Annotated in this window: 193 protein-coding genes and 16 pseudogenes; 86 read left to right on the top strand and 123 right to left on the bottom strand. The window is 60.7% G+C overall.

Annotation, left to right across the window (positions count from 1 at the left end):
• The 3 genes from CBM2586_RS29205 to CBM2586_RS29215 all read left to right on the top strand — a co-directional run.
• A partial coding sequence (locus CBM2586_RS29205) for a site-specific DNA-methyltransferase (protein ID WP_240991407.1) occupies positions 1-2,076 on the top strand: 2,076 nt, incomplete at its 5' end.
• Positions 2,077-2,090: 14 nt separating this feature from the next.
• Complete coding sequence (locus CBM2586_RS29210; RefSeq protein ID WP_012354402.1) at positions 2,091-5,081, top strand: DEAD/DEAH box helicase family protein; 2,991 nt, start codon at positions 2,091-2,093, stop codon at positions 5,079-5,081.
• A gap of 813 nt (positions 5,082-5,894) precedes the next feature.
• Positions 5,895-9,059 (top strand): N-6 DNA methylase, encoded by a 3,165-nt coding sequence (locus tag CBM2586_RS29215; protein ID WP_115671136.1) that lies wholly within the window; start codon positions 5,895-5,897, stop codon positions 9,057-9,059.
• A gap of 540 nt (positions 9,060-9,599) precedes the next feature.
• Here the strand turns inward: CBM2586_RS29215 and CBM2586_RS29220 are convergent.
• Positions 9,600-10,499 (bottom strand): hypothetical protein, encoded by a 900-nt coding sequence (locus CBM2586_RS29220; protein ID WP_018003842.1) that lies wholly within the window; start codon positions 10,497-10,499, stop codon positions 9,600-9,602.
• 359 nt (positions 10,500-10,858) lie between these two features.
• Positions 10,859-12,118, bottom strand: coding sequence for a DEAD/DEAH box helicase (locus CBM2586_RS29225; protein WP_196813391.1), 1,260 nt, complete (start codon positions 12,116-12,118; stop codon positions 10,859-10,861).
• A gap of 139 nt (positions 12,119-12,257) precedes the next feature.
• Between CBM2586_RS29225 and istA (CBM2586_RS29230) the strand changes: the two genes are divergently transcribed.
• Positions 12,258-13,757 carry an IS21 family transposase gene (istA, locus tag CBM2586_RS29230; protein ID WP_012354405.1) on the top strand — a complete coding sequence of 500 codons (1,500 nt, stop codon included), beginning with the start codon at positions 12,258-12,260 and terminating at the stop codon, positions 13,755-13,757.
• Positions 13,754-14,590: an IS21-like element helper ATPase IstB gene (istB, locus tag CBM2586_RS29235; RefSeq protein ID WP_012354406.1), complete on the top strand. Its 837-nt coding sequence runs from the start codon at positions 13,754-13,756 to the stop codon at positions 14,588-14,590. The genes istA (CBM2586_RS29230) and istB (CBM2586_RS29235) overlap by 4 nt, the downstream gene beginning before the upstream one ends.
• 69 nt (positions 14,591-14,659) lie before the next feature.
• Here the strand turns inward: istB (CBM2586_RS29235) and CBM2586_RS29240 are convergent, their stop codons facing one another.
• From CBM2586_RS29240 to CBM2586_RS29265, 6 genes are all read right to left on the bottom strand, one after another.
• Positions 14,660-16,048, bottom strand: a complete 1,389-nt coding sequence (locus CBM2586_RS29240; RefSeq protein ID WP_018003936.1) for an SNF2 helicase-associated domain-containing protein — start codon at positions 16,046-16,048, stop codon at positions 14,660-14,662.
• Positions 16,045-16,563, bottom strand: a complete 519-nt coding sequence (locus CBM2586_RS32710) for an SWIM zinc finger family protein (protein ID WP_081712770.1) — start codon at positions 16,561-16,563, stop codon at positions 16,045-16,047. Before CBM2586_RS32710 ends, CBM2586_RS29240 begins: the two co-directional genes overlap by 4 nt.
• A gap of 451 nt (positions 16,564-17,014) precedes the next feature.
• Complete coding sequence (locus CBM2586_RS29250; protein WP_012354407.1) at positions 17,015-18,325, bottom strand: TIGR02679 family protein; 1,311 nt, start codon at positions 18,323-18,325, stop codon at positions 17,015-17,017.
• A complete protein-coding gene (locus CBM2586_RS29255) occupies positions 18,322-22,467 on the bottom strand; it encodes a TIGR02680 family protein (protein ID WP_012354408.1) in 4,146 nt (1,381 codons plus the stop codon). The genes CBM2586_RS29250 and CBM2586_RS29255 overlap by 4 nt, the downstream gene beginning before the upstream one ends.
• Entirely contained in the window at positions 22,464-23,729 is a 1,266-nt protein-coding gene (locus CBM2586_RS29260; RefSeq protein ID WP_012354409.1) for a TIGR02678 family protein, read from the bottom strand. The genes CBM2586_RS29255 and CBM2586_RS29260 overlap by 4 nt, the downstream gene beginning before the upstream one ends.
• Positions 23,726-25,405, bottom strand: coding sequence for a TIGR02677 family protein (locus tag CBM2586_RS29265; protein WP_020384426.1), 1,680 nt, complete (start codon positions 25,403-25,405; stop codon positions 23,726-23,728). The genes CBM2586_RS29260 and CBM2586_RS29265 overlap by 4 nt, the downstream gene beginning before the upstream one ends.
• A gap of 869 nt (positions 25,406-26,274) precedes the next feature.
• Here CBM2586_RS29265 and CBM2586_RS29270 point away from each other — a divergent pair.
• A complete protein-coding gene (locus CBM2586_RS29270) occupies positions 26,275-26,715 on the top strand; it encodes a hypothetical protein (RefSeq protein WP_012354412.1) in 441 nt (146 codons plus the stop codon).
• A 216-nt stretch (positions 26,716-26,931) separates the two neighbouring features.
• Here CBM2586_RS29270 and CBM2586_RS29275 read toward each other — a convergent pair whose 3' ends face one another.
• Positions 26,932-27,333, bottom strand: a complete 402-nt coding sequence (locus CBM2586_RS29275) for a cold-shock protein (protein WP_181924291.1) — start codon at positions 27,331-27,333, stop codon at positions 26,932-26,934.
• A 552-nt stretch (positions 27,334-27,885) separates the two neighbouring features.
• Here CBM2586_RS29275 and CBM2586_RS29280 point away from each other — a divergent pair.
• The 3 genes from CBM2586_RS29280 (at position 27,886) to CBM2586_RS29295 (ending at position 32,634) form a co-directional block, all read left to right on the top strand.
• Positions 27,886-29,643 carry a patatin-like phospholipase family protein gene (locus tag CBM2586_RS29280; RefSeq protein ID WP_012354415.1) on the top strand — a complete coding sequence of 586 codons (1,758 nt, stop codon included), beginning with the start codon at positions 27,886-27,888 and terminating at the stop codon, positions 29,641-29,643.
• A gap of 249 nt (positions 29,644-29,892) precedes the next feature.
• Positions 29,893-30,579 carry a hypothetical protein gene (locus CBM2586_RS29285; RefSeq protein WP_145987451.1) on the top strand — a complete coding sequence of 229 codons (687 nt, stop codon included), beginning with the start codon at positions 29,893-29,895 and terminating at the stop codon, positions 30,577-30,579.
• Between the two features lie 984 nt (positions 30,580-31,563).
• Positions 31,564-32,634 carry a hypothetical protein gene (locus CBM2586_RS29295; protein ID WP_145987452.1) on the top strand — a complete coding sequence of 357 codons (1,071 nt, stop codon included), beginning with the start codon at positions 31,564-31,566 and terminating at the stop codon, positions 32,632-32,634.
• A 720-nt stretch (positions 32,635-33,354) separates the two neighbouring features.
• Here the strand turns inward: CBM2586_RS29295 and CBM2586_RS29300 are convergent.
• The 10 genes from CBM2586_RS29300 to CBM2586_RS29345 form a co-directional block, all read right to left on the bottom strand.
• Positions 33,355-33,927, bottom strand: a complete 573-nt coding sequence (locus CBM2586_RS29300; protein WP_012354420.1) for a DUF2272 domain-containing protein — start codon at positions 33,925-33,927, stop codon at positions 33,355-33,357.
• Positions 33,928-34,462: 535 nt separating this feature from the next.
• Positions 34,463-36,391, bottom strand: coding sequence for a hypothetical protein (locus CBM2586_RS29305; RefSeq protein WP_145987453.1), 1,929 nt, complete (start codon positions 36,389-36,391; stop codon positions 34,463-34,465).
• Positions 36,392-36,447: 56 nt separating this feature from the next.
• Positions 36,448-36,708 (bottom strand): ABC-three component system middle component 6, encoded by a 261-nt coding sequence (locus CBM2586_RS29310; protein WP_018003931.1) that lies wholly within the window; start codon positions 36,706-36,708, stop codon positions 36,448-36,450.
• On the bottom strand, positions 36,695-37,660 hold the full coding sequence (locus tag CBM2586_RS29315) for an ABC-three component system protein (RefSeq protein ID WP_012354424.1): 966 nt from the start codon (positions 37,658-37,660) through the stop codon (positions 36,695-36,697). The genes CBM2586_RS29310 and CBM2586_RS29315 overlap by 14 nt, the downstream gene beginning before the upstream one ends.
• A gap of 627 nt (positions 37,661-38,287) precedes the next feature.
• A complete protein-coding gene (locus CBM2586_RS29320) occupies positions 38,288-38,980 on the bottom strand; it encodes a hypothetical protein (protein WP_240988750.1) in 693 nt (230 codons plus the stop codon).
• Positions 38,981-41,397: 2,417 nt separating this feature from the next.
• Positions 41,398-42,198 carry a YecA family protein gene (locus CBM2586_RS29325; protein WP_012354428.1) on the bottom strand — a complete coding sequence of 267 codons (801 nt, stop codon included), beginning with the start codon at positions 42,196-42,198 and terminating at the stop codon, positions 41,398-41,400.
• Between the two features lie 474 nt (positions 42,199-42,672).
• The gene (locus CBM2586_RS29330; protein WP_115671161.1) at positions 42,673-43,680 is read right to left on the bottom strand and encodes an alpha/beta fold hydrolase; all 1,008 of its coding nucleotides are present in this window, start codon (positions 43,678-43,680) and stop codon (positions 42,673-42,675) included.
• Between the two features lie 51 nt (positions 43,681-43,731).
• Positions 43,732-44,301, bottom strand: a complete 570-nt coding sequence (locus tag CBM2586_RS29335) for a TetR/AcrR family transcriptional regulator (RefSeq protein ID WP_012354430.1) — start codon at positions 44,299-44,301, stop codon at positions 43,732-43,734.
• Positions 44,302-44,676: 375 nt separating this feature from the next.
• Complete coding sequence (locus CBM2586_RS29340) at positions 44,677-44,946, bottom strand: Txe/YoeB family addiction module toxin (protein WP_012354431.1); 270 nt, start codon at positions 44,944-44,946, stop codon at positions 44,677-44,679.
• On the bottom strand, positions 44,943-45,206 hold the full coding sequence (locus CBM2586_RS29345; protein ID WP_012354432.1) for a type II toxin-antitoxin system Phd/YefM family antitoxin: 264 nt from the start codon (positions 45,204-45,206) through the stop codon (positions 44,943-44,945). Before CBM2586_RS29345 ends, CBM2586_RS29340 begins: the two co-directional genes overlap by 4 nt.
• Before the next feature lie 316 nt (positions 45,207-45,522).
• Between CBM2586_RS29345 and CBM2586_RS29350 the strand changes: the two genes are divergently transcribed.
• From CBM2586_RS29350 to CBM2586_RS29370, 5 genes are all read left to right on the top strand, one after another.
• Entirely contained in the window at positions 45,523-47,562 is a 2,040-nt protein-coding gene (locus CBM2586_RS29350) for a hypothetical protein (RefSeq protein ID WP_240074705.1), read from the top strand.
• 374 nt (positions 47,563-47,936) lie between these two features.
• Entirely contained in the window at positions 47,937-49,367 is a 1,431-nt protein-coding gene (locus tag CBM2586_RS29355; RefSeq protein WP_012354435.1) for a Wadjet anti-phage system protein JetA family protein, read from the top strand.
• Positions 49,360-50,046 carry a DUF4194 domain-containing protein gene (locus CBM2586_RS29360; protein ID WP_012354436.1) on the top strand — a complete coding sequence of 229 codons (687 nt, stop codon included), beginning with the start codon at positions 49,360-49,362 and terminating at the stop codon, positions 50,044-50,046. The genes CBM2586_RS29355 and CBM2586_RS29360 overlap by 8 nt, the downstream gene beginning before the upstream one ends.
• Positions 50,036-53,707 (top strand): SbcC/MukB-like Walker B domain-containing protein, encoded by a 3,672-nt coding sequence (locus tag CBM2586_RS29365; protein ID WP_012354437.1) that lies wholly within the window; start codon positions 50,036-50,038, stop codon positions 53,705-53,707. Before CBM2586_RS29360 ends, CBM2586_RS29365 begins: the two co-directional genes overlap by 11 nt.
• On the top strand, positions 53,704-54,867 hold the full coding sequence (locus CBM2586_RS29370; RefSeq protein ID WP_012354438.1) for a Wadjet anti-phage system protein JetD domain-containing protein: 1,164 nt from the start codon (positions 53,704-53,706) through the stop codon (positions 54,865-54,867). The genes CBM2586_RS29365 and CBM2586_RS29370 overlap by 4 nt, the downstream gene beginning before the upstream one ends.
• 619 nt (positions 54,868-55,486) lie before the next feature.
• Here CBM2586_RS29370 and CBM2586_RS29375 read toward each other — a convergent pair.
• The 3 genes and pseudogenes from CBM2586_RS29375 to CBM2586_RS29385 form a co-directional block, all read right to left on the bottom strand.
• On the bottom strand, positions 55,487-56,242 hold the full coding sequence (locus CBM2586_RS29375; RefSeq protein ID WP_012354440.1) for an SDR family NAD(P)-dependent oxidoreductase: 756 nt from the start codon (positions 56,240-56,242) through the stop codon (positions 55,487-55,489).
• Positions 56,243-57,370: 1,128 nt separating this feature from the next.
• A pseudogene (gene tnpC / locus CBM2586_RS29380) lies at positions 57,371-58,561 on the bottom strand (IS66 family transposase); the annotation flags it as partial.
• A gap of 54 nt (positions 58,562-58,615) precedes the next feature.
• Positions 58,616-58,837, bottom strand: a pseudogene (locus CBM2586_RS29385) (transposase); the annotation flags it as partial.
• A 236-nt stretch (positions 58,838-59,073) separates the two neighbouring features.
• On the opposite strand from CBM2586_RS29385, the pseudogene CBM2586_RS29390 reads away from it, so the two are divergent.
• Positions 59,074-60,311 (top strand): annotated as a pseudogene (locus CBM2586_RS29390) (IS110 family transposase).
• On the opposite strand, the pseudogene CBM2586_RS29395 reads toward CBM2586_RS29390, so the two are convergent.
• The 4 genes and pseudogenes from CBM2586_RS29395 to tnpA (CBM2586_RS29410) form a co-directional block, all read right to left on the bottom strand.
• Positions 60,307-61,400: pseudogene (locus CBM2586_RS29395) on the bottom strand (IS256 family transposase); the annotation flags it as partial. The pseudogenes CBM2586_RS29390 and CBM2586_RS29395 overlap by 5 nt on opposite strands.
• A 55-nt stretch (positions 61,401-61,455) precedes the next feature.
• Positions 61,456-61,863, bottom strand: a pseudogene (locus CBM2586_RS29400) (transposase domain-containing protein); the annotation flags it as partial.
• 31 nt (positions 61,864-61,894) lie between these two features.
• Positions 61,895-62,245, bottom strand: a complete 351-nt coding sequence (gene tnpB / locus CBM2586_RS29405; protein WP_012354445.1) for an IS66 family insertion sequence element accessory protein TnpB — start codon at positions 62,243-62,245, stop codon at positions 61,895-61,897.
• Positions 62,245-62,703, bottom strand: coding sequence for an IS66-like element accessory protein TnpA (gene tnpA / locus CBM2586_RS29410; RefSeq protein ID WP_012354446.1), 459 nt, complete (start codon positions 62,701-62,703; stop codon positions 62,245-62,247). Before tnpA (CBM2586_RS29410) ends, tnpB (CBM2586_RS29405) begins: the two co-directional genes overlap by 1 nt.
• A gap of 114 nt (positions 62,704-62,817) precedes the next feature.
• On the opposite strand from tnpA (CBM2586_RS29410), the gene CBM2586_RS29415 reads away from it, so the two are divergent.
• Both CBM2586_RS29415 and CBM2586_RS29420 read left to right on the top strand, forming a co-directional pair.
• The gene (locus CBM2586_RS29415) at positions 62,818-63,906 is read left to right on the top strand and encodes a patatin-like phospholipase family protein (RefSeq protein WP_012354447.1); all 1,089 of its coding nucleotides are present in this window, start codon (positions 62,818-62,820) and stop codon (positions 63,904-63,906) included.
• Positions 63,907-64,151: 245 nt separating this feature from the next.
• Positions 64,152-64,421: a hypothetical protein gene (locus CBM2586_RS29420; protein WP_012354448.1), complete on the top strand. Its 270-nt coding sequence runs from the start codon at positions 64,152-64,154 to the stop codon at positions 64,419-64,421.
• Positions 64,422-64,664: 243 nt separating this feature from the next.
• Here the strand turns inward: CBM2586_RS29420 and CBM2586_RS29425 are convergent, their stop codons facing one another.
• Positions 64,665-65,027: a hypothetical protein gene (locus CBM2586_RS29425; protein WP_012354450.1), complete on the bottom strand. Its 363-nt coding sequence runs from the start codon at positions 65,025-65,027 to the stop codon at positions 64,665-64,667.
• A 308-nt stretch (positions 65,028-65,335) separates the two neighbouring features.
• On the opposite strand from CBM2586_RS29425, the gene CBM2586_RS29430 reads away from it, so the two are divergent.
• On the top strand, positions 65,336-66,499 hold the full coding sequence (locus tag CBM2586_RS29430) for a porin (protein ID WP_012354452.1): 1,164 nt from the start codon (positions 65,336-65,338) through the stop codon (positions 66,497-66,499).
• Positions 66,500-66,966: 467 nt separating this feature from the next.
• On the opposite strand, the pseudogene CBM2586_RS32260 reads toward CBM2586_RS29430, so the two are convergent.
• Positions 66,967-67,342 (bottom strand): annotated as a pseudogene (locus tag CBM2586_RS32260) (ISKra4-like element ISBte1 family transposase); the annotation flags it as partial.
• A gap of 193 nt (positions 67,343-67,535) precedes the next feature.
• Here CBM2586_RS32260 and CBM2586_RS29440 point away from each other — a divergent pair.
• The 3 genes from CBM2586_RS29440 (at position 67,536) to CBM2586_RS29450 (ending at position 69,339) form a co-directional block, all read left to right on the top strand.
• A complete protein-coding gene (locus tag CBM2586_RS29440; RefSeq protein ID WP_370820323.1) occupies positions 67,536-67,937 on the top strand; it encodes a PliI family lysozyme inhibitor of I-type lysozyme in 402 nt (133 codons plus the stop codon).
• 365 nt (positions 67,938-68,302) lie between these two features.
• Positions 68,303-68,764, top strand: coding sequence for an excisionase family DNA-binding protein (locus CBM2586_RS29445; protein WP_012354456.1), 462 nt, complete (start codon positions 68,303-68,305; stop codon positions 68,762-68,764).
• A gap of 2 nt (positions 68,765-68,766) precedes the next feature.
• Positions 68,767-69,339, top strand: a complete 573-nt coding sequence (locus tag CBM2586_RS29450) for a PIN domain-containing protein (protein ID WP_018003706.1) — start codon at positions 68,767-68,769, stop codon at positions 69,337-69,339.
• A gap of 257 nt (positions 69,340-69,596) precedes the next feature.
• Here the strand turns inward: CBM2586_RS29450 and CBM2586_RS29455 are convergent, their stop codons facing one another.
• Complete coding sequence (locus CBM2586_RS29455; protein WP_012354459.1) at positions 69,597-70,169, bottom strand: DUF1294 domain-containing protein; 573 nt, start codon at positions 70,167-70,169, stop codon at positions 69,597-69,599.
• 556 nt (positions 70,170-70,725) lie between these two features.
• Between CBM2586_RS29455 and CBM2586_RS32265 the strand changes: the two genes are divergently transcribed.
• Positions 70,726-71,334: a restriction endonuclease gene (locus tag CBM2586_RS32265; protein ID WP_018003705.1), complete on the top strand. Its 609-nt coding sequence runs from the start codon at positions 70,726-70,728 to the stop codon at positions 71,332-71,334.
• Positions 71,335-71,806: 472 nt separating this feature from the next.
• Here the strand turns inward: CBM2586_RS32265 and CBM2586_RS29465 are convergent, their stop codons facing one another.
• The 3 genes and pseudogenes from CBM2586_RS29465 to CBM2586_RS29475 form a co-directional block, all read right to left on the bottom strand.
• Entirely contained in the window at positions 71,807-73,066 is a 1,260-nt protein-coding gene (locus CBM2586_RS29465) for an IS256 family transposase (protein ID WP_012354364.1), read from the bottom strand.
• 27 nt (positions 73,067-73,093) lie between these two features.
• Positions 73,094-73,576, bottom strand: a pseudogene (locus CBM2586_RS29470) (AMP-binding enzyme); the annotation flags it as partial.
• Positions 73,548-73,751: a hypothetical protein gene (locus CBM2586_RS29475; RefSeq protein ID WP_018003739.1), complete on the bottom strand. Its 204-nt coding sequence runs from the start codon at positions 73,749-73,751 to the stop codon at positions 73,548-73,550. The pseudogene CBM2586_RS29470 and the gene CBM2586_RS29475, both read right to left, overlap by 29 nt.
• A gap of 15 nt (positions 73,752-73,766) precedes the next feature.
• On the opposite strand from CBM2586_RS29475, the gene CBM2586_RS29480 reads away from it, so the two are divergent.
• Complete coding sequence (locus tag CBM2586_RS29480; RefSeq protein WP_012354461.1) at positions 73,767-74,540, top strand: SDR family NAD(P)-dependent oxidoreductase; 774 nt, start codon at positions 73,767-73,769, stop codon at positions 74,538-74,540.
• Positions 74,541-74,547: 7 nt separating this feature from the next.
• Complete coding sequence (locus tag CBM2586_RS29485) at positions 74,548-75,750, top strand: acetyl-CoA C-acyltransferase (protein WP_012354462.1); 1,203 nt, start codon at positions 74,548-74,550, stop codon at positions 75,748-75,750.
• A gap of 58 nt (positions 75,751-75,808) precedes the next feature.
• Here the strand turns inward: CBM2586_RS29485 and CBM2586_RS29490 are convergent, their stop codons facing one another.
• Together CBM2586_RS29490 and CBM2586_RS29495 are read right to left on the bottom strand one after the other, a co-directional pair.
• Positions 75,809-76,495: a Crp/Fnr family transcriptional regulator gene (locus CBM2586_RS29490; protein ID WP_012354463.1), complete on the bottom strand. Its 687-nt coding sequence runs from the start codon at positions 76,493-76,495 to the stop codon at positions 75,809-75,811.
• A 383-nt stretch (positions 76,496-76,878) separates the two neighbouring features.
• The gene (locus CBM2586_RS29495) at positions 76,879-77,529 is read right to left on the bottom strand and encodes a TetR/AcrR family transcriptional regulator (RefSeq protein ID WP_012354464.1); all 651 of its coding nucleotides are present in this window, start codon (positions 77,527-77,529) and stop codon (positions 76,879-76,881) included.
• A gap of 324 nt (positions 77,530-77,853) precedes the next feature.
• On the opposite strand from CBM2586_RS29495, the gene CBM2586_RS29500 reads away from it, so the two are divergent.
• The gene (locus CBM2586_RS29500) at positions 77,854-79,572 is read left to right on the top strand and encodes a tannase/feruloyl esterase family alpha/beta hydrolase (RefSeq protein ID WP_012354465.1); all 1,719 of its coding nucleotides are present in this window, start codon (positions 77,854-77,856) and stop codon (positions 79,570-79,572) included.
• Positions 79,573-79,920: 348 nt separating this feature from the next.
• Here CBM2586_RS29500 and ltrA read toward each other — a convergent pair whose 3' ends face one another.
• Positions 79,921-81,633 carry a group II intron reverse transcriptase/maturase gene (ltrA, locus tag CBM2586_RS29505; RefSeq protein ID WP_018003737.1) on the bottom strand — a complete coding sequence of 571 codons (1,713 nt, stop codon included), beginning with the start codon at positions 81,631-81,633 and terminating at the stop codon, positions 79,921-79,923.
• Positions 81,634-81,930: 297 nt separating this feature from the next.
• Between ltrA and CBM2586_RS32715 the strand changes: the two are divergent.
• The 3 genes and pseudogenes from CBM2586_RS32715 to CBM2586_RS29525 all read left to right on the top strand — a co-directional run.
• A pseudogene (locus CBM2586_RS32715) lies at positions 81,931-82,917 on the top strand (DUF4158 domain-containing protein); the annotation flags it as partial.
• A 117-nt stretch (positions 82,918-83,034) separates the two neighbouring features.
• Positions 83,035-83,994, top strand: coding sequence for an IS5-like element ISRta5 family transposase (locus CBM2586_RS29520; RefSeq protein WP_012354468.1), 960 nt, complete (start codon positions 83,035-83,037; stop codon positions 83,992-83,994).
• 55 nt (positions 83,995-84,049) lie between these two features.
• Positions 84,050-85,348, top strand: a pseudogene (locus CBM2586_RS29525) (Tn3 family transposase); the annotation flags it as partial.
• Between the two features lie 142 nt (positions 85,349-85,490).
• Here the strand turns inward: CBM2586_RS29525 and CBM2586_RS29530 are convergent.
• From CBM2586_RS29530 to CBM2586_RS29540, 3 genes are all read right to left on the bottom strand, one after another.
• Complete coding sequence (locus CBM2586_RS29530; protein WP_012354469.1) at positions 85,491-86,591, bottom strand: IS5 family transposase; 1,101 nt, start codon at positions 86,589-86,591, stop codon at positions 85,491-85,493.
• 491 nt (positions 86,592-87,082) lie between these two features.
• The gene (gene ligD, locus CBM2586_RS29535; RefSeq protein ID WP_012354470.1) at positions 87,083-89,620 is read right to left on the bottom strand and encodes a DNA ligase D; all 2,538 of its coding nucleotides are present in this window, start codon (positions 89,618-89,620) and stop codon (positions 87,083-87,085) included.
• Positions 89,621-89,653: 33 nt separating this feature from the next.
• Entirely contained in the window at positions 89,654-89,875 is a 222-nt protein-coding gene (locus tag CBM2586_RS29540; RefSeq protein ID WP_018003845.1) for a DUF2188 domain-containing protein, read from the bottom strand.
• 184 nt (positions 89,876-90,059) lie between these two features.
• Here CBM2586_RS29540 and CBM2586_RS29545 point away from each other — a divergent pair, with 184 nt between their 5' ends.
• On the top strand, positions 90,060-91,025 hold the full coding sequence (locus CBM2586_RS29545; RefSeq protein ID WP_012354471.1) for an SOS response-associated peptidase family protein: 966 nt from the start codon (positions 90,060-90,062) through the stop codon (positions 91,023-91,025).
• A gap of 58 nt (positions 91,026-91,083) precedes the next feature.
• Positions 91,084-91,533, top strand: coding sequence for a zinc-finger-containing protein (locus CBM2586_RS29550; RefSeq protein ID WP_012354472.1), 450 nt, complete (start codon positions 91,084-91,086; stop codon positions 91,531-91,533).
• A gap of 264 nt (positions 91,534-91,797) precedes the next feature.
• Here CBM2586_RS29550 and CBM2586_RS29555 read toward each other — a convergent pair whose 3' ends face one another.
• The 4 genes from CBM2586_RS29555 to imuA all read right to left on the bottom strand — a co-directional run bounded on the left by CBM2586_RS29555 (position 91,798) and on the right by imuA (position 97,494).
• On the bottom strand, positions 91,798-92,121 hold the full coding sequence (locus tag CBM2586_RS29555; protein ID WP_012354473.1) for a hypothetical protein: 324 nt from the start codon (positions 92,119-92,121) through the stop codon (positions 91,798-91,800).
• A gap of 117 nt (positions 92,122-92,238) precedes the next feature.
• Positions 92,239-95,391, bottom strand: a complete 3,153-nt coding sequence (locus CBM2586_RS29560) for an error-prone DNA polymerase (protein ID WP_012354474.1) — start codon at positions 95,389-95,391, stop codon at positions 92,239-92,241.
• A gap of 5 nt (positions 95,392-95,396) precedes the next feature.
• Positions 95,397-96,863, bottom strand: a complete 1,467-nt coding sequence (locus tag CBM2586_RS29565; protein ID WP_012354475.1) for a Y-family DNA polymerase — start codon at positions 96,861-96,863, stop codon at positions 95,397-95,399.
• Positions 96,787-97,494: a translesion DNA synthesis-associated protein ImuA gene (gene imuA / locus CBM2586_RS29570; RefSeq protein ID WP_012354476.1), complete on the bottom strand. Its 708-nt coding sequence runs from the start codon at positions 97,492-97,494 to the stop codon at positions 96,787-96,789. The genes CBM2586_RS29565 and imuA overlap by 77 nt, the downstream gene beginning before the upstream one ends.
• 574 nt (positions 97,495-98,068) lie before the next feature.
• Between imuA and CBM2586_RS32580 the strand changes: the two genes are divergently transcribed.
• Complete coding sequence (locus tag CBM2586_RS32580; RefSeq protein WP_370820324.1) at positions 98,069-98,275, top strand: ADP-ribosylglycohydrolase family protein; 207 nt, start codon at positions 98,069-98,071, stop codon at positions 98,273-98,275.
• Here CBM2586_RS32580 and CBM2586_RS29575 read toward each other — a convergent pair.
• Positions 98,243-98,440 carry a hypothetical protein gene (locus CBM2586_RS29575; protein ID WP_012354477.1) on the bottom strand — a complete coding sequence of 66 codons (198 nt, stop codon included), beginning with the start codon at positions 98,438-98,440 and terminating at the stop codon, positions 98,243-98,245. The two genes, CBM2586_RS32580 and CBM2586_RS29575, sit on opposite strands and share 33 nt — an antisense overlap.
• A gap of 229 nt (positions 98,441-98,669) precedes the next feature.
• Here CBM2586_RS29575 and CBM2586_RS29580 point away from each other — a divergent pair, with 229 nt between their 5' ends.
• Positions 98,670-98,864, top strand: a complete 195-nt coding sequence (locus CBM2586_RS29580) for a hypothetical protein (protein ID WP_116311481.1) — start codon at positions 98,670-98,672, stop codon at positions 98,862-98,864.
• Between the two features lie 477 nt (positions 98,865-99,341).
• Here the strand turns inward: CBM2586_RS29580 and CBM2586_RS32475 are convergent, their stop codons facing one another.
• Entirely contained in the window at positions 99,342-99,473 is a 132-nt protein-coding gene (locus CBM2586_RS32475) for a hypothetical protein (RefSeq protein ID WP_256461665.1), read from the bottom strand.
• 230 nt (positions 99,474-99,703) lie between these two features.
• A complete protein-coding gene (locus tag CBM2586_RS29585) occupies positions 99,704-99,850 on the bottom strand; it encodes a DUF3096 domain-containing protein (protein ID WP_081479560.1) in 147 nt (48 codons plus the stop codon).
• A 512-nt stretch (positions 99,851-100,362) separates the two neighbouring features.
• On the opposite strand from CBM2586_RS29585, the gene CBM2586_RS29590 reads away from it, so the two are divergent.
• Both CBM2586_RS29590 and CBM2586_RS29595 read left to right on the top strand, forming a co-directional pair.
• Positions 100,363-101,172 (top strand): PIN domain-containing protein, encoded by an 810-nt coding sequence (locus CBM2586_RS29590; protein WP_012354479.1) that lies wholly within the window; start codon positions 100,363-100,365, stop codon positions 101,170-101,172.
• 420 nt (positions 101,173-101,592) lie between these two features.
• A complete protein-coding gene (locus CBM2586_RS29595) occupies positions 101,593-103,059 on the top strand; it encodes an ATP-binding protein (RefSeq protein ID WP_012354480.1) in 1,467 nt (488 codons plus the stop codon).
• Positions 103,060-103,970: 911 nt separating this feature from the next.
• On the opposite strand, the gene CBM2586_RS29600 is transcribed toward CBM2586_RS29595, so the two are convergent.
• Together CBM2586_RS29600 and CBM2586_RS29605 are read right to left on the bottom strand one after the other, a co-directional pair.
• Positions 103,971-104,321, bottom strand: a complete 351-nt coding sequence (locus CBM2586_RS29600) for a helix-turn-helix domain-containing protein (RefSeq protein WP_012354482.1) — start codon at positions 104,319-104,321, stop codon at positions 103,971-103,973.
• Positions 104,318-104,683 (bottom strand): toxin-antitoxin system TumE family protein, encoded by a 366-nt coding sequence (locus tag CBM2586_RS29605; RefSeq protein ID WP_012354483.1) that lies wholly within the window; start codon positions 104,681-104,683, stop codon positions 104,318-104,320. Before CBM2586_RS29605 ends, CBM2586_RS29600 begins: the two co-directional genes overlap by 4 nt.
• An 832-nt stretch (positions 104,684-105,515) precedes the next feature.
• On the opposite strand from CBM2586_RS29605, the pseudogene CBM2586_RS29610 reads away from it, so the two are divergent.
• Positions 105,516-107,720: pseudogene (locus tag CBM2586_RS29610) on the top strand (SNF2-related protein); the annotation flags it as partial.
• Here CBM2586_RS29610 and CBM2586_RS32720 read toward each other — a convergent pair.
• The 6 genes from CBM2586_RS32720 to CBM2586_RS29635 all read right to left on the bottom strand — a co-directional run bounded on the left by CBM2586_RS32720 (position 107,695) and on the right by CBM2586_RS29635 (position 111,437).
• Positions 107,695-108,546: a hypothetical protein gene (locus CBM2586_RS32720; protein ID WP_012354485.1), complete on the bottom strand. Its 852-nt coding sequence runs from the start codon at positions 108,544-108,546 to the stop codon at positions 107,695-107,697. The pseudogene CBM2586_RS29610 and the gene CBM2586_RS32720 overlap by 26 nt on opposite strands.
• A 389-nt stretch (positions 108,547-108,935) precedes the next feature.
• Complete coding sequence (locus tag CBM2586_RS29620; protein WP_012354486.1) at positions 108,936-109,388, bottom strand: DUF6527 family protein; 453 nt, start codon at positions 109,386-109,388, stop codon at positions 108,936-108,938.
• Entirely contained in the window at positions 109,385-110,557 is a 1,173-nt protein-coding gene (locus tag CBM2586_RS29625; protein ID WP_115691553.1) for a ThiF family adenylyltransferase, read from the bottom strand. The genes CBM2586_RS29620 and CBM2586_RS29625 overlap by 4 nt, the downstream gene beginning before the upstream one ends.
• Entirely contained in the window at positions 110,532-110,768 is a 237-nt protein-coding gene (locus tag CBM2586_RS29630) for a multiubiquitin domain-containing protein (protein WP_012354488.1), read from the bottom strand. Before CBM2586_RS29630 ends, CBM2586_RS29625 begins: the two co-directional genes overlap by 26 nt.
• Before the next feature lie 170 nt (positions 110,769-110,938).
• Positions 110,939-111,124, bottom strand: a complete 186-nt coding sequence (locus CBM2586_RS32270; RefSeq protein ID WP_012354489.1) for a hypothetical protein — start codon at positions 111,122-111,124, stop codon at positions 110,939-110,941.
• 28 nt (positions 111,125-111,152) lie between these two features.
• A complete protein-coding gene (locus tag CBM2586_RS29635) occupies positions 111,153-111,437 on the bottom strand; it encodes a DUF3892 domain-containing protein (protein WP_025586725.1) in 285 nt (94 codons plus the stop codon).
• 133 nt (positions 111,438-111,570) lie between these two features.
• Here CBM2586_RS29635 and CBM2586_RS29640 point away from each other — a divergent pair, with 133 nt between their 5' ends.
• From CBM2586_RS29640 to CBM2586_RS29650, 3 genes are all read left to right on the top strand, one after another.
• Positions 111,571-111,933 carry a helix-turn-helix domain-containing protein gene (locus CBM2586_RS29640; RefSeq protein WP_012354491.1) on the top strand — a complete coding sequence of 121 codons (363 nt, stop codon included), beginning with the start codon at positions 111,571-111,573 and terminating at the stop codon, positions 111,931-111,933.
• The gene (locus CBM2586_RS29645; RefSeq protein ID WP_012354492.1) at positions 111,933-112,811 is read left to right on the top strand and encodes an ImmA/IrrE family metallo-endopeptidase; all 879 of its coding nucleotides are present in this window, start codon (positions 111,933-111,935) and stop codon (positions 112,809-112,811) included. The genes CBM2586_RS29640 and CBM2586_RS29645 overlap by 1 nt, the downstream gene beginning before the upstream one ends.
• Positions 112,812-113,285: 474 nt before the next feature.
• On the top strand, positions 113,286-113,486 hold the full coding sequence (locus tag CBM2586_RS29650; protein WP_155892727.1) for a hypothetical protein: 201 nt from the start codon (positions 113,286-113,288) through the stop codon (positions 113,484-113,486).
• Positions 113,487-113,628: 142 nt separating this feature from the next.
• Here the strand turns inward: CBM2586_RS29650 and istB (CBM2586_RS29655) are convergent, their stop codons facing one another.
• From istB (CBM2586_RS29655) to CBM2586_RS32275, 5 genes and pseudogenes are all read right to left on the bottom strand, one after another.
• Positions 113,629-114,465: an IS21-like element helper ATPase IstB gene (gene istB / locus CBM2586_RS29655; protein ID WP_012354406.1), complete on the bottom strand. Its 837-nt coding sequence runs from the start codon at positions 114,463-114,465 to the stop codon at positions 113,629-113,631.
• A pseudogene (gene istA / locus CBM2586_RS29660) lies at positions 114,443-115,959 on the bottom strand (IS21 family transposase). Before istA (CBM2586_RS29660) ends, istB (CBM2586_RS29655) begins: the two are co-directional and overlap by 23 nt.
• A 994-nt stretch (positions 115,960-116,953) precedes the next feature.
• On the bottom strand, positions 116,954-117,802 hold the full coding sequence (locus tag CBM2586_RS29665) for a hypothetical protein (RefSeq protein WP_012354496.1): 849 nt from the start codon (positions 117,800-117,802) through the stop codon (positions 116,954-116,956).
• Positions 117,802-118,488 (bottom strand): hypothetical protein, encoded by a 687-nt coding sequence (locus tag CBM2586_RS29670; RefSeq protein WP_018003851.1) that lies wholly within the window; start codon positions 118,486-118,488, stop codon positions 117,802-117,804. The genes CBM2586_RS29665 and CBM2586_RS29670 overlap by 1 nt, the downstream gene beginning before the upstream one ends.
• 382 nt (positions 118,489-118,870) lie before the next feature.
• On the bottom strand, positions 118,871-119,062 hold the full coding sequence (locus tag CBM2586_RS32275; protein ID WP_012354498.1) for a hypothetical protein: 192 nt from the start codon (positions 119,060-119,062) through the stop codon (positions 118,871-118,873).
• 335 nt (positions 119,063-119,397) lie between these two features.
• Between CBM2586_RS32275 and CBM2586_RS29675 the strand changes: the two genes are divergently transcribed.
• The 4 genes and pseudogenes from CBM2586_RS29675 to tnpC (CBM2586_RS29690) all read left to right on the top strand — a co-directional run.
• Positions 119,398-120,804 (top strand): hypothetical protein, encoded by a 1,407-nt coding sequence (locus tag CBM2586_RS29675; RefSeq protein ID WP_012354500.1) that lies wholly within the window; start codon positions 119,398-119,400, stop codon positions 120,802-120,804.
• 54 nt (positions 120,805-120,858) lie between these two features.
• The gene (tnpA, locus tag CBM2586_RS29680) at positions 120,859-121,221 is read left to right on the top strand and encodes an IS66-like element accessory protein TnpA (RefSeq protein ID WP_012354501.1); all 363 of its coding nucleotides are present in this window, start codon (positions 120,859-120,861) and stop codon (positions 121,219-121,221) included.
• Positions 121,221-121,568, top strand: a complete 348-nt coding sequence (tnpB, locus tag CBM2586_RS29685; RefSeq protein WP_012354502.1) for an IS66 family insertion sequence element accessory protein TnpB — start codon at positions 121,221-121,223, stop codon at positions 121,566-121,568. The genes tnpA (CBM2586_RS29680) and tnpB (CBM2586_RS29685) overlap by 1 nt, the downstream gene beginning before the upstream one ends.
• Before the next feature lie 29 nt (positions 121,569-121,597).
• Positions 121,598-122,866, top strand: a pseudogene (gene tnpC, locus CBM2586_RS29690) (IS66 family transposase); the annotation flags it as partial.
• A gap of 115 nt (positions 122,867-122,981) precedes the next feature.
• On the opposite strand, the gene CBM2586_RS29695 reads toward tnpC (CBM2586_RS29690), so the two are convergent.
• Complete coding sequence (locus tag CBM2586_RS29695; RefSeq protein WP_012354504.1) at positions 122,982-123,974, bottom strand: DNA-binding protein; 993 nt, start codon at positions 123,972-123,974, stop codon at positions 122,982-122,984.
• Between the two features lie 483 nt (positions 123,975-124,457).
• Between CBM2586_RS29695 and CBM2586_RS29700 the strand changes: the two are divergent.
• Positions 124,458-125,749 (top strand): annotated as a pseudogene (locus tag CBM2586_RS29700) (site-specific integrase).
• A gap of 32 nt (positions 125,750-125,781) precedes the next feature.
• On the opposite strand, the pseudogene CBM2586_RS32585 reads toward CBM2586_RS29700, so the two are convergent.
• Positions 125,782-128,704 (bottom strand): annotated as a pseudogene (locus CBM2586_RS32585) (Tn3 family transposase).
• A 168-nt stretch (positions 128,705-128,872) separates the two neighbouring features.
• Between CBM2586_RS32585 and CBM2586_RS29710 the strand changes: the two are divergent.
• From CBM2586_RS29710 to CBM2586_RS29735, 6 genes and pseudogenes are all read left to right on the top strand, one after another.
• A pseudogene (locus CBM2586_RS29710) lies at positions 128,873-129,145 on the top strand (hypothetical protein); the annotation flags it as partial.
• Positions 129,146-129,193: 48 nt separating this feature from the next.
• A complete protein-coding gene (locus tag CBM2586_RS29715) occupies positions 129,194-129,559 on the top strand; it encodes a calcium-binding protein (RefSeq protein ID WP_012354507.1) in 366 nt (121 codons plus the stop codon).
• A 162-nt stretch (positions 129,560-129,721) separates the two neighbouring features.
• Positions 129,722-130,510, top strand: a complete 789-nt coding sequence (locus CBM2586_RS29720) for a DUF6884 domain-containing protein (protein ID WP_240074692.1) — start codon at positions 129,722-129,724, stop codon at positions 130,508-130,510.
• On the top strand, positions 130,507-130,839 hold the full coding sequence (locus tag CBM2586_RS29725) for a hypothetical protein (RefSeq protein WP_012354509.1): 333 nt from the start codon (positions 130,507-130,509) through the stop codon (positions 130,837-130,839). Before CBM2586_RS29720 ends, CBM2586_RS29725 begins: the two co-directional genes overlap by 4 nt.
• Positions 130,840-131,159: 320 nt before the next feature.
• Positions 131,160-132,107 (top strand): tyrosine-type recombinase/integrase, encoded by a 948-nt coding sequence (locus CBM2586_RS29730; RefSeq protein ID WP_012354510.1) that lies wholly within the window; start codon positions 131,160-131,162, stop codon positions 132,105-132,107.
• A 428-nt stretch (positions 132,108-132,535) separates the two neighbouring features.
• Positions 132,536-132,967, top strand: coding sequence for an HU family DNA-binding protein (locus CBM2586_RS29735; RefSeq protein WP_012354512.1), 432 nt, complete (start codon positions 132,536-132,538; stop codon positions 132,965-132,967).
• Positions 132,968-133,820: 853 nt separating this feature from the next.
• Here the strand turns inward: CBM2586_RS29735 and CBM2586_RS32295 are convergent.
• The 9 genes from CBM2586_RS32295 to CBM2586_RS29780 all read right to left on the bottom strand — a co-directional run bounded on the left by CBM2586_RS32295 (position 133,821) and on the right by CBM2586_RS29780 (position 142,773).
• Positions 133,821-134,339 (bottom strand): hypothetical protein, encoded by a 519-nt coding sequence (locus tag CBM2586_RS32295; protein ID WP_012354514.1) that lies wholly within the window; start codon positions 134,337-134,339, stop codon positions 133,821-133,823.
• 85 nt (positions 134,340-134,424) lie between these two features.
• A complete protein-coding gene (locus CBM2586_RS29745; RefSeq protein WP_012354515.1) occupies positions 134,425-134,655 on the bottom strand; it encodes a hypothetical protein in 231 nt (76 codons plus the stop codon).
• A 168-nt stretch (positions 134,656-134,823) separates the two neighbouring features.
• The gene (locus CBM2586_RS29750) at positions 134,824-135,324 is read right to left on the bottom strand and encodes a hypothetical protein (RefSeq protein ID WP_240074693.1); all 501 of its coding nucleotides are present in this window, start codon (positions 135,322-135,324) and stop codon (positions 134,824-134,826) included.
• Between the two features lie 84 nt (positions 135,325-135,408).
• Positions 135,409-137,730, bottom strand: a complete 2,322-nt coding sequence (locus CBM2586_RS29755) for an AAA family ATPase (RefSeq protein ID WP_012354517.1) — start codon at positions 137,728-137,730, stop codon at positions 135,409-135,411.
• Complete coding sequence (locus CBM2586_RS29760) at positions 137,718-138,248, bottom strand: hypothetical protein (protein ID WP_012354518.1); 531 nt, start codon at positions 138,246-138,248, stop codon at positions 137,718-137,720. Before CBM2586_RS29760 ends, CBM2586_RS29755 begins: the two co-directional genes overlap by 13 nt.
• A 176-nt stretch (positions 138,249-138,424) precedes the next feature.
• Positions 138,425-139,852: a metallophosphoesterase family protein gene (locus CBM2586_RS29765; RefSeq protein WP_012354519.1), complete on the bottom strand. Its 1,428-nt coding sequence runs from the start codon at positions 139,850-139,852 to the stop codon at positions 138,425-138,427.
• Positions 139,853-139,949: 97 nt separating this feature from the next.
• On the bottom strand, positions 139,950-141,245 hold the full coding sequence (locus CBM2586_RS29770; RefSeq protein WP_018003801.1) for a hypothetical protein: 1,296 nt from the start codon (positions 141,243-141,245) through the stop codon (positions 139,950-139,952).
• The gene (locus tag CBM2586_RS29775; RefSeq protein ID WP_018003800.1) at positions 141,194-141,556 is read right to left on the bottom strand and encodes a DUF7696 family protein; all 363 of its coding nucleotides are present in this window, start codon (positions 141,554-141,556) and stop codon (positions 141,194-141,196) included. The genes CBM2586_RS29770 and CBM2586_RS29775 overlap by 52 nt, the downstream gene beginning before the upstream one ends.
• Entirely contained in the window at positions 141,553-142,773 is a 1,221-nt protein-coding gene (locus tag CBM2586_RS29780; RefSeq protein ID WP_012353615.1) for an ISL3-like element ISRta1 family transposase, read from the bottom strand. Before CBM2586_RS29780 ends, CBM2586_RS29775 begins: the two co-directional genes overlap by 4 nt.
• A gap of 698 nt (positions 142,774-143,471) precedes the next feature.
• On the opposite strand from CBM2586_RS29780, the gene CBM2586_RS29785 reads away from it, so the two are divergent.
• Genes CBM2586_RS29785 through CBM2586_RS29795 form a run of 3 tightly spaced genes read left to right on the top strand, consistent with a single transcriptional unit; the run spans position 143,472 to position 145,107 of the window.
• Complete coding sequence (locus CBM2586_RS29785) at positions 143,472-144,038, top strand: hypothetical protein (protein WP_018004031.1); 567 nt, start codon at positions 143,472-143,474, stop codon at positions 144,036-144,038.
• The gene (locus CBM2586_RS29790; RefSeq protein WP_145987294.1) at positions 144,025-144,696 is read left to right on the top strand and encodes a hypothetical protein; all 672 of its coding nucleotides are present in this window, start codon (positions 144,025-144,027) and stop codon (positions 144,694-144,696) included. The genes CBM2586_RS29785 and CBM2586_RS29790 overlap by 14 nt, the downstream gene beginning before the upstream one ends.
• Before the next feature lie 3 nt (positions 144,697-144,699).
• Positions 144,700-145,107, top strand: coding sequence for a polymer-forming cytoskeletal protein (locus CBM2586_RS29795; protein ID WP_018004032.1), 408 nt, complete (start codon positions 144,700-144,702; stop codon positions 145,105-145,107).
• 88 nt (positions 145,108-145,195) lie between these two features.
• Here the strand turns inward: CBM2586_RS29795 and CBM2586_RS29800 are convergent, their stop codons facing one another.
• The 18 genes from CBM2586_RS29800 to CBM2586_RS29885 all read right to left on the bottom strand — a co-directional run bounded on the left by CBM2586_RS29800 (position 145,196) and on the right by CBM2586_RS29885 (position 159,643).
• Positions 145,196-145,702, bottom strand: coding sequence for a hypothetical protein (locus tag CBM2586_RS29800; RefSeq protein ID WP_026163894.1), 507 nt, complete (start codon positions 145,700-145,702; stop codon positions 145,196-145,198).
• Positions 145,703-145,845: 143 nt separating this feature from the next.
• Entirely contained in the window at positions 145,846-146,814 is a 969-nt protein-coding gene (locus CBM2586_RS29805) for a DUF932 domain-containing protein (protein ID WP_025586698.1), read from the bottom strand.
• Positions 146,815-147,276: 462 nt separating this feature from the next.
• A complete protein-coding gene (locus tag CBM2586_RS29810; RefSeq protein WP_018004035.1) occupies positions 147,277-148,833 on the bottom strand; it encodes a hypothetical protein in 1,557 nt (518 codons plus the stop codon).
• A 65-nt stretch (positions 148,834-148,898) separates the two neighbouring features.
• Positions 148,899-149,291: a hypothetical protein gene (locus CBM2586_RS29815; protein WP_018004036.1), complete on the bottom strand. Its 393-nt coding sequence runs from the start codon at positions 149,289-149,291 to the stop codon at positions 148,899-148,901.
• A 247-nt stretch (positions 149,292-149,538) separates the two neighbouring features.
• Positions 149,539-149,943 carry a hypothetical protein gene (locus tag CBM2586_RS29820; RefSeq protein ID WP_018004038.1) on the bottom strand — a complete coding sequence of 135 codons (405 nt, stop codon included), beginning with the start codon at positions 149,941-149,943 and terminating at the stop codon, positions 149,539-149,541.
• Between the two features lie 45 nt (positions 149,944-149,988).
• The gene (locus CBM2586_RS29825; RefSeq protein ID WP_018004039.1) at positions 149,989-150,372 is read right to left on the bottom strand and encodes a hypothetical protein; all 384 of its coding nucleotides are present in this window, start codon (positions 150,370-150,372) and stop codon (positions 149,989-149,991) included.
• A gap of 178 nt (positions 150,373-150,550) precedes the next feature.
• A complete protein-coding gene (locus CBM2586_RS29830; RefSeq protein WP_018004040.1) occupies positions 150,551-150,955 on the bottom strand; it encodes a hypothetical protein in 405 nt (134 codons plus the stop codon).
• 86 nt (positions 150,956-151,041) lie between these two features.
• Positions 151,042-151,515: a glycine zipper 2TM domain-containing protein gene (locus CBM2586_RS29835; RefSeq protein ID WP_025586694.1), complete on the bottom strand. Its 474-nt coding sequence runs from the start codon at positions 151,513-151,515 to the stop codon at positions 151,042-151,044.
• Positions 151,516-151,671: 156 nt separating this feature from the next.
• Complete coding sequence (locus tag CBM2586_RS29840; RefSeq protein ID WP_025586693.1) at positions 151,672-152,394, bottom strand: hypothetical protein; 723 nt, start codon at positions 152,392-152,394, stop codon at positions 151,672-151,674.
• 215 nt (positions 152,395-152,609) lie between these two features.
• Positions 152,610-153,413, bottom strand: coding sequence for a PRTRC system ThiF family protein (locus CBM2586_RS29845; RefSeq protein ID WP_018004042.1), 804 nt, complete (start codon positions 153,411-153,413; stop codon positions 152,610-152,612).
• Entirely contained in the window at positions 153,410-154,051 is a 642-nt protein-coding gene (locus CBM2586_RS29850; RefSeq protein WP_018004043.1) for a PRTRC system protein A, read from the bottom strand. Before CBM2586_RS29850 ends, CBM2586_RS29845 begins: the two co-directional genes overlap by 4 nt.
• 2 nt (positions 154,052-154,053) lie before the next feature.
• Positions 154,054-154,776, bottom strand: coding sequence for a PRTRC system protein B (locus CBM2586_RS29855; RefSeq protein WP_018004044.1), 723 nt, complete (start codon positions 154,774-154,776; stop codon positions 154,054-154,056).
• 9 nt (positions 154,777-154,785) lie between these two features.
• Positions 154,786-155,928 (bottom strand): PRTRC system protein F, encoded by a 1,143-nt coding sequence (locus tag CBM2586_RS29860; RefSeq protein ID WP_081610674.1) that lies wholly within the window; start codon positions 155,926-155,928, stop codon positions 154,786-154,788.
• Positions 155,929-156,024: 96 nt separating this feature from the next.
• Complete coding sequence (locus CBM2586_RS29865; RefSeq protein ID WP_018004047.1) at positions 156,025-156,243, bottom strand: PRTRC system protein C; 219 nt, start codon at positions 156,241-156,243, stop codon at positions 156,025-156,027.
• 11 nt (positions 156,244-156,254) lie between these two features.
• Entirely contained in the window at positions 156,255-156,707 is a 453-nt protein-coding gene (locus tag CBM2586_RS29870) for a PRTRC system protein E (RefSeq protein ID WP_018004048.1), read from the bottom strand.
• A 73-nt stretch (positions 156,708-156,780) separates the two neighbouring features.
• A complete protein-coding gene (locus tag CBM2586_RS29875) occupies positions 156,781-158,451 on the bottom strand; it encodes a PRTRC system ParB family protein (RefSeq protein ID WP_018004049.1) in 1,671 nt (556 codons plus the stop codon).
• Between the two features lie 233 nt (positions 158,452-158,684).
• Complete coding sequence (locus CBM2586_RS29880; protein ID WP_018004050.1) at positions 158,685-158,891, bottom strand: hypothetical protein; 207 nt, start codon at positions 158,889-158,891, stop codon at positions 158,685-158,687.
• 56 nt (positions 158,892-158,947) lie between these two features.
• The gene (locus tag CBM2586_RS29885) at positions 158,948-159,643 is read right to left on the bottom strand and encodes a hypothetical protein (protein ID WP_018004051.1); all 696 of its coding nucleotides are present in this window, start codon (positions 159,641-159,643) and stop codon (positions 158,948-158,950) included.
• Positions 159,644-160,171: 528 nt separating this feature from the next.
• Between CBM2586_RS29885 and CBM2586_RS29890 the strand changes: the two genes are divergently transcribed.
• Positions 160,172-162,829, top strand: coding sequence for an AAA family ATPase (locus CBM2586_RS29890; RefSeq protein WP_018004052.1), 2,658 nt, complete (start codon positions 160,172-160,174; stop codon positions 162,827-162,829).
• A 668-nt stretch (positions 162,830-163,497) separates the two neighbouring features.
• Here the strand turns inward: CBM2586_RS29890 and CBM2586_RS29895 are convergent.
• From CBM2586_RS29895 to CBM2586_RS29935, 9 genes are all read right to left on the bottom strand, one after another.
• The gene (locus CBM2586_RS29895) at positions 163,498-163,752 is read right to left on the bottom strand and encodes a hypothetical protein (RefSeq protein WP_018004053.1); all 255 of its coding nucleotides are present in this window, start codon (positions 163,750-163,752) and stop codon (positions 163,498-163,500) included.
• On the bottom strand, positions 163,749-166,850 hold the full coding sequence (locus CBM2586_RS29900) for a DEAD/DEAH box helicase (RefSeq protein WP_026163895.1): 3,102 nt from the start codon (positions 166,848-166,850) through the stop codon (positions 163,749-163,751). The genes CBM2586_RS29895 and CBM2586_RS29900 overlap by 4 nt, the downstream gene beginning before the upstream one ends.
• 111 nt (positions 166,851-166,961) lie before the next feature.
• Positions 166,962-167,669: a hypothetical protein gene (locus tag CBM2586_RS29905; protein ID WP_012354521.1), complete on the bottom strand. Its 708-nt coding sequence runs from the start codon at positions 167,667-167,669 to the stop codon at positions 166,962-166,964.
• A 1-nt stretch (position 167,670) separates the two neighbouring features.
• Positions 167,671-168,462, bottom strand: a complete 792-nt coding sequence (locus tag CBM2586_RS29910; RefSeq protein WP_012354522.1) for a hypothetical protein — start codon at positions 168,460-168,462, stop codon at positions 167,671-167,673.
• An 87-nt stretch (positions 168,463-168,549) separates the two neighbouring features.
• Positions 168,550-168,783 (bottom strand): hypothetical protein, encoded by a 234-nt coding sequence (locus CBM2586_RS29915; protein ID WP_012354523.1) that lies wholly within the window; start codon positions 168,781-168,783, stop codon positions 168,550-168,552.
• Positions 168,784-168,794: 11 nt separating this feature from the next.
• Positions 168,795-169,280 carry a hypothetical protein gene (locus CBM2586_RS29920; protein ID WP_012354524.1) on the bottom strand — a complete coding sequence of 162 codons (486 nt, stop codon included), beginning with the start codon at positions 169,278-169,280 and terminating at the stop codon, positions 168,795-168,797.
• Positions 169,281-169,393: 113 nt separating this feature from the next.
• Entirely contained in the window at positions 169,394-169,771 is a 378-nt protein-coding gene (locus CBM2586_RS29925) for an AbrB/MazE/SpoVT family DNA-binding domain-containing protein (RefSeq protein WP_012354525.1), read from the bottom strand.
• Positions 169,772-169,851: 80 nt separating this feature from the next.
• Entirely contained in the window at positions 169,852-170,061 is a 210-nt protein-coding gene (locus tag CBM2586_RS29930) for a hypothetical protein (protein ID WP_012354526.1), read from the bottom strand.
• A 153-nt stretch (positions 170,062-170,214) separates the two neighbouring features.
• Positions 170,215-170,739: a hypothetical protein gene (locus CBM2586_RS29935; protein WP_012354527.1), complete on the bottom strand. Its 525-nt coding sequence runs from the start codon at positions 170,737-170,739 to the stop codon at positions 170,215-170,217.
• A 161-nt stretch (positions 170,740-170,900) separates the two neighbouring features.
• Here CBM2586_RS29935 and CBM2586_RS29940 point away from each other — a divergent pair, with 161 nt between their 5' ends.
• The 11 genes and pseudogenes from CBM2586_RS29940 (at position 170,901) to CBM2586_RS32485 (ending at position 179,053) form a co-directional block, all read left to right on the top strand.
• Positions 170,901-171,344 carry a hypothetical protein gene (locus CBM2586_RS29940; protein WP_018004055.1) on the top strand — a complete coding sequence of 148 codons (444 nt, stop codon included), beginning with the start codon at positions 170,901-170,903 and terminating at the stop codon, positions 171,342-171,344.
• Positions 171,341-172,802: pseudogene (locus tag CBM2586_RS29945) on the top strand (3'-5' exonuclease). The gene CBM2586_RS29940 and the pseudogene CBM2586_RS29945 overlap by 4 nt, the downstream one beginning before the upstream one ends.
• Positions 172,803-172,814: 12 nt before the next feature.
• On the top strand, positions 172,815-174,029 hold the full coding sequence (locus CBM2586_RS29950) for a DUF1173 family protein (protein WP_012354529.1): 1,215 nt from the start codon (positions 172,815-172,817) through the stop codon (positions 174,027-174,029).
• Positions 174,026-174,406, top strand: a complete 381-nt coding sequence (locus CBM2586_RS29955; protein ID WP_012354530.1) for a hypothetical protein — start codon at positions 174,026-174,028, stop codon at positions 174,404-174,406. Before CBM2586_RS29950 ends, CBM2586_RS29955 begins: the two co-directional genes overlap by 4 nt.
• Before the next feature lie 32 nt (positions 174,407-174,438).
• Positions 174,439-174,810 carry a hypothetical protein gene (locus CBM2586_RS32300; RefSeq protein ID WP_012354531.1) on the top strand — a complete coding sequence of 124 codons (372 nt, stop codon included), beginning with the start codon at positions 174,439-174,441 and terminating at the stop codon, positions 174,808-174,810.
• On the top strand, positions 174,807-175,928 hold the full coding sequence (locus tag CBM2586_RS29965; RefSeq protein ID WP_012354532.1) for a phage Gp37/Gp68 family protein: 1,122 nt from the start codon (positions 174,807-174,809) through the stop codon (positions 175,926-175,928). The genes CBM2586_RS32300 and CBM2586_RS29965 overlap by 4 nt, the downstream gene beginning before the upstream one ends.
• The gene (locus CBM2586_RS29970; RefSeq protein WP_012354533.1) at positions 175,925-177,169 is read left to right on the top strand and encodes a site-specific DNA-methyltransferase; all 1,245 of its coding nucleotides are present in this window, start codon (positions 175,925-175,927) and stop codon (positions 177,167-177,169) included. Before CBM2586_RS29965 ends, CBM2586_RS29970 begins: the two co-directional genes overlap by 4 nt.
• Before the next feature lie 2 nt (positions 177,170-177,171).
• Positions 177,172-177,378: a hypothetical protein gene (locus CBM2586_RS29975; protein WP_012354534.1), complete on the top strand. Its 207-nt coding sequence runs from the start codon at positions 177,172-177,174 to the stop codon at positions 177,376-177,378.
• A 132-nt stretch (positions 177,379-177,510) separates the two neighbouring features.
• Positions 177,511-178,098, top strand: coding sequence for a Lar family restriction alleviation protein (locus tag CBM2586_RS29980; RefSeq protein WP_025586689.1), 588 nt, complete (start codon positions 177,511-177,513; stop codon positions 178,096-178,098).
• A 63-nt stretch (positions 178,099-178,161) separates the two neighbouring features.
• On the top strand, positions 178,162-178,584 hold the full coding sequence (locus CBM2586_RS32480; protein ID WP_012354536.1) for a DNA/RNA non-specific endonuclease: 423 nt from the start codon (positions 178,162-178,164) through the stop codon (positions 178,582-178,584).
• Positions 178,496-179,053, top strand: a complete 558-nt coding sequence (locus CBM2586_RS32485) for a DNA/RNA non-specific endonuclease (protein ID WP_250649624.1) — start codon at positions 178,496-178,498, stop codon at positions 179,051-179,053. The genes CBM2586_RS32480 and CBM2586_RS32485 overlap by 89 nt, the downstream gene beginning before the upstream one ends.
• A gap of 554 nt (positions 179,054-179,607) precedes the next feature.
• On the opposite strand, the gene CBM2586_RS29990 is transcribed toward CBM2586_RS32485, so the two are convergent.
• Together CBM2586_RS29990 and CBM2586_RS29995 are read right to left on the bottom strand one after the other, a co-directional pair.
• Positions 179,608-179,886, bottom strand: a complete 279-nt coding sequence (locus CBM2586_RS29990) for an HU family DNA-binding protein (protein ID WP_012354538.1) — start codon at positions 179,884-179,886, stop codon at positions 179,608-179,610.
• A 205-nt stretch (positions 179,887-180,091) separates the two neighbouring features.
• Positions 180,092-181,249, bottom strand: a complete 1,158-nt coding sequence (locus CBM2586_RS29995; RefSeq protein WP_012354539.1) for a helix-turn-helix domain-containing protein — start codon at positions 181,247-181,249, stop codon at positions 180,092-180,094.
• Between the two features lie 1,061 nt (positions 181,250-182,310).
• Here CBM2586_RS29995 and CBM2586_RS30000 point away from each other — a divergent pair.
• The 3 genes from CBM2586_RS30000 to CBM2586_RS32490 all read left to right on the top strand — a co-directional run bounded on the left by CBM2586_RS30000 (position 182,311) and on the right by CBM2586_RS32490 (position 183,925).
• Complete coding sequence (locus CBM2586_RS30000) at positions 182,311-183,312, top strand: PRTRC system protein D (RefSeq protein WP_012354540.1); 1,002 nt, start codon at positions 182,311-182,313, stop codon at positions 183,310-183,312.
• A 5-nt stretch (positions 183,313-183,317) separates the two neighbouring features.
• Entirely contained in the window at positions 183,318-183,719 is a 402-nt protein-coding gene (locus tag CBM2586_RS30005; RefSeq protein WP_012354541.1) for a hypothetical protein, read from the top strand.
• Between the two features lie 71 nt (positions 183,720-183,790).
• Positions 183,791-183,925, top strand: coding sequence for a hypothetical protein (locus CBM2586_RS32490; RefSeq protein ID WP_256461664.1), 135 nt, complete (start codon positions 183,791-183,793; stop codon positions 183,923-183,925).
• Positions 183,926-183,996: 71 nt separating this feature from the next.
• Here CBM2586_RS32490 and CBM2586_RS30010 read toward each other — a convergent pair whose 3' ends face one another.
• The 6 genes from CBM2586_RS30010 to CBM2586_RS30035 all read right to left on the bottom strand — a co-directional run bounded on the left by CBM2586_RS30010 (position 183,997) and on the right by CBM2586_RS30035 (position 187,762).
• On the bottom strand, positions 183,997-184,209 hold the full coding sequence (locus CBM2586_RS30010) for a hypothetical protein (protein ID WP_012354543.1): 213 nt from the start codon (positions 184,207-184,209) through the stop codon (positions 183,997-183,999).
• A 99-nt stretch (positions 184,210-184,308) separates the two neighbouring features.
• The gene (locus tag CBM2586_RS30015; RefSeq protein ID WP_012354544.1) at positions 184,309-185,391 is read right to left on the bottom strand and encodes a DUF7146 domain-containing protein; all 1,083 of its coding nucleotides are present in this window, start codon (positions 185,389-185,391) and stop codon (positions 184,309-184,311) included.
• 210 nt (positions 185,392-185,601) lie between these two features.
• Positions 185,602-186,111, bottom strand: coding sequence for a single-stranded DNA-binding protein (locus tag CBM2586_RS30020; protein WP_012354545.1), 510 nt, complete (start codon positions 186,109-186,111; stop codon positions 185,602-185,604).
• Positions 186,112-186,123: 12 nt separating this feature from the next.
• Positions 186,124-186,918, bottom strand: a complete 795-nt coding sequence (locus tag CBM2586_RS30025) for a hypothetical protein (protein WP_012354546.1) — start codon at positions 186,916-186,918, stop codon at positions 186,124-186,126.
• 9 nt (positions 186,919-186,927) lie between these two features.
• Positions 186,928-187,356, bottom strand: coding sequence for a hypothetical protein (locus CBM2586_RS30030; protein ID WP_012354547.1), 429 nt, complete (start codon positions 187,354-187,356; stop codon positions 186,928-186,930).
• Between the two features lie 97 nt (positions 187,357-187,453).
• Positions 187,454-187,762, bottom strand: a complete 309-nt coding sequence (locus CBM2586_RS30035; protein ID WP_012354548.1) for a hypothetical protein — start codon at positions 187,760-187,762, stop codon at positions 187,454-187,456.
• 680 nt (positions 187,763-188,442) lie between these two features.
• Between CBM2586_RS30035 and CBM2586_RS30040 the strand changes: the two genes are divergently transcribed.
• Positions 188,443-189,606 carry a hypothetical protein gene (locus tag CBM2586_RS30040; RefSeq protein ID WP_012354549.1) on the top strand — a complete coding sequence of 388 codons (1,164 nt, stop codon included), beginning with the start codon at positions 188,443-188,445 and terminating at the stop codon, positions 189,604-189,606.
• A gap of 1 nt (position 189,607) precedes the next feature.
• Positions 189,608-190,780 (top strand): FlhC family transcriptional regulator, encoded by a 1,173-nt coding sequence (locus CBM2586_RS30045; protein ID WP_012354550.1) that lies wholly within the window; start codon positions 189,608-189,610, stop codon positions 190,778-190,780.
• A gap of 163 nt (positions 190,781-190,943) precedes the next feature.
• Here the strand turns inward: CBM2586_RS30045 and CBM2586_RS30050 are convergent, their stop codons facing one another.
• On the bottom strand, positions 190,944-192,164 hold the full coding sequence (locus CBM2586_RS30050) for an ISL3-like element ISRta1 family transposase (RefSeq protein WP_012353615.1): 1,221 nt from the start codon (positions 192,162-192,164) through the stop codon (positions 190,944-190,946).
• A 440-nt stretch (positions 192,165-192,604) separates the two neighbouring features.
• Here CBM2586_RS30050 and CBM2586_RS30055 point away from each other — a divergent pair, with 440 nt between their 5' ends.
• From CBM2586_RS30055 to CBM2586_RS30065, 3 genes are all read left to right on the top strand, one after another.
• Positions 192,605-193,657 carry a CAP domain-containing protein gene (locus CBM2586_RS30055; protein WP_012354551.1) on the top strand — a complete coding sequence of 351 codons (1,053 nt, stop codon included), beginning with the start codon at positions 192,605-192,607 and terminating at the stop codon, positions 193,655-193,657.
• A gap of 79 nt (positions 193,658-193,736) precedes the next feature.
• Positions 193,737-194,063 carry a hypothetical protein gene (locus tag CBM2586_RS30060; RefSeq protein WP_232348027.1) on the top strand — a complete coding sequence of 109 codons (327 nt, stop codon included), beginning with the start codon at positions 193,737-193,739 and terminating at the stop codon, positions 194,061-194,063.
• Positions 194,064-194,285: 222 nt separating this feature from the next.
• Positions 194,286-195,314 carry a CAP domain-containing protein gene (locus tag CBM2586_RS30065; protein ID WP_012354552.1) on the top strand — a complete coding sequence of 343 codons (1,029 nt, stop codon included), beginning with the start codon at positions 194,286-194,288 and terminating at the stop codon, positions 195,312-195,314.
• A gap of 591 nt (positions 195,315-195,905) precedes the next feature.
• On the opposite strand, the gene pilV is transcribed toward CBM2586_RS30065, so the two are convergent.
• From pilV to CBM2586_RS30145, 16 genes are all read right to left on the bottom strand, one after another.
• Positions 195,906-197,153, bottom strand: a complete 1,248-nt coding sequence (pilV, locus tag CBM2586_RS30070; RefSeq protein WP_012354554.1) for a shufflon system plasmid conjugative transfer pilus tip adhesin PilV — start codon at positions 197,151-197,153, stop codon at positions 195,906-195,908.
• Between the two features lie 7 nt (positions 197,154-197,160).
• On the bottom strand, positions 197,161-197,640 hold the full coding sequence (locus tag CBM2586_RS30075) for a hypothetical protein (RefSeq protein ID WP_012354555.1): 480 nt from the start codon (positions 197,638-197,640) through the stop codon (positions 197,161-197,163).
• A 36-nt stretch (positions 197,641-197,676) separates the two neighbouring features.
• Positions 197,677-198,177, bottom strand: coding sequence for a type 4 pilus major pilin (locus tag CBM2586_RS30080; RefSeq protein WP_012354556.1), 501 nt, complete (start codon positions 198,175-198,177; stop codon positions 197,677-197,679).
• A 98-nt stretch (positions 198,178-198,275) separates the two neighbouring features.
• A complete protein-coding gene (locus CBM2586_RS30085; protein WP_012354557.1) occupies positions 198,276-198,776 on the bottom strand; it encodes a prepilin type IV pili in 501 nt (166 codons plus the stop codon).
• 33 nt (positions 198,777-198,809) lie between these two features.
• Entirely contained in the window at positions 198,810-199,850 is a 1,041-nt protein-coding gene (locus CBM2586_RS30090) for a type II secretion system F family protein (protein ID WP_012354558.1), read from the bottom strand.
• A complete protein-coding gene (locus CBM2586_RS30095) occupies positions 199,847-201,652 on the bottom strand; it encodes a GspE/PulE family protein (RefSeq protein ID WP_012354559.1) in 1,806 nt (601 codons plus the stop codon). Before CBM2586_RS30095 ends, CBM2586_RS30090 begins: the two co-directional genes overlap by 4 nt.
• The gene (pilO2, locus tag CBM2586_RS30100) at positions 201,649-202,890 is read right to left on the bottom strand and encodes a type 4b pilus protein PilO2 (RefSeq protein WP_012354560.1); all 1,242 of its coding nucleotides are present in this window, start codon (positions 202,888-202,890) and stop codon (positions 201,649-201,651) included. The genes CBM2586_RS30095 and pilO2 overlap by 4 nt, the downstream gene beginning before the upstream one ends.
• Positions 202,891-202,893: 3 nt before the next feature.
• Entirely contained in the window at positions 202,894-203,568 is a 675-nt protein-coding gene (gene pilP / locus CBM2586_RS30105) for a type IV pilus biogenesis protein PilP (protein ID WP_012354561.1), read from the bottom strand.
• Between the two features lie 15 nt (positions 203,569-203,583).
• Positions 203,584-205,254 (bottom strand): type II secretion system protein GspD, encoded by a 1,671-nt coding sequence (locus tag CBM2586_RS30110; RefSeq protein ID WP_012354562.1) that lies wholly within the window; start codon positions 205,252-205,254, stop codon positions 203,584-203,586.
• The gene (locus CBM2586_RS30115) at positions 205,251-205,700 is read right to left on the bottom strand and encodes a toxin co-regulated pilus biosynthesis Q family protein (protein ID WP_018003857.1); all 450 of its coding nucleotides are present in this window, start codon (positions 205,698-205,700) and stop codon (positions 205,251-205,253) included. The genes CBM2586_RS30110 and CBM2586_RS30115 overlap by 4 nt, the downstream gene beginning before the upstream one ends.
• Before the next feature lie 79 nt (positions 205,701-205,779).
• Positions 205,780-206,202: a lytic transglycosylase domain-containing protein gene (locus CBM2586_RS30120; RefSeq protein ID WP_026163867.1), complete on the bottom strand. Its 423-nt coding sequence runs from the start codon at positions 206,200-206,202 to the stop codon at positions 205,780-205,782.
• 11 nt (positions 206,203-206,213) lie between these two features.
• Positions 206,214-207,491, bottom strand: coding sequence for a TrbG/VirB9 family P-type conjugative transfer protein (locus CBM2586_RS30125; protein WP_012354565.1), 1,278 nt, complete (start codon positions 207,489-207,491; stop codon positions 206,214-206,216).
• On the bottom strand, positions 207,488-208,291 hold the full coding sequence (locus tag CBM2586_RS30130) for a transglycosylase SLT domain-containing protein (RefSeq protein WP_012354566.1): 804 nt from the start codon (positions 208,289-208,291) through the stop codon (positions 207,488-207,490). Before CBM2586_RS30130 ends, CBM2586_RS30125 begins: the two co-directional genes overlap by 4 nt.
• Complete coding sequence (locus tag CBM2586_RS30135; protein ID WP_012354567.1) at positions 208,284-209,507, bottom strand: TrbI/VirB10 family protein; 1,224 nt, start codon at positions 209,505-209,507, stop codon at positions 208,284-208,286. Before CBM2586_RS30135 ends, CBM2586_RS30130 begins: the two co-directional genes overlap by 8 nt.
• Before the next feature lie 14 nt (positions 209,508-209,521).
• Positions 209,522-210,433 (bottom strand): TrbG/VirB9 family P-type conjugative transfer protein, encoded by a 912-nt coding sequence (locus CBM2586_RS30140; protein ID WP_012354568.1) that lies wholly within the window; start codon positions 210,431-210,433, stop codon positions 209,522-209,524.
• Between the two features lie 15 nt (positions 210,434-210,448).
• Entirely contained in the window at positions 210,449-211,156 is a 708-nt protein-coding gene (locus CBM2586_RS30145; protein ID WP_012354569.1) for a VirB8/TrbF family protein, read from the bottom strand.
• Between the two features lie 354 nt (positions 211,157-211,510).
• On the opposite strand from CBM2586_RS30145, the gene CBM2586_RS30150 reads away from it, so the two are divergent.
• From CBM2586_RS30150 to CBM2586_RS30210, 13 genes are all read left to right on the top strand, one after another.
• Positions 211,511-212,560, top strand: a complete 1,050-nt coding sequence (locus tag CBM2586_RS30150; RefSeq protein WP_012354570.1) for a CpaF family protein — start codon at positions 211,511-211,513, stop codon at positions 212,558-212,560.
• Between the two features lie 18 nt (positions 212,561-212,578).
• Positions 212,579-212,926 carry a TrbC/VirB2 family protein gene (locus CBM2586_RS30155; RefSeq protein ID WP_012354571.1) on the top strand — a complete coding sequence of 116 codons (348 nt, stop codon included), beginning with the start codon at positions 212,579-212,581 and terminating at the stop codon, positions 212,924-212,926.
• 1 nt (position 212,927) lies between these two features.
• The gene (locus CBM2586_RS30160; RefSeq protein WP_012354572.1) at positions 212,928-213,257 is read left to right on the top strand and encodes a type IV secretory pathway, conjugal transfer protein; all 330 of its coding nucleotides are present in this window, start codon (positions 212,928-212,930) and stop codon (positions 213,255-213,257) included.
• Positions 213,251-215,707 (top strand): VirB4 family type IV secretion system protein, encoded by a 2,457-nt coding sequence (locus CBM2586_RS30165; RefSeq protein ID WP_012354573.1) that lies wholly within the window; start codon positions 213,251-213,253, stop codon positions 215,705-215,707. Before CBM2586_RS30160 ends, CBM2586_RS30165 begins: the two co-directional genes overlap by 7 nt.
• 15 nt (positions 215,708-215,722) lie before the next feature.
• Positions 215,723-216,481 (top strand): conjugal transfer protein TrbJ, encoded by a 759-nt coding sequence (locus CBM2586_RS30170; protein ID WP_012354574.1) that lies wholly within the window; start codon positions 215,723-215,725, stop codon positions 216,479-216,481.
• Positions 216,482-216,491: 10 nt separating this feature from the next.
• Positions 216,492-217,547: a type IV secretion system protein gene (locus CBM2586_RS30175; RefSeq protein WP_012354575.1), complete on the top strand. Its 1,056-nt coding sequence runs from the start codon at positions 216,492-216,494 to the stop codon at positions 217,545-217,547.
• Positions 217,544-218,782, top strand: coding sequence for a TraI domain-containing protein (locus tag CBM2586_RS30180; RefSeq protein WP_012354576.1), 1,239 nt, complete (start codon positions 217,544-217,546; stop codon positions 218,780-218,782). The genes CBM2586_RS30175 and CBM2586_RS30180 overlap by 4 nt, the downstream gene beginning before the upstream one ends.
• The gene (gene traD, locus CBM2586_RS30185; protein WP_012354577.1) at positions 218,779-220,644 is read left to right on the top strand and encodes a conjugative transfer system coupling protein TraD; all 1,866 of its coding nucleotides are present in this window, start codon (positions 218,779-218,781) and stop codon (positions 220,642-220,644) included. Before CBM2586_RS30180 ends, traD begins: the two co-directional genes overlap by 4 nt.
• A gap of 5 nt (positions 220,645-220,649) precedes the next feature.
• Complete coding sequence (locus tag CBM2586_RS30190; protein ID WP_012354578.1) at positions 220,650-221,156, top strand: hypothetical protein; 507 nt, start codon at positions 220,650-220,652, stop codon at positions 221,154-221,156.
• On the top strand, positions 221,131-221,427 hold the full coding sequence (locus tag CBM2586_RS30195) for a hypothetical protein (protein WP_018003854.1): 297 nt from the start codon (positions 221,131-221,133) through the stop codon (positions 221,425-221,427). Before CBM2586_RS30190 ends, CBM2586_RS30195 begins: the two co-directional genes overlap by 26 nt.
• A 1-nt stretch (position 221,428) precedes the next feature.
• Positions 221,429-222,046, top strand: coding sequence for a DUF4400 domain-containing protein (locus CBM2586_RS30200; protein ID WP_012354580.1), 618 nt, complete (start codon positions 221,429-221,431; stop codon positions 222,044-222,046).
• Positions 222,047-222,100: 54 nt separating this feature from the next.
• Complete coding sequence (locus CBM2586_RS30205) at positions 222,101-222,952, top strand: hypothetical protein (protein WP_012354581.1); 852 nt, start codon at positions 222,101-222,103, stop codon at positions 222,950-222,952.
• 189 nt (positions 222,953-223,141) lie between these two features.
• The gene (locus CBM2586_RS30210; protein WP_012354582.1) at positions 223,142-224,881 is read left to right on the top strand and encodes an ATP-dependent helicase; all 1,740 of its coding nucleotides are present in this window, start codon (positions 223,142-223,144) and stop codon (positions 224,879-224,881) included.
• A gap of 413 nt (positions 224,882-225,294) precedes the next feature.
• On the opposite strand, the gene CBM2586_RS30215 is transcribed toward CBM2586_RS30210, so the two are convergent.
• A complete protein-coding gene (locus CBM2586_RS30215; protein ID WP_115691555.1) occupies positions 225,295-226,395 on the bottom strand; it encodes an IS5 family transposase in 1,101 nt (366 codons plus the stop codon).
• A 1,033-nt stretch (positions 226,396-227,428) separates the two neighbouring features.
• Here CBM2586_RS30215 and CBM2586_RS30220 point away from each other — a divergent pair.
• Positions 227,429-228,688, top strand: coding sequence for an IS256 family transposase (locus CBM2586_RS30220; protein ID WP_012354364.1), 1,260 nt, complete (start codon positions 227,429-227,431; stop codon positions 228,686-228,688).
• Between the two features lie 480 nt (positions 228,689-229,168).
• On the opposite strand, the gene CBM2586_RS30225 is transcribed toward CBM2586_RS30220, so the two are convergent.
• On the bottom strand, positions 229,169-230,497 hold the full coding sequence (locus CBM2586_RS30225; protein ID WP_012354713.1) for an IS4 family transposase: 1,329 nt from the start codon (positions 230,495-230,497) through the stop codon (positions 229,169-229,171).
• Between the last annotated feature and the right edge of the window lie 189 nt (positions 230,498-230,686).

Genomic DNA, 230,686 nt, shown 5'->3' on the forward strand with positions numbered 1-230,686 from the left:
CATTTAAATAAGATTGGCATGAACGACATTTCCAGAAAACTCCCCGTTCCGCTCGATGGCGGCGCTCTCGACATTGCCGCAGATAAACGCGCCCTGCTCCGTGACCTTTTCCCGTCGGTCTTTACCGAGACAAAGAACGATCACGACGAGCTCGTCTTTAGTGTCGATTTCGAAAGGCTGAAGGCGGAGTTGGGGGCCTTCACGGAGGTCTTCGAATCACGAAGGGAGCGTTACGGGATGGACTGGCCGGGCAAGAAGGACTGCTTGAAGACTATTCAACACCGGTCATACGCCACACTCAAACCCGTTCCGGAGGAGTCTGTTCGGTGGGACAGCAGCGACAACCTCTTTATAGAGGGTGACAACCTCGAGGTCCTCAAGCTCCTGCAGAAGTCGTACTACGGCAAGGTCAAAATGATCTACATTGACCCGCCGTACAACACCGGCAATGAGTTTATCTACCCTGATAACTACTCCGAGAGCCTCGAGACGTATCTCGCCTACGCGAAACTCACGGACGAAGAAGGCAAGCGTTTCGCCACGAACACAGCGAGCGAAGGGCGCTTCCATACAAAATGGCTCAACATGATGTATCCGCGTCTTTACCTGGCGCGTAACCTTCTTACCGAGGATGGGACGATTTTCGTGTCGATCGACGAGCACGAGATCGAGAACCTCAACCGGTTGATGGACGAGATCTACGGAGAATCGAACCGTATCGCCACCATTGTTTGGAAAGGCGCCACAGACAACAACCCGACTAGGGTTGCCGTTGAGCACGAGTACATCGTTTGTTTCGCGAAGGATATCTCCAGATGCCCCGCCGTTTGGAAGAGCCGGGTAAGCGACGCAAAGGACATGATGCTAGCCAAGTACGAAGAACTGCGCCCCGTGTACTCCAGTCCAGGGGTGATCCAGGAACACTTCCGCCGATTCATCAAGGACAACTCCGAATCGCTCGCGTCCATCACGCACTACAACCTAGTCGACAATGACGGCGTATATACAGGATCTCGGAAGGTCCATAACCCGAAGCCGGGCGGATATGTCTACCGGGTCGAGCATCCTGAAACAGGCGAAAACTGCGTCTTGCCAGCTAATGGGTACCGATTTCCCGAGGAGCGGATGAAGGAGCTTATTCAGCAGAAGAAGATCATTTTCGGTGACGACCATACCCAAATCGTACAGATCAAGGAATACCTCAAAGACTTCGAGGAGAAATTGTCGAGCGTCATCCACTTGGACAGTCGTGCCGGCGCTAACGAGATCGGCCGTCTGCTGGGAAATCGAAAGGTGTTCACAAACCCCAAGCCTTACGAACTGCTCGCGTACATCTTCGATTTTCAGTTAGACAACGGGGACATCCTTCTCGATTTCTTCGCCGGCTCGTGCGCGTCGGCCCAAGCCGTCATGGATTTGAATGCCAGGGATGGGGCCAAACGCAAATTCATCATGGTCCAGCTTCCCGAGCGCTTGGACGCGAGCGTCAAGGAGCATAAGGAGGGGCTAAGTTTCTGTCGGGACAACGGCCTTCCTGAGAACATCGCAGAAATCAGCAAATCGCGCCTGCGGCGCGCCCTCGACCGCTATTCCGGAGAGGATGCACGCCAGGCAGAGCTTACTTCTTCCGATGCTGACCTCGGTTTCCGCGTTTTCAAGTTGGACAAGTCGAACTTCCGCCGATGGCAACAGATTGGAGCGAACGCTACGGTCGACCAGATCGCTGAACAACTTGAACTCCATGTCGAGCACGTCGATCCCTCGGCCTCCCAGGAAGCCCTTCTCTTCGAGATCCTGCTGAAAGCCGGCTTCCGCCCAACGGCGAAGGTAGAAACCGTGGAGATGGCCGACCTTCCCTTGTATTCAGTAGCAAGCGGCGCGCTACTGATCTGCCTAGCCCACAGGATCACGAAGGAACTGATCGATGCTGTCGCCGCAGCAGAACCGATGCACTTCTTCTGCCTCGATTCGGCCTTCGGCGGCAACGACCAGCTAAAGGCAAACGCTGTTCAGACCTTCGCCGCGCGCAACCAGGGCCGCGAGAAAGCCTCGCAGATCGTATTTCGCACTGTTTAACCCAGGGCTCTACGATGAAGCTCAAATTTGACTCAACGCTGGAGTACCAGCACGACGCGTTCAACGCCGTAACGGACCTGTTCGAGGGAATGGCGTTCAGCCAGGATAGCCATTCCGTCACGCTCGGAACGGAAACGATGTTCGGCGGCGAACATGCCGAGCTTGGGATCGGCAACATAATGCCGTTGGCTCCGACGCAATTTCTTGCAAACTTGCAGTCTGTCCAAGCACGCAACAACGTTCCGAAATCCCGAGCCTTGATCGAAGAAGGCGGCCCGTACGATTTCCCGAATTTCTCCATTGAAATGGAGACCGGTACCGGGAAGACCTACGTCTACCTGCGCACTGTGTTTGAATTGAACCGCCTCTATGGTTTCCGGAAATTCGTCGTCGTCGTCCCGTCAGTCGCGATTCGCGAAGGCGTCACGACTTCTCTCGTGCTGATGCGGGACCACTTCCGAGATTTGTATGACAACGTCGCGTTCGACAGCTTCGTGTACAACTCGAGGGATCTGAGCCGCGTCCGGCAGTTCGCCGTAAACAACGAGATCCAGATCATGGTGATCAATATCCAAGCCTTCGCGAAGGATGCGGAAAAAGCTGGAAATGTGATCCATCAGGAGCAAGATCGAATGTCGGGCCGCAAGCCGATCGACTTCGTGCGGGCAACGAACCCGATAGTCATAATTGACGAGCCGCAGAGCGTCGATACCACCGCGAAATCCCAAAAAGCGATCGCTGGACTAAATCCGCTCCTCTGCCTGCGCTACTCGGCGACGCACGTCCACCCGTACAACCTGCTCTACCAGCTCGACCCGATTCGGGCATATGACCTCCGGCTAGTCAAGCAAATCGAAGTCGTGGATGCGAATCCCGTACGGGACTTCAACCGGACGATGGTCCGCCTCGACTGGATTGGTTATCCGGGAAGGGCCAAAACGCCTCAGGCCAAGGTCACGGTTTTCGAAGATACCTCGAACGGACCGCGGGAGAAACCAGTCACGCTCAAGCACGGCGCGGATTTATCCTTGTTCACAAACCGCTCCGACTACGAGGGGTATCAGGTCACCAACATCAGCGCCGAACCGGGAAGCGAGTATATCGAATTTGGAAATGGGCAGATCCTCGAGCTATCGCGGGAAACGGGGGGCATGGCCGACGAGCGCATGAAGAATCAGATTCGACAAACCGTCGAAGAGCACTTCGCCAAAGAGAAGAAATTTAAGGCGCTCGGGATCAAGGTCCTGTCGCTGTTCTTCCTCGACCAGGTCGGCAGCTACCGCCAGTATGACGACGAAGGGAACCGGTGCAATGGAAAGGTCTCTCAGTGGTTCGAAGAGATCTATGCAGAGGTCGCTGCCAAGTCAATTTACCAGGGCGTGCTCACCTACTCAGCCGAGCAGGTTCACGACGGCTACTTCTCGGCAGACCGCAGGAAGGGCAAGGTCGTCACACTTCTGGACACGAGCGGCAGCACCGCCAAGGATGACGAGACGTACGAGCTGATCATGAAGGACAAAGAACGGCTGCTCGACCCGGAGGAGCCACTCCGCTTCATCTTCAGTCATTCGGCACTCAAAGAAGGCTGGGATAACCCGAACGTCTTTCAGATCTGCACACTCCGGGAGATGGGAACTGAAAATGAACGCCGCCAGACGCTCGGCCGCGGACTTCGCCTTCCCGTCAACAAAGACGGGGACCGGATCTTCAACGAACAGATCAACCGCTTGACGGTCATCGCGAACGAGTCTTTTCAAGACTACGCCAAGGGCCTTCAGGCCGACATTGAAAAGGCCATCGACCCGGACGGAAGTTTCCGTTTTGGTCGGGTTCCGAAACTGGCGTTCACTCCTCTGCTCAACCCGGAAGGAACTGCCCAACTCACCGAGGAGCAATCCGAGGCAATCTGGAAGCACCTTGTGTCCAAAGGGTTCCTCGACCGAAACGGCGACTTCGAAAGTGCCTTCAAGCCGAATTCTGAAGGCTTCACCCTGAATCTACCCCTGGATTTTTCCGCCGAGGGATTCGAGGCTGCCGTGGTAGGCCGTCTCAACCGATTCGTCCCCCGCGACTTCGTTAAGGACGCCCGAATGCGCGAGTCAGTCAAGTACAACAAGCGGGTCGAACTCAATCCCGAGTTCCAGATTCTCTGGGAAAAGATCAGTCGGAAAACTCGCTACTCGGTGGAATTCCAAACCGACGAGCTGATCGCGAAGGCTATCTTAAAGATGCGAGACATGCCTGAGATCAAGGCCGTCCGGATAGAAGTCACGAAACGATCAGTCGACATCACCGAAGCCGGGGTGGACGGCGGGCTCGTGACGAGCAACCGCACATATGTCGTGGCCAACGAGCAGCCGCTTCCGGACATACTTGCATTCCTTCAACGCGAAACCGAGCTCACGCGCGGAACGCTCGTACGTATCCTTAAGGATTGCGGACAACTCAACTACTTCGGGATAAATCCGCAGGCCTTCATGACGGAATGCGCCAAGCTAATCAACCGAGCCCTCCACGAACTTATTGTTGACGGGATCAAGTACGAGCCGATTGCCGGTCAGGCATACGAAATGCGCCTGTTTGAAGAGGCAGAAGTTGAGGAATACCTCGACAGGCTGTACGCGGTGAAAGAAAAGGCCGGAATTCTCCCGGACGGCACCGAAGTGCCAAGGACGCCGTATGACTGGATTTCTTTCGATTCGGAAGTGGAGCGGACGGTGGCCGAACGGCTCGACGGGGATCCCCAAGTAAAGTTCTTTTGCAAGCTCCCGCGGGGATTCAAGGTTCCGACGCCGATCGGCAACTACAACCCCGACTGGGCGATCGTCCTCGAGGACGATGGGAAACTTTACCTTGTCCGCGAAACGAAGAGCACGCTCGATTCCGACAAGCTCCGCGACAGTGAGAACCGGAGAATAAAGTGTGGTAAAGCACACTTCAAGGCGCTCGGCGTTGACTTCAAGGCGGCGACGAACATCCATGAGGTACTGACTGGAGCTGCCTAATTCGTCGCGCCGCGCTCTGCGGCGCTAGTCGCTCACAGTAACCCGTCAGCACCATGAAAGTGATTGCGGGCGATTTACCCAGAATGATCGACGAGAAGGCAGCATGGGTTGGAAGGCGGTGTTCCAGTTCGATAATCAAACGTCCGCGGCGGCGATGGAGCAGCAGGGGTGCGCGGCCGAGTTCAGCGGGGCTACCCACCGCACAAAAAGGCGGCGCAACTGGCGGAGTCAGGGTGGCGAGCAACGTGGGCCGCGGTGGATTAGCAAGCGAGCGTGTAGGGAAGGGACGAACTTCGCATGCGGCTCAATGCTGACCAACAGCAGCAAGTCCAACTGGACCCTCGAAGAATTGCAGTGGACCCTTCATCCAGAAGGCGACACGAATGGGATGGCATGGCGCGATGGTTCCTCGATCAAGTTCATCAGCAACCCGCCCTGCTTAAGAAGGGCCAGCAGCATCCTACTTGAAACGTTCGTACGGACCGGCCATGGAATTCGTTCCCGCTAAGAATGCTACCGCTACTTGCGTAGCCGCCCGCTTCGAGCCCGAAGTGCACCAATTCGGACTCTGTTGGCCGCAGCTGTCGCCTCGTCATTTTTTTGAGCAGAGTGTTGAAAAACCTCTGCCTCCGAGAGAACCTGGCGGCCTACAGCTTTATCATTTAGGGACGGCAGTCCGACAAAACATGAGAGCGAGAGGGTAATTTGCAAAAATCGTCGAACAATCAGTCTACATTTGGGAATTCGCTGAGTGGGAGGCTGCTAGCTGATTTGCGTCGTGCGAACACCGAGGCAGCTAAGAAGGAGCGGTTCTTGCAATATCTCTCCGCCGTCTTCGCGCACGACCTCGGTGCGCAGGAACTAATCGCCGCACTTTCACTCGGTGCTGAGAGGACCGTAGCCAACGTTGTTCGTGGCGGCAAAGCGAGCCGCGGCCGGGCAGACACCCAGACGAATACCGTCATTGTGGAATGGGAAAAGGACCTGTCGCGTACCGGTGAGCACGCTATGGAACAGCTAGAGGAATATCTTGCGGGTAACTGGCGCTCCGGTCAAGAATACCGCTTCATTCTTATCGCAACCGACGGAATCAAGTGGCGAATATATGCCCCTGATTGGTCCACCTTGGAAATGGGGCAATTCTCTCTAACATCAAATTATTCACTCCGAGAGATTAGAAAATTTGATCTAACCGAGGAATCCCTGGGCGAATTCCCGTTTTTTCTCGATGAAATTCTGTTCGCATCTCAGCCAAAGATTGCGACCCTAGAAAGTATCCGTTCCGATTTTGGTGATACGTCATCTACGTTCATCAATTCAATCAGTTTCTTATTTGACTGCATTAAAGATTTTTCTCACCACTCAGAACTTCAGGTGGCACTTGATCAGTGGAGAAAATTTCTTAGCGTTGCTTATGGACGGTTCGATGCTTCACCGGGAATGTTCCTCGTTCACACGTATCTATCTATTTTTGCAAAATTAATCGCGTTTTCGGTCATAGCGGAGGAAACCGCCAGAGGGGATCAAAGAGTTAAATCCATCCTCAGCGGAAAGGAATTCGCGAAATTTAACGTTGAAAGATTTATCGAGGACGACTTCTTTCATTGGGTAAACGCTGAGCCCTATTTTTCCCGCCTAAAACCTGCCTTCCGCGAAATTAATAATCGGATCGGCGAGTACGACTTGACTGATGTTCGGGAAGACATTCTCAAGGGTGTTTATCAAGAACTTGTTGATTTAGATACTCGTCACGCACTCGGAGAATATTACACACCGGACTGGCTGTGTGAAAAGATCGTCGAAGAAACCCGATTTACCGAGACGTATCGAGTATTAGACCCCGCATGTGGCAGCGGGTCATTCCTGCGCGCCGCAATCGCGAAGATGCGAAATGAATCGCCTCAGATTGACGCTACCACAATATCGAGAAGAGTTGTGGGAATCGACATTCACCCGCTTTCGGTACAGATCGCAAAAACGACGATCATCATCGCGATGGGGAAGCTGATTGCCCAATCAAATGACCCAGTAACGTTGCATATTTATTTGGCAAACTCCCTACTGGTCCCGGAAACATCGGCCGACTTATTTGAATCCACATTCAAAGTTAGCGTTGACAACCGTCAGTACTCTCTAAATGTGGCTAGAATAGCCGGCCCAGATGAATTTGATTCCCTCATTACATTTTGCGACGATCTGGTGAGACAGCATGAAGGCTTGATTGCCCAATCGAGGTTTTTCAAGCTGGCGACTTCCGCATTGGATGGGGCTACCGACCAGCTCAAGCACGATTTGTATTTCGTGTACAGGGGCATGAAGGAAGCAAGCATTAACGGGCGCGACTCGATTTGGAAGTTTATTCTTCAAAATAGCTATAAGCCTGTTTTCTTGCGCGGTCAGTTCGATCTAATTTTGGGAAATCCGCCATGGTTAACGTATGCGGACGTCACCAATTCCGATTATCAACAGATGCTAATGGGATTGGCAGATCACTATAACGTCACCCCCCCAAAAAGGGCTGATATCCCACACCTCGAAATCGCCGCGATCTTTGTTGCACACTCGGTCAATTACTTTCTGAAACCTAGTGGAACACTTGCATTCGTACTGCCAAGGAGCTTCGTTTCTGCTTCCCAACATGAAAATATTCGGAGAGGAACCGTAAGCAGCCTCGAGTTAAAGGAATTGTGGGACTTGAACGACGTAAGTCCACTTTTCCGTGTTCCCTCATGCGTTATGTTCTTCAAACACAGCGCATCGGATAACCTCCGGCGGCGAGTTTCTCTTCCGACTTTTCCTGGGAAGCGACTGGAAGGAAAGCTACCTCGCGAGCATCTACATTGGGGGAACGCTACAAGATTCATCCGCCTAGAAGACGTTTCATGGCACTTGTCTACGTTAGGTGCGTCGGGCGCACGCTCGGCGTTTACTGTGGGCGGGTCCACGCAGTCAATAGGCACTAATGCATATGAGAAGAAATTCTCGCAAGGGGCGACGGTTGTTCCACGCAATTTCTTTTTCATTGATCTGGAAACGGATTATGATGGTGGCGGCTTTGTCGGGCGCACTTGGTCTGTCAGAACCGCCACGGCAGCGGCCCGAGAGGCAAAGGCGCCTTGGAAAAACCATTCCCTAACGGGTCGAATTGAGGGCGACTATATCTTCAGGACAGCCATCGCAAACAATCTCGTACCCTTCGCGCTTTTCTCCCCCCCCATCGTGGCACTTCCAATTACTGAGAATGGGTCAGATCAGGAAGCCACTTCATTCAGTCTCTTAAATAATGCCGATCTTTTGGGTAGGCGTTCAAGATACGCCGCGGCTTGGTTCTCTGAGGCAGAACACCTCTGGGATAAGCACCGCACGGAGAAAAATAGGAAAAACGGAATTGGACTGCTTCGATGGCTAAATTGGCAAAACAAATTGACCGATCAGAATCCATCTGCGCGATACCTTGTTATCTATACGTCTTCGGGACAAGATGCCTGCGCCGCGGTGGTAGACCGACAGGATTTTGATGCGCCCTTCATTGCCGAACACAAGACATATTGGGCTGAGTTCGGGACCAGAACAGAAGCCGACTATGTGTCAGCATTCATTAATTCTGATTTTGCTAACTTTCAGATTAAGGATTTTCAATCTAGAGGACTTTTCGGAGCGCGTGATATTCATAAGCTGATCGTAAAGGTACCGTTCCCTCGATATGACGCCAGCAATGAGATGCATAAGCGACTCTCTGCACTTGGCCGGAAGTGTGGTCAGTCGATCAGCACGTACCTTGAGAAGGAGATCGCCCATGATGCATCCGCCCGAGGACTTGGACGTTTACGAGCTCGGATTCGGGAAATGCTGTCTGGAGAGATGCAAGAAATAGACGAGATCGTATCGGTGCTGTCTACAGGACGATCCATTGACGCTGCGGCTCGCCGAGGAAAAAAAAGAAGCCGCCAGCCCCGATTGCCTGGACTGTTCGACTAAGCGGGCTGATTGGCGCAAGTGGATGTCTGGCGTAATTGCGCGCCCGCCCAAGTAGCGCCAACAGTTGGGGCACGCCGCGGCTGGCTAGGGTAGTCGTGCCTGCAGCCGCGTCGTACGCCTGATTGGATTAGATATGCGAGCTCTCGACGACAGCAGCGCCTCCAGCATTGAGTCAGACGATCTAATCCTTCGGCTTCCATGACAAGGCGGCCGACGTGCGTCTGCGCCAGCAAGGGGTCATCGTACTTTCCATGCAAAAAATGGCGGTAGCGGACCGCAGAGCCGCCCGCAGCAAGGTTTCTCGGTGCAATCAATCACGGGCCGACGGTGCATCCGTAAGTCCTTGATAGCCAAAAGCTTTCGGGGTCATACCGCCAGAAAATGCACGGAAAGTACGATGCCCCCACCTTCAGTCCAGTCGCTAACTGTTTGCCTGAGCGGGTCAGTCCAGAACTCGATCGACTGCGGAGAACATACCCCGCCTGGCCTTCGCGCGGGCGATGGTCATTTCCCGACTCGACAGCCTCGAGCCAGGCGAGATCACAGCGATGCTTGATCTCCACGAGCGGCTATCGGCCGGCTAACGCTGGAGGGCGGCTGCGGTGCCGGCTTGCTGAGACGGCGATCCGGGCGCTTCCAACTCAGCTTCGCCAAGAAGCGGCGCCATGCCGACTGCGGCTGAGAGAACAGCCAGCGCTCGGTGTCGGCGCCGTCTTTGCGTCCGAGGACCGCGACAAGGGACTCGACGGCCAGGCAGTATTTCTCGTAATCGTCTTCGGTCATCGTCCGGTCGATAGCGGCAGGTTTGCTGGCCGCGACAAGACGGATGTAGTTATCCGCAGCGATCGCGAACACAGGCTCGCCGTCTGCACCTACAGTCCAGTTGGCCCGGTTCAGCGCCAGGATGGACTTGGCGAGCCACTGGTCCAGGATATAGGCGCCCGAGCACCCGAAGAAGAACATCACCTTCGTAAAGAAGGACGGGCCCATGCCTTCGAGTTGGGCGGACGCGATCAAATAGCGAAATGCACGGTAGGCCTGCCGGCGAGTCATCGTCGGCAGTTTTTTGGCGAGCGCTTCAATGGCAGGCACGCACGCCCAGAGGGCGCAGCCGGTCGCCTTCCTGCGGGACCTTCCGCCAAACGCCATCATCGCTGCGAAGCGCCACTTGAAGGGGACATCAGTGCGTGCGCAGAAGTCGAGGAGTTCGTACCGGTTCAGAGGGCGATAAAGCTCGGGAAAGCCAGATTGTTTGGCGGCCTCCAGAATCGACGTTTCGGGCAGCTTCAGCCGTTCGAGCCATTCGATCGCCGACAAGGCGATCCAGTCCACCGGATCATGGTCCGGGTCCAACAGACGCTCGAGAACGTGCTGTGCCACCCAGATCGGAGGCTGGACTTGTGGCGTCGAATTTGCGGGGGTGGGGTGCGACAAAGGCATCGTTGTCTCCTTGCGGAAATAAGCCGATAGCTGTGTCGCAGGCACCATGCCCGCGATCCAAGACAGCCATCGGAAGGACTCTTGACGATGCGGGCGTAAGTGTGCCGGCATCGTCAAGAATCCTTCCTATATGGGCTATCGATTCGAAGGCCTGACGAAGTGTCAGACTGGGCTGTGCATGCCCTCTACACCAACTTGATGTAGTCGAACCCTATGGACCGCGATGCGGTGTCTTTGCCTGCTTCCCTAGGAAGGGAACGTAAGAATAGCCTAGTTCGCGGCGAAGTCAAGCCTGCCGCTCTGCGATGCCCGGGAATCTGGTGGCCCGCGCGTGGCAAGCGGGCCATCGCATCGGCGACTCAAGTGCCGCGACGCAGGGAGAACAGGTCGCGCAGTTCCGCGTTGCTGAGGCTTCCCAGCGACTCGTCGCCGGCTCCCACAGTCAAATCCGCAAGCGCGCCTTTGCCTTGAATCATCTCGTTGATCCGTTCCTCGAAAGTCCCTTGGGTAATGAAGCGATAGACCTGAACATTCGCATGTTGCCCAATGCGCCAAGCCCGATCACTGGCTTGATTCTCGGCGGCGCGATTCCACCACAAGTCGTAATGGATTACGTGGGAGGCGGCGGTCAGGTTCAAGCCCGTGCCGCCGGCCTTGAGCGTAATCAGCATGATGCGCTGCACCGGGTCGGTCTGAAAGCGCTCGACCATGGCATTGCGTTGGGTGGTTGTGGTGCCTCCATGCAGGAAGAGCGGAGCAAGGCCGTATCGCGACTGGTGCCAATCGGCGAGAATCTCGCCCATCTCCCGGAATTGGGTGAACAGGAGCACCTTCTCGTGGCGCTCATAGATGGAGTCGAGCAACTCAAAGAGCGCCTCGGATTTCCCCGAGTGCAAAACCCCAGACTTGAGATACTGGGTCGGGTGGTTGCAGATCTGCTTGAGTGCCATCGTCATCCGGAAGACGAGGCCGTGGCGCGAGATGCTAGCCTCCGCGTTTTCGAGCGCTTCCAGTTCGCTATCCAGCACCCTCTTGTACAGGGCCGCTTGTTCGTCTGTCAGGGCGCAGTAGCGGTCCTGCTCGATCTTGTCTGGGAGATCGTTGATGATGGTCTTGTCGGTCTTGAGGCGACGCAGCAGGAGCGGTGCCGTCACGCGTTTGAATTGATCCACGACGCTATGATCCCCGTGCACCTGGATCGGCGTCGCGAACTCCTTCTCAAACTGTTTCAGCGTGCCCAGGTAGCCCGGATTGACAAAGTCAACGATGCTCCAGTAGTCCGCCAGGCGGTTTTCCACTGGCGTCCCGCTCATGGCGATGTGGTTGGTGGCCGGGACGGACTTGAGCGCCTTGGTTTGTGCCGCGGCTGGGTTCTTGATGTTCTGCGCTTCATCGGCGACGAGCAGGTGCCACTGCATGCCGGCGAGCATGGCTGCGGACCGCCGAATCACCCCGTAGGTAGTAATCGTGACGTCCGGGCGGTCGGCCTTGAGCTCACGCTTTGCGCCGTGAAAGATGCCGTACGTGAGGCCGGGGGCAAAGCGCTGGATCTCTTTCGCCCAGTTAGTCAGTAGCGTCGTCGGGACGACCACGAGCGCCTTGTGGGCGGCGACAATCATTTTGTCCGGCGTAGCGACAAACATCTTGGCCGGTGGCGGGAACTCGGAGGCGGCGTAGCCGCCGGAGAGTTTCCGCCACCGGCGGCGCCGAGTTGGCCGGGTTCTACGATGGCTGATCGCATCAATAAGCGGTCAGTCCATGTCTGGAACCCGTATTACCGACCAACAGGTTAGCCTCTACATGTCCAAACGCAAACAGCATACCCAGGAGATTGCCGCTGCCAAGGCCGGCATCAGTGTGCGCAGTGCCCGGCGTATCGAACGTGATAGCCAACTGCCTTCGCAGAAGCCCCGCCGTTACTGGCGCTCGCGGCCCGATCCATTCGTCGAGGTCTGGGACACCGAGGTCGTGCCGATGCTTGCTAGCGAGCCGCGCCTGCAAGCCATCACCATTCTGCGCAAGCTCCAGGACGACCATCCCGACCAATACCCTGACAGCATGCGCCGCACGCTCGAACGGCGCATCAGCAAGTGGCGGGCTGTGTCTGGACCGGCCAAAGAAGTCTTCTTCCCACAGGAACACGCGCCGGGGATCCGGGCACTGTCGGACTTCACCGATATGCAGGCGCTGGGCATCACCATCTCCGGCGTTCCATTCCCTCACCGCCTGTATCACTTCGTGTTCGCGTTCTCGCGCTGGGAGTACGCCCAAGTGGTTGAAGGCGGAGAGAGCTTCGAGGCGCTGTCCTCGGGCTTGCAGAACGCGCTCTGGCAGGCCGGCGGCTGCCCGCGAGAACATCGCACCGACAGCCTCTCGGCGGCGTTCAAGAACCTGAAGGAGCAGGAGGACTTCACAACGCGCTACGAAGCCCTGCTGGACCACTATGGGATGACCGGCACCCGTAACAACCGCGGCCTGGGCCACGAGAACGGCAGTGTGGAATCATCCCACCGCTATCTGAAGGAGGCTGTCGACCAGGCACTGATGCTGCGCGGCCACCGGGACTTCGAGGATCGAGCCGCCTATGAGGCGCTCCTGCGCGAGGTCGTGATGCGTCGTAACCGGCGTCATGCAGCGGCGTTCCGTCTCGAGCGCGAGCAGTTGACGGACCTGCCTCCCCGGCGCACGACGGACTTTGCCGAAGAGGAAGCGCGTGTCACCCGTTGCAGCACATTCACCGTGCGCGGCATCCTCTACAGCGCGCCGTCCCGCCTGATTGGTCACCGTCTGAAGGTGCGTGTGTACGGCGACCGACTGGACTGCTACCTGTCCGGAGCCATGGTGTTCAGCACTCCTCGGGGCTCCCACGCCGCGCACAGCACCCGCCGCGCTATCGACTATCGGCACTTCATTGAGGGGCTCAAACGTAAGCCGCAGGCCTTCAAGGGCCTGGCGTTCCGGGACGATCTGTTCCCTCGGGAGGCCTATCGGCGAACCTGGGAGCAGCTTGATGCCCGGCTGTCGCAACGCGACGCGTGCAAGACGATGGTTGGCCTGCTTGAGCTGGCGGCCATGGACGGTATCGAAGCCGTGCTGGCCGTGCGCCTGGAAGCCATGTTGGGCGATGGTGATCTGCCGGATCTGGAAGCGCTGCGCGAGGAGTTCTCGCCGCGGCAAGCCGATCACCCCGTCATCCATGTCCAGATGCCGGCGACCAGTTGCTACGACGCCCTGCTGGGCCAGGGGGTCGCAGCATGAACGCGCCGCTCCCAATTGATGCCGCCCGCCTGACGTTGATGCTCAACGAACTGCGCCTGCCCACCATTGGCCGGCTCTGGCCAGAGTTCGCACAGCGCGCCGACAAGGAAAGCTGGCAGGCAACCCGGCTGCTTGGCGCCTTGCTCGAACACGAACTGGCCGAACGGGCCAAGCGGCGTATCGAACGACACCGAACCGAATCCCGCCTGGATCCAACCAAGACGCTGGCTGCCTTCGACTTCAGTGCTGTGCCCATGGTCTCCAAGGCGCACGTGATGGCACTGGCGAGCGGTGATTCCTGGCTGGAGAAAGGTGCCAATGTGTTGATCTTCGGCCCGCCGGGCGGTGGGAAGAGCCACCTCGGATCGGCCATCGGGCATGCCCTGATCGACGCTGGGTACAGGGTACTGTTCACGCGTACCAGCGAGATCGTCCAGAAGCTGCAGGCAGCCAGGCAGAGCCTGCAGTTACCTGCAGCCCTGGCCAAGCTCGACCGCTTTGACCTGATCATCCTGGACGACCTGTCGTACGCCCGCAAGGACCAGGCCGAAACCAGTGTCCTATTCGAACTGATCGCCGAGCGCTATGAGCGGCGCAGTCTGCTGATCACGGCCAACCAGCCGTTCTCAGGCTGGGACAACGTGTTCCCTGACCCCGGCATGACCATCGCCGCGATTGACCGACTCGTCCACCATTCGACGATCTTTGAAATGAACGTCGAAAGCTACCGTCGGCGCACCGCAAGCGACAAGCAGTCTGCTCGCCGACGACAATCATCCAGCGACAACGACAATCACCGCGACATCGATAACGGAGCGACAACCATGACCTAACACTCACCGACAATCATCCCGGCCAACCGGCCAAAATGATTGTCGCTGGACCGGCCGTCCTGCTTGACGCTATCTAGCCTTGGCCGCATCGAGCGCGCCAACCTGCTTGAGCGCGAGAATCGCGGCAATGACCTGGAGGGTCTTGCCCAGTCCCATGTCATCCGCAATGACGCTCCCGAAGCCGATGCAAGCATTGCGAAAGAGCCAATTGAACCCGCGCTCCTGGTAGGGGCGCAGTTGTGCTTCCAGCCCGTCAGGCAACGAGCATGGCTCGATATCCTGCAATTTTCGGAGGATCGCTTCGGCGTTCTTGTCTCGCGCGATTGCCGCGCCATCAAGCTCTCCGGCGATGGCGATGCGTAAAAGTTCCGGAGCTGTCACCTTCGGGGGCGCAGCGAGGGCAGCGCTTAGGCTGGCGAGTTCCTTGGGATCCAGATAAACGTATTCGTCCTTGATCCGCAAGACACCACTCGCGCCTTGCACGAGCTGCTCGAACTCACGCTTGCCGAGAATGTGATCGCCGATTGCGATCTGCCAGTCAAACGAGAACAGGTCGTCAGCCCGGAACCAACTGACGGTACTCGGCGGTTGCCCGGCAATTCGCATGGAGAGCTTCGGCCGCAACAGCGCTTCCATTCCCTTCGGCAAAAGCGAGCGAATCCCCATCAGCCGCAGCACGGGCAGCGTGTCATTCAGCCATGACGGCAACTGCGCCGAGGACACGGCGATCGGCGTCCTGGCCTCCCTTTGTACGTAGTCGTTGATGGGAGGGCAGTGCTGGTCGAGCACAGAGATTGTCTGCAGAACCGCATAGCGGTGCTTGCCCCATTGATTGTCTGCGATGACGGTTGCCAAGGCTGTTGGTTCCCGGGTCGGGTGCTCTCTGTCCTGGACGTCAATGTCGACCGTGAAGCCCGCCCCGATATCGTCCACCCGCAGGACGGGCGAGAATCGCCGCTCGGCGAGATGGAAGGCGGAGAGGGAGGTTTGAATGGCGCCCGGGATAGCGCCCTCGCCGGGCCGGTCGAAGTGGGCGTAGTTGTCAGTGAAGAACAGCCCAAGGATCATGTCGCCGTTAGGCGAGCCAGCCCATGTGCGGACATAGTGCGTGAGCCATACGGAGCATAGGTGCAGGGCTCCTGCATACCGCTCCACCGTCTTCCGTGGGCGTGACTGGCCATCGACGGTAAGTAGGCGCGGTGGCAGTGCCACGGCGTGAACTACACCTTTCACCTGCTCGTCCGCGATCGCGGGCAACCATCGCACCCCTGCGACGTTATTGGTGTGGGCATAGATCTGGGGTGTGACCGCTCCCTTGCTAAGCAGGTGCAAGGTCACCAGCCGGAGTTGATAAAAGGCCGCCACCTCCGGCTGGTAGTCGGGTAGGTCGCTTGCCTCAATACGTGCTAATGCACCCAGGAAATCCGACGGCGCGGTGGCCCGAGTCACTCCGCTCATCGCTGCACCAAGTGTCGATGGCCACACCAGGCCTTGGCGGATATGTGGCTTGTCGTAGGGGAGAATCGGCGAGTAATCGTCCTCATCCCTCTCGCCGGCCAGGTTCTTAGCGGCAGTCTTGGCGACCCTAGCGAGACGGCTGCGGACCGCTTCCCGGAAATCCCCCTTGGAAAAGAGAAACTTGGATGCTCGGGCAGCAACCGACTCAGCGGTTCGAGCAGGTCAGGGATCGAAGAACAATCGATCGGTTTGAATTCGGTGACTTGCGCCTGCTCCTCCCGCTTTTCCCCTCGACGTACTGGCGCCGCCATAGGTAGCAGATCGGACAGCGTGGGCACTGGCCGGTTCACCTCGTTCTGGATGCTGAGCCGGCAATCATCGAGCGCACTGACCAGATCCAGCCCGCGAAGGCTGAACACCAAGAAAGGGTCTCGGTCAATCTCGGCGCTCAGGACGTAGATAACGGCCGCCAGGTGTTTGCAGGGGACCGCCCAATCCGGGCACGAGCAGGTCATCCGAAGATCGCGCCACCCGGTTGGGAAGACATTGATGCCTTCCTTTTGGCTGAGCCCGAGTACCGCCGGGTCCAGTTTCACGATTAAGCAACCGCCCGATGAGCGCCGGGTTGCCGGCAATGGCCTTAAAAAGGCTGTCCCGATCCGCGCGCTGAAAGGGCGGGATGTCGATTTTGACTTTGTATGGTTCGACGCGCGAGCCTTGGACGCGTGCGGTGACCGAACTACCGGACACCTCCATGGAGGTCACGGCGCCGTTTCGCACGTAGGCGCGGCCGCGCGGCAACCGGTTCTCGTGGTCAATATGCTGCAGGGCGTTTAGCCAGCGTTCGCCCCACCACGTGTTCCCGAATTTCGTTCTTGTTGCCACTAGATCTACCGGATGCACAATCGAGCACGACAAGTATGCCGACGGCGCCGCTACAAGCAAGCCTCCTCCATTTAGAAGTGTCTAAGGCGGCACGTTAAGATATACCAACTCCTTTTTCCGCCTAGGTGCGGAATCCCGCCGCCAGGTCGCCCAATAGATCCTCCACGACACGCTCTTCGGCGCAGACTGACTACGGAGCTTCATCATCGTGGTCAATTCCGGCTCCCAGGTTGCTAGGACAGGTTCGCCGGTGGCGGGGAAGTCCTTGTCGCGGGTCGCAGCAACCACGCGCTCGTATTCTGCGGCACCAAATCTCCAGGCGTTCGTGCCATACGCCCGCATGACGTGGTTACCTATACGAATGCCTTCCCAATCGTAGTCGCCGTGGTAGTGCAAGTCGGCGCCGCTACGCTTGAGGCTGGTGAGAAGATGCCGCTGCGCCGCAGCCGGCATGCCATCGGTGCAGACGAGCGGGGCACACGATGCACCAAGGGCGTTGGCCGCGATGGTAACGACCTCTGGGTTCTCGCAAACGAAAACGGCGATCCCCGCGACTTCCCATGTTTCGGGATTACGCACTAGCTGGCGTAGGGTCAGATAGCCGGGCTCGCCACGCATGAATCTGCTCCTGTCGGAGGGACGCATCGGGAGGTTCAGGCATAGCGCGGGCCGGGCCAGCTCGTTGACCAGTACGCCGGCGCGGGCCCAGGTATCGCGCGCGCGCTCCTCCGCCACCTCGTCGGCGGTGCGGGTCGTGTCGTCATTTTCGTCGTCGGGTGTTGTGGACGACTGGCGTAACACGGCGAGGACCAGGGACGCGATTGGCCTGTTGCGATCCAGTGCGTGGGCATCACCGTGGGTCTCGGCCGCCAACTGGGCAAGTGGCACGCCCTTCAGGGGTAGCCTCTGGAGGACCTCGGCCGCATGGCGACAGAGGATTCGCGCACGTTCCGGGCTTCGCGTTGACAAGCGCTTGATCAGTCCGCGCCCCAGGCTGGATTCCAAAAATCTTTGCAGGGGCGGGTCCTGGCAACTGTCGGCCACACCCTCCCACGCGAGCCTTTCGTCGGTGCGGGCCTTTTCCTTGTTGACGATTGGCCCATCCAACATTTCGAGCGCAATCCGCAGGCTTGGCGCGAGCCCGGCTCGGTGTAATGCCCAGTCGACGTCCTCGAGGCAAAAGGAAATGGAGTCGGCATGCCGGTACGGGCGCCCGAGAATCAGGCGGAGCGTCTCCATATGGGCAGGGGGGAGTCCCCTCAGATTGACTACGCCTGCAATGGGTGCTTCGGGGCGCTCGCGCTCGAAGACCCTGCGCAGGCGCGCCCGTAGCGACGCCCGGTCATCGCCACCGAGAAGGTTGTGAAGGCGAGGAGAGGGCGCATCAGTCATTGCAACGTCGTGGGATTGCTACGCCCGGTAACCTGTCGCCGTTGTTTTCCATCCCACTTCCAACGCGAGACAAAGACCGCATCCACGCCGGGCGCCCGTTGCAGTTCGCAGATCGATACGCCTGGGAACGCTGGATAGCATGCCCATTCACGTTCGCTGGTGATCATGAAATCCAGATCGAACATCTGGATCAGCTTGGCGCAGTCCCCACGCGCGTGGTCGTCAATGCCGGCGAACGCCTCATCCAGCAAGATCAATCGCGGGGCGAGTTGGCCCGCGCTCTGGTTGTAGAAATTGGCCACGGCCGCAATCATCGGCACAGTCAGGCCCAGTGCCCGTTCTCCACTGGATGCCGGGTCGGAAATCGACTTCCATCCGCCGTTTTGAGAGCGCTGAACGCGGAAGCGGTGCCAGAGACGATAGTCCAGTGCTCTTGCGAGCCGGTCTGCCGATTTTTGGCCATAGGAGTCCGGGTTCTCGTTCTCCGCTTTGATGCGCTGGAGGAACCAATCCCCGATCTCCTTGCGCTCGTCTTCTGTTAGGAGTTCTGCGCTTTTTTGGAGGAGGATTGTACGCAGGCGCTCGAAGTTCGCCGTTGAGCCGGCGTTGTCCTTGGTCGGCTCCCACTGAAGCTTGAACTTGACTCCCGTCGCGGTCGGATACTTGTCCAGTTCCCTGTTGATCTCATGCACCTGCTTTTCGGCGGTCCTAAGCAGCCGATGAATCTCGATGGCGATGTCCTGCTTGAGATGCTGCTCAAGGATCTCTTGCTCGCGCACACTCAGCAGGTTTTCGCGCCTCACAATCTCCTCATCCAGAAGGATAAGCAGAGCGTGCGGCTGTTCCTCCTTCCCTTGGAAGACAATCCTTACCGAAATGCCTGAATCAGACTGGGTGCCGTGGGCCTCATGACCGAGTGCATTGAGCGCATGATCCAATTCGCGAAACTCGGTATTGATGACGCTTTGTGAACGCCTCCACGCCTCGTCGGTGTCTTCGAGGTTGCTCAATTCCTGCTCGGCCTTGCGCGCGAGGCCCAAGGCTGCATCGACCGCCCATGGCCGCGTGAGATCGGGAATGTCGATGGCAGGGAGCGCTGCAGGAATCAGACCGGCCTCCGCAACTTGCTTGAATGCATCGATGGCCCGAAACCGATTGTCTGCCGCCTCCTTCACCTGGGTCTCAGCGGATGTGAGCGCCTCGTTCGCAGCACCTTCCTCTTTTGCCGCCGCAACTTGTTTGGCATTTGCCGCGTTATAGGCGTCAGTAGCAATGCTGAGAGCATGCCTCGCCGCGGTAATCAACTCTTCGTATTGATCAACACGCATGCCTATCGTTTCCCGCAGAACCGCAAGTTGGGCTTCCGCGCGTGTGTCGTCAATCTGGCATTGCGCGAGGATCGCCTCCTGTTTGGCGAATTCCTGGCGACAATCGTCTTCATGGCGTGAGGCAGTTTCATAATCCCGCCACGCCTGTCGGATCCCGTACACTAGGTGGTCAAGCCCATGGAATTTCGGATCCAACTCGGTCAAGGAATCCTCGACGGCCGTGAGACCCGACGGCTCGACGGGGAGGCCCATGTCCGTCGCGGCTTCCAGCCGCCTATTAACGGCTTGCTGCAACCTACGTTCGGCTTCTTGGCAGTCGGTATCTGCACGTGAAAACTCCGCCTTTGCGCTGTTCAGGCTCTCCGTGGCGCTCTTCACCGCCAGATGTGCGCGGCGTAGCCCGACATCGCTGGGGATGTCCTCGAGCTCTTTCCTGACTTGCTCCTGTTCCTGGACAGCCGTATTGATCTGTTCGCGCAGCGAAGTTCGTTCGGCACCAAGCTCCTTTTCAGCCTCATCGATGAGGGAAAGACGCGCTGCCCGTGCCTGGGCTCTTGCCGCCGTGCCGATATAGGCAGGCGCGGGTTTCGTCCATGCGCCCGCCAGCGACGCAAGGCGGTACCGCCCGCTGGGCGAGAGCCACGCCTCACCACCGGGATCGTTGTCTGAACAGGCGATTCCGGCGAGTAACCGCTCGACGACGGCCGTCGGCACGTCGCATTCCGGCGGGATGCTCGGTGCGAGAAGGGTCTTCAATGGCGATTGTGCGACCGACGACCGTTGACTCCAGTTGGCGTCCAGAGGCAAAACCTTGCCTTCGGCGTCCGTGATCGCGCCGTTAGGGCTGACCCACGCGTCAAGTAGTCCTGAGCCCTCCAGCGCTGCCTCGATTCCGGCGCGTTGTTCCGGCCGTACCTTCGGCTTGAAATCAACAAGCTTCCAGAAAGGTGCGCCAGGTCGGCCTGAGCGAGCCTCATAGTCACGGGTGTATTGTGGGGGAGGAGGGATATCAACGCCGGCGACCAACTTTTCTCGCTCGCCCTGCAAGTCGGCAGCCAAGCGTTCGTTCGCCAGCCACTTGAGCTTGATTTCCGCCTCTTCCTTGGCAATCTGTTCGACAGCTTCTTGCTGTCCCGACAAGAGCGCAGTCAGGCAGGGATTCTTTTCCTCTAGCCGCTGAATCCACTCCGCCAGTCTTTCCATGTTGCCATCAACGTCCACCTTAATCCGACGCAGCCCTACAAAATGGCGTTGCCACGCATCGAGGAGGTCGTCCGAGGCAGCGTCCAGTTCATTGTCGGCCTGTGAGAGGCGCTCTTCCGCGGCTTTCTTCGCGCTCTCCTTGTCGTGGCGGAGATCTCGAAACATCTCGAATTTGTTCTGCGCGGTGTTCACGACGCCATGCATTCGGCGCATCTCCGAAATCTGGCTGCGCCGCACGCCGGTTTCGGCAAAGAGCGCGGTCTTCGCAGCAAGGATCGCGGCGTCATCGGCCCCCACCAGATCCGTCGCTTCACTGCTGATGAGTCGGTTGTTCGCAATCGCTCGGCTCACGCCGGCAAGACCCGCAATGCGTGTGACGTCGTGCCGGATGTCGGCAATCTGGTGCCCCATCTTGTCAAAATGGTCTTTTCGCTCGCCTGCAACCGTGTGGGAGGCGTCTAGCTTGCGGCGTCGTTCGTCGAGTTCGGTTGCGGCTTCGTCCTTTGCCTTCCGGCGCTCTGCCGCATCCTCCGCAGCCATCGCCATCCGATAGGAATCCTTGTTGGCTGGATCATCTCGTAGGACGTTCACGCGAGTTTGCTGTCGTTCCTTCTCTGAATTGGTGGTGGTGAGTTCAATCTCCACGCGGGCCTGGGCTGCGATCGCGGCGCTCACCCGGTCAGTGGCGGCGTGGCGGGTAGAACTTGCCGTCTGGAAGTCCACATGGGCCTGACGAAGGAGTCTTCCTTTGCGCCGGGTCTGCATGCCGGCGTAGGTACGATAATGGCGCTCGAACTTTGCCACGGACCTCCGCAGCTCATTGAATTTCTCAAGTTCGTCGTGGTGCTCATCAAGCAATACCAGTGCCTCAGATACGTCGTTGACGAGGTTGGCTGGTAGAGGCGTAAGGGATTGGGTGAGGGCATTGGAGAGCAACTGCTCATCGGGGCGTTTGCTCAGTTGCGGTTGGCGCAACTGAATCAGCGTATTCATCAAGGCGTCGTACCGCGTCGTGCCCACCCCGAACAGACGCTCATCGACCGCGTCGCGGTAGCTTTGCGTCGTATCAAATACGCGCCCCCGGTAAGCCAGCACCTCTCGCAGCCCGTCTTTGGTGAGTGCACGATTGCCGTTGCCAATGAGGGAGAGGTCATCGTTGACCCTCCCAGCGACGCCGGCATCGATCATGAAGAACCAATGGTCCACATTGGGCCGGCGACTGTCCGCAGACAATCCGGCTCCCAACGTGACGTACTCGGGTTCATCGCCGTCACGTAACCTCCCGAATTCCATCCAGACATACCCAATGCGGCGGTCGATGCTCCCTTGGAGCAGGTTCCACAGCATCTTTTTCCCGGGGTCCGCGTCAGGCTCCATCCGGCTGGGCATCAGAAAGCCATCGAACAGGAACGGCATGGTCAGCGATAAGACCTTCGACTTGCCGGCACCATTGCGTCCGCGAAGGTTCAGCTTGCCATCATAGAAAGCGAACTCTTCATTGTCGTATAGGTAAATGTCAATGAGACCGATTCGCATCGGTTGCCAGCGGGACATCGTCGGCGTAGGGATCTCATCGTCGTGCCGGGGATCAGTGTGGTCGGTATCTTTCATCGATAGGCTCGCGTTCTGGCGGGTTTGCTGACTTTAGGTGTCCCAAGGGCGAATCTGGCAATGGCCGGAAGCGGGAAGACTCGCTCCCCGTCTTTCCCCACCAACTTCAGTTTCTCAAGCCGTTCGAGGGCTTCCTCGGCGAGCCATCGTTCAGCGCCGGGCTCACGCGCCTCCTTGCGCCAATGTGAGCCGTGTGTGGGGATGCAACTCCGTACGAAGTCTTCGATGTCCGTTATTGCCGAATAAGCAGCCAGTTCGTACGTGTCGCGCCTTGCCCGAATGTGTTTCTGGGAAAGGTACTCGGCAACAAGCAGGGTGATATGGCCAATCGTGCCGTCACCGCCCATTTTCAGATCTGTCATCTGACAGCGTTCATCGACGAGTGCGACGCCCTCCATGCGTTGCTCGGCGGACATCTCGATGGCATCGCACAATCGGGCCGCCATCAGGCCGCGTTGGGTGGCGAGGTAACTGTGGGTTTCCTTGTCAAGGTCAGCAAAGTAGATCACCGGGTCGTCGAGCAACCGCCGTGAAAGGTGATGGCGCATCGCCGTGCGACGCGCGTCCTCGTTGTCGAAGACTGTTTCCTTCGCGAGCCACTCCACACGCTCATCGGTCGAAATGGCGTCCCGAATGCCCGTCGACGGACCGCGCACCGCGGTAATGACTTCGTTCAGCAGCCAACGGTTAATGTCGTACAGCACCTCGGTGGACTGCTCGGCGACGTATTTGTCTTCGTCGCCGTCTACACGCTGGAGTACGCCTAGGGTCAGCAGGGTCCTGAGAACCGTGACCAGGTCCTGCCGCTCGGAACGGGAGGTTAGTTTCAGGACGAATCCGCGGGCGGTAAGCGCTTCGTCGGATGCTGCCAGGGTCAGCTTCTCGCCTAGATGTTGAAGCATGATCTGCGCTTGCGACCCATTCAAAATCGCGCAGACCAAGCAAAAAATCGCATAGCGCCGGCGGTCAAAGTCGGGAATCCCTCGAGTCCCGTCTTGGAAATCTGCGGGTATCTTGCGCAGTCTCGCGCCATTCGGTGACACCCTCAGATCCCAGCCTGTTTCGCGGCGCAAGAACTCCTGCAAACTCTTGGCGTGCCGTCGCACCAGCCCGAATTCGTCATGATCCGGGGACATCAACGGCGTCATCAGGATAGCGCGCATGGCGAGTCGCATTTCCTCGCGCTCATAGGCATGTGGCTTCGCGGCGATTTCAGAGGGGGCGGGCGCGTCGGCGCCAGACACGTTGTCTTCCTCGGTCATGACCAGGCAGGTGTTATGGTGATTAGGTGGTCTCGGCCGGCGAGCGTACCGCTTGGTGTTGAAATCTCAGCGTGAGTGTCCGCACCTAGCGGTTCAAGCCGCACGAGCAGTGATCCATCGCCGGTCAGGATGTCGGTGGGAGCGTCGGGGCCGATTTGGTGGTCGAGCGCCTCGCCTAGCAGTGCGAGGAAGAGGGCGAATTCGTTGGTATTCAGGGCGCCAAGCTCAGACAGCCGCATTGGTAGCGCCGTGGCAAAACGGCGCCTCGCTTCCGCAACCTGATTCGACTCGTCTTCCATCAACTGCTGGATGCGCCGCCGATCGGCGGAACGATCCTTGACACCTGGCAACTGACCGCGCTGTGGGCCGTCGCCCAACTGATACAGACGGGGGCAGATCCGGAGCGCCGGTCCCTCAGCCCACGGGGTGCTGGGCGGGACATATTCCTCTTGTGCCGTGTCCAGCGGTAGGTGTCGGGCCGGGTTCAAACCGAAAGCCACCCGCGCAAGTCGATGTGCGTCTGTCTCGCTATCGCATGAGAGAAACCATGCTGCTAGTGTGCGCAGGTCGGTGGAGCGGTCGCTGCGCCCGGTGCGGCGATCATTAATCTCCTTGATCGCGATGGCAAGCTGACGGATCGCTGACCGAGCCTTCTGGCGGAGCAGGTCGGCAGTCGATGGGTCATTGTTGGAATTGACAAACCATCCACGCAGGCCAGTCCATCGGTCCTTCCATTGCCGCCGGATGGCGAGGACTGCGTCAGTAGATTCCCACGTGCGACGGGCGGCGTCTTGCTCAGCGTCTTGCTCGGCGTCGGGTGCGGCGTCTGGCGCCAGGCGCTCTGCAACCGCGAAGAGCATGCTCTCTATATGGCTATCAAGTGCCTGGATGAGATCGGAAATGGTGTCACCGCGGCGCGCGAGGTCGCTCACGAACCGCTCGAGGTAGTCGATCAGTTGCTTCTTGTAACGCTCGACGTTGTTGACCTCGACGTCGCTCGGGTTAAGGTGCCGATCCACGCCAGCCATGAAGGCGGCGGCGTTCTCCGTCATCGTGGCAAACACACCCGTCAACTCTCGCAATGTCGATCGTACTTTGTCTGCATCCAGCTCCTTGCTACTAGTGAGGGCGACAAGGGCGCGCAAAAGTTGTTCGATATCCGCGAGAGCCACCGTCTGAAGCTCCGCGCGTTGTCGAAGGACTTCGTCGTAGCGCTGCAAGGCCGCCTCGACGGCCTCGCCGGGCTTTGAGAGGCGGTAGATCTTGTAGTTGCGCTTGAAATCTGCGATGGAGGACCAGCGCGCCATGTCCTGCTGGGCCTCGAGGTTTCCCCAGCGCACCAGCGCGTCTAGGTGCTGGGTGAGCTGATCGATGTCCGGACGGGCAATACCGGCCGGCAGGGCGATCTCGGTGAGAACCTCGTCGGGACGAAGTTGGAGGCGATACTGTGCCTTCGCCTTCGCGAACACATCCATAATCGCGCGGTAGATCGTCGCATGGTCCGCGCTGACATGGCTAAAGAGTTGGCCTCTTCTGGCATCCGCGAACGCGGACCTGGTCCCGTGCGCATCGAAGCGAAATGGAGATGCACCGTTTTCAGATGGGCCCGCGGTGGCCGGAGGCTCGACGTCCGATTGCGCCCCAGACGCGCCGGCCACGCTTGCCATATCAGCCATGGGGTTACGTGCGCCGCATTGGAGTAACAGAGAAGAGCGCGGCACGTTTGCTGTCGACGCGCCTTTCGAGCTTAGTCGCCCGCCGCGGCTGGCTCAACCTTTGTGCAGGCTGGAAATGTTCGTGTCCGCACCGATGGGTGACGTTTCGGGGGGAGCGGTGCGTGAAATGATGGTTCGTTAGGTTTGACAGCGCAGCACGGGGCGGCATTCAATCTCGCTGGATCGGGGCGCCAAGCGAGGTGCCGAGGCAGCGGCGTAAATGGCAAAAAGTGGGCGCCTTGAGTTGGAAGGTCGCCGGCAAGCGAAAAAAAAAGCGCTTACGTAGGTATGCCTTTGTTTTCGTTGCATGTGGTGCCCGCCGATGGGCTTGCAAGCGCCGAGCAGACTCAGCGCGCAGCGGCGCACGACCTGGACGCGGGTGCAGGCAGAGTTGGGCGCGGCGCAGCGCCGGCCGAACGGGCCGAGGCCGAAGCGCCCTGGCGCGCCAGCTGCTGGCAGAATCGCGGGTGGCGCCCCCAGGCCCGGCGTCGACTGAGCAGGAGGCGCCAGGCAGGCGAAAAACTGGACGAAGAGCAGGCACGCCTACGGCCGCCTCCAAACCGGATGACGGCAGCGACAGTAGTCTCCGACATAGTTGCCTGCCAACTTCCTGACCCCCGCCATCCATATGGAGGATGTCAAGGCGACGCCAGCCTTTTTACGATCAATACAGCGGCGGCATGCGCGAGCATCGCTGTCACGTTTTTGATGACATAAAGGTGACACCGTCGCGGTCCGTTGCTACCCGAATGAAATTAAGTGCGATGCGGTGAAGCGGCTCCTACATGCCGGAGCGGTGTCAGTAGGCATTCACATTGATTCAGAAGCCCATGAACAACTTCAACTTCTTGCATGGCCACGACCCCGCGCCCCGCCCGAGGGATGAGTTGCTGTATGAATTTGTCGCTGCTGAACTGGCAAACTCAATGATCAAGCAAGGCTTGTGGGCCAAGGCGCTGTCTGACAGCAATTGGAACCAGCCCTCGGCAAAGGCGCTATATGTAAAGATGCGCGTCGCTCAGCTAAGGGGCGAAATCCTAGCCGAATCCCGGCAGCGAATGGCCGCCTTAAGCGATCCGGTGAGAGAAGCAAGAGAGTTTGGCCTCACTGAAGAGGAAGTTGAATATCTCGGGAAGCCAATAAAGGCAGTCCGCCACGTTGAAAAATTCCGCATCACCAAGGACAAACTCGCCGAAGCCATTGGTCGAGGAAAAATTCGCGCCGTACTCTGTAACGAGGTCTTGTGGGTCCAAGACCGTGCAATTGGCTAAGCGTTCTTTAGTGTGGTTGAAGGGAATCTGGCGTCTTGCTGCGTAAGCGGCCTGCTCCAAACGTGACCGCGTGGGCCGAAAGCATCCGGATGCCGTAATGGCGTGCGCCTTTGGACCTACATAAAGAAATTCGGAGGTATGGATGCTGCCTCCTCATCATGTAGCAACTGGGGGGCACGCGTATTGATGGCCCGCCTCGCCGATTTCTTGAGCCACTCACTGCTTCGTCGGCGTGAAGAGGGCCTGCGACCAAGAAACGCCCTTATGCGCTGCAGCGCATAAGGGCGTTTCTTGGTCAGGGGCCATGCTGGCCAGGAGGCTGACCATGCCCGCCTGTCGAGGGAAGTAACCAGCAAAGGCGCCGCCGGCTATAAACTCCAGGGCCACCAGACGGGCAAAAATCGGCAAGAGGTTTGCGTCCGACTGCGGCTTCGGTGCGCCAACTATGGCGATGTTCAACGCCTGAACCCGGCCGTCCTTCCCTTTGCCGAACTCGAGGCTCCCGCGGTCGCCAAGCTTAGGCGTCACGGTGCGTGTCTGTAGCGCCGTGACGTGGAAGAAGACGTCTTCGTGTCCGCGCGGACGTCGATAAACCCGAAACCCTTGTCTGTATGCCATGTCTTGACCCGACCCGCTTTTTTCATGATTCTCGTCTGTATTGTTGAGGTCCAAGTTTAAGGGATGAGAGGAGCGGGTTACGTGGACTCAGCAGCAGCCGAACGCCGACTGCTCTGCCACCCGTAGTCGGTGGGGTGTTGGTCTGATGCAACCCACCTTGTATGTCAAATCGGGTAGATTTGCCCGTGAGCGGAATGCCGCGGTAATGACGTTAAGAACAGCAACAGGTAGAGACATGGGTCGTAGGAGAAGGGAGCCGTCGCATAGCGAGGTGTTGATGGATGCGCCATGGTGGCCATGGTGAGCAGGGAATCAAAGCTTTTTCACGAGAAAGGTCACTGTCCAATGATGGAAGGTGTTGCAGCTTTAACGACAGCCATGAGCATCCCCCGTGTCAGATTAGGCCGAGTGCGCTTCCGGGAATGGAGGCCCCCGGGTCCATCTCGGTAATCTGGCGCCTCCCCGAAAGCCTTCAGCGACAAGGCTCTCTGACCAGTCACACCCAACATCCCCCCTGCAATTCGGATCGCACCATCTCTATGGAGGCAAGAAATGCCCTATCCTCGCTTGTGCGCATCGCGGTTGTTATCTATGCTTCTCAATAAAAATAAAGGGCATCTAATGTCGCCTATCCAAATGCATACTGCAGCAATCTGGGTAATTTTCATGCTGTCAAGTTGCGCCTCCGTGGAGGTCACTACGAAAGAGGTGCCAGTCGACACAAACACACCTCCGCCATTGCTTCGAGAAAAGACCCCGCCCCCCTATATTGGTCTGGCCTTGTCAGGTGGTGGCAATAGATCTGCACTGTATTCCTCATATGTTATAGACCTCCTTTCGGCGCTGCCGGTCCGAGCCATGGCTCCCACCCGCCAGTACAGCTTCATGGATACCGTGCAGTATATATCCAGCGTATCTGGAGGCGGCTTTGCTGCTTCCTACTATTCGACAAAGAGGGATGCCTCACTCAACGGGCCTGATTGGAACGCAACTAAGCAATCGTTCTATAGCCAATTTCACTCGAAAATGAATGAGAATTGGGAGGCTGCCATCGGGTGGAGATTATTCGCCACCATCTTTACAAGAACACCGATCGAACTGCTCGAGCGGAGCCTCGAGAGTGATTTCTTGAAGGGGGAAACATTTGGCTCATTGGCGCAGAAGGAGGCCTCCGGAAGGTCGCCCGTAATGATTTTCAATGCTACTCATTACGATACAGGTCGAAAATTCGTGATGAGTACCTTGCCGACCGCGACTTTCAAGCTACGCACTGATAAACTTATAATAGACATTCTTGAGTTGAAAGAGAGAAAAGCAAAGTTATCGCTTCTCGACCAGTCTTCGCTATCCGCCCGTATGTTTTCGAATATCGAGCGCTCGACCTATGCAGAGAGCTTCCATGAGGCCACTCCTGAACTCCTCAATACGTTGGTACCCGAGGGCTTTGACGCTATTCAGGGGCCGGGGTCCGCTTCCCTAGATTACGAGGATATGCCGCTGTCATTGGCAGTAGCGTCATCCGGTGCCTTCCCAGGGCTAGGTCCTTTACCATTAACAGTAAAAGCGCCGAATGGAAACGTTCTCGATTACACATACGTCCACCTGATTGACGGAGGAGTGACCGATAATAGCGGCGTAGAATCTCTGGCGCAAATATTTCTTCGTGATCTTATAAGCCCGTATACGAACAAGGTAAGTGGCACGGAAAAATCTCCGATCACGGAAAACATGGACTACGCGCTAATCATCAAAGTCGATGCGTCGCTCCCATTCAGGGAAAGTAGTCCTGCCTTCAAGAACAGGACAACGCCGCTTTGGACCATCCTAGCTGATCCCGGTCAACCCAGTGATATTCAAGAGGAAAGAACGAACTTTTATCGAAAAAGTCTTTGGCATTTTGCGGGGGGTAATACAAACATGGTAGCTGGAACACCTGACAATCCCATCAGCAGAATGAAAATCATCGAGTTCCGGCACACGGACCTTAGCGATGCCGACCAAGTAGGCGCGCTAGCGCTAGAAGGAGCTCCGAGGCGGATTAAAGATCGAATTCAACCGAAAGGGTGTCGCGTTCCATTAAGTCGCGAGGATGCGCAAAGGCGGCTCTCGGAAGTTTCTACAAGATATCATCTTTCCGATGAGTGTGATGTATCTTGGCTCCGAATCTCTGCTTGCTCATCGGTATTAAAGCACGCCCCGAATATCCAGCGCTTTTACCAACTCGCCGACGGAAAAGCTTCAGAATATGCTCTTGATAATTTGTATGAACGAACACGAATGCTTTGCCCGGAAATGTTCAGCGAATCATAGATGGCATCATTATTTCCGCAAGTGAGTAGGGTTACTGAAGCATTTTACATATACTTGTATTTTTTAAACAAAAAGAAACGACACAATAATATGAACTTTCGTGGCACGTATGCAGCTTTTCTGGGCCTTTGCATTGCTATTCTGCCAGGCTGTGCGACGCATAACACGGGTGAGAGCGGGTTGGCGGTCTTTAACCCAAATCCATCTCGCGACGTGAAAGCCCGGCAACCATTTTCGGTAGCGTACCACATGAACTCCAACAAGAGCCTTGAGACAGAAATTATTCCAGCGCTGAACGATTACCTCGGTGACATTCTGACTGCAGGAAACCTGGTTGACCAGCAGCAGAGTTATGTGTCTACAGCAACGTTTTTAGGCGCTTTGGCCGCAACATTTGGAGCGATATACGAAAAGACGGCGTTAATACTCACAGGTGTGGGGGTCAGCGGCGCGGGTTACGCTGTCGACAAACAGTACAATCTTACGGCCCAGTCTGTCGCATATGATCATGCCGTGACCAATCTCATGTGCGTGATAAATGCTGCAAACGGCGTCTCGGATAATGATATACAAAACACAATTGCCTATGCTGGAAAGGATGACGATAGGCTTGCCGGTGTAAATGCCAAAAATTCCATACTCATACAGGCCAATGCGGTAACGGCCCGCCTTCGGACTGCACTCAAGGCAGCGCCTAGATCAAATCCATCAGAGAATGATCTGGTTGCATATATGAACAAATTAAAGGCTAGTGAAGGAAAGCCGCAGCCGAACATGAATGGAGCCGCCGTTCAAAGTTTGATCCAAGATGAACAAGCTAAAGGTAGGAGCGCTAGTGAAGCCCAGCAACTGATTTTCGATAGATATTCGGTATCCATTACACGGGTACTACAGTTGAATGCGAATCTCGCTAAATGTCAAAATACCATGCTTTGATTGTGTGAGTGGCGTGAATTCTGTTCCTGCATCAGGTGAATGCCTGCGCCGGTCCTTCGGCCCAACCCACTCAAGATGGGCCAAGAACGATTGCAATTTGCGCCAAAAACGCTTGGCAGGTGACGAGGTGTGAATGGCCGTTGCCCTGCTTGCGCCATCTGTTTTGCGCAAGCAGGGCAACGAGGATCGCTTCTCAAGCCTCCCTTGGCGCTGACATCACGCCAGCAGCCACCCACACCCGCGTCCCGGCGGGAAGGCCCAGCATCACAGATCCCCTCCCACCAAGCTCGCTAGCAGAAGCCGTAGAACAACACACTCAGGCTTGCCATCGAAACACACGCGCGCGCCACGACATGCGATGACAAGCCCGGTCGATCGGCTCCGCCGCCGGCGGCGACGTCATGTGCACGGGCAGGATTAAATCGGCCGGAGCCAACGCGGATGTCGCGGCTGGCTCCTGATCCCGCCACAACTTCGACACGAGATTTGCGTTCAGGCCATGCGCGCGGGCAACTTCTGACAGCGAGCGTGTCGGGTCTCGTGCTTCTGCCACGACCTGCGTGTGGAACTCTTTTGTGCAGTTCGTGGAGCCATACCGGCGACCCCGCGCCTTGATTTCTATTTCATCTTGTCCTACCAGATTCTGATGGGAATTAGACCGCGTCTTCGGACTCTCATGAACATACGGTGCTGGTGCAACGCTTACGACTTTGGTTAAGCGTAGAGAACAGGCCGAGCAAGCTCTTTCCAAGAGATATTCCATCGTTGATGCCGTTACGCACGTGCGCCACCGGCAAATCGACACGAACGAACATCGCCAACTCAGAATCCGCCGTTTCAGGCTTGGATTGCCAGGGTGGCGAAAGACCGCGAGGTTGAAAATGCGCCAGCGATGGACTACTACTATCGACACCCACACCCACGCTTACGTAGGGCGCTACGCCAGTGGCCATGAACCAAAGGACAGCGACGGAGGAGGAACCTATGCATGAAGGTTCAGGCAGCTGGGGCTTCGCACGGCCGCTCCGCTTAATTGTTTGCATCGCAATCCTCTCATCTGCCAATGTCGCTTATGCTCGAATGCCGATGGTCGAGCCGCCCGGTCAGCCCATCAATGACGACCTCTTGGATGGGTTTTTGCGTCAAGGTGGGTGGAGCCAAACTGCGGATGATGATCCTAGTGCCAGGCAACTTGAGGCAAGTTACATTAAGGGCATTGTTGACGCATACGTGGCGAAGCCATCCGATCCTAAAGCGATCAATGACTTGGGGTTAGTCGGTCTGGCGCTGGCGGTGGCGGAATGGGGAGTAGAGCCTGCTGATGGACTACCGGACGACCCTGCCGGAAAGAACTGGGGGGGCGTCATTGGCGCAGACGGAAAACGTTTAATGAGCTATTCGAAGGGCGCGATTGGTGTTTCCCATGCTGACAGCGATTCTCTCGCTGATTTCTTCTCCTTCATCAAGAAAGATAGAGGAGATTCCCTGCCACAGGCGACGCGGTTCTATCAGCTTCAAGGCATCAATTTCGACCGGCTTTACGCGGACGGCGGCCATTGCAACAGGCCTTCGACCGTAATTGTTATTGATCTGAACGGAAAGCCATTTGGATACGTCGAGCATGGATATGCTGGGGATCGCTATTGTGGAATATACAGAAAGTACAAAACCAACGAAGAAGACTGGAGAATTTTTCGGCACAATATGCGCCTCGTCCTTAGAACCAGGGAGGGGCAGGCTTATCTCATCAATGCATGGTTGAAGGAATATTGGTGGCCCTCTTACCGGAAGGTCGCCGGGCAACCTAATGGAAAAATCGAGGACGTTATTATCAATTCACGGATTCGCAACTCATCTCCTGTCACGGCAAACTGCACGCTGGGAAAGGCAAGGAGTAGCGGCGATGCCATCTCAGCCCAACTAAATGCGTATGCATCGAAGGACTGTCATGGGAAGCCGGATCACAAGCGACGTTGGCCGTATATGATGCGCGCGGTCGTAGTCTACAGATTTTATGCTAATCATCAGTTAGCTGAGCAGACACGGCAAAAATAACCACCATGTTTCGCGTGGCGCATTTGATTTCGACCATAACGTCTGAGATATTGGGCGTCAATGAGCTGTCGAATACCAGAGCGAACCCCCGTTGTTCCAGCGATGGGGGCTGACACCCAGACACTTATATCTGCGTTCAGTCGTACGTAATTGACATCCGCGGGAGGATTTTTCCAACCCCTGCCACTATTATGCCAAGCCGTCCGCCTTCAACGGACAAGACACCGCTGTTGCAATCTCCAGTGGTGATCACACTGTCTGGCTCCCAACGGTTTGACCACGTTCGCCGTTGTTGTGCAGCCTAAACTCAAGTCGCCACTGGCTCGTGATTCGCCTGGCAGCCCTGCGCCATTCCCCGCTGAGCTTGGATGCAACTGGCGCTGCCTACAACCGCCTCGCCCGTGGACACTTTGGTGCTTGTGCTCGTGCTCTGGGTTGCCGGCTTCTGGCTCTGTACCGCAGTCTCCGACCAGCAGTGAGCATTACTAGTCGGATAAACATATCGGACGCAGTCTGAAACCAGTCCTATTAAACATCGAATGGCTTTCATTAGCACATTTTTGTTGGGCCCTTCTTATCTCGCTTGCCGTCAACTACCTCTCTGCCTGGCGGCACGCAGTGCGCAGCTAGTTTCTGGGCGCAGCGCTTTCTTTCTTCGCTCCGATTGGGCATTGATGCTTGTATCGGAGGGGTTGGCCCGAGGAAGAATGGGCGGCCACATCATAAGGCACATTCCACAATGGAGATGAAGGACTGGCTATTCCTTTGTTTGATGCGTCCATGCGAATCCAATTGAATTGTGACCTTTCCAATTGAGTTGTGTTCATTACCCCCAATCGTTGCTATTTCGCTATCCGAAGCTTCTACGACGATGGCCGAGTGCGAAGCATACTTTTCGTGTGCGGCGGCGTAATCGAAGTCGAAGTGCTCGCCAGGTTGATTATTTTGGATAATGTCGCCAACTTTCGGAGCGTACTGTTCAATTCTTCGCCCCCAAAAAAATCCCGTCCCATCCTGGGCATTCTTGATTGCCCGGAAACAAAACTGAGAATGTCGACGCGCGAACACAAACCCCACGGGTGCCACCGCCGCGTCCTCCGAGGCTCGCTTTACGCACCAACTCACGAATACCGCCGACCAATACACATCCGTTCCTAGAAACGTTTTGCCGAGATCCTCCCAGTACTGACGGATTTGCTCGGCAAGGATTGGATTATCCTCGTTCATCTCGTGATACTTCTGGTGTTGTCCCTTCGCTATCGCAATGAGGCATTCTTGAAAGAGGGTCGGCATGAAGGCTCCTGCACGGAAAGGTAGTATTTGGTATAGACGATTTTAATCGCGGAGGGCAACCTCATTGGTGAAAAAAACGGGGAAAACAGGGCGTGAACCAGAGACGCGCGCTAAAAGCCGGCAAACCGCTTCATGACCGTTCCGCGCCTCAACAAATGACCTCGTCATCGCCAGTCAGGATGCGTTGGTGCTATTTGCGACGCCGGCTCGCGAGCCCAGTCGCCTTGGAGGCAACCCCGGATTGCCGGGTTCCCAGCGCGGCCGATGGGGGTGGTTCGATGAACCGCATACAGCAACCTCCAACCAACCTGACACACTGACTTGCTCGGTTTAAAGCTAAGGAAGCTCTTTTTATCGTCGGTATAGCCAAGTTTTATGCGCATGCCGGGCACGAACGCAACGCGCGATCGGCGGAAAATCGATACGTCGGCGGCGGACGTGCAATCCAAACAGCGTCGATGAATGCGCTTGCACGTAGCTCCGATCAGCTTCGAAGATTAAACGGAGACATATTTTGGGTTGACGTCATGAGCGCTTACGAGCAACTGTCGCCTATTGCCACTAATCGGTGGCAGATGAAGGTTCCCCAACGGGAAAGATCGAAATTGCGAGGGTCGTCGTGTCCGCCGCCAATGTTACGATCTATTGCGACGTGAAACGCGGGCACTAACCACTCCCCTGCGCGGACGCTGGCATTGATATAAGCAAGTGCCAATCGGTCATACTGTGCGTCGGTAAACCCGGGAGATTGGGAAATTCTGTCGTTTATACATTTCCCTTTGTCATTTAGAGGTGATTGACCTGGCTTTAACTCTACCGAACGGACCTGAACACTCTCAACGTGCAGAAAAATCCCCTTAGATCTTTCGCCCACAACCTTGTTCTCAAGTCTCGTCGCACGCCAAGGAACCGAGAAATCTCGTTCTTGGGGGCGCACCGTCTTTCCGTCCCGCGTGATGAACATGTGCGCTTGTTTGTAATCTTTCCAGCGTTCTACACGATTCCATGGCGCCGTCGGCAAATCAGCGCTCGCTAGACGTTTGATGTTTGCACAGACGTTGTCGCTTGTGTCGTGAAGAACGAAATATCGTGCAGAAGGTCGGCCGTTTGCGTTAGACCGGGATAGGGGCTTGTCTAGCAGACCTCCTATCCGGACATCAAAATCATAGCGAGTTTTATTGTCGCCTATATTGTTTTGAAGTGTTATACCCGCCGGCGCGTCAGGATAGAAGCGCTTCGCAAGAGACGAGAAAACATTGAGCCGTGACTCCGTTTCATAAAATGTCTCATCCAGATACGCATTGGTCTTGATATTTTCTTCGGCCAATTTTATTCGAATGGACGCGGCGTCTTCCCGACTCTTATGTAGTAAGTGCTGGTAATCTTGTAGCTTATGAAACTTAGCTCGCAAGTCAGACAGCTGCGCGCTTACTGCAGCGTATTGATCCAACGCCCTTTTATCCGATAGATACCTAAGTTTGGCGTCCACCGACTGGTTAAGTTGGTGAATCTCCAACTCAAGATTCCTTTTCTCCGTCTCCAACCTCATTCGTTCCTGGCCGAGTCGGGCTATGCGATTTGTCAGCAATTGCGAGTGAAACGCTTCCACTTCCTGCAGATGCTTCAAAGTTTCGTCGCGAAATGCTCTTTGGAGTTCGCCATACATAGCGAGCACCTTCTCGCGCGGAATATCTGCGCGTGCTTCGAGGCTCTTCTGAACGTTAGAAAGAGCGTTTTCCACGACAGCTCTCTTGTTTTTTAGCGCACGGAGACGGCCCGTCAAATCGTTTGCTTCTTTCTCGATTTGATAGTAATCCTCCGCGACGGCGAACTGCGCTAGATCGCTCTCAAACCTTGCAATTTGCTCTTCAAGATGTTTTGCTTGCAGCGACGCATCCTTGCTACCGGTGTAGTATTCTCGAATGAAAGGATCGTTCTTGAAGTTTCTCTCAAAAAGTTCCAGCTCAGACTGTCGAGTGCGAAGTGAGTACTTGTTTTCAACCAAAGAGATATCTATCCCAAGCAGGAACAAATTCCGTAGCAAGACCGTATATGGCTCTCGATCTGATGAGGTAATTTTTGGATCGTTATAGTCAGCTTTGGATCGCCGAATGAAGCGCGGCAGTAGTGAACGGAAACTAAGTTGCGACCCACCCCAATCAGGAAAATGAAAGCAAAGCTTCCCTAGTAGTTCGTTGAAGGCCTTGACTTTCAATATTTGCCCGTTCAGGGAAATGGTGCCTTGCTTGTCGGTGCTACGCGATGAAGAATAAGCGGTTTGTCCAATCTCAAAGCGCAGCGTAAATTCCCAACTGGGAAGATGTTGGCGAAAGCTCGTATTTGTACTGGAGCCCAAACAAAAATGAATGATTTCGATCAGTAGGGACTTTCCAACGCCGTTATAGGATCGACTGTCGTCCTCGCCATGCAATTGATCTTTCCGCGAGCCAATGACGAGCGACACGCCCGTCCGATTGAACTTGACGGTCTTAAAGGTGGTTCTATTCGATGTAAGCTCGATTAGGCGCATAAGGCCGCTTCCGGGCGGTGGCGATGCAGTTCACCAGCGTCATTCATCTGAATAAGTCCGAGCGCAAACAAAGCATCGAGAGCCAGCACCATGTTGTCGAACGTCTGGAAGGCTGGATAGCATGAGGCTTGTCGCTGAAAAGCGCGCCACAGATTGTCGACTGTGATCGGTTGAGAGACGTTTTCCATGACGAAAGCCCCGAGACCGAGCAGGGACTCCGCAAAAGAAATGTGCTTGTCAGGAAGCAACATTGTTCGGTTCCTCGAAAATGTCACAGGCTTCAAAGTACTTCGCCATGAGAACCAAAGCAGCGTCGCGCCGCAGTCGATCTGCAGCGGGATTGTTGGTTTGAGGCGCAACTCGATTCAAGATAAACGCGAATCGCAGGTCACCGAGCGTAACGCCTGATTCACCTTGGTCATCCTTGACTGCAACAATGCTCTCCGCATAGAACCCAGCCAGAAAGTCACGCAGTGCTTGCTTGGTGAAATCGCTGTTTCGACTCAAATAGTCATCGATCTGCCATGTCTCGCGTTGCTTTGCTCGCAGCCAATCGCCGTTCTCGGCGAGTCCGTTGAATTCGATTTTTTCTTCGAAATCCGGTGCAATTTTTTTGCCTGTCGGAGCGCTCTGGGGCGGAGAGTTTTGAATATGCTGGATGACTTCTCCCAGGACGGTGTAGTCAAGGCCCTCCAACGAATCCCACGTCGGTAAACCGCCTACAATCATGCAGATTTGATCTTCAGGCAAGCAAATAAACTCTTGCTCCAAATGCTTGCTGAGAAAGGCTTCGCAGGCGTTAAGGCTATGGTCCGTTTTGATCGTGGCCAGAGTTTTCTCGATGTCGAAGACGGTGCCGCGATATTTATCGTTGAACACAAATACGTACTCGCGTGGGACGCAGAATGTGCCCCAGTACGGCAGCAGCTTGTCTTTGAAGTCTTCCGCTGCCTTCGCGATCGCAGCGCTCTTGCTGGCGGTAGGGTTTTCGGGCGCGAAGACTTGAAAGTACCTGCCAACAGCCTTTTCGTAGCCGTCGTTTCCGCGGTCTCGCTGGTTGCCGTACGGCTTGATTTTCAAAAATCCAGGTCGCGAATACTCCATGACCCGTCCGAACAAATGTTCGAATGCGAAGCCATCAGATCGGTGCACTTGGAGCTGGAAAAGCGTGCGGGCGAGATGCTTACGCTCGTTTGTCATCATCAACGTCCGTCTTGAATTCCTTGTTGTTTGGAGAATTCTAACATCGCAGGCTCGAACATCTTCAGTCGCCTCGGCCGCCAACCTGGCGGCCGAGGCGACGCTAAGCAGTCAAGCCCGAGAGCGCTCAAAGTCGTGAGCTAAACGTGGTACACGAGTCACTTAAGCCGGTTTCCGCCACTTGCTTTGCCTTTCTTCGTCGCCGCGGGCTGCGGATATGATACCTGTATAAATATACAGCAGCGGAGCTTGATGGAGCTTTCGCTATCGAGGGCTCGAGGCTACCCGCACACTGGCCACTATCCTATCCAGCTATAGCGCCTGTACCGGCCAGGCGGCCCGACCGTCACGCCGGCGCGCTCGTATAACGCGCGAGGCAAGCCCGCCGCCAAGTCCGCTAGCAGCGCCTAGTGCACATGGAGGGGCAGGTCGTTCAAGTCCTGGCCAAGGGTCGCGCGGAGCTGAAAATCGGGGGCTCTGCCGGCCATTGGAATGAGTTCGCCCTTTGTCTCTCCGGGTGATTGCCGTCATTTTTTGCTTGAAATTGGATCTCTCCAACTATCGCGAATTAAATCACGGCATCACGCGAGGCGCTGCGCTCCGCTCGCTAAATGAGCGGGTATGTATCTTTCAGTCTCGTTCCGGCTTTGAGAGGCACGACTCTTCCCTCTGCCCAGCAATTTTCACCTTCATTGCCTCGATTGCCCGAGGACTCGCTCCAATTAATTCCCGTCCATTCATGCTCCATATAGACGTCGCCAACCCGTCATGTATAGCGACCCTCTCCTTGCTAACCTCTAGAGCAAATCCCGTTGTTAGCGTTTTTCCATCTGCTACCAGTTCAATGCATCGCACACGGCCACTCTGTACGGGACATCCTTCAGCCATCGCGGCCCGCTCTTCGGCGACTTGACGCATGGCAGCGAAATCTCCAAGGGCGGCTGGAACAACCAGTCCTAATGCCAACAGAAAGATGGGGCCAAACATCAGCATTGGGAACATCGTGGCACAGACCACGATGAAAGCAATAATCTTGGCGTTTCTCCCAAATACCCGGGTTGCGCCATTCCGAAGCGCTTTGCTCTTGCTGCTCAAATAGTCAAGTGCGAGAACAAGCAGCGCTATGCCAGTCCCAAATGACATTAGGATAACCATGTACGTCCATTCCTTGCCGAAGGCTACCAGACCGTTGGTTAGCACACTAAGCGTAGCGGCAATGCCGAAATAGATGTAGTCGAGTCTATCAACGCGAAACATCTTCCAGTCGATTCCGTATACGCCCAACCGAGTATCGTGATACACGACCCCGATGTAATACGTCACGGTAGACAGAATCAAGATAAGGATGGACAGCCCAGCGGGGGTACGCCAAATAGCGGTTTTCGACGCGGTCGTCGGGGACGCACCGGTCGGCCTCGGTTGCTTCGCCCACGAAGTACTTGGGGCTTCCTATTAGCAGGATTGTGTTTCACGGTAATGCATTGGGAAGTTATTCACAGACAAACTAACGGCAGACTGCAGGGAAACTGAATAAACCGGTGTAGCGCCATCATAAAAACGCGGCTGCCAGATGGAATGGCGGAAAAACCTTGGATGTCCGGCGTCTCGCGAAACCTATGTCACGTGTCATGCTGAACAAGACGCTTCCTCATGTCGCCAAGTCGTTTTGGCTTATCCCCTATACAGCGACATCGGGTGATCCCAGTTGGGGCGCAGGGCTCGGGATGGCCTGGATCCGACCGGCGTCGGTTTGCACAATATTGTTCCTGCTGGTCGCCCGCCAGGTGGCCGTTTCCGAGGCGCCGGGAACAATTTTATGCCAAGGAATTTTGCTGAAGATTGTTCCTCCGGCCGACGTTTTGAGTAATTTTGTTCCTTTGCCAACGGCTCGATCCGTTGCTGGCGGCGCACTACGGCTTGCGGAGCCGGGAACGGTTGCCGTCAGGGGGTGCCGCGCGATCACGGTGCCAAGTCGGGGCCACGCGGACGGGGTGGGAGGGGCTACCGCCATGCTCTGGCCGCCTCGCAGTCGCGCCCATTAGCCGGGCCCATGGGGCCAGGCACAAAATTCTGCAAAATCCGGGAACAATATTCTGCAAACCGACGCTGGCGGTTCCGCTTGCTTCACAAGCAGAGCCAATTTGACATAACGCCAGATCGGCGTTTTTTTGCTGTGGGCTGGAGTGTTATGTTTGGTTGAGAGGCCAGCCGGCTGCGGTCGCAGCCAGTCGCTCAGTCCGCCGTCGGCGCTCTGTCCCTGGAGGCAGGCGCCAAGTCGAAATGGCCGCGGCATACATGGCATTGCACGCCCAAACCTCTTCCCCGTGCTTATAGAAGACGACCCATTTGCCGTCGCTGACGCAATGCGCGCCGGGGAAGACTTCGGCATGGCCGTTCGGACTGTCCAGCGGAAAGGGCGCGTGCGGCGTGGCCCAGTAATTGCCACGCGGTAGGGGCGCGATCGTCTTTGGCATGCAGGCCCGATGTGGTGTCACGGGCGGCGCGGTCCCGCCTTCGTATGGCGAAATGGGGCCGCTTGTCAATCCTGCAACGGGCGTAGCATCACGCCGCGACATCCTGGTGTAGTCTCGCCACCCAACTACTCCTGCTATCCGGCAATTTCCATGACGCGACATCTTCAATTCTTGGCCCGGGCCTTCTGCGTCGGTGTCATCATTGTGATCGTCGCCATTGTCTCCCGGCAAGTCTATCTGCGCAGCGCCGCAGAGGCTGACGTAGCCGATGCGGATGAGGAACCCGCAACAATGATGTTGATTCGCTGCGAGACGATGCACGATCGTCTGCAGAATGAGCACAGTTTGGCTGTAGAGGCTGACTCGCGGCCGCGTGCTCGTTGTCGAGAGTCCTGAGCTGGCGAACGCTCTCCAATACTGGGACGCTGGTGGGCTCGGATAGTTTCGTGATCGTGAAACTATGAAAGAGGGGAAGGGGTACCGAGTGGTGCAATTGAATTGGATGCGAAGAGATTGGCGTATTTTGAAACGCAAGCCATGGGGACTTTTGATGCTACCGGCCATCTGCAGAATAATGAGCCAATAGGGACTAATGACGCCTCGCGCCCGGCACATCGTCCATTCGGTGCGCACGCGAACTGACGAGCTCCTAGAGTCGACCCCAAAATGGCCAGATAACCGGGGTAGGCCGCCATGCGAGCAAGTGCCGTGCGACGTCATCTGGAGCGCCTCGGCATCGCTTGCCGCGGGGTCACTACCCATCCAGAGCTCGCTGGTGTGGTCGTCAATAATCAAGACCTGCACGTCTGCATATTCCCTGACGGATGGATGCGTCTTGGGGAGTGGGTCGCACCAGGTCGCTTTCGTTTTGCCCCAGCGACTCGGTCGGTAGACGTGCTGGCCTGGCAGATTCGCCAACGGCTCGTCGCCAGGCCATGACTCTGTAGTTCTGCCGCTTCGGTTTTCTGGGCTGAGCGCAGGGCAGCGCCTCGGCCGCCAGATCAATCGTCTCTTGCCGTTTAGGGTTGTTCGATGCCTGCCGTCATCCGCAGGAATGTGAGTGTGCCACCGCGCGTTGCTGGCAGGCGTCGAACAAGCCTAAACGGACACGGCCCCCGCGAGCAAATCGCCGGCTGGCCACCGGTCGCTCGACTTTGGGCGGCGACGACCAGCCAGCCTCACCCGACTCGCCCGAGCAATTCGGGCGGCCCGCCACTCGAAAGACAAGGTACATGCAGCTATAAACTGCGAGAAAGCGCTTTGCCCTTATCTCCCGTGGCACTTCTTGAACTTCTTGCCGCTGCCGCAAGGGCACGGGTCGTTGCGACCGGGCTGGTCGCCCTTCACCACGGCCTCCACGCGCGGGCCCAGGCTCTTCCAGATCTGGCGCAGGTCGTAGACAGCCCAGATCGCCTCGCCGAAGGTTTCCACGCGCGCCAGGCTGGTGCTGGGCGGGCCATCCTCACTGTACATGCAGACCTCGGGTTGGCCGGTGTCGTCCTCGGTCAGAGCGACGATGCCGTCGAGCGCGTCGTCCAGCCACTGAGCAGCCTCCTTGTCGCGCGGGGTGGCCCATTCCTCGGGCCAGTTCTCCACCACGAACATGAACCCCAGCGCCCACACCTGGCCAAACGACGGGATTTCCCGCCCGTCCATCTCGGCACGCTCTTCCTGGGGCAGGCTCAAGATGGCGCCGCGCATGTCCATGGCCTCGGGCTGGAAGGTGCGTTCGTCCTCCAGCGTCTCCACGGGCTGGTCGAGCTGGTGCTCCACCTCGTTCCATCGGCGCTGCCACAGCTCCATGAAGCGGGCCTGCTGGGCCGCATCATGGAACGCGGGTAGCAACGGCAACGGGCTGCCCTCGGCCACGTCGAGCGCCGCGCCGTCGCCCAGCAGCATGGGCAGGTAGTCGGAAGCGGGGATGCAGCGGCGCGTGCAGACCAGGGCCGTGAGAAAGCCGTCGCAGAACTCCCATTGCGGGATTTCCTCAGCGCGCTGGCGCAGGTCGTCCAGCAGATCGTCAAGCTCCTGGAGTTCGTCGGGCGTCAGGGCGGTGGCTTCGGTCATAGGGTGGGTTCTCGCGGTGCGGGGCGGGGATGCGCTGGACGCATCGCTGCGAAGTATAGCGCCGCCCCATTGCAGAAGTGCGGCGTACAACTTGCAAGACCGTGACGTTCGGTACCGCGCGCCAAGCCGGGTGCACCCCCGCGACCGTTCGCCGGAGCGGCGGCCGCTCCCGAGTGGCTCCTTTTGGCCGGGTACGGTCCGACGCCGAGCAAAACTGAGCGGCTTCCTGGGCCGGCCCGCGTAGGGCAGAGGACGACCCTTCAGCGACATCCGCGATCCTGAACTCGTCGCCTCAAAGCAGTCAGTCGGACCCGTGCAGACCCGCCCGAAGGGGGCTCCGCAGGAGGAACACATAGGCAGACGACCGTTTGGTTGATTGAGCGTTAGCATCCAGCCGTCGCACTTTGACGCTGGCGATCAGTCGCTCGGAGGCTTGATCTCGTCGGTAGCCTCACACGTGTCATAGAACATTCCCTAAGACAGATGTTTGTGGAGGAAGGCGGCGACATTCTTTACCGCATAGTCGATCTGCGCCGGTTGATCGTAATAGTCGAAATGGGTGCCGTCCCCCCACGCCAATTCCTTCACTGCCCCCAGGAGCGAGTAGAACTTCTTGGCCTGCTCAGGGAAGGCGCATCCGTCGGAGTGAACCATAATCGTCGGAACTTTGATGGCCGACGCCTTGCTCACCGGATCGAAATCCAACCACGGCCCGTGCGACATCACGGCGAACTCGTTCTTCCACTCTGGAACGCCGCCGCGCGCCTTGTTGAAGTAGTAGTCGTAATTTCCCTTCGGGTTGTAATTCAGGGCGCTCGGATCATCCACGCTGTAGGTCGGCACCGTCACCTGCTCGCCGCTCCGCTCGAATCTCAGCTTCGCCTCCGCTCCCGCCGCGCGACGCCGCGCAATTTCCGCCGCGCCGACAAGACGTTCGTTTAACTCGGGGTCTGGAAGGAATGCAGCGACCGTCGCAAACGCCTTGACGCGCTCATCGGCAGCGACGAGGTAAGCGCCGTTTCCGCCTGATGTGCACACTCCGACCATCCCGATAGCCTTCGTATAAGGCAAGGCAGTTAGATACGAGACGGCGGCTTTCAGATCGCTCAATTTTGCGGCGGGAGACTCCAATTGCCGAGGCTGCCCTTCGCTTTCGCCATAGTGACTGTAGTCGATCACAAGCGCCACGAACCCGTTCTCCGCGAGCGTGCGCCCGTAAGCGCCCGCCATCTGCTCTTTAACCGAACTTAGAGAGCCCGCCACGACGACCGCCGGGTAGCGGCCGCTCTCGTTCAAGTTCTCGGGCTCGAACAGGTTTCCCGCCAGCGTCAAGCCATCTCGCTTGAAACTCACTTTACGCATCATCATGCTTCCTTCCAAGTTGTGTGGATTCCGTCGGGCCGGCGACGTGCAGCCCGCGACGAGTCCGGCGACGCCTAGGGCCGCGACCGCGAGAAAATCGCGTCGGGTTGGTACATTCATCTTCGTTCCTTCTTCAATTGGGTCGAAAAACGGCGGGGCGCTCGTTAGAAATCAGCCCGTCGCGATGGCGCGCCAGAATGCTGAGAAGCCGTCGGCGCAAGCGGTTTTGGCGAGCTTGGGCTCCGCGGCGATCGAATCGATAGTGGCCTCGGCCATCGCAACCATCAGCGCGCCGACGAATGCCGGGGGCTGCTTGCGCAGCGCCCCCAGCGACCTGGCCTTTATCAATAGGCCGCTGACGACTTGGAAGCTTTCCGCGGCCGACGCCCGCGTTGTGGGGGTGATTCGGTCGGAGACTTTGAGCTTCGCCATCGCTTGGCGCTGCGCTGGATGCGCCAGCCCCCAGCTCACGTAGGCGGACCAAAACTGCCCAAGACTTTCGCGCAAATCCTTAGAGCCCGGCGGTTCCGAATAAGCCAGTCGCAGCTGGCTTTTGAGGTCCAGATACAGCTGATTGGCCAGCTCGTCCTTGCTCCCAAAGTAGATGAAGATGGTCCCCTCGGCCACGCCGGCTGCCCTCGCGATGCGAGCTGTGGAGGCGGATAGTCCTTCCTCTGCGATCAGCCGAGTGGCCGCCTCGAGGATCGTTTGGCGCTTGTCTGCACTGAGAGGGCGGGCCATAAAGAGCAATGAGTGAGTGAACGCTCATTCTATCGAACGGAGGACATTCGTCAACCGACGGACCGACCGACAGGGTTGTAGGTCAGTGCCGGGGAGTCGACAGTCGCCAAGGGCAGCTAATGGCCGGCTACTGCCATTGCACTTGACGTCGTCACATGCTTGATGCGGGCGGAGGGAGGCTCGGCCGGCGTTGCGGCGGCAGGGCAATAAGGTCCGATAACGAACTGCTTATCGGGCCGAAGGGTGATACAGGCGAATATCCCGAAAACTGCTGGACTTACTGTTTGGGGCCCGCGGGCACCTTTGTCGCTCGGGTCCTTGCTGACGGTACCCGAGCGTGATCGAACAGCTGTGTTAGGAGCCGGATTTTAGGGCTTACTTGTCGCCATAATGAAGCCGACAAGCGATAATGGTCAGTTCATCGTCGTTGGCGAAATACACCAAGCGGTTGCTGTCGTCGATTCGCCGCGACCAGTAGCCCGACAGGTTGCCTTTCAGCGGCTCGGGCTTGCCGAGCCCGTCGAACGGTTCGCGTTGGGCGTCCTGGATTAGGGCGTTGATGCGCTTGAGCGTTTTCCTGTCTTGGCCCTGCCAATAGACATAGTCTTCCCAGGCATCTGGCATAAAGGTCAACCGGCGCGTCATTCAGCGTCCGGGTCGATCAGGTCGTGCTTCTCGGCCATGCCAGCGCGATGCTGCTGAATAGAACGCAGCAGGCGCGCGGCGTTAGCCGGCGAGCTAAGCAAATGCATCGTTTCCATCCAACTGTCGTACTGGTCTTGCGACATGATGACCACGTTCGGCGCGTCGCGGCGTGTGATGAGCACAGCGTCGTGGTCGTCGATGGCCTGGTCCATGACTGCCTTTAGGTTGCTGCGGGCGTCGGAGAAATGGATGGTACGCATACCGACCTCCTTAGATTACTAGTACTATAACTTGTACAAGTATAGCAAATCTACGTGCTGAAGGGGCTGACGCCTGGCGTGCAAGAGGCACTTGGCCAGAAACGTCATAGCGTCGGAAGGAGCGCAATGCATCGAACTCGCCACATAAGGTGCAATATGGTAGGTGAGCTTTGATAATTATGGTGCACATTTCGCCAAAAGCGCGTCCTGCGAATGGAACGGTCTGCGCAGGCCTTCACCGCTTGCTGCGTGCAATCTTTAAACATAAGGCACGAAGAGCGAAATTTTGCTGATTACCGGGGCGTTATGTTTGGAGGTGAAGAGCAGGGTGTCTGCCGGCGGCACCCGCATCTCAGCCGGTGGTCGGCGTGCAGGCGTTGGATACGGCAGAAAAATCGAAATGCGCAGCGGCATACAGGGCATTGCACGCCCAGACTTCCTCGCCGTTCTTGTAGAAAGTGACCCACTTGCCGTCGCTGATTGGGAGGATGTCAATGTACGGACTATCATCACGTTTGCTGATTTCTGGCCCCTGCTACTAGGCCGGAAGTGTTCTGAAGAATTGCCCAGGTTGCCTATGCCCATAATTTCTCTCACTGAAGCGCTGAACAATCTCACGGTAGACAATCTGAAATCGCTGATGCGCTGGCTTCCGGAAGCCTCACGCATCGGAAAGAAGAGTGGGCTGGTTGAAGAGATCCTGCGCAACCTTGCCGGCGACAGGCTGCAAGCGCTGTGGGAGGGGCTGGACAAGACTCAACGTCTGGCGGTAGCAGAGGCCACCTATGCGGAGGATGGCTGCTTTAATGCCACGCGGTTTCGAGCCAAGTATGGGCGTTTGCCGAATTTTTCGGTCCGGGACGAGCGGCGCCGACACGAGCACCATGGGCCGCCCACGGCGTTGTGCCTGTTTTTGTACTATCAGAATGGATGGCGCTACGTGCCAGCCGATCTGAACGAGCGGCTCATGGCATTCGTGCCGGCGCCAGAGCCTGTCCGGCTGGACACGGTCGATTCGCTTCCCGGCATATACGGTGAAAGCCCATTGTCGGTGCGGCTGTGTGAGCGCGATGCCCTGGCGGATCTACCGCTGCTACTGCGTCTGGTGGATCAGGGAAAGCTTAAGGTCAGCGAGAAGACAGCGCTGCCGGGCACGGCGACGTTGCAATTGTTGTGCGGGCAACTGTCCGGTAGCGACTACTACGCCGAGCCCGTGCCGGGACCCACCGATCAGGAGATAGGGCCGATCAAGGCATTTTCTTGGCCGATGCTGCTTCAGGCAGCGGGGCTTGTGCAGCGTAACGGGAGCAAGCTGGTGCTAAGCAAGGCTGGACTGACAGCCCTGACGACGCCAACGGCTGACGTGCTTGTCAAAATCTGGCGGAAATGGCTGAAAGCGACGTCGCTGGATGAATTTAGCCGAATAGATGTCATCAAGGGGCAAAAAGCCAAGGGCGGTGCGATGGCTGCAGTGGCGCCGCGCCGCGCGGCGATCGCAGAGATGCTGCAGCGTTGTCCGGCCGGGAAGTGGATCAGCATCGACGCGTTTTCCCGTTTCATGGTGGCAACTGGGCATACTTTCGACGTGGCCCGCGACCCTTGGAGTCTTTACATTTGTGAGCCGGATTACGGCAGCCTGGGGCACAGCGGCTACCATGACTGGGACATTCTTCAGTTGCGGTATATGCTCTGCTTCCTGTTCGAGTATGTGGCGCCACTTGGCATCATTGATATCGCATACACCGAACCGGCGGGGGCTCGGCCTAATTTTCACGATATGTGGGGAACGGACGAACTCCAATTCCTCAGTCGCTACGATGGCCTGGCCTATTTTCGCGTGACCTCGTTGGGAGCCTATTGCCTTGGCGCCAGCGGCCACTACACGCCGGCGCCGGTCCAGTCTAGCGTAAGGCTATCCGTCATGCCCGGCATGCAGGTCAAGGTCATCGCGGGCCGTCTGTCGGCAGAAGAGTCTCTGGTTCTGGACATGTGGGCAACCGAAGAGGCGGACAGACTCTGGCGGCTCGACCTTCAGAAGGCCATCGTAGCGGTCGAGAGGGGGCATGACATCGCCGAACTTCGCGAATTCCTGCAGGCCCGGGACGACCAGCCGGTACCAGACACGGTGGAATCCTTCATCAAGCGGGCTGGCAAGCAGGGCAAGGCGCTGAAAGTTGCGGGGACCACGCTGCTGATTGATTGCAATGACGCGCAAATGGCAGCCATGCTGGCCACTCGCAAGGAGACCGCCCATCTGTGTCTGCGCGCCGGTGATAAGCATGTGGTAGTGCGGCTCGAGGACGAAGATAAGTTCCGGACACATATTCGCGCGTTGGGCTATGGGATGACGGCCTGAGGTTTGCGCCGGTCGGTGGTGCCATGCCAGGGGCGAGCGCTATGCGACGCGAAGATAGATGGGTGACGGCCCGGCCGCAGACGCAGGCCGTGGTGCTGGCGGGTGGCTCGATGCCGAGCGGGTCCCGGTGAGGTTCCGTCCCCCATCGTATTTGGGCCAAGTCCAACTGCGGTACCCATTCCGGCTCGTAAGGCACCTACCGGGTCGCCAGGGCGCAGCCCAGCACTGGGTGCGCCGGCGCCAGGCGTAATGGAATCCCTGAAACAGGTCGCGCGGCGGCGCAGTGCAGGGCGGGGTGGTATCGTACGATTTTGTTCGCTGTGTCGATGGTACGCAGGTGCAATGCGAGAGTGTTAAGGGGGACATCAGCCGCGATGGTGGATTCGGGGTATCCGCAGTTCTTTCGTCCGTTGACGCTGAAGAGGCGAAAGCTGATCGCTGCCTGCATCCGCGCATTCTATGCGCGGCTTTATGGCTCCCATGCCGACTACCGCTCCATCCTTGGGCGCGAGGACTTGCGTGACCTCTTTGTCCAGACGATGCAGTCCGCCACGCTGCCGGCCGATCCTGCCGGTGAAGATGGCGACGACGGATTCGCCGCCGGTGACCTGGCCGACGACCAGAAGCTGGCAAGCGCCATCGTGCGCCTCCTTGTTGCGGACGGCTGGCTGGAAACCGCCGAGGATCGCGTCCGACTGGTTACCGCCTATCGCTTCACCCGCGCCGGCAAGATCTTCGCTCAGGCGCTGACGCTGGCCGACCGCCCACGCGAACGGACCCGTCAGCGCAACATGCGCTCCTGCAAGAATGCACTGAGTGCCTTCATCGAGCGCCGCGATGTGGAGGACCTGCTCGACGCCTACGAGTATGCCGATCGGGTCATTGCCGACCTCTCCGAAGATATCGAGCTCTTTTACGACCTGGCTCGCAAGATATTGCTCGATGCGCATGTGCAGGGCAATTGGGATGGGTTTATCGAGTTCGTAGAGCGACGTTTTCGTGATGAGTTCTCGCCCCGCCTAGTCTATGACAATGCCGAGCGCCACCGGCTGGACATCGGGGCGCTAATCGAACGTCTTAACGATTTGAGCGCGGCCGAGATGCAGGCCATTGACGATGACTTGGCCAACCACGCGGCATGGGCCGCGCAGGCCGCGCCGGACGGGGCGATCTTGAGATGGATGCTTGATCGGATCGACGAGATGGTGACCGCGGCCTGCCGGACGAAACAGCCGGAATTGTTCCGGGCCATGGAAAGCTATGTCCGCCGCCATGTGGTCTTGTTGTCGCAGAGTCTGTTCATGGGGGCATCAGGCAGCGGGGCGGCATTGTCCACCCTGATCCGCCGCCTGGGGGAGATGCCGGAGCGGGATCAGGGCGCGTGGCTGGAGCGGCAGGGAGCGGCGCTCGCACCGGTAAGCGTGGCGCTGTATGATCCGGCCGCGGTGCAGCCGAGAAAGACCGCCGAGCGTAACCGGGCACAGGCCGTGAGCATCGTTCCGGAAATCACACGAGAAGAGCGTTTGCGTCAGTTCGTGCGGCAAGCGCAGGAGCGGGCCTTCTCCTTGTCGCATCACGATGTCGTGGATTACTTGCTCGGTTCCATGCGTGGTACGGGCGCGCTGCGCCTATCCGAGTTGCCGGTCGACGATGCTATCCAGGCGTTATCGTTGTTGCGGGCAGTCGAGGCAGCACGGGACCATGAGGGACTGGACGTGGAGCGGCTAGATGCCGAGCCGCTGGACAATGCCATCATGTCGGGCACTGACTATGCAATCAGGAGGCGCCACATCGGCCATGGATGAAATTACGATTGGGCAACTGGTGGAAGCGGAACTGAAGGCGGGGGGCGTCCGGCCGGAGGCGTTCGGGCAGATCCTTGGCCGCCTGTTCGGGCTGTCCATCTTGCACCGGGAGGACAGCGCCATCGAGCGTCAGCTCTACGACGACGCCGTGCGTATCGAAGGCCTGCTCAATGCGTACTTCGATGTGGGCGGGTTCCGGCTGCTGCACGAGCGACATCAGAGTTATTTTCGGCTTTACCCGCCGGGGGCGCGCGTGCCGGGACTGCCCGCCGAGGACGATGCTATCGCGGTGGACGCCGTGCGGGCGAAGCTCTCCGCCGATTTCGTGGCATGCTGCCTGGTGCTGCGCTTGCTGTACAACGAAAGCCTGCGCCAAGGCTCGATCAACGAGCGCAACGAAGCGCTTGTCACCGTGGAATACCTGAATGCCACGCTGACTGCGCAGGCGCGCCGCTCACTGCCGGCCAAGACTGCGCGGGAGAAGCTCTTCGCCGACCTGAAGCGTGCCCGTCTGATCGATTACCGGGCGGATTCCGAGGTGGAAGATGCTGACGCTCTGGTCGCCATTCGTGGGACGATCCTGCAGTTCGTGGCGGATTCCGCCATTGATGCCCTGCTGACCGAAACACGGACGCCCGTGTCGGCCGTCACGTCGCCGGAGCCCGACGATGAGGCTTGAGAAGCTCATCCTGGTCAACTGGGGCTTCGTGGTGTCCCGGGAATACCCCTTTGGCCACACCACCTTGCTGTCGGGTTCGACCGGCGTTGGGAAGTCCTCTTTCCAGGACGCGATCCAGCTGGTCATGACCGGCGGCAAGCAGCACATCAACGTGTTCAACTCGGCGCAGGACGAGAGCGGCGCCTCGCGCGCGGGCGGCAAGGTGAGGCGGACGCTGGCGTCTTACGCGGTAGGCATGCGCGACAACCTCTGCGTCCGGCCGTATGGATCGCACACCTATGTCGTCGCCGTCTTCGCGCCCGATGAGTGGGAGTCCGCCGAACCATTCACCGCCGTGGTGGCCGTCGAAGCTGCCGTGTCTGGTACGCGCGAGCAAGGTCGCAGCGTCGACGTGGCGCGCAAGCTCTACTTTGTGCTACCAGGCAGCCGCGTAATGGAGGCGGATTTCATCGAGTCGCGCAAGGGCAATTCCATTACCGCGGTGAAGGTCGAGGATATCTACCATCGGCTGCGCCAGCGCTATCCGCGCGTCCTGCCGTTCGAGAACAGCATCGAAGATTATCTGTGCAAGCTCTATGCTGAGTTTCGCGGTGGTGGCAAGACGCTGGTCGGGCCGCGCGAGGCCGAAGCGGCGGCGCGGGCTTTCGTCCAGTCCATTGCTCGCAAGACCGTCGGCTCGGTGGACGAGTTGATCCGGGAGCAGGTGCTGGCCGAGCCTGATTTTTCCGATCAGATCGGGCATATCGCTTCGCTCATGCAAAACGTGCAACGTCTGCGCAAGATCGCCACCGAATTACTGGCGTGCCGGGAGCGGCTGGGCGTGCTGAAGGCACACGCGGATGCGTTCCTTGCCGCGTTCGAAGAGGCCATGGAGGCCGAACTGGGCGAAGTACTGCGCCGACAGCGGGATGTCGAGGAGGAGATCCAAAGGCTGGAGGCCTGCCGGCGTCTTGCCTTAGCCGATGTCGAGAAGCAGCAGGCGCTTGCCGACCGGCATGCACAGGCGCTGAAGCGCGCCACGGAATTGCATGGCACTGCCAAGGGTCGGCTCAACGGCAATCCGGTGGCGCAGGATCGTGAGCGGCTCAGCCGCGAGATAGCCGTGGCCACCGATGGGCGATCCCGTATCGCGCTGGACGTTCTGGCCGCCCTAGCGGGCTTGCGCGGCGTGCTCGACGAACTGGCTGCCCTGGCCAAACTGCCTGCAGGACCGGCCTCCGCCTACGCATCCCATGTGGAGCGGCTGGTTGTCGATGCCACGGCGATCGATGGCGCGGACGGCCAAGCCGCCGCGCGTGAGTTGGCGGCGATGCTGACAGGCGCGCAGATCGAACCCGCGAGCCTGCGGCGCGACCGGTTCGCCAAGCTGGATGCCGCCCTGGCTCCCATTGCGCAGCGACTGCACGGCGCCGACGGCCTGTATGGGGCAGTGGTACAGGAGCAGGCGCGGGAGTCGGATCGCGCTGCCGCCCTGCAAGGAGAAATCGACGACCTGAAGCGGCGCCGGCAAGGGCTGGAAGATGGCCACTTTGACTTGCCGGCGCATGTGGAGGTCGCAGTCCGATATCTCGAGGCCCAGATGCCGGGCGCCCGTCCCAGGGTACTTTGCAACCTTGTCCAGCCGCGGGAGGGCTCACGCTGGCAGAACGCTATCGAAGGGCTTTTGGGCGGCAACCGCTTCGTGATCCTGGTGGACGCGCAATACGAGGCGAGCGCCATCCGGGCGCTGCGACACGAGCTGGTGGCGACTAGACAAGGACGAGAGGCTTCCGTGGTGCAGGGCGAACTGGCCAAGCGGCGGGCGGAAAACCAGGCGCTGTCGCCCGACGCCGTGCTGCAGGAATTGGTGATCGCCGATGAGACCGCGCGCGCCTATCTGGTTGCAAGTTACGGCCGTTATGTCAAGGTAGCGGATGCGCAGGCGCTGCGCGGCGCGCCACAGGCACTGACCGTGGACGGCATGGCCAGTGGGGGGTTCAAGATGTTTTCGTCATGGGTGGACGACGGCGAACTGGCCTTCGGTGCCGAGGCCCGGCGCAAGCGCGTGGTGAGGCTCGTCCGGCAGATCGACGAAAAGTCGCAGGAAAGGGACGCACATCGCGCAGGCGCTGCGGAGTTGGCCGCGTGGGGTGCGCGTCTGCTCGCCCTGCAGCTTGTGCCTGTCGCGCCAATGCTGGACAAGCTGGGTGAGACGCAGCGCGAACTGAATAGTCTCGCGGCGCAGCTCGCCAGCCTAGATGACGCCGATCTCATCGTGCTGGAGCGGCGCGTGGCGCGTGCGGAGCAGCTATTGGAGGGCCACCACCGCCTATCCAATACCGCATCACGCTTAGCAGGCGAAGCGGAGGGGAGGGCGCGTGGCTTCGAAGCGAACATCGGTGACGCTGAAGCTAAGCTTGTTGAGTGCAAAGATGCCGTGCGCCAGATAAACGCCCGCGTGGCTGAACTGATCCGGCTCAATCCGCATTTCGATCCAGTCCGGCTGGAGCAGCGCGCTCGGGAAGCGGCCAAGGAGCAGACCGCCGCGTCCTTTGATGGGCGGCGGCGCCAGCAAGCCGGGATCTACCGCCAGGAGCGCGAGGCATTCGAGCGGAAACTGGAGGCCCATAATCTCTTGTCATCCTCGTTCGATGAGCGGGTCGACTTTCAGCCTTGCCAGTCAACCCAGGGGGAGTACGAGTGGCAAGCCTATGGCGGCGTACCTGCCGCCCGGCGACAGATCTCGGCCATGTTAGAACGGCTCGACCAAGTGCGCATTCTCAACAACACCAGCGAGCTGCGGGACGCCGAGAAGAGCTTCAACAACACCTTCAGCACGCATTTCGCGCTGGCCGTACGCACCGCGGTGGAGCAGGGCATCGATCCGCTCAAGCGGCTCAATGAGAAGCTCAAGCGACTGGCATTCGGCGAAGACCGTTTTGAGATCGAATACGGGCAGATGGTCAAGGAGTACAAAAAGTACTTCGACCTGTTCCAAGAACTGAACCGGCTGGCCGAGACACAAACGCCGGTGGATTTGTTCTCGGCCGCCGAAGGCGTCCTTTCTGCCGAAAGCGTCGTGGCGCTGGACGACATCAAGCTGCTATTGCTCGACACCAACCGCGACCACGCATTGCGGCGACTGAAGGACATAGCGGACTACCGCAACTATCGCCAATATGACATCCGCAAATATTCGGAGGACGGGCGCGAGGCGTCCTTGGCAAGAATGGCGACGTTCTCGGGAGGCGAGCTGATGACGCCAGCCTATCTGGTGCGGGCCGCGGTGCTGGCCCAGGCATTTCGGCAGTTCGAGAAGACGCCGAGCCTGAAGCTCATGATGATCGACGAGGCCTTCGACAAGATGGACGAAGGCCGCACCGCTGCTGTGATGCGCTATCTCAATGAGAACCTTGGCTTGCAACTGGTGGTTGCCATGCCGTCCCGCGCGTCCGGTCCCCTGCTCGAGTTGTTCAGCTTCGAGCATCGTTTTTCTCTGATGAAGGTTGAGGGCCTGGCAGGCGAACTCGATAAGATTACCGAGGTGGACAGCTCCCTCTTGAAGGCCGACCGACTACATGCCCTATGGACTGAACGTCGGGAGGCGGTGCGCCGTGAAGCGGCATGGCAGTTCGACTTGCAAGAGGCGCGCAAGCAGTTGATCTCGGACATGGGGGCATGAGCGCCGACGACATTCCGGGGCGCCGGCCGGACGCGCTCACCGCGTTGCTGAATGCACTGGTGGACCGTATCGAGGCAAAGCCGTTTGCCGAGAGACGCCGCGATATCGGCTTCCCGTTGAGTGCCGGGACGTGGCCGGAGTTTTTCTCGATCGACCTTCACGGCGAACGCATGTTCGTATGGCGCGCCCTGGAAGCGCTGCAGGCGCAACCCGGATTTGCACTGATGCTAGACCAGCGTCGTGGCCAGCGGGATCTTGATATCTGGGAGCGCTCACCGAAGCTCGTCATCGCAGCTCAAGCGGAAGCGTTTCTTCGCGACGAGACGGGGCGCCAGCCCAATGCCGTGGTCGCCTGGATGGCTCAGTGGCGGAAGGCTGTGCCAGCGCGCGTCAACAACGCGGCGCTGTGCGAGCGGCTGCTGTCCCGCCCGATCCTCATCCTTCCGCGTTCACCGGAGCAGGTGCTAGAGCGTTTCGCGGGCATCCCGGCGCTTGCGAGCGAGAGCCTCATGCTCCATGAGGTAGCAAGCCGGCAGTTCTGGGGCCTGTCTAAAGTTCTCAACGGCCAGCAGGAGGCCATTGCCCTGTTGCTTGACACGGAAGTTTGCCCCTTTCCAGACAAGCCGGTGCAACTGCTGGTAGCTGCGCGTACAGCCGATCCTGCCGCCCCGGTCCTGTTTGTGGAGAATGCCGCAACGTTCGAGTCGATGGCGGCGGGGAGGCTGAGCGCCGCCGAGGGTTTTGTCCTGATATTCGCATCCGGATACAAGGCGAGCGCGAGGAGGCTGCGCCAGCCGGGTGGCAGCTCAGTCTACTTTGCCCCGAGCGTGTTTGAGCGGAATGCGGCATTGGGGCGTAGCTTTCTTGCATGGCTGCATGGCACCGACGACACGCGCCCAGTTCATTTCTGGGGCGACCTGGATTTTGCCGGGATGGATATTCTTAAGGAGTTGCGCGTGGTATTTCCAGACGCGCAAGCGTGGAAAGCTGGCTACGAGGCGCTGCTTGCACGCCTGCTCGCGGAGGAGTCCCACGCGGCGGATGAAGCAAGGAAGTCGGGCCAGACCGATCCGGGCTTTACCGGCTGCCCTTATGCGGATGAAGTGCTGCTGCCAGCACTACGCAGGCACGGCCGATTTGTCGACCAGGAAAGTCTGTAGCGTCTCGACGCGCCAGACAACTACGCGAAAACCTGCCGATGAATGCATGCCTTTGGGACAAAGCTTGGTATTGACCGCCGCATTTTCCATGCTCCGGCACGCTAGTAGAAGCACAATGAATTTGTGCCGGTTCGCGTGGTGACACGTTGCAATCCCGTGGCCGAGCAGGCAGGTTGCCTGCCGTATGCTTTTTTCGCATTTAGTTCTCGACTCTCTCTTTTGCGTTACCTGATAACGTACGCGCGCAGCGCCAGAGTTTAGACATTATGCCGGGTATGTCTCGCGGCACTGGCGGTGGTATCGCCGATCTGCTCGCCGGCGAGAAGTCTTCGTCATCGGCGGGGCAGGGCGGTGCGGCACGTCACGGATCTCCGCATACTGTTCATCATCTCTTCGAGACCCTCAACAGGCTTTCAGATCCGAGAGACGGTATCGACCGATTCCGAGTGCAACCGCCGCTCGACCGTCGGTGCCCGCTCGGCAAGCCGAGCCGGGGGCTTTATCGTGGGCCCCTAAAGCGGGATGGTATCGTTGCCGTGGCGGACGCGATCCAGACGGAACAGATTCCGTAGCAGAACATCTTAGGCCTCCTTGGGGAGTACTTGACGACCGCTTCGCCTTACCAGACCGTGAAGCCACCATCGACAGCGATGGCCTGGCCAGTGACAAAGCTTGCGCCGGGCGAGCAGAGCCACATCACGGCGCTGGCAATGTCGGCCGGCTCGCCCAGCCTTTGCATGGGCGTTGCGAGCGTCAGTTGGGCCATGTCTTGCTGGTTCTCTGGGCGGTCGGTGATAGCCGTGTGCGCAATGCCGCCGGGGCAAATGGCGTTGACGCGGATGCCGCGGCTGGCGTAGTCCACCGCAACTGACCGGGTCAGTCCGAGCACCCCGGCCTTTGAGGCGGAGTAAGCCGACAGTCCGGGTCCGCTGACGAGCCCCATGATGGAGGACGTATTGACGATGACCCCTGCGCCGTACTCCAGCATCTGTGCACACTGGTATTTCATGCACAGCCAGACGCCCTTCAGGTTGACGGCAATGGTCTTGTCCCACTCGTCCTCGGAGAAATCGCAGATCGGCGCGCCGCGCGGAGCGATGCCGGCGTTGTTGAAAGCAAAGTCAAGACGGCCCAGGGATCGGATGGTCTGATCTATCGCCCCGGCGACGTCCGCACCTTGCGCAACGTCTGCGCGGACAAAGATGGCCTTGGCCCCGGCTTTTTCGATGTCATGCGCGGTTTCCTCAGCGGCAACCGTGGCGGTATCTAGCAGTGCGACGTCAGCGCCGGACCTGGCGAAGCTCAGCGCAGTCTGGCGACCGATGCCAGTAGCCGCGCCGGTGACAAACGCAACCTTACCTTCGAATGACTGCATCTGGTGGCATCCTCGCATGGTTTCAATTTGCATGGCGCACCAGAAGGCTGTGATAGCTGGCCAGTGGCGCGCAGACGAGGATACGGGGGCGCGAGCCGCTAGCCAACGTCAATTCGGACTAGTCGCAAGCGACATGAGTGTGGAAATCTTGGGGAAGGGGCTGCACGAGGTAAGCCCGCGGCGCCGTGCGGGGCCGGGGAGAACCACTGAAACGGGCCAGTTTCTCTCCAAGCTTCGGCGGAGTAGTTCTGCTGATGTTTGCTCCGGAAACCGGATGGACTGTCGTCGCGCCTCCTCGCCGACGGCACCGGCAGGCGAGGACAAATAACTGCGCATGGTCGCATACAAGGGTTACGTCGCTGCGTCCCAGTTTCACCAGTCCGAGACGGGTTAGCCATCTCAGTATCCTGTCCGTTGCTCCGGTCAGTATGACTTGCAGATCGCGCCACAGTCGAAGGTTTGTTCGGAAATCCATGTACTCCCGTGATCTTCGCAGCATTACCCGCGAGCATGCGCGCGGGCCAGAGGCACCCACCCACGATGACGTGTTAGCCATGGTTGGGGTGCTGGCGCCTTTCTGCCTATGGCTTCAGCACAGACGGCCGCGCCTCTTTCACCTGCACGAAACGGAGCGCTGTCCGCGGCCATCGACAGGCCTGCGCCGCACATTCTTCGGACGCTGCCCGTGACCTCGCGCGAATAGCGGAAAAGGGCAGTGACGGATTCCGTGAGTGCTTCCCTCGCCAGGCGGGCGAATTTAGCAACTAAAGGAAATGTCCCCATCATCTTTTAGCAGGGCCGGACCCGATCGTTCAGCGTGTAGCCTATAAAAGGTGAGAGCCTTGATGAAAGCTTAAAGGCAGCTATAGCCGTCCGCGGCACGGATCAGGCCACTCAGCGCAACCGAGGGCGACGTCATGAGCAGATTGTTCGCAGCAGCGGAGTGCCTGCGCAGGGTTATCGGCGGAGCAGCCTTGACATCTGCTGTTCCCTCCCTGATCGCTGCTGCCCTGGTCCTGGTCGTACTGCAGGGGTGCTCGACTACCCCGGCACGCTTGCCGGCAGTCCCCGCTGACGTAACGTAAGCGGTCGACTAACAACGCCTCTTGCGGCCGGATACGAGGTCGGCTAAACAGCGGATGTCTTGAGATTCCAAGGCAGCAAGGCCTCGTAGTCGTCAGCGGTCTTCGCGAGCGGCAGCGCCTTGAACAAGGCGACGAGATAGCGGTACGTATCGACGCCATTGGCCTTGCAGGTCTCAATGATCGAGTACAGATTCGCGCTTGCGTTCGCGCCAGCCACGGTGTCACAGAAGAGCCAGTTCCGGCGCCCTACGGTGAACGGCCTGATCGAATTCTCAATCACATTGTTCGATATCGGCCAGGCGCCGTTCTCGACGTAACGGACGAGCTTGGGCCACTGGTTATGGAAGTAGTGTAGTGCCTCGCCGAACTTGCTTCGCGGCAACACGGTGTGCAGGTGCTGCAACAGCATGGCTTCGATTTCGTCTAGCACAGGCCGACTCTGCTCGGCACGGATCTGCTGGCGCTGCTCTGGTTTCATCTCGCGAGTCCGAGCCTCGACAGCAAAGAGCTTGGCGATGAGCGCGATGAACTGCGTGATTGGATGTTCGCCACCGCGCTGCTCCTTGGGCAGAGCCTCCTCGGCCTCAATCATGTAACGACGGGCATGAGCCCAGCATCCAAGATGGATCAGTCGATTCGCGTGCGCGACCTTGTCGTACGAGTCGTACCCGTCGGTCATCAACACCGTTCCTGGCTTGATGCCGGCATAGAGCTCCGCAGCATGTTTCGTTGACCGCGTTGGGCTGTAAGCAAACAGCCGTACCGGCGGGCCCGATCCATTCATCTGCGCCCAGAGGTAACTTTTGGTCTGGGCAAGCTTGCCGGGCTCCTTGAGCACCTGGACGGTAGTTTCGTCGCCGTACACAAGGTCATCGTCCAGCAGATGGTCGCGCATCAGGTTGATGATGGGCTGCACGGCCTCGCCGACACGTACTACGCTGGCGGCCAATGTACTGCGCGAGAGGTCGCCGCCGAAGCGGTGCAGCAAGGCGGCCTGGCGGTACAGTGGCAGCGCGTCTTGGTACTTGGAGGTGATGCACCAGGCTAGCGCGGATTCAGTCAGCAAGCCCTTGGGGATGATGCGTGCGGGGGCGGGCGTCACCTTGATACTGCCGTCGCAGCACGGGCACGCGTACTTGACACGCTGGTGCTGGATCACTCGGACCTGCTGGGGGATGATGTCGAGTTGCTCGCTGATCTCCACGCCAATCTCAACGGGCCTGTCAGTTTTTTTGTGTGCAGGGCAGGTAAAGGCTCACCGTCGATGGAACGGTGAGCCAGCAATATCTTAACGATAAGGGTGGGTGAAGCGTTCCTCGTAGAGGATCGCAAACTGGTTCATGGCAGCCTTCCAGTCATGGGTTGAACTGCCCCACTTCACCGTGATGTTTCGCAGCGCCAGCCACAGCAGCTTGGTCGCCGCCTCGTCGCTGGGGAAGTGACCGCGCGTCTTGATGATCTTGCGCAGCTGCGCGTTGATGCTCTCGATCGCGTTGGTAACCGGCATGATAGGAACCGGTGCCCTTCCTCTCCTCACCGTGTAACTTGGTGTATGGTTCGACCATCCGGGACAGGGGCACCGGGGAGCACTTCGGGTGGGCAGGCCGTTCATATACGTTGAGCTGCGAGCTCGTGTTAGTAGTTGGCCGCCCCTGCGACCCGCCCGGTTGCGCTGCGAGCGCGAATCCGTAGTTGTCGTGCTGTCCCACCGGCTCCCATTTGCGATGTTTCCCATGGGAGACGCCAATGCGAGTGATAGGACTGGATGTATCGCGATCGGTGGCCGAGATCGCCTATTTGGAGAATGGCCGGCTACGCGCCGGCGGGCGCGTCGGACTGCGACGCGACGAGCTGGAACACTTTGCTGCCAAGCTAAAGCCCGACGACCACGTGGTACTCGAGGCGACCGGCAACACGATCGCCATCGCGAACGTGCTGACAGGTCATGTCGGCAAAGTGATTGTCGCCAACCCGTTGCAAGTCCGCCTGATCGCAGAAGCGCGCGTCAAGACGGATAAGATCGATGCCGCGATCCTTGCGCAACTCTATGCGAGTGGCTTCCTGCCCGAGGTGTGGATTCCAGACGAGGCCACGCAAGCGATGCGACGGCAGGTGTCGCGCCGCGCCCAGATCGTGCGGCAGCGGACGCGGCTCAAGAATGAGATTCACGCTGTCCTTGCCGCACATCTCATCGCACGGTGTCCTGCGACAGACCTGTTTGGCAAGAAAGGGCGGGCCTGGCTGAGCCTTCAGCCGCTACCCATGGACGAGCGCATCGGGATTGACCAGCGGTTGCATGAGCTCGACAGGCTGGCAGAGAATCTGCAGCAGGTTGAGCGCGTCCTGGCCCAATCCGCTATTCAGGACGACAGGCTGCGCAAGCTGCTGACCATCACCGGCATCAACACCACCGTTGCGATCGGGTTGATCTCGGCCATTGGCGATATCGCTCGCTTTCGTTCGCCGCAGAAACTGGTCAGCTACTTTGGCCTCAATCCTTCGGTCTACCAATCCGGCTTGCAGCCAGCAAAGCACGGACACATCAGCAAGCGCGGACGTTCCTATGCGCGTGCCATGCTGGTCGACGCTGCCTGGGCCGCAGCCCAAACGGCCGGCCCCGTCCGAGCCTTCTTCCTTCGTATCCGGGATCGTCGCGGTCAGCAGATCGCGGCTGTTGCCACGGCACGCAAGGTGGCGATCATCGTCTGGCACGTCCTCACGCGTAACGAAGCCTTCGCGGGGACCGCCCGGCGCTGACTGCGCGCAAGACCCGTGAGCTGGAACTGCAGGCAGGCATGCCTGCGCGTCGCGGTAGCCGCAAGGGGTCTGCCGCCGCCTACAATCTGAAGTCCGTCCGGGATCTGGAGCGTGCGGCAGGCGAACAAGCTGAGCACGCTTACCAACGGCTGTTCTCGCGCTGGAAGCAAGCGCGACCGCAGGCAAGTGCGGTACGCGCTCCGTGGCCACCAATACGGACGCCATAAACGAGCGAAAGCACCCCCCGGCCTTGTCAACTTCATCCGTCGTGTAAATGATCTTGCGGATCGCCGGTGGGAACGTAAAGAACGGGATCACCTGATCCCAGGCGCGACGCCAGGATGCGCCGATCGGTGCATACCGCCGACCCCATTCCCCGTTCTCGAAGGCCGCCAACTCGGCCAGCGCGGCCTCGACGGTGGGGGCCGTGTACACGGGCTTGAGCGCCGCCGCCACGGCGCGGCGCTCCTTCCAGTTGGCGTACTCCAGGCTGTTGCGGATCAGATGCACGATGCAGGTCTGCAGGGTGGTGTTCGGGAACACCGCGGCCAGGGCCTGTTCCATGCCCTTAAGGCCATCGGTCACCGCGATCAGGATGTCTTGGGTACCCCGGGTCTTCAGGTCGTTGAACACCTTCATCCAGAACTTGGCGCCTTCGGTAGTCTCGATCCACAGGCCCAGGATGTCGCGCGTGCCGTCGGGCAGCACGCCCAAGGCCAGGTAGACGGCCTTGTTGCGCACCACGCCGTCCTCGCGCATCTTGACGCGCAGCGCGTCGAAGAACACCACCGGGTACATCACCTCCAGCGGACGGGCCTGCCAGGCGGTCACCTCGTCCATGACCGCATCGGTCACCGAACTGATGAATTCGGGCGAGACCTCGGTGCCGTACTGTTCGGCCAGAAACGCCTGGATCTCGCGCAAGGTCATGCCGCGCGCATACATGGCGATGATCTTGTCGTCGAACCCGGTGAAGCGCCGCTCGTGCTTGGAATCAGGATCGGATCAAAGCTGCCGTCGCGATCGCGAGGGATGTCTAACCGCAGCGGCCCGTCGTCGGTCAGAACCGTCTTGGCGCTCTTGCCATTGCGCTGGTTGGCCGTGCCGGCCGGGCGCTCGGCGCCAGCCGGGTAGCCCAGATGATGGCCGAGCTCGGCCCCCAGGGCGCGCTCGATCAGGGCCTTCTTGAACGCCATCGAGGCGTCCTGCACCGCCTCGGCGGTCATCGGGCCTTTTACGAAATGAGCGATCAGGTCCTCGGGAATGCTCGGCAGCTCACGGTCGGCGGCCTGGCTGGTCTTGGTTTTGCGTGGCATACATGCTCCTTGGCGACATGTTATGCCCTAAACACAAAATTTCTGACAGGTCCATCTCAACCAGAGCTTGTCCATCATGCTGGCACACCCGCTCTGACTCCGGCAGTTCGTGGCGCATTGGCACGCGGGGAAGCGCCGGGTCCAACGGCTTGCGGCCGCGCTTCTTGCGCTTGTGACCGGCCACCTCAATCTCTGGCGTACCTTCTTCTTCCTGTGCCGGAAGTGTCGCCGCCGTTGGTGCCAGCGTCTCGGCTTCATTGAGGAACAGGTCCTTCTGCTGCGATCCCCGAACCTCGCTCGTGGCGCCGAACAGCTTGCGCTGGAAGGCCTTGAGCCTCTCGAGCAGCAGGTCACGCTCGACCGTCACCACGCGCAGTTTGCCTTTGAGCGCATCGCGCTCCTTGGCGGCATTGCGCAAGAGCTGGAGTTCCGCGGCGGTAATCGTGACAGGCGTTGACGACATGGCGGATTTGACCGTCGATGTCATGCAGCGTTCACACGGCCCGTTGGTAATGTCGCGGCGGGTGCCGCTGGACGGCACTGATGTCGATGCCGTCCAGCAGCCAGTGAAGTTGCTCGACCGAGAGCGTCGCCACTGCCGCCCCACGCGGCCAAGCAAAACGGTCTGCCTCAAGTCGTTTCAAAAAGAGCCAATATCCGTTCCGGTCCCAGCCAAGCAGCTTGATCCTATCGGCTCGTCGATTGCGAAACACGTAGACCGCTTGTGCGAACGGATCGAGCCCCAGCGACTGCTCGACCAGCGCCGACAGACCATTGATACTCTTGCGGAAATCCACAGCTTCCCGGTGCAGGTAGACCTTCAGCCCTTCGTCGAAGCGGAACATCAGCTCGCCCCCAACGCTTCGATCATCGCCTTTACGAGTTCACCGTCACGCTCACCGCATGCGAGCTCAATCGCTACGCCGTTTGGCAACTTCGCACTCAGCAGCGCGACTGGTCGCGACGGCTGAGGTTGCGGTTCAACTGCCACAGCCGTCGTGCGACGCGGCGCAGTGACCACAGCTTCGACTTCAGGAGATCGGATTCCCTGAACAACCGGCACGAACGCCGCCAGCGAACCGTGTTCCACTGCCCTCGATTCCCGATGCAGCCGAATCCATTTGCGCAGTTGATTGGCATTGACTTGAGCCTTGAGCGCTATGCCTGCCACCGATGCGCCAGGCCGAAGACACAGCTCAATCAAACGCCGGTTGGCCACCGGCTCGTAATCGCGTTTCCCATTGCGCCGGACACGCACTACTCGCAGTGGAAAGCAGTCAACATCAATATCGTCAGTGATCATGGTTTGCGTCCGCAAAGTGTTTGCGGACGCAAGCCTGCCAAGACTCACCCTACAAAACTAGGACGCCGTTTCTCGGTCGCTTACGACGTAACAGCGAGAGCTGAAATCCCTGGCATGCCCGGGGTACGCTACACAGCAGGGATTGACATTCCCGAATTCACTGAAGCGGCTTTCGAGGCACTGAGACGAGAACGGGATTACCTTGCGCGGCAGGGACACAAAGGCCCGATGCCACCGGCGGTGTTCGTCGCGATTTCTGGTGGTGGCGACAATGGTGCATTTGCCGCTGGCCTTCTGAATGCGTGGACCGCAACTGGGACGCGACCGGAGTTCAAGCTCGTCACCGGCATCAGTACCGGGGCCCTGATAGCCCCTTTCGCTTTCCTCGGGCCGAAGTACGACGGGACTCTGAAAGAGGTCTACACGACAATTTCCCCGAAAGACGTCTTGGAACCGCGTAGCTTTCTGGCAGGCGTGCTGAGCGATGGCATGGCGGATAATGCGCCGTTGCTAAGGCTGACGCGAAAATCCGTGACGGAGGCCTTCCTGAAAGAGATTGCAGCGGAGTACGCAAAAGGTCGCATGCTGTTGGTCGCCACTGCCGACCTTGATGCAAGGCGCGCAATCATCTGGGACATGGGTAAGATCGCAAGCTATGGTGGCCCCAAGGCATTAGATCTGTTCGTAAAGGTCATGGTGGCGTCAGCTTCGATCCCGGGCGGCTTCCCACCGATGATGGTCGACGTCGTAGTCGACGGAAAGCCCTATCAAGAAATGCACGTTGACGGGGGAATCGTCGCACAGGTATTCGCTTATCCGGCTGGGATACGCATCAACGACGAGGCGGCGTCGGTCGGAGTCAAGCGGGAGCGCAAACTCTATGTGATCCGCAACGCCAGACTCGATGCGGATTGGGCGCAAGTTGAGCGCTCCACAATGAGCATTGCCTCTCGCGCGGTCGCTTCGTTGATTCAAAGCCAGGGTATCGGCGACCTTTACCGCATTTATGCGACTGCAGAGCGTGATGGTGTTGATTTCAATCTTGCCTTCATCCCGGCGAGTTTCAAGGCGCCCCACAAGGAAGAGTTCGACACCGATTACATGCGAGCGCTCTATGACACTGGCTATAACATGGCGTCGAAGGGTTACCCTTGGGCTAAGGCCCCGCCTGGGTTCGCCTTGCCGGCCGCTATAACGAAATAGCCCTCAGATGTCGGATTCCCTGCCGATTGCATTATGGCTAGCACCTGATGCGGCCCAACCTTTATTCTGACGAATGATGTCCGCATCCCATTCGTCCTTGTCGCCGGTCATGTGCCAATATGGAATGGTAGCGAGGGATGATCAATTTTCACAGAGGCTGCGTAAGTCTGCTCGACACGAGCATGCGAATGCGGCCTGGCAGTAGAGCAGAGCGTCATCCTGACCAAGCAAGGAGGAGTGTGAAAATGGTCGAATCGAAAAACGGACGTTGGAGCCAGACCGGCAGGGTGCTGGCCGTGGCCGGTCTTCTGGCGCTATCGGGCGCTGCCCCGGCAACCGAGCAGTCGCAGCAGCGTCAACAAGGCAGAGACGCAAACCAGGCAGCCAAACAGCAGGCGCGTTCGGGAAAGGTCGACTGCCGGGCTGAAAATCAGAAGAGCAACGCTGAGTGCCGGCAGGACAAGCGCGACACGAAGCAGGAGGGCCGTCAGGAAAAGCGGGACACCAAGTACTAAAGAGCCGTATCGGTCGACCGCCGTGCCCGCCAGCAGCGTAGCTGTCCTGCGACGCCAATGCCGTGGGCTGAGCCGGGACTAGCGGTCTCCCTAAAGCGGTTGCGGTTGCCGTTGCCTTGCAGGTCGGGGGCGTTTCTTATCTTAGTATCGATTCGGTGCATGCGGGACCACCGCGGGCGGAAGATACGGCTCGAATTCTCCCGCTCCATCATCCTCTGCGGCTAAAAAGAATCCGTAGCGCCTTCAGTTCCAGATCGGATCTTCCTTCTGCATCTGGTCCTTGGTTTTCTTCATCCAGTAGGCACCGATCTGGCGCTCGGTGACGTAACCCTGCTTTTTCACGTCGATCTTGTCGAAGTTTTCGTAGACCTTTGGCATTCCCGCCTGAGCCTCGTCACGAGTCAGCTTGCCATTATGGTTGGCATCGGCCGCCTTGAAGCGCTCGGCGATAAAAGCCTTGGCCTGGGCCGTAGTCGGGGGCGCTGCGGGAACGTCGGATGGCGCCGCACCCGGTTGCGATCCCTGGGGTGTCTGGGCGGCCGCGCCTATCGAAGTCAGTGCCATCAGGACTGCGAAACCAAATGCGGGCAATTTGCATGCGGACATGTCGTTCTCCTCGATACGTTATGTGTGTTTGGACTTCAGACACCAAAACGACTTCTGATCAAACTCCTGTGAGCCTTGGCTCACCAGCATTCTAGGCGCTCCGCACCGGGAGCGCTTCACTGGCGACTGTTGCAACCGGCCGACACTGTTTTTCCGTTTCGAGCGTTTCCAGTCATCGAATGTTGGCGGAGAGCGTATTACGCTCCTATGCTCGAACAGGTTGCCTGGCAGCATGCCGTAAGGTCAGCCATGCAGCGACTGAAGCCGTGGTTGAACCACCAACAAAAAAGAACGAGAGGAGAGCGGGCATGGCACTGAAAAGAATGGCCTTGATGTCATTGCTTGGATGGCCACTGGCAACCGTTGCGCAGTCAAGCGTCACGCTGTACGGCGTGATCGACGCCAACGTGGAATACGTCAACCACGCCGGCGTCGTGCCGACGGCCGCCAATGGTTTTAATCCGGGACCGGCCAACGATGCCTACCGTCTGACTTCGGGAGGGCTATCCGGCTCCCGCTGGGGCCTGCGCGGCAACGAAGACCTGGGTGGCGGCATCAAGGCCCTCTTCGTGCTGGAAAGCGGCTTCGGCATCGACAACGGCTTGTCGCAGCAAAGCGGCCGTCTGTTCGGCCGCCAGGCATACGTGGGCGTCCAAAGCAGCCGTCTTGGCATGGTCAGCCTTGGCCGGCAATACACCTCGATGTTCGAGGCCCTGGCCAACTTCTCTCCGACCGCCTATGCCACGCAGTATGAGCCGGTCGTCATGCAATCCGGCCCCAATTACCGCGCGGACAACACCGTCAAGTACACCGGGAAGTTCGGGGGACTGACGGCGCTCGCGCACTGGTCCTTCGGCGTCGGGGTGGCCTTGCCCGCCTCGGTAGGATTCCCCATTCCGATCGGCGGCAATGGCGAAGTCCCGGGGCAGTTCCGGCGCGACACCGCCTATGGCGGGGCGCTGGCTTACACGTTCGGCCCGTTCGCCGCGACCGCGGGCTATGACCAGTGGAATCCCACCATCGGCACCGGCACCGGCACCATCAAGAAAGCCGCGGTAGGCGCCAGCTATGCCTTCGGCCCGGCCAAGATCATGGGCGGCTACCGTTGGGGCCAGAACAGGAATGCGGCCGATGCCCTGATCCAGCGCGATGACTTCTACTGGGTCGGCGCCAACTATCAGGTCACGCCGGCGCTGGCACTCACGCTCGAGTACAACTACGACGATCTCAAGAACCTTTACGGCAATACAAGCGTGGCCAATCCGTGGCAGATCTCCTTCGTGGCCGACTACTCGCTGTCCAAGCGTACCGATGTCTACGTGACCACTGCCTATGCCAAGAACGCCGGCTTGATGCTTGACTCGCTCGCGACCGTCTTTGCCAACAGTCTGTCGCTGGGTAACAGCTATGTGCTGGGCAACGGGCAGAGCAATATGTTCGGCGTCGCCTTGGGTATCCGGCACAAATTCTGAGCCGACCCGCAATCGTCGCCTAGTTCCTGCACGCATTGCGTCGCAGCCTTCTGGAGGGCCACGTGTTAATCCGAAGCACAATCGTCTCTGCCTGCGTGGTGACCATGCTGGTTTCCGCATGCTCGACCACGCCGATAGCCGCAAGTCAGGCGGCGCCAGCACCTTCCGAGCGGCTTAGCGGATTGCAAACGCCGCCACCCGGCGAGTTTGCAACGCTGGTCGTGACCCGGGACCAAGGGTTCTACGGCAGCGCTTGCGATACCGTCCTGTCAGTCGATGGGAAGGAAGTTGGCCGACTCAGATCCGGTGAGGTGGCGCGGTTCTACGCCAAACCGGGGGCGATCATTCTTGGCGCCCAGACTTCGGCCATGTGTCTCGGTGGCTTGAAGGAGAGGGAGATAAGGCTCACTCCAGCTGCGACGGTCCGTTACCGGATTTCCATCGATTCGAGTGGCGGCCTGGATTGCGGCGATCTTTTCTCCGGCGATGAAGGGGTACCATCGTTCAATGTACGATCGGAGTTGGTCATTGAGCATAGCTGTCCGGATTTGTAGCAGGTTGTGCGCGAACCGGGGCCGCCAAGCCATCTGCTGCCGTTTCACGAATCGCTTGCTGGCCACCTGGTTGACGGCAGACTCGACGAACCCTGATGCAATGGGCTCCTCATGCCGATAGCGGTCACCGTAGTTCACTACGATGCAGCTCCGACTGTTGTCCAGGTAGACGATGAACTCCTCCAGTTTGTCAACGAGCTTGGCCTCTTCGGCGCTGGCCTCAGTACCAGATCCCAGCCCAGGCTTTCCAGTCGGCGTAATCTGGATAGAGGCAGCCATGCCATGAGTGCTACTTGGCGCCCCGCAGCGCCTTTACCAGAGTCCGCGCGCACGCGCCCGTCCCGCACGCCTCTTGATTCTTCGTTCGGCTGAGTGTGCAATGCCGAGCATGACCCTGAGCCATGCCTAAGGAGGATTCTGTGAAGAAGGGCGTTCTGATCTGTTGCGCCGCCGCCTCGGTCGGGTTCGCGGGCCTGCCTGCGATGGCGAAGGATGGTGTCGCGATCACGCTGCCGGACCAGCGGGTGGCTGTGCTGTCCGAGGGCGATCTGGAAGCGGCCTCGATGGGCAGCTACAGCGTCGCCGTGTTCAAGGATGCGCAGCTCCTGCATTTCGACGCCGGCGCGGTATTCTCGCGCAATGGCACCATCTTTCGAGATGACGGTAAGCTGCGCGCGAAGTTCGCCGACATCACCGGCGACGGCATCCAGGCGCTGGTTCTCTCCAAGCTCACCGCCGGCTCGGGAAAATACCTGGAAGTGGATGCGTTGCGGATCGACGCCGGCAGCGTACGCCTTCTCACGCGCGTCCAAACCGATACCCATCACGATGAGATCGCCGAGCTGAAGGCGGCGTGCCGGCGGGGCGCGTGCTCGCCCAAGTAGCGCGCCGAGCAGCGGGGCGCGGTCTCCTCAGTGGCGACCGCGCCATCGACCCGCGCTGGGGCTGGGACGTGGGTGACGGCGGACATTGCACGAAAGCTGCGATAAGGTTCGATAACTAGCCCGTATCACTCGTATGACGCCGCCTCGCGCTTGTCTATTGCGCAACCTCCCACGGGGGGGTCCCATGCGTCTGCACCTTTCCTCTGCTGTGCACACAGCACCGTGCGTTTGTGCATAAAAAAGCACAAGTTCTTACGCGCGCACGTTGCTAAAAATCCTCTTCGCTGAGTTTTCACCGTTTCGGATATTACGAATTCGATTATTTCGAATTATCATACCGTCACACGTACGATCCGGGGACTTCCATGCACGCAACCATCACTAACACGACGCTGCCTTCGGCAGACGAAAGCGCTATCGCTCGGGAATCGAGCCGTAGCCTGGCGGTGGCACTGGACAGCCGATCCGATACGCAGCAATTCGATTTCAAGACTGACAAGGGCGAGTTGCATAGTGTCACATTGCCCACCTCTGCTCTGAGGCTTCTCGTCGAGGTTCTCGCCGAAATCGGCCAAGGGAACGCCGTCTCCATCATTCCAATTCACGCCGAGCTGACGACGCAAGAGGCGGCGGACCTGCTTAACGTCTCTCGCCCATACTTGGTTCAACTTCTGGAGAAGGGCGAGATTCCGTTCCGTAAAGTCAACACGCATCGGCGCGTCCTCTACCAGGACGTTGTCAGCTACAAGCAGCGCATTGATGACGAGCGACGCAAGGCACTAGACGAACTCGCAGCGCAGGCCCAAGAGTTGGACATGGGCTATTGAGCATGACCTCCAACTTCGCTGTCGTCTACGATGCTTGCGTTCTCTATCCTGCTCCGCTGCGCGATCTGCTGATGCGGCTCGCGCTGACCGACCTGTACCGTGCAAAATGGACGAATCAAATTCATGACGAGTGGGTTCGCAACCTCCTCGCGCGGCGGCCGGAGCTTTCCGCGGATCGTCTTGCAGGCACGCGCGAACTGATGAACCGAAGCGTTCGCGATTCGCTAGTTTTCGGCTATGAACACCTTATTGAGTCCATTGAGTTGCCTGACCCTGACGATCGACATGTGGTCGCGGCCGCAATTCATAGCGGCTCGGAGGCAATCATCACCTTCAATATGAAGGACTTTCCGGAAGCAGCGCTCAAGGAGTTCAACGTCGAAGCGATCCACCCGGACGATTTCGTCGTGGACCTCTTTGATCTGAATGCAGGGAAGGTCCTAGCGGCAGTGGCGGACCACCGTGCATCTCTGAAGAATCCACCGAAGTCTCCTTCGGAGTATTTGACCACCCTTTCGGCGCAAGGCCTGACGCAAACGGTGTTGATCCTAACGCAGTACAGTTTGGCAATCTGAATCCCCGTGCAGGTAGCCAGTCCGTCCCGGCGACCGATGCTCGGCCCCCAGACGTCGTGGCAAGCCGGCGACGATCATATACGTATACGGCAGGGCAGATGCCTCAGCAAGAAGATGCTGCACCGGGCTTGGAACAAGGTCGTGCAAGCCGGCGACGGCTTTCACCCCGGAAAGTCTGTCACGGCACATTCGACATAACGCCCGTAAGCCGCAATTTGCCGGGACATGGCTCACCGCGGCCTTCGGCTTTCCCTTTCTCAGGCCGCCATGACGGCTCGCCAAAGCACCATCGCGCCAATGTTCACGACGACAGTGCCCCAGAACATCGCCTGAAACGCCCGCTTGCGATTCTTGTGTCGCAGCAGGTGCTGGGCGGCGAGCGCGCCCGGCCAACCGCCGCAGAGCGCCAGCAGGTGCAGGGTGGTCTCAGGCGTGCGCCACGTATTCCGGCTGGCCCGCGTCTTGTCGTCGCCATAGGCGAAGAACGTGATGAGGCTCGTCACGAGGCTGACCAGGCCGGCCTGGTGTGGAAAATAACCCATCAGGGCGCCGCCGGCGATGAGGCCCAACGCCGCGAGACCCGCGAACACCGGCCAAAGACTCGTGTCCGACCGCGCCTTCGTTGCGCCGACGATGGCAACGTTCAAGGCTTGTGGCCTGCCGTCCCGGCCTTTGCCGAGTTCGAAGCTCACGCGGTCGCCAGACGTTGGCGTCACGGCACGCGTTTGTAGGGCGGTGATGTGAAAAAACACATCCGTGTCCGCGTGGACGTTGATAAAACCAAAGCCCTTGTCTGCATGCCACGTCTTGACCCGACCTGCTTTTCTCATGGTTTTTGTGTGATGTTGCGCGAAGGATGCAGTTTAAGGGATGCCGTCAAGCGAAACTATGGCGGGAGTTCGCGAAGTTACCGGGTAGGGGCTGGCGGCTCTGCCACCCGTAGTCGGTGGGGTGTTGGCTCGTTGCAACCCGTTGTGCGTGTCAGATCGGGTAGATTTGCCGGTAGGGGGATGGCGCGGGCTGCAGTGGATAACAACAACAGGTAGAGAAATGGGTCGCAGAAGGAAGGAGCCGTCGCTTAGCGAGATATTGATCGATGCGCCGTGGTGGGTATCTGCAGCGCTCGCAGTGGGTGCCTACATCGTGTTGCGCGGGGTCGTCCCAGCGATATTCGGATCGAGCCCATTGTTGACGGGCATTGCGGTGTTAAGCCAGTCGTTAGCTTGGATGCCTGCCGCCATGTTCGGCTTTCTGGGTGTGCTGTCATACATCCGTGCGCGGCGTAGGGAAAGGGCAGGGCAGCAAGAAATCCCCGTGAGGGCTCGGAGTTCTCGCACGAGTCGATCGTCGTCGCGGTGGAAGTCATCCCAATCCTCCGGTGAATCCATGGGGTCCAGGGAGGACGTCGGCCCGCCGCCGCGGACAGCCGCCTTAGCGGAAAAGCCGGAAATCAATAGCTGGACGCTCGATGCCCTCCAGCAGCTGGAGTGGAAGCGATTTGAGCTGCTTTGTGTTGGGTACTACGAGGCGATGGGATTCACCGTCAAGACCGTGCCCCACGGTCCCGATGGCGGCATCGACGCAACCTTGTACAAGGCTGGCCGGGATGGTCCCGTGGCCGTGGTCCAATGCAAGGCATGGCGCAAGCCGGTGAAGGTGGAGCAGGTCCGCGCGCTTGCCGGTGTCATGCACGAACACAAGGTGCGTCGGGGCGTTTTCTGGTCGTTGTCTGGCTATGTCGGGCGACCGGTGCAGGAGTCGGCGGAGCGAGCCGGCATTCAATTGCTTGATGGTGCGGGTATTGTCGAACGGATACGCGCCCTCGATCAGTACAAGCAAGCGACGCTGCTGAAGCAGGCGTTTCGGGGGGACTATCGCACGCCGACATGCGCGGCCTGCGGAATCAAGATGGTCGAGCGGAAGGGACCAGCTGGTGCATTCTGGGGTTGCCTGAACTATCCCGGTTGCAGGGTCAAGCTCTCCCGCAACGTCTAAGAACCGGCTGGATAATCATCGCGCTTTCAGGCAAAGGTCACTCTCAGGTAAGGCTGGCTGTTCGGCAGGCTGGAGCGCCGGTTTTCTGCATTGATACTGACACTCTCCTTTAAGCGAGTCATGCCTCGTGAATCGCCCAGAGCGCGGCAAGAACCTGGCACTTTCTATCCGGTGGGCTCTTTCCGACCCTTCTCCGACGTTTGCCAGCGGGCTACCGAATGGCTGCGACGGCGGAGAACGGTCATCTGCTCAAGTGTTGGAAGCAATCGGGTGATAAAAGGAGGGACGGATTCACTGCGAGCGAGCCAGATCAGTGATGGCATCGCGGCTGCAAGCGATTTCACGTAGCCGGTACTTCTGAATCTTTCCGGTTCCGGTTTTGGGTAGCGGCCCATAAACAGGGCCTGTCAGTTTTTTTGTGTGCAGGGCAGGTAAAGGCTCACCGTCGATGGAACGGTGAGCCAGCAATATCTTAACGATAAGGGTGGGTGAAGCGTTCCTCGTAGAGGATCGCAAACTGGTTCATGGCAGCCTTCCAGTCATGGGTTGAACTGCCCCACTTCACCGTGATGTTTCGCAGCGCCAGCCACAGCAGCTTGGTCGCCGCCTCGTCGCTGGGGAAGTGACCGCGCGTCTTGATGATCTTGCGCAGCTGCGCGTTGATGCTCTCGATCGCGTTGGTCGTGTAAATGATCTTGCGGATCGCCGGCGGGAACGTAAAGAACGGGATCACCTGATCCCAGGCGCGACGCCAGGATGCGCCGATCGGTGCATACCGCCGACCCCATTCCCCGTTCTCGAAGGCCGCCAACTCGGCCAGCGCGGCCTCGACCGTGGGGGCCGTGTACACGGGCTTGAGCGCCGCCGCCACGGCGCGGCGCTCCTTCCAGTTGGCGTACTCCAGGCTGTTGCGGATCAGATGCACGATGCAGGTCTGCAGGGTGGTGTTCGGGAACACCGCGGCCAGGGCCTGTTCCATGCCCTTAAGGCCATCGGTCACCGCGATCAGGATGTCTTGGGTACCCCGGGTCTTCAGGTCGTTGAACACCTTCATCCAGAACTTGGCGCCTTCGGTAGTCTCGATCCACAGGCCCAGGATGTCGCGCGTGCCGTCGGGCAGCACGCCCAAGGCCAGGTAGACGGCCTTGTTGCGCACCACGCCGTCCTCGCGCATCTTGACCCGCAGCGCGTCGAAGAACACCACCGGGTACATCACCTCCAGCGGACGGGCCTGCCAGGCGGTGACCTCGTCCATGACCGCATCGGTCACCGAACTGATGAACTCGGGCGAGACCTCGGTGCCGTACTGTTCGGCCAGAAACGCCTGGATCTCGCGCAAGGTCATGCCGCGCGCATACATGGCGATGATCTTGTCGTCGAACCCGGTGAAGCGCCGCTCGTGCTTGGGAATCAGGATCGGATCAAAGCTGCCGTCGCGATCGCGAGGGATGTCTAACCGCAGCGGCCCGTCGTCGGTCAGAACCGTCTTGGCGCTCTTGCCATTGCGCTGGTTGGCCGTGCCGGCCGGGCGCTCGGCGCCAGCCGGGTAGCCCAGATGATGGCCGAGCTCGGCCCCCAGGGCGCGCTCGATCAGGGCCTTCTTGAACGCCATCGAGGCGTCCTGCACCGCCTCGGCGGTCATCGGACCCTTAACGAAATGGGCAATCAGGTCCTCGGGAATGGTCGGCAGCTCACGGTCGGCGGCCTGGCTGGTCTTGGTTTTGCGTGGCATACATGCTCCTTGGCGACATGTTATGCCCTAAACACAAAATTTCTGACAGGTCCCATAAACAACGCGCACGGGGCATTTGTAGTGCGCCAGTCGTGCCCGACAAAAGGCAATGATTCCCTCCTCGGCAGGTTCGCTCACCCCATCCTTGAGTTCGATGAACGCGCAGGGCGATTCTCCCCATTTGGGATGAGGTTGCGCCACAACCGCGGCAATCAGCACCGCCGGGTGCTGGTGCAAGACATCTTCGACCTCGACGGACGAGATGTTCTCGCCACCCGAGATAATGACGTCTTTCGATCGATCGGTAATCTGGATGTATCCGTCCGGATGCACCACTGCCACGTCGCCGGTGTGGAACCACCCGCCACTGAACGCGCGCTGGGTGGCTTCGGGGTTTTTCAGGTACCCCTTCATCACGATATTGCCACGTAACATGAGTTCGCCCTGAGTCTTGCCATCCCACGGCACAGCACTCATCGTGTCAGGATCCGCGACATACAATCCAGGTTGTGCCCGAGGTGTAGTTCAGAGCGATGGCGTCCCATTCATCCTCGGGATAGAGACCCGGAAAAGCCGGATCGCCCTGCTGAAGAAACTGCTCATATTCGAACTCGCCAATCAACTCTCCCGCCGGCGCCAGGGGGTCGAGGATATCAATAACCAGCGGAGGGCTATCCAGTCTCATCAGGTACGCACCGCGATGGCTGGGAACAACGCCCTTGGGGTCGGAGACGTATTCGTAGTGACGGGGGCCGGATCGGGCCTCGGGGCCGCCACCGCAATGGCGCTGGCGGAGGCAGGGGCGAAAGTGGTCGTCGTCGATCTTGACTCGAACTCGGGACAGGTTGTTGCCAGGCAGGTGGGCGGCATTTTCGTCCGGGCTGATGTCACGAAAGAGGAAAGCGTCAAGCAAATCTTCGACTATGCCAAGGCGCTTGGACCGTTGCGAGGACTCGTCAACTGTGCAGGCGTTGCGCCCGCTGAGAAGGTGATTGGCAAGAGCGGCGTGCACGGGCTGGCCTCATTCCAGCGCGTGCTGGAGATCAATGTTGCCGGCACGTTCAATGTGCTGAGGTTGTCGGCCGCCCTGATGGCGGAACAGCAGGCAACAGGCGATGGGGAGCGCGGCGTTATCGTCAACACGGCATCTGTTGCTGCCTTTGACGGACAGGTCGGCCAAAGCGCTTATGCAGCTTCAAAGGGCGCGGTGGTGGCAATGACGCTTCCGCTGGCGCGTGAACTCGCGCGCTTCGGGATACGTGTGGTCACGATTGCGCCGGGCATCATGGCTACCCCATTGCTATTGGCCATGCCGGATGAAGTGCAGAAGTCGCTCGGTGCGTCTGTACCGTTTCCTCCGCGGTTGGGCAAGCCGCAGGAATTCGCGGATCTCGTCAAGCATGTGATTGGCAACTCGTACCTCAATGGTGAGGTCATTCGACTCGACGGTGCCATCCGTATGGCAGCAAAGTGAGGGAATCATGCTGAACTCAAACATCGACCCCATCGTCATCCTGTCTGCAGCGCGAACGCCAATGGGCGGTTTTCAGGGAGAGTTGTCCCCATTGACGGCCCCGGAACTGGGAGGCGCTGCCATTCGTGCGGCCGTGGAGCGCGCGAACGTGAATGTAACGTCTGTCCAGGAATTGCTCATGGGATGCGTGCTGCCGGCTGGCGTCGGCCAGGCTCCGGCGCGCCAGGCCAGCATTCACGGCGGCCTGAGTCTCGCCGTGCCGTGCACCACGATCAGCAAGGTATGCGGATCCGGTATGAAGGCGGTCATGTTGGCGCACGACCTGCTTGTGGCGAAGACCAACGACATCATGGTCGCGGGCGGCATGGAGTCAATGTCCAATGCGCCCTACCTGTTACCGAAGGCTCGAGGCGGGTATCGACTGGGTCATGGGACGGTCCTGGACCACATGTTCCTTGATGGTCTTGAAGACCATTACAGCGAAGGCACGCGCGGACGCTTGATGGGAACCTTTGCGGAGGACTGTGCTGCTACGTACGGATTCACAAGAGATGCGCAAGACGAATGGGCGGTGTCGTCCACGCTGCGTGCGCAAGCCGCAATGGAAGCCGGGGACTTTGACTGGGAGACCGTGCCACTCACGTTGGAGGGTCGCAAGGGGCGGGTGCAGGTAAGAAGTGATGAGCAGCCCCGCAAGGCTGATCTGAACCGTATTTCCACCCTGAAGCCTGCTTTCAGGAAAGACGGGACGGTGACGGCTGCAAACTCGAGTTCGATCTCGGATGGGGCTGCCGCAATGGTTCTTGCACGGCAATCCGTCGCAGAGACGATGGGGCTGCAACCGATTGCGAGGATCGTCGGTCACGCGACACACGCGCAAACTCCGGCGACATTCACCACTGCGCCAATCGGGGCGATCCAGAAGCTGCTCGGGCAACTGGAATGGTCCGCATCGGAAGTCGATCTTTGGGAGATCAACGAAGCATTCGCGGTTGTCGCAATGGCGGCCGCGCGCGATCTCCGGCTGGACCGGGACAAGATCAACATCCACGGTGGCGCCTGTGCCTTGGGTCACCCCATCGGCGCTTCGGGTGCGCGGATCCTGGTCACGCTGTTGGCAGCGCTTAAGAAAACTGGCGGCCGTAGAGGGATCGCCAGCCTGTGCATTGGCGGTGGTGAGGCGACCGCCGTCGCCGTTGAGATGGCTTGATCATCGGTCGTGCTGCATCTCCGACGCGATGCAGCACGACTGCTGTCGCAAACGTGGATTAGTCGCCCATGTGGGCGAATTGCCGAAGTCCCTCAAGATCGATCACTTGGATCGCGCCGTATTCCATTGCAACCATGCCTGCATCAGCAAGTTCGCGAAGCGCTCGATTGGTATTCTGGCGCGACAGTCCTGTGAGCCGTCCAATTTCTTCCTGCGACAGCGCCAGGGTCCGGTCGGTCGAAGGGTAGAGTTGACGGTGAAACAATTCGGTGAGGCAGAACGCCACACGACCTGCTGCTTCGTGAAGCCTCAGGTTATGCACTAGGCCGACATAGTAGCCACAACGTGCGTTGAGCTGATCGATAACGTATCGGCTAAATGTGTGATTCTGTTCGAGCAGCCAGAGGAAAGTCGCTTTCGGTACATAGGCGATCCGGCTGTCTTTCAATGCCACTACCGAATACTGTCGTGGTTCGTCCTTGAGGACAGCACCCTCGCCAAACCATGCGCCCGCGGGCATGCTGGCGAAAGTAATGGCTCTTCCGCATGCGGATGCAGTATCTACTTTGACAATACCTTCGACAACTCCAAGCCAATGATCGGCCGGGGCGCCGCGGTGACAGGCCGTGCCTCCGGCGGTCAGGTGCTTTTCAAAGGAGTCCGTCATGACGCGCGCTTTTTCCTGGTCCGTCAGGCGATCGAACCAAGCGGAATTCCCAAAGAATGACGCGAGCGACGCGCGCATGGTCGTCTCAGCGGGCAGCGGCGGCCGAGAAATCTGTCTCCCGAAGCCGGGGGATAGCGATTGCATAGCGAGTTCTCTTTGGTTGCCCGTGGGAAGGCTCTTCTTCGCTGCGTACGGTGTGCACGAACGGAAGTCAACCTTGCGTCGCGTTCGGCTGCGGAGCGCCGATTCGCCGACAGGATGATCTTAAGCGAATCATGATTCCACTTAAGGCTAAGCGGCTCAACGGCCCATGTCAAGCCCTAATGCTCAGTAAAAGCAGGAAATTTCCCGGCTTTAAGGCTATTAAAAGTGCACTACGCTACTCGTCATCGGTCGCGTGGCACTCTTAAGTGCAATTTGGATTCCTATTTGCGCGAAACCAGGTAGGCGGCCCTGCGTTACTACGCGGCGCTCGGGGGAGGGAAGGACAGCATTTGCCCCGCAACTCCGCGCAGGCAGAATGTGATGATTGCGGTGGCATGCGCACTCAGGGACGTCGACGCCTCAGCGGCCTCATTGCTTAGCGGCACGACGAGGCCTTCAAACAGGCAGCCAACGATGCAATCTGCTGAAGCAGCGGCGTTCTGAGCGGGGAATGCCTTCTCGGTGATGCCTTGTTCGATGATTGTCTTGAAGACTCGGGAGAGGGCCCGATGATAAGTCAGGCGCGCTGACTCTACGTCGGGTTCTACAGGTTCAGCGACGAGCGCATGGGCCAGTCGTCGACCGCGGAGCGCCCGGCTGGCAAAGGTCCAGGCGGCCGCGCCAAGCTTCTCGCAGGCGGCGCCGTCTCGCATCGCAATTCCCGCTACAACTTCGACTTCGCGTTGTGCCGCCGATTTGACGACTTCGATCATCAACTCTGTTTTGGAGGGAAAGTAGCGGTAAAGCGTCCCTATCGCGATGCCGGCAGCATCCGCGATCGCAGTCATCTGCGCTTCGCGAAAGCCTGATTGCGCCACAAGTTCGCGCGCCGCTTTAAGAATAAGGGGATGCTTGTCGGCGCCACGGCGTCGGATCCGGACCCGGTGTCCATTCGGAAGATCTTGCATGTCGAATCTGCCGTAGTTCTGTTTCCGCATGGGGACCGCGGTCCACGCGATGGCGGTGCGCCGATTATGCCACGCACTGTCACCCCGTGCCCACGACGCAACCCCGTTGCCTCTGATGATCCTGCATCCTGACGCACGCACAGCTTTGTCCTATGCAAGACAATCTTCGCACGCGACGATCGTTACTGTTCCTGCTGTGGGTTCCGTGAGCACTGGAGTTGGCAATCCAGATGCACGCGTCGATGCACGATGGCCGATCGGAGTCGGCAGTGAAGTGCATGGGACCGCGGAGCACTGCGTACAACATGGCAAGGAGACACAACTATGAATCATGCTCGCGATAAGGTTTGGCGTAGCGTTGGGGCTTTGACCGTCCTCTCAACATTGGCGATCTCGCTGGCTGGATGTGGGGGTGAAGAGAGCGCCCCATCAGTCGGTGCACCTGGCCCAACGACTGCGCAAAAGTCACCGACGGAACTGTGCGGCGAGTTGAAGGGCATTGCCATTCCAGCAGGAAATATTGGCTTGGCCTCTACGGGGGCAACGATAACTTCTGCAACTTTGGTCGCTGCGAGCGACAGCGGCAATACGAGCGGTGAGTTCTGCAAAGTACTGGGCGGCATTCATCCCGTTGACTCTTCTGCACCCGACATCCAATTCGAAGTTGACCTTCCTACGGCATGGAACGGGAAGTCGCTCCACTTTGGCGGTGGTGGACTTGATGGAGTCATTCCTGACACGACTGGCTTCGCCGCATCGGGATTCTCGCCGTATGGCGAGCCGAGCGGTGTCCTTGCCCCGTTGGCTCGAGGCTATGTCACCTACGGTAGCGATGCTGGCCACCAGGCAGCCAATGACTTCGTCGGGACCTTCGCGTCAAACGATGAGGCACTAGCAAACTATGCAGGAAGCCACATAAAAAAGACGCACGACGTCGCGACGTTTCTGATGAAGACGCGATATGGGCAATCCGCGAGCCAGAGCTACTTCATTGGGGGATCTGGAGGAGGTCGGATGGGGCTCGTTGCGGCCCAAAAGTATGCGTCTGATTACGATGGCGTCATCGCCAGCTATCCTGCGTCCGGGCTGCTTGGTCTCTCATTCCAGATGGGGCGAATTTCGCAAGCCTCCCTCTCACCCGGCGGGTTTATCAATGCCGCTAAGGGCAAGGTCTTGCGAGACGCGGTCATGTCGCAGTGCGATACCCTTGATGGGGTAGCGGATGGTGTCATCAGCAATCCAGGCGCGTGCGGATTTGACGCGGCTACACTGCGCTGTCCAGGCGGTGCAGACACTGGAGACACGTGTCTGTCGGATGCACAACTCAATACCGTGGCGACAATCGCCACGCCGCTCATCACTACCTTCGACTTCGCGAATGGTATTCGAACCATCCCGGGCTACAAAGTACTTGCTGGTGCCGACTTTTGGGGGCCGCTGTATCCGTCCCTGGGTTCATCAGCAGCGGACGCCGTTGCGGATCCGGCCACGGCTGATGTGGCAAAGGCATCGTTCTTCTATGCCTTCCCGAATGCCCTGGTGAAGTATGCAATTGCTCGCGACCCGAGCCTCGACATCCTTACCTTCGGGTTCACGAATCCCGGCGCCCTGACCGCGCGGACACAAGCGGTGAGTCAGTTGATAGACGGAACGAGCGTCAATTTCGATGCCTTCAAAAACAAAGGCGGAAAGTTGATCCTGCAACATGGGCAGGCGGACCAGTTTATTCCTGCGCAGATGTCCGTTGACTTGTACAACCGCCTGCTTGCAGCCTATGGGCAGTCCCAGCTCTCATCGTTCCTGAAGTTCTATTTGCTCCCGGGCGCAGCGCATGGCTTCGGCGGCCAATTTGAAGGGGGTTACGACAGCCTGACGGCCCTGGACTATTGGGTGACAAAAGGGGTGGAACCCCATGATCTGATCGTTACCGATGTTACTCCGCCAACTACCGGTAGAAAGCGCCCGGTATGCGAGTATCCCGCGTGGCCAAAGTATGTCGGGGGCGACCCGAACAGTGCAACAAGTTACGTCTGTACTGCTTGAACCATCGAATGCACAGGTAAAGCAACCACATTGGCCCGACGTTTCGTCGGGCCAATGCATGTCGAGGATCTGGTGGTAATTGGACTTCATCCCTTGTTCCGCGCTGAGCGGAACTAAAAATAGGCCGGCTGCGCAGTTCTTGAAGGCCGAAGTAGGATTGACTTCAGCCATTCACCGCCTAGACGCGAATGGCTGAGACTGGCCGGCTACCGCCATTGCACCACGTCATCACCTGCTTGGTGGGAATGGGGAGGGTGTGACGGGGATCGCGGTAGGGACGGAGGTTACCCCCCGCCCCCCGCACAGATCCGTACGTGCAGGGCTACCGCATACGGCTCCTGCCTTGAGTCATGACGCGAAGAAGCGCTGTGTTGGGTAAGGGTGTAGAACGCGAACTGACGGTACATATGGCGCGACCCGTCGGAGGAATCGCGCCCAGGACATTCGCCCATATTGCCCACGTCGCCGGAGGGCATGTAACCAGGCTCGGCAGACCCCAGAACGGAATCTACTTAATCGCAGGTTGTTGCCCGGGACGGCGTGATAGTTGAAGTAGCCCTGCATCACACGGCGTAGCCATGTGCCGACCACTGCGATCGGTTCGTGCCGGCGCCGGTACAGCGCCTGCCGCAGTGCCTTGAGTGTGGCACGCATCCGCTTGCTCGATGTCAACCGCCTGACGATGAAACCGCCATTCGACCGCTTGGTCGCGCAAATGTGCGTGAACCCAAGAAAGTCAAACGTCTGCGGCCGGCCCAAGCCAGCGCGCTTGCGTAGGCTGGCCGCGTAGCGACCAAACTGCAACACTCGCGTCTTCTGTTCGTTGAGCGACAGCCCGAACTGAGCAAATCGTGCCTTTAAGGCCTCCAGGAATCGCGAGGCATCAGCCTCGGCCTCGAAGCCCACAACGCTATCGTCAGCATATCGCACGACGATCACGTCACCCTTAGCGTCGCGGCGACGCCATCGCTGGAGCCATAAGTCAAAGACGTAGTGCAGGTAGATGTTCGCGAGCAGCGGTGAGATCACCGCCCCCTGTGGGGTACCTACCCGTATTTCCGTCTTCGCCCCGTTCTCGATGACGCCGGCCGTCAGCCACTTGCGGATGAGCCGCAGCAGGCGCTTATCCGCAATTCGGTGCTCAAGGAACCGCATCATCCACCCGTGGTCGACCGTGTCGAAGAACGAGCGAATATCTGCGTCGAGCACCCAGTTCACTTTCTTCCAATGCAGCCCCACCCACAGCGCATCAAGCGCTTGGTGCTGGCCACGTCCGGGCCGGAACCCGTAGGAAAACCCAAGGAAGTCGGACTCGTAGATTGGTGTGAGCACTGTCACCACCGCTTGCTGGACGATCTTGTCCTCCAGCGCAGCGATGCCTAGCGGACGCTGTTTGCCGTCCGCTTTGGGTATGTACACTCGCCTTGATGGCAGGGCACGGTAGCGGCCAGCTTGCACCGCGTCCCAGAGCTTGCCTATCCGCTCGACCAAGCATTCCTCGTAGTCGTGCCATGTCACTCCATCAACCCCGGCCGCCGCCGACTTCTTCAAATGCATGAAGCTGTCGATCAGCAATCGCGGCGTGATGTGGTGCATCAGCGCGGTGAACTGCACCTTCTTGCCCGATGCCTTTTGGGCACAGGCTGCTTCGCGTACGCCGTTCAACCCCGTCGACGCGCGGGACCGGCTCTGTGTCCGGGGCGCGGGAGATTGTTCGGCGTTCCTCTTGGCTGCTCGCCTTCCCTCCCGATCCTCCGCAGACGCCGGCTTTGCGGCCGCGTCGTTGTTCGGATCGTTCCTCGGTACTACGCAAGCATCTGACTTCTCGCCAGCGTCGATGTCGGGCGTACGGCCATCGGCCTTCCCCGACCCGCCCACCGCCAGCTGCTCGGTGGGCACTGGCGAGATCTCCCAGTTCCTGTGCAGAGAGCTTCTGTGCATGCTCAGGGTCTTCGACCGCGTGGAGCCCGCCGAGAACTCGCGTTTAGCGCCCTCGACGATGTTGCCTTCCGCTTCGATCAACAGCGTCGGCGCTCCAGACAGAATGATTTCGCGGCTCAATGGCTGGCCTGCACTCTCCCCTGTCAACGCTTCGGCTGCACCCTCGCGGGTGCCGCCGCATGACTCGGGGCCAGGGTGGTTCGCTATTCCTTTCCTGTATCGAACTTTCATCGACTACTCTCTGCCAGTCTCCTGGCGCACTAATCGTACTTTTCGTGCAAAATCTGGCGGTTTCCCCGAAAGCCTTTGTCCACAACGCTTTCCGACAAGCCCACACTTGTTGACGGCTACGAATGAGAGGAGGGCGTAACATATGCGCCCGCGATTCGTATCGCGCCATCTCGATGGGGGCAAGAGATGCCGGGCTTGGGATTTCGCTATGTGGGAAGGGACCGGTTGCCGACGCGGTTGTCGGATTTCGATGTGGAGCGATATTTCGCACTGACCGACAGCGACGTCGCAGCGCTCAATGAGCGCTTTCGTCCCGACCGGCGCGCTGGGGCGGCCATCCAACTGGTATTCCTGCGCGCAAGTGGGCATAGCCTCGGCCAAGTCAGTACGCTGCCGCGCCAGTTGCTCCACTACATCGGCCAGCGGCTCGGTTTGACGACGCCGACCATTGCATCGCTTCGGACCCTATATCGCCGGTACAAAACGCTCTATGACCACCTGATCTGGGCCTGACGGCATCTGGGGTTGAAGTCAATCGGCCCGGACCAATGGGCAGGCCTCGAAGCATGGATGCGCAAAAATGCCAAGGAGTCGCTCACGCTCGACGAACTACTCCAGCACGCGAACTGCTGGCTGTACGAACGAAGGATTCTGATTCCCGCCGACCGGACGTTGCGAGATCTCGGACGATCGGTCTGGGCTGAGACCGAGCGCGACACGCTCGCCCTGATCGAGGCGACCGTCCCTGAGACGCAACTGAGGCGCGCCGATGCAGCGCTATCGAGCCAACACGACGCCGCAGACATGACCGTTCTCGACTGGCTCAAGACGCCGCCGGCCCGGCACAGTCCGACGACGATCACCGAAACGCTGGAAAAGATTCGGTTTCTCAAGGAGATCGGTGTACACACATGGACGCTGGACACCGTGCCGATCGATAAGCAGCGTGCGTGGGCACAGCGGATTCAGGCGCGCCGTCCGGTGAAGACCCGCGAGCTCAAAGGGTCGGCGCGCACTCTTGAGCTGGTATTTTTCCTGCGCGTGACGCTGCTCGAGTTGACCGATTCTCTGCTCTATCAAATAGGGCGCCGCGTTTCCGATCTGGTTCGGCACGCCTACAACAAGACCACAACGAAACAGGCTCGCTCTTCTGTTGAATATCGACAACAACTGGGGCGTTGTTGCATAAATCCGGGGTCGGTTGGGCTGACGTTTACGCGCAACGGCTGGAACGCTGGCTCTGTTAACTTCTGACGATGCGGCGTAGTGTCTTGGATTTTTTCCGGGACGATGCGCAAGGACAACCGACAGCAAGCCGAGCCCAAGGGGGTCTACCGCGTCAAGAACTGGGCGCAGTACAACAAGGGGCTGATAGCCCGAGGAGACGTGACGATGTGGGTCGAAGAGAGCTTGCTCGTGCCACCGGCTAAAGCCCAGTCGCCCAAGCGTGGCCACCCGCTCGTCTATACGGATGCGCTGATCCAGGGTCTGCTCGGTCTCAAGCAGGTGTTCCACCTGCCGCTGCGCGCGCTGCAAGGCTTCGCGCAGAGCTTGCGCACCCTGGCCTTCCCAACATTGCCAGTGCCGAACTACACGACATTGAGCCGCCGCGCGCAAAATCTGAACGTCGTGCTGCCCGCCTCTCGTACCGGCGAGTCGCTGCATCTGGTGATCGACAGCACTGGACTGAAGCTTTACGGCGACGGCGAGTGGAAGGTTCGCAAGCACGGTTGGTCCAAGCGCCGGACTTGGCGCAAGGTCCATCTCGCCATGGACGCGAACACCGGCCAAATCCGTGCCGCGCTGATGACCCATCAGGACGTTGGCGATGGCGAAGTGTTGGCCGACCTGCTCGATCAAATCCCCGCTGATACACCGATCGATACCATCGGAGGCGACGGCGCTTACGACAGCAAGCCGTGCCACGCGGCGATTGCCGCGCGGGATGCACAGCCCTCGATTCCACCACGCGATGGAGCGAAGCCATGGTCCGAAAGTACGCCGGGTGCAGCCTGGCGTAACGAGGCCATCGATGTCATCGAGAAGAGCAGTCGACGCGAATGGAAAGCCGCCAGCGGCTATCACCGGCGCTCGCTGGCAGAGACCCTGATGTACCGCCTCAAGACGCTGACGGGACACAGTCTGTGGGCACGCGAAATCGGGTCGCAGGCCACCGAAGTGGCCATCCGTGCGGGCGTGCTCAACCGCATGGTCGCGCTCGCTCGCCCGCAATCCGTCTGTATCGCCTGAGTTCAGCCTCACCGAGGAGCCCCTGTTTTCAATCTCGATTTATGCAACAACGCCACAACTGGTCGTGATCAAAGCGCTCGTTCATGACAACACGCGCCCGGCAGAAGTCCGACTTGCAGAGATAGGAGCACTTCTTGGGGAGCTACCGGACAAGCCTCCAGCCAGCCATGCGGCCAGCGTGCGCGAAACGCTGACTGATGATTACCGACGCATCCGTAGTCTCCTTGCACCCCTATGTGAACTGGAATTCTCGGGTCGGGACACAGAACCTAGCCTACAGCAACTCGAGCTTATCGCCAGGCTGCGCGATGACGGCGCGACGGAGTTGCCCATTGAACACGGCGTCCCGATTAGCGCCAACTGGCGCGCTTTGGTCGACTGCGACGATCGAAAGCGTGCACTGCACGCTCTGGAAGCCTCCGCGATCACGAGCTTGCGCAAAGATCTGCGCCGCGGGTCGGTGTGGATCAACCACAGTCTGTCCTTTCGTGAACGTGACCAGATGTTGATTCCACCGTCAGAATGGGAGTCCGAGCGAGACCGGCACCTATCATTATTGGGTCTACCAGCTACCGCGGATCCCTTTCTCGAGCGATTGACTGAGAATTTGAAGGCCAGTCTCGCCGCGCTGGAGGAGGCTCGCGAAGCCGGACGCGTGACAATCGGCAAGGATGGCGCTCTGCACCTCTCGACACTTGAGGCGCTACCGACGGACGGGATACCGAGGCGCACACGAGACCTGCTGTTCAAGGCGATCGGCGCAGCTCAGTTTGCGGATCTCATGATGGAGGTGGATGTCCACACGGGATTTAGCGAAGTACTGCTGGCGCGGAAGGCACGCGATGCCAAAGAACTTGTCTCGCTCTACGGCGCGCTGATGGCACACGGCACCGAGATCGATGCGAAAGGCGTTGCCGCCATGATTCAGCAAGTCGATGCTGCGGCGATTTCGAACACAATGCGTGTGCTCGAAATGTCGGGCCGGCTGTCGCGCGCCAACGCGCGCGTGGTCGAGTTTCAACGTACGCACCCCATTACAGAGTTGTGGGGAACTGGCCAGCGAGCCTCGAGCGACTCGATGAGCCTGGATACATCACCTCATCTGTTTTACGCTCGTGTCGACCCGCGTAGGCGCACCCATGCAGTAGGTATCTACACGCACGTCCTGGACCAGCATGGCATCGTGTACAACCAGCCCATCGTCCTTAACGAGCGCCAGGCGGGGGTTGCAATCGAAGGGGCAGTGCGCCACAGCGACACGCGCGAGGACGGCGGCCTGCTCGCGCTTGCCGTTGATACGCATGGGTATACGAACGTGGGAATGGCTGTGTCGAAGCTGCTCGGCTTCGATCTATCAGGCTGCTGAAGTACTCATCGCGCTAGCGATGAGTTTTCCCCGCAAGGCTGGGAGCGCTGTTTTTCACAATCCGGAAGCCGGACGTCACTGCCTCGGCTTTTTCCGCGTTTTGGCGCCCATTCCGGCCTCATTAGCGCGATTACTGCAACTGCGGACGGATTTGTCCCAGCGAGCGCATGCGCACGAGGTGGTAGGCGGCCATGCTCAGCACAAACATCTGATCGACTTTCTTCAGACCGCGCACCATCACCTGACGCATGCGCCCCACGGTCTTGACCCACCCGAAGCCCTGTTCGATCAGCTTGCGCTTTTGTTGCGAGACGGCATAACCGGCGCTGGAAGCAATGGCATCAGCAACGGCCGAGCGACGACCCGATGTGTTCTGCGCCACGTGGGGCGTCACCTTCATTTCCAGGCAGGCCTCAATGAACTCGTGCGCGTCATAGCCCTTGTCCGCGCCCACGGTGACTTCCACATTCAGGTCTTCAATCACCTGCCTGGCATCGTTAAGCATGACCTTTGCGGCCTCCCGCTCGGCGTGTCCGTCCGCCTTGGTCACCATGGCGCTAACCACCAGGCCATGGCGGTTGTCGCTCAGGGTATGACCCATGTAGCGCAGCTCACTGGATGTCTTGCCCTTGCGGTAGAGCTTGGCATCGGGATCGGTCTTGGATTCGTGTGTCTCGTTGCTGCGCTTGCGACCTTTGAAGCTGCCGCCGGCGTCATCGTCTTGGTCGTCGCCATCCTTGCGCACGAAGCTCTTGTGGCCTGCCCACGCCTGTATCAGCGTGCCGTCCACGCTGAAGTGCTCACCCGACAGCCAGTTCTTCTTCTGCGCGATGGCCAGCACCTCGTTGAAAAACTGGATCACCGCATCATGCTTGATCAGTCGCTCGCGGTTCTTGGTGAAGACCGTGGGCACCCAAACTGAGTCGTCCATCGACAGCCCGATGAACCAGCGAAACAGCAGGTTGTATTGCGTCTGCTCCATGAGCTGGCGCTCAGAGCGAATGCTGTAGAGCACCTGCAGCAGCATGGCCCGCAGCAACTTCTCCGGCGCGATACTGGGGCGGCCACCCTTGATATCGGCCTCGTACATCTGCGCGAACAGCCGGTCCATCTTCACCAGCGCCTGGTTGGCCATAGTCCGGATCGAGCGCAGCGGATGGGACTGCGGCACGAAATCCTCCAGCCTCCGCATAGTGAACAAGCTTCCCGTGAAGGTATCTGCGCCGCGCATGAATGTGGGATTGGATGGGATCCTCAAAGCAACGCTTCAGCCAGTCGTCGCGCTGACGTCCGCTGGAGGTATTTCAGCGGCCTGTTAAGGGTGGTCACCTTGCGCCAGGCGCAGTCGCGGTTATGCATTCGACAGACTCCTGATCAGGCAAATTGGTGATCATTCAGGGATATCCGGGTAACAAAGGACTGCCATTTTGCGAGCGCAGCTTGCACCGCTTCGTCGTGCGCAAATGCGCGAGGTCGTTACGGGGCGCGATCGCCAAAACCGTGAGCGAGCTATTGGCCATCAGTGACGAAGAGATCGGCATCATCCGGAAGAACCAGCGGTTAGTCTCGCAACTTGGTAGACCGGCCACCATGAGGCGCACCCTGTTTCCGAAAGTTGGCTCTCTGGTGCCTTTTTTGGACATTCATTCAAATTGGGCTCCCTGGCAATCATGAAAAAAGCGCCACGTCATTGACGGTACGCCGCTCTGGATGCGCCGTGGCTTAACTTAGCCGTTCGATCGCGTCGGTCAACATCTGTGGGGTTTCCCAATAGGACGACCATGGGTCCGCGACCTGGAAGCTCAGATATTCACGGGCATCCCGGATCGTCCATTGCCCGCCACTCTTGAGTTTCGGCAACTGCTCCCACGACACAGGCATTGAGACCCCAAGTCCGGGCCGGGCACGCGCTGAGAACGCGGCGGCGGTGGTTTGCGAGAAGCCATTGCGCAGGTAGTCGACGAAGATCTTTCCCTTGCGGTTGGTGGCGCCGGAACGTGCGGTGAAGCGCTGGGGCAGGGTGGCGGCCAGATGCTGAACTGCAGCCCGCGAGAAGGCTTTCACCTCATCGTAGGAATGCTGCGGTGCCAGCGGCACGACGACGTGTAGCCCCTTGCCGCCGCTCGTCTTCAGCCACGACTGCAGGCCCAGTTCGTCCAGCAGCGCGTGCACCAACATGGCGGCCTCGAGCATCGTCTCCCAAGCGACGCCTGCGCCGGGATCGAGGTCGAAGATGACCCGGTCAGGATGGTCGATGTCGCGGGCAGTGGAGTTCCAGGTGTGAAACTCCACCACATTCATCTGGGCGGCCGCGACAATCGCTTCGGCCGAGTCGGCCGTCAGCAGCGCGGCATGTCCCGGCCATAGGGACGCCGGCCGCTCGGTCAGCCCCGGCATCGCGGTTTCGGCATGCTTTTGGAAGAACGTCGGGGCATCGATGCCCTCCGGGGCGCGCACCAGCGATAGCGGGCGGTCCTTCAGATGGGGCAGCATCAGCATCGCGATGCTCTCGTAGTAGCGCACCAGTTCGACTTTGGTGATGCCCTCGGTCTTGTCGATCACGCGTTCGGGATTCGTGACCTTGATCGCGGCCATGCCGTGGGGTGTCACGGCGGTCTGAACCGCTTCGCGCCGGATCGACTTCGCGGCATGGTCGGTGCGCAGGCCCTTGAACGAGGCGTGGCGAACATGGCCTTCGGGCGTCCACTCGGAGAATTCCACTTCGGCGACCAGCGTCGGCTTAACCCATTGCACAGCGGTGGCGCGGCGGCCTCCCCATCGACGGCTCGCTCGGGCTTCCGTCGAAAATGGGCTTTTGTCCACTTGCAGTTTCACGAGCCGCTTGCGCAGGTCCGTCGCCGCGGCGCTGTCCCAGCCCGTACCGACGCCGCCGGTGTAACGCAGTTCGCCGTCGGCGTAGACGCCAAGATAGAGTCTGCCGACCTCAGTACGGGAGCCTTCGCGATCGGAATAGCCACCAATGACGAACTCCTGACGCAGCTTGCACTTCGCCTTCAGCCAGCTCTGCGTACGTGCCGAGACATAGGGCGAATCTGCGCGCTTGAACATCAAGCCTTCCAGGCCGAGCTGGCACGCCGCCTGAAACATCTGGGTCGCCGGCGCGTCGAAGGCTTCGCTGAAGCGAACGCGCTCCGTGCGCTCCGCGACCAGCGCGGCCAGTTGGGCCCGGCGCTGCACCAGCGGCAAGCTGCGCAGATCGCGGCCTTCCAAGTAGGGCAGGTCGAAGGCGAAGTAGACGATGGCGTCATTGCGATGGCCGTCAATGGCATTCTGCAAGGCGTTGAAATCCGGCACGCCGTCGCGCAGCACGACAATCTCGCCGTCCAGCCAGCCTTCCGAGATGTCCAGCTTCTCGATCTCCGCCGCCAGCGAAGCCAGCTTCCGGGTCCAGTCATGCCCATTTCGGGTAAAGAGCGTGACCCCGGCGTCGGAGATCCTGGCCAGGATCCGGTAGCCGTCGAACTTGTTCTCGATGATCCAGCCGGTGCCGGCGGGAAGTGTTGGCGACAGCGTGGCCAGTTGCGGGGCGAGCTTTGCGGGCAGCGGGGCACGGGGCGCGCGCTTGACGGCGGTGGCGGGATCCTCGTCGAGGACCGCGACAGATTCCTTGTCGCCATCCTCTGCATTGAGCGCGCCCAAGGGCTTGGCGATGACGCTGTCCGGCAGCGCCGTCAGCACATCGAATTCCGACAACGTGCGCGCCCACGCGTCGCGTTTCTTGAACAGGATCCACTGCTCGGATTTGTCGCCGGGCTTGGCGATGCGCACCAGTTCCCAGCGGCCGGCAAGCTTTTCGCCGTGGAGATCGAAGAGTAGCTTGCCCGCGGCCATGCCTTCGCGGGGATCGCCGACCGGTACCCAGGTGCCGCGGTCCCAAACAATCACCGATCCGGCGCCGTATTGCTTGGGCGGGATTTCGCCTTCGAATGCGGCATAGTCGAGCGGGTGGTCTTCGACATGGATGGCGATACGTTTTTCCGCAGGATCGTAGCTCGGTCCCTTTGGCACGGCCCAGCTGAGCAGCACGCCATCGAGCTCCAACCGAAAGTCGTAGTGCAGTCGGCGAGCCCAATGCTTCTGGATGACGAAGCTCAAGCGTGCTGGCTTCTTTCGCCGCGCTTTCCGTCCCGCTGGCTCAGGGGTGATGCTGAAATCGCGCTTCTTCTCATAGCGCTCAAGCGGCGGCGATGGCTCCGTCTCGCCGCGCTTGGTTCTGCGCCTCGCGTGGGTTGTGGCCATCGAATGAACGGTCCCTTGTCAGCCGCACGCCGGCTAGCCCTTGATGTCGCGCGGATCGTGGCCGAAGGAATTGCGCTCCCGAATCTGCCCGTCCCGGCCGTGGATCAGCAATTCGACCTGTTCCTGCTGCGCTTTCGCCGTGCCAGCCGCGATCGCGTCTTCCTGCCGCTTAAATTCCTGGCGCTGGCCGCCGCCCTCATGCTCAATCGCCCAGCCGTCGCCAGCGGGTACGACGTGGATGTTCTTGCCTGGCATGTTCATCTCCTAACTTGTCTCTGAATGCTGTCAGCGTCGGCGCTTCGCGACCACTCCGCTATCCGGCGGCGTCCGACAAGCCGCGTGCAACAGACGCCGCTTTTTGCTGCATTGATTCGGATGACCGTAGAATTGGGGGAGGGCAGCATCCCGAGCCGCTACAGGATTACTGGAGGAAACCAACATGTGCTATTCGGCGCAGATCCAGGCCAGCTACCGCAAGTACGTGCGCGACTTCGGCGCACTCATCAGCCTTGAGCGCTTTATCGATCTTTTCTGGGAAAAGCGACGTGATGGAGGCTGGTCGAAGCTACCCAGGGCCATGCGTGCGGCATTCGAGGCGCCGACCAACGAGGGTGAGTGTGCCATTGCGGACCTGATCGCCGCAGCAGAACAAGAGCAGGCTGGCGTCTTTGAGGCAGAGCTGTTCCAGCAGAAGACGCGTCTGACGACTGCCGAGCGCACGCTGGCCACCAAGCCGACGAAGAAGGCGGAGAACGACCAGCGCATCGCCACCGACAAAACTTCTCGCGCCCAGCGCAACCTCGCCGACCTGCAGCGCACAGAGTTGCTGCCTCGCGATTCGCGGATATTTCCAGGACACTACGCGCCCGTGCTCGTCGTTGAGGATGGCCAGTTCACCGTCATTCCGATGCGCTATCAATGCCGCCTGCCAGGCTGGACTGCGGCAATGGAACGGCAGAAGCCCGGGACCTACAATGCGCGACGCGACAATCTGAAGAAGGCCTGGCGCCAGCTCTACGGCTACAAGCACGGCATCGTGATCGTCAATGCCTTCTACGAGAACGTCGCGCGCCATAAGATGGAGCATCGCGATCTTGCGCCGGGCGAGGTTGAAGAGAACGTGGTTCTGGAGTTCCGTCCGGAGCCGCAGCAGGACATGCTGGTGGCCTGCCTGTGGTCCTGCACAAAAGGAGGGGAGGGCGAAGCCGACCTCTATTCGTTCGCCGCAATCACTGATGAACCGCCGGCCGAAGTGGCTGCCGCTGGTCACGACCGATGCGTCGTTCCGATCCAGCGCGAAAGCGTCGACGCATGGTTGCACCCAGATCCGAAGAATTTAGCGGCACTCGATGCCGTTCTCGAAGAGCGCAGCCGTCCCTTCTACGAGCACCGTCTGGCCGCGTAGCGTCGAGCGCATCCCGTAAAATTCCTCACTTCTCAACTTGCGCTGCAGAGGTCAGACCATGCGCGTTGGCCGCCCAATTCCTGTGCTTCCCCAGCCGGTATGCGATGACTGCGGCGCCAAGGCGAATTTGGCACGCGCGGGCGATGAAACGTATCCTTATCTCGAAGATCACGGACCTGTGTGGATTTGCACCGCCTGCCAGGCCTGGATCGGCGTGCGGGCACGCAGCAAGCACAACGCGCCCCTCGGTCGACTGGCCAACGCGGCGTTGCGCGAGCGCAAAAGCCAGCTGCACGATGCGCTTGAGCCTTTGGTCGCGGCAAAGATGCGGCGCGACGGCGTCAATGCTTTCGCGGCTCGCGGCAAAGCCATGAAATGGGTCATTGCGTCGCTTGGTATGGCCGTCGCAACGCCAAGCATTCATGCATTGTCGCTGGAACAATGCGAACAGGCGATCCAATTCATCGCAGAGTTTCAGGCTTCCCGTCATTCAGATCGGACTGCTTGAACCGAAGTCGCCAGTTCGGCGCCGCGCCAGATGATGACGTCGACGGTTCTCGGTTGCCGCGTTATGGAGACGATACATTTCGAGATGCCGGGCCGCTTGGACACCGCCACTATGCCGGCCCAGCGCCCATCCCGTGAGACATGAATCGCCAATGGATATTGACGCCAATCTCCCGGCGCGATCGCTTCAACGCAGCATGTTGACGGCCTGGCAAAGTGATCAGCGACCCTCGAAGCGTTCACAGCCCCCTTCGCGTGAGATCCGTCATGGCTGCGTCGTTGGCGCGGCTAGCGCACCAGTCAAGGCTATTTTGGCACCGGACTTCTTGAGCACCGGCCCCCAATCGGTCAATCGATAAACGGGACCGAGCTTCTCGATACGAACCGCTGCCTGCTCAGCCGCTTGCCGAACCAACATTGTCACCGTCTTCTTGTCGATGCCGCTCCGCGCCGCCACCTTGACCAGGGTCGCGTCGGGGATCTCGTCGATCGCGGCGAGGACTGCAAGCATGCGTCGCAGGTCGCCCCTCGGGTATTGCGGCACTTCGCTATCAGCTAGCATCCAATCGCCCCCGTCACGATAGGCCAAGCGGTACTGCCGTCCGGTAGGTTCCGTTGCGAGACAGTATGCAAGGGATCAAGGTGCTTTTCAATGCACGATCACGACACTTGGGCGTCCCCGGAACATCCGCAGGGTACTGCGTTGTCAGCAAAAATTCCGGCTGGCCGTATCGAGCCGGCCGAGCATCGACGAGAGATCCACCACGCGCTGAGCGATGAGGTGACGGACCTCGCCCTCGCATTGCCACTGACCATAGATGCCGGCCATCCTCGCCCCGAGGACTTCTTTGCGGAAGCGTTCGAAGACCCCTGGCCAGACAATCACGTTGACCACACCGGTCTCATCCTCCAGCGTCATGAAGATGACGCCATTCGAGGTGCTCGGGCGCTGTCGCACGGTGACCAGGCCTGCGGCACGAGCGGTTTGCCGCGGCTGGTATTGCGCCAGCTCTGCGGCGGACACGAAACGTCGAGCGGATAGCATCGGGCGCAGCAAGGCAAGCGGGTGGCGACGCAGTGTCAGGCCCATCGCCCGGTAGTCGCCAACGATCTCCTCGCCCTCGGTTGCCGGCACCAATTCGGCGGACTCCTCGGCCAGCTCGGTGGCACGCAGCATGTCCTTGTCCGGTACCGCTGCGGCGGCCTGCCACAGGGCTTGACGGCGCCCGCCCGTGATCGACGCCAGCGCATTGCCGCTGGCCAGCACCTGCAGGTCGTGCCGATCGAGTGCGGCGCGACGCGCCAGCTCTGCCGTGCTGGCGAACGGCCGTATCGCGCGGGCCTCCTCGATGCGCTGCGCGGCCTCGCGACGCATGCCGCGTAGGAGGGACAGGCCCAATCGCACCGCCGGCCGTGAGCCTGCGTGGAAGGGTTCGAGTGCGGAATCCCAACCGCTCACCGCCACATCGGCAGGCAATACGGTAACGCCGTGGCGCTTGGCATCCTGCACCAGCTGCGAGGGCGTGTAGAAGCCCATGGGCTGACTGTTCAGCATCGCACAGAGAAAGGCTTCGGGCTCATGGCATTTCAGCCAGGCGCTGGCGTAGACGAGCAGCGCAAAGCTGGCTGCATGGCTTTCCGGGAAGCCGTACTCACCAAACCCCTGGATCTGCCGGAAGATGCTTTCGGCAAACTCGCGATCGTAGCCGCGCTCGAGCATGCCCGAGACGATCCGATCGTAGTACTTGTCGATGCCACCCTTGCGCTTCCACGCGGCCATAGCGCGCCGTAGCTGGTCGGCTTCCCCGGCCGAGAAGCCGGCGGCCAGCATGGCCACCTGCATCACCTGCTCCTGGAAGATCGGCACGCCGAGCGTGCGCGACAGCGCTTTTTCCATCGCGGCACTCGGATAGGTGACTGGCTCGAAGCCCTGTCGCCGGCGCAGGTAAGGGTGCACCATGCCGCCCTGGACGGGTCCGGGTCGCACGATCGCCACCTCGATGACCAGGTCGTAGAACGTGCGCGGCTGCAGGCGGGGCAGCATCGACATCTGCGCACGCGACTCGATCTGGAACACGCCAACGGTATCGGCACGGCAGATCATCTCGTAAGTTGCATGGTCTTCCGCCGGAATGTCCTGCAGCTCGAAGGCCTCGCCGCGCTGTTCCGCAACGAGGTCGAGCGCGCGTCGCACGGCGGACAGCATGCCGAGCGCCAGGACGTCGACTTTGAGCAGACCCAAGGCGTCCAGATCGTCCTTGTCCCACTGGATCACGCTCCGGTCTGCCATCGCGGCGTTTTCGATGGGCACGAGGCGCGAGAGCTTGCCTCGCGCCAACACGAAGCCGCCCGTGTGCTGCGACAGGTGGCGGGGGAAACCCAACAACGAGACGGCCATGTGCGCCCATCGTTGGGACAACTCGGCTTCCGCATCCACGCCGCTTTCAGCGAAGCGCTTCAGCAGGTCCGCTTTCCCGTCGAACCAGTGATGCGACTTGGCCACCAGATCCACAATCGCAGGATCGACGCCGAGCGCCTTGCCGGTGTCGCGCAGGGCGCTGCGCGGGCGATAAGTCGTCACCGCGGCGGCAAGCGCGGCCCGGTCTCGCCCGTACTTGCGATACAGGTACTGGATGACCTCCTCGCGTCGCTGGTGCTCGAAGTCGACGTCGATGTCCGGTGGCTCACCGCGCTCCTTGGAAATGAAGCGCTCGAACAGGAGATTACCGCGTGCGGGGTCGACCTCCGTGATGCCCAGGCAGTAGCAGATCGCGGAATTGGCCGCCGAGCCGCGACCCTGACAGAGGATCCCGTTCGAGCGCGCAAAGCGCACGATATCGCTCACCGTCAAAAAGTACCGCTCATAATCCATGTCCCGGACGAGCGCGAGTTCATGCTCGATCTGCTGCTGCACGGCAAGTGGGATGCCAGCCGGGAAGCGGCGGTGGGCCCCCGCATAGGTTTCGGTGCGCAGGTAATCGGCCGGTGTGGTGCCGTCCGGAACCACCTCGTCAGGGTATTCGTATCGCAACTCATCCAGGGAGAATTGGCAGAGATTGGCGATGTGGACCGCTTCGGTCAGGTAGCGGTGCGGGTAGATGTTGGCCAGTCGCAGGCGCGAGCGCAGATGCTGCTCGGCATTCGGTGCCAGGTCGTAGCCGCACTCCGGAACAGGACGGCCAACACGGATCGCCGTCAGCACGTCGAGCATCGGTTTGCGCGAGCGCACGTGCATGGTGACGCAGCCGGTGGCCACGACGCGCAGATGGTGGCGGGCCGCCGCCGCCTCGACGGTGCCACGATGGATGTCGTCCAGCGGACGGTACAGCAGGTTCAGCCCCATCCAGGCCCGTCCGGCAAAGGTCGCGCTCACCCACGCAGCCTGGAGGTCCAGCCTGTCCGCCGGGGCACCGTAATCCGGCGTGAAGATGATGAGGCAGTCGGGCAGGCCCTTGAGGTGCTGGTGGGGCGCCTCTGGCGCGGCGAGATCGCGTGGCGTCAGGACATACGAACCCTTGGCGGCGCGCATGCGGGCCAGCGTGATCAGCTCGCAGAGGTTGCCGTAGCCTTCCCGGTTGCGAGCCAGGGCCACAACGGACAGGGCAGGGGAGCCGTCGGCATTCTGCAGGTGGAAGGAGGCCCCCACGACCAGGCGCATGCCGGCCTTCTTCGCTTCCGTATGCGCGCGCACGATCCCAGCCAGCGAGCATTCGTCCGTGATCGCGAGCGCATGGTAGCCCAACTGCGCCGCGCGCTCCGCCAGCTCTTCCGGACGGGACGCACCCGTGAGAAAGGAGAAGTTGGACAGGCAATGCAGTTCCGCATAGTCGGGCAGGCCTGTTGCGAGAATCTCGCCCATGGCGGTTATCCGAAGAGACCATGGAGGTACCACCGCGATTCGTCGCCTTCGCGGCTGCCCATCCGCTCCTGGAAGATCCAGTAGCAGGTGTGGTCCTTACCTTGCGCCACGAAGTAATCGCGCGTGACCACTTGGCCGCCCCACCAGCCGGCTTCGATGCGCTCGGGTGGCGAAACGATATGCAGGGGCGAACCGTAGAACGGCCGGTGATCCCGCTCGATGAGCGGGACCGGCTTGCCCAACAGCCAGGTTGGTCGAGGCAGGGCTGCCGGCAGGGACACGCGTGCAGGCTTCTCGGTGGCCGGTCGCCATGCGTTGGCCACCTCGGGGCGGTAGTCTGCCTGCAAGCAGGGCTGGCGAACCCTGTCGGCGCCGAGGCGCGCGCTGAGCAGCTCGAGTAGCCGGGCGTGATCGGCATGCGTCCCGCCGGGTTCCGGGAAGAGGGACTCCGTGGGCGGTGCCATGGGCTCCGTGTCGATCGCGGACACGGCCACGGCGATCATCGGGGCTTCGACGACAACGAGGGCGAGCCGCTCCTTGAGGATGCGGATCAGATGTTCCTCATGCCAGTTGGGCTCGGCGAGCGCAATCTCGATCGTCGTCGGCGGGATGGCCGCGCGGCCGCGCTCGTGGCGCAATGCCACATGGAACCGCTTGATGGCCAGGTGCCGGGCGGTCAACCAACCCACCATCTGCACCAACAGGCCGCGAACATACGCCAGCGTCTGTTCGGCATTCTCGATGCGATCCGGCAGATCCACCGTCGCATCGAATGCTGGGGGAGCTTCGACCCACTCGAAGATTTCCGGGGCCTCCCCGTAGGCGCGATCCAGGGCATCCAGGAAGTCAGCGCCGCAGCGGCGCTGCAGACCGGCGCGAGGCAGGCGGCGCAGGTCCTCCAGCGTCAGGCAGCCCAGGCCTTCGAACCAGTCGGCAAACTTGCGCGCGGCGGGCAAGGCGTGAATCGGCAGGCCGGCCATCCTGCGTTGCAACGACGCCGTAGTCAAGGCGGTGCCACCGCCGGTGCGCGCCAGCAGCCACGCTCCCTGCGCCGTCGGGGCGCTGCCGACCATCGTGCTGAAGCCCATCGTCTGGACGGTCCCCATGATCCGTCGGCGGAGTTTGCGCGGGCCACCGAAGAGTCGTAGCGTGGTGCTGACGTCGATCAGGACCGCAGCTTCATCTGCAGCGGCGACATTCGGCGAAAACTGCAGCGTCGCCATGGTGACTCTCGCCAGTGCGTCCTCTTCCTTGCCGGCATCGCGATCAAACAGGATGGCGGCTGGCGCGATGGTTTGCACGCCGCCGCGGCGCATGCCCGGCTTGACGCCCGCAGCCAGGGCCAGGGGCGTAGCGAGATGGACCCGTTCCTTGTCGAGGACGGCAACGGCCAGTTCAGTGGTGGACCAGGTCGGCCGGAAGACTTCGAGAGGGAGCGACGGCAGGCGTAGGCAGATCCACAGGCGCAGCATGGCGATACAACAAAATGGGGGACGGTTCCAGCGCGACGAGCAGAGGGGTCTCTTGCTGCGGCCCGCGGCGCTTGACGAAGTTGACGGTGACGCCGCCGACGGCAGGCTCGAGGGCCAGGCGCAACGGTGACGGCGAGGCATCCCGCGCGCACGCAGCGGGGCGCACCACGAAGAAGAGCGTGTCCGAGGTTTGTGCGGCCAGGTGCAGGCGCCGTAGCGCGTCGTTGCGAAGGTGGGACTGCCAGAGAATCAAGGCGCCACAAGTCCCGGCCCGCAAGGTCTGCTCGGCCGCCCAAAGGACATCGGCAGTCCGTTGCGCATCAATCCACAGCAGCCGCTCCGGCGATATTCCCCAGCTCACCAATGAAAGGGCTTGTGGGGCGTGCGGCGGCGCCAGGAGCACGATCGGACGTCCAGATCGGGCCACGAGCGTGGGGCGCAGCAGCCGGAGTTCGCCGATGCCAGGTTGCTGCAGTAAGAGTTCCACCTGGCTGCCGATGGGCCATCCTCCGCCCGGCAACTCCTTGTCCAGCGCGGTATAGCCCGTCGAGGCGGTGCGCGCGTTGTCCCGGGCCAGTTGTGAGGCGACCCAAAGTGACGGATGGATGGTTTCAGGGGCGACGGTGAGCATTGGCAAGTCCTGTCACCAGAGTACTGTATATTTATACAGTTGTCACCTAGACGGAACGCCACGCCGCTCGGACCCGAAAAGCTGTATGAAGCCGGAATTAGTCGGAGTTAAAGGTGCGCTATATTTCACTCGACTACCGATTAGCCGGCGCGTAGACCGTGGTCTGAATCCCGGATTCGCCACCATTTATTTGAAAAGCCGCGCTCCCAACAGGGTTCGCCGCTTTTTGCTTTCGACTGCTGCCGAGGGTCTCACACAGAACCCGCCACCTTGCCGCTTGCAATGTGGCATACCGGCAGCGACGAAGAACTGGTCCGAGATGCTCGCCTTCAGTCACGGCCTACTCACGCCTATCCCCGGTCACTGGCGGTCTGTGCGTCTACTGTTTGGTCGCAAGGGGCTACTTATGCAAGCTTCCCGATCCGTGGTCATGGGCAGACCGCGGTCTTGACGAGATTTACCAAGACTGGCCTGGTGAACGAGAGCGCAAGGTTTTTCTGCATGGAGTGGATGTGCTGCGCAGCTTCCCGAAACCTGATTAGCCACGCGGATCCGGATACTGCATCGATGCGGTCTGGTCTACGCACATGGCAATGCAGGAAACGTCGTTCGAAGATGTCGTCCAACCGCGATCCTATTCGGTCACGATACCGACACCACGGCGTGCGTCGGCGGGGGACTGGCTGGCATCAAGTTCGGTCTGCCGGGAATCCGACGCGCTGGCTGCGTCAGCTTCGCGGGTCCGCAATCAGCGAATTCGCGCAACGGCTTGCAGGAATGAATGGCCGTGCGGCGTGACGCGAGGTAGCTGCCGCCCAGAAGCCAGAAGTTCCACGGTTACATAGTGACGTTCCAGCAGGGCGTGAAGGTCCGCACGGTCCAACTCGATTTGTTCAGGCGCATCGTTGACCACCTTCAGCGTTGCAAATTCATGCGGACTCAGCATTCGTGTCTCCCTGATAGTTTTGTGCCTCACTGCCTCTCACGTCGATGGTGGTCTGCTGCGAAAATTTAGAGGAAGGATTCTAACGCCGGAAGTTGACTTTCTGACGTAAATCTTACTCAGTGAATTCCCCTAACCCGAAATGCGTATGCTGCTCAGGTCGGATGAAAGGTATTCTTCTCAACAAGCGCCCAAGAGCGTGCAAGCACCGCCAAGACGGTGAAGGGGAGATATGTACGTCAGCTATCGAGTGGTCCCACGGGTGGAGGTGGTGACAAGCGGAATCTTCCCGCCCGGCGTACTGATCATCGCCTATGACGATGACGTGCCGATGAACGAACTGGTCTGGGACGGCGTCAATCCGGTTGCCGCCTACGATGACGCGATTGGTTGTGGCAGAAATACTGGCGCTGCGGGTTCGATCTAAGGTTGAGAAATCGACCCAACAAACCGACATCCGACTACCAGCTATCCAGGCGATACTGCAACGGATCGCCTCGACAGGTCATTGGGAACCTGAACAGGTTCTCCCTCTCGGCCCAACCATCGCCAAGCATGTGTGCCGGACCTCTCGGCGTCGTCGCATCTGACAATAGGAACCGGTGCTATGCAAGCAAATGTTGTTCGTGGAAAAGCATTTACCCTTCACTGGAACAACGGATGGGGTGAGCACTACAAAGGGGCCGTCACGCTGGTACTGCGGACCGCTCCAAACAAGGAAAGGATTGAGACGTATCAGTGCGATCAGACACGTTCTGAACGCGCCTTGGCGCAGGCAGACGCCGACCAATTATTCACACTGAAGACGAACGAAGTTGTGACGGCACGACCCTAACGGCGCAGGCTGCCAACTTGCGCCCCGACTATGGCTGTTGTCCGGGCAATTCACTGACCGGCCCACTGGTCAAAGCGACCACGCGACATACAGCAGGCCGAATGCCAGAATGCAGGCCCCTAGAATCAGGTAATACCGGCTGCCATGATGGGTGTCACCGGCACGATAGGCGTGGTGGGAGTGCTGGATGTGAGGCTTCATGGTGCTCCTGATGGGGAACTGGTACTAGTTAGACCTTAGACAGGCCCCGTTTCTCATGCAGATTCTGTGCCTGCGGGCTAATTCGCGCTTCTTTTCACCGCAGTCCACGTAACTCCGGTTCTGAGACGGCCCAGCCGCGACGGAATTAGCTGTCAAATCATTGATTTCTTGGGGATCGCAGTCCGGCGAATTCCGGTGCCTCACAAAACTGCACAGGTCACAGCATCCGCTCAGTGCAGATGTCCGCCAAACAGTCCGAGCAGTCCGATGACGATTAGGTAGATGGCGACGATGTAGTTGAGCAGTCGCGGCATGACAAGAATCAGGATGCCGGCAATCAGCGAGATGAGAGGCCCAGCGCTGGTGACAATGGTGATGTCTTTCATGATGCCCTCGCTATATGCTGCGATGGCACCAGTTTCGCGCTATGCAGCACGGCGGGATAGCCGAGGCTGTCCTACACGCTCGGCGACACCTTTGTCGCCATGCGGGGTCAGGGTAGTGATCTAGCCGCCCAGCCAGGGGTGCCAGAGGAAAAACGGAAGTTCTGCCAGAATTTGACGACCCTGGCAGCCAAACTCGGCGACGGCCTGGTGCTCGACCGGCTCTGAACGACCGCAGATTCAACCGGCCATTGCCTCAGTCGCCGCTACTATTTCTGCTTCCCGATCAAGGGTGATCTCGACCGAGTGTTGGCCACTATCGTCAGAGCGCAAGCTCCGGCTTTCGAAGACTCTCTTCACACCTCGCACCTTGGGTTAAATTGGTGTCGAAACCAAAAACATCGGGAGGCATGAGTTATGGGGGTCATTCGGGAGAGGATCGACTGGCGCGTCACCTTGGCGGACGCGGCATCGACGCAATCGGCTGGGATGCGACGGGAGATTAGATGATGAGCGCCGACGCCGTCGTGCTGGTCGACTTCGAGAGCGTCCAGGACATCGACTTCTCCCAGTTGTGTGGCTCGCGTCTGGTGGTGTTCGCTGGCGAGATCCAGAAGAAGGTCCCCATCGAAGTGGCGATGGGGCTGCAGGCGCTAGGCGAGCGCGCCCGGTGGGTTCGCTCAAGCGGAATCGGGCCCAACGCGCTCGACTTCCACATTGCCTTCGAGATCGGCCGCATGGTGGAGAAGGGCGAGAAAGGGCCCGTGTTCGTGCTTTCCCACGACCGGGGTTTCGATTCTCTGCTCACCTGGCTCGGCACGAAGCTTGGGATTCCTGCGCGGCGCGTGACCGCGCTCGCCGAGGCGTTTCGGGCCAGCCCGGCGGACACGGGGGCCGCCGAGGGTCAAGCCTCTGGTCCGGCTCAGCCGAGCCCCACGCCCGCACAGCCCGCGCGCGCGACGCCGGCTCCGGCGGCTTTCCCAAAGCCGAGCGCGAACGCCAAGCCTGCGGCCCACACGCCTCCGAAGGCGGCCAAGGCGGCCTCCGTGAAAACGCCCGCCAAAAAGGCCGCGCAGCCCCAGTCAGGCAACGACAAGAAGGGCAGTGCCAAGCCGAACGCCGAGCTCACGCGCCAGATCCTGGCCCGCTCGCAGAAGGTTGCCCGGCCGCGCCGACGAGTGACCTTGGCGAAGCACATCCACGCCATGTTTAAGGTGCACGCCATCGCCGAGCGCGAGGTTGAGTCCATCATCGCCAAGCTCATCGCCAACCGCTCCATCAGCGACGTCGAAGGGGCGATCACCTACCATTTCTGACTCGTCGGTTGGCGGGGGAGCGCGATAGGGCCGCCGCAATATTGGCGGCCTCGGCGTGCGGGCTAAGCCGCGGCCAGGGGCTATTGCCATGGCTGCACCATCCAGATCCCAATGGCGACCGCGCAGCGTCGAGGCCGCCCGAATGCGGCCAATGCCGGTAGGCATCCGAGAGAGGAGCTGCCCCTGTGCAAGCAAGGGGCTCTGGCCTTTCGAACCGGTCCCTACGGTGAGTTCCGTTCGTCCTTTCCCGCTTGCAGCTACAAGCCCAAGAAGCCGGGAACCTCGCCCTGTCCGCGGATTCGTAGAGACCAGACGGCACCGGAAGTCCTGGCTCTCATGCGCCAATAGCGAGCGGACGATTTCGGTCGGGTAAAATTCTAGTCTGCGCCGCAGGCAAAGCGCACCCCTTTCATCGTCAGCATGAACCTACCATCCGCACAAGAGAGGCCTGCGAGCCTCGTTCGCGAACTCTGTAAGCTGCCAACGGAGACCGAGTGGCTTGAGTTCAAGCGCAATCGAGTGGACCACGAGCAAATCGGTGAGTACATCTCGGCATTGTCGAATTCTGCGGCTCTGGCCAACCGTGCCCACGGGTATTTGATATGGGGAGTCGACGATGCCAGTCATGAACTCGTCGGCACGATGTTCGACCCCAAGGCCGCGAAGGTGGGCAACGAAGAGCTGGAGAACTGGCTATTGCGCCTGCTCAGCCCGAAAATTCTATTCTCTTTCGAGTCCGTGGAAGTTGATGGTCAACGCGTTGTCGTACTCGAAGTTGGTCGCGCTTACCGGCATCCGGTTCAGTTCATGCACAATGAATTTGTCAGGATCGGGTCGCTGAAGAAGAAGCTGAAGGAATTTCCGGAAAAAGAGCGCGAGCTCTGGCGCATCTTTGACGAGACACCATTCGAGGCAATGGTCGCTCGCCGCGACGCTTCGGACGAGGAGGTTGTGTCTCTCCTCGACTATCCGGCGTACTTCGATCTGGCAGGAATTCCATTGCCGGAAAACCGCTCCCAGGTCTTGGAGCGCTTGGCCGCGGAAAGCCTGATCCGGCGCAACGATAGCGGATCTTGGGACATCACCAACCTTGGCGCTATTTTGTTCGCCAAGCGCCTGGAAGACTTCAGTGGACTGCGGCGCAAAGCAGTGCGGGTAATCGCCTACGAAGGCAGAGATCGCGTCAGCACCCTTCGCGAGCAGGTTGGTGCGAAGGGGTACGCGGCTGGCTTTGAGGGATTGATCGGTTACATCAATGCTTTGCTGCCGTCCAACGAGATCATCGGCAAGGCTATCCGAAAGGATGTTCCCATGTATCCGGAATTGGCAGTGCGGGAGCTTGCGGCCAACGCGCTCATCCATCAGGATTTTGGCTTGGGAGGAGCAGGGCCGATGATAGAGATCTTTAAGGACCGGATGGAGGTGACAAATCCTGGTAGTCCACTCATCAATGTCGAGAGATTCCTGGATACGCCCCCGCGTTCGCGGAACGAAGGGCTTGCTTCCCTCATGCGGCGCTTCGGCATCTGCGAGGAACGGGGAAGCGGCGTGGATAAGGTAGTGTCGGTCACGGAGGCTTACCAGCTGCCCGCTCCGGAGTTCTCGACAGTTTCCGACCATACGCGGGCAACCTTATTCGCGCACAAAGAACTTACGAAAATGGACAAATCCGACCGAGTGCGTGCTTGCTACCTGCATGCATGCCTTCGGTACGTCCAGCGCGACTATATGACCAATGCGAGTTTGCGAGATCGGTTCGGCATTCCGGTCCAGAACAGTGCGACGGCGTCGCGACTGATCAAGGAGGCCGTGGAGGGTGGCATGCTTCGGCCGTACGATGAGACTGCAGGCCGCAAGTTCATGAAGTATGTGCCGTACTGGGCATAGCTTATTTGACAACTAGCTTCGTACTTTGCTGCGCAGGATCGCCTAAAAGTGGAAACACCAATAAAATCAATGTGTTACGAGACACGCTCTTTTTGATGGTCATTTGATAGCAGCACCATCTCTGTGCTCCATGCGTCGTGGTTCAACGCGAGGCAATGTGCCTATAAAGCCTCTCGGAGAACTCTTCGGAGCGGACAGGGCGCGCCCCATCCCGGGCAACCATAGACGCCGCCCGCAACTACCTGTAGTCCTTCGCCATATCTTAACTTTCACACTTGAAAGTCCGGCGCATTTACCACGGAATGGTTCCGTTCGTTTCTGAGCCCATTGTCTAAGCCGTCGGACGCTTGAACGATCCAGACACGATAACCATTTAACATAAGTATTCTTATGCGCTCTGTGGCGTAGAAAGCACTTTATGGCGGAGCCTGCGACTGTCTCCGGGATCGGCTCGGACATGCCGGAACAGTCTGTTGGGAGGGATTAGCTGTCACCGGGCTAACGACTCGCCTGCATACGTAGTCGACTGGCACGGTTGGTCACGTTCGAGCGGCGTGGAGCAGAGATGCTCATAGGCCCGGGAATGGCGGGAACCGAGGTCATTACAGTAAGCATGCGTGAGTTAGACAGGCTCCAGATCGTCCAGGCGGTCGTGGATGGTCAGTTGCGGCCAGGCGTGGCCGCCGAACGGCTGGGAGATCACGGATCGGCAATTCCGGCGGCTGCTGGAGCGTTATCGGCAAGAAGGCTCATCCGGGCTGGTTTCTCTCGCCGGCGCGGTCGAACTGAGCCATTGGTGAATGCCCCCGCCAATCTCCTCGACGGAGGCATTTTGGACGGTGAGGTCTGCGTGCTAGACGACGGTCGCAGCGACTTCGCCCCTGCGACACGCAGCGGCTCTGAGGGGGTCGTTAAGCGGCAAGGATTCGGAAATCCGTAGCTTTGGCGACCGGGCGCACATGGTTCTTCTCACGTTTGAGGTCGACGATGCCATAGTTGGACATTGTTTTCAGCGTACGCGATAGGTTGCCGGGCTTGCGGCCCGTAGCTTGTGCGAGTTCTGAGATGGATTCCGGCTTGGTCTCGGTGATGACCCTCAACAAAGCACGATTGTCGTCGCTCAGCACTTCGGCCAACGACTTCATGGAAGTGAACCAGATCTTAGGCTCGCTGGCCTTCGGCCTGTACTCACCCCGCGCAATTGCCAACACGCGCTCACGGATTTTCTCTTGCGGCATGATGCCAATCACAATGGTTTTCATCTCTTCTTCACCTCCGACAGAACGCGGTCAACGTCTGCGAAAAAGTCGTTCATCAGTTGCTGTGCATCCTTGAATTCGTAGGGCACCCCTTTATCCGACACGTGCCTGTGCTTGTGGTCATAAGCCAAAATGCGTCCGGCATACTTAAATTTCTTGGGCGGCTTCACTGCATGCGCGTTGTCATACCCAAGAATTCTCTTGCCATACGGCTCATGCAGGGTGAGGGAGTACCTGATGCCATGGGGAATCTCCTTCGATATTTCGACTTGCCAGGCTTCGAGCTTGATCCAGTAACCGCCCCCTTGATCGAGGATCGAACCATGCAGGTCAAGCAGGGTATCAATAGCCGTGTCTCGTTTCATACCTAACTATATCACCTGCTGATAAAGTAGAAAAAGCGGGGTTCCCGATCTAGCCGGCGCGTCACCAAGCCATGATGCTAATGGCGCACATTTGGAGTAGAAACAACGTTTTGAAGGCTTTCGAAGTTCGCACAGGAATCGCATTCTTGCCGCCCTCCCGCGAATTGGTGACACCAGCGGTGACACGTTTACCGAGTTCCGCCCCGTGCGCTCGAACAAGGCGGCCTTGAACCGGACGCTCCGGTAGGCCAACCGCATGCGGTACGCAACGCTGTTGGATCGGCTGTGCCGGCATCTGGTCTTTCGCTCGCCTCGGTGCACCGGCCAGAGGAGAGCTGACGCCGCAATCCCCCAATGTGACCACTGACCAGCGGCGTCAGGCAGTCCCCGGCTGCGGACTGGGCCAGCCTGCGCAGCCGCGCACCTCGTGGGCACCATGCTCGAAGCATGGCATCATCGTAGCGGAGGCGTGCACAGCCCGCATCGCAATTCGATTCGTTCTGCCACCATGGTCATCGTCCAGACCCAATACCGGCGCGCCCTCGACCCGTGGCCAGCGACAGCGAAGACGCCGCTTGGTGGGACCGCTGTCACCACGACTGGACACAAGTGGGCGATACATCGCTGGCGGCAGTCGCGCCCGTACGCCTCCATCCTGATCACCCTGCGCCGGGCCTCGACGCCTTGGCTGCGCCACTCGGCGCCCTCCCCTCTGACCGACGCCGGCATGTCCAGACCGTTCGGGCTTGACGGAACTGGATCGTTTCCATATCCGCCGGCAGCCTCCCCGCGTAGAATGCTCCCCGCGTTGTCAACCTGAAGCCCTCGGCCGATGTCTGTCTCCTACGACCCCAGGCAAATCGCAGCATGGCTGGACTCCTTCACGGTGTCCAAGGCCCGCTCCTATGCGAGCGCAGTCTCGGAACTCCGCTGGATCGACGGGGATACTTTAGCGGGTCTGGTGCAAGGCACACGTTCGCGTCCGTACGACGTGCGTGCGTATTTCCACGACATCGACGAAGACATGTGGGTGGAAGGGGAATGCACGTGTCCGGTCGGCGTTGACTGCAAGCACGTTGCCGCGCTGCTGATCGCCGGGCTTGCGCTTCAGCCCAAGCCATCGGCCACTGGCGTGCGCGCCGAACTGGTGACCTGGCTCGAAGGTTTTCGCGCCCGACGCACGGCGGCCACTCCCGCTGCCAAGAAAAAGTCTGCCAAAGCCACGCATGCACTGGCTTACGTGATTGAACAATCCTATCGCGGCGCCGAGATCTTTCTGTACAAGGCCCGCGTGGGCGCTGACGGGACGATTCGCTCGCTGGACGATCCGTGGCAGAACGTGGAGAAAGCGCTGATCCAGCCGCCGAAATTTGTCACCGAGGAAGATCTGCCGATCCTGCGCGGGCTGTGGCTGGGCCGCTCTGGCGCCTATTCCGGAGGTTTCAGTTTAGAGGGCACAACCGGTGCCGCTACCCTGGAGAAGCTGATCGCTACCGGCCGCCTGTTTGCCTCTTCCGCTGTGGGTACGATGCACCCCGGAACGCCCTGTCTCGTGCACAGCGGGCCCGCACGCAGCGCACAGATTACGTGGCAAGCGCAGGCCGACTCACGCGTGCGGCCAGTCTTGCAGGCCGAGCCACCCGCCACCCTGTTGCTGACGACCACCCAGCCATGCTGGTATGTGGATGCGCATTCGGGCGAATCCGGACTCCTCGCCTTACCGTGGCCCGCGGAGCAGGTCGCGGATTTCCTGTCGATGCCGGCCATCACGCTCGACGAAGCGGCACTCGTTGGCAGTGTGCTACGTGAAATTGCCCCGGACCTCCCTGCGCCACCAGCGGCCGACGCGTCGTCCATTCAGATGATCGACTCCGTACCGGTCCCAGTCCTGGCTCTGGATACCCTGCCGGTCTGGGGCGCGGGCTGGTCGCCGTCTGCTTCCCAGGGCGGATTGGATTTTGCGACGGTCAGCTTTGATTACGCGAGTCACAGCCTTCCCGCAAACAGCAACACGACCCTGGTTCGAACCGCTGGCGGTGAAGTCATACAGATCCGAAGGTCAACTGAGCTCGAGCGCAAACGTCTGACAGAGCTACAGAAGGCCGGTTTCCGAAAGATTCCGGCCCATCGCGCTCAGGGCCCGAAAGCGTTTCCGCCTGGCTTGCTGGGCCCCGAGGATGACGGCGGCTGGCCAGACCTCATGACGCTGGTATTGCCCGCGCTCCGGGCAAGCGGCTGGCGCGTCGTCATGACCGACGCGTTTCGACACAACGTGATCGAGATCGAGGCCATTGACGGCAACTTGCGTCCGACCGGCGATGGCTGGTTTGACGTCGAGATGGGCATCACCGTCAATGGTCGCACGGTGCGCCTGGAACTACTGCTGGCAGACCTCTTTCGTCGGGACTCGCGCTGGCTGTCAGGCCAGCTCGAGACCATCGCTGACGACGAAGCGATCGACCTGAAAACCGATCGCAACGAACGGCTGCGCCTACGGGCGGACCGGCTCAAGCCGGTCGTGCGCGTGCTGATCGACCTGTTCGACTCGCTGGGCACCGGCATGCGCATTTCCAAGTGGGATGCGGCGCGACTCCATGCCCTGGATCAGACCGGGCGCTGGCAGTTTCATGGCGACGCATCGATCCGATTGCTCGCGCAGCGTCTGATGGCGGGTCGTGGCGTGACGGACGTGCCAGTGCCGCGTGGGCTGAAGGCCGACCTGCGTGCTTACCAGCGCCAGGGACTTGCCTGGATGCAGTTCCTGCGCGAGCACGGGCTATCCGGCGTGCTTGCCGACGATATGGGCCTCGGCAAGACCATCCAGGCACTTGCACACATCCTCACCGAAAAGGAACGTGGCAGGCTGGACCGGCCAGCACTGATCGTCGTGCCGACCACGCTCATGCACAACTGGTGCGAGGAAGCGCAGCGCTTCACTCCGAGGCTACGCGTGCTGGCTCTGCACGGATCCCAGCGTCACGAGCGCTTTGACCAGATCGGCGAGCATGATCTCATCCTGACCACCTACGCTTTGCTTCGATTCGACCCAGTAGCCATTCGTAGACGGTTGGTCCAGTGTGCTCCTTTGCCGCCCAGTGGGCGATGTCGTGCAACTGCTCGTCAATCCGACGAAACTTCGCATCGTTTACCTGGCGCAGTCGCTCGAGGTTCTGTCGAATGGCTTCCCGGTTGAGCATCGCATTGTCCGCGGTCAACTGCTTGGAGTACTCGCGCTGGAAACGGTCAAGAAATTCGACGAATTCGCTCCATTGCCGTTGGACCGAGGCTGTCTGCATTAGGTGGCGCACGAGTTCCTGGAAGTAATCGATGCCTTCGGTTAGGTCCTCGATAACCTTCTCGGCGTACTCGTAGGCGTCGACCAGGTCGTGAGCATCGCCGCGGGCTTGAAGCGCTGCTTCGAGCGCATTGCGGCAGCCGCGCATGTTTCGCTGGCGACTTCGACCCGGCCGGTCAAGCATCCAGAGCGCCTCGGCAAGGAGTTTGCCCGGGCGCGAGAATCGAAATGCCGTGACCAGGCCATGCCGGTCTGCGAACTGTTCAAGCCAGCCGTCGGTCAGAAGGGCCCGCATCAGCAGGTTCGTCAGTTGCACTGGCTCACCGTCTGCGCTGCTGAATTCGTCGGGCTCAGCTTCCGTGGTCAGCCGGTCGGGGTTGTCACGCACGACCGCCATGAGCAGTTCGCGTAGCAAGTCACGCGTCATTGTGTGCGCATAGTCGGCTGCTGGCCCGTGCAGGCGCTCGTACAAAGCGCGCAAGCAAGCGACAACGAGCTCCCGACGTGAGCTGTTCAGGGGCCTGAAGAAACGTTTGCGCTCGGCCTCGAAGAACACGGGTTGACTCATGGAATATTTCCCCCGTGCAGCGGCGGCAGCGAGACGACCTGAGGAACGAGGTCCCTCATTTCACCACCTTCTTGGCGACAGACTTCTTGAGCGGCACGGGCTCGTCGTCCGATGATCGATGGCCAGCACCTCAATGCTGTGGCACTGGCGGTAGCCAAGGATAAGCACTTCAAACATGTTGGCAAATCGGCGACCTTTTCCAACGGTCGCCGCCTCCCAAGCCCCCCCGGAATTGCAACGTTAGCTTGATGGTTGCCACTTCGGTTTTGGTCCTTGCGTGCACCACAGCGCCCTCTCTCGGCTTCAGGTATTGCCCCTTATATCGTAGTTCGAAATCCCCCTCAACCACCGACTAGCGGGGTCTGGCGCCTACCGATAAAGGCGCAGAACTAAGTGTTCCACCACTTGCGCAGCAAATCTATCAGCTGACGAATAAGTCCCGGCGCTGTTCCCGAGGTTGGAGGGTTGTTCCCAGTCTGCCTTTCCGACGCGGCATTGGTTCGACTGACATAGCGCTCCATGTCGCGCCGATCACGCTGCCGTACCGATTCAATGGCTTTGGCATCGAATGCTCCGGCCTTGATTACCTGGTTCCGGATTATGTTGTAGTGTGACTTACAGGCGTATTTCCAGTTTCCAACAGATGGCAAAAGGGTCACCGCCTCTCCCTCTTTCCGGATTCGCCATTTCGCTGGGTTTAGCGGTGTGATAACCTTTTCACCGCAACCACAGCAGCAAAGATGGGCAGCAGTCTCGAACTCCTCACTAATATAAAGGACGCCCTCTTCTAAATTGGCTGGAAAATGTTCCACATATTCCGGGCGGATCGTGCGTATCTTCATTGATGGGTGCAATGGTTCCAGGAGCACTTATAATTGATCACGTTTGGCGAGATTTCATCCGTAAAGAACTGCAGATGCTGCTTGTATCGGATTAAGGCTAAATTTGCGTTGATCGAATTGAGCTCAGCCAATTGAATGTTGCCATAGACTGCCTCATCGGAATCATCGGCAGTCGGAAGGGAGTCAACCAGATACGCGGTGTCTGGTGTGACCAATGTTACCCGCGCCCGGCCGTGTAGCTTGAGAAGATCCGGCTTCTTGTCCACACCAATGCCTACATCAATGAACGGGATACGGGCGTTCGCCAAGTACCGTGCGATGAGACCGCGCGACGGGCCATGGTCGACCGCAATAAATACAAACTGACAATCGTGCAATTGCCCGAGGTTGGCTTCGGCCACCATCTCCGGATGACTAACAATGCCGGTTCTGAACTGGCTGAAGGTTTGCTGCAGAAGGTCCGTCTTCTTGTGCTTACCGTACACAGTTTCTATTGGCAGTGCGCCCGGCACCCGGAACGCATTATGTGGCTCGATGATATCACCATCAAACAGGTGAATCTCTGCCACCGGCGTCTTCGCCAGACCGTCGAGAATATAAGCCCCGGTTCCACCTAGCCCGACGATCGCCACCTTTTTAAGCTCAAGTTTGGCCTCGTATGCTTCGAGCCCGGCCCTCGCAGTGGCCCAGTTCGGATAGTGAAAAACCGACGCCGTGTCCCGGCGTGTAAAGCTACCCCTCCCGCGCGCACTAGCCGTGGAATCAATGGCCGAAGCGTAGCTGCCTAGTTTGCGAATGTAGTGGGTCAGCTTGTTGTAATAGCAACTGAGCATATCGCCGATTGGTTCCGGCTTATATGAAAGTTGGCAAAGTGCAGTTCGCCCCGCCACAGTCTGGGGAGTGGAATTAGCCACCATCGCACTTTCCAGCGAAACACCGTCATCCCTGTATGGAATCGACCCAGTAAAAAACACCCAGTGGTCGAGGATCGCGGGTACGCCGGCATGCTCGGCGTACGTCGAAATCATAGTCCCATAGCCAAGCGTACGGGACTGCTTGACATAAGGCACCCTGTGGACGATCAGGTGGCTGCCTTCAAGGCTGATCTCGTAACCCTCGTCAACGAGACGCTGCAAGTCGGCATTAGGAGCGGTTCGATTTGCCAGCATCAAATTTCATCCCATTCTCGAGATCCACCGATTGACCGGGCGTCAAGCTTCCCACCTTATGACCGTGCTTCCAATCCACGTCATACAAGCCAAGGTCAACGCCCGACACGTTAATGTTGGCCAACTCCAAAACTTTCTCGAAAGTGATTTGTGGGCCCGTCACCTTCTTGGGGTCCGTGTTGATGAAAATCTGAAACTCATGGGGATTCATAGTGGTCCTCGTTAGGCAGTAATTCAAAGGTCTAAACGTGCGTCATTGCACGCACAACAATGCATACAACACATCACTTCAATGCAAGTTAACTCGGCCCCCATTGCACTGGTGAACGGTGTCGGCCTCAAACCGGGCATTCCAGCTGCCCGTAGAAAGTGACGCGATGATTAGCGACTGCTGTTCGGCGTGATCTTTACTGGAGTCCAGGTACGCCCAGGCTTAGTCGTCGTGGGCAGTGACCTGTTGTCTGGCACTGTGGCGTAGTTCCGCTGCTTGCCACCGCGCGGACCAATCTCCTGGTAGATCCCGCCCTTGTTTCCGGTGCTTTCACCCGGCTTCTTCGTGGTCACCATAGGGACCTCCTTAGGTAGATTGGCGTTACTACAACGGACACTGGTTCAGCGCCAGCAGGTTGTTGTTCCAGCGGCCGTCCGCATGTGTGCGCAGATACGGTGCCTTCCCAGCGTCCCGGACCACGCCAATGTCGGCGCGCTTGCCTGTAGACGGGTCCAACACATAGAACGTGTTGGTCTTGGCATCGATGCTTTGGATTACCTGTTCGCGTGTCCACATCCAATCCGCGGCTGGATTACCCAGATGTGTGATGTGTTCGTGCGGGCTCTGTGGGTTGGGCTTACTGATACAAGTTACACGTGCGTCAGCCATAACAATCTTCCTTTCTTTCTTGCTGCTGCCAGAAGCGTCATCTACAATATGACGAATTCGTCATGCTCCTGACCGAAAGAGAGGCCCCGCGGGGCCATGACGAATCAGTCAATTTTTACTATACGCTTTCGTCATGTCGCAGTCAACACCCCCGCCCACCTCACCGTCCGCCGTCTTTCCAAGTCGATTGCGAACGGCGCGTGAGTATCGCGGCCTGAACCAGGGCGAACTAGCCCAAAAGGCCGGGATGCAGCCGTCCGCGATTTCTCACTTCGAAACTGGCACCCGAAAACCATCCTTTGATAACTTGCGCATCTTGGCTGACAGCCTTGATGTCACTACTGATTACCTTCTAGGCCGTGTTGAGGACTTCAAGGCTCTGGCTGGAGCGGATCGCCTTCATAGGCATTATGGGTCACTTCAACCATCGGACCGAAAGATGGCCGACGATCTGATAACCATGCTTGCCAAGCGCGCGCAGGAAAAAGGCAAATAATGATAAAAGCCGATCCCTATGCCTTTGCCTCTCTCGCCGCGGAACAGATCATCAAGGGCCTTGGGATCGCTGCACTTCCGGTCGACCCTAAAGCAATCGCTCGCGACTGCGGCATCGAGGTGGTCGCGAAGCCCATGGAAAATGAAGGTGTCTCAGGAATGCTTGTCCGGTATGGCAATGACTTCGCCATTGCCTATGCCACGCACCATGAGAATGAAGGCTTTGAGAACTTCAGCGTCGGTCACGAGCTAGGCCACTACTACCTGCCCGGCCACGTAGATGCCGTCATCGTTGGCGACGCCGGCTCGCATGTGTCACGCGCAGGATATTTGTCTGGAGACAAGTATGAAGCGGAGGCCGATCGCTTTGCCGCAAGCTTCCTGATGCCTCGCCATCTGTTCTTTCCGGCACTTGAGCGTGCCGGTGTCGGTCTTGCGGCTATCGAAAGACTTGCGGTGCTGTGCAAGACGTCCATCCATGCCACGGCAATTCGATATGCGCAATGCACTCGCGAGGCTGTGGCGATCATCGTTAGCCGCAGCGGCATCATTGACCACTGTTTTATGTCTGAGGCGCTAAGGAATCTTGATGGGATTGATTGGCTTAGGAAGCGGAAAGCGGTACCGCAAAATACAGCCACCTACGCGTTCAACCAGGACCCGGTCAATGTGCGACACGGGAACCGCGTCGAAGAAGGTTCAAATCTCCAACACTGGTTCGGCGGCCGACGCAGCATCGAGATCTGCGAAGACGTTGTTGGTCTTGGCCGCTATGGCAAAACACTGACAGTGCTTTACGACATCGACCTACCCTCCCCAGAAGACGAGGAGGAAGAGCGATCTCTTATCGAGTCTTGGACCCCGCGATTCAAGCGATAGTAGGCGGACGATGCAGCCTAGCGAATTTTTATCGATATAGTGGGCGGCGTTTAGCCGCCCACTATATCGATAAACGGGAAGGACGTATGCTTGGCGACTTACTACCATCGGCTATCCAATTGCAGCAAAAGGACCATCCCCGTGTCGCGCTCGGAACGGCAACAGCGCTCAACGTCAATGCGAGACTGGCCGCCAGACACACGAAGCGCGTTGCCCTTTGGCGACATCTGCCGCGGAAGGTCGTGGAATGTCGGTCGGCCCCGCGCCGCGCCTTGCCTTCTGGCCGGCCTTGGTGTTGCCCCGCGATCGGCAATAGACATACGGGGGGGCTATGTCAAAAACCGTGAGAGGGGAGCGCCTTTGTTGCTGCTGTCGTTTGCCATATGACCCGATTGTAGGAAACCGGAATTAGCCGGACTACTCCAGTTCGCCGGACTGAAAATCCGGAATTGGCCGGACTGGCTTGAAACCCCCATGACGCTGAGCCAGGACCTGACGGTCCAGTTCCCGTCGCCAATTGGCTTGTCGGAAGTGCAATGGATGGATCAAGAAATCGGCGAGGCGGCCGTCAATATGGGAAACTTCATTTCCTGTCTGCGCCATGCGTTACGCCCCCATCCAAGACCAGCACCTCGCCATCCCAGCTTGCGACCGCGTCTGGCGGGCGCAGCCTGAACGACGTTTTGACGTCGAAGACCTCATCCAAGCATGCGTTCCAGACGCCGCTACCTGTGATCCAAGTAGATAGCGTCAAGCAGGACGGCCGGTCCAGCGACAATCATTTTGGCCGGTTGGCCGGGATGATTGTCGGTGAGTGTTAGGTCATGGTTGTCGCTCCGTTATCGATGTCGCGGTGATTGTCGTTGTCGCTGGATGATTGTCGTCGGCGAGCAGACTGCTTGTCGCTTGCGGTGCGCCGACGGTAGCTTTCGACGTTCATTTCAAAGATCGTCGAATGGTGGACGAGTCGGTCAATCGCGGCGATGGTCATGCCGGGGTCAGGGAACACGTTGTCCCAGCCTGAGAACGGCTGGTTGGCCGTGATCAGCAGACTGCGCCGCTCATAGCGCTCGGCGATCAGTTCGAATAGGACACTGGTTTCGGCCTGGTCCTTGCGGGCGTACGACAGGTCGTCCAGGATGATCAGGTCAAAGCGGTCGAGCTTGGCCAGGGCTGCAGGTAACTGCAGGCTCTGCCTGGCTGCCTGCAGCTTCTGGACGATCTCGCTGGTACGCGTGAACAGTACCCTGTACCCAGCGTCGATCAGGGCATGCCCGATGGCCGATCCGAGGTGGCTCTTCCCACCGCCCGGCGGGCCGAAGATCAACACATTGGCACCTTTCTCCAGCCAGGAATCACCGCTCGCCAGTGCCATCACGTGCGCCTTGGAGACCATGGGCACAGCACTGAAGTCGAAGGCAGCCAGCGTCTTGGTTGGATCCAGGCGGGATTCGGTTCGGTGTCGTTCGATACGCCGCTTGGCCCGTTCGGCCAGTTCGTGTTCGAGCAAGGCGCCAAGCAGCCGGGTTGCCTGCCAGCTTTCCTTGTCGGCGCGCTGTGCGAACTCTGGCCAGAGCCGGCCAATGGTGGGCAGGCGCAGTTCGTTGAGCATCAACGTCAGGCGGGCGGCATCAATTGGGAGCGGCGCGTTCATGCTGCGACCCCTGGCCCAGCAGGGCGTCGTAGCAACTGGTCGCCGGCATCTGGACATGGATGACGGGGTGATCGGCTTGCCGCGGCGAGAACTCCTCGCGCAGCGCTTCCAGATCCGGCAGATCACCATCGCCCAACATGGCTTCCAGGCGCACGGCCAGCACGGCTTCGATACCGTCCATGGCCGCCAGCTCAAGCAGGCCAACCATCGTCTTGCACGCGTCGCGTTGCGACAGCCGGGCATCAAGCTGCTCCCAGGTTCGCCGATAGGCCTCCCGAGGGAACAGATCGTCCCGGAACGCCAGGCCCTTGAAGGCCTGCGGCTTACGTTTGAGCCCCTCAATGAAGTGCCGATAGTCGATAGCGCGGCGGGTGCTGTGCGCGGCGTGGGAGCCCCGAGGAGTGCTGAACACCATGGCTCCGGACAGGTAGCAGTCCAGTCGGTCGCCGTACACACGCACCTTCAGACGGTGACCAATCAGGCGGGACGGCGCGCTGTAGAGGATGCCGCGCACGGTGAATGTGCTGCAACGGGTGACACGCGCTTCCTCTTCGGCAAAGTCCGTCGTGCGCCGGGAGGCAGGTCCGTCAACTGCTCGCGCTCGAGACGGAACGCCGCTGCATGACGCCGGTTACGACGCATCACGACCTCGCGCAGGAGCGCCTCATAGGCGGCTCGATCCTCGAAGTCCCGGTGGCCGCGCAGCATCAGTGCCTGGTCGACAGCCTCCTTCAGATAGCGGTGGGATGATTCCACACTGCCGTTCTCGTGGCCCAGGCCGCGGTTGTTACGGGTGCCGGTCATCCCATAGTGGTCCAGCAGGGCTTCGTAGCGCGTTGTGAAGTCCTCCTGCTCCTTCAGGTTCTTGAACGCCGCCGAGAGGCTGTCGGTGCGATGTTCTCGCGGGCAGCCGCCGGCCTGCCAGAGCGCGTTCTGCAAGCCCGAGGACAGCGCCTCGAAGCTCTCTCCGCCTTCAACCACTTGGGCGTACTCCCAGCGCGAGAACGCGAACACGAAGTGATACAGGCGGTGAGGGAATGGAACGCCGGAGATGGTGATGCCCAGCGCCTGCATATCGGTGAAGTCCGACAGTGCCCGGATCCCCGGCGCGTGTTCCTGTGGGAAGAAGACTTCTTTGGCCGGTCCAGACACAGCCCGCCACTTGCTGATGCGCCGTTCGAGCGTGCGGCGCATGCTGTCAGGGTATTGGTCGGGATGGTCGTCCTGGAGCTTGCGCAGAATGGTGATGGCTTGCAGGCGCGGCTCGCTAGCAAGCATCGGCACGACCTCGGTGTCCCAGACCTCGACGAATGGATCGGGCCGCGAGCGCCAGTAACGGCGGGGCTTCTGCGAAGGCAGTTGGCTATCACGTTCGATACGCCGGGCACTGCGCACACTGATGCCGGCCTTGGCAGCGGCAATCTCCTGGGTATGCTGTTTGCGTTTGGACATGTAGAGGCTAACCTGTTGGTCGGTAATACGGGTTCCAGACATGGACTGACCGCTTATTGATGCGATCAGCCATCGTAGAACCCGGCCAACTCGGCGCCGCCGGTGGCGGAAACTCTCCGGCGGCTACGCCGCCTCCGAGTTCCCGCCACCGGCCAAGATGTTTGTCGCTACGCCGGACAAAATGATTGTCGCCGCCCATCCAAGCTTTGTGGCGGACGGGATTCGGGAGTGGTTTGATAGTTTCGGGGTCGGCATTCCGACGTGGCGGGTGGCGTCACAAGATGGATAAGATGGCCCGCACCGGCGCTACGACATTTTCGACCTTGACTACCTGATTGCCGTCAGCGTCGGCCAACGGCCGAGGCCGTGTGGAAGCGCTCCGAGGACGCGCTGCGCGCATCCATATATGCAACTCATGCTGGGTGCTTCCAATTTTGGCCCCTGACCGGGGTCCCTTTGATTTCTCTGCAATTTGAATGTGTAGCGACCCCTAGCATTCATGCGGCTCTCCGGACTATGCCCACCTGAAATTCCCATTAAATCAATAGGTTGCTGTTACGAGTCCAGCGCGCATGCGGGTGGCGTCGGCCAACGGCGTTCGGCGTGTGCGATCGCCGCGACCGTCGGGGCTGGCCGCGCCCTGTCGCAAGGCCTGGCAGTAGGCGAGCAGGAGCTGGCGCGTGAGGTCGGACAGCGGCCCGCGCCCCTGGCGGCTCCCACCAGCCAATCAGGCGGCGCAATTCCGCAGATTCTGGTGATGGCTACGGAGTGGGTAGCCGCTCGGCCGGCCCGTGCCAGGGCTCCAGTGGAGTAGGACCATTGGGAAATGGCGGAAAAGGACAAGTCAGCAAGTGTCTGATTTGACGGCGATTTCAACTGAGCATCGCCCGGAAACCCGTATGGGTGCTAGGGGTGGCTACCCCAGTAAATTGCGCGGAAATCAAAGGGACCCCCTCTCGGCGCACCGAAATGTGTGTAGGTCTGGCAGCACAACCACTGTCAAGAAAAAGCTCGCCGAGGTGGGTTGATAGGCCGCTTAGCGATTTGTTATGAGCCAGCCTTCGAGTTGCCCAGCCAGAGCATCGGGCCGCGTATCGGAATACGAAACGACGCCCATATCCTGCACTTCCTCAAGCAACTGGCCGGTCTTTTTCGCTATTGCCATTTCGACCGGCGTCTCCGGATCAGGCAAGACAACGAACAGCGCGGGTGGCGCCGCGTGTCGATGTGTAAGATTGTGCGCAACAAGAACGTCTTTTAGCGACTTATAGACGTGACGCTCGACAGTTTGCATACTGGAATATCGGGCTGAGAGAATATTCCCAAAACTCTTCCCATTGTCTAGTCCCACATGCAGTTTCCTTGCGCCGATGGTCAATTCACGATTTGGCACAAAGATCTTTCTCGATAACGAAGCCAGGGCTTTGCGCATCTCCATGTATGCCCAATCATCATCCATCGGCGATTCGCGTGGCGCAACATCGACCCAAAGAGCGCCAGCTTGGCGTTTGAGCAAGCTTGTGAGTTCCTTCTCGACATGATCCGTGGCAAGGTAACCGCAACTCACCATCCGCACGTGTGGCGTCCCAGTCGCTGCTTTGGAGAGACCCTCTCGGAAGCTGGCGCCAATAGCGTTTTCGATGCCTTTCACCAAATCACGAAGGTCAGTTCCGCTCAGCGCATCTCCATAAAGACTTGAAAGCTTGTTAAACGCCGGAAGCCATCGAAGGAGCGGACGCTCGTCCCCCTTGATCACCGCCGCGACGCCTATGACAAAGTCCTGCTGACTGGCCAGGTCCGGACGGAAGAAAACGGTCGCCCACTCTCCAGTAAAGACTGGCTCGCGTACGGCCGCTGTTCGCGAAAGAAGAAGTGAGAGGTCCATTAGATTAAGCGCCCGCAAGCTTGCGCAAGCGTACCATTGCTGGCGCGCGTGCTCATGTATTCAACGATCGTGTCGATCTGCTCCGAGTCCAGGAGGCCGATTAAGTCCCTACGCAGTTGGTTTGACACTTCCGGCCAGATGTCTTGCGTCTTAAGACCCTCCTGTAGCACTGATGCATACCACGACGAAAGTTGGGATGCCGTCATCTCCCTCTGTGCCGCGAGGTTGAGTTGATTTCCGGCCGTCTCGTCTGGCCAGGAGGAATGCCAATAAGGGCCTCCACCTACCGCGCCTTGGTCGATGGCAACGTACTTCATATCGTCCAAGTATAAGAAGTTGGCATCACTTCGATCGCTGTTACCTGTGGCATGGTCAACACCAGTGAGGATGTGAGCAAACTTGCTTCTAAAGAAAGCGGCAAGCTGATCCTGGTCGAAAGTGGACAGACGGCGCAAGAACCGGAACGGTTTGGCATTCTGCACCAACGTGGCAGCCCAGCACACGGCCAGACCTGTACTCCGATCTACGTAGGCTGTGACATCGGCATCGAAGACTGGCAACATCTCCCGGTTCAGCAGAATGACTCCTCCCCTCGCTGGCTGGTCGACTCCCCTTACGGCATTCGCCGTAAAGCCGATGACCTCGTTTGCCACGCCGCACGAATCGGTTGGGTAAAGCTTGATCACCGTATCTTCCGGCTCACTTGCCCCTGGCCACAGAACGCGCCCCACAAAAACAGGTTGAGCGCCTGTCGCGTGGACAGCATCGTGGTCACTGACCCAGCCCGAAAATCCACAATACGCATCTGCGTGCAAGACGCTAATCAAGGCCGCTCCCTAGAAGGTATCGGCTCGACGACATGCGGCGACCCGATCTAATGTTGCGCATCAGGCGCTCAAAGCGCTTGACGGAGTATTGTCCTTGGTCGGCAACCGTGGCGCAAGACAGACGCCCGAAAGTTACGGATAGCTATCACGTGTCGACTAGCCATCAGGGAAATCTGGCAAGCGGGCGCGCCAAGATAAGGAGAATCCGCTATCACAAGGAGACCCCTCGGTATTGACGCCGCTATCCGACCCGATAAGACTCCCCGCTCTGCCCCGCATTGACTGCCCGCCACAGCCAGTCCGGCATCTCGCCGGTCCCGTCCCAGTTCTGTCCGGCGGCGTTGCGGTACCAGACCACCGGCGGCGGCGGGGGCGGTGGTGGAGGGGGCGGCGGATCGAAGCCCCCCGCTGCTGCCAGCTCCGCCATGGTCATGTCGTAGTCATCGTTGCCGTCGCTATCCTTGCTGTCTGCCTGGTTGGCGCCGGCCCCCACCGGCGCCCTCCCGCTCGCGCGGCAGGCGTAAGTCTGCCAGCAGTTGGCGCGCTAGCGCCGCCTCGGCTTCGGCGCGCTCGGCCCCGGCGCTGCGCCGTGGCGTTCTGCAACCAAGCCCAACAAGGGCCCTAACCAAGATACGCCCCCGACTGCGTTGACAGTTCGTTGATACCCAACTCAAACGGCAGGAAAATTACTCTCCCGTCGCCGACGAAAGCAGCCAATGGCGCTCCACGCACAATCTGCCGCTATCATGCCTGTACTTCGACTCCGCAGTGTGGTACGGCACACTTGGCACGGTAATGTATGGGATCTTTTTCAATACCCTTAGTTATCAGGCAAAACGCTTCAAGAAGCAGTGGCGCCGGGAGAACACCGAGCGGAGGGCAACCAAGTACTCAAGACTGCATGGTTGCCTGGTGTATTGCGGCAACCATCTCGCTGCCTTTTCCTTCTCAGTGTTTGCGGCCGTCCTCTTTGCCGCGATTCTTTGCTTAACACTGCCCGAGTATCCCGGACTAGTCCTCGCGCACGCCAAAGCTAGCGACTCTCTTCCCTACTTCACAGCACTGTGGGGAACGCAAGCAACGCTCGCGGCATTGTCCTACCCAATAGTGTTCGCGTTCGTTGCTGTCAACCTCCAACAGCGGGCAACGGCAAAACTTGGCCTGAAGGTCTATCTTCTGGACTCCGGAGCGCTCGTCTCGGGAACCAGTTCGGTCTGCCTACTTGCCTGGATGACCTTTCAGTACTTCTTTGTTCCCTATCACGAAGCGGACTTGGTTGCCTCCTTCATGGCGGGCAACGTCGGATGGTTTCTCCTCAATGCAGTTCTAACCGGCATTTTCCTTTTCCGCACAGTCCTCTTCCTCTCTGATACCCACCGCCTAAGAGCAATCTCCAGTTACGCTGTCCATGTGGCACTGCCGCGCGAGATGGCGCTGCGCCTACCCACTCAGCTACTACTCGCAGCAAAGCAAAACGGATGGGTACCGAACACGCCAGATGATAGCGATCCGACTCAGCCCAGAATTGAGTGGTTCCGGCTAGGCGACGACGAAGCCTGCGTGGAACTGACCAGCCGCCCTGGCTTGCGGATCGTGGACATTCGCCTTCGTCTACTTGATTGGGCCATCCGCCTATGGATGAGTCGGCTGCAAGAAGCGCAGAAGATCGAAATGACGGACTGGAGCGCGCAAGATGCTATTGGTCGGCAACCATGGCTTTTGCTTCCGATATGTCCTGGCACACCAACGTCCAGCAAGACGCCTATCTGCAGCGTACGAAATGCTCCCCCGCCCGGCGTGCTAGCTCGAACCCTACTGCGGTGGTCAATAGATCTTGGGCGCCCCAAGGATCCCGGTGACGACGAAACCGTAGCAATACTTACGGAACTAGTCTCCGAGGTTGTGTCGCTACTGGAAAAGCGACACTCCGACGCAGCCATTCAACTGGTGGTCCACGTCGTGGACGTTCACGCAACGCTGCTAAATGCAAGTGTCTTCAAAAATGCTGAAGGAGAGCTCGAGCACATTGGACAGCTGCAAGACGGCAACTTCTTCCGCACCATTCATGAACGATGGGTGGACGAATATCGTAGCCTGGCAGAAGCTGCTATCGACACCATTGAAAGCGACAACCGCTTCTTTCGTAAGCGTGGCCCCAGCACCGTCTGTTCATGAAGAGCCATAGGCGGCAATCTGGTTCCCACCAGAATTTGGTGGGAACCAGAAGAAATGGAAATCAAGGCGCGGGGTCGCCGGCGAGGCTCCAAGAACTACTCGAAGGAATTCCGCACGCAGGTCGTGGCGGAAACGCTGGACCCGGCAAGCTCACTGGCAGAAGTTGCGCGCTCGCATGGCCTGAACGCGAATCTCGTGTCGAAGTGGCGGCGGGATTATGAGCGAGCTGCGACGTCAGCATCCGAGCCTTCGGAATTATTCCTGCCCGTTCAGATAGCATCGCCGCCGAGGCCGGAGCCGATTGGATCGACCGGGCTCGTCATCGAATGTCGTGGCATGCGTGTGAGTTTCGAAGGCAAGCCCGAGCCTGATGTCCTGCAGCTCGTGCTGGCGAGCTTGCTGGGAGTGGGTTCGTGATGCCGGGCCTTCCCGCTGGAACGCGGGTGTGGCTGGCTGCTGGTGTGACCGATATGCGCTCTGGCTTCAACAGCCTGGCCGCGAAGGTGCAGACCGTGCTAGAGCGGGACCCGTTCAGCGGCCACGTGTTTGTGTTCCGTGGCCGACGAGGCGATCTGGTCAAGGTGCTTTGGTGGAGCGGTGATGGCATGTGTCTGCTGATGAAACGGCTTGAACGCGGCCGCTTCGTCTGGCCTCGTGCGGATGGAGGTGTCGTCAGCCTGAGCCAGGCGCAGCTCTCAATGCTGCTGGAAGGCATCGACTGGCGACAGCCGGTGCGCACGGCGGAGCCGATCTCGGCGTTGTAAACCTGAGTGCCGGCGCGTAGACTGCTGGCATGACGACGGCGAACGCGTACCCGGACGACATCGAAGCGCTCAAAGCCCTCTTGCTGGAGCGCGATGCCCGCATCGGGCATCTGCAAGACGTGGTCGAATCGCAGAAGGCAGCGACGGCAACGGACAAGGCGGAGATCGAGCATCTCAAGTTGCTGATTGCAAAGCTGCGCCGCATGCAGTTCGGCCGTCGCTCGGAGAAGCTGGACCGCCAGATCGAACAGCTCGAACTTCGCCTAGAAGAACTCGAGGCCGACGAAGGTGCCGCACCCATCGAGATCCACAGGACGCCGCGTACGGCACCGGAACAGGTACAACGTAAGCCGTTGCCAGAACACCTGCCGCGCGAGTTCCAGACTCATTGGCCCGAATCACGTGATACCTGCACGGCATGCGGTGCGCCGATGAAGCAGCTTGGCGAGGATGTCTCCGAACAGCTCGAATATGTGCCAGCGAGCTTCCGGGTCATCCGGCATGTGCGACCCAAGCTGGCGTGTTCATGCTGCGATCACATCGCCCAGGCTGCTGCGCCGAGCCGCCCCATCGAGCGAGGCATGGCTGGCCCGGGACTGCTGGCCCACGTGCTGGTCGCGAAGTTCGCGGATCACCTGCCGCTCTACCGACAGTCGGTGATCTATGCGCGTGAAGGCGTCGAGCTGGATCGCTCGTTGCTGGCGAAGTGGGTTGGTCACAGTGCGGCGCTGCTGCAACCACTCGTCGACACACTGCGTCGACACGTCATGGCGGCGACGAAGCTCCATGCCGACGATACGCCAGTGCCGGTGCTCGCGCCAGGCAATGGCAAGACTAAAACTGGACGCTTGTGGGTGTATGTGCGTGACGACCGGACGTCGGGCGATGCTACTCCGCCGGCCGTCTGGTTTGCCTATACGCCGGACCGCAAGGGCATCCACCCGCAGCAGCATCTTGAATCGTTCAACGGGACGTTGCAGGCCGATGCCTACGGCGGCTACCAGGCGATCTACGAAACGGGACGGGTTGCCGAAGCAGCGTGCTGGGCCCATGCCCGGCGGCAGTTCTACGAATTGTATGCAGCTCGCCCCAATTCCTTGAATACCGAGGCCCTGGAACGCATCGGCGCGCTCTACAAGATCGAAGAGCAGATCCGGGGCAAACCACCCGATGTGCGCCAGGCGTATCGACAGGCGCAAGCGCGTCCACTACTCGATCAACTCCACGCGTGGCTGAGAGCCACGTTGGAGACGCTCTCGCGCAAATCTGACACGAGTCGAGCGATCCTGTACGGGGTAGTCGTCCTTTTCGTGCAAAATCTTACGGTTTCCTCCAGATTTTCCTTGTGAATCAATGGGTTGAAAATCCGCCGATTTCGCAAGAGCCATCCTTTTTGTGCAAAACCTTACGCATTCAAGCTGCCGGACCAGCCACGCCGAGCTGTGTCCGATAGTCGGCCAGCAACTGCTGCTGGGCGTCGAGCCGTCCGGTGACCTTGGCCAACTCGCCGGCCAGGCGCTCGCGCGCGGCACGCTCGGCGGTTAGCTCGTCCGCTTGCTGCTGGACCGCGGAGCGCAGGGCATCGCGTTCGGCTTCCGCACGGGCTTGATCGACGCGAGCTTGGTTCAGCCCGGCATGTGCCTGTTCCGCCTGCGTCTCCAGGCCGCGGCTGCGTTTGGCCGAGGCGGCAATCTCCGCGACCAGCCGTGCGCCGTCCTTGTTCAGTTGCGTGATCTCCCCCTGCTTGACGATCAGCGCCTGATTGGCTTGCCGGGTTTCTGCCTGCAGTTGTTGGACCTGCTGCTCGTGCCGGCGTGCCTCCTGATCGCGCTGCTCTTTGCTGGCGTTGCGGAAGTGTTCCAGTGCTTGGTGTGCGTGCTGCAGCTTCTCCTCCAGCGAGCGCCGGAAGCCTTCGTGTTCGGCCAGCCGTTCGGTGAGATCCTGGACCTGCTGCGCCAGCCGTTCGGCCTCCAGGGCCCGCTGCTGCAGCGCCGTCTGCGTGTCGCTGTGCGCGGCCCGCACTTCGGCAACGGTGGCATGCGCCTGCGCCAGTTCGGCGCGAAGTGCGACGAGATCAGCGGACAGCTTGTCGGCTTCCGCTCGGACCTGCTGCCGCTGTGCGGTGGCGGCCGCGACCTGCTGGTCGACCACTGCCTGCGCTTCTTCGTGCAGCCGTGCCGCCAGCCTGCCTACCAGATCCAGGATGGCATCGGAGGTCGAGCCGGCCCGCTGGAGCGCCCCGCCTTCCTCTTCTTCCAGTTCCTTGAGATAGCGGTGAATCGTCGTTTTCGAGCCGGTATTGCCCAGCGCGATACGTATTGCATCGATCGACGGATGCTGCCCCTGGGCCATCAACGAATCGCGGGCGCGTTTGACATCCAGACGGCTTAGACCGGCACGGGCCATGGTGCTCCTATAATTTGATACCGTATTACGTACTATGTATATACATACCAAATGGAGCCGTCAAGCAAGCGGATTCTCGTCGATTTTTGACAGGTGATAATGGCAGATTATCACGTGTGAGGCCCTGGCGAGAGGCTCTCCAACCGGCCCGCTAGTACGAAATGGCTCACAGCCTCTGGGCAACCTTCCGCGGTCTCGACCGGCCCGGGCGTTGTTGCACCTGGGCAACTCTTGACGAATGCCCCTTACCGGCAAGATCGTGCGCCCGCACACCTGCTCGCGATCTACGGCGCCATACGGACCCGATCACGGAGAAGTTCAGGCAGCTGGGCGGCGCAGAGCGCCCTGCAGCTCCTCACGAATAGCCCCGGACGTGGAGCGATTCGAGGTGGCGAAACGCACAAGAGGATTCCGAAATGGTCATGGAGGCCAGACAAGCGCGACAATACGCATCCGCACCATCGCTATTTGCTCCCCTTGGCCATGCACGACGTCGACCGATACCTGGAAGCCGCCACCCGCGACAACACGCGGCGAAGCTACCAGGCAGCCATTCGTCATTTCGAGGTCGAATGGGGTGGTTTTCTGCGGCTAGCGCCGACAGCATCGCGCGTTACCTGGCCGAGCACGCGCAGACGCTATCTATCAACACCCTGCGTCAGCGCCTGGCTGCAATCGCACAATGGCACGTCTCGCAAGGCTTCCCAGATCCGAACCGGGCGCCACACGTGCGGAAGGTGCTCAAGGGCATCCAGGCATTGCACCCCGCACAAGAGCGGCGCGCCAAGCCGCTGCAGCTCGCTCAGTTCGAGCAACTGGTGGTGTGGCTCGACGCCCAAATTGCTGCGGCCTCGATGACAGGCAATGACCACCACCTCCAGGTCCTGGCGCGCAACAAGGCCCTGGTGCTGATTGGCTTCTGGCGGGGCTTCCGGTCGGACGAATTGAGCCGGCTGCAGATCGAGCACATCACCGTCGAGCCCGGCCGGGGCATGACGATCTTCCTGCCGCACACCAAGACGGACCGCAACCACGCCGGCACGACGCACAAGGCGCCTGCCTTGTCGCGCCTCTGCCCGGTGGCTGCCTATGTGGCTTGGTTGGCCGCGTCAGGCTTGGCAGCGGGCCCTGTGTTTCGGCGGATCGATCGCTGGGGACGGATCGCCGAAGCGGGGCTGCAAGCCAGCAGCGTCGTGCCCTTGCTGCGCAAGCTGTTCCAGGATGCGGGGCTGCTGCAGGCGGACCGCTACAGCAGCCACTCGCTGCGGCGCGGCTTTGCCACCTGGGCAAACGCGAACCAGTGGGACCTCAAGATGCTGATGGAATACGTCGGCTGGAAGGATGTCCGCTCGGCCATGCGCTACATCGACGCGGCAGACCCATTCGCGCAGCACCGTATCGAAGCAGCGCTGGCACCGCCACCAGCCACCCTACCGTCGGCGCCGCCGCCCGAGCGACGTCCCACGGTTCCGCCCAAGCCCGTGCCTGAAACGCGGTTGACGGTTGACCTATACATCGAGCGCAACAGCAAATTCGTGCGCGGCAAGTCGAAGGCGCGCCGCTGGATCGAGCAGTTCTGCCTGTCCCAGTACCAGATGCGCGTCTTCGAGCAGCGCCGCCCCCGCTATGAAATCGTCATGCCGTTCACCGCAGGGCCGGAGCTGGAGAAAGCCATCGAGGTGCTGCTCGCGGACATGCACGAAAACGCGGACCTCTGCAATTGCTTCATTGAGGTGACGTTGCACGATCCGCTGACCGATACTCACTGGAGCTGATCAGTCTGGCTCCGGAGGGTCCGTTCTTCTTGCTACACCGCACGCCGCTGCGGTGCCACCTCAAGCAGGCTGTCTTGATACAGGTGGATCGGAAAGCTCATGATGCCCCGGAAATTCACATGCGCGAAATGTGCGGGCCCCATGCGGCGCAGCCAGTCATCTTCAATCCGTTGCCCCTTGCGGCGCCAAGCATCGGCCGTCGTTTGCATGCGCTGGGTGTTCCAGGCAATCACCAGATTCGTCAGCAGCGTCAGCGATCCGGAAATCGCGATCATTTCGTCCTGACGGCGCCCGCGATCATGGTGTACCTTGCTCGAGTAAATGGCACGCTGGAGCTGGTGCACCGACTCCCCCCGGTTGAGCAGCGTGCGCAGCTCCCGACGAAACTCGATGTTGCTGAAAAAATCGCACAAGAAGAGTGTGCGCAGCATCTTGCCCAGATGATCAGCTGCCCGATGAATAGGGTCGCCTTGGGCGGCGCTGCCGAACCGCTGCAGCGCGACGATTGCACTCACCCGGCCCGAGTGGATGGAGGCGATTAGGCGCAGCAAGCCATCCCAGCCGTCGCGGATTGCCTTGAGCGAGATCTCGGGCGAGACGGCGGCCGACAGTCCATCCGTTACCTGCAGACCGCGCGGCAAATACAGCTTGCGCTCCGACAGATTGCGCAGCCATGGGCATAGATCAAAGCCGAGCAATTTGGACACCGCCATCCCAACGCTCGTGTATCCATGGGTATCGACCGCGAGCCGGAGCAGCCCGCCGTCGCTGCGGGTCTCATTGTGGCGCATGACCCCTTCAATGGCCACGCCGGCCTGGCGTTCGTTGAGCACCATGGGCTGGTTATAGACGATTCCGTGCTGGTCCAGCACGTGCGTATAGATCCCGACGGCATGAGTGCGACGTCGAGGATCGGCGCGGGCATAGAACAAGTGTCGCGAGGTGTCCAGGCTCATCGAATCGCTGGACGCCTGTTGACCGGTCCCCATAACTCGGTGATCGGGTGCGTGCGCTGGAATTCCACTACCCGTTCGTTCGCTCGGCGCAGCCGCCCGGGCATCTCAAGCGCGCGCATCGCGGTGGAGACGTGCGCCGGATCGAGCTTCGGAATCATGGCGGCGACACCCTTGGCGTCGAGCTCGGTGCCATGGGCGAGCAGCGCGGCGTAGAGCGTGATCAGTTCGTGCGCGTCCCCGTTGCGTGCCAGCAGCACTTCGCTGAAATTGGTACGGGCATCCATCTCGAGGATCATGTCGGCAAACTGCGCGCTGCCGATGTCCTTGAAGAGCAGATCACGGGTGCGCGTGGGGATGCCATCGCTTTCCGCCGCTTCGAGCGGCGACAGATGCAGCACGCCGTTCGTGTCGATCGTGACGTGGCCTGCCGCACGGGCCTCGTCCAGTGCCGCGAGGCCTGCCTTCAGGTGATCCATGAGGGGATTGAGGTAGGTGTCCGCCTGGTTCGGCAAGTCAAGCGTGGACAGATACCGGTCGCGCTCAGAATCCCACTGAGCGGGCGGGATCAGCAGTTGATCGCGTTCCCGAAACGACAGGCTATGGCTGATCCACACGGTGCCGCGGCGCAGCCCCTTACGCAGGCCCGTGATCGCGCAGGCTTCCATCGCGCGCAACGCGCGCTTACGGTCTTCGCCGTCGACCAGGTCACGCCAGCTCGCGCCCACCGACACATTGCAATCGGGCGGCAATTCCGTCGCGCCTTGGTCGTGCAGACTACCGATGAACTCAAGCTGCCGCAGGGCCGGATCGGTGCTGTTGCTGGCAAATTCCAACTCCCGCAAGGAAGTCACGAGGTTGCGGATACGGTGGTGGTCTTCCGTGAGCGTTTCGCGCACGCTGGCGGCGTGGCTTGCCGGCGGTTTGGCCGATAGGCCTTCAAGCAGCTTGCCGATGTCGGCCAGCCGTTCTTCGGCCGAGCGGCGGGTATCGTCAACCAGGGCCTTGATCTCGACCATTTGCTGCCGGTATTCGCTCGCCGAGCGCGCTTGCTTCGTCGTGGTCTTGTTGTAGGCCTGCCGAACTAGGTCGGAGACGCGCCGTCCGGTTTGGTAGAGCATCGCGTCCGTCAGCTCCAGCAAGGTCACACGCAGGAAAAACACCAGCTCAATCGTACGCGTGGAGGTCTTCAGTTCGCGGACTTTGGCGGGACGGCGAGCCTGGATACGCTGGCCACAGGCGCGCTGCTTCTCGATCGGAATGGCATCAAACGCCCAAGTATGCGCGCCGAGGCTCTTCAGGAAGCGGATCTTGGCCAGCGTCTCATTCATGGTTGAGGGGCTGTGCCGTGCTGGCGGGTCTTGAGCCATTCCAGCACGGTCGTTCCCGCTGTTGCATGTTGGGCGAACACGGCAGCTTCGGCTCCTGCTATCTGCGCCAGGGGGACGACCGCCTCAATCGACAGCAGCAAATCTCGCTCGATGCCCGCCCAAATTGAGCGAGCCAGGCTCAGCAGCGCTCGTGTCGAAGGAATCAGAATCCGTCGCTCATACAGCCAGTAGTGGGCGTGCTGGATCAACTCCTCAAGGGAAAGCGATTCGGCGGCATCTTGCCGCATCCAAGCTCCGAGGCCTCTCCAGTGATCGTCATCGATTCGTGTCAAGCCGAGGTATTGGCAGGCCCAGACCTGGTGTTCATACAGCGTCGGATATCGCTGATAGATGGTGCGCAGCGAGGCGATCGTCGGAGTTGGTAACCCCAGCTTTTCGCCCACGTAGCGCAAGAGCTGACGGGGGAGTGTGTTCAGTTGGTCAAGGGTACGGCCACTTGCCCGCAGAAATGCCAGCTGGATGGCGGCTCCGGCACGGCCGGCACGCCGAAATTTCTGGTTGATTGCGGCAACGTCGCTGTCGGTCAGCGCGAAATAGTACTCGACATCGAATTCCGACAATCGAGAAGGCAAACTGTCTTTTCCCACATAGCGAAATTCCAAGCCCGGCATCTTCCGCCCCCATCCAGGTGACACGATCCGAAATCGCGGGCGGACATGGTACTCCCGAAGTCACTTGAGGGCAGCAGGCAGCTGTCTGCTTTGCCCGGAGCGCCTTATAAAGAAAGGCTTTGCGGGGAAACCGTAAGATTTTGCACAAAAAGGACGACTACCCCCGTTGAGAATCAGGCCACCGACCGCGCGCACCGTCTCGGGCAAGACAAGCCCGTGTTCGTCTACAAACTGATCACCGCGGGCAGCGTCGAAGAGAAAATCGTCGCGATGCAGGAACACAAGGCAGCGCTTGCCGAGGCCATCCTGTCGGAAGCTGGCGCCGGCGCCGCCAAGTTCTCCGCCGAAGACATCGAGGCGCTGTTCGAACCGATCCCGGCTGCACCCACCGTCGTCGCGTTAGCCGCGAAGCCACGGGTTCGTACCAAAGCGGGAACATAATCTGGCCTTGCTGCGACGCATTGTCGGCATCTGACCACCCCAAACCCCATGGCAAAGCCAGGCGTCAACCAACACGAACAGCGAATCTCGATGGAGATTGTGGTCGACGCGTACACCGAAGAAGAATGCGCGATGGCGTGGTACTGCCATCTTGAGGACAGCCTAAGCTTTCCCTTCGAAGCGCGGGTACATCAGGCCATGGCCGCGTCCCCGCTACGTGCTGGCGAGCGAGTCTCCGTCATCGTCCTCGCTCATGACCAGCTGTGCCGCGTTGCCATCTTCGTGCGCGCACAGCACAACCGGCGTGAACTCGTCGTGCCCCTTGCCCAGCTCGTTCCGGTCCGAGCCGACCAAAGTACTCGACTTGCTGTCTCCGACTGGCACTACTGGTGCGACCAAGGTTACAGCTTCTGAGTCCCACACCGTCGCCGACTGCGTCCTCCGACTGAGTCACCACGAACAATAAACACCTGACGGCCGCGAAGGGCCCGTTCGACGTCTTGTCAGCCCACTCCGCGTCAGGCGGCGGCGCGTGGTTGCCTTGACTTTGGTGGCGGGTCTGTAGAGTGAAAAGCAATGCAACGCAACTCCATGCCCATGCTTTCGACTATGCAGCTTTCCCTTTTCCCCCACGCAACAATACCCCGCCCCGATGCCAGCGAGCCGGTCCTGCTCCTGATGGCCTGCTCGAGCACAAAGCTCGATCGGGATGCGCGCGCCATCGACCTATACCGGGGCGTGATGTACGAATCGTACCGGGCACACGTGCGCAGCGATGCGGCGCCCCGTGTTTTGATCCTATCCGCGCGCCACGGTTTCCTGCAACCCGACACCAAGATCGCCCCCTACGATGAGCCCATGACGCGGCAACGCGCCGACCAAATGGTGGCCGACTTGTCGCGCTACCTGCGGCCCGCTGCGTGGCCAACCCGTATCGGCAAAGTGATGCTCGCCGGGGGCAAAGAGTATCGGCGCGTCATGCATGCCGCGCTGGCCCGCCAGTACGGTCCCACACTGCCTGCCCTGCAGGAAACCAGTGGTGGCATCGGCATGCAGCGGTCGCAGCTCGGCGCTTTCCTGGACGGCTTGACGTCGGTCTTCCGCCACCGGATCGGCCAGCATGCCAACGGCACACCGCTCTATCGTGGGTACGGATGGATCGAGGCCGGCGCCATCGCCACCCTGCTCTACCGGGCCGCGCCCGCTCTTCCCTCGCGCCAGGCTCGCGTGCTCTCCGTCTTCCAGGGGCCGGGCGGCCCCACCGCCGACGTCGAAGTGGAAGAGTTCGTACGCGGCCGCGCGAAAATCTGCCCGCGTTGGGTCAGCGTCCGGGATCTCCATCCGTCCACCGAGGTGCTGGCATGAGCGATTTTGACCGACAGCTGCATCGGGATGCGGTTGAGCTGTGCCAAACCGGGCCAGCAACGCCCGACAAACTCGTGGCACTGGCCCATGCAGGGCTCAAGGCGTGGGCGAAGGTCGGCAATCTGCAGTTCCCTCCCGAAAGGCGGTATGCACTGCTCCAACAAATCATGCGTTACTGCGCCTGGGAATGCCTGCTGGCGTGCTGCTTCACGCAGGCGGACCGCTTGGAGCGGATCGCGGAGATGCTGGACGCCGCCTACCCTCGCTACGCCTGCACCCGCGCACGACTCGACGCGCGCCGCAACCGCTATGGACGCCCGCGGTTCTGACCACTGACTGGCAGTGTCCCGTCTCACAGTAAATGGACGACAGGCTCCCGAAGAATCAACAAGTTGGACTCCTGTGTCTCAAGATAATTGGGCTGGATTCTCACAGTAAGTGGGCTAATGGTGCGATCTGTCTCACAGTTAATGGGTACACGGAGGCGGCGTCCCGGCCGGTTTGCCACCGGTTGGCACCTATATAGTCCTCCCTCCGCCTTTTACCCAACTTTGAGAATCCAACCCACTAACTGTGAAACAAAACTCAACAACTTTGAGACGTGACACTGGCAGTCATATCCGCCGCGTAGCGGTGGCAGGGGTGTGCGATGGGCCAAATTCAGTATATAACAGCGTGCATGACCCAAATGGACTCCCTCTGGTTGAGCAACCCAACGCAAGCGTACGGGGACTGGCAGGTTCGCGAAGCGGCCGGCGCTGATGGCCGCCCCTTCTCGGCGCGCTCGATCGTCCAGCATCAGGCGATGTTCGAGCATTTTCGTCGGCATCTGCTAGCAAGAGGCACGACCATTGCCTCATTTGGCACAGCCGACGTCGACGCGTTCTGGCAAACCCACAATGGCCGCACATACTCCCAGGCAACCCGCATGCGGTATGTGAAGTTGCTGGACCGGCTGTGCCGACACCTGGTCTTCACCGGCGTACGGCAGGACAACCCAGCCGCTGCCCTGCTTTCAGCTGAACGCTGGCCAGACCAGGAGCCGACGCCTCAGTTCCTGACCGAAGCCGTGGACGCACGGCTGCAGGCGTATCTGCAATCGCCTCCTGACGATCTGGCCAGTTTGCGCAGCCAAGCAATTGTCGCGGCATTCCTCGGTACCGGCATTACCGCGGCGGAAGCGCGCGCAGCCCGCTGTGCGGATCTGTGGCCGGACGCGACGCCACCCTACCTTGTCGTGCGGGCACATGGACTACGAGACGCCCGAACGGTTCACCTGGCCAGCTTCGCGGTACCGCCGCTGCGGGCCTGGAGCACTCGGCGTGCGGCCCTAGCCATCGAGGGCGAGTTGCTTTTCACGCTTACCCCAGAGGGTCTGCCGATCACCGACATGAGCTTCGGCCGAATCGTGTCTGAAATCCTCAACGCGATCGGCGCCACCAACGTCGAAACGAGCCCGCGCACGCTGCGCAATACCTTCTGCCGCCGCCAACTTCTGGCGGGCCAACCACGGGACGAAGTCAGCCAAATGCTCGGACTTGCCAGCAACCGGACCTGCGACCGAATTTTTGCCACCATCCATCAACCAACAATCTAGCGGAACACGCTAGCGCTACAGAGGGACCAACAATGCCGGCACCGTACCAGAGCCATATGGACATCCCGCGGGACACTGTCAAAGCCATCTACCGCAGCGCGATTGATCCGCGGGCTAGTGACGGCGAAGGTGCCGCCTGGTGGGACGCTGTCGCTGCGGAAGTGCTGGCCGTCGCTCGCGCGGAGATGAATAACGCCGCAGCCGCGGCCATCATTGCCTGGTGGCATCATGACTGGAGCCAGGTGAGCGATTCGCCGAAGGCAGCTGCCGCGCGTATACGCCGCGCATCCCGGGCCCTTTCACGGCGAGTCCGCCAGTGAAGTGCGGGGAATTTCCTGCTTGCATAGGCGCCGGGTTTTGCTATTCTTCGCCGGTGCGCTGCAGGTCAGATCCGGCTTGCAGGCGCGCATTTCCAACCAGATACGACCATGGCCACGAAAGCGAAACCTGTAGCAAAGACTGCAACGAAGACCGCAGCTAAGAAGGCTGCCCCGGCCAAAAAGGCCGCTCCTGCCAAAAAGGCTGCCGCTGCCGCCCCGGTAGCCAAGCCGCTGAAGGACACCTTCAACAAGTCCAGCCTGCTGGCACACCTGGTTGCCCAGACCGAGCTGGACAAGAAGACCGTTCAGACCGTGCTGGCTCACCTGGAGAACACCGTGCTGAGCGCGGTCCACAAGAAGGGTGCTGGCGAATTCACCCTGCCGGGTCTCTTCAAGGTGTCGGCCATTCAGGTGCCGGCCACCAAGAAGCGCTTTGGAAAAAACCCCTTCACTGGCCAGGAGCAATGGTTCGCCGCGAAGCCGGCCAGCGTGAAGGTGAAGGTGCGCCCGCTCAAGAAGCTGAAAGACGCTGCCGCTTAATCGCCTAAAAGGCGTAAACGGAAAAGGCCCGACATCGCAAGATGTCGGGCCTTTTCCCATGTAAAGACAACAACTAACATGAAGGATTTCAAGAAGAAGCGGGCCCGCAGCCCGGAGTGTAACGGGCCCTCCCGTCGATGGTTTAGCGAGTAAGCTTTTCGAGAGAGACTCGCGCCATGTCTGGCAAGGCTCGAACGAAGAATACGTCGGCCACGTAGTAGCAGGCGATGAACTCCGCGACTTCATCGATTACCGATTCCGGGTCTTGGTCACCAATCCAGAAGCAAAAGATTGAGTCATTGTCGGATTCCGGTTTTTCGCTTACAGGCAGCGTTCCCGCCATGTGCGTTGGACATGAATCTGCCCATTCCGCTGGGCAGCTTTCCCGGAAGGGAATCAAAGTCAGCGCTGGCGCATAGGGTACTTTGAGCCGTGCTCTTGGCGTCGATCGCTGCTTAGACGACCGACCATCGCCCGGGCCGGCATGTTGTTGTCCGGAATCCCCAGATGCTGTCTGGTCACTGGCGCTATGGGCCGCTGAGAGCGCGCCAGAGAGACTCTTATTAATCATGATTGGTTCGAAATAGAAATCGCCCTCGCCCCATTTGGGGCACCGGGCACGATTGAGGCAGGATTTTAGGCGCGTACTGCAGCGCTAGCGCTACGAAATCGATGACAGCGTCTGCCTCGTCTGGGAGGCGAAGAATTCCCGCTCGTAACCACCGACCCGCAATACCTCGCTAGCCAGTTGGCTGAAGCCGGCGCGCGCCCTCCGCAGGGCCGCCAGAGCCCATCGAACTCCGAGTCATGCAGCCCGATATTGACAATCGGGTTCATTGACGCTCCTTCAGTGTCAGCCAGCAGCAACCTGCGGATGCAGTCTGCGAAGCTCCTTCGGGTTGGTGTTGATGTATGTGCGCATCCCGTCCAGCTCGATCACGAGGTGGTGGTCAAGACAGGCGGCATACGACGATACCTCGACCTCCTTGGCCGACTCAAAGGCGGCCAGGACCCTCGCACGGTCAACGTCTGCACCCACCCATGCAAACACGCGGATGAATGTATGTACCTTCTTGCCGCGAGGCAGCAACTTTGCGGCGTGTTCCGCCGAAATCATGATTTTTGTCATAGTGTGAGATGTAGATTGCAGGCCAGCACCTGCACGATTGAACGAGAAATTCGCTTCGCGCTTTACGTGAATGTCACCACGGCCGTCAGACCGGATCGTGGATCGAGTCGGACAGACTGGCCAGGGTTCAAGCTTTGGAATCCGCTCCATGACCTCATAGGCGGGCACGCATGAGCCCGGCTGCTTGCCGTCCATGTCATCGATGCTGGGCCCCATGATGGCGATTACGAGCATCACACTCATGAAGTCGCTTCACCGGTTGTTGGCCGGGCCTTCTATAGGAAGCAATAAACCCTCGATGAGCGAGGGCGGCATGTGCGTGCATGGCTCACAGCCAGCCCGGACGAACAAGTTTCATGAGCTTTCGCGTGTTGCGTAGGGCCCGCACGCGAAGCACGATACACAACGCTGCCATGGCTGCATCAGCGCCGAAGCAACACAGCAACTGCCAATGGAGAAGGGCCGCATCGGGAGTCGTGACGCGAAAGTACAGCGCCAGCGACAGCATCGCCACCACAGCAAGGACAGCAGTGCCAGTAACGCGAGAGTGGATAAACATGGACAGGCTCCGGAAATGGACGGAGCCTTGCCCATAGGGAAGGCCCCTATGGGTGAAAGAAATTTGCTGACTGGTGCCAGCGAGGTCGATGCGTCGATGACGCGGGTAGTAGTCAGATTCTAGCGAGAAGCGCACGCGGCGACAATCCGCCGTCGAGGAGGCCTACACTCATTTGTCGTCCGAAGACGCGAGCATGGCGACCTCACAGAGGACATAGCGCGAGAACATCGCGTCGAAGTCCTCTTTCTGCTTGCCTGAGAAAAAGACACCGGCCACGTCGCCGTGGTCGATCTTCAGGCGCAGCTGCACCGCCAGACAGGCTGCATGCAGGGCATCCTCCACCAGCCCCGAAATGAGCATGCTTACCTTTTCCATCCCGCTCGCCAGCCAAGTATCCAGTGCCTGCTGGACCTGGTTTGCCGCCTCGCAAAACGCTTCAGCATCGCTTTCGGTGACGCGGGGAAAGAGGCGCGGTAGGTCGCCATCGTCCGCACACAGTCCCCCGAATTCGTTGGCGTCGACGTAGTCGTGAAGCGCGCTGAAGGTCTTTACTGTCGGCGGTATGCGGCCCGAAGCGATCTCCTGTCGGATTTGAGCCTTTCCCAATTCGATCGCGTTGGCGACGAACTCCTCCTGCTCCGCGGTCAGCTTCATTGTCGTTGCATTCATGGTGTCATCTCGGAAGTCATAGAAAAAAGGCCCGCACCCCTTTCGGGAATGCGGGCATGATCAGAAAGGAACGGAGTCGCGGCGCTACAGAGCCGCGAGCGCCACGACGTCGATGACGGCATCGGCTTCATCCACGAGATCGGGCGTCTGGCTGATGAAGAATTCCCGCTCGTAGCCGCCAAGCCGGAGCACCTCGCGCTTCATCTGCATGAAGGCACGTTTGCGCTCCGGATCGAGCGGCCCGTCCGCTTCGTCGGTGAACAGGGTCTGGAACGGCTGCTGCGTGTCTTGCGCCCGGTACAGGGCGATTCCACGCGTCAGGCATTCGTTGATCCACACCTTCTGGCCGCCACTCAGCACCGAGAAATCCTTCGTCGTGCCGTTGTCCGCGTCAAGAACGCTGATGGCGAAGCCCTCCCGGGCGTCACCATTGGCCAGCTTCGTCTGGGTCTGGATGGCGACCGTGAAGCGCCTTCCGTAGCACGCCAGCAGCAGGTCATTGACCATCGCGGTGATGGCAGGGCCCGCGTCGTCGATCGACAGGGCAATGACGCCATCGTTGCCGAGACCCTTGGCAAGCAGCTTCCATTGGGCAATCTCGTCGGACAGGCGCTGGACCCGTGATTCCAGACCGTCCAGCCCGGCAAGCTCCCGCTCGATCAGACTGCGCTCGGTGGCCAAGGCGCTTTGCCGGCGGATCAGCGATTCGATCCGGCCGTCCAATGCACTGACCGCCTCGCGGCTGGCTGCAAGCCGACGATCGAGATCGGCAACGAGGCCCGTCACGTCCGTCACAGCCAGGCTGTCGCGCTCGCGCTGCAGGCTCGCCAGTTGCGTGTCCACGTCACGGATATCACGGTCGAGCCGCGCCTTCCGTTCGGTGTCCTCCGCGTCCAGGGTCACGAGATCGCGTTGCGCCAAGTCCAATGCGGCCGCCGAAGCATCGAGCAGAGGCTTCTTCGCTGCAAGCCCCGTGAGGCGCTGCAGATCTGAATTGCCCTGCTCGACTTCCTGCCGCAGCGCTGCAACGGCGCGGCGCACCTCATTGAGCCGCGCCAGCGCTTGGCCCAACTGCTGCAAGGCTTCCTGCTTTGCCTTGTAGCTGGTACGCAGGTTCGCCACTTCGATGACCTGTGGCTCGAGCTTGCCCTTGGCTTCGCGCGCTTGGGCCAGCAACGGACAACGCGCGTGCATGTCATGGCCAGCGCACGGCACCTGGTCCATCACTTCCGTCTGGGCCTTTAGCGTCTTGACCAACTGCGCCGCCACCGAGCCGCGGGATTCCATCCCCCTTAGCTCACTGGCGATCGCCGCGTGCTGGCCGGCAACGGGCTCCAGATCGGCAAGCTCCTTCTGCAGGCGGTCGAGTTCGCCGCGATGGCGGCCGAGAGCCAGCTGCGCTTCGTCACGCTGATGGGCTGCCGCCTTGATGGCTTCAGCCTGTGCAAGCGTGGACCGGTGCTCCGCAGCAAGGCGTTGCAGATCCTGCCGCCGCGCCGAAGCCTTCGACGCCGCAGCACGGGCGTCGCCGGCCAGCTGCTGCCGGCGGCCCGTCAGTTCACGATGGCGCTGGTCCAGCTCGCGCAAGCGTGCTTCGGTTCCGGCAGAAGCGGCCTGCTTGGCCGCCAGCGTCGCACGCTCCTGCTCCAGCTTGCTGCCGCTGGTGAGCAGTTCTGCGCGGCGGGCGCGCTCGGCGTCGAGTCCTTCGTCAATCTGGCAAATCTCCTGGGCGATCGCGTTCACGGTGTCGCGCTTGCCGGACAGCACAAGCACGTCCCGCTGCACCGTCTCCAAAGCCCGGTTCAACGCCTTGGCGACGTCGCCTGCCTTGGCCGACAACTCGCGCAGGTGGTCGATCCCGAGCAGCTCGGCGAGCAGCTTCTTGATCTCGGCAGGCTGATAGGTGGTAAGCGGCCGACGATTCTGGGCAGAGAAGACGCTCGTGAAGAATGCCTCGGCCGAACCCAGCACCGCCTCGAGGCAGAGACCATAGGTCTCCGCCTTGCCATCGGACAACGTTCCGTCGGCCAACTGCACCGGCTTCCAGTCGCCACCCACCTTCTCGAACAAGTAGTACTCCGCCTTGCGGCTCTTGCCCGGGTTACGGAATGCGAATGCCGACCGGTAGATCTTGCCGCCATGTTCCCATTCGAGATCCTTCTCTCCGCGCGGGGCGCACAGGTGGTCCCAGTACGAAAACGCGTCGGCCGACATCTTGGCCGCGTGGCTGGGCATGATCGGATACGGATGCAGGTTGTCCATGATCGTCGTCTTGCCGGCACCGTTCGGGCCGACAATGGCGATCAGCCCAGCGGGCAAGGAAGAGAGGTCGACGGTAATGCTGTCCCGTTGCATGCCGTCACGGATCCCGTGGAATCCTGCGAGGGTCAGCTTCAGTGGGCGCATTCGGACACCTCCATGCCGGTAAAGGAGTGGAGGTAGTCCGGCGGCACTTCCATCACGTCATCATCCAGCAACGGCATGTCTGCCGTCATGGATTGTTGGGCGGTGGGTGCGTCATGCGCGGGGTTGCCCGCGATCGCGCGCTCGACCGAGCGGCGTGCGGCCGCGAACTGCGCTGCGGCCATCGTCATGAGAGCATTCCAGTCCCCCTCGCCGGTCAGGGCGCGGAGTTCCAGCTCGCTCCACTGGGAAGCCAGGCCATGCGAGAACGACCAGATGAGGTCCTGCAGTTCCTTGGATGGCGCCACGGCATAGAAGGTGTTACCACCGGCCTCGCCCAGCGCCATCACCAGCATGTGGTCATGCTTGGCAATGACCGCGCCCCGGCCTGCGCCAAATGGCTCGTACAGCGTGCATGGGGTGAATCCATGCTGATCGGTCAGGCGCTTGGCCATCTCCGAACGATTGATAGACGTCTCGTCGACGAACAGCCACTGCGGGCCGGCGTGGTACAGGACCATGTTGCACTCCTCAGGATAGGACGGAGTGCGCCCCGGACGGGAAGCACCCGTCAGGGACAATGGAAAGAAATGGATACTGCTGGGTCGATGCGTCCAGGACGCGGGGTGAAACCGGGTTTCGACTGCCACAAAGGCAGTCGGAACATGGCTTGCATGCTCAAGGTGTTGGCGTATTGCTACGCAAAAAGGTCGTCGGTCAGCCACTCCATCTGCGGCGCTGCTGGAGGGGTCAAGCCCAGTGGTTCGGCACGCGTAGTTGGTACATCATCGACGGGCGTCGCGAACGGGCTGGCTCCGGATGGGAAATCCTCCGACCAGGCGGGCGATTCCGCGGGTTCCGGCGCCGGCATGCCGCGCAACTGCTCAAGCACGCCGTCAGCAATCGACTGCGCGTCAAGCGATTCCAGTAGCGCCAGCCGTTCCGCGAGAGGGCCTGTTGCAACACCGGTCAGTTCCCCCCACCGCGAAAGCTTCTCGAGTAGGCTTGCCGCACGGCTGATGCCTTCGGCACGGCTGCGCACGGCGGGCAGGACGCGGGCTTCGATCTTCAGCTCCGCGCTCTTGCCGAACAACGCCATGATGGCGTCGCGGTCGACCAGCTGCCGATGCTCTTCGTTCACCGTCCAGCGCACGCGCACGAACTTGTCGGCAGCCTCGGCCGCAACGGCAGCCAATGCGTCCATGTCCGGCGGGCCATCGAAGTCCACGCAGACCGTCTCGCGCGCGGGCGTCTCCACCAGCTGCGCGGTCGCCCGGCCCGGAACGATGTCCCATTGCAGGTATCCTTTGGCGCCGATCTCGCCGTAGTGGAAGCGTCCGATGGAGCCTGGATAGGCAACCACCCTGCCCTCCCGCTCCCATTGCTGGGCACGGTGGATGTGGCCGAGTAGGAAGCCATCGCACTCGGCCTCGAACAGGGCTCCGATCCTGAACTCATGATCGAAGCCTGCCATGGGCACGCCGTGCTCGGTCTGGCAGCCATTGACCGTGCCGTGCGAGACGCCGACCGTGGCGATTCCCCGACTGCGCAAGCGAGCGTTCATCGTGCCCGCCGCCACCAGGTAGCTGGCCAGGTGGTCACCCACCGCGGTTGCCGCATTGGCCACGCCAGCGGCCGCAGCCAGCACCGCCTTGTTGACAGTCGGCACGCAGGTGAAGACAACCTTGGGCATGCCGTGTTGGGCCAGCAGGGCGTCAAACTCCGCGTCGGTGAAGATGGGACCACCAGACGGGTGAAACGCGCCGTCACACACCGCCACCTGGTGGATGCGATCAGCGACGTACACCGGATACTGCGCACCGATGAGCCTGAACACGTCCAGCGTGCCGGGCGGTTCGTGGCTAAATGTCCCTTGTAGCATCAAAACCGGGCAGTAGCCCGAGAGCCGATGGATGCGCCGCGCGAGCGATCCAAACGCCGGCGTGTGCGCATCGAGTCCGTGGTCCGTCGAATCGCCGGACACGACGGCCACGTGGCAGCCGGAGACGATGGCATTTTCAACTGCGAATCCGAAACACCGGTCGGCCTCGGCGAGGTTGCCGGGCGAGTAATGCAGGTCAGAGAAGTGGGCAAGCCACAAGGGTTCGCTCTCGTTGAGCATCATGCTACCTCCAAACGAAATGTGCCGGCGAAGTGCGGCAGGAAAAAGAAAAGGGAAGCCCAATGGGCTTCCCTGCGAACGCCGGCACGAGGCTGGCAGGTTACGGAAGGACGTCCGCGGCGATGGCGGCCACCTGTTCACGGAACGCGAGCGGATTGACCAGCGCCGTACGCAGCTCTATCACGAACTGCCGCACGTCCTGCGGACGCTTGGACCAGCCGCGCCCGAAGGTGGCCGCAGCAAAAGCCTTGAGCTGCGTTGCCCCTTCATCGCTGTCCAACGCCAGGCGGGCAACGAGGTCTCGGTACTGGCTCTCGAGATCGTCGTCCTCGTGCGGTGGCTCCGCACCTGCGCTGTGCACAGGCAGGGTATTTCCGTCGCCAGTGTCCGGGTCGTGGGCGAGGTCGGCAACATCTGCACCAACACTCTGGTCCCCTTCCAAGGCGTAGGCGGCCTGATTGGCCAGTTCCAGAGCAGGCACCGGGCGGTCGGAACCGTCCAGCAGCGCGGCAATGTCGATTTCTGCGTCAAGCGTGATGAGCCATTGCATCTGGCGCACCGGCTTGCCGCCGTCATCGATACGGCTGATCTCGACTTCCTGCTTGGACATCCAGAACTTGACGCCCACCAGCCTGCCACGGGCCATCGCAACAGTCTGCATGGCGGCGTGAGCCTTTTGCAGGACGTAAATCGAGGTCGTGGGCATTTCGATGAGACCAAGGCCCGTTGCGCACGGCACGGCGAAATAGAAACTGGCCGAGAGGTTGCAATGTCCGCCCTGGTACTGCGGGCATTCCTGCGGGTCACAAATGCCATCAGGGACATCCTCGTCCTGACGCAGGATGATGGTGCGGCCGCCCCACATGCGCTTGGCGCGGTTGGCGCGGGCGTCACGCACAGGTGGCGCGTACATCTTGCAGTAGCGCCTACCGTCGGAGCCATACTCGGAGAAGTACTGTCGACCGCTGTGCGTCCATGCCACGAGCTGGTTGGGCATGTTGCTCAGCCAGTCGTCGAACGCGAACACCACGGGAAAGCGCCAGAGGCGATGTCCATTGCCGTCGTTGCGGTCCTCGCCGTAGCGCCGCACGATGTCCTCGGCCAGCGCCGGGTTGGCGAAGTCAGAGGCACGGCAGGTGAACCACGGAACGTTCTTCGGCACCATCGGCATCTTGATGCCGGTCGCCCGGGTGATCTCGGCCGCAATACGCTCGAAGCTCTCGCCTCGAGCCAGGCCGGCATCGTGGATCCGCACGGCTTCGGGCTTCTCGCGCGCGGCCTTGGTCAGGACCTTGATGCCGGGCCGGATCTTGCCGATGATCGGCGGCCGCATGGGCCGCTCTTCTAGCAGGCTTCGGCGTCCGCCGGGCTCGCTGTAGGTGATGGGTGCATGCATTCGTCCATTCTCCTTTTCTGAAGGAACTGAACGACCTGCGCCCGGATGGACACAGCATGCTCCCGAAGGCGCAGGGCTGTGTCGGCCCCGCGCTGGGTCGTTACGCGATTGAGGAAATCCGCTCGCGCGGTTTCCGAAAGACTGGCGACATGAGCCGCCTCACAAAGTGCGCGCCAGGCGTGCGGCATGTCCTTGTACTGCGGACGGCGCAGGTCCAGCGTTGCCGCGATGGCGGCGGAAATCTCGGCGTTCTGGTGCATGAGCGTCTCCTGAAGATCGAGGTCTCTCACCAGAAACAAAAAAAGGTTCATCGAGGAATTCCGGGGAAGGCTGCGCGGATTTTGAGGAAGAAGTATTCCTCGTCGCGATAGCCGTACGCGCGGCGCTTGATGACCTTGATGGTGTTGTTGATGCCTTCGACCACGCTGGTGTTCAATGGGTGGCGGCAGCGGGCCAAGATGCCATGCCAGTAGCCTTGCAGGCGCTTCGCAAACAACTCCAGGGCAGGTATTCGGCTCTGCCGAGCCTGCTCGCACCATTGCTCCCAAGCTTTTTGCGCCCACGCCGGGCGGCGGTAGAACCATAGCCGCTTTAGCTCGTCGCGCAACAGATAGACTGTCAGCAATGGCCGGTTCGCCTCCAGGACCTCATCCAGATGAACCGCCTGGGGGACGCTCAAGTTCTCCCGATTCCGCAGCAGTAGCCAGCGTGTGGACTTGAGCACCCGTCTGGCCGGCCGATCGTGCCGCAGCTGATTGGCCTGATCCACCCGTACTCGGTCGATGACCTCACGCCCGTACTTAGCTACCACGTGGAACAGGTCGAAGACCACCTCTGCTTGCGGGCAATGCGCCCGGATCTCCAACTCATACGCGGTCGTCATGTCGATGGCGACGGCCTCGATGCGCTGCGCAACGCCGGCGGGGAGCTGCTCAAAGAAGGCTCGGGCGGTCTCGCGTGAGCGCCCCTGTCCGATCCAGAGCACCTGCCGCCCAATGGGGTCGACTACCACCGTGGCATATCGATGCCCCTTGTGTAGCGCGAACTCATCCATGGCCAGGTAGCGGATATTGGACCAGTCCGGCTCGGCCACTGCCTCACGCAAGCGAGCCTTATCGATCGATTTAACTGTGTGCCAGCCCAGATCGTAGAAGGCCGCCACCGCCTGCACCGTACAGTGGCGCAACAAGTGGCCGCAAGCCTGGGCCAAGCGGGCCGTCACGCGTTGGTAGCGCCCAAGCCATTCCAGCCGCTCCAGCCTCGGACCGCCGCAACGGTCGCACCAAACGCGCCGGCGCGGCACGTGCAGTACGACCCGATACTCGAACAGCGGAAGGTCCCGGACTCGCCTGACCACTGTCTCATGCACCTGATGGCAGCGCGCGCCACACTCCTCGCAATGCATGACCTTGCTGACCGGCTTCAAGTACAACGACAGCGTACGGCTCTCTCCCTCCGGCCATTCCACGCGCTCCAGCCGGTAGCCCTTCCAGCAACCCAGTGCTTGCAGCGTCTTGCGATCCAGCACACATCCCCCTGATACCTGAAGAAACAGACATCAGCATACAAAATGTGCTCTTTCGGGCCACGGTTTTCTGCGAAGAACCCAAAAAAAGCCCGCCCCGGTTTGCGCCGGTGAGCGAGCTTTGATTTTCAGACCTGCAATGCCACGCCCCTTCCGGGGGCGTGGCACTCAGGGAGCGGCGCACAAATGCGCGCTGCTCGATGCTGAGGACGTAAAGTCGTCCTCGTGCAGCATGGTCACGCTGCACCACAACCCATTTCGCGAACCCACAGGTTCGGCCGCAGGTTCACGGATCGGCTCGACGTCTGCCGTTCTGCCTGGGAGGGGCCTTTGAGAGAGAGCTCCACATGGTCCCGGGCTCGAACGGTGTCCATCGCGTGCACTCACGAGGAGGCAGAACGAGAACGCGTATTACGAGCTGATGAGGGAAGTGTTCGGCGAAAACACTTAGCACAAGGAATATCCACACTGGTAGCCAACCAGTCGGCGCGTGCGCAAATGCACGACTTGAAGCAGAAGATGGACTCGCCAGGAGTCAGGGTCGATGCGTCAGTGACGCGAGGTGTGAAAGCATTGTGGCACAGAATACTCCGGGCAAAGAATACGAAAGCTCGGCTATTTGGCATATGTTTCAAAGTCATTCGGTGTCCGAATGTGCTCGACAATTTCAACCTGAGAGAGCGACCTGAAAACATGGAAAAATGGCCGACCAGGATCCACCCAAGAAACCCGCCAGTGGGCTCAGGCCCATTGAGCGCCATAACAGTGAAGAGCGCCTAAGCCGGCTCACGCCGACGACAGCCTCCTCCACCCTCCACGCCTACTACTCGAAGTTCGCGCGCGACTTCCTCGACGCACATTTTTACTATTGCTCGGCCAAATTTGTCGTGGCTCGAGACGGGAAAGTCAAAGCGCTGGATGAAGCCTTTCGCGCCGCGGAAGAGTGGTACGGCAGCGCCCTCGGTTGGCTTGCGAAGACCGACCAGGTCGAGATTCCCTTGTTCCACGAAGAGAAGGAGGTCAAGGTTTCCCATTCCTTCGCCGGCCGGCTCCTCAGATTGCTGATGCAATTCGACCGGATCTTCGTGGAAACGCTCTACAGCCAGGAATTCGGGTCCATTTCTCCGGACGAACGCACCACGACGATCCAGATCGCCTCACGACGCATTAATGCGATTCACCAACTCTGCATCCCGGATACCGACAGGTTCGAAGCCAACGGGACACTGATTTCCTCTCACCGGAGCCTTCCCGATGGACATGCGTGACATCGAGCAGTTGCATGCTCATTACGCCCAACCGCCTCTCACTATCGACATCTCGCCAGCAGGTGCGCCAGTGGCGCACTTTGGCTACGCCGGGGTGTCTTCCACATCGGCTGCCGCCCCGGCATCCAGCCAGTTCGCCGCATTGCGACGCAATCAGCGGCTACTGTGGGGCATCGCCTTCGTGGCTGCTGCTGCGGCCATGTTTGCCATCGGCTCATCGATCGGGAAGCGAGAAATGCGCGCGTCCAGCGATCGTGACCAACCGGTTCAGGCAGCTTCCGAAACCTCTGCGCGTGCGACTGCCGAAACCAGTGATCATGAATGGCCGCGAAAGCGTGACGCCGTTTCTGATTCCGAGGCGACCAAGTCGACTGTCGCGCCATCGCCAGCCGGGGCTGTGGATGGACCCGCGTCTGGGCCCTCCGCCACCGCGCAGCCGGTACAGCCTAAGCTGGAGCGTACCCAGGCAGAACAGCCGAAGGCGGAGGCCGTGAAGCGACCCGCCCCCGCCTCCCCGCCTGCGGCCGCGACCACCCTTCCCAGAACCGCGACGGTTGTGGCGACTGCCAAGACGGTACCGCAACCGCCATCCGGCGCGCAGACACGGAATTCTGCGACGCAGCAGACAAGCTCCCCTACCGACATCAAGATGTTCTGACCCATGGATAATCCTCCAATTTTCAGCCTGCTCCGTGCGGGGATGAGCGTTCACGGTGACCTTGTCTCGGATCATGGCTTCACCTGCCTGGCGCTGGTCACCGGCAATGTTGGCGCCTCCCGTGGGCTGCTCCATATCGCGGCGGGCGGCGTGGTGCATGGCAACGTCGACGGCGAGCATGTCATTGTTGACGGCGTGGTCGAAGGCGATGTCGTTGGGCGCGCCTCGCTGCTGATCAATGGACGCGTGAAGGGTCGGATCTTGTATGCCGGCACCATCCGGTTGGGCCCGAATGCCGCCCTGGATGGCACCATTGCCCGCATCCAGTCGGTCGGCTACGTCCCCCCACACAAGGAGGGTGTAGCGATCGACAGCCCAGCAACCGAGGCGCAGATTCCCACGCCTTGCTGAGGAACATGTTCCTTCCATAGACACCGAAAGCACCCTTCCGCACCCCCTCTTTCAAACACAAACGCCCGGCATTGCCGGGCGTTTGTCTTCAGTAAACCCGTCTCAGGGTCATCAGCTCTGCCTGCGTGAAGACACCAGGGAAAGCCACCCACGGATAGTTCACAGCGTTCGCTGGGTCTCGGAATGACACATAGGGAAAGTCGTTTTCCAACTGCACCCGGAAGAGGCGCCGGCGTCCGTCCTTGCCCCGCACTTCGAACACGGCTCCATGCATTAGTTCGAAGACAACACGTTTCTGCTTGAGCGTCACCGCGGCCGCGGGGCCCTGCAGATATCGCTGGTCCAGCCAGGCGTCATACCCCATCGGCACTGCATGCCGCCTGACATGAGCCTGCCATTCGAAAAAGAGTACGAGAATTCTGTCCTTCGGAAAGCTTGCCACATCGATGGCCTGTCGCAGCATAAGTCGCTCCGCGACGTGTTGCCCTTCAGCCCTGATCGTGTTGCGGCAGGCGTGGCGGCCTTGAAACGCAGGCGTTTGCGAGGTCCGGAACAACCAGCGGGGGTATCGAGAATAGAAATCAATCAGAATCATGAGCAACGAGCGAAAAAAAAACCCGGACTGTGCCGGGGCTTTGGAGACCAAAAACGACTACTTCCATGCCAAGCATCGGCATCGAACGTAGTTCGCTTGAGGGCTGGTCAATGGGATGAACTTCTGAATGCCGCAGGAGCTTTTCAAGCAACGAGTTCGAGCGCTGCGTCCCAGGCCCGCTGCTTGAGTACCGCGCCGGCACCGAACCACGCCGAATCCAGCCGATTGCCCGGATTGCGCGCACGCTGGCGGTGATCGACATACTCTGTGACGCTGTTCACCAGTCCCCAGGCAGTGCCGGCCGCCGATTCCAGTGTGGCGCCGCGGCCGTTGCCCTCGAAGAGATTGAGCACCGCCTTCAGGCCGCGCTCGTTCACCTTGGTAGGACCCTCGGATTCCGGTGTCGCCCACGAGTACGTGAACAAACGCTGGAAGAAGCGTTCCGATTCCGCCTGGCTCACCTTGCGGGCGGCCAACTCCTGCATGCGGACCATGAAACCATCCCACGACGAGATGGCGATGCCCAGCTCTTCCTTGACGGCGCGCGGGTCGAACTGGCTGCGGTGCGGCACCTTGACTGCGCCGCGATTGCGACCAAGCGCGATCTGCAGGGTGTTGTTGCAGACGACCCGCACGGACGTGAACTGCGCGGTGGTGGCCAGCGTGCCATCACATGCGGTGGCCAACAGCAGATAGCCCCGGACCTCGTCGACGCCGGCGATACTGGTCGATTGCCCCGTGCGCGCAAGCGCCCAGAGCTTGCGACCTTCCTTGAGCACACCAGCGGTTTCCAGCTGGTAACCGCCGACTTCGGTCAGATCGCGGTAAAACTCCAAGATCTCCGCGGGTTGAACGACCTGATAGCGCTTCGACACCGTCGAGAGCGGCTTCTTGGTATCCGAGCGGAACAGCACTTTCTGCTCGGGAAACGAGTGAATCGGATCAAGATCGTGGGAGCCGATGCGATACATCACATCGGTTTCCTCGATTCGCCAGTTCATGCCAGCGGCTTCGGCCCAGGCTTCGAGCGGCTGATTGCGTTCCAGCTGGTTGCCAAGGCCGTGCCACGGGGTGGCGCCAACGTAAGCCATGGTTTGCACGAGATGAGACATGGATTGCTCCTAGAAATGGGATAGCGCGAACACGGCAATAAGCCGGTCGCAGGACGGAAATGGAAATGTTCAGAAACCGCGACGAGCGATGCAGCAGCTCGCGCGTGGACTGGCGTGGCAGTTGACCGTGGCCGCGGGCAGCGGTCTCGGACGACGCGCCACAACGGGCTACGGCAAGTGTTGAAGGTGCATGTGGGACGACGGATGGCGCCCACAGAGACGTCCCCACAGGGGAGGGTCCCTGTGGGAAGTTGCAAGAAATGGCCGGCAAGCCGGCTGGGGTCGATGCGTCTGAGACGCGGGTAAAGCTCGGTTTGGACTGAACGGACTTCAGTGCGAACAGAGCTTCGTGGGTCAAGCAAAGACTAACGCAGTCGTTGCGATTTCAAGGTATCGAAAGCTCACGATATCCCTGCGTGATTCGAAGAAGGCGTCCCCAGCCAGTGGCCGGGGACGAAAATATCAGGCGGCAAGCGCCTCGGGCGCGGCGATCCGCGCCAGCCGAGCACGCGCGTAGCCGAGCGTTCCGTCCTTCGCGCGTAGCGGTCGAGATGCCCGCTTCACTGGATCGTGGATCCAGTAGCGCCGGGCACTCCCGCGAGGCTCGTCGATCAGTTGCGTGAAGCCTGCATCGATGCAGAAGTCGACATACTCGCGTCCGCTCATCACCTGGCCGGTTTCAAGCCGGTACCTGGCCGCCTCGGCCTGATGCGTTGCATCCGACAGTTCGCGATCCGTGCGCTTCTGCGCCTTTTCGATGACCTCGTTGGCTTCCCATTCGGCCTGCTCGGCCTCCGAGAATCCACACAGTGCGAACAGCCGCCGGCGCCTGGTTGCCGCAGCGCATTGGAGAATGTCGACACCGAGCTCGTCGCGCAAGGCGCGCTTCGAATCGGTGTTCCAGTCCTTCGGACCATCGAAGATCTGCAGGAGCGCAGCGGCATTTCGTTGCATGATCGCGAGTGCGACGCGGTTCGGCCACTCATAGCCATAGGAGAGTCGATAAGCCGCGGCGGCGCCGGCCTGGCGATCGAATTCGCGCTGGCTGATACGCAGCGCTTCTCGCTCGCCCTTTGCCTTGTCCATGCTGTCGCGAAATTGCCGCTCGCTGATCCGCGCATGGATCGTCGCCGCGAGCTTGGTCACCGGCTGGGCGTTCTCTCCCGCCGGCAGCTTTGGCGTCGGTACAGTCCTTGGAGGGAGAATCCCGGCCTCGAACAAGGCATCGTCGACCTGCACATCACTGGCATCCCGCGGGACATGCCGCAGCGCCGCAAGCAGCTTGCTGGCATTGTGCGGCGTGATTTCCTGCTTCTCGGCACGCATGATCCGGCACAGCGCCTGCAGCACGTTGGGCGACAGAGCGCCGCGCAGGGCCGGTACTTCGATCAGCGGCTTCATCCAGAGGTCATGACGGCCGTGTTGCGGGTTTTCGCGGTACGTATTGATGATGCAGTCCCGCACTTTCTCCCCGCGCAGAAGCGCGTAGGCAACGTGCACTTCATGTCGAGCATTCGGGCTCGCGTTGGGCGCATACTGCGGCCCGTTGATGCCGTAGCCGAAGCGGCGCACAAACTCACCGCAGACGAACTCAGAGATGTCGAGTGGCCCCTGCTCTTCGAAAAGGTCTGCCGTCTGGAAGAGCGGTCCCGCATCGCCCTGGGACAAGTCGATGGCTTCGACGGGAAGATATGCCAGGCGGCCGGCGGCCACCACGGCGCCCCAGGAAGCGCGGCTCATTTCGTGTGGGCGCAGGATCTTGCCCCCTGCGCGCACGATAAAGCGGTCGACCCCATCCAGGATCATGGTGAGAATGCCGCGCTGGCTCCCAGCCGGGCGAACCGCAAAGTTGCCCGAGGCAAGTTGCGCCACCGGGATCGCGCCACTTTCGACGTGACGCACGGTAATGTCGTCGACGCGCGGCATTGCCTTGCCGTCACGGTCGTCGTTCAGGTACTGCAGCACGCCGGCAAGCGTCGTGCGATTCTCGGCCCGCTGGCCGATGTGAATGACATACATGATTGGCTCCGGACGGAGCATGCCCCTTCGGGGACGTGCCCCGAAAGGGTTGAAAGGGATAATTGCTAGGCGACGGCGGCCATGCGACGAACCGGCCGGGACCGGCTGGCCACGATGCGAGCGCCTGCCAATTGCGACAACAGCTCGGGACACGTGATGCGCCAGACGGCACCGCACAGGTCACGCCCCTCGGTGCCGCGGTCTGTGTCGGAGAACTTGCCGGTGGCAAGCAACGCCGCTTTGATGTCCGCGGGAAGGTTCCAGTCGGCCGCCACGCAGAATTCGCCGGCGAGCAATGACACCTGTGGCACGTTCACGCTGAGCGAGGCATAGGGCATGCCATCATCCGCGCAGACCAGCTGGATCGCCGGGCGCAGGTTCGATTCGTAGAGGCCGATGCGCAGCAGAACACCGGCGGGATAGCTGGCCGTGCCAGCACCGTAGATGATGTCATCCATGGGGGATGCTCCTTTGGGAGGGAGCCGCCCCCATCGGGACGACGCCCGTGTGGGTGTGAGAAATAAAAAGCGCATCCCTATGGGATGCGCTGATGGGGGTTGCAGTGCGGCTGGCAACCGTGAGGCACGAACGCCTAGCCGTTGCGATCTAGCTCCTCGAGCATGCGCTCACGATCTGCGTTGCGAAGCACCCAGAGCCCGAAGCCCGCGATGCACAACGCGAAGCCGAGAACAAATGGACCAAACATCACTTATCTCCTTTCGCGAGAACCGCGCCTATGGCAAATAGTACTGCAGCGCCAGCCAACAAGCAGGTTGCGTTGATGACAGTGGCCATGGACCAGGACGAAGTTCCTGCCACATAGCCGGCGAAACCCACGGCGCAGGCCGCCGATAGCGTATGGTAATAGCGTCCGTACGCTTGCATTTGATCCTTACTCGGTTTGCGAAATGCGTCGTCCAGCCGGCTAAGCCAAGCGTCGCTGGTGGCGTGCCTGACATCCAGCTTGTAACGGGAGTCTACGACGTGAATCAGCGGCACTCCATATCCGCCCTGGTGCGCGACGATGGCATAGCCTTCGCCAGCGTCCACCGCTGTGTAGACTCGCATCATCATGCGTGCCGGCAGTTCGACAATGTCGTCCTTATGCAACGAAGCAAAGCCAGAACTTTGATGAGACGGGTCACAGGGAACTCCTTAACCGCGCCGCCCGGCGACCACGCGGAGCGTGGAAACCAGATCGGCATAGCCCTGCTCGGTACCAAGCGATTCCACGGTAACGGCGTTTTCGCGACCGCCGGTCAGGTCGTCGCGGCCGCGACATGTTCGATAGGACATGTGCACCACACCTTCCTGACCCGTACCGTGCCGGATCTCAAACAGCAGCGAGTCCGTATGCAAGGCGAATACGTCGATGTCACGACGACGCTGGCGATGCTCGCGGATCGTGTAGTCGCGCGGGCGCAGGGCCATGTCGCCGGCAAAGCGACGTAGCACACGGCATGCGTCACGGCGAATGGCGTGTCCGGCCGCGGAGTTTGTCGACGAATGGCGGCTCAAAAATGACTTGGGAAGTTTCATGGGTGTCCTCAAAATGGATCGGGACATCCCTTCCCTGACGGGACGAGTGTCCCGCAATGGGTTGGTTCGGCAATGCCAAACAGTGGGTCGATGCGTCAATGACGCGGGTGAAAGCGGCTTGCCGAACCGGCGACGGTTGGGCAAGCCCTCTCGGGCTTGCAAAGGGTTGGCCTGAATTTCAGGCGACATCAAACAGCTTGCTGATTGCTCGGACGGTGTCCCACGCTTGGCGCTCGGTCAACACCTTGCCGATCAACAGTTTCTGACCAACGGTGACCAGGTTGGGGGCATCGCCGGTGTAGCCGACGCGGTCGACAAAGACCACCCAGCCTTCGCACCGGCCACGCTGCACGGAGACGGCGAGCCGTTCGCGAGGACCGATCTGCGGCCACTGGCGCGACGATTTCGGGCCATACATAGCCTCGTTATCGTCATCCATAAAATTGGCCGCATTGAGCCATTCCGGCTCTAGTCCCGCACTGCGTAGCTGACGGCGGACGTCGTCAGCCACTTCAAAGATGTACTTCCCTTTCGTTTCGATCGGAGTGACGGTGAGGGGGGAGACTTCTGCAACGTCGAACATGGTGGCTCCAGTTCGCGACAGAGCCCCCCGCGCGGGAGGGCCCGCGCGGGGAAGATAGATGGAAACGGGGTTCCGACTGGAGCCCGTTAGCGAGTGAGACGATAGCCGCTGGCACCAGAGACGAGATACAGCCGCTCGCCGGTGACGAACTGCTGATCTGCGTCCTGCGTGACGACGATCTGGCGGCCACTGTCCGTCCGGACAATGACCTCCACACCATCACGGCGATTCAGGTGGGTGGCGGCCGTCTGCGCGATAACCGCGGAGACCGTGCCAGACAATGCGCCAACCAGGTAACGACCGTTGCCGTTGCCGATGACGCGGGCACCGAGCACCGCGCCGACGACGGCGCCGAGAACACCGGGTACACCCGAGTTCGCGGAAAGCATGCCGTCGGTGTCGGCGATCGTGACCGGGCGGACCCGGACGACGGTCACAGTCTCGGCGCTACTCGTGCGCAGCGCTTCGGAACCCCGGTAGGTGTTCGGCGAAGTCGGCTGTGCAGCGCAGCCAGTGAACATGGCAAAGCAAAGGAAAAGCAGGAAGACACGCTTGAACACGATGGCCTCAACGAAAAATGGGCCAACATGCCCACGGGCAGGAAGGCCCGTAGGTGGGAGAAAGAGATGCCCGGCTAAACAACCGGAAGAGTCGATGCGTCTGAGACGCGGAAGGTGCCGTAATGGTAGCAGGCCCACTACCGATTGTGGAGGGGCCTATTTCACACCGCCCAGCTCGCGAGCGAGGCTGTCCAGCACCGTTTCGGCGAACCGCTCGCGCGAGAGCCGCGATTGCGCGCCGCCGTCCTCTGCTGCAGCGAGCGCCAACACCGCGTCGACGACGCCGAGCCACGCGCCACCGCGCACCCGGACCGCCTGGCCCTGGGTAATCGGTGTCGCGAGCTTGGCCCGGGAGACTGTCGCCTCGAAGCAGGACAGGTCGAACCTGGGACGGCCGTCCCTGCGGTCTTCGCAGAAGCTCCCAAGCAAGAAATCGGCGTAGTGCTCCAGTGCCTGGCCATTCTGTTGAGCGAGGTTCTCGATCCACGCACCAACCTGCGGACGCACTTGCAGCACCAGGTAGCTACCAGATAGCTCGATGGCATCCGTTCCCGAACCGGCGAACTGCCAGCACCAGCCATTACCGATCGCATAGAGAGGCTGTTCCTTGCCTTCCACGACATGCACCGCAGCGTGGAACCATTCGACATGGTCATTCTCGTCGAACAGGAACGCCCGGCGGCCCGCCACGTAGACGAGCTTCGGCATCACGGCGCACAGCGCATCGCCATCCTCGCTGGTGAACACCGGCACCGGAAAGCCGTTCCACATCGCGCCATTCCAGTAGGCGCCGACGGCGACGTCATCCGGCAGCCAGCTGCCTGTCACAAGGTCGCGACGATAATCGCGCGCGGTCTGATTTATGGATTTATCGTTCATACGTGCTCCGGAAGAATGGATGGAGCACGCCGTCAGGGCAGGTGCCCCAACGGGTTGAAAATAGAGCGTGGCAGAGTGCCACGAGGTCGATGCGTCTTGGACGCGAGGTGTGACGCGAGGTGTGACGCGATCTTAGCAGCGCACTGCGCGACTCGACAACAAAGGTCGTCCACAAAAGGAAAAAGCCACCCCCAACAATGTCGGGAGTGGCGGGCTTAACCGGTCTGGCGGGCTGCGCGGGTTGCACGTCCCTTCGGCTCAGGCAAGTGATACCCGAATCGTGCCCAGGCCTGGGGATCCACTGGCAGTGGGTTCGTGCGGCCCACAGCCAGATTCACAAACGCGCCGCAGTACTGCAAGGTGCCCGTGCGGAACAGCGTCCAGAGCAAATTGTACGCCTGCACCGCCATCGCCTGGTTGATCACCAGCGACTGCCGGCTGAGCGCTTCGGCCATCGAGCAGGACGGCGCCGTGTCACTCTTGTCCCCTTTCGGGTCCAGAAGCTCGGGGAACAGGTCGCCCACATGAGGCAGCCGCTCCGCCGCCCTGCCGCGGACCTGACCGAGGATCACCTGGCCGCTGTCGGCCTCGTTGCCGCAGTCGAGATAATAGCCACCGGAGCCGCGCTGCATTGCGCCCAGGATGGCCTTACGAGCCTTCCGGGTATCCACGCAGCCGATCACCATGTCGCAATGGAAGCGGTCCCGGCTGCCGACACGACAAACGCGCGCTTCCCAGCGCGTGCCCATCAGGTTGTTCAGCCGATTGACCAGCAAGGTGGCCTTGGGCTGGCCCACGTCCACTGGATAGAATCCCTGACGGCCGACATTGGTCTCGCTGACGGTATCGTCGTCGTAGACCGTGCAGTCAATGCCGCCGGGGTGGCCCAGTTCGAGCATGGCGTGGTGCAGCCGCGCGAGGTTGGGTAGCAGAGCGCTGCCGGTGCCACCGGCGCCAACCACGATCACTTTCCAAGCCAGACTAGCCATGTTCATAGGGATGCGGTGCTCGAAGGTCATGCCAACACCTCCTCGCGTGCCGCTGAATACCAGTCACCTGGCACTCGCCCCACCGTCTCGAAAATGCCCTTGGCGCAGAGCCGCAGTGCCATCGAGGGCGTGAGCGCCGCACAGTTGCCGATCACGAACGCGAACTTCACGTCATGGCGGTCATCCTCGTCATCCGTTCTCGAGAAGAAGGCGGGATGGCTGCCGTGAGAATGGCAGTCCACCACGAGCACGTCGTCATCTGCCAGCACGGGGCGCTCATACTTCAAGTGCCCGCCGCTGTGCTCGAGGATGCCGACCGGGATCAGCCGGAACGTCGCGCTTGCGGCATTCCAGACAATCCATGCGCCAGTTTCCTTCGGATACGCGGCCCGGGCCATCGCGGCGAACTCGCCGATCAGCTGGGCTGGCACCCGGCCGCAGCGCAGTTCGGTCGTCTCCGCCGCCTCGCCATACGGAATGGCGGTGCGATGCTCCAACGCGCCGAGCCGACGCACCACGCGCAGCCACGGACGTGCGATCTCAAGAAACACACCGTTGGCGGCGATGAGCAACCGCTCACCGGGCTGCTCCATCGCAGCAAGCTGCCCGAAGCGCGGCACCATGACGGACGGAAAGGACTGCTGCAGGGCAGTGTCTGCAGGATGCATGATTACTTCTCCAGTTTGCCGGCGATCAAATCGGCCAGCGTGCGTTTCATGGGGATGAGGACTTGCTTGGGGTAGTCCGGGTAGTTCCCGTCGAGCATGTCCTTCCAGAAGGCATAGGGCCCGCGCTGGTACTTCACACGCTGCGCCCCGTGGTTTGGATGGGTGAAGGCGGAATTGAAGAATCCTGCTTCCCAGCCTGCGATGGATGCAACGTCGATCTGCTTCGGCACGTGAGCGCTACCAATGCAGATCTTCCCGTTGTCCCAGGTGTTGAAGTAGGGTGGCTCGTGGAGCACCGTCTCCGGTAGCGGCCGATCGTCGCCATGCAGCGCAAAGACTCGGAAGCCGTTGTGCGACGCCTGGAAGACCAGGGCCGGATGGGGAACCACCGCGCTGCACTCGCCGAACTCCTTGCAATGAAAGAAGATACGGCGATGCTCGGCCGGGCACCACCACGTGACCGCGGTGGGACTTATCGACAGCACATTGGGCGTGAGGAACTCGCCCTTGGGCAGCGAGGCTTCGGCGACTTGCCGCACCGCCTGAATCAGCGCGAGGCGATTGAGCGGCGTGCCGGGACCGATAGTCAGGCGACCGGTTGTCGCGTCGGGTTCGATTCGGTGCGCGGTGGCATACGAAAACTCCGCCACTGAACGGCCGTAAAGCAAAATGGCCCCTTGCAGGGCCACGTCGTGCGACCGCGAAACGGTCAGGATCTCGGCCATGGGGCCCTCCTATGAAGAAATGAGTGTGAGCACCCGGTCAAGCGCGCCGATGATCTTCAGCATGCCAGCCAGGTCTTGGAACTGCTGGCGGATCGCCGTGGCGTTCTCAGCAAGCGGAATGAAGCACTGGAACATCGTGGCGTCGCCAGCGTTGTTCAGGCATTCGTAGTGGTCGTCCAGGATTTCCGACACATAGTCGCTGGGCTGGTAGGCAATGGTCGCCGCTGAGTACGCCGGCTCAGCCCATTGGGCGCCGTCGATGGCAGACCGTTCCCCCACCCTGGCCAACAGCAGCCGGAGGTCGGCAAGCGCGGTGCAACACTCGCTCAGCCAGCCATCATGCAAACGCGCCAGCTTGCGCAAGGCGCGTGGGCCCAACTCACGCAGACGGTCCGAAGCCGCGTCGACATGAGCGTGCTTCGGCAGGGTGTCGTCCGGTGCTAGTTCGGCACGCACGACCGACGGCAGATAGCGCTCGATATCGGCATCATCGCCGCCGAAGTTCTCATTGAGAAACTCCCGGGCATTCTCGTCGTCGGCTAGCGTCGAGTCGTAATCCCAGTGCCACCGGGCGAACTGATCCAGCAGCATATCTGGCGTGCGAAGGAAGAGGGACTTACCGCATGCGGCATTGATCAGGCTCATAGCGGTAAAGAGAAGCGACGGGTGAGCGGATCGCATCGCATCCGCACGCGCCTCTCCGATCGCGTACACCTCCTCCTCCGGCAATTCGATGGCCAGGTAGAGCGGCGCTTCTAGGCCGTCCTCCCAGCCGAACTGCATGACCTGGTCCATGGCAGCGCCACGGTCGATCAAGGTCAGGCCGAACTGCAAGCGCTGACATGCCGGTGTACGGCTATTCAACCATGCGAACATGGCCTGGGTAAAAGCGTCGCCGGCGCTGGTCGGATTGGACACATCGCTGGCGCGCAGCACGCCGGCGGCGAACTGCGCGATCACCAGGTCTTTCACCTCCACCTCGTCGCCATAGGTCAGGCGCGCCGTGGCGGGGATCGAGCCGGGCAGCTGCGGCAGCGTCAGAAAATCATAGGCAAGTCGACGTCCGGCAGCGGAATGCTGTCGGTGTGACGACCATGCGGGTCGTTGTCCCGGATCGAACTCAGGAACAAACGACCGAGGATCGAACAGCATTGTTGAGTCTCCTCAGAATGTAAAAAAACCGCCCTTTCGGGCGGCTCCGTGGTTGTGGCGAACTGCCCGCTGGACAGCGCCTTCATGAGGTCAGACTTACGCATCCGCGCCCTTCGCGCCGGCGGCGCGCACGAACGTGTAGCGAGCAACATCTCCCTTGTGCTCCGGGCCATCCACCGCGGCGGTGGTGAGCTCCGGGTACTGGGCGGAATAGACATCACGCACCTGCTGGGGCGTGAACTGCGGACCAGGGTCCATCAGCGTCATGCCGTTGTACGAGAACTCGCGCGTGAGCTTCTTGACTTCGAGTGCCATGGCAGTCTCCTTTACAACAGCGATGCGAGGTCGGTGCCAGTCGTCTTGACCACGCCGTCATCCGCTTTCGCCGATGCCTGTTGGTCACTTACTTCCGGTTTGCCGGCGGCATCGTCATCGCCATCGTCGTCATCGGACGTTGTCGCAGTCGTCCCCGCCGCCTTGGTCAAGGCCTTGGTGGCTTTGGTCGACTGCGAGGACTTAGCCGCTTCCAGGATGGATTTGGTGGCCTCGGCTTGTTCCGCCAGCGACTGACGCGCAGCGCTGACACCGGCGACCGCCGCGGCAAAGCCCTCATCAAGCTCCGCCGGCGTCGCCGACAGCGCCAAGGGTGTACTGAGCGCAGCGTCGGCGGCGTTCTTGATGACGGGCACGACTACGACAGACATGGTGTCGCCTTGCATGGTGAGCGTGACGACGACTTTCTCGCTCTCGCGGACGAGCGCAGCCAATTCAGTGAACATTGAGTGAATCCTTGAAAAAAAAGTGTGAGACGGGGCGACGCCAGAGCGGCGCCGCCCCACTTGAAGGGAAGATTTAGTAGCCGAGGACCTTGGGGACCTTGCCGGCGTAATCGAAACCGTCGACGGCCAGCAGGCCGGCAACAACCTCGGGCTTCGATTTGCCGAAGAGCTTGGCGAAACTGTCACCCAGCACCTTGCGGATGCCGAGTTCGTCTGCCAGGACCTTCATCTCTGACTTGGTAAGCATCTCCAGGAAGTCCTGCGATTTCTGCAGATTCCAGTGATTGCGCAAGTCGAGCTTGTGATACCGGCACAGTTCCCGGAGGTTGCTCACCTCCATGCCGTCGATCGCCGCCACCGTCAGACCGATCGTCAGCTGCTGACGCCGGCTTTCGTCGAGGGTATGCGCTGCCGTCAAGCAACCTTGCAGGGTCGAAGACACCTTCTGCTCGGTAAGCTTCTCGAAGAATTTGCCCATCACGTCGCCGCCTATATTGCGCGACAAACCGTTCAGGGCGATGGCCAGCAGATAGGCGTTGGCCTGCTCGGCGTTCTGCGCGACTTCCTTGCGCAGCGCCTTGCGCCAGAGTTCGGTGCGGTACTGCTTCACCTTCTCCGACTCGCTGATCGACGTGACTGGCTTGTCCGCAGCGGCGGAGGACTTGTCGCCCTTCGTTGCTACGGCCGGCTTGCCGGCGGACTGCTTTGCAGCCGGCGCCTTGGCGGCATCACGCTCGGCCTTGATCCGGTCGGCCACCTTCTTCTGGTTGCACGCCGTATCGAAGCACTGCCCGCTGTAGACCTTGCCCATGGAGTCCGGCAGTCCGCTCACCGCGGCGCCGAAATTCTGGCAGGCGTGGCAGGCCTTCGCCTGTTCCTCGCCGACGCCGGTCGGACCATCCACCTTCAGCTGAATGCGGGTATGGTTGTCGCCAGCGCGGATGACACGCACGATCGGGTACTCCTCCTTGAGACCGTACGCAATGCCATCGAGCTTGCGGTCGGTCTTCTCGGTGTAGCAGGCCCGGTTAGTGCAGTTGCCCGTGGCAATCGCCTCACCGAACATCTCCGTCTGCAACGACGAGTTGTGCGGGCATGCGGCACAGTCGGTCTTGTCGAAGATCGCTGCTTCCAGGCTGCACGCGGCCGCCTCGATGGTCTTCTTCAACTCCGACACCGACTTCTTCTCGCTGATGATGACCGGCAGGAGCTTGTCCTGCTTGTCCTTGGCGAGCGTGGCGAGCAGTTCGGCATGACCAAGCTGGAGCTTGCGCTCATTCAGTGCGGCCTGGACAGCTGAGCTACAGTTTATCAGCGCAAGACGCTTATCCAGCGTCGCGCGAGACCAACCAAGAAGCCTCGCGGCTTCGTCGCGATCACCTTTGCAGTGACCGACGATCTTGGAGGCAGCAACGCCCTCCTCGGAGGGCGACATGTTCGCGCGCTGGGCGTTCTCGATGAGCGCCGCGCGGTCAGCCTCCTCGTCCGTCATGACCTTGATGAGGACGGGAACTTCGCCCTCCGGGCCAAAGGCTTCCAAGGCAGCGCGAATGCGCCGTTCACCAGCGACGAGCTCGAAATCGAACTCAGCATCCTCGATGGGGCGCAGCAAGAGCGACTGATAGATTCCGTTCTCACGGATGGACTTCGTCAACTCCGCATGTTCGACCGGATCGAAGTACGTGCGTGGGTTGTAGCGACCCGTGCGGATCTGGCGGATGCAGACTGCAGATGGGAAATGCATTGTGGGTTCTCCGAAACAGAATGGGAACCCGTAACCGCACCGGGAACGTGGTTCCCGATGGGATAAGAAAAGAGAAGCATGGCGGCCCGGCAGAGCAGGAAGCCACGTTACTGCAAAAAGCTGTGCACCGGGTGGTGCGAGGTCGATGCGTCAGGGACGCTGAAGTAGGCGAAAGGATATACCAATCGGCTCGCCTACGCCAGATGCGGCACTGCCTGCCACGGGAATCGTTCCTAGCCCCCGCTTCTTGAGGGGTGATCTACCCGCGGGATGAATCCAAGCCGACCGAAGCCGATATCGAAGAGGCGAAACTGCTGGAAGACGTGATCGCGGACGCGCAGTTGGATGCCGATGCCGCCATCAAGAAGCTGGAACGCGACGCGAGCGACGCGGTCGGAATCGTCTGCCCAGCCATCGTGCGGGCGCTGGTCGAGCGCCATGACACGGTCCGAGAGGCCCTGGGCAAACGTCGAGTGACGCTACGCGCGTCCTGGACTCACCAGCGTGGCTCCACCTCAATATCCAAGCCGGCGTACGACATCCACATCACGTCATCGGCTGCGTACTCTAGGGCACGGCCGACGGAAAACAGGAAATCTTCACCGGATTCCGAGTACACATCTGCTTCGATAAGGATTGGGATCGACCTGATATGCCTGAGTCCCCCCGCCAACCGGAAATCCACCTCTTCCAATGTGGCCGCGGCGATCCGCGCCACAATCTGCGCGAAGGCTGACCCAATGCCTTGCTCGCGCCAGGCGGGCTCCGCCCAGACATCATTGACTTCCAACGCGCAGCCGCTTCCATGGCTCAGCGTTAGGTCGAAGGTGCAGTAGCCAATGGGCGTCAGGTTGTGAGTGCAGGCGATCAGGCGATATTGGATGCTCTGAAACTGAATCCCGTCTTCCACGAACATCGTCGGGGGCTTCGTGCCATACTCCCGATGGAGGCCGAAGCCTTCGAGGATGCTGTAGCGCTCCGAGCCCTTGTCCAGCTTCTTCGCGTCCTTCACACCCTTGCGCAGGTGCTGGAGCACCGCGCGTATCCCGGGCGCCTTCGGCGGCTCCGTGAAGACGACGAAGTCAGCCACCCCGGCGTCATCCCATTCCGGTCGGGCAAGTTCGAGGGGCAACGGTCGCGCCAGCGCCTTGTCAGTGGCACGCTCGTCCGCCAGTAGGTCTTTCGTCTTCATGGCAAGCTCCTCGTGTGTCAAATGGGGTACAGCATACGCGCCCCCGCCGGTTCCCTTTTCCTGCGACCGTTTAACGGTCGGCTTCGGTACGAGGGGTTGCCGGGATCGACGACCCTAGAAAGTGCGGATGTTTGGGCCGATGTGCCGAGGGAGCTTACGACGACGGGCGTCAAGCGGCTATTCGACCGTCTCCGACCGACCCGGAGCGGCCGGTCGCGCTCTCGATGTCCAGCGGCTGCTACCAGAGCAGTGCGGTCATCCAAATTTACTTTTCTGGAACAGTAGTTCGGCCCTTGCGGAATTTAGACTGAGAGATTCCAAGCTTGAATCCAATTAGGACGCGCAAAAAGACTACGCGCTTTTTACGTACACGCGTCAGGTGTATGCAAAATGAATTTGTCGAGGGACGGGCAGCGCTTCGAGCTATCGGCTATGTCGTAAAAAAACAATAATGAGGCTTTCATCTCGCGGATCGCGCCCGCTGCGAGAGCTATACTCGCCGCACTATATTGACGAGAGACATGGCTCATGATCTTCGCGCGCATCGCTGACTGGATCGAGACGCAAGAACCGTGGCTTTCTGACGCCGCCCGCCGTTTGGTCATAAACGGCCGAATTGATGAGGCCGAGATTGGCGAGATCATCGCCCTGGCGAAAGCGCACGCTGGAATCGATGATCCGGCAGGCCGTGTCGCACAGCCCCTAACTCGCGATATGCTGCCGGCCGTCGACGCGGCCTCGAAACCAATCACTCTCTTGGCGCTGCGCACCCTGCGTGGGGTTAACGCCATCGCCGCAGACCAGTCGATCCCGTTCTCGCCGATCGGCGTGACGGTTATCTATGGAAACAACGGGGCGGGCAAATCGGGATATTCTCGAGTATTGCGCAAGGCGTGCCGAGCGAGGGCAACCGGCGGACTCATCTTGGGCGACGTTTTCTCGGATGCGGCGGGAGAGAATCCGAGCGCTGAGATCCTTGTCCAGCGCGAGGGTGCCGCCGGCCCCGAAACGCTGGCTTGGCAACAAGGCTCGCCGGCCCCTGCGGAGCTGGCGACGGTCGCCGTGTTCGACAGCCAATGCGCGCGCGCCTTCACTGACGCGGAAGGCGAGGTCGCATATACGCCGCGCGGCCTCGACGTTCTCGCGAAGCTCGCGACCTTGTGTGGCACGCTTCGCGCCCGGCTCGAACTTGAAATCAACGGCATTCAAGCGTCGGCCGCTTCCTTCGCCGACCTTCTGGGCGAACATGCGGTAGGCCGCTCGCTCGCAGCATTCGAGAAGCGCTTCCACCTTCCGGCGTATCGAAAGGAGCTCGCGGCGCTCGCCACGCTGTCCGAAGCGGATGTCGCGGAAATCAAAAGATTAGAGGAGGAGCTTGCCGAGGCGAATCCCTCTGCGCGTGCGGCCGATCTGCGCGGCAAAAAGGCCCGCATTGAAGGTCTGGCGACGCGGTGGGAGCGGTGCGAAGCGGCGCTCTCCGATGATAAGGCGTTAGCCGCGATTGGGTATGGGGCGGCGGTTGTTGCCGCTGAAACTGCAGCCCGGCTTGCAGCGGAGGCTTTTGCTGCGGACGGCGGCCTGTTGCCGGGAACAGGCTCAGATCCGTGGCTCGCGCTGCTGAGCGCCGCGCGGCATTACTCAACGACGTTGGCCTACCCGGAACATCGTTTTCCGCACGTTGATGGCAGCCAGTGCGTGCTGTGTCAGCAAAATCTCACTGCCGCGGCAGCCGAGCGCATGCGACGTTTCGAGACGTTCATTGAGCAAGAGGCGCAAAAGCTCGCGGAGGCCGCTAGGATAAAGGCCAGCGCCGCATTCTCCTCCATTGCCTCGGTAGATCCGGCCGCCCTGTGGGCAGACCATGCGCTTGTGAACGAGATCGAACAGGCCAAGCCGGGAGCGGGCCAGGTCCTGCAACAAGCGGCCGACCGCTTGTCGAGCAGGCAGGCCGCGCTCACCGAAGCTTGGGTTGCTAAAAGGTTCGACGCTGCGGCCCCGGCGATCTCTTTGCATTCCACTGAGCTACGTGATTTGTCTCGCGCCATCGAGGAAGAGGCCGCGCGCTTTGACAAGCTCGCGGCGGCGGACGGGCGCAAGAAGAGCGAGCAAGCGCTCGCCGACTTGAAGTCGCGGCAAGCACTGTTGGGTAGGCTCACGCAGATCATGCAGATCGGGGAGGACCTGGCCTTGAAGAAAAAGCTTCAAGCTGCCCATCGAGCAGCGGATTCGACCCCAGTTTCGAGAAAGATGAGCGCGCTTCACGCCGAAGCATTGTCCGCTGACGCAGAAGCGGCTTTCGTCCGCGAGTGCGCCGCGCTGGGCGTCGGCCATGTGCCGATCCGCAGCACCACGCGAACGGAAAGGGGGAAGGCGAAGCAGCAGGTGAAGCTTGCCACTTCTGGCGGCGAGCGGGTGGGCGAAGTCCTCAGCGAGGGCGAGCAACGCGCGCTTGCGCTTGCCACCTTCATGGCGGAAGTCTCGCTGATGGAGGGGCATGGCGCGATCATCTTCGACGATCCCATGTCGTCGCTCGATCACGCGCATCGTGAAAAGGTCGCCCGCCGCCTCGTTCAAGAAGCGTCGAGCCGGCAGGTGATTGTGTTCACTCACGACTTGCCGTTCGCTCTTCATTTGGCCGATGAAGCGAGCGCCCAAAAAGTCGAGGCGAGCGCAATGAGCGTGCGGCGCATCAGGCAGCGCGCGGGGCTGGTTTTCCCTGAGCTTCCCTTTGCAGGGATCAAAGTTGGTGAACGCTTGGAGCGCATCAAGAATATGGCGACGGAGGCCGATCGCCTTCTAGATGCGGGAGAAGTCGATCACAGCGAGAATCTCGTCCGGACTGGATATGGACGGTTGCGCGAGACTTGGGAGCGAGGAGTGGAGGAGGCAATTCTGTGCGAGACGGTGGTGCGTTTTCGGCCCGGCGTGTCGACACAACGGCTCCGGGCCGTGGCGCTGAGCGATGAGGAATACGTGGCGCTCCACGAGGCGATGGCGCGCTGCTCCCACTTCGCTGCGCATGATACCGCGGCGGATACCGACACGACCCCGCCGACTGCGGATGAGTTGCGAGCAGACATCGAGGCAGCGAGAGTGTTCTTCGCGACTCGGAAGAAGCTCAACGACGACACCGATCGCCGCCGTCGGGAGCTTCTTGAACGCTCGGCGGCTTTCAAGCAGGCCTAAAAGAACACATCGGCCCCCTTTGGCTGTGCGTCGCGCGTCTATGTCGCCAAACAATTGGCAGCGATCTGCTAGGCGATAGAAAGCATGCAATAAAATCGCGCAGGAGGCGGCCCGTCACGGCGTGCCTTGACTACTTCGCACGCTTCGCTTTCGCAGGTTGCCTGCCGGGTGTGCATGGGTGCGTGTAGGTCCGTTCGCGACACAGCATTGTCTGCCTGTAGACGTTCAACTCGATTGGGGTGGATGTCTTCAAAGACAAGCAAGCAACGTTCGTTGTGGCGCATCGAATGGTCGCTTACTGACTGATTCCGACGTTTGCACGCCCAGCCGACGATGCGGGCTACTTTCACCTTCTGGCCGAATCCGGAAATCGCCCGACTACCCGGCCTCGCCGCTGACCCTGACTTCCGCTACCGTTTAGGCTTGTTCGACGCCTGCCAGCAAGGCGCGGTGGCACACTCACATTCCTGCGGATGACGGCAGGCATCGAACAACCCTAAACGAACTCGGCCGTCAGCTCTTCCATTGCCCTCGGAACTCGGCGATCAGCCGAAAAAAACCCTCCACGAAGGGAGGGCTGGGAGAAGGGTCCAACTGAGAGAGTTTCCGTAGCGGGCACTACGGAAACTATCTTATGGCGGTTTGGGGTGTCGCATTGTCCCGAAAGCTCAGCTATTTTGAGTGCCTTTCTCCGGCACCGGGCCAATCGGTCTGGCCAGCAGGGTGGTGACCGCCCCGCTGACCTGCCAACCGCCCAGCTCGCTCTCGAAAATGCCATGGACAAGGCGATCGAGGCAGATGACTTCTACCCCATTCGCTTCCACCGTGCCGAGGACGTTGGCAACAATCGTGCCGCGCGTTCCGCGGCGCTTGATCGTCGCCACGCCTTCACCCAGGGTGACAGTGCATTCATTCGCTTTCATGCGGCCTCCTTGAGCAGCTGGCGCTGGTCGCGATTCTCGCGGCCGTGTAGCGCCGCCAGGTCCTCGACAAATGCATCGAGAAGCGTATCCATGTGCAGAAACGCTTCGTCCTCCAGTTCCGGCGTCGCCCAGTCCAACCCGGCTTCCATGGCGTCGCGCTTGTGCGCCACCATCTGGTCCTGGTACTTATCAATGCTCCCCGGCAGGTGGAAATACACCACCTTCAACTGGCCCTTCCGGTTCCACCGCAGCGCGCGTCGCATCGCCTGATACTCGATGCGCCACGTCCACGAACGGTCATAGAAGAGCACGTAGTCGGCATTGGGCAGGTTGTACCCTGCCCTACCCGAGCCCTTCGTGCACAGCAGGCCGGTGGCGGAGCCATTCACAAACCGCTTGTCCTTGTCGGCCACGCGTTTCGTGATCGGGATGCCGCCATGGAACGGGACTGTCTCGACGCCCCGAGCCTTGAGCTGCCCCGCTATCAGGTCGATCACCCGGGGGTTTTCGGCAAACAGGATGGCCTGCTTTCCTTCCTCGGCGATGGCATTCAAGCGGTCGATCACGGCGCGTTGCTTGCTGGTCAGCTGCCCCAGCGTCCCCACCCCGTCCACCCCATACTGCGGGTAGTTGGCGGCGAAGTGCACCGCGCGGATCCGAGCCAGGATCGCGATCAGGTTGTTCGAGCGTCCGTCGGTGCGACGGATCTCCCGATACCATTCCGCGAACTCGTCGGCCGTGCGCAGATACAACGACAGGTGCGCCGGGTCCCAGTCCGTCTCGACCACTTCGACTGCCGGTGGATCGATCTGGATGTACCTGGCCACGTCTGGCTCGCAAACCAGCCGGCGCTTGACGTGCGGCGCCAGCATCTGGCGGTACAGCGGCAAGTTGCCGATCTTCGGCACCTCCCGCTTTGCGCCGTCCTGCAGGCTCTCGGCAAACTCCCATGTCACCCATTCCAGCACGACGAAGTCATCCCGGAACCGGTCTACCCCGCGCTGGGCATGCTGCACGGTGGCCAGCCATTGGCTATCCAGGTAGCCACGGCGGTAGCCATAAGGCTGAGCGGCGGTACCATCACCACCCGTGAATGCGATAAGGCCAAACACATCGCGCGGGTAGTTCGCGATAGGGCTCCCGGTGAGGATGTAGCGGCGCCTCGCCGACAGCTGCCAGAGCGCGCGGCTCTGGTCGCTGTTCGGGTTCGACAACCGTTCCCCTTCGTCGGCCACCAGCAGGCCAATCCGGCGTCGGAGCCGATGGGCGTATGTGACGCGCCGAGACGCTTCCCGGCACACCGGCATGCGCAGCCGCTCGTAGGCAATGAGATTAATCTGCCCGAGCGCGCCAAGGCTTTCCGGCGAGTCGATGACGTGTACCGCCGCCGGTGGCAGGATCTGCGCCAGCTCGGCACGCATTTCCGGTACCAGGCGTGCCTCAACAACGATCAAGCCGTGCTTGACCCCGGCCAGCAGGATCAGCGCCGCGGCGAGCCTCGACTTGCCGCAACCCTGTTCCCAGGCGGCAACCGCGCCGCACGGTTTCTGCAGCAGTTCCACCAGGTCATTTTGCTGAAACTCCCAGTTCAGCCACCGATCGATGCCGAGCGCCTGCATACGCAGGCGCAGCGCCAACGCCTGTCCCGGATACTTCACCGAGAGGCCTTCGTGCACGGTCTCCCATGTCTGGGCCGACCGGCTGACGGCAAAGCGGCTCATGAGCTCGTCCAGAGTCAGCACAAACTGAGCATTGCCCGCCTGATAAGCGTAGCGGCCGTCCGGCTGGCGAACGAATGCCACGGCCTCGCCTGCCTTGATCACGGGGCTGCCCCACTTCAGCGGATCCGCGACATGGCTTTTGAGGGCCACGCCGCTGATGGCTTCCGCGGCATTCACGCCAGTCGTCCAGACGGTGTGCCGCAGGGGCGTCGCCTGGCGCGCGCTACGCCGCAGCCGCTTCCCAAAATGCTCCAAGAAGCCCGGTGCCAGTTCGGGCACGCCGCCGGCGTCACGGATCAGCCGCAGAAGGCTGCCCAGCGCGGCCATCGGGTCGTCCTGCACGAGATAGGCTTCCAGATCGAGGCGGCCGCTGCCGGCATAGCGCATGCCGTGCGGCAGGCGCTGACCATCCAATGGCAGGATGCGCCGTTCCAACAGCCGGTTGAGCACCATGGCCTCCACGAATCCGCACTCGAAGCCCAGGACGATTCGACGCCCATCATTGGCAATGCGTACCCGTTTCTGCGAAGTCACCGGCCGCATGATGGCAGGGCCGGTATCGTCCAGCACCTGATGGTTCAGGCGTGGCTCATGGTAATGACGGTCATCCACGTTCAGGTCCAGGCCGGGCAGCGGGACGGTGAAATCGCCGTGCGCTTGACGCACGACGCGCCCCATCCGGTAGCGGCCGAACACCGCAATGGAGGTGTGCACCGTGGCGCCTTCCTCCCGGAAGGCCGAGGCCGGCAAATCAAAGATGCCGACCACGCGGCGCGCGGCCGTGCTGTGCGCATCCCGGTGATCCACGACGTTCGCGAAGCGATCGACAAAGCTCGTCGGCAACAACGCTACCACCACCTGCGCGGCCTCGAGCGCCTGGGCCAGCGCATATTCATGGCTGAGGGCGCTGCTGTTGGCCCCGAACCGGCCCCACGTGGTGCAGCAGAAGGGCTGCAGATGCGGCGATTCGAGGTGGATCGAGAACGGCGGGTTGATAATGGCTACGTCGAAGTGACGCGGGTGAATCTCCTCCATCCCAGCCATGCGGAAGCTTCCTTCGAAGCCGGCGGCCTCTACACACTGCTGGACAGCGGCAATCGTCGGCTCATGCACGTCGACGCCATACAGCGTGTGCGCCGCCGGATCCGCGAACTGCAACAGCCGGGCGGAGCCGACAGAATTGTCCAGCACCGAGACCTTACGGTCGGGGCGCCAGCTGTCCACAACGCCCCACATCTGTCGGGCGATGGCATCGGTGGTAAAGAATTGCGACAGATGCCTCTGACGCGCGGCATGCAACTCTCCCATGTGGGAAATCTTGTCTGCCTGCGAACCGAGGCTGACGATGGCCCGCAAGGGCTCGTACCAGTGAGTCATAGGGATCCTGAAAAAGAAAATGCCCCGTCGTCGACGGGGCAGGAGAAGGTGCCAAGCTGCTTAGGCAGCAGCCGGCTCTTGCAGGTGCTGGGCGACGAAGGCTAGAAGGCCTTATCCGAGACGCGCGGCGAACCGCAATTCCCAGTACTCGTTGTATTGCAGGACGTCCAACCCTGGGAAAGTCCGCCGCTGCTGCGCAGCGAATACCTCACCATGGTCGAACTGGCGCAGGCAACCTGCCAGGGCGGGCTCGCCCGCATCCTGCGCATACGCGGCCAGCGCTAGCAAGGCCGCGCGCACGTCGGCATGCGCGTCTGCTGCAACGCGCCGTGACGGACGCGCGGCAGCCACAGGCAACGAAGGCGCCTTGAGCCGCAGCCGCACGACTTTGGCGTGCCGGCGCACGGCATTGGGCTGATCGAACTGCAGCGCCGCAGCGAGCGTCTCGGCGACCTGCCGGTACGCCAACGCGCGGCCGCTGGCCTGGTACCGCTCGGCAAGCACCCGCCAGTAGCGGTCGAGATCGGGCGTATCGCCGGCGCGGATGGCCTCCCAGATGTTCGGGTGGCCGTTCACCGGAATGCGCGTCTCGTCGATGCACACGGGTGCGCCTTCGATGCCGAACTCCTTGCTTGCCCGATCGATCAGGCTCGCAACGAGGCGTCGAAGGAACCGACGAAAGTCGCCAGCCTGGTCGATAGGCACGGGAACGATCGTCGCATCGGCGCGGACCTGCGCGGCAAGCGCGCAGACCCGGTCATAGGCATCGAGCGAAGCGCCCTGCGCCGAGCGAAACGCCTCAACAAGCGCGTTGTACATCTCAGTGCCGTTCCTGCATGGCGTCCTGGCCGTACTCGCCCACGAACAGCATGAGCGGTTCAGCCAACTCGTGCGAGAACTTAAACTCCCACTTGTCGTTGTAGAGCGTGATGTCGAGGCCCGGCATGGACATCTTCTCGCGTGAGGTGTATTCCAGCTGATGCAGATCGATTCGCTGCAGCATGCTCGCCAGCACCGCGTTACCCGCCTTTCCGGCGAAGGTAGCCAGGCCTGACAGGCAGTCTGCCGTGGGCTGCGTGCTGTAGTAACCAACCCTGCGGCGGGCAGATTTCCACCCCGCCTCGGAATGGACGCTCTTTTTGAGCACGACGCCGGACGCGGTGCGCTTCACTTCCGCATTCCGGTGCAAGCCGAAGCCACGGACAATGCGTGCCGCAGCTTGCCGGTACGCGGTGGTGGCACCGCCGTCGCCGTTGTAGTACGCGCTGAGGGATGCCCAGAGCTGGTCGACATCGGGGATATTGCCTTTTTTCAGCGCCTTGCCGATATCCAGTCCGGCGCGGTCGAACTCGGCCTGGTTGTCGATATCGAGTCGCGCCCCCACCGGGGCGAACTCGCGACGCGCGCGGCTGACAACGTTCCCAGCCAGCGCGAAGCAGAACTTCTCAAGTTCGTCGTCCTGGCGGTACTCGGAACGCACGCCGACTGCAAAGAACGGCTCGCCTGCGCCTGTGCTGGCCAGCGCCTCGCGCTCAAACTGCGCGGCATCCTGGTAAGCCTGGCGGGCCGTACGCTGGGCCGCAATGAATTTCTCAATGATCTGGTTGTACATGTCGGTCTCTCAAGGAATATGGGAGACCGCCCCGTCGGGATGGTCTCCCGAGGGAATGAATCGGTGAATCAGGGCGGACGGAACCGCTTAAGTGGCCAGTTCCATCCAGCGCTGGGCGGACTCGCGGCTCATGTCGGTGGAGGCTTCCAGACGGACAGTGGCGCGGCCGCCATCGGGCGGGGTTTTGACTTCGTCTTCGCCTGCACCTTCGAGGTCATGGTCGACGACGATCACGGGGACGTGGGAGTCACTCCCAACGTACTGCACCAGGCCGCCGTCCAGATGCACAACGATCGTCGGCTTCGCAAGGGTGTTGGTCATGGCGTGGCCCCTCAGTGAATCGAGATGGCGCGGCCGATCGGCATGGGCATGAATCCCAGTGCCCACCACATCGCAGCCGGATGATTCGGAAAATCAGGAATCTCCGTACGCTGGAAGATGTCCGGTACAAGCTCGATCGCCGAGGGGCGGGCCCTCACCGTTTCGCGCCATTTCCCCTGCAAGCGCAGCCAGGTCAATTCGGCGCGAGCGATGTGATCCCATTCGCTGGGTAACAACGACTCGTTGAACAGGTCGGCGCCTTCCGCGGTTATAACGGCAACCACTTCGTGATAGCGGCCGAGTTCATGCGGGAAGCCGCGGCGGACAAACCGCAGGACTGTGGGATCCGGATTGCCGAAGATGCGCTGCAGCTGCCGGATGTACACCGCGCACTCGCGCCGCGAGCGTTCGCTGTAGTCGTCGCGACCAACCTGCGCGCACGCCTCCTCGGCCGGCACCGGGCCGACTTCAATTTCGATGGTGTTGAGTTTAAACATGGCGTTACCTCGAGAAAGTGGGAACGCCCCCACCGGGGGCGTTCCCGATGGGTGATTGAGTCCGGAAGCGCGAATGCGACCGGATTGGTGTGCCTAGATGGCGATAACCTGGTTCAACTGCTCACATGCCGCAGCGTAGACGTTGGATAGCGAGGCGCTGCGGGCATAGCCTCGCCGCCGTGCTTCGCGGGATCGAACAATGCCAGCTTTTCGGCGAGCGTCAGGCTGCGATGGCCGACCGGCTTGACAGTGACCCCAACGTCAGCCACTGCGACCTCTACGGCAAGGCCTTCCGTGAAATGCGCGGCACGCGCCGCACTGGTGGGGATGCGCACGGCGAGGGCGCTGCCCCATTTCTGGATCGTAAGTGTTGCGGACTTGGACATGGCAACCACCTGTCGGAATGTAGAGACGAGTTTATACATGGAGACACCATGCATAAACACCGTCTCGCCTTTGCCGCCCGGATTGGAGAAACGCCTGGAGGTCATACGTTTCCTCGCAAGGCGGGATACGCCCCACCGGAGAGTATTTCCCGGTGGGTAGTGGAATCGGCCGCTGGCCTGAGCGGTCACGCGGCGGCAGCAGGCTTCCGGTCCAGACCCAGCAGCTTCGCGAGAAGCCAGCTGATCAGCACCAGAAACTCGATCTCCGCAACGATGTGCACTTGCATGGCAGCAAGGCTATCGTCCTCGGTAGTACAAAGAAAGAAGAGGACCGCGAACAGGTTGATGACGGTCGCGAGGACAGCCAGCGCGGTGATACGGGAGAAGATACGCATGGAAGGGCTCCTGAAATGGAGCCTTCCCCATTGGGAAAAACCCCAATGGGTGGAAATGAAGATGGCCGGTACGCCGGCAAGGTCGATGCGCTGATGCGCGGAGAATCGGACGAATCTTACCCTGCCTGCCAGCGCGGGACAAGAATCGGATGCTTAGCGCGCGCACGCTGCCGCCTCGCGCGCCCGGCGGTTGGCCTCGCGGATGCGATTGACCACTGCCCAGCGCCGCTGCTCGACCTCCTCCGGATTTTCGAGCTTGGCATAGTCCTGCACCGGCCCCTCGCCCACGAAGGGCTTGTAGTCCTGGGGCAGCTTGCCTTCGGCCTTGGCCTTCTCACGCTGCATGCGACCCAGCCCATCGCTTGTCTCCGTGATCGCTACATAGTCCCACCGCGCTGGCACGGCCGCCTCGGAGAACCAGATCTCTCCCTCGCCCTGCCCCACGATGGCGACCACGTCGTAGACGCTGCCCACAGGCGATGGGATAGCACGAACCTCGAAACGCAGCACCTCCGGCCGTGGATGCCAGAACACCCGGTCCAGGTAGCGCTTGAACGTGAACGCATCCAGTCGGGCGATCTCGCCGTACTGCGGCTCGCCGGGCGCGATGAACTCCGGTTCGTGCTTCGGGCGGTTGCCCAGGGAGATTTCCCGGGAAGTCGGATTGCGGGATGACATGGGGGATTTCGGTAAAAGACGCCCGAAATTCTAACGCTTTCGGCGCCTACGCCGGCAGGACACCTCGGAAAATGGTTGGCGGCGAACTTCGCCCGCCCGCCGCCTTGACTTCGGCGCGGGGCCGGTATCTTGGTCTTAGACCACTCCATTCCTTGCCGCCCATGCGATTCACACGACTCGGACGCCACGACCCTATCGACTTTAACGCCCGCCGCCAGGCCGCCTTCGCGCGCAAGCAGCAGCGCGAGCGCGACCGATATCCGCTCTTCGCGGAACACGTGGCCGCCGAACAGCACTCGGCCGACGAGGAACTGGCTCGCCGCCAGCAGCGCTCCGACAGGCTCGAAACGACGATGCGCGGACTGCACGCCCGCGTCTGGCGCGAGAAACGCGCCGTCTACTTCTCGCTGACAGCCGAGCAGCGGGCTGACGTTCGCGCCAAGTGGCAGGCCTGGACCGGGCCCACCAGCGCCCTCTACTTCGCCTATATCGTTGACAAAGTTAGCGGCGAGGCCGCACGGCGCGCCGAGGCCTCCCGCGCGCACGCGCTGACCATCCGGCGACGGGTTCTTGCGCGCCTGCCGGAACAACTGGAGATGGCATGACTCCTACCGCCGAACAAGAGTGTGTCGTGGAGGCGGTGCGTGCCGGTGGCGCCGTCAAGGTCAAGGCGTACGCCGGCGCCGGCAAGACCTCCACGTTGCGCATGGCCGCTGAGGCCCGCGGCCGCGCGCGTGGCCTGTATCTGGCCTTCAATCGGGAGATCGCCAACGAAGCGGCCCGCAAGTTTCCGCAGAACACCCGTTGCCGCACCGTGCATTCGCTCGCCTACAGCGCCACGCGCCCGGAGATCACGCGCAAGCTCAGGAATCCGGTCGAGCCACCCCATCAACTGGCGATCCGCTACGGCTTCGGTAAACTACGCCTGCCCCACCACCATCGGCAAGGATCTGGAACTCAGCCCGAGCAAGGTCGCCCGGATGGTGATGGACGGCGCCGCGCGCTTCTGCCGCTCCGCCCAGGCAGAGCCGCTCGCTTGGCACATCCCGGTCGAGGCGATCGTCAAGGAAGAGGAAGCCGAGCACCTGCGCGAATCGCTGCTGCCGTATGTAAAGCGGCTCTGGGATGAATATCTTGATCCGAATGCGCCGTCTGCCATCGCCCACGACGTCTATGTCAAGCTGTTTGAGCGCAGCCGGCCGCGCATCGGCGCCGACTTCATCCTGTTCGACGAAGCGCAAGATGCCGACGGCCTGATGCTGTCGGTGCTGCGCGCGCAACAGGCGCAGGTCATCTACGTGGGCGATCCCTACCAGCAGATCTATGAGTGGCGCGGCGCTGTCAACGCCATGGACCATATCCGTGCCCCGGAATGCGCGCTGACCGAGTCGTTCCGGTTCGGCCCGGCCATTGCACAGCTGGCCAGCCGCGTGCTGCGGCTGATGGATGAGGACACGCCAGTGCGCGGCCAGGACCACGTCGAGTCCCGAATTCTGCACGATTCGACCTCAGGCCACGACCGCTTCGACGCGATCCTTTGCCGCAAGAACGCCACGGTCCTGACCCATCTGGCCGAGGGCATCGGCCGCGGCGACCGCGTCGCCGGACGGGCCAACGTCGACGAGCTCCGGGCGTTCGCCGACGGCGCCGAGCAGCTGATGCGCGGCCAGCGCATTGGCTACCCAGCCACCCTCGCCTTGTTCGAGACCTGGGAGGAGGTTCAGGAGTACGCCGAGTCGTTCGCCGGCCGCGACCTGAAGCCGCTGGTGCAGCTGATCGACAACGAGGGGGTGGACTATCTGCGCCTGATCCTCACCCGCGTGTCCCCAGAGGACGAAGCCGACTACATCGTGTCCACCGTCCACCGCGCCAAGGGCCTTGAGTGGGACCGCGTGCAGCTCGCCGGCGACTTCAAATTCAGGAACGGCGACGACGGCAAGTTGACCATGGCGCCGGAAGAAATGCGGCTGCTCTACGTCGCCATGACCCGCGCCAAGCGTCTACTCGACGTCAGCGAGATCCGGCGCGATCTGTACACCATGTTCCGGGAAGCCGGCGTCTAAGGAGAGGAATCCATGATCACCGTGCGCATTGGCGGGAACGAGTTTCCGCTCGACGATGTACTGGAAGATCCCGGCCGTTACGCGCGTCACCTCGAGCGCGCGAAGACGGTCCAGGGTTTTGCGGAATGCGAATGCAGCACTCGGCGCCCACGGCCCAAGCTGGTGATTCGCCGACATCGGGACATCTTCCTGCTCGCGCGCTGGCCGGAACAGGCACACCACCATGCTGCAGGCTGCCCATTCAACCGCCAGGCGCTGGCCAAGTCGGGCGCGAGCGACAACCTGGACCCGTTCCGGATGAAGGACGGCCACCATGACATCCGCCTCGATGCCTCGCTCTCGGTCAGCGCGCACACCCCAGCCAAGACCGTCCAGCGCCTCCCCAAAGGGCAGAGCACGAAGCCGCAACGGCGTTCGGCGGGGCTGCTTGCGTTTCTGGAATACGCCTGGGAGCAAGCAGGGCTGAACGTATGGCCGGGAACGGGTTCGCGCGGCTGGAACGCCTGCTGGTCACAGCTGACAACGGAGCTGGCAGAATGCCGTATCAACGGAAAGCCGGCCGATGGGCTGCTGCACGTCATGCAACGGTGGGACCCGAGCCGCAGGACGGAGATCCTGGCGGAGTTCGAAGCATGGCAGGGCAGGCTCACGTCCACTCCGGCCGGCAATCCGCGCGGCATCGTGATCGGCGAAATCGAATCCCACGGCACGACCCAGTTCGGTGGCAAGTTCGTGCTGCGCCAAAGTACCCAGCGCTTCTTCATGGCCGCCGACCTCTACGCGCGCCTGCAGGTGTCGTTCGGGGGCGCCCTGTCCGGCATCGGCAAGGCAGAACAGCGTTGCGTCGCCGTCCTGCTGGTCGAGCGGTCGAAATCAGGCTACCTGACGGTGGTCGATGCCGCGGCCATGCTGGCCAACCGCCAGTTCCTGCCTTGTGACTCGTCATACGAGGTTGCCATGGCTGACTATCTGGTCGGCCTGCAGCGGGCATTCCGCAAACCGCTGCGCCACATTGGCCGAGCCGCCGTGCATCCCGACTTTGTGTTGACCGACGTGGCTCCTGAGGCCGTCATCGAAGTCCTTGGCATGACGGGCAATGCGGACTACGACGCCAGGCTCGCGCAAAAGCAGGCGTTCTACCGCGCCAACGGCGTGCCGGTGATCGAATGGCGCCCTCAGGACCAGCAGATCACGTGTGTCCGGCTGCCCCGGCCGAGCGCTGCATGAGCAGCCGGGCACCACTGGGCATGAACCGTGCGTATCTGAAGGCAGTTCAGCTGGTGCACCAGTACCGCGCCGCATCTGTCCCGCTTGTCCAGCGGCATCTCGGCATCGGCGCCGAGCACGCCGAGTCGCTGCTGGCGCGCATGGCAACAGAGACCACTGTGGTCCGGCGAATGCCCAACGGACTCTATCTCTACGTGGGCGAAATCGTCGCTGACGAGCTCACTGCACTGTACGGATTTGCCGAAGAGGTCCTCGCTGTCATCGCCTCCGGCGAAATCGACGTGGACGCACTCAGAGCCGCCGCGGTGAAGTTCGGCCTTTCGGCCCCACGTGACGCGCCTCCCTACACCTGCTTGACTTTGCCCGCGATTGGATAGGCTGGAAGCATCCCTCACCTTCCACCGACCCGATGGGCTACATCAATCCCCTCCTGCGTCTACCCGCTGCACAGCAGCTCCTGCGCCTCCCACCAGAGCAACGCCGAGCCATCGCTGCGGTGCTCCACGAACTGCGCGAGGCATCGAACGCCGAAGCCGAATTGTCCTGGCGCCGTCGCAAAGGCCCCATGGCGGCGTATTGGCGTGCCGTCTCAACCTACGCCCGGCATTTTGTACATGCGCTCACGCAGCACTGCGAGTGTCCGCACGAATCGTCCTCGGTGGCTGATTCCCCTTCTGCCACAGACACCGGCACAGCCGCGAATCAGCAGGCCAGGGATTTTGCTTTTCCATCCCATACCCGGGACACCCGAACCATGGACATGTTCGAGAAAACGAAATGAGCGAAAACACCAAGATCGAATGGACCGACCACAGCTGGAATCCCTGGGAAGGCTGCCAGCGGGTTGGCCCCGGCTGCGACCACTGCTACGCTGAGGCCCGCAACGCACGCTTCGGCGGTGGCCAATCCCAAAACTGGGGCCCCGGTGCGCCCCGCCGGCGCACATCCGCCGCCAACTGGCGCAAGCCCTTGCACTGGAACGCTGCGCACGACGCCTTCGCCGCGGTACACGGGCGCCGGCAACGCGTCTTCTGCGCGAGTCTGGCCGATGTGTTCGACAACGAGGTGCCGATCGAGTGGTTCATCGATATGCTCGATGTCTGGCGCCAGACGCCGAACCTGGACAAGCTCGTGCTGACCAAGCGCATCGGCAACGCCACGAAGCGATTGGGCGATGCGTTCAACACGCTGATGCTGTGCGACGACTGTGCGGACAATCCCCTCGTTCCGTGGCTGGCTACGTGGATCGCCGGCAATGCCCCCGCCGATATCTGGCTGGGCGCAACCGTGGTGAACCAGGTGGAAGCCGACCGCGACATCCCGAAGCTTCTGCGCGCGCCGGCAAAGACGCGGTTTCTCTCGATGGAACCGCTGCTCGGGCATGTCGACGTGTTCTCGACTCTGACCGGTGAACTGCTGCATACCTCCGGCAACGACTATGCGCCGGGCTCCCTGGACTGGATCATCGTGGGCGGTGAGAGCGGCACGGGTGCCCGGCCGATGCATCCGGCATGGCCGCGCTCGTTGCGTGACCAATGCGCGGCAGCCGGCGTGCCCTTCCTCTTCAAACAATGGGGGCACTGGCATACGGCAGTCGTGGACCGTTCCTCCAGTGAGCCGGTCTTCCGCGAGTTCGCCAGCTTTCAGCAATGGGTCAACAAGGCGCAGACGTGGATCGCCGGCGGGATTTGCCTCGACAGGCATGGCGCGCAGCTCGAGCGCGGTCAAGATTTCATGCGCGCCCGCGACGAGGGCCGGTTCCCCGTGACGGTGATGCACGCGGTGGGCAAGAAAGCGGTGGGCCGGCTGCTCGACGGCGCCGTGCACGACGCCTTCCCTGTGACGTCGTTCGACGTCGCGGCAGCATGCGAGCGTGCGCTTGCACGGGGCGCTGCATGATGGAGCAGTTGAAACTGTTCGGACACGTGGCAGCAGCGTTCGCCGACGCGCCAGCCGAAGGCATCGCCACCGCCCAGCTCTACGATGCCGTGGCGACCGCGGTCGGGATCGATCTCGCCCAGGCTCAGGCCAAAGTCCCGATCGGCGCCGCTGGCACCCTGCACAGCCCGTTCAAGCGCGCCGTGCGCTGGCATCAGCAGACGCTGAAGGCCATGGGCGTCGTGGAGCGCATTCCGGACCGCGCCGGATTCTGGCGGCTGACGCAGCCTGTTACGCACGAGCTCGACCGCGCCGCCAACGGCGTTCGGCTTGTCGCCTTCAGCACCACCCTGGGTGTGGCCGTCTGGGCGCGCCACGAGGAAATCTTCCGCGGCCTTGGCGAACCGATTGCGCTGTGCGTCACCTCGCCGCCGTACCCGCTGCGCCAGGCCCGGGCCTACGGCAATCCCACGGAAGCGCAGTATGTCGACTTCCTGTGCAAGGCCCTCGAGCCGATCGTCGCAGGGCTTGTGCCAGGCGGCAGCATTGTCCTCAATGTGTCGAACGACATCTTCGAGCCGCGCAGCCCAGCCCGCTCGCTCTATATAGAGCGCCTCACGCTGGCCTTGCATGACCGGCTTGGCCTTTCCCTGATGGGCCGCGTCCCCTGGGTCAACTACAGCAAGCCGCCCGGGCCGACCCGATGGGCCTGCGTCGACCGTGTCCAGCTCGCCTCCGCCTACGAACCGGTGCTGTGGTTCACCAACGATCCGTCGTGCGTGCGCGCGGACAACCGCCAGCTCCTCGAGGCCCACACCGCCCGGCACCGCCAACTGATGGCCGCCGGCGGAGAGACTCGTAACGCGGTGTATGGCGACGGCGCCTATCGCATCCGGGCAAGCGCCTTCGGCAATCAGACTGCGGGCCGCCTGCCCCGCAATGTCATCGAGCGGGGTCACAACTGCGCGGACACCCGGGCTTACCGCCGCGCCGCGCAGTCTCTCGGCCTGCCGACCCACGGCGCCATGCAGCCGACCGACATTCCGGATTTCTTTACGCGATTCCTGTCCCGGCCGGGCGACCTGGTGGTCGATCCTTTCGGCGGGACGATCCGCACCGGCCTGGCCGCCGAGCGCCTGGGAAGGCGATGGATCGCCACGGAATGGATTCTGCAGTACGTTCGAGGCGCCGCCGAACTGTTCCGGCAAGCCGACGGATTCCAGATGCACCCGGCCCTACAATGGGCCACCCAACCGAGATAGGCATGCCTCAGTACAACGACAACGACCGCGAATACCCGGAACCGGAAACCGTCCTCGCCATTCGGGGAGCGATCACCACCGGCCAGTTGGGGGGCCCCATGGGCCCACCCGGCCATTGGCTCAACGAATTCTGGCAGATCGGAGCCGCGCTACGCGACCATGCCGAGATCCTGCAGGCTTCGAGAACACCGCGCGCCAGGAAGTCCTGAACACCACAGCCGGCTATCTGGCCATCGACGCGGCATAGCAGGACCGCTGTTCGAACGCTTCATCACACTGGACCGCTGGGCGCCGCCCTCGGGGCAGGCATAATGCCGGCATTTCCGACCCTGACCTTTCCCATGCCCAGCGGCCTCCTACAATGCGCCCACTGCGATGGCGCCCCCACCTATATCGCCGGCCGTCTCCAGGCGGTCATCGTCTGTGAAGAATGCGGCATCTCGACGCCTCCCGTCACCATGGATGCGGACAAGAACACCGCCTTCACCCGGCTAAGCGCCATCTGGAATAGCCGCGTCGAGCATCGCCCTGCCGACCAGGAAGCCGTATCGATGATGTCGCGCCGCGCGCTCACCAGCTCAGACATCCCCTACTTCCTGAACCTGCTCGCGGCGACCACCTCGGACTGGGAGACGGTTGGCCCCAAGTTCGCCGCCATGGCCGCGGCTCTCGCCCAGCCGGGCTACGAGTTCAAGCACGTGGACCCGCCCGAGACCGTGGTGTCGCAGGCTGCCCGCTATCAGAAGCTGCTCCAGCGCGCCAGGATCATCTACGTCGACGGCGCGCCCATGGTCCGCTTCGAGCCAGTGCCGGCGCTGTGCGCCGAGATCGCAGAGGAGGCACTGGCCGACCGGGAATGGCCGCTCTTCGACTTGCACGAGTTCATCGGCAAGGCCATCGATGGCGTGCCGGACCATTGGCAGCCGTGACGCCTTGACTTTGTAACTGGGCTGGCAAGCTGGAACGGTGTTCACTTACCTTCCTCCCTGACCATGGTCCGCTCCTTCATCGCCCTTTTGCTCGCCCTGAGCGCAGCAACCGCAGCCGTCGCTAAAGACGCCGCGCCCTGCCCGCACGTGCTATCAGCGGGCCAGCCGGCCGTTCGCGAGGCGGCGCGGGATACACGGCTTCTCTGCTATCGCGCCTATGCGGTGCTCTACTCGCCCAGCACCCGCACGGCGCTGTGGTCGGCCGAGCGGCTGACGGCCACAGCGGTGGAGGCGGCCCGCAAGCTGCCGCGCGACAGCGACTTCTACGAGGAAGACCGGCTGCCGCCTTCGGACCGGGCCAGACTGCAGGACTTCGCTCGATCGGGCTACGACCGCGGTGGCACCGAGCGGGGACTTTGCCGACAAGGCCTCGCAGGCAGAGAGCTTCAGCCTTGCCAACATCGTCCCGCAGCACAGTATGTCTAACCGCCGGACGTGGAGTCATATTGAGACGTCCACGCGCAAACTTGCTCGGGAGCACGGCTCCATCCAGGTCGTCACCGGCCCTGCGTTCGCCAAGGACAGCCCCACGCTCAACGGACGTGTCCGGGTACCTGGGTATCTGTGGAAAGCGATCTACGTGCCTGGCGTCGGCGCAGCGGCCTATGTGGTTCGCAACGATGCGACGCCGGCGTACAGCGTCATCAGCATCGCCGAGCTTGCCCACTTCACTGGTCTCGAACCCTTCCCAGCATTGGCTGGTGACGCGCGGACGACGCCAATCGACCTCCCGCCACCCACCCCACACCCGGGGGAGAAGCCGGCCCGCCGCGTCGCGTTCGCATGGTTGGTATCCGGCAACGCTGTGAGCGCAAATCGCGACGCGGAATCGCTCGGTCATCTCATACGGCACGCAGGCGCGCTGGCCACGTTGGCTCTCGCCTATGCCCGTTAGCGGCGACGCCAGAAGGAGGGAACATGTTCCTTCCAAAAACATGAAAGGCACGTCTTTGGACGTGCCTTTCGTTCTGTGAGGGCCATCACAGGCCCTCCCGCTCAAGAATGCGATGGTATTCCGAAGAAACGACGGCCTGGCCTCATAGCCAACAACAGCCCGAAGGACATCAACACGAGAATCCCATACAGCGCGCTCACCTCGCGACTCGCCGCATCTGCAGCAGCAGTCGGTACGACCTTCATCGCAGTGTTAGGGCAAATATCGCCGGGCGACGCAATTTCGAAAGCCCCTCAAGCTCCGCCCCACAATCTGCTACCAGGCCTGCCCCTTGCGGGGCAGGCCGCACCGACGCCTCGGCCCAAGTGTGTACCGCCAGCACGGCAGTCTTGACGGGTGCCTGTCCCGTGAGCGCCAAAAAAAAAAAATAGCACCGCACCCACAACGCTCGCGGGGATCACACAATGAAAACCTGCATCACCCGCCTAAGAACGATGAAAACGGAATGGAGGTAGGTCCCGTCGTTGCTACCCGAGGTCCCAGGCTTCGAATCGCTACGCATTGGCGGCATCCTTGAACTTCTGGCCCGGTCTAAATTTCACTGTCTTGGCAGCATCCACCGTGATCTTCTCGCCGGTTCGCGGATTGCGCGCAATGCGTTCGCCACGCTCGCCCTTGCTGAAGGAGCCGAAGCCAACCAAGTTCAGTGCGTCACCCCTGGCCACGGTGTCCATGATGGCCGACAGGGTCACGTTCAGTGCCTGTTCTGCCTTTGCTTTGGTAAGACCGTCCACACCGGCCGCGATCGCGTCAATTAGTTCGGATTTCGTCATGCATTCTTCCTTCTCAGAGTAGGCGTACGGCGGTCACCCAGTATGGACGACCGCGAACTGTTGTCGGAACGGCGATTGCGACCTCGGCAGCGTTTCCCAACGGCTGCAGCGCAGAATGCGTCCCGCAGCAATTTTGATGGGATAAACGCCGCAACTTTCCGGTAAAAGCTATGCCAATTAAACGAGCTTTCCTGATCCTCCACCTTCACGACTGATCTCCCGCGGCGTAGCTGTCCAAGAGCCGGTACAGCGAGCGGCGGCTGATGCCAAGCGCAAGCGCAGCGTGGGATTTGTTGCCGTTGGCTGCTGCAAGTGCCAAGGCCGCCTGCCCAGGCTTGACAACAGGTTTGGAGAGGCGCTCCTGAACGGCGTATGTACTTAAGTACGCATTCGACTTAGTAGGACGACTATGCCCAGCGGCTCGGGCAACGACGCGCTGTCCCTCCTCATGCACCTCACGACTGGCGAGCCGCGCGCCTCGCTTGACCGGCGCAGCATCGCCGGTACTGCGCTGGTACAGCCCCTGGAGATATTCATGGCGCAGGCCGTGTGCAGTGCAGCCCGTCACCTTCCTTACCAGACCATGCTTTCGCAGTACCTCATAGAAATGGCTCATCCATTGGTCAAGTGTATAGTCCGTCGGGGTGGTTGACCCCGTCCTGGGATTGGCCAGCGACGCCGCTCTGGCAAGCAACGGGTACTGCGTCTCCGGCATGTCGATTAAGACCTCTCGCTTTCGCCCACCCTTCGTTCCGCGTTCGACGTGCAGCATGCCGCCGCGCACCGCCACGCCCGGCTGAAGCTTCGCGGATTCCTCAACCCGTAGGCCAAACAGCCACATCAAGCGAAGCTGAACGCCTACCCACTCATCGGTCCTCTCAATCTCCTTGATCTTCGCGTCAATGTCGATGCCATTCCCCGACCAGGACTTGTCTTCTTGGGCAACATAGTGGCGAACGAGCCCATGCTCCGTGCGATCGCCGTATTCAGCAAGCGTCTTGACCAGATACGGCTTGTTCATGAACTCAGCCATCGCGCGCAGATAGGTGAGCTTGTTCTCGATCGTTCCCGCTGTTTGCCCTTTCCGAACCCAGTTATCCACCAACCATTGGACGTGCTTGTTCCGAATCGACCACGGAGATTCAACCGCATAGCCACCCTCCTGCCGCAGCTCGCGCACTGCGGCGCAGACATTGAGAAGGCGATACTCCTGCGTCTTGATGCTCAGCGCATTTCTGCTGCGCCTCGACCTACTGATTACGCGGTCGACGTTGTCCTCGAACAGCGCGATGAGTTCGCCTTCCAGCCGCGCGGGGAACGCGTAGCTCCTGATCTTTCCCCGGAAATCGATCCTGATACCCATACTCGTTAGTCCTGGCCAGCCGTGATATCACCACGGCGGGGGCGCGCTTTACGGTGCGACCCTTTTCCAACACTGTCAAACGCCCCGTTCGTTCGACACCTGCCGGTCACTTCTCCCCACCGGATTTGGGGGACTGCCTTCCTTGCCTTTAGCGATAGCACTCGATCGACCAGACACAGGGAAGAACTGTGGTCCGACCGTCCGCGTAGTCCATGGCCCGGCTCACGCCGAGCCCGTCCCCGCGAATACCCAAGCCGCTGCGTCGATCGACGCGACTGCGATAGCGACCCTTGTGGTCCACCATCGCAAGACTCTTGGGTAAATCGTTCTTGCGCATTTCTGTGCCGGCTGCGCCTACCGGTCGTCAAGTGAAGGGATCCGCGATAGCCGTCTGGCCCGATCGCATCCAATCCCCCGTCCCAAAGTCAGTTCACCTTGGCCGCAGTGTCTCGGGCCGCCTGAACCGTACCCAGCTCTCTCGCTGAATGGACGTGTCTTCCGTGATGGAGCCTTGGGACTGTGCAACTGTGCGCCCCAAAATCTCTCTCATTGCGTTACAGCGCGCACATCGGCGCTGAGATCGAGTGTTATCGCGGTGTGCAGCCTTCCTCAATGTCGGCCACTGTCTGCTTGATTTGATTGAAAAAAATGCCGGATCAATTTCCGGCCTGCACACTGGGCGTCCGCACGTCCTCCTTGAGGTCGTGGTTGCCTGGGATTTGCCACCAACTGGCGGCGAGGTCGATGCGTCGGGGACGCTGAAGGTGCTCAAAGGATAAACCGAAACTCAGCCGCGTCGCAACGAAATCGCCGTCAAATTCGCCAGCATTCGACAACTTGACTTCGCATCGCACCGGGTAGATTCGAAAGGGATCGGATCGCAGTGTCAGATACGTGTTAGCAAGTGTCAGGTCTGTGTGAGCAGGTGTGAGATCAGCGCGACGTGGTGACGCCCGCTGACACCTGGTGACACCACCTAACACATTCCTGTCAGATCACAGTCAGATATGTGACACCACTGCGCTCCGGCAACCTTCAACAAAGCCAAGGAGAGTCTTCAGATGAACACCACCAAAACCATTGCGGTCGATGTCGGCTACGGCAACACCAAGTTTGCCTTCCCCCTGGGTGCGGACGTTGCAACCCGCATGTTTCTTTCGCTGGCCCCAACTCGATCGGCTTCGAGCCTCGCCAACCACGGGGATGGCTATTTCCAGTCGCGCGATGTCGTTCACGTAACTGTGGACGGCGCTGAATACGAGGTGGGCCCGGACGTCTCGATCACCTCTGCATACGGCAATACCGGGCGGACCCTCTCCGAGGACTTCGTCACGACGCCGGAATATGCTGCGTTGCTGTTCGGCGCGCTTCACTATTCACAGGCCAGGGACGTTGGCCAACTCATCCTCGGCCTTCCCGTCCATACCCTACAGAAGTACGCCGGCGTCCTGCAGGAACGCTTTGCTGGCACGCATGACTTCGGCGCCGGCAGCGTCAGCATCAACCGGGTCGTCGCCCTGCCCCAGCCACTCGGATCGCTGGTCACGTTTATGCGTCAATCCGGCAAGGATCTGGACCCGGATGACAACTGCCTGATCGTGGACGTGGGTTACTTCACGACCGACTGGGTTGTCGCTCGTGGCTACATGATGGATGACACCCGCAGCGGCGGCGTTCCCGGCGGATCGTCGCGAATTTACCAACAAGTCGCCCAACTCCTTTCGGCGGACGAAGGCGGGGAGCCGTCTGGCAGCATCGAGCGCATCGACAAGTCCCTGCGTGACGGCAAGCTCATGCGCTACTACAACAAGATGGTCGACCTGCGCCCGTATTTCGAAGTCGCCAAGGCCCAATGTCAAACCGCGGTCAAGGAAATGCAGACGCGGGTGGGCCGCACGGAAGACATCGCAGCCATCGTTCTCACCGGTGGCGGCAGCGCGCTGTACTCCGGCGCCATCCGTGCCGCCTTCCCGCGCTCGCATATCGTCGCGATGGAATCGCCCTGCTACGCCAATGTCCGCGGATTCTTCGACATCGGTAGCGCACGGCAAGCGCGCGGGTAACGACTATGGGGAAGCTCGCCATCAAAGTCACCCTCAACCCGATGACGACGCCTCAGCTCTACGCGCAGCTTGCGCAGGTCAACGACCCGCGCCTGCGAGCCGAGGTCTTCCGCCGTTTGGCAGAGGTCGGCGCGCAGGTCATGGGAGCGAAAGAAGGCGTTGCGGCAACGCCGGCGCCTGCAGGTGCACTCCTGACTACCTTGATGTACCGCTCCGAGGCAGCGTTCGTACCGCCCCAGAATGTCGCAGCGGTCGGGCAGTCCGCTGCTTCCACCCCGAGAGCCCAACTCGTCAGGGAGGAAATCTCCCGGGATGCGCCAGCGGATATCGAGGTGCCCGCCGTGCCCGCCCCAAGCGCACTGGACCTTAGTGCAATGAACTCGGCGATGTCGCGGTTCTTCGATTGACTCGCTCCGGCTTGACTGGCGCTCACTTCGTGGCAATCTACAATCATCACAACGGACGACAGGACTTCACCATGAAATTCTTCGAGTATCTTTCCACCACCCAGGCTCAGAACCGTTTCCTCTTTTACGCGCTGATCGCCTGGTGCATTCTGGAAGCCATTATGGTCGTCTATCGCGGGTGGCGCGCCCCCAAGGACGCTGGCTGACGCCTTCCCACCCCAGAAAGCAAAAAAGCCCAGCATGTCTGCTGGGCTTTTTGTTGAAGAGGACTTTGCGCTCAGTGAAGCGTGGCTGGCGCGAGGCAATAATCGAGTGCGGAATCGAACGACAGATTCCGCTCGAGCAACGTCAGATGGCCCGAGGCTTCTCGTCGGTAGACGTGGAAGAACTGGGCATCGGACTGACCAGCCTGGACCTCGCTGGTGGCGGTGCTGCGCATTGCGTGAATGTGCAACCTGTTCACGATCGCGGTAAAACCCTTCTGTGGCATGGTGCTTCTCCTGAAGTCCTGCCACACGGGATTCCGCCCAGTGGGGCGAACCCACCGGGCAGAGTTGAAAGGAACGCCACCATTCGGGTGGCGAAAATGTCAGGCAGCGATTGCCTGTTGGGAGATCAGACGCAACCGGTGTACGGTTCGCCATTCGTCGCAGTAATCCGTGCCTCGGACCTTCGGCCGATGCAGCACAACGGTGAAGCCATTGGCGCGCAAGCGCTTCTGGAGGGCGAGCGCGTCGGCCATACCCGGTGACTTGCCAGTCCTCGGGTCCACCTTGTCAAAATCGGCGAAGATGTGCACGGTATGGATGCCCATACCGTCTGGCACTACGAACTTGCTCAAGAGCACGCGGTTCAAGCACGACCAGGTCGGAATCCGGAACAGCATGTACGCCGCATAGGCATTCTCGATGCCCTCCGCAACGCCAATCGCTCCATCGCGAGGCGACATCAGCCGTACAGCGCCGCCATCAAGCGGCAAGGCGCCCGGATAATTTCGCTTGCTTGGAAGGATCTCGCCGTCCTCCGACACGACTATCGCCTTCTCTGGCTTGGCCGGGTGCAACGATGTTCTGTGAACCGTAGCAATCCGGCCGTCGTGCAGCTGGTACTCAGCAATCATCGTTGGGTACCGCCCGACAATGCTCCCGTTGTGCCAGTAATCCTGCACGGCCAGCCGCAGTCCATGTGGCAGCGGAGCGCGCAGCCCTGGAACTCTGGCGGCGAGATAGCGCATGGCATGGTCACCAGCCGCGACCGGAGTCGAGCTGGTGACCTGCTTTATGACGCGGCGCATCAAAACGGAAGCGCTTCCCTTGCTGCGCTGCCGGCATGCCGGCCTGATGGCAGACATCTTCGCTGGCAACGGCTCGCCGCCCTCCCCATTGAGTCGCCGCTGCAACTCAAGGTACGACATGCCGGTGTAGCGACAGACCAGCTCGATGCCGTCGCCCGCTTTGGGACCACCGGCATCGCACTTGCGGCACACCCAGTCACCGCGGCCCCGCTTGTTGTCGTAGGTAAATCTGTCTGTGCCGTCTCCGCAGATCGGGCACGGACCAGGGCGACCTCGCCAGAAGGCGTCTGTGAGGACGTCGGCGGGCAGGTACTGCGCAACCAGAGCGTCCCAGTGAGCGGGCGTCCAGTTCTTCACGATATCACTCAGCTTTTTCATGGGATGGCTCCGTGTGGAGAGTGGTCGATGCCTGAGACAGGCGAAGGAACGCTTGCTCAAAGGACATCCCGGCTGCGTGAGGCGCCAGAATGTCTTTTCAGCACAGCGATTGGATCGGGGGGGAGAAACGGGTGTGGCGCGAAGCCGAAGATGAGGTGCATGCTCCCGCGGATTCGCGGGAGCATGCATATAGCTGCCACTTATGGCTTGTCAGAACGGAATCTGATCATCATCCATATCTTCGAAGCCATGCGACGGCGCCTGCTGCGGGCGGCGACTTTGGCCGCGTCGGCCACCACCATTGCCGCCCTCACTGCCGCCGGCTTGGCGGCCTTCTTGCGACTGGCGGCCATAGCCATCGTCGCCGTCATCGTTCGACGATCCGCCGCGGCCACCCAGCATTTGCATCTGATCGGCAACGATCTCGGTGCTGTACTTGTCCTGGCCCGACTGATCCTGCCACTTGCGGGTGCGAATGCGTCCCTCAATATAAACGGAGGAGCCCTTCTTCAGGTATTGCCCTGCGATCTCAGCCAGCTTGCCGAAGAACGAAATGCGGTGCCATTCAGTGGCTTCCTTCATCTCGCCGCTCTGCTTGTCCTTATAGCGATCGGTGGTAGCGATACGAATATTGGCCACAGCGTCCCCGCTGGGCATGTAGCGAACCTCAGGATCTGCCCCGAGATTGCCAACGAGAATGACTTTGTTCACGGATGCCATGTTGCTTCCTTGTTAATGAATGCGATTGACTTGCCAGACCCAACGGTCCCAGAGTTTCTGTTCCCCAGTCTCGGGGTCAAGAACAGGGCGGCCGGTCGCATGGTTGAAGGCGGGCACCTTCTCCTTGTGCAAGCGCTTGATGCCTACGCGGTCGCCGATTTTGCAAGCGGCGTCGGCCAGGGCATCTTTCAAACCTTCGCCCTGCAATGTCCTTTCGCCGGCGTGGGTGTCCAACTTCACCGCGAAGGAGGTGTATGTCGCCTTGCCGCCAGGTTTGCGGTTCGGGAACTCCATTTCACCCCACTCGACCAGCTTGCCAACGGTATAGTTCGAGCGCGACGCGTTACCGTCAGAGCGAGGTTCGGTTTTGGCAGGTCGGTGGTCTGGGCGCTGATGCTGTGCAGTCCGCGGTCCCCGAGATTCCCTTGACTCATCCGAACCCTTCGACTGTGGAAGCGGAGCGGCGCTCGCCCCCTCTTTCGCCTGGCGCATGACGGCTTCGGCAACGGACTGCGGTGTCACGCATTCCCCATCGTACCTGCCGAGCTTGTGCCAGCGCGGAACGACCTCGGGAAGAACCTTGTGGCCGAACGCCGTGTGCTGAATGCTGCGATCAAACACGGCAACGAAGTGAACGACGTGGTCGCCTTCGTCCCGAAAGAGATTTGGGACGCCATTGATGAGGATTTGAAACTCGTTGTCCGCGCCCGTGCCGACGGGAACTTCATTGGCGGCCCGAGACGCCACTACTGGCGGTTGGCCCAGGATAGTGGCGACTGCCCGCTTGAGTACTCCGAAGAGAGTCATGGTAATTGGTTACAGAAGAGACCCGCAGCACAACCGCTTTACTCCTTCGAGGTCTGCTTTCAGGCGGGCGTTGTTGAGAATCACATCCTGCAAGACTTCCGGGCTTACCCCGCAAACCGCGCAGACATAGGTGTAGGGAAGCGCTCCGTCCCAGTATCCGAAGATCCAGCCGATCGTCATGGAATATTCCTCCAAATCGAGCGCCTTGTTCCGCATACGGGCTCGCAAGAGCTCAGCACAGTCGATCAGGGATTCGGGCATGTTGTCGCCTCGGCGGCTGTCACAGGCCAGGCTGATGAGCGCGTCGACCATCTGCTCGCGTACCGAGTCGCTCCAGAGCGAAGGGTCCGGCAACGGGTCAATCTTGGGTGGGGGCACAACGATGGCAGCCGCTTCATCGAAGAAGTCCAGCTGCCACCCTGCTGTCATTGTTTCCATGATGGTCTCCGGACAGGCACCCGGAGACCCACCTGTCGGCGGGTAACGGGTTCCCGCGACAGGTGGAAGCCGCCCGAGAACCGGGCGGCGAGGGAGGTCAGGAACGATCGTGCGTTCCAGTGCGACAGATTGGCGTCACCACAGCCGAGCGTGCGTAATTCTGCTCGGGCGGTTCGGCGACCTGGTCATTCGTCGGTTTCGGCTTGGAGTCATGCTCCGGCATCGAAACCTTCGGCGCAGCTGGTACAGCCTTGCCCCACTGCAGCACCTTCTCCTTCAGGTAGAAGAAGCCGACAGCGGCAAGAAACACACCAACAATGAATGACTGCGAAGCCAGATACAGCGCCATGCAAAAAGCAAAGAGCTTGAGCGGGCGCGCGATCATGTTTTTGGCAAAGGATTCCATGGTTTCTCACGAGAAACGATTTAAAGGGATTTCCTGGCGGATGCCAGGCGATTATTCGATGCTCGGAAGAGCAAGGAATCCAATGAGGCGCGACTGCTCGGCAACGCGCTTGCGACATGTCATGCATGTCGTAAGGACGCTGCTCGCGTGCGAAGAAAGGGGATGGGGCGGGCCGCGCAAAGGAAGGCCAGTGAGGCCCACGCGGAATGTCAGTTTGGTCTGACCGCCATGTCGATGCGTCATAGACGCTAGAGGTATCCGCACTCTACACGGCTTGGGAAAGCATGACAAGCGCCGCCCCGGCGCTTTCGATTTGCCTTCAAATCACAAGCCGACGTCCTGAGCTTTCGCCAAATTTGGAAGGAACATGTTCCTTCCAACGACCCTCGCTCAAGGCCAGGTTGTATATACAAGTGCCCCCATCTTAAGGGGGTGCTACCTCAAATCCAGTTAATGTCTGTCGATAAAAAGTGAGGCAAAGCGCTGCTGATTTGAGCTTGACTTTCGAAAGACACCTGATTTTCCTGAGCTTTCGTGACATTCCGATGCTCAAACTCGGCATAAGCTTCCATCCGAAGATCGCTGCACCCGTTTCATCAGCTTGACACTTGCTCCTAGCGTGTACGTTGAAGTGGCTGCCGCGATCGCCGGGGCCGCAACAACTTTCCGTAAGGGCAACAATGAAGAAGAAAGAAGAAGAGAAACGCGAGTTCAATCTCATCGACCCGAAGCCGCCCGTATTGCGCGAGCTGGCGATCCAGCAACTGGGTCACTATGTCGATGCCGGCGCGATCGGCCGGATCGTGCAAGCCGCGCAAGAGATCGAACTCTCACGCAAGCGGATCCTCAGTGAACATACCGCCATCGGCTCTCGCCTATTCCAGATCTACCACGTGATCCTCACGTGTGTGCAGAAGCGTCTGGGCGACACCCCCCGCGCTCGCCAGGAAGCCGATGACAACTTGTACAACTTCGCGGTGCGCGCCCTGCGCATTTCCCGCGCCTCTGCGATCAAGTATCTGCAGGCATTTCATCACTTCTCCGAGAACAGCGATGCCTTGACGTTTCTGAACCTGGGGGAGCTGACGATTCTCAAGCGGTCGGACATCACGCCAGAGGAAGTGCAGCGGTTCATCGATGCTCGCAAGGACGACGAACCCTATTCGCGCAAGGAAATCGTCCCATACATCGAATGGTCTCGACGCACCCACCAGGAACTCAATCACGTCATGGCGACGCTGGAGGCGGCGGAAGAACAGTTGAACGAGAGCCTGGAGCGCCAGCGCGATCTCGAAGCCCAGATGCGCCACATGCGCGAACAGATGACATCCTCCGACGCGCAATCTGCGGCGCAAAAGGAGCAGCTTGACCGAACCTCCGCGGCGCTCTCGTCGCAGGCTGGGGCCATGGAAAGCCTGCAGCATTCCATTAAGCGCTTGACGGACGAACGACAGGCCTTGCAGAAGGCATTGGCCGAGTCGAAGATCCGGGAGGTTGTGAAGGAGATCAAGGTCGAGGTCATTCCTCCCGAGTACAAGACCATCGCCGATGCCGTCATAGACGGAAGCGGCAAACTTGAAGCGCTCAATGCGCAGATCAAGGATGCCGAACTGCGCCTCTCCGCTGTCAACAATAAGATCGAACGCCATGAAGCCAAGTCGGCCGACTCGCGGAGTCTGTCACTACGCATTGACGGCCTGAAAGCGGATCTCGATGATGCGCTCGCGAAATTCCGAGGCGCCGTCAAAGCCATCAAGGTCAAAGAGCATGCCCCCGCGCTGGTGTCCTTGCGCCGCACTGTGGAAGCCTTCCACAACGAACTGATCGCCATCACTGGAGCCTGACATGCAAACCACCCCGACCCGTTCTATCTACGAGCAGTTCGTCTTGCCAGCCTGGGTGCGCGATCGTGTGCTTGCGGCCAATCTGCGAATCAACAACTACGTCCTGAATGCCGTTACGGTGCATCCAACGCTGGAAAGCATCTTCAGGGTATCGAGCGAAAACCTTCGCTCGCTGCGTGACGACCTGTACCAGTCGGCGAAGATTCTGGGAACGCCGTTCCTCGCTTACGCACCAACGCTCACAACCATCGATGACTGGCGATCCTTCATCGAAGGACGGATGCCGACCGCCACAATGGAGCGGCTCAAGACTGGCCTGCCCCGCAATCTGTCAGTGGTGGACCGGTTGGCGCTCGAGCATACGAACCGCGCGTACATCAATGCCATGTACGACCTTCTCAACATGTCGGTATTGGCGGCGCCTCTGATCGGCATCTCCAACGAGTTGGCCGCGTACATGCGGTCGGTTCCTCAGCACGAACTCGACGTGGCTATCACCGAGCGGCTGGTGCCGCTATTCCACTGGCGCTTCGCGGACGAGATGTTCTGGTTGGAGAGTCACTCCGGCCGGTTATCGCGGGAAATGATCTCCCACTATCTGATGGAAACGTCGCCGCTTCGGACTGACCGCCTGGCGCACTCTGGCGTCTGGGGCAACTTCCGGCTCGAAACGTTTGTGCGCGACGCCCTCTCCGAGGCATTCCTGGCTCTCAGTTGTCGCGCCATGAGCGTCTCATCATTGTTCAATATCACCATCGAGACCACGCGGAAGACCTATCAGAGGTTGCATGGCAAACCATCGCCACCCGGCCAGCCGCCGTCATCGCTAATGTGGTACCTGGATTCCGCGCAGCGCCGCGTTCAGTCGACTTTCCAGATCTGGCTGTTTCGATCGGCGATCGCCTGTGACGTGTCGACACCCGAAAGCTTCGTCGCGACCCTTGACATCCATCGCGCGTTCTTCTCGGACGACTGCAAGGTGCCACCCGAGCGGTCGCTGCATCTGGCCCGCTCCATGTCGATGCACGAAGAGCTCGCGGTCTGGCCCTGCCGAAAGTGCGGGACGCCGTACCTGGCTTCGAACTCCTCCGCGAAGATCGAGCTTTCGCAGTCATTTCTGTGCCCTTGCTGCAACGGGTCTTTGACGGCTTCACGGGGCAGGCGTCGGAACTGACCGCGCATCAGCAACAGTCGCCGAAGCACCCCTCTCCGTACCCTTCGATTGACGGGTTGTCTTTTCAGCGATCATAGCCAAGAATCGCAAGCGCCAGAAATTTGACCCTTCTCGGCCTTCTCAATACGGCGGCTTCCTCTTGGGGCCGCCGTCTTTTTTTGGTTCATCGAGGAATTCCGGGGAAGGCTGCGCGGATTTTGAGGAAGAAGTATTCCTCGTCGCGATAGCCGTACGCGCGGCGCTTGATGACCTTGATGGTGTTGTTGATGCCTTCGACCACGCTGGTGTTCAATGGGTGGCGGCAGCGGGCCAAGATGCCATGCCAGTAGCCTTGCAGGCGCTTCGCAAACAACTCCAGGGCAGGTATTCGGCTCTGCCGAGCCTGCTCGCACCATTGCTCCCAAGCTTTTTGCGCCCACGCCGGGCGGCGGTAGAACCATAGCCGCTTTAGCTCGTCGCGCAACAGATAGACTGTCAGCAATGGCCGGTTCGCCTCCAGGACCTCATCCAGATGAACCGCCTGGGGGACGCTCAAGTTCTCCCGATTCCGCAGCAGTAGCCAGCGTGTGGACTTGAGCACCCGTCTGGCCGGCCGATCGTGCCGCAGCTGATTGGCCTGATCCACCCGTACTCGGTCGATGACCTCACGCCCGTACTTAGCTACCACGTGGAACAGGTCGAAGACCACCTCTGCTTGCGGGCAATGCGCCCGGATCTCCAACTCATACGCGGTCGTCATGTCGATGGCGACGGCCTCGATGCGCTGCGCAACGCCGGCGGGGAGCTGCTCAAAGAAGGCTCGGGCGGTCTCGCGTGAGCGCCCCTGTCCGATCCAGAGCACCTGCCGCCCAATGGGGTCGACTACCACCGTGGCATATCGATGCCCCTTGTGTAGCGCGAACTCATCCATGGCCAGGTAGCGGATATTGGACCAGTCCGGCTCGGCCACTGCCTCACGCAAGCGAGCCTTATCGATCGATTTAACTGTGTGCCAGCCCAGATCGTAGAAGGCCGCCACCGCCTGCACCGTACAGTGGCGCAACAAGTGGCCGCAAGCCTGGGCCAAGCGGGCCGTCACGCGTTGGTAGCGCCCAAGCCATTCCAGCCGCTCCAGCCTCGGACCGCCGCAACGGTCGCACCAAACGCGCCGGCGCGGCACGTGCAGTACGACCCGATACTCGAACAGCGGAAGGTCCCGGACTCGCCTGACCACTGTCTCATGCACCTGATGGCAGCGCGCGCCACACTCCTCGCAATGCATGACCTTGCTGACCGGCTTCAAGTACAACGACAGCGTACGGCTCTCTCCCTCCGGCCATTCCACGCGCTCCAGCCGGTAGCCCTTCCAGCAACCCAGTGCTTGCAGCGTCTTGCGATCCAGCACACATCCCCCTGATACCTGAAGAAACAGACATCAGCATACAAAATGTGCTCTTTCGGGCCACGGTTTTCTGCGAAGAACCCTTTTTTTGCCTATGCTCTGCGCCCCAACCAACTGGGCTCAACCTTTGCGAAATCTTGCCGACTAACCATCCTTAACGCCAGTGTCGGAACCTCCCGTTCGGCGAGCCTTGACTTCGGCACGATGTCGCTAATCTGGAATCAAGCGGCTCGAATCCAGCCGCGATCCCATTGCCTCATCTCACCGCGGAGAAATGGTGTTCGCGCAAGCGTTGGCGCCTGCTAGCAGACTTCGTGACACCACTTTTGCTCCGAACAGAGCATCTGCTGTCCGTGCTGGCTTGGCAGTAGCAGCAACAGCGAAGACTGCGGGACAGGCCGGCAATAGGCAATGACATCTCTCCTGCTATATCGGAAGAATTCGTGAAGACGAGAAAATGGTTTGCGTTGCTGTTGCTGGCGCTCATTGGCAATGAGGAAGCTTGGGCAAGCGGAAGTGTTCCGTCGGCTGCTCCTGGCCCGGCAGAAGTTCCCTCCCTTGCGCTGCGGACCAGCGTGCCGGAGCCATCCTACGCAAAGAGTTCGGGACAGCTCGCGCTCTTCAACGGTGTCAACGCCTTGCGCCGGAAGCTCGGCGTCGGTCTTCTCATGCAAGACCCCGCGCTCGACACCGCCGCCCAGGCACATGCTGTCTATCTCAGCGCGCACAGCGTGGCACAGCATGACCAATCCGTAGGCTCTCTGCATTTCTACGCAACCACGCCTCTGCTACGAGCCAGAAGGGCCGGTGTCGGCGACACCCAATGGGTGGCCGAAATCGTGGGCGCAGCCAGAGGCCCCGATGATAGCGAGATCGGCGCAGGCTGCATCGATCAGTGGTACCACACCGTCTACCACTTGCAGTCGCTCGTCACGAACCAGGAATCCATGGGAATTGGATTCAGTGATACTGGTGCCTTGGGCCTGAATCACTGCGTCGTGGACTTCGGCACGAACACTGCAACACAACCAGGCCCGACACCCAACGGTGTGCCCTATGGAGGAGGCCAGCAGATCGATGCTGAAATCTTCGTCACTGTGCCAGCAGACGGCGACACCGACGTGCGACCCGGTTTCAACTTCGCCGGCGAGTCGCCGAATCCTGCGCCGGATCTGCCGGCGCCAGGCCGCCCCCTGATGATTTACGCGAATGGTGCGCTCGCGGAGGTGCTGTCCGTAGAAGCCTTCAAACTCGTTGACGGCAACGGCGCGGAGCTGCCTGCGCGCGTTTTGGTGTCCCCGGCGGCGAAGGCGGATGGCTCGAATGGTATGGCAGACGAATACCTCCGGAACAACGCGGCCTTCCTGGTCCCGCTCGCGCCACTGGCGGACCGCGAGGCCTACACGGCTTCGTTTTCTGGCACTCGGGCCGGCAAGCCGGTGAGTATCTCCTGGACCTTCAGGACTGCTACGCCGGGAGCCTCCACTTTCCGATAGCCCAAGCGCGCCGACGACCCCGCCGGACGGTTTCGCGGGGCAGGCCTCGAAACACATACAACGGAGATTCAACGATGGAATGGATAACGATCGCGGTCTTTCTGGTTTTGCCAGCTTACCTGGCGTTCAAGTGGGCAAGACAGGAGGGGCGTTGGCCTGGCCATGGGCGATTGCCTCCTTCATGTTCTCGTACTTCGCCTTGATCGCCTTTGCGCTGACGCGCAAAGGCCTGCCGACGGTGAGCGAATATGCGCGGAAGTATCCAGCATGCGTGACCGAGCGCGGCATGTCTTGCTATCGGTGCGGATCCAGAAGCATCCGCCTCTGGCGCGAGCAGCCGTTCATTGCCGCGCATCAGTGGCACATCTGCAATAGCTGCGGCACATCGCTCTACCGATCGCGGTGACGTGCACTTGACGCGGTCTTCGGGTCCGCCAGCCGTAACGATTACCAGGACACCCCTCTTTCCGGGGGGTCAAGTTTGGCTCCAATTCGTCGACTAGATGCTGATCGCCTTCGTGTATTCTCACGTCCGGCCGGGGATTGCGGGCACTTGACTTCGCGCGCCGATAGGTAAGCTAAAAGTAACGGTCGATCCCCGGCCGGTCAAAGTCAGAGGAAGAAAAGCATGCAAAACTCCAAACTCGCTCTCTCGGTTCTGGCCACTGCCATGGCGCTCGCTCTTGCCGCATGCGGCGGTGGTGGCGGTGACGATGGTGGATCCAAGAATCCCACCACGCCGCCTACAACTCCGACGACGCCGCCGCAGGAGCCGACGTCGGTGCCGCCGGCGACCACAGCTCCGGTATCGACGTATCCGAACGGAGATCAGCGGCTTGCGGCCTATGATGCTTTGAACTCACTCCGCCTGAAGATCGGCGTCGGCGCGCTTAAGCAAGACGACAAGCTCGACATCGCCGCCGATAACCATCTGGCTTACATGAAGGCAAATAGCGCTACAGGCCATTTGGAAGTAGCCGGAAATGCTGGCTTCACTGGTGCGAATCCCTATGATCAAGTGGTTGCAGCGGGCGGGTCGGAGGATCAATGGATTGGCCAAGCTGTGTCTAGCGGGGCGCCCGACGCGGAGAGCTGCCTCGCGGGCTTTAAGCGGTCTGTCTACCATTTACAAGCCATCACCAGCAATCAAGAGACGGTCGGTCTTTCGGTGCGCGACAACCGCTGCGTCATCAACTTTGGCATAGTCACCGGCGCCAAGGGTGGCGGTTATGGTCTCGCGCAATGGGGTGGTCAGCAGCTCGCTGCGAATGCCGTGGCATACTACCCTGCTGACAACGACTCCATATTCGGAACTTTCTACCCAGCTACGGAAAACCCCAATCCGGCGTCGGATCTTGCCAGTGCTGGACATCCGATCATGTTCCGGATGGCGGCACCGTCGTCCTCCAACGTTTTGACCGTATCCAGCTTCACGCTGACTGGCCCTGGCGGAGCAGCGGTTCCGGTACGAGTGCTGGTTCCGGCTAATGCAAAGGCCGGTTCCGTCGCCAGCGCGATCGAGAACACGAGCCTCTACGCTGGCGTGGTGTTCATGCTCCCGACGCAACCCCTCACAGGGGGCACCCACACAGCAACATTCGCAGGTGCTCGCAATGGTGTTGCTATCAGCAAGTCCTGGAGCTTTACGGCGTTCTGAGCAACATGTTACCCCTCTAAAAACAAAGAACCCCGCAACGACGGGGTTCTTTGTCTGTTCAGCCCTGGGATCTCAATACTTGCAAACCTCGTAGTAGCTGGTGCCCGGGTAATTCCCGTTGCCAGGTGTTGACGTCTTAGTGGCACCAGCGTAATAGCCGCGCGACTGCATATCAACCTGGATAAGCGGCCACATCGCCGAGGGATCATGCACAATGGGTCCGGCATCCCAGGAACTCCAAGTGCGCGCAACCGTGGGGTTGTTGGCGACGCCATCATAAACGGAGTATCCATATCCGTCGCATCCACCATCCGCACTGCAGTTACCGCCCGGCCCAATCGCGATCATGAATTTCCAAAACTCGTAGCGACACACTAATGTTGGAGGGGGCGGCGGCGGCGGGGGCGGCGGGGGATCATCGACCTTGCAGTACGGCAATCTACCTGGCTCCCGATACCAGTGGTGCCCTTGCCTACAGTCTGCCACGGTCATCGGCGGTGCCGGAAACGAGTACAACTGTGCGTTGGCTGCCGAGAAATCAGCTGCGAGAATGCATGCCCAAAGAATTCTTTTCATCAATCAATCCCGGTCCTAGAAGGTGCATCCAGTTGTAACGGTGCCCACGAGTCGCCCCCCGAGCGCCCCAGTATCGTTGCCGCTGTACCATGCGGCAGGAGAGATTGCGCTTGCTTGCGCATACCATGTAGTACCCCAGTCGTTCATGGAGAAGTACGTGCCCTGAATCGGCGGCATCACATTGCCAGTGATGTTGACCATTTCCTGCTTCGGGGTGTACAACGCCCATGCGGTACCACCCGGGCAGTTGTCCTTCGAGAACGTCATACCGTCTGTAACGTTCTCAATTTTCCGAGTAACGGTCATATTGCCCAGCGCGTTGTTGAGCGCGATATACCTGTTGCTCTTGCAGATGAATCCAACATTGGTCGCGCTGGTCGCTATCTGACCATTGTTCCCACACCACAGCCCTTCATAGATGTTTGCCACGGCCGTGCCTACCGCTTGCCAGATGCCGCCGGCACAGATCACATGCCCGGTGCCAGTGGTGCTTCGGCGGGTCGACGTTTCGACGCCGCACGCAGTACCTGGCGCACCGGTACTTGTTAGATAGGTATCGCCACCACTGGTTAAGGCAGTCGTTGCCGTGACCCGAGCGGCATTGCTGACGTCGTTGCCTGCCATGTCGATCGACGTCTGCATCCGATTGAGTTCCGGATGGCCCGGAACCTGCACCCGATATAGATAGCCGTTGTTGGCCTGCGCGCCGGTAAAGGCGAGCAAAGACGCGAGCCGGCCGCTGCCCGGGTTCGCGTAGTTGTCAAGCGGCACCTGCCACGCGCCGTATGCCCCATAGGCGCGGGTTGCCACCATCGTCGGATCGCCGTTTTGTCCGGCGTAGGGTACGAAGCCCCCTTGCGCACCCGCCTGCGCAGCGATCTGCACGAGCTGGCGGGTGTCGGTGATCGGCCGCCCGCCCTGCGACGTGACGAGCGCCTGCAAGTTGTTTGGCGTCGGCTGCAGAACCTGAAGCAGCCAGGTCTGGCCGAACACATTGGTCGCCGAGAACCCGGCTGGCAGATAGCCGCCGTTGATGAGCATGGCCGGCGTAACGTTGACAGGCACGCTTGCAGTTGCCTGAGCAACCAGCGTGGCGGATTCGTCCTGCACGAACTGCAGGGCGGCCTTGTCGAAGACAAGCATCTGGCTCGCCGCGGCGGCGGTCTGCACGTTCGTCACGCCGGCCTTTGCCCACGTCGCGAAGCCGGCAAGGCTCAGCATCGAGAGCATCAGCGCGACGAGATATCCGAGGATGGCTTCCATGCGTTTCTCAGGTGTTCAACTGGACCCAATTGACCAGCGCCCCAACGGGAATGGTCGCCGGCACGCTGTAGGCGATGCCGGTAGCAAGATTGACGGCCGTGCCCTGACTGCGGACCCGGAACCACGCGAGACTGCCCGCTGTGCTGCTGAGCAGCGCGCCGCTTGCGCCTGATGACACGCGCACGTATCCGTAGACGTCGCGCCCGCCGCCCGGATTGGCGACGGCCATGCAGCCGGCACCAGCCGGCGCCACCATCCCTGACGGCAGCACTGGCGTCACGCTCGCACCGACCAGCCCCGGTGTTGCACCGGCGGTCGACACACAGGCCGAGCCGTATGCTTGCGCCTGCTGCGCTGTGACCGTCGCTACAGATTCCATACGGCCAGCCACGCCGGCCCCAGGTGCTGCTTCTGATAGTTGCCGGCTTTGGGCAACAATCCCCAGACAGAACAGGACGGTCGCGATCGGCAGGATGAGATAGCCCATGCCCTTCTCCTCAGACTTTGGTGGCCGCGTGGAATCTCACTGGAAAGTCAGTGTGAAGCTCGCGGTCGCGCTGCATGCGGCGCCGGCGGTGGCCTGGTCTGGCAGGTTCGCCTGCGTGAAGGTCGTGGTCCCAACGGCCAATGAAACGAAATCGCGGAGGGAGGTCGCGGTGCTCACGCACTGCTTGGCTGTCTGAGCACCGCCGCCACCGAACCGGATCACGCCTTGCGAGCCGCTGTTTGCGGCCGACAAGGTCACGGCATTTCCCCACGTGTCGACCAGGGTCGTGCCGCGCACCATGTCCGTCGGAAACATGCCGCCGGTGATCATCGCCGGGATGTTGGCCGTGGTGAAGTTCGTGTAGCCGTTATTCCCCTGCGAGAATCCAGCGCGGGCATTCGTAATCAGTTGCGCGATGTTGGTGGCGACCACGCCAGCCTTGTGGCTCTGGAAACCGTTGTAGCCCGCGTATGCGATGCCCACCAGTGCCAGCAGGCCCAAGACGATGGCGACGATGCGCCCGAGAATCCCATCCATGTCATTTCCCTAAAGTCCACGTCCTGATTTCATCGCCTTCCACCGTGGACGTGATGCCGGTGGAAATTCCGCCTCGTCGCTGTGATCGCTTTGCCTGCTTACTGGAAGGTCAGCGTGAAGGTCGCTGTGGCGCTACAGGCAGCGCCGGCGGTGGCCTGGTCAGGCAAGTTGGTCTGGTTGAACGTGGTCGAGCCGACCGCCAACGTCACGTAGTCCTTCAGGCCCAGTGCTGTGCTCACGCATTGTTTTGCCGTTTGCGCATTGCCGCCGCCGAAGGTAATGACACCCTGGGACCCGTTGTTGGCAGCGGCCAGCGTGACTGCATTGCCCCAGGGGTCGACGAGTGCCGTGCCGCGCACCATGTCCGAGGGGAACATACCGCCAGTAATCATCGAAGCGATATTGGCGGTAGTGAAATTGGTATAGCCGTTGTTCCCCTGCGAGAACCCTGCTCGCGCATTCGTGATCAGCTGCGTGATATTGGTTGCGACCACGCCGGCCTTGTGGCTCTGAAAGCCGTTGTACCCGGCATAGGCGATGCCAACGAGAGCCAGCAGACCCAACACGATGGCGACGATACGCCCAAGAATTCCGTCCATGTGATACTCCTTGTGAGATTGCGAAAGCGATTGTCAGAGCTTGCCCATGGAAGATGTGAGGATCTCCGAGAGCGAGTTGGAGCCGAGCTGCAGAACAACGAAGGCGAGGAACATCAGTCCGGTGAAGGTCGCCGACATCACCATCCCCTTCGCAAGCAGTTGCCGCTCGATGACTTCGGCGTTCTGCCGCACGGCCACCGTGATCTTCTCGGTGAAGTCGTCAAAGCCGGCATACGCGCCGATTTCATCGATCAGATCCAGCGAAGGGAAGCCGTTCCCGGTCTGCCGCATGGCTTCGGCGAGGTCCAGGCCATCGGCCAGGCCGAGTCGAATCGGCCTCAGGCGTGAGGCCAGCCATGGCGATGCCGTGCCGATCTGGCCTTCCAGCGCTGCGATGTCAGGCACTTTCGCCCGCAGCAGCGCGACGAACGACATCAGCCAGCTGAATCCGGTGATCTCTCGGTACACCGTGAACGGAAACACATGCTGGTCAAAGAATCGCCTGCCCGGCCCAGCCCACCTCGGCAACGCCCACCAGCTCCAGACTGCGTAGGCACCGAGGCTCCCGAAGATGACCGGCGCCGGCCATCCCACAGCCAACTGGCCCATTCCGTACATGGCATATGCCCAGCCCGTCCACTTATCGATCGGCAGCACATCGGTGAACTGCGGCACGATGTAGCCGCCGATCAGCAGCAGGACGACATACAGCGTGACTAGGTACACGGCCGGCGCGAAAAAACTGGCCTGCAGTTTCTGCCGCAGACGCGTCGTCAGTTCGCGCACATCCAGCACCAGCCGCATAGCGTCCGGCAACTGCCCGGCCTTCTCGCCGGCGTCCAGCACGCTGCGCTCCAGATCACTGAGGCTCGTACCCATCGCCGCCATCAGCGTCTTGCCATCGCGCACCTGCCGACCGACCTCGTGCGCCGCCTCAGCGGCGCGCTTGCGGCCTCGCCGTGCTTGCCGCTCCCGGAAGTCCTCAATGACCTGGGCGAGAGTCAGCCCATTCTCCAACTGGCTCGATGCCTGTTGATACAGGCGCCGGCGCATCGTCCAAGACAGCCCGTTCATAGTTGATCCCTCATCGGAATGGCGTCTACGCTTCGCTCCGCATCGACAGGGCTCAGGCGTCCCGCCAGCACAAGGTCCATCGCGTGCGCGATCATGGGCTTGTCCGAACCCTCCCGGCGCCGATGATTGCGCCGCGCTGCCAATACGCCGTCGTTGATGCAATCCTGCATAAGCTGCTCGCTGGTCACGACAACTTCAGCTACCGCCTGTTGACCAATGATGGCTTCGCCGTGGCAGTGACCGCAGCCCGCGCCGCGCACTCGGACTTCCGAGAGATCGCCCCAGGTTCGCATCGCACTGAGCATGTAATCCGGCAGTGGTTCTGGGGCCCTGTCCAGCTCCACAGAGCATTTCGGACACAGCAGTGGCACAATCCGCTGCGCAATGAGGCCGATGATCTGGTTGTGATTGGCGATCACCTCCATCGCCAGGCGAACATGGTCCAGCATCACCAGCCGCGAGAACGTCTCGAACGGGTCGGTCACGTGCAGCGTGGTGAGCACCTGGTGGCCGGTCGCCGCCGCCTGCAGTGTCGCGATCGCTTCCTCGACACCGCGGATTTCGCCCAACAGCACCGCATCCGGGTCCATCCGCAACGTCATGCGCAACATCTCCGGGAACCGCTCGCTTTCCGTGGTGAGCTGGATCGCCCAGTCCATCGGATATTCGGTGGGATTCTCGATCGTGATGAGCCGCTTCTCCGGGAAGAGGCGTGCCTGATGCCGTGTGCATTCGAAGAGCGTCGTGGTCTTGCCGCTCCCGGTCGGGCCGGTCACGACGATCACGCCCATGGGCCGGCGCAGCAGCTGCGAGATGAGGTCCACCTGCAGCGGCGTGTAGCCCATCTGGCCGAGCTTGAATTCGCCGCCAGGCGCTTTCGGCGAGCGCAGATCGAGTCGTTTCGCCGCGTCGACCGCGTCCGCCTTCAGCGCGCCCTCATGGTGCTCCCGGTATTGCAGCCGCGCCACGAGGAAGCCGCCACCACTCTCCACCGGGTAAGCGGGCCCACGCACGATCCGCACGCTCGAAAGCCCGGTGCCCGGCAGCGCGTCGCCGGCGATCTGCGCGTCTTGCACGTCCAGCGGGTTATAGGTCGCGGCCTTCACCGTGGCGAGGCCCGTGTACATCGCGCGGATCAGGCGTTCACCCTCCTCGCGGCGCATCGATAGCGCGGAGACCGTGCGCAGATCTCCCTTGATCCGCACCTGAATCTCGGTGTGGTGCTCGCGAACCAGGATGTGAATGTCCGAGGCGATCAGCACAGCGCAATCCGCGATCAGCCGGCGCGCGAGGGTCAGGGTCTGCAGGTCCGTATCCTGCAGTTGACCGGAACCGCGCTGCTGGCGCAACACGGCAAGCTCCTGCGCGGACACCTTGCGCAGTTGGGGCGCCGCACCGCTGCGCCGCAGCTTGGCTTCCCAGGTCAGAAGCCGCGGCGTGCCGAAATGCCGGGCATCCACATAAATATCGCAACCGTGCACAGCCAGCACCTGCTGCACGTTGTCATCGGTCAGGCCAAGCTCCTTGGCGACATCTTCCACATGCAGGCCGCTTTCCGCGGCGCGCTGGCGAAGCGCCGATGCCTGCTCGGCAGTCAGATGGTTCAGGTTGAAGGCGACACGGTCGAAGGTGGCGGGCAGGTTGCGCGGGTATAGGATATGCGGCTCAAGCACCTCGGGAGGCTTCGGCAACGCCAGGGCATCGGACTTCACAGACGGCTCGGCGCGCGCCGCCAGTGCGGCGCCCCCTGTCGAGGCGTTGCGTGGACTGCGCCACAGGCGCGATAGGGTCTTGACCATCATTGACTCCCAGCGGGCGGCACTGCACCGTCCCGCATTGCGTACAGTTTTCCGGTGCCCTTCCATAACTGGGCAGCTGCTTCGTAGCTGACTTCGGTCAGCCGCAGGCCTGCCACGTCATCCAGTCCCTCGCCCACACCCAGCCACGGCGGCGCGCCAAAGCCGATGTCCGCGGTCATGGCGAGCCACGGATCGACCGGGGTGTTGCCGTCTGCCGGCAGCAGCGCGGGCGGCGAGGTCAACTGCAAGCTCACGCCGTTACCCTGTGCGTACGTCCACATCGACCGCTGCGCGGCGGCTGTCGCACTGACTGCGCGCGGGGAAGGCAGGAATGCCGCCGGCGCATTCGCCGTCGCCGTCGCTTGATTGCCGTCCGTGGAAAGCGCTCCGGGAGCATTGGCAGCCAAGCCGCCATCGCGCTTCCACGTGGTTTCGATCGTCAGGGCGGTCGACGTGGCCGGCTTGCAGCGCCAGCTGGCAAGCGTCCAGCCGGCCTCCGCAAGGACCTGCCGGTCCCAGGCGCGGCGACAGGCCTGCAGGAAGGCGGTCGGCATCGCCTCCTCGACCCAGGGTATGGCCCGCTGCCTTGCGGCCTCATTGGCGAGCTGCGCGGCGGCAACCGCGCGCTGTCGCATCAACTGCGCCTCACGCTCAGCGGCTTGCTGTTGGTCGTACCAGTACCAGCCTCCGACGAGAAGCGCCACGACGCCGATTGCCGCTGCCACCGCATAGGAGGTCGACTTCCAAGGTCCAGTCAGCACGTCCCGCATAGGCGACACGCCCTTTGCAGCCCGCGCCATGTTGGCGAGATCCCGTATCGTCCCTTCTACCTCCGTCCATTCCCCAAGGGCGCGATGCCGCTCCCGGATCGGTGCCAGTTCCTCCAGGGTGCCCACCCGGTCGCCACCGGCAATGACGGCGTGGCCCTGCCGGACGGCGATGTACCAGTAGAGGCTGCCCTGCAGGTGGAAGAGTCCCCTCCATGGCTGGCGGTGCTGGCCGGCAACGACCGCGGCGAGCGGCTTCAGCCCGGCCGGCTTCGCGCCGGCGATCGCTTCGCAGAATCCGGTCTGGATGGCCCCTTCCGCGCTTTGATGCACCAGGCCCCAGCGGACGTTCCGGCCGAGTTCCAGCGCGCGCGCGCGTAGGACACCCTGGCTCGGCTGGGCTTCCTCGTGTTGCCAGGTCAGCCCGATGGCGAAGCTGCCCTTCAGTCCGGGGAATGACAGGATCTCAGCCATCGCTCAAGGCCTCAGCGTGCGCACGCGCTTGCCGTTGGCAAGCTTCACCCCACCGTCGTCGATGCTGACGACCTTCCAGCCGCCGTCCAGCGTGTCGCCAGCCTGGACTGGGATGGTTCGACCGCTGACTTCCACAACCGCGTTGTAGTGACCGTCGAACGCGCGCAGCGACACCACGCGGGGCGCCTCCGGCGCGAGCCGCGGTGCGCGCTCTGCAACGCCGCCGACCGGCATCGGACCGGCCAGCGAAATCGATGCCACACCGGCGCCCGCCGCCGCACCGGCAGGAGCTGCAATCAGCGAATCCTCCGCCCGCTTGGCCTCTGCCTTGTACTTGGCGATCTCAGCGCGCGCCTTCCACAAAGCCATTTGGGACTGCAAAGCCGCGAGTTCCGGCGCGTCAGTGGGACGCAACGGTTGGACGGCTTCTGCCGCGGGCGTGCTCGTCGCTGTGGGGCTCGCAACGCCCGCCGCTGGGGCGGCAGCCGTCGGTTGCATTGACGGAGCGGTGCCAGATTGCGACGTCCCTGGGCTGCCTCCCGCCGACGCGATCGCCGCTGCGACAGGGTTCGACATCGCCGACGCCGCATTGGCAGGGGCGGCAGCCGAGAGGCCGACGGTAGCGGCAAAAGCCAGCGCGGCAGGGGGCCAACGATGATTGAATGCGCGATTCTGCATGGAATTGTCTCTGGGTTACAGCAAGCGGGCCGAGATCATGATGGCGATGACCGTGTCTCCCTTGAGCGCACCGACGCCACCACCGAGTGCGGCCATCCACGGCTCGCCGACGCCGTTATTGGTCGTAGACGCCTTCTGGTTGCGCAGGCCTGTGAGCACCAGCGATTCACCCGGCTTCAAGGTGATCGACTGCGTGAACCGGTTGGTCGGCATGGTGCGCAGCTGCACACTGGTCTGGTTCGCGTCCCCGCCCGAGTTGAATCGCTGCAGCGGCAGCAGGTCCGACAGCGTCATGTCGAAGTTCATCAGAATCCGGCCATCGACCACCTTGGGTAGGAAGTTGCTGGTAAAGCCGTAGGTCACCGTTCCGGTCTGGATGGAACTGGTGGAACCGACATTGGCAGCCAGCGTCGTTTGCGACTGCGCGACATAGTCCTGCAGCGTGGCGGTCTGCAAAGCCAGGACTTTGCCGTTTTGCGTGACGCCCGAGCGCGATACCACCTGCGATACATTGCCAAGCGTCGAGAGCGCCTGCACGACGGCCTTGCTGCCGGCGAAAGGACCACTCATGATGGTCGCGCCCAGATTCATGGGGGTGGCACTGCCTGAGATCGTCGGCGTGCTGACGGAACTGAACGCGACGCCGGTCTGGCCAGCGGAGCTTTGATAGGCGAGCGACAGGTTCAGCCCGTAGTTGTCCTCACGCGTGACGCGGACTTCGTAGACCTGCACGTCGATCGCCACCTGCTTGCCGTACATGGCCGCCAGGCTCTTGACGAACTGTTCGATGCGATCGCATTGCACCGGATCGCCCGTCACGGTCAGGGTGCCAAGGTTCTTGTCGACCACGACTTCGGCGCTCGCGCCAGCGACGGCCTTGGCAGTCGCCTGCAGCGTTTCCCACGGCTTCATCTCGACGGACATGTTCATCGACTGGCCGCTACGGCCACCACTTCCGCCTGAACTGCCGCCGTTCCCGCCGGCGCCGGCCATGCCCCCGGAGCTGCTGTCCGACGTGGTGATCGAACCGTTCATGGATGAGGCATCCGCGAGGCTCGGCAGCATGAAGGTCCGGGTTTCCGTCCGGAAGAACGACACCGTCCCATCGTTGTAACGCGACCAGACCCAAAAATACGCCTCGACGGCATCGAGGAAACCCTTGAAGTTGCCTTCGTAACGGAGGGTCAAGGGCGTAGTGATCGCCATGCCAGCACCCTGGCCCGAGCCGGAAGCGCCGGCCAACGGGGCGGCCAGGTCCACTCGGGGCGTGCCACCCATCGGAATTGGCCCAGTCGGCCGCGATCCGGCGGCAGGTTGCGCTGGTGCCGAACCGCCCGTTGCGGACGCCACGGCTGAGGCGTCCACGGTCGCGCGCACGCCGACGCTCTGCGCGATCCAGTTTGCAGCTTCCGTCAAGGATCCAAGCGTGCCCTTGAACACCACGTGTTTGTTGTAGATGTCCGGCTGCGGCTTGCTGGCGCGGATCTTTTCCCCCATCAGCCAGGCGCCCTCATGCACCCGGAACACCGGGCGGCTGCGAGGCGCATCGGCGTATGCGGCGTGCGCCTCGTTGCCGATGGCGTTCTGTACGTTGCGCGTTTCCATCACACCGCAGCCCGACAGCAGCGTGGCGGCCGCCACGGCGGACGCGGTGTAGCGCGCTGCATTGCTCTTCTTCATCATCATTGGACCATCCCGTTTTGGCTGATAATCACCGTGCGATTGCCGCGCCAGCTATCCCCCACCACGTCGGCGCCGTTATTGGCCAGCTCCTCCACCACCCGCTTGACTGCGCTTTCGAAGTCGCTGCCGTAGTCCTTGTCGCCGGGCACGATCCAGCCGTCCGGCACGTTCCAGGCCACCGTCCACCCGGCCCGGCTCGCCCAGTTCTGAAGCTGCTGTTGAAGTGCCTCCCCTTTGACAAGCCGGAACACGGCCCCGGCCGCCGGCGCGATGTTCGGCACGGCCGGCGTGCTGGCCTTGCTCGGCGCTGCGCCTGCGGATGGTGTATTGGCGGCCAGCAATGTCTGGCTGGCAGCAGCCTTGGCGGCACGTGGCGCCTGCAGTTGCTGCCAGCCGTCGTTCGACAGCTGCGAGGCGTGCACCGCCGGCACAAGGATCAGGCCGCTCAAGAGTGATGCTGCGGCGACGGCAATGCGAACGGTTCGGTTGGATTGGCACATAACTATGCGTTCGGTTGAGGTGAAGGAACTACCGCAAGGCGGCGCGCTGCAGCGCCTGCCACCGCGCATGAATCTGGTTGGCGTAGCGCAACTGCTTGTCGGGCGAGGAGGCGTTGTAGGCCCCGACCGCCTTCCACGTTGGTCCGAAGCGCTGGATGTTCTCGCGCAGAATCCACGCGCCGACGTAGGCATTGATGCACCCATCAAACAGGTGGGCGCGCGTGATCCCATACCTGCCCAGGCGCGGCAGGTGGATCGAGTTGATCTGCATGAGGCCGATATCCTCCGAACCGTTGCCATTGCGATTCGTGACCCACGGCCGCATGCCCGACTCCTGCAACGCGATGCTCCGGAGCAAGGAGGGGCTGACCCCATGGAACTTCGCGGCATCATCGAGGCAGTCGGCACGAGCTGCGCTGGCCAGCAAGGCGGATGCCGTGAGCGCCACCATCCAGCGGATCTTCACAGTGCCACCTTGCCCGGCTGCTCTTTGAACCGCACCTGCGGCGAGCGGTCCACGTAGACCACATTGCCGTCCGCGATCACCGTCAGGCGTGCGGCAATGCCGTTGAACTTGTAGTAGCGGTCCTTGTGTTCACCGTTGCGCTGATGCTCATCACCGAACACAGAAACGCTCACCAACGACTTGGCAAAGCTCAGGTAGGTGGCGCCGTCTTTCTCGAAGACCATTTCCAGGCCGGCGCTGTTCTCGCGCGGAAATTCGTAATCGATCTCCGGCGAGCGCCTGACTTCGACGGCCTTGCCGTCCGCAGTCGCAGTGAACCGGTCAACGGTCGCGAAGGACAACACGCGCTGGGCCTCGTCCCACCTCGTCCAGATCTTGCTATCGGTCTCGTCACGCAGGACCAGGTCCTTGGGCTCCTGCTCGAAGCGAATCTCGATCCGACCTTGCTTGTTGTCACGGATCGCCAGTGCTCCGAAGGCGGAGGCCAACGTCGGCCCTTCCGGCAGCGGCGTGCCAGCCACCGGCAACGTCGGCGCCGCAGGCTCTTTCGGCGCTGCAGCCACGTTGCCCGGCGTCGTCAGAGCGGCCTGCAACACGCCGCCAGGTGTCGCGGCGCTTGAGCCGGTCTCGGCCACGGAGAAGCTCTTCGGCGGTCCGGCACGCAGCGCAATGTTCCGGCGCGTGAAGTCCACTTCCGCGTAGAGATTGCGCTGTTCAAGCACCCGCGCGAGCGCTTGCAGCCAGTTCTCCCCGCCGCGGGTATCCAGTGCCACGTCGTCGGTCAGGGAGATATCCTTCTGGGCGGTGCCGGTCCACCCCGCCGGCGCGATCGACTTGATCATCTGCGCGAGCGGCAGGTTCGAACGGCCAGCGCGCACCAACGGCTGGCCGGCGTAGTTGCCGATCATCGCCAGTCGTCCGGAGATCGCGGCGAGACTCCGTGGCATGTCTCCCACCGGATTTGCCGGCTCGGACGTGAAGCCGTTGGCTCGCTTCCAGCGCGCGACAACCGGCTGACCACTGACGGAGTAGCGGACCACCTCCGGCACGCCGTCGATCACCCAGTACGGGCCATTTTGGATGGCGCCGTCGGCTTGCACGACCTGGCCGTGCCGCGGCTGGATGTAGGTCGACAGTCCATCGTTGAACACCATCGCGGGACGATCGGCGGCGCGCGCAATGACCTGGTAGTCGAAATCGAGCGGGTCGGTGTCGGCGGCCATGGCCTGTACAGCCACCAACGCCAGTGCAGAGAGAATGAACGACCTGATCATTGGAATTGCGCCACGTGTTTCATGAATCGGGAGAAGTACGGCCCACCGCGCTCAGGGTTCGCGCTGTGGTACCACGCCACCGCCTTCATCGGAGAGCCGCTTCGTTGCAGGTTCTCTGCCAGAATGTCTTCCGCCACGCGGATGTTCGTCGCCGGCGCCAGCGCCTCCCATGGCGAGGCGAAGCGCTTGCCGTGGTAGCACCAGTTCACCTGCATCAGCCCGACATCGAAATCGCAGCGCTGGTTGGCCAGAAGCCGGTTGATGGCCGCGTAGGCTTCCTCGCGCGTCGAGAAGAACATGCCGCGTCCTGCCACGTTAAGCGTCCAAGGCCAGGGCCGGCCGCGGTAAGACGACTCGTTCATGGCGATGCCCGCTGTAATCTTGGGATCCACGCGGCCGCCCATCTGCGCGAACGGCTCGGTCTTCGGCGCGCACGCCCAGCCACCGCGCCGCTCCGCGATGGCTTCCTGAGCGGCATCGTTCAGCGCGGACGGGCGCAGCCAACCTTCGCGCACCAGCAATGCGGTGATCGGCACAGGCTTGCCAGCCAGTGTCACGACCGGGCCGGCTTCCGCCCCGGCATCGACCTGCGCGCCCAGCAGACGTGCCGACCAAGCAAGGAACGCATCGAGTCCGCAGTACAGAACCGGCTTTCCTTCCATGGTGTGTAACCGGGCCTGCCCGTCCACCTTCACCACGATGGCAGTGGGGCTAATGACCGCGTCGATCGTTGCAGCCTGTGCGCCGGCAGTGATGAGTCCGGCAGCCAACCAGAGCATGCCCGCAAGCCGCTTAGTCACGATAGGGCTCCAGCACGATGTCATGCTTGACCTGAACCAGCATCTTTTGCCCCGGCTCGGTCGTGATGGTCGGACGGATATTCTGGTTACGGTTCAGGATGGTCTGCGCCGTCTGCGTGGCAATCTGCCCTGCAGCGTTCCCATAGGCGACCAGCCCCGCCGGCCCGACGGTGGTAGTGGTTGGGTTATCGTTGAATCGAAGCGACAGCGCACCGATCACCAGCGCACCGGTGAAGATCTTCAGAAAGTGGTTGTTGACGTCGCCGCTATTGCCGGCGGTGCCATCCGGATCAGCGCCCTGCATGCCCATCAGCGGCACGGTCTTGCCGTTCGGCAGTTGCATGCGCACGAACGCCGTGAGGACGCGCTCCTGGCCGACCGCAATGTCGGCGCTATAGATGCCAACCAGCGTGCTGCCCGCAGGAATGACCTTGCAGTTGCCCTGCACGGTGTCATAGACGTCCTGTGACACGGTGGCGCGGAATTCGCCCGGCTTGTCCGAGTTGAGTCCGCCGGCAAAGTTCGCTGGGATGACGAAGCCCCGGCTGACCGTGCATTTTGGCAACTTGCCATCGAAGCCGGTTCGCAACGTCGTCGTGCCGCCGGCGTCCCGCAGGAACTGCCGGTCGCCGGGCAACTGTGGCGCTGTCGCGCCTTCCTGTGCCAGTGCGGCCGCGTTCGCAGCGCCCTGGCGTGCCGCCACCGCCTGCTGCAGCGCACGCATCTGAGCCGGGTCCGTGACATCGGCCATGCCGGGCGGCGTCCGGCTTTGATTCAGTTGCGATTTGCGCGCGCCCGATTTGAACACCGGTGCCGTGTAGAGATCATCCTGCTCGTTCTTATTCGGGTCCACGGTGGGGCTGGCCTTCGCCCCGCCGCCCAGGTCCGATGCGGTCATGACCGGCGTTTTCGTGTCAGGGGCAATAGCGGCTTTGCGCTGCCGCTCCGCTTCCTCGCGGGCCTTGTCTGCCTGCGCGCGGATCGCGGCCTCGAGGCTTTGGCCGGTGTCGGCGTTGCCCGCACGCTGCTTGATTTGATCCGCGCGCGCCTGTTCCGCCTTCGCTTCGAGCTGATCGTCGGTGATGGTTTGGAAGTAGTAGCCCAACCCACCGACCAGTACCGCCGAGATGCCACCGAGGGCGAACAGCACATTGCGAGGGAGTTTCCCCTTGACCGTGCGCTCCTGCGCGTCGGTCACGGACGTGACCTGATCCATTTTCGCGCCGCGCATCAGAACAGCCCCAACACGCGACGACGGCCACGCTCGATCCTGACTTCATCGTCGCCGGAGCGCAGCACAACGGTATCGGCCAGACGCTGGACCACCAGATAGCCGCCGCGACGGATCTGGTTCACCACCACGAAGTCGCTGCCGTCCTTCACCAGGGCGACCGGCCAGCTCTGAAGCGCGGCGGCAGGTAACCGTAGCCATAGCGCCTTGCCATCGTCGAAAGCGGTCTCCGGCTTGAAGCTGGCGCTTCCCGAAATGGCGTATTCGAAATTCAGCTGGTCCGGTGGCACCGCCACGGCGTCGACGTTACGCGAATCGCCCCCCTCTGTCGCCTTCGCATTGTCCGCCTGCTCGCTACGCGAGTCATTGCGGGCCTTGACCTTGGCCGAGATCGACGTCGGAATGCGGAATCGCACCTTCTGGTAAAAGATACCGCCCAGAGGCGACGACACCAGCGTGAACTCGTAGCTGCGCTTGTTCGTGTTCACCGACAGCGTATTGACGAGGCCCGCCGCCTGCGGCTTCACGTAGAGATGGTTGGCGCCATCGGTGTCATAGTCCCAACGTACGTTCTCGCCCCAGGCCGGGTCGCCAACGATCTGCTCGTCGTCCGGAAACTCGATGGTCGTGACCTTCAATGGCGCGCTCAGCACCCGGAAAATTTGGTCCCGGCTGTACGTGAACACCACGAGCCGAGAGTCACCCGGCAGCGCGATAGGATCGACACCGCCATTGAACGGATTCCCCGGATTCATGGCGTCGCTCAGGTCGCCGATACCCAGCCCGGCAATGCCAGCGCCAGGACGGCGCCCAGTCTTGTCCGCAGCGTGGCCATCCGGAATGGAAAGCAACAGTGCCAGGCCAAGGGCGATGACCAGCGGGAGAACTCGGGAGGGGGTACGGGCTTCCATGGGCATAGTCGCGGCTCAGGCCGCGGATTTCTGGATCGAGAAAAAGATGGGGAACACGCCAAACGGATTCGTGCCGAGCATGGCCTCCTTGTCGGCCGGCTTGACTTGGTAGCGAAAGGTAATCGCGTACCGCTGCTTGCGCGGCTTGTATCCGTCTTCGGTTGTCGTCGTGACGAACTCGACCACGACCGTGCTGTCGGGCAGGCTTGCGATGTTGGTGAACCGGGGCTCGCGTGTGAGCGTCGGCGATGCCATCACCTGCCGGAACGGCTCATCCTCGTCCACCCATGCCTTGAACTGCTCTTTCGCCGATCCCAGCATCTGTTCTCGCACCGAACGCAGGTTCGCCGCCATGCGCGATGATTCGATCTGCGGCGTCAGGATGGGCTCGATGGTGAACCACCGCTGCACAAGATCCTTCAGTGCAGCTTGCACTTGCCGTTCATCCGGGTGGAATGCGTCCAGTTCGCGCGTGATGGGCTTGCCCGTCGCATCGGCCGACACGCCCACGACCTTCACCACCGACGGCGGCGGCTCCCGGGTCAGAATCGCGACGAGCGCGAGGCATGCGGCGCCGGCGGTAGCGAGCTTCCAGTGGTTGCGGTCCACGGTGATGCGCGTGGTCCGATCGAAAACGACTTGCTCCGGACGCTCTTCGCCATACATGCCCGGCGCGACGGTCAGGGGCTTGGCTTTGTCGGTGGATTTGCGAGAGAAGAGCATGTGGCGGCAGGACTTTGGGATGCCGCTAATTGAATCAGCGAATTGCCCTCTACCTGGCCTCGAAAGCTATGCCATTTTGCAGAGCTTTCCATATTTGTCGCATCGGCCTTCAATGCTAACGAGCGAACGAGCTTCCGATGCCGGTTCTGCCGATTGCACATGCTGAGCGACAGCATTGGCGCATCCCCCGTCGAATGCTCAGGATTTGACCGCGCCTTTCGCTGATATTGGAGGGAACATGTTCCTTTTCGCGACGACGGTGCCGCCACACGCTGCAGACTCGATCGAAAGCTCCTGAAAATGGCCTAGCTTTCGGTCCGCAAAGTCAGGCTTTGCCCGCCAACAATAGCGGGCATGGAATCAGCGTCCGCCAACCACCCTCTTCTGCAGCTCACGCAGCTGGCCGATAGCGCCGTTTCGATGTTCTTCGAATCGCTGGCGCCGCTGCACGACGTCATCCATGCGGATGATGTCGCAGAAGTCATGATCAACCGCCACAACAGCATCTGGGTCGAGCGGCGCGGCGTCATGACCCGCCTCGATGTCGTGCTCGACCCCTTCAAGGTCGAAGGGGCAATCCGGTCACTGGCCTCCTCTGTCGAGAAGTCCGCAGTCCGTGGGACATCACAAGGCATCATCAACGCAGGTCACAAGGGCCTGCGGATTGCGGCGGTGATGCAGCCGACCTCGATCGAGGGTCACGCACTCAGCATTCGTCGCCATCGCGAGAAGAACATGCGGTTGTCGGATTACGTGAAGGCCGGTGCCTTCTCCTCGCGACACGCGCGCACGGAAGCCGAAACACCCATTTTCACCGGTCGCGTCGAGGACGAAGCGCTCGCCCAGGCCCTTGGAGAGCTTGTCCGACAACGCAAGAACATCCTGGTCGCAGGCGGTACGTCCTCTGGCAAGACCACGCTTCTCAACGCCATGGTTGGGGAGATCCCGCCGGACGAGCGCGTCATCACCATCGAGGACACGACCGAACTCAAGCCCAGCGTGCCGAACGTTGTGCGCCTGCTATCCAACGCCGACAAGGGGGTCACCACGCAGCATCTGATTGCGCTCTCCCTGCGCTTCCGGCCCGACCGGATTCTCGTTGGTGAAGTCCGCGGCGGTGAAGCATACGACATGCTCCAGGCCTTCAACACCGGCCACGACGGTGGCATGGGATCTCTTCACGCACCAAGCCCACGCATGGCTTTGTCCCGTCTCGAAAGCATGGCGCTCCTCGGCATTCCACCCGGCTCCGGCTGGAAGGTCGAGGACATGCGCCGGCTCATCGCAGACTGCATTCACTACGTGGTGCACATGAAGCGATCGGGCGACATGCGTGTGCTCTCCGAGATCATTGAGATCAAGGGATTTCGCAACAACGACTACGAATTCCAACGCGTTTTCTAACCTCAGGAGTCCCTCCGCATGACCCCCCAGTTCTCCCTGCGCGCCCGCGCCACCGCACGCAAGTACGCGCCTTCCGTCCTGTTGCTCGTCGGCATGATGGCGGTGGCCACCTCCGCCGCCGCCGCGGACGATTCGTTCCTCGGCAATCTCGGCAACTTCATCTGTGGCATCGCCACCTTCATCAACACCAAGTACCTCTTCGTCATTGGCCTGATCGTCATCGTGCTCGGCGCGTACGCCTATGCCAATGCGGAGTCGAGCCTGTCCAAGTTCATTTCGGGGGCGTGCGTGGGCGTCGGCCTCGCCGCGGCGGCACCGTCGATCCTCAAGACGCTGAATATTGTGGCCGCCTGCACCGGCTTCTGACATGCGCAAGCACCATGTGAGCATCGGCTTGTCGATGCCGCGCCTGATCGCCGGCGCGGTACGCGGACTGGCCATCGCCAACGGCACCATCGTCGCGCTGCTGATCTATGTCACTTACCGCAGTGGCTGGGAGATCCCGGCGGCGATATTCGTCAGCGGTCTTTGCAACCACGCGCTGCTGGCCTGGCTGACAAGCCGGGATCCATGGTGGAACCAGATTCTCAACATCTACAACATGTACGGCGACCTGTACGAGTCCGTCCCCTGGCACGGGAAATCTCACTCGGTCTTTCGCCGGCCTTACGGCTTTGACAGCGACCTGCCATGCTGAAACTGAAACGCCGGCCGCTGGCCGAGATCGTGCCGTGGCTCACGTCCATTACGCCGGAACTGATCCTGAACAAGGATGGATCACTTCTGGCGGCCTATGAGTTTCGGGGTGTCGACGCGGATAGCGCCGATGCCAGTGACATTACCTCGGCCCGCGACCAGCTCGACCAGGCTTGCCGATCCTTCGACAACCGCATCACCGCCTGGTGGCGGCTGTCCCACCGCCGCACAACCGGCTTCATCGACGGCGATTTCAGCAACAGCGCCGACGCACGTCTGAACGCACTGAACCGTGCGCATATGACCACCGGGCGGTACTTCCGGAACACGCACGCCCTCAGCATTGCCTACACCCCCGAGTCGGGCATTGCAAAGTTCTTCGAGAAGATTGGCTATCACATGACGGTTGGGGGGCGCTCGGTGTACGGCGCCATCGTTGAGGCGGCAAAAGACACGGTTCTCTCTCGCAGCGCTTTCGCCTTCGACATGGAGCGGATGCACGCGGATACCCGGCGCTTCGAGGCCATGCTCGATGCATTTACCGGCGGCATTCCGCGCATCAAGCCGACCCGGCTCACCATGCAGGACAGCTATGCCGCGCTTCACCAGGTCGCCAATCCTAGCGTGCCGCCGCGCCGCATCCGGTTTCCTGTCACCTTGCTCGACACGCACCTGACGGAATCCGAGGTCACGGTGGGCGCCGAGCGATTGCTATTCGAATCCGCCCACGGCAAGCGTTATGCCGCGGTTGTTGCGGTGAAGGAATGGATGAGCTTCCAGGAAGCGGCGCTTGACAGCCTGATGCACGTGGATGCCGAGTTGGATATCTGCATCATGTACCGCTTTCTGGACACCGCGCGCGCCACGGCCTACATCGAGAAGGTGCGCCGCTTCTACAAGATGGCGGCGGTGAACCTGCGCTCCATGATGAAGCAGTACGTCTCCAAGGAGGAAAGCGAGAACGACGAAGGCCGCGAGGAACTGGCCAAGGAGGCGGGATACGCACTCAAGCGTCTCACCGCCGAGGGGATCCAGCACGGCTTTGCCAATATCTCGGTGATTGTCTACGCGGATTCCGAAGGTGAATGCGAGGACGCCGTCAGCGAGGTGGTCGGCGCATTGACCAACGCCGGCTTCGGGACGATCCGCGAGAAGGCGAACCTGATGCCCGCTTGGAACAGTACCCTGCCTGGCCGCTGGGACAAGCAACGCCGCCTCCAGTTCGTGGAAACGCCGGCCGTGTCCGACATCGCGCCGGTTCGCTCGGTCCTGGAAGGCCCGTCCTATAACGCGTGGCTAAGCGAGAAGACCGGAGCGGAAGTGCCTCCCCTGACCTGCCTGCCAACGCGCCACCGCACAATTCAGCGCGTCGACATGCATCAGCGCGGCGGCAACGGCCATCTGTTCGTCATCGGCCCGATCGGTGCCGGCAAATCGGTGTTCCTGAATTTCCTGGTGTCGCAAGGCGACAGGCACAAGGCGCGGCGGATTCGCTTCGACAAGGACCGTTCCACACGCATTCCGACGCTGCTGAGCGGAGGTACCTTCATTGACGTCACCGGGAAGTTTCAGACCAGCACGCCGGTCAATCCGTTGTCGCTGCTGGCCGACCCGAAGAACTTCACTTACATCACGGAGTGGCTGACGCTCTCCCTAGAGGATGACGACTTCACGCTGTCGCCTCAGCAGGTGCAGGATCTCTTTGAGGCCGTCAAGCTGCTGGCTGGCTACCCTCGCGAGCGCTGGACCCTCAGCTCGCTCTCGACGATGCTGCATGCGGATTTGCGCGGGCGGCTTCAGATCTGGCTCAAGGGTGGTCAGTACGGGCACTTCTTCGATCACGCCGAAGACGCTTTCTCGGTTAGTGACAACCTGTGTATCGAGATGGGTGAACTGTTCCAGAAGTACGAACGCGCAGCGGTGCTGTTCACCGATTATGCGTTCTACCGGATCAGTCAGTCGATGGATGGCATCCGCTACACGATCATCGAGGTCGAGGAATGCGGCTTCTTCTTCCAGAACGAGCGATTCTATCGGCGCTACGAGGATTGGATCACCACCATCCGCAAGCTCAACGGCGCCATCTGGTGCGCGACGCAGTCCCTGCGTCAGATTGCGCGCGTGGCGAACTTCGAGATCCTCAAGGAAAACATCGCCAACTGGATCTACCTGCCTAACAGCCAGGCTAAGACCAGTCCCGAACTCTACAAGGAGAAATTCGGGCTAACCGATGACCAAGTGCAGCTGATTTCAGACGCGGTGCCTAACCGCGACTACCTACTGATCACTAACACCCAGACACGAATGCTGCAGACGGCATTCTCCGACGAGATGGTGGCCATGCTGCGCTCGGACGGGGTCGCACAGTCAATCTGCGACAAGCACTACGCGTCGGGTGAATCCGATTGGCAGGACCGCTATGTGCGCGAAATGCTTGCGCGCGCAGCATAACTTTGGAGAAACAACGTGAAGAAGTGGATCGCCAACATCGCCATCGCAACCTCGGTCTTCGGGGCTTCGTCTGCCCACGCTGCCCTGCCGGTCACCGATTGGGTTGGCCTCGTGCAAACCACCATGACGGCAATGCAGTCGCTGAAAACCGAGGTCTACGAGAATACCAACATCATCTATCAGTACAAGATGATGGCCAACCAGCTTCTGCAGGCCACAGGTCTGGATGTGGCCGCCATTACGGAGCAACTGGACTCCATCGCCGATGACATCGGTAAGTACGAGATCTACGGCACCACGCTCAAGGACCTCTACGGCACGGTTTCGGACAACGCCGACTACCTGAAGAAGATTCATAGCATGGTCGTCGCTTCGGGAAAAACCAAGGAGCAATGGTTCGAGGACCAGCGCAATCTGTTTAGGAACGGCGACAAGACTGCCAAGGCCCTGTTCAGCCTGGGCGAGCAAATCTACAAGAATACGCAGTCAGTGGCGAAGCGCCGGCAAAAGATTCAATCGAGCATTAAGCTCTCGCCGACCGCGCAAGCCGCGGCGCAGACGACCAACCAGATGCTGGACGTGCTCGCCAGCCAGAACTCGGATCTGCTGCAGCTCATGAGCGTTCGCGCTCAAGCCGACGCGGACAAGGAACAACAGAGCGTCGCGAAGGAATCCCAAAGCGCCGAGGCCATGCGCGCGATTACGATCGCGCAGGATGAAGAACTCAAGCAGCTGCGCGCCCGCGTGTTCTCCCGCAAGCTGCAAGCTGACTGATCCGGTTGCAATGAACGCCATGCTGCTGCGCCTACTGGTTCTGCTTGTCACCGCGGTGCTCTTGCACACCGCCCCGGCCTTTGCTCAGTCAACGAGTGCCGAAGCCGGGTCCCCTTCCCAGTCCGTGGAGTCTGCCCAGACCCCGCCGTCTTTCTCGGGTCCGACGGGCACTGTTGCCGAATCCCTCAAAAGTTGGATTGGGCAGTTCGATTCCTTCCGCACCGGCCTGATTGGGGGCGCCACCTCACTCAGTCAGAGCATACGATCGGAGACGGACAAGGTGGCATACGGATTGGCGCTCATTACGCTGACGCTTGCCGCCATCCGGTTCGCCGCCACGAATGATCCAACCAGCGCATGGAACGACATCCTGGAAACCATCATGGTGCTCGGCATTCTCGCCTCGATCTATGTGGGATACAGCCAATTTGCGCCGGGCATCTATGATTGGTTCACGACACTCGCCAACAAGATCGCCGGTACGCGGTCCAGCAATCCGGCGATGACCCTCATCTCGGTGGGCGCGGGATTCCTGGACTCGTACAACCAGGCGATGGACGCGGCAAGCGGTCTGAGCAAGCTCGGCGTGGCGGTTTCGGGATTGACTCTTCTCTTTACGTTCGTGGTCTGCGCGGTGGCAGCGCTGATGTACAGCTTCTTCATCGCCTTGGGTGAGATTCAGGCCGCTGTGGGTATCGTGATCGGCCCCCTTGCAGTAGCCCTGGCGTTCTCCGACTACACACGGCGCTATTTCATGTCGTGGCTCGATTTCATGATCGGCGCTTCGATGTATATCGTCATCTCAACCATCATGGCGCGACTCGTTTCAAGCGCTTTCACTTCCACGATCGCTGATCAGACTGGCATTGGCACGAAATCTTTGGCTGGCGCCGCCTATGCCCTTGGTGTTGCCTTGTTCATGCTGCTGGTCGCACTCGAGATTCCCAAGATGTCGGGTGCGGTCTTTGGATCGGGGGGTGGTCTTAGCGGTGGCGCCGCGGCTCGCCTGGGTATGAAGGCAGCTGGCGGCATCGGTGGGTTCCTCGCCAAGAAGGGCAAGAAATGACGGTCCATCACCCCTTGCCAGCAGCGGACTTGCTGGCAGCCCACGACAGCCGCCTCGCGTTGGTTCGGCAATACGCCAACGAAACGAACGAGGCAGACATCAAGAGCAAGTGGCTGAGCGTGTTGGAACGCTGCGCCGCATGGTTCTCCAGCATGCCGCTTCGGCCGGCCGAACACGCCGAGCCCGGCGGGGCGTTTCGTGCCACGGTCGAAGCGGCCTACTTCGCCATGCGCCTTTCCGGCGCTCAGAAATTTGCCGCAGACCAGACGTCGGAACGACGGCGCCAGCTTGAACCTCAGTACCTGTATGCGCTCTTTCTGGCTGCCTGCTGTTCGCGGCTGGACGAGCCCTGTCGCCACTTCCAGTTCTTTCGGCATCGGGATGGAGCGGAATGGGTTCCTGCCGCACACGGGGCGTTCGGCAGCTGGCTCGGCGCTGACACCTACCAGGTGACGCGGCGGGAGGCAGCGTTGCCGATCGAACGGATGCGCACGGCGCTGCTCGCGCGAGAGATCCTCGGGGCCGAACGGTTGGGCGCTTTCGACAGCCACGTGCTCTCCGAACTGTTCGGCGCCATCAACCCGGATCCACGACCGTCAGGCCTGGAGACGCTACTGCACAAGGTTGTGCGGCAAGCAATCGACACCACAACCCAGTTTGAGGTGAAGGCTCGCCGTGCCGCCTTTGCCCCGGACGCGACCCCAGCGCCGGCGGCGCAGAGCCTGGCCGCCGATGGGGCCGACGCCCCGACGTCGCCAGCGAACCTGCCCCAGGCGAACGCGAATACTGCGAAGACAGAAGCAGAGACGCCACCCCAAGCGGCAGGTAGCAGACCGGATTCGCCCGATACGGCCAACGGCTCGCCGGCGGTCAGCGAGCCGCATGCACGAGTTGAGACGTCTCGCAACGTGGTGCAACTCGACGGAGCGCGTTCGTTGCGCAAGGAGCCGACGCCCGAGGATCCCTTCAAGGCACTCGCTGGCACCTCGAACCTCATGCGCGAGTTCTTCAAGGCGCTCTCGCAGGACGCGGCCGCTGGAAAGACGAAAGTGACGCGTGTTGAGGGAAAGGTTGCTATCAGCAAGCGCTCACTCGGCAACTATGGCATTGCCTCCGACACACTCATTGAGCATCTGCGCAAGTTCAGGCATCTCTACAAGATCGTTGGCCAGGACATCCTGCTGGTCGACGAAGTAGGAAACCTGATCATGCCTGGCCCGCAATCCGACGCATGAATCATTACATTAACCACTTCCGCCCCATTTACGAGTTCCGGGCCGCCGTCGGCTGGGCGCTTGCTTGCGTGGTGCTGCTCGTGAGCGGCATGCCAAACGGAGCCTACTTCTCACTGGTTTGCCTGGCATTCCTGCTCGTTCGTTCCACACAGGTGTGGCGGGCGCTGCGGTTCCGGCTTGCCATCTCCACGAAATGGCTGACCCTGATCAGGATCGAAGACCTGCTTGCAAAGAGCCGACAGCTGCGCTCCGCAGACAAAGACGAGGATGCCATGTATCTGGGTACCGGATATGAATGGACGCAGAAGCACTGTCAGATCGCCCACGACATCCTGCGTATGCCATCAAGCGATGTTCCGGGGCTGCCCAAATGGCTGCCGAAGGATACCGTCAAGGCGATCGAGAAAACGTTCGCCCCCGAGCACAGCATTGCGGACCGCTCGCCACAGGGAAAATCCTGGATCGGGGGCATGGAATCGCAGCGCGGCCCCATCCCCTTTCACTACAAGGCAATGGGCGGTCACACGTCAATCAGCGGCACTACCGGGTCGGGAAAGACACGCACGTTCGAGCTGATTTCGACGCAGGTGATCCACAACCCCAATGACGTGTTGATCGCGATCGATCCCAAGAACGATCCCGACTGGGTCGCACGGTGCAAGCGTGAATGCGAGCGCACCGGACGCAAGTTCTTGTACTGGAAACAGGCGGCGCCCTCGCGATCCATTCGCCTGAACCCGTTGGAAAACTGGTCCCAGCCGTCGGAAATTCCGACTCGCATCGCCCAACTGATGGAGGAAGGTCCGTTTCGCCAGTTTGCCTTCCTGTTTATTGACCGATCCGTCAAGGGCGAGCTGTACGTGGGCGACAAGCCGAATCTCCGGTCGATCCTCCAGTACGCTCAGAATGGCATCAACAATTTGCTCGAGCGAGCGCTGGAGCGCTTTTTCCCTGAGGCCGGCAAGCCTGATTGGGAAGAGGAAGTCACGGCGTACATGCAGAAGGTCGCACAGAAGATGGGTGGCACGCGTCTTGATGCCATGGTCAGTATGTACATCGATCGATTCGCCAAGCTCGGCAAGGGGCACGAGACGATCGACGGCCTGATTTCAACCTTTCAGCATGACCGCGACCACTATGGCCGGATCATTGCCTCTGCCCTGCCCCTTCTGCAGATGCTTGCCACCGGAGAGACCGGACTGATGCTGGCGCCCAAAGCGGACGATTTTGAGGATGACCGCGAGATCTGGGATATCGACAAGGTCATCAAGCAGAAGGCTGTGCTTTATGTCGGCGCCGATTCGCTATCCAATTCGATGGTGGCGCAGGCGGTCATGTCGATGCTGCTGGCCGACATCGCATCGGTCGCCGGCGCGATTTACAACTTCTACGCCAAGCCGCCCGAGATTGTCCTGGTTGTCGACGAAGCGGCCGAGGCCATCAACGAGCAATTGCTCCAGCTCTTGAACAAGGGCCGCGGGGCAGGCTTCAAGGCGTTCGTCGCTTACCAGACCCGCTCCGACTTCACGGCCAAACTCGGAAACGTGGCAAAAATGCAGCAAGTCTTGGGGAATTTGAACAACCAGATCGTTTTACGCTTGGAAGACATCGACACGGCCAAGTGGTTCTCCGAGAAAGCCGGGACCACAGCCATCCGCAACCTGGTCGTCTCAAGCAGCACCAGCACCGGAACGGAGGCTCATGTCGGCGAGTTCAGCGGCTCTGTGTCTCGATCGGCCCAGCTTGAGAAGGCGCCGCTCATTCCGCACGACCTGGTCATGCAACTGCCGAACCTGCAGTACTTCCTGCGAATCTCTGGAGGCGCCGTCTACCAGGGTCGAATTCCAATTATCACGGACTAATACCAATGCGCAGCAGCCTGTTCCGACAAATCGTCAAGGAATACAAGCTTTCGGCGAAGCTCTCGCCCGTGCTCTCGCTATCGCCGGACCTTGATGACATTTGCACGCGGGTAGTCGACTACATCGGCGTGAATTTCCGCGTCCGCGAGGAGCCGCTGGTCAAGGAAATGCTTGCCGACGGCATCACGGCGTGGCGCGCCGCCCGCAAGCACGGCGATCCCAACGTCGCTTTCATGATGGGGCTGTTCTCCCGCGCTCACGAGCTCTATGGCAAGCGCTATGCCGCGTTCAAGGGCGAAAAGTACAACGTCTGGTATCCGTTTCACGAATCCATTCCGGCGTTCGAGCAGCGCCAGCCGGATGGCTATGTCTGCCGCGTCGTCGACGAACCGGCACCTGGCGCAATCACGCAACGCTGCGCAGCGTTTCAGCTCGCTGCCCGGGTCCTGACGGGTTACACCTTCACCCGCTACTTCGAGAACTACGATGTCGCTGGCGACTTTGCACACTGACGCGCGCCGGGCGGCGATCCGAGTCAAACAGGCCCCCGCTCGCCTTGCGGCCAGGCTCTGTGGTGTCGATCCCGCTCTCGCCCTGCACATGCATGAGTGGTTGACGGCGCCGCCCCACCTTGCTCAGGAGATGCCCCAGTCATTCTCCAGCGGAGCGGCCGCGGCATGCTTTGCGCTCGTCAAGATTTCGGTAGACAAGCCGGCCATCTTCTGGGGCGCTCTGTTCGCTTTTCTGAGCCTGCCGCTATGGCTGGCACTGCGCTGGATCTGACATGGCCAACAGCCGGTTCGCTTCGCACGTACGCTTGTGGTTGATCGTCTCGCCGTTGATGATCTGCACCCTGGCGCCGTTCATGCAGAACGATCGCGCCTTCGAAATCAGTGAGGCCGAACAGGCGTCGGTTGAACGCGTGCTCGGCCAGGAAAGGGCGGATATCGTCGTTTCGCTGGCCAACGCCCGCTTTCACAAATGGTTCATCGACAGCGGTGCGGTCAAGGCATCGTTCACCGGCTCCGACGGCCAGACCAGTTTCTCCGACGGGGGCGCCGCCGCCTTCGGCAGAGGTTGGATGCAGCATTTCTGGCTGACGATCTACCGTGCGGTGTACCGGGCCGCGGTGGCTCATCACTGGGTTCTCGGCGCGATCGTCCTGCTCGTTGCGTTATTTAACGACGGGACCGTATCGCGAAAGATTCGCGCCGCCGGGGCTGGGTTCGCCAATCCGGTGACATTCCACGTTGCGGCCCATGGATTGACGCTCTGCTTCGGCTTCGGGACGTCTGCCCTGCTGTTACCCCTTCCCATGCTGGCGACCTGGTGGACCTTTGGTGTCTGCCTGATTGGCCTGCTCTGCTGGCGCCTTGCGGCGTCTTTCCATGTCGGCAAGTAGCCGGTGCCGTAACGACTACCAAGGCCGGTGCCCGGCCACATATTGGAGAACATCATGACCACGACCGATTTGACCCCCGCCGAAGAGACCCTGCAGCAATCCGCGCCGACCGACGTAGCTGCTGCGCCGCTCGTCGCAACACCTCCAACGCTTGGCGCAATTGACAGTTCTGGCGACGTCGAGACCGAACTCGCGGAGATGGAGCAATCGGCCGACGCACTGCGCCAGGAAGGTCTGATCTCGACAGCGGATCATGAGGAGCGCAAGGCTCAGGTGGAGCGCACCCGTAACCTTTTTCGGGACCTGGCGCCTGAAGACCGCCAAGCGATCGTTCGACGCCGGCGCGAGCTCGGCCTGCAGATCCTCAATCGCGAGCTTGCCGGTGCGGCAGTTGTTCCAGTGGCGCTCAAGCTCAATCACACCCGCCTGCGGCCGCTGTTCGAGCAATGGTGGCCGTACATGAACCGGATGTCGTTGAACCTGCAGCGCTTCGGAGCTGCCACGTTCTCGCGCTCTGAATTGTCGACACTCGAAAACTACCTGGAGCGCGAACTCTCGAAGATTGAGGATTATGTGGACGAGCAATTGCGAGTGGCGAAAGCCTACCGCGAACAACGGGAACAGGAAATGCGCGCACAAGGCGAGATCGTGTTTGTGCCGACAATCCAGCGCCCCTCCCTTTCACTCGAGGTTCAAGCCTATTCGCGGTTCTCCGTGCGCGCACTGCAGGTTCTGATCAAGTTCGATCAAACCATGGACCAGTTCGACTTCATGGTCTGGAACGGCATCCGTGACCAGAGCGACGTCAACGACGAGGTCACTCGCTTCCTGCGCAAGTTCCAGCCGCTGGGGCTGCGCAGCTACACCACGCACCTGAAGCTAATGACGACTGTGCGCGGGATGTAAGCCCAAGTGTCACCTGGTGTGAGCACGTCACCCCAGAGGCAACAAGTTGTCCCGTGGGGGCACTTGCTATCACCCCGTGACAGATGGTCCCACCAACATCAGCGCCCCAACTGCCTCGTATCTGTCTCGTAGTCGTACTTCGGGGCACTTGCTCACACGTGCTATCACCAGCACCACAACGGGATTCCAATGTCGCTCGAAAAGGTACTAGCAGTCCTTAATCCCGCCCAACGCGAAGTCGTGGACCTGCGTCAGCACTGCCTCGCCGTGGCGGTACCTGGAGCTGGAAAGACGGCGACGATCGCTGCCAAGACCGCAGTCCTGCTTGCGGATCCGCATGTGACTGTGGGCGCAGTGACGTTCAGTAAGGACGCCGCGGTCGAGCTTCGCGAGCGGATACTCGCGCTTGCCGGATCAGCGACGAAGAGGCGACTGCTTGCTGGTACGTTCCATTCTCTCGCCTATAAGCAGCTTGGACGGCGCGACGGCGGCAGCGCGCCAGACGTCGCCACCGATGGCGATCGTACCGGGCTTCTGATCCAGGTTCTCTCTGACCTAGGGTTGGACTGGAAGGTGGAGGACGCCATCGCGGCGGTTGAAGCGATTAAGACCAACTTCGGCCAAGTGCAAAGCGGCAGCGCCGAAGAAGTGCTTTACCGTGGCTACCAAGATTCACTGGAGCGAAACGGCAAGATTGATTTTCAGGACATGCTTCGGCTAGCCGTGGAAGGCATGCAGAACGGCACCATCGAGCCGTATCCGTTCAGGTACCTCCTGGTCGACGAATTTCAGGACACTGACCCTCTCCAATATCAGTGGATCGCCTCGCATGCTCAGGCCGGATCGATTGTGACCGTTGTTGGCGATGATGATCAGAGCATCTATGGCTTCCGATCAGCGTTGGGCTTCCGCGGAATGGAATCCTTCATTCGTCAGTTTGACGCGCAGTCAGTGGTGTTGGGCAACAATTATCGCTGCCACGCAGAGATTCTTGGGGCGGCGGACCGAATCATCCGGAATAACCGCGACAGGATCCCAAAGGAACTGGTTGCGTACAAGGGCCCCGGCGGGAAGGTTCAGTTCCAGCGGTTCGCTGACGAGTATGCCGAGGCTGTCGCAGCGATGGAGCATCTGACGGCGGCGGTAAGGAATGGCCAATCGGCGGCAGTCCTTGCCCGGACCAACCGCATTCTCGACCCCGTCGAGGCGATATGCCGATCGCATGGCGTCAAGTATTTTCGGGCGTCCGGCAAGTCGATTCTGAACCGGCCTGAGGCCGCCCTCATGTGCAATCTTCTGGAACTGGTCCAGAGGACGAAGAGTACCGGTGTGGACGCGCTGCTGTCCTTTGTCGGGATTGATACCCAAGAACTACGGCTCCTGCACAGCAAGGGCCGCGCGAATACAGAACAGCGCCAAAGAAAAGAGCTTCTGGAACTGGGCCTTTCGGAAGCATCGGCGGATCGCTATCGGGAACTTATGAAACGGCTTGTCGAGTGGCGAACGCTCTGCGACCGGCAGTTTTATTCGCTGGTGCTGGAAGGAGTGTACGAATGGATGATGCACCAGACCGACTCTGATCCTGCCCGCCGGGCCACGACCACGACGTTCGACGTACTGTCCCGGCTCAATGGTCCATTTTCCGACAGGCTGGAGTTCCTGCGCCGCAGCAACAATGAGCCGGCGCCGGATGCGTTGATCCTAACAACCATGCACAGCTCCAAGGGGCTAGAGTGGGATCGGGTATGGATCATCCGGGCCGAGGAAACCGTTGTGCCCGATGAGAAAAGCACCGAATCGGAAGAGCGTCGCTTGTTCTACGTAGCAGTGACGAGAGCACGTGAGGATCTGCGGCTATCGATGGCCAAGAAGAATCCGACCTCTCCCTTTGTCTTAGAGGCAGGCCTTGATGCGTTGACCACTACATGACGACGCAAAAGATGTAGCGCAGTGATCCGGTATTTTTGCGACCTGCAAACGGGAAAAGTGCAAGGAAGGATGACCTTGTCGTGTTTGATGAAAAGTAATCCCTAAATCGACCTGAGGGCCTTCTACTTGTCCGCCACGTACAAGTACGACTCGGCCTCGCGGATTTCCAAGGAAAAGTGAATGAGACTTCAACCAACGAAAAAAAACCTGGAGCTGCAAGACTTATACCCTGCAGGTACATAGTTGCAGTGGGGAGCCGCCAGAGACCTATCAGGCTGCTGAAGTACTCATCGCGCTAGCGATGAGTTTTTCCCCGCAAGGCGGGGAGCGCTGTTTTTCACAATCCGGAAGCCGGACGTCACTGCCTCGGCTTTTTCCGCGTTTTGGCGCCCATTCCAGCCTCATTAGCGCGATTACTGCAACTGCGGACGGATTTGTCCCAGCGAGCGCATGCGCACGAGGTGGTAGGCGGCCATGCTCAGCACAAACATCTGATCGACTTTCTTCAGACCGCGCACCATCACCTGACGCATGCGCCCCACGGTCTTGACCCACCCGAAGCCCTGTTCGATCAGCTTGCGCTTTTGTTGCGAGACGGCATAACCGGCGCTGGAAGCAATGGCATCAGGAACGGCCGAGCGACGACCCGATGTGTTCTGCGCCACGTGGGGCGTCACCTTCATTTCCAGGCAGGCCTCAATGAACTCGTGCGCGTCATAGCCCTTGTCCGCGCCCACGGTGACTTCCACATTCAGGTCTTCAATCACCTGCCTGGCATCGTTAAGCATGACCTTTGCGGCCTCCCGCTCGGCGTGTCCGTCCGCCTTGGTCACCATGGCGCTAACCACCAGGCCATGGCGGTTGTCGCTCAGGGTATGACCCATGTAGCGCAGCTCACTGGATGTCTTGCCCTTGCGGTAGAGCTTGGCATCGGGATCGGTCTTGGATTCGTGTGTCTCGTTGCTGCGCTTGCGACCTTTGAAGTTGCCGCCGGCGTCATCGTCTTGGTCGTCGCCATCCTTGCGCACGAAGCTCTTGTGGCCTGCCCACGCCTGTATCAGCGTGCCGTCCACGCTGAAGTGCTCACCCGACAGCCAGTTCTTCTTCTGCGCGATGGCCAGCACCTCGTTGAAAAACTGGATCACCGCATCATGCTTGATCAGTCGCTCGCGGTTCTTGGTGAAGACCGTGGGCACCCAAACTGAGTCGTCCATCGACAGCCCGATGAACCAGCGAAACAGCAGGTTGTATTGCGTCTGCTCCATGAGCTGGCGCTCAGAGCGAATGCTGTAGAGCACCTGCAGCAGCATGGCCCGCAGCAACTTCTCCGGCGCGATACTGGGGCGGCCACCCTTGATATCGGCCTCGTACATCTGCGCGAACAGCCGGTCCATCTTCACCAGCGCCTGGTTGGCCATAGTCCGGATCGAGCGCAGCGGATGGGACTGCGGCACGAAATCCTCCAGCCTCCGCATAGTGAACAAGCTTTCCGTGAAGGTATCTGCGCCGCGCATGAATGTGGGATTGGATGGGATCCTCAAAGCAACGCTTCAGCCAGTCGTCGCGCTGACGTCCGCTGGAGGTATTTCAGCGGCCTGCTAGCTTGCTTGAGCGGAAATGACTCTTTACTGTGGTGAGGTGACAAGCCCCCGATTTCATGTGCCATAAAATCCCCATGATCTATTGGGTAGTTTGACCATTTCAGGCTCCGATGGCGTTATCGAAATATTAAATTTGTATGACTGTAGTTTCCAAAACGCCTTGGCCCCTTTTTCGTGCTTTCGACACCTACTTCAAACTGAGTTCTTCGGCACAACATTCCTGACTATAGGATCTTTCCTCATCTCATTAGATCTTGATTTAGATCAAGCAATGACGAGTTGAAGTCGATCGTCCTATGTCTTCGCATAGCTTGGCATATAAACTTTTATCTCTATCTCTCTAGGAGACGAAGCACGAACAAATGACGCTTCATAAATTTGTTATTTGATTGCATGAATTCATACCCCACAATTTAGCCTAGGATCGTCTGCATTTAGCATCAAAGTGTCATGAAATTTCGTTTTTTTAATTCATGGAGAGTGCCATGCGCAAGAGGATTAAAAAATTGGGGGTCGTTGGTTTAATGACGGCGACCGTGCTGTTCGGCGCTATGCCTGCATTCGCAGCGGAAATGGAGGGCTGGTCCGATAACTGTTTGTTCTTGGAGATCGGAAAGGGTGATTTTAGGATTTGTTTGTAACGCTGACAGGGCATAGAGCTGCAGCGCTGATATCTATCAAGGGCAGCGTCATCAGAACGCACCAATGTTAGCTGAATAAACCTTCCACATGCCGCTTTTTGTCTGATTGTGCAGCGAGTGGAGGGCTCCCCTCCCCTGGCGCAGACCGGTTGGTTTCTTGTTCAGCAAGGAATACCGGGGAAGGCGGCGCGGATTCTTGAAGAAGACGGGATTTTGAGGCCCGTATTCCCCGTTCCGATAGCCGAAGGCCCGGGACCTGTCAGAAATTTTGTGTTTAGGGCATAACATGTCGCCAAGGAGCATGTATGCCACGCAAAACCAAGACCAGCCAGGCCGCCGACCGTGAGCTGCCGACCATTCCCGAGGACCTGATTGCCCATTTCGTTAAGGGTCCGATGACCGCCGAGGCGGTGCAGGACGCCTCGATGGCGTTCAAGAAGGCCCTGATCGAGCGCGCCCTGGGGGCCGAGCTCGGCCATCATCTGGGCTACCCGGCTGGCGCCGAGCGCCCGGCCGGCACGGCCAACCAGCGCAATGGCAAGAGCGCCAAGACGGTTCTGACCGACGACGGGCCGCTGCGGTTAGACATCCCTCGCGATCGCGACGGCAGCTTTGATCCGATCCTGATTCCCAAGCACGAGCGGCGCTTCACCGGGTTCGACGACAAGATCATCGCCATGTATGCGCGCGGCATGACCTTGCGCGAGATCCAGGCGTTTCTGGCCGAACAGTACGGCACCGAGGTCTCGCCCGAGTTCATCAGTTCGGTGACCGATGCGGTCATGGACGAGGTCACCGCCTGGCAGGCCCGTCCGCTGGAGGTGATGTACCCGGTGGTGTTCTTCGACGCGCTGCGGGTCAAGATGCGCGAGGACGGCGTGGTGCGCAACAAGGCCGTCTACCTGGCCTTGGGCGTGCTGCCCGACGGCACGCGCGACATCCTGGGCCTGTGGATCGAGACTACCGAAGGCGCCAAGTTCTGGATGAAGGTGTTCAACGACCTGAAGACCCGGGGTACCCAAGACATCCTGATCGCGGTGACCGATGGCCTTAAGGGCATGGAACAGGCCCTGGCCGCGGTGTTCCCGAACACCACCCTGCAGACCTGCATCGTGCATCTGATCCGCAACAGCCTGGAGTACGCCAACTGGAAGGAGCGCCGCGCCGTGGCGGCGGCGCTCAAGCCCGTGTACACGGCCCCCACGGTCGAGGCCGCGCTGGCCGAGTTGGCGGCCTTCGAGAACGGGGAATGGGGTCGGCGGTATGCACCGATCGGCGCATCCTGGCGTCGCGCCTGGGATCAGGTGATCCCGTTCTTTACGTTCCCGCCGGCGATCCGCAAGATCATTTACACGACCAACGCGATCGAGAGCATCAACGCGCAGCTGCGCAAGATCATCAAGACGCGCGGTCACTTCCCCAGCGACGAGGCGGCGACCAAGCTGCTGTGGCTGGCGCTGCGAAACATCACGGTGAAGTGGGGCAGTTCAACCCATGACTGGAAGGCTGCCATGAACCAGTTTGCGATCCTCTACGAGGAACGCTTCACCCACCCTTATCGTTAAGATATTGCTGGCTCACCGTTCCATCGACGGTGAGCCTTTACCTGCCCTGCACACAAAAAAACTGACAGGCCCAAGGCCCGGAGGTTCCGGGATAACCTGGATGCGACCACGGACCTTGCGCTGAGCCACATCGGAACCATGGTGAACAGCAAACAGACGGCCCCGTGCCACCGTCCTGCAGAGGCTAATGGGGAAAGCCTGGGAGAACGACATCCTCGGCAGCTTACGCGCCACTGGTCATGCTCACGCAATCGCGTCAGCCCGCGCCAGGGCGAGCGTTCCCAGAGGCCGCTGTCCCAATCACGAAGGCGACGCCAGCAAGCACTGCCTTCCACAATTCGCTATTGACCTTCTTCCGTGCCATGACGCATAGCCACACTCAACGGGCAGATGACGACGACACGGTTTTGTTAGCCACACTTAGCACCGCAAGAGCGCGAAGGAATTGCCCATCTTTGAGGTCATTTCCTTATACGGAAGTCATGACTCTTCCCTCAGTGTTTGAATAGTGAGCGCGGCGTCCATGGTTCGCTGCATGCCGATCCAGATCGTCTTGGCGCCGGGCTCGCCATCGTTCTTCCGCCCAAGGAACCCGCCCAGGGAAGCAACCAACCGAATCATCTGATTGAGTGTGACCGGTGTCTTCGGGCGAGCTTTCTTGGAGAGCACGTATGCCCCCCGAATCTCGTCGGCATCGAAGAACAGCGACGCATCCAGATCCGGACAGGTTCTGCCCAACCGCATCAGGCGGGCAATGCGCCATGCCACCACCATATACAACGCCAAGGCCCGCTCCACACGATCCATGTGCGATAGCTGTAGCGCCTCGACCTTGCAGCCGGTCTTCAGGACATGGAAGAACATCTCGATCTCCCACCTTGCCCGATACCATTCAACAAGTTCGTTGACCGCATCAGCGTCCTGCGCTTCTCGGTTCGTCACCAATCGCCAAACCACTGGCTTGACGCCTGCGGGCGCTTCGATCTCCCTTGCCGCCACACAGGTGAACTCCGCTCCGACCAGACCCGGCAGCTTCATACGCTGGGCGCGTAGTTCCTGTTTGACCTCGCGCGCCTTCTGGCCTGCTCGCCCTGGCAAGATAAAGGTGATTTCCCCGAGTACCGGGCTGGCGTCGACGCTATCCCACAACTTGCCGCCCTCGGCCAGGTTGCGGTTGTGTTGGCTGCGGATCAACCAGTCGGCCGGTTGGCCAAGTTCCTGGGCGCGCGCCATCAACTCGGCAATATCACCCTCGCGGTCTGTCACATACACCAGCCGTGTCTGCGGCAATAGCGCGGCTTGCTCCGCAACCCGTTCATATCCTTCAATCCAGCGTACGCTTTCCTTGATCCCGCCCCGGTTGCCATCGGCGTCCTTGGGCTCCCGAGCCCACATCCAGGCATCGATCACCCCCAGCGGCTCGCGGTCAGGCGTCACCGCGTAGGTCGGATGCAAAAACATGCCCCGCTGGGCTTCATAGGTCAACGGACCCAGCCCGTCGATCTCCTGGCCATTAAAGTTCAATTCGGTTGTATCAGCGATGCACAGCACCACCGGAAACTGCGCGGCCCTCGCTGCAGTGCGCTCCCAATGCGGCTGCATTACGTCCCGCCAATCGATCTGCTCATTGCCGAGAAACCGATATGCCGCGATGGTTTGCGACCAGTCATCGCATGCGCCGGGGATGCTCGCCGTCGGCAGAGCCGCAAACCGCTTGAGCAGCTCCTTGGCGCGCCGATCCCGCCCCGGATCACCAAGATCCAGACTCTCGAATTCCTCGTCCACCCATGCCCCCGACTCGTTGCTCATTGCTGCGCGAAAATCCGAGAGTAAACGCGAGTCTGGCGAAGTTAACAACCCCCTTACCTCGAAATTCCCGGGACTTCAAGCTCCAAGCCTCGCCGCGGAGACGGTCCTACTTCCGTATAAGGGGATGGGTTGAACGCACCAACGACCAAGGTCTTCCATCCACCGACGCTCTCTTCGGCAATGAGTATC

This window comes from Cupriavidus taiwanensis, from assembly GCF_900250115.1.
In the GTDB taxonomy this organism is placed as follows: Bacteria; Pseudomonadota; Gammaproteobacteria; order Burkholderiales; family Burkholderiaceae; genus Cupriavidus; species Cupriavidus taiwanensis_B.

Bases quoted from the DNA above. Each gene is read 5' to 3' on its own strand.
- CBM2586_RS29210 (WP_012354402.1), top strand. From the start codon at position 2,091: ATGAAGCTCAAATTTGACTCAACGCTGGAGTACCAGCACGACGCGTTC.
- CBM2586_RS29220 (WP_018003842.1), bottom strand. From the start codon at position 10,499: ATGCCTTTGTCGCACCCCACCCCCGCAAATTCGACGCCACAAGTCCAG.
- CBM2586_RS29225 (WP_196813391.1), bottom strand. From the start codon at position 12,118: ATGATTGTCGCCGCCCACAAGGCGCTCGTGGTCGTCCCGACGACGCTA.
- istA (WP_012354405.1), top strand. From the start codon at position 12,258: ATGTCTGGAACCCGTATTACCGACCAACAGGTTAGCCTCTACATGTCC.
- istB (WP_012354406.1), top strand. From the start codon at position 13,754: ATGAACGCGCCGCTCCCAATTGATGCCGCCCGCCTGACGTTGATGCTC.
- CBM2586_RS29240 (WP_018003936.1), bottom strand. From the start codon at position 16,048: ATGAGCGGAGTGACTCGGGCCACCGCGCCGTCGGATTTCCTGGGTGCA.
- CBM2586_RS32710 (WP_081712770.1), bottom strand. From the start codon at position 16,563: ATGACCTGCTCGTGCCCGGATTGGGCGGTCCCCTGCAAACACCTGGCG.
- CBM2586_RS29250 (WP_012354407.1), bottom strand. From the start codon at position 18,325: ATGACTGATGCGCCCTCTCCTCGCCTTCACAACCTTCTCGGTGGCGAT.
- CBM2586_RS29255 (WP_012354408.1), bottom strand. From the start codon at position 22,467: ATGAAAGATACCGACCACACTGATCCCCGGCACGACGATGAGATCCCT.
- CBM2586_RS29260 (WP_012354409.1), bottom strand. From the start codon at position 23,729: ATGACCGAGGAAGACAACGTGTCTGGCGCCGACGCGCCCGCCCCCTCT.
- CBM2586_RS29265 (WP_020384426.1), bottom strand. From the start codon at position 25,405: ATGGCTGATATGGCAAGCGTGGCCGGCGCGTCTGGGGCGCAATCGGAC.
- CBM2586_RS29270 (WP_012354412.1), top strand. From the start codon at position 26,275: ATGAACAACTTCAACTTCTTGCATGGCCACGACCCCGCGCCCCGCCCG.
- CBM2586_RS29275 (WP_181924291.1), bottom strand. From the start codon at position 27,333: ATGGCATACAGACAAGGGTTTCGGGTTTATCGACGTCCGCGCGGACAC.
- CBM2586_RS29280 (WP_012354415.1), top strand. From the start codon at position 27,886: ATGCCCTATCCTCGCTTGTGCGCATCGCGGTTGTTATCTATGCTTCTC.
- CBM2586_RS29285 (WP_145987451.1), top strand. From the start codon at position 29,893: ATGAACTCCAACAAGAGCCTTGAGACAGAAATTATTCCAGCGCTGAAC.
- CBM2586_RS29295 (WP_145987452.1), top strand. From the start codon at position 31,564: ATGCATGAAGGTTCAGGCAGCTGGGGCTTCGCACGGCCGCTCCGCTTA.
- CBM2586_RS29300 (WP_012354420.1), bottom strand. From the start codon at position 33,927: ATGCCGACCCTCTTTCAAGAATGCCTCATTGCGATAGCGAAGGGACAA.
- CBM2586_RS29310 (WP_018003931.1), bottom strand. From the start codon at position 36,708: ATGTTGCTTCCTGACAAGCACATTTCTTTTGCGGAGTCCCTGCTCGGT.
- CBM2586_RS29315 (WP_012354424.1), bottom strand. From the start codon at position 37,660: ATGATGACAAACGAGCGTAAGCATCTCGCCCGCACGCTTTTCCAGCTC.
- CBM2586_RS29325 (WP_012354428.1), bottom strand. From the start codon at position 42,198: ATGACCGAAGCCACCGCCCTGACGCCCGACGAACTCCAGGAGCTTGAC.
- CBM2586_RS29330 (WP_115671161.1), bottom strand. From the start codon at position 43,680: ATGAATGTACCAACCCGACGCGATTTTCTCGCGGTCGCGGCCCTAGGC.
- CBM2586_RS29335 (WP_012354430.1), bottom strand. From the start codon at position 44,301: ATGGCCCGCCCTCTCAGTGCAGACAAGCGCCAAACGATCCTCGAGGCG.
- CBM2586_RS29340 (WP_012354431.1), bottom strand. From the start codon at position 44,946: ATGACGCGCCGGTTGACCTTTATGCCAGATGCCTGGGAAGACTATGTC.
- CBM2586_RS29345 (WP_012354432.1), bottom strand. From the start codon at position 45,206: ATGCGTACCATCCATTTCTCCGACGCCCGCAGCAACCTAAAGGCAGTC.
- CBM2586_RS29355 (WP_012354435.1), top strand. From the start codon at position 47,937: ATGGTGGATTCGGGGTATCCGCAGTTCTTTCGTCCGTTGACGCTGAAG.
- CBM2586_RS29360 (WP_012354436.1), top strand. From the start codon at position 49,360: ATGGATGAAATTACGATTGGGCAACTGGTGGAAGCGGAACTGAAGGCG.
- CBM2586_RS29365 (WP_012354437.1), top strand. From the start codon at position 50,036: ATGAGGCTTGAGAAGCTCATCCTGGTCAACTGGGGCTTCGTGGTGTCC.
- CBM2586_RS29370 (WP_012354438.1), top strand. From the start codon at position 53,704: ATGAGCGCCGACGACATTCCGGGGCGCCGGCCGGACGCGCTCACCGCG.
- CBM2586_RS29375 (WP_012354440.1), bottom strand. From the start codon at position 56,242: ATGCAGTCATTCGAAGGTAAGGTTGCGTTTGTCACCGGCGCGGCTACT.
- tnpB (WP_012354445.1), bottom strand. From the start codon at position 62,245: ATGTTCCGCTTCGACGAAGGGCTGAAGGTCTACCTGCACCGGGAAGCT.
- tnpA (WP_012354446.1), bottom strand. From the start codon at position 62,703: ATGATCACTGACGATATTGATGTTGACTGCTTTCCACTGCGAGTAGTG.
- CBM2586_RS29415 (WP_012354447.1), top strand. From the start codon at position 62,818: ATGCCCGGGGTACGCTACACAGCAGGGATTGACATTCCCGAATTCACT.
- CBM2586_RS29420 (WP_012354448.1), top strand. From the start codon at position 64,152: ATGGTCGAATCGAAAAACGGACGTTGGAGCCAGACCGGCAGGGTGCTG.
- CBM2586_RS29425 (WP_012354450.1), bottom strand. From the start codon at position 65,027: ATGTCCGCATGCAAATTGCCCGCATTTGGTTTCGCAGTCCTGATGGCA.
- CBM2586_RS29430 (WP_012354452.1), top strand. From the start codon at position 65,336: ATGGCACTGAAAAGAATGGCCTTGATGTCATTGCTTGGATGGCCACTG.
- CBM2586_RS29440 (WP_370820323.1), top strand. From the start codon at position 67,536: ATGGCGAAGGATGGTGTCGCGATCACGCTGCCGGACCAGCGGGTGGCT.
- CBM2586_RS29445 (WP_012354456.1), top strand. From the start codon at position 68,303: ATGCACGCAACCATCACTAACACGACGCTGCCTTCGGCAGACGAAAGC.
- CBM2586_RS29450 (WP_018003706.1), top strand. From the start codon at position 68,767: ATGACCTCCAACTTCGCTGTCGTCTACGATGCTTGCGTTCTCTATCCT.
- CBM2586_RS29455 (WP_012354459.1), bottom strand. From the start codon at position 70,169: ATGAGAAAAGCAGGTCGGGTCAAGACGTGGCATGCAGACAAGGGCTTT.
- CBM2586_RS32265 (WP_018003705.1), top strand. From the start codon at position 70,726: ATGGGGTCCAGGGAGGACGTCGGCCCGCCGCCGCGGACAGCCGCCTTA.
- CBM2586_RS29465 (WP_012354364.1), bottom strand. From the start codon at position 73,066: ATGCCACGCAAAACCAAGACCAGCCAGGCCGCCGACCGTGAGCTGCCG.
- CBM2586_RS29475 (WP_018003739.1), bottom strand. From the start codon at position 73,751: ATGAGACTGGATAGCCCTCCGCTGGTTATTGATATCCTCGACCCCCTG.
- CBM2586_RS29480 (WP_012354461.1), top strand. From the start codon at position 73,767: ATGGCTGGGAACAACGCCCTTGGGGTCGGAGACGTATTCGTAGTGACG.
- CBM2586_RS29485 (WP_012354462.1), top strand. From the start codon at position 74,548: ATGCTGAACTCAAACATCGACCCCATCGTCATCCTGTCTGCAGCGCGA.
- CBM2586_RS29490 (WP_012354463.1), bottom strand. From the start codon at position 76,495: ATGCGCGCGTCGCTCGCGTCATTCTTTGGGAATTCCGCTTGGTTCGAT.
- CBM2586_RS29495 (WP_012354464.1), bottom strand. From the start codon at position 77,529: ATGCAAGATCTTCCGAATGGACACCGGGTCCGGATCCGACGCCGTGGC.
- CBM2586_RS29500 (WP_012354465.1), top strand. From the start codon at position 77,854: ATGAATCATGCTCGCGATAAGGTTTGGCGTAGCGTTGGGGCTTTGACC.
- CBM2586_RS29520 (WP_012354468.1), top strand. From the start codon at position 83,035: ATGCGCAAGGACAACCGACAGCAAGCCGAGCCCAAGGGGGTCTACCGC.
- CBM2586_RS29530 (WP_012354469.1), bottom strand. From the start codon at position 86,591: ATGCGCGGCGCAGATACCTTCACGGGAAGCTTGTTCACTATGCGGAGG.
- ligD (WP_012354470.1), bottom strand. From the start codon at position 89,620: ATGGCCACAACCCACGCGAGGCGCAGAACCAAGCGCGGCGAGACGGAG.
- CBM2586_RS29540 (WP_018003845.1), bottom strand. From the start codon at position 89,875: ATGCCAGGCAAGAACATCCACGTCGTACCCGCTGGCGACGGCTGGGCG.
- CBM2586_RS29545 (WP_012354471.1), top strand. From the start codon at position 90,060: ATGTGCTATTCGGCGCAGATCCAGGCCAGCTACCGCAAGTACGTGCGC.
- CBM2586_RS29550 (WP_012354472.1), top strand. From the start codon at position 91,084: ATGCGCGTTGGCCGCCCAATTCCTGTGCTTCCCCAGCCGGTATGCGAT.
- CBM2586_RS29560 (WP_012354474.1), bottom strand. From the start codon at position 95,391: ATGGGCGAGATTCTCGCAACAGGCCTGCCCGACTATGCGGAACTGCAT.
- CBM2586_RS29565 (WP_012354475.1), bottom strand. From the start codon at position 96,863: ATGCTGCGCCTGTGGATCTGCCTACGCCTGCCGTCGCTCCCTCTCGAA.
- imuA (WP_012354476.1), bottom strand. From the start codon at position 97,494: ATGCTCACCGTCGCCCCTGAAACCATCCATCCGTCACTTTGGGTCGCC.
- CBM2586_RS29575 (WP_012354477.1), bottom strand. From the start codon at position 98,440: ATGCTGAGTCCGCATGAATTTGCAACGCTGAAGGTGGTCAACGATGCG.
- CBM2586_RS29580 (WP_116311481.1), top strand. From the start codon at position 98,670: ATGTACGTCAGCTATCGAGTGGTCCCACGGGTGGAGGTGGTGACAAGC.
- CBM2586_RS32475 (WP_256461665.1), bottom strand. From the start codon at position 99,473: ATGAAGCCTCACATCCAGCACTCCCACCACGCCTATCGTGCCGGTGAC.
- CBM2586_RS29590 (WP_012354479.1), top strand. From the start codon at position 100,363: ATGATGAGCGCCGACGCCGTCGTGCTGGTCGACTTCGAGAGCGTCCAG.
- CBM2586_RS29595 (WP_012354480.1), top strand. From the start codon at position 101,593: ATGAACCTACCATCCGCACAAGAGAGGCCTGCGAGCCTCGTTCGCGAA.
- CBM2586_RS29600 (WP_012354482.1), bottom strand. From the start codon at position 104,321: ATGAAAACCATTGTGATTGGCATCATGCCGCAAGAGAAAATCCGTGAG.
- CBM2586_RS29605 (WP_012354483.1), bottom strand. From the start codon at position 104,683: ATGAAACGAGACACGGCTATTGATACCCTGCTTGACCTGCATGGTTCG.
- CBM2586_RS32720 (WP_012354485.1), bottom strand. From the start codon at position 108,546: ATGAGTCAACCCGTGTTCTTCGAGGCCGAGCGCAAACGTTTCTTCAGG.
- CBM2586_RS29620 (WP_012354486.1), bottom strand. From the start codon at position 109,388: ATGAAGATACGCACGATCCGCCCGGAATATGTGGAACATTTTCCAGCC.
- CBM2586_RS29625 (WP_115691553.1), bottom strand. From the start codon at position 110,557: ATGCTGGCAAATCGAACCGCTCCTAATGCCGACTTGCAGCGTCTCGTT.
- CBM2586_RS29630 (WP_012354488.1), bottom strand. From the start codon at position 110,768: ATGAATCCCCATGAGTTTCAGATTTTCATCAACACGGACCCCAAGAAG.
- CBM2586_RS32270 (WP_012354489.1), bottom strand. From the start codon at position 111,124: ATGGTGACCACGAAGAAGCCGGGTGAAAGCACCGGAAACAAGGGCGGG.
- CBM2586_RS29635 (WP_025586725.1), bottom strand. From the start codon at position 111,437: ATGGCTGACGCACGTGTAACTTGTATCAGTAAGCCCAACCCACAGAGC.
- CBM2586_RS29640 (WP_012354491.1), top strand. From the start codon at position 111,571: ATGTCGCAGTCAACACCCCCGCCCACCTCACCGTCCGCCGTCTTTCCA.
- CBM2586_RS29645 (WP_012354492.1), top strand. From the start codon at position 111,933: ATGATAAAAGCCGATCCCTATGCCTTTGCCTCTCTCGCCGCGGAACAG.
- CBM2586_RS29650 (WP_155892727.1), top strand. From the start codon at position 113,286: ATGACGCTGAGCCAGGACCTGACGGTCCAGTTCCCGTCGCCAATTGGC.
- istB (WP_012354406.1), bottom strand. From the start codon at position 114,465: ATGAACGCGCCGCTCCCAATTGATGCCGCCCGCCTGACGTTGATGCTC.
- CBM2586_RS29665 (WP_012354496.1), bottom strand. From the start codon at position 117,802: ATGGACCTCTCACTTCTTCTTTCGCGAACAGCGGCCGTACGCGAGCCA.
- CBM2586_RS32275 (WP_012354498.1), bottom strand. From the start codon at position 119,062: ATGACCATGGCGGAGCTGGCAGCAGCGGGGGGCTTCGATCCGCCGCCC.
- tnpA (WP_012354501.1), top strand. From the start codon at position 120,859: ATGGAAATCAAGGCGCGGGGTCGCCGGCGAGGCTCCAAGAACTACTCG.
- tnpB (WP_012354502.1), top strand. From the start codon at position 121,221: ATGCCGGGCCTTCCCGCTGGAACGCGGGTGTGGCTGGCTGCTGGTGTG.
- CBM2586_RS29695 (WP_012354504.1), bottom strand. From the start codon at position 123,974: ATGGCCCGTGCCGGTCTAAGCCGTCTGGATGTCAAACGCGCCCGCGAT.
- CBM2586_RS29715 (WP_012354507.1), top strand. From the start codon at position 129,194: ATGGCAAAGCCAGGCGTCAACCAACACGAACAGCGAATCTCGATGGAG.
- CBM2586_RS29720 (WP_240074692.1), top strand. From the start codon at position 129,722: ATGCAACGCAACTCCATGCCCATGCTTTCGACTATGCAGCTTTCCCTT.
- CBM2586_RS29725 (WP_012354509.1), top strand. From the start codon at position 130,507: ATGAGCGATTTTGACCGACAGCTGCATCGGGATGCGGTTGAGCTGTGC.
- CBM2586_RS29730 (WP_012354510.1), top strand. From the start codon at position 131,160: ATGGGCCAAATTCAGTATATAACAGCGTGCATGACCCAAATGGACTCC.
- CBM2586_RS29735 (WP_012354512.1), top strand. From the start codon at position 132,536: ATGGCCACGAAAGCGAAACCTGTAGCAAAGACTGCAACGAAGACCGCA.
- CBM2586_RS32295 (WP_012354514.1), bottom strand. From the start codon at position 134,339: ATGAGTGTGATGCTCGTAATCGCCATCATGGGGCCCAGCATCGATGAC.
- CBM2586_RS29745 (WP_012354515.1), bottom strand. From the start codon at position 134,655: ATGTTTATCCACTCTCGCGTTACTGGCACTGCTGTCCTTGCTGTGGTG.
- CBM2586_RS29750 (WP_240074693.1), bottom strand. From the start codon at position 135,324: ATGAATGCAACGACAATGAAGCTGACCGCGGAGCAGGAGGAGTTCGTC.
- CBM2586_RS29755 (WP_012354517.1), bottom strand. From the start codon at position 137,730: ATGCGCCCACTGAAGCTGACCCTCGCAGGATTCCACGGGATCCGTGAC.
- CBM2586_RS29760 (WP_012354518.1), bottom strand. From the start codon at position 138,248: ATGGTCCTGTACCACGCCGGCCCGCAGTGGCTGTTCGTCGACGAGACG.
- CBM2586_RS29765 (WP_012354519.1), bottom strand. From the start codon at position 139,852: ATGATGCTCAACGAGAGCGAACCCTTGTGGCTTGCCCACTTCTCTGAC.
- CBM2586_RS29770 (WP_018003801.1), bottom strand. From the start codon at position 141,245: ATGCATGCACCCATCACCTACAGCGAGCCCGGCGGACGCCGAAGCCTG.
- CBM2586_RS29775 (WP_018003800.1), bottom strand. From the start codon at position 141,556: ATGAACCTTTTTTTGTTTCTGGTGAGAGACCTCGATCTTCAGGAGACG.
- CBM2586_RS29785 (WP_018004031.1), top strand. From the start codon at position 143,472: ATGGCCGACCAGGATCCACCCAAGAAACCCGCCAGTGGGCTCAGGCCC.
- CBM2586_RS29790 (WP_145987294.1), top strand. From the start codon at position 144,025: ATGGACATGCGTGACATCGAGCAGTTGCATGCTCATTACGCCCAACCG.
- CBM2586_RS29795 (WP_018004032.1), top strand. From the start codon at position 144,700: ATGGATAATCCTCCAATTTTCAGCCTGCTCCGTGCGGGGATGAGCGTT.
- CBM2586_RS29800 (WP_026163894.1), bottom strand. From the start codon at position 145,702: ATGATTCTGATTGATTTCTATTCTCGATACCCCCGCTGGTTGTTCCGG.
- CBM2586_RS29805 (WP_025586698.1), bottom strand. From the start codon at position 146,814: ATGTCTCATCTCGTGCAAACCATGGCTTACGTTGGCGCCACCCCGTGG.
- CBM2586_RS29810 (WP_018004035.1), bottom strand. From the start codon at position 148,833: ATGTATGTCATTCACATCGGCCAGCGGGCCGAGAATCGCACGACGCTT.
- CBM2586_RS29815 (WP_018004036.1), bottom strand. From the start codon at position 149,291: ATGGATGACATCATCTACGGTGCTGGCACGGCCAGCTATCCCGCCGGT.
- CBM2586_RS29825 (WP_018004039.1), bottom strand. From the start codon at position 150,372: ATGAAACTTCCCAAGTCATTTTTGAGCCGCCATTCGTCGACAAACTCC.
- CBM2586_RS29830 (WP_018004040.1), bottom strand. From the start codon at position 150,955: ATGTTCGACGTTGCAGAAGTCTCCCCCCTCACCGTCACTCCGATCGAA.
- CBM2586_RS29840 (WP_025586693.1), bottom strand. From the start codon at position 152,394: ATGAACGATAAATCCATAAATCAGACCGCGCGCGATTATCGTCGCGAC.
- CBM2586_RS29845 (WP_018004042.1), bottom strand. From the start codon at position 153,413: ATGACCTTCGAGCACCGCATCCCTATGAACATGGCTAGTCTGGCTTGG.
- CBM2586_RS29850 (WP_018004043.1), bottom strand. From the start codon at position 154,051: ATGCATCCTGCAGACACTGCCCTGCAGCAGTCCTTTCCGTCCGTCATG.
- CBM2586_RS29855 (WP_018004044.1), bottom strand. From the start codon at position 154,776: ATGGCCGAGATCCTGACCGTTTCGCGGTCGCACGACGTGGCCCTGCAA.
- CBM2586_RS29860 (WP_081610674.1), bottom strand. From the start codon at position 155,928: ATGCTGTTCGATCCTCGGTCGTTTGTTCCTGAGTTCGATCCGGGACAA.
- CBM2586_RS29865 (WP_018004047.1), bottom strand. From the start codon at position 156,243: ATGGCACTCGAAGTCAAGAAGCTCACGCGCGAGTTCTCGTACAACGGC.
- CBM2586_RS29870 (WP_018004048.1), bottom strand. From the start codon at position 156,707: ATGTTCACTGAATTGGCTGCGCTCGTCCGCGAGAGCGAGAAAGTCGTC.
- CBM2586_RS29875 (WP_018004049.1), bottom strand. From the start codon at position 158,451: ATGCATTTCCCATCTGCAGTCTGCATCCGCCAGATCCGCACGGGTCGC.
- CBM2586_RS29880 (WP_018004050.1), bottom strand. From the start codon at position 158,891: ATGGCGCTCGACCAGCGCCCGCACGATGGCTGGGCAGACGATTCCGAC.
- CBM2586_RS29885 (WP_018004051.1), bottom strand. From the start codon at position 159,643: ATGAAGACGAAAGACCTACTGGCGGACGAGCGTGCCACTGACAAGGCG.
- CBM2586_RS29890 (WP_018004052.1), top strand. From the start codon at position 160,172: ATGATCTTCGCGCGCATCGCTGACTGGATCGAGACGCAAGAACCGTGG.
- CBM2586_RS29895 (WP_018004053.1), bottom strand. From the start codon at position 163,752: ATGAAAGCGAATGAATGCACTGTCACCCTGGGTGAAGGCGTGGCGACG.
- CBM2586_RS29900 (WP_026163895.1), bottom strand. From the start codon at position 166,850: ATGACTCACTGGTACGAGCCCTTGCGGGCCATCGTCAGCCTCGGTTCG.
- CBM2586_RS29905 (WP_012354521.1), bottom strand. From the start codon at position 167,669: ATGTACAACGCGCTTGTTGAGGCGTTTCGCTCGGCGCAGGGCGCTTCG.
- CBM2586_RS29910 (WP_012354522.1), bottom strand. From the start codon at position 168,462: ATGTACAACCAGATCATTGAGAAATTCATTGCGGCCCAGCGTACGGCC.
- CBM2586_RS29915 (WP_012354523.1), bottom strand. From the start codon at position 168,783: ATGACCAACACCCTTGCGAAGCCGACGATCGTTGTGCATCTGGACGGC.
- CBM2586_RS29920 (WP_012354524.1), bottom strand. From the start codon at position 169,280: ATGTTTAAACTCAACACCATCGAAATTGAAGTCGGCCCGGTGCCGGCC.
- CBM2586_RS29925 (WP_012354525.1), bottom strand. From the start codon at position 169,771: ATGACCTCCAGGCGTTTCTCCAATCCGGGCGGCAAAGGCGAGACGGTG.
- CBM2586_RS29930 (WP_012354526.1), bottom strand. From the start codon at position 170,061: ATGCGTATCTTCTCCCGTATCACCGCGCTGGCTGTCCTCGCGACCGTC.
- CBM2586_RS29935 (WP_012354527.1), bottom strand. From the start codon at position 170,739: ATGTCATCCCGCAATCCGACTTCCCGGGAAATCTCCCTGGGCAACCGC.
- CBM2586_RS29940 (WP_018004055.1), top strand. From the start codon at position 170,901: ATGCGATTCACACGACTCGGACGCCACGACCCTATCGACTTTAACGCC.
- CBM2586_RS29950 (WP_012354529.1), top strand. From the start codon at position 172,815: ATGATCACCGTGCGCATTGGCGGGAACGAGTTTCCGCTCGACGATGTA.
- CBM2586_RS29955 (WP_012354530.1), top strand. From the start codon at position 174,026: ATGAGCAGCCGGGCACCACTGGGCATGAACCGTGCGTATCTGAAGGCA.
- CBM2586_RS32300 (WP_012354531.1), top strand. From the start codon at position 174,439: ATGGGCTACATCAATCCCCTCCTGCGTCTACCCGCTGCACAGCAGCTC.
- CBM2586_RS29965 (WP_012354532.1), top strand. From the start codon at position 174,807: ATGAGCGAAAACACCAAGATCGAATGGACCGACCACAGCTGGAATCCC.
- CBM2586_RS29970 (WP_012354533.1), top strand. From the start codon at position 175,925: ATGATGGAGCAGTTGAAACTGTTCGGACACGTGGCAGCAGCGTTCGCC.
- CBM2586_RS29975 (WP_012354534.1), top strand. From the start codon at position 177,172: ATGCCTCAGTACAACGACAACGACCGCGAATACCCGGAACCGGAAACC.
- CBM2586_RS29980 (WP_025586689.1), top strand. From the start codon at position 177,511: ATGCCCAGCGGCCTCCTACAATGCGCCCACTGCGATGGCGCCCCCACC.
- CBM2586_RS32480 (WP_012354536.1), top strand. From the start codon at position 178,162: ATGGTCCGCTCCTTCATCGCCCTTTTGCTCGCCCTGAGCGCAGCAACC.
- CBM2586_RS29990 (WP_012354538.1), bottom strand. From the start codon at position 179,886: ATGACGAAATCCGAACTAATTGACGCGATCGCGGCCGGTGTGGACGGT.
- CBM2586_RS29995 (WP_012354539.1), bottom strand. From the start codon at position 181,249: ATGGGTATCAGGATCGATTTCCGGGGAAAGATCAGGAGCTACGCGTTC.
- CBM2586_RS30000 (WP_012354540.1), top strand. From the start codon at position 182,311: ATGAACACCACCAAAACCATTGCGGTCGATGTCGGCTACGGCAACACC.
- CBM2586_RS30005 (WP_012354541.1), top strand. From the start codon at position 183,318: ATGGGGAAGCTCGCCATCAAAGTCACCCTCAACCCGATGACGACGCCT.
- CBM2586_RS32490 (WP_256461664.1), top strand. From the start codon at position 183,791: ATGAAATTCTTCGAGTATCTTTCCACCACCCAGGCTCAGAACCGTTTC.
- CBM2586_RS30010 (WP_012354543.1), bottom strand. From the start codon at position 184,209: ATGCCACAGAAGGGTTTTACCGCGATCGTGAACAGGTTGCACATTCAC.
- CBM2586_RS30015 (WP_012354544.1), bottom strand. From the start codon at position 185,391: ATGAAAAAGCTGAGTGATATCGTGAAGAACTGGACGCCCGCTCACTGG.
- CBM2586_RS30020 (WP_012354545.1), bottom strand. From the start codon at position 186,111: ATGGCATCCGTGAACAAAGTCATTCTCGTTGGCAATCTCGGGGCAGAT.
- CBM2586_RS30025 (WP_012354546.1), bottom strand. From the start codon at position 186,918: ATGACTCTCTTCGGAGTACTCAAGCGGGCAGTCGCCACTATCCTGGGC.
- CBM2586_RS30030 (WP_012354547.1), bottom strand. From the start codon at position 187,356: ATGGAAACAATGACAGCAGGGTGGCAGCTGGACTTCTTCGATGAAGCG.
- CBM2586_RS30035 (WP_012354548.1), bottom strand. From the start codon at position 187,762: ATGGAATCCTTTGCCAAAAACATGATCGCGCGCCCGCTCAAGCTCTTT.
- CBM2586_RS30040 (WP_012354549.1), top strand. From the start codon at position 188,443: ATGAAGAAGAAAGAAGAAGAGAAACGCGAGTTCAATCTCATCGACCCG.
- CBM2586_RS30045 (WP_012354550.1), top strand. From the start codon at position 189,608: ATGCAAACCACCCCGACCCGTTCTATCTACGAGCAGTTCGTCTTGCCA.
- CBM2586_RS30060 (WP_232348027.1), top strand. From the start codon at position 193,737: ATGGATAACGATCGCGGTCTTTCTGGTTTTGCCAGCTTACCTGGCGTT.
- CBM2586_RS30065 (WP_012354552.1), top strand. From the start codon at position 194,286: ATGCAAAACTCCAAACTCGCTCTCTCGGTTCTGGCCACTGCCATGGCG.
- pilV (WP_012354554.1), bottom strand. From the start codon at position 197,153: ATGGAAGCCATCCTCGGATATCTCGTCGCGCTGATGCTCTCGATGCTG.
- CBM2586_RS30075 (WP_012354555.1), bottom strand. From the start codon at position 197,640: ATGGGCTATCTCATCCTGCCGATCGCGACCGTCCTGTTCTGTCTGGGG.
- CBM2586_RS30080 (WP_012354556.1), bottom strand. From the start codon at position 198,177: ATGGATGGGATTCTCGGGCGCATCGTCGCCATCGTCTTGGGCCTGCTG.
- CBM2586_RS30085 (WP_012354557.1), bottom strand. From the start codon at position 198,776: ATGGACGGAATTCTTGGGCGTATCGTCGCCATCGTGTTGGGTCTGCTG.
- CBM2586_RS30090 (WP_012354558.1), bottom strand. From the start codon at position 199,850: ATGAACGGGCTGTCTTGGACGATGCGCCGGCGCCTGTATCAACAGGCA.
- CBM2586_RS30095 (WP_012354559.1), bottom strand. From the start codon at position 201,652: ATGATGGTCAAGACCCTATCGCGCCTGTGGCGCAGTCCACGCAACGCC.
- pilO2 (WP_012354560.1), bottom strand. From the start codon at position 202,890: ATGGCTGAGATCCTGTCATTCCCCGGACTGAAGGGCAGCTTCGCCATC.
- pilP (WP_012354561.1), bottom strand. From the start codon at position 203,568: ATGCAGAATCGCGCATTCAATCATCGTTGGCCCCCTGCCGCGCTGGCT.
- CBM2586_RS30110 (WP_012354562.1), bottom strand. From the start codon at position 205,254: ATGATGATGAAGAAGAGCAATGCAGCGCGCTACACCGCGTCCGCCGTG.
- CBM2586_RS30120 (WP_026163867.1), bottom strand. From the start codon at position 206,202: ATGGTGGCGCTCACGGCATCCGCCTTGCTGGCCAGCGCAGCTCGTGCC.
- CBM2586_RS30125 (WP_012354565.1), bottom strand. From the start codon at position 207,491: ATGATCAGGTCGTTCATTCTCTCTGCACTGGCGTTGGTGGCTGTACAG.
- CBM2586_RS30135 (WP_012354567.1), bottom strand. From the start codon at position 209,507: ATGGATCAGGTCACGTCCGTGACCGACGCGCAGGAGCGCACGGTCAAG.
- CBM2586_RS30140 (WP_012354568.1), bottom strand. From the start codon at position 210,433: ATGGAAGCCCGTACCCCCTCCCGAGTTCTCCCGCTGGTCATCGCCCTT.
- CBM2586_RS30145 (WP_012354569.1), bottom strand. From the start codon at position 211,156: ATGCTCTTCTCTCGCAAATCCACCGACAAAGCCAAGCCCCTGACCGTC.
- CBM2586_RS30150 (WP_012354570.1), top strand. From the start codon at position 211,511: ATGGAATCAGCGTCCGCCAACCACCCTCTTCTGCAGCTCACGCAGCTG.
- CBM2586_RS30155 (WP_012354571.1), top strand. From the start codon at position 212,579: ATGACCCCCCAGTTCTCCCTGCGCGCCCGCGCCACCGCACGCAAGTAC.
- CBM2586_RS30160 (WP_012354572.1), top strand. From the start codon at position 212,928: ATGCGCAAGCACCATGTGAGCATCGGCTTGTCGATGCCGCGCCTGATC.
- CBM2586_RS30165 (WP_012354573.1), top strand. From the start codon at position 213,251: ATGCTGAAACTGAAACGCCGGCCGCTGGCCGAGATCGTGCCGTGGCTC.
- CBM2586_RS30175 (WP_012354575.1), top strand. From the start codon at position 216,492: ATGAACGCCATGCTGCTGCGCCTACTGGTTCTGCTTGTCACCGCGGTG.
- CBM2586_RS30180 (WP_012354576.1), top strand. From the start codon at position 217,544: ATGACGGTCCATCACCCCTTGCCAGCAGCGGACTTGCTGGCAGCCCAC.
- traD (WP_012354577.1), top strand. From the start codon at position 218,779: ATGAATCATTACATTAACCACTTCCGCCCCATTTACGAGTTCCGGGCC.
- CBM2586_RS30190 (WP_012354578.1), top strand. From the start codon at position 220,650: ATGCGCAGCAGCCTGTTCCGACAAATCGTCAAGGAATACAAGCTTTCG.
- CBM2586_RS30195 (WP_018003854.1), top strand. From the start codon at position 221,131: ATGTCGCTGGCGACTTTGCACACTGACGCGCGCCGGGCGGCGATCCGA.
- CBM2586_RS30200 (WP_012354580.1), top strand. From the start codon at position 221,429: ATGGCCAACAGCCGGTTCGCTTCGCACGTACGCTTGTGGTTGATCGTC.
- CBM2586_RS30205 (WP_012354581.1), top strand. From the start codon at position 222,101: ATGACCACGACCGATTTGACCCCCGCCGAAGAGACCCTGCAGCAATCC.
- CBM2586_RS30210 (WP_012354582.1), top strand. From the start codon at position 223,142: ATGTCGCTCGAAAAGGTACTAGCAGTCCTTAATCCCGCCCAACGCGAA.
- CBM2586_RS30215 (WP_115691555.1), bottom strand. From the start codon at position 226,395: ATGCGCGGCGCAGATACCTTCACGGAAAGCTTGTTCACTATGCGGAGG.
- CBM2586_RS30220 (WP_012354364.1), top strand. From the start codon at position 227,429: ATGCCACGCAAAACCAAGACCAGCCAGGCCGCCGACCGTGAGCTGCCG.
- CBM2586_RS30225 (WP_012354713.1), bottom strand. From the start codon at position 230,497: ATGAGCAACGAGTCGGGGGCATGGGTGGACGAGGAATTCGAGAGTCTG.